The following is a 222527-nucleotide window of genomic DNA, read 5'->3' on the forward strand; positions in this document are numbered from 1 at the left end:
GCGGGCCGGAGGTGATCCGGCTCAGTCAGGGCGCTGGCGTCGTTATGACCCACTGGGCAAGGACCGCGATCAGCCTTTCCGGGCAAGGGCTGATGCCGCTCGGCCTCCAGGGGCTGGACTACCGCAACCCGCTGGAGCTGCGCTGCACGCAGCCGCGCTCGGTGCAAGGTGCCGATCCGGTTCTGCAGCTCCAGGGGCAGGTCCGTCCGGACTTTCCGCCGTGGGCGGATGCCTTGGTCGATGGCCTCTGGTGGCGGCGGCCGGTCACCCTGATCGGCCAGCAGGCGACGGTTGAGCCAGCGGATGGGGCATCGCTCTATCGGGTCAGTTGGATGCCGGTTTTCATGGTGTCGAGCAAGGGCCCGGAGGAAAGCATGGATGGGGAGGCCGGCGGCGCCTACTCGTGGACCCTCGAATGTGAGGAGCTGTAATGCTGATCAATGGCGTTCCGCTTAACAGCCTGCCGCTGAACGCGGTAGGCGGCTCCTCTGGCTCAGGCCCGGAGCCGGTAGAGCCTCCGAGTGGGGTGATCTGGACGTGCCAGGTCGTGCTTAGTGGTGTCGACATGACCGCGCAGCTCACTGGCTCGGTGCGCGTCGAGCGAGAGGAGGGGGCCGCGGCCATCGCCGAGTTCTCGCTGTACCTGCCGTCGGTTGGTGTCGACGTGGTCGGGTGGAAGGGGCGTCCGGTCGACATCTACTACCTGGAGCTCTCGGAGGGCGGCTGGGATATCGAGCAGCGCTTCTCGGGTTGGCTGGAGCAACCGACCTACGACCCGCGCAATCGCATCGTGTCGTGCGAGGCGACCGACCGCCTGCAGGACCTGGTCGAAGCGATGGAGATCGCCGACATCGACGCCCTGGTGGGAGGCCTCTGGACGGAAGACGTGTTCGAGCCGGTTGCCGGGCGCAGCCGCTGGGAGTACGCGCAGGAGCGCCTGGGCACGATTGCGGCCAGCCTTGACCGTTCGTTGTCTGGGGAGCTGCGGGTCACTCCGTGGGCTGCCACCGCGCCGGCCAAGGTCTTCGGCCCCGGCAGCACGATTGACCAGTCCTTGTCCGTGGAACTGGGCAAGCTGTCGGAATTGGTCAACCGCGTCGAGCTGTCGATCAGCTACCGCTTCACGCGGTTGCGTGAGCGGCATCAGGAGTACGACTGGCAGCACCCCGATATCCAGGGCACGTCCATCGACGCCAGCTTCTGCATCTGGCGGCACGAGTCGTCGGAAGTGCCGAGCACGGAGATGATCAAGGACGCGCTGAACAGCGCGGGCTATCACTTCTTGAACGGTGCCGAACTGCTGGCCTTGCCGCCGACAGGCATCTACTGCACCCCGCCGCAGGCTTGGATCAACAACTTCGACAACCTGCTGCTGGCGGCGAGCTTCACGGGCGGTATGCGCTGGGGGCAGTCGATCACGGAAACCTACACCCTCTCGGTCGAGGCGCCGGCCAGCATCGCCCAGGCCGGCGAGGTGCTGCGACGGGATGGTGCATCGCTGGAGAGCGAGCTGGATCGCGCCAAGGACTGGGAGTCTGCCGACTTCGGCGGGCCCGACTCCGATGCCGAGCAAGATGACCTTGAGGACTGGGTCATCGACCTGCGCGAGGACGACCGCCTGACCCAGAGCGTTCAGTGCCAGTTGGCGACGGCTACCGTCAGCATCCTACAGGCGCACCGAGCCAACCGCGTTTCCTGGCAAGTGCCGACCTCGATGGCGAGGGTGATCGACCTGGTGGACACCCTGCAGCTTGGTGATCGTTGCCAGGCCCGCGGGAAGGTCTTCTCGGTCATCGACGAGTGGAGCCTGGAGAGTCAGACGGCGATCACCACGCTGACGCTGGCAATCAGTCGCGGCGGCGGCGTGGTGATGGACCCGCATGACCTACCGGCTCCGCCAGATACCCAGCCAACCGGCAGCGTGCCTTCGCTGATTCAGCTGGGCAGTCAGATCCGCGGGAAGAATCCGCTGCTGGTCTATGACGATACCCTCGACGGTTTCGCGGGTAACTACGACAACCCGGCGCCAGGGACGCCCCCGGAAGAGTTCCCGCGGCGCTTTCAGCTGACGGCGCCGGAAGTGCCGGCTACGCACCGTGACGAGTTCACCGCGGAGCGGGCGGCCACCTACCGGGTAGCCATTCCGAACGACTTGCTGGAGCTCTAGCGATGGCTGGCATCAACCAACTGAAGAGCGATCTCAACGCCCTGCAGACGACGGATCGTCAGGCGCGGAGTCTGTCCCCTCAGGAACCCAAGGGCTCCCGCCCGGCAACAACGGGGCGGGGGAACTGGGAGGAACCGGCGTCCACCGGGTCGGTCGGCGGGATCGCCAGTCCGATAGTCGAAACGGCCGCTCGCACGTATTACGCCGAGCAGACCCTGCAGAGCTCGGACGGCCTCTGGTCGTTCCGGGTGAAGCCAATCCAGCAGGTGACGTTCCACGACTCCAACGGCGCCGAGGTGCTGATGATCTACGCCGAGCCGGAGAGAGAATGAACGATGAAATGAACATCCTGGACCTCGGCGAGGTCCGCTGGTGGGGCCACTCCATCCATGGCCTGGCCATGGTGGGTAGCTCCTCGCCGGTCTATAAGGCGTCGGGGCTTCAGTTCGCCCTGCCGGCCGAAATCGCTGGCTCGCTGGTCGACGCCACTGTGGGCATCCCCAACGAGGACCAGGGCAATGTCCACCTGGTGAAGGTGCCCGGCATCGCCGAGCTGGACATCGCCGAGGAGGAGGTGGCTGCCGAGTTGCAGGAAGGGCGTGTGTGGCAGAACTACGCCCTGTTGTCTGGGCCGAAACAGGCCTTGGCTGGGCAGGCGCTCAAGGGCTGGGTCTGCATCGACCCTGCTAACAAGCGCTGGCTGGTGAAGCCGACGGGCACGCCCAGCCTCCGTTATGGCAGCATTGCTGCGGGCGGCTCGCTGAGCCTCAGCTTCGATATCACACCTTTCGGCTACGTCGGCGATCCGGTTGCCGCGCCGGTGTCGATTGGCGGCATCCTGGGCGCGCTCGGCCAGGAGAATCCGCCCGACCTGGTGGCGCCCAACGGCTCGATGCTGGTCATGCGGATCTCGAGTATTGCCAGTCACGGGCGCTCGGTGGTTATCGCGCTTATGCCGAACCGCACGCTGCCGGCGGATATCCGTGATCTGCCTTATGGGTTCCTGCAGCTCGACCTGGTGGGGAACGGCCCGAACTTCACGGTCGCGCTGTCAGTGCTGCACACGCGCATCGAGACGTTCGGTGATCGTCACAATCAGACAGTCGGAGACATACCGTTCAACTGGCGCATTCGGCCTCAGTTCAAGGGGACTGTACTGGTTGAGGAACGCGACGCTTCCGGAAATTTGCTGCATGGCGAAGCAATCTACGAGCCCATTCCGTTCACTCCGTTGCAGGTCGGAACCCCGGGCTGGCAGTACGGCCATTCCACGACTGCGTTCTACTTCTCGATTGGTTCCAACGCTGGTCAGGCCTACCTGAAGAATCGCCTGGTGTCGGTCGTCTTCGACGAGAACAACAACCTGGTGCGGACGACCATCGATTGGGAGAAAGACTCCCAGATGACCTACAACACGCCGGAAATGACCTACAGCGGCAGCTACAAGCTGGTCACTGGGTCGGCGGTTACTCCGTCACGCAGTGGCACGGTCACTGTCGCCCTGACCCTCAATGCGTCGGGCACCTATACCGAGCGGATGACCCACAAGCGCGACGGGGAGGAGTTCTCCCGCTGCGAGTTCACCGCCCCGGTCAACGTCAGCTATGCGTACTCGGTGTCGTTGAACGTCAACGATGAACTGCTCGACGGCTTCACTGATCTGGTCTTTTCGCCGGTCGGCGCGACCGCGCGCTACATGATCGGCGGCCCCGACTCGTTCCACACGATTCCGCCGGGTGATCACTGGAGCAACCCGCTGACCCTGACATACGACGGCGAGGTGTTGAAGACGCACGATCTGCATTGGCGCGGTTATGGCGGTGCCGGCAACGAGCCTCTGCCGGTGCAGCGGGTGGGCATGTCCGTCTTGATGGGGGACGACGATCCGTACCTGCGCTTTGACTGCAACGTCGTCCGGCTCTGCAACCACGCCTCCGCGCTGCGGGTGGAGCGCTTCGAGGACCGTGCCGCCACTGATCCGGTGTGGGCCAAGTCGAAGAAGGCGGTAGCCACTGCCGGCTCGGCCTGGGTCAACCCGCGCACCGCAACCGACAACGTCGACCGAACGCGCCTCACGGCTAGCTTTCACCCCATCACGCACGCGCTCAACGTCGACCTCGACTGGAGCCCAACGAACCGCTATCGCGGCACCTGGATTTAAGGAGCAACCATGCCTCAATTCTGGCTGAACAACTTCAGCGAGCCTCTCGTGGGCGCGCTGCCCTCGGACGAATACAGCGTGCTGCCACTGGCGCAGGCCGCTCTGGATGAGCTGGCCGCCTTGGTTCCCGGCAAGAGCGAATGGGTGGTGCTCACCCTTTCCAGCGCTGATGGTACGGGGGCGCGCGAGGTTATCCGCTATCAGCCGCATGGAACGACTTTCCAGCCGCTGCGGCGCTCTCAGGAGGGGACCGCACAGCTGGATTGGCCGGCTGGCACGCTCTGCAGCTGCAACGTAACCGCCGAGTCCATGGGCCGCTTCGAGAACGCCCGGGGCCTGCTGCAGCTCTGTGAGGAGGCAACGCTGACCATCGCGGGCCCGGAGAATCATGTGAGTTCATGGTTCTGGGAGCCGCCGGAAGCCGCGCAGCTGACGCTTTCGGTAAACGGCTACGGGTGGAACGAAGGGGAAACGCCTTTCCCGCGGCAGTTGATCGAGCTCTGGCCAACTAGCACCGGGCCCCTGGTGCTTCTTCTGCCGGATCTCGGCTCCGCTCATTTCGATGTGCCGGCGGGGACGACCGGGATCAACGAAGACGGGTCGTTCACCCTGACGATTCCCGAGTCGCCGGTCGGCGGCTACATCATCGAGTACCTGCAGCACGGCGAGACGATCGTCCGAATCCAGAACTACGCCGGCCTGACCACCTTCTGACTCCGTTCCAACTAGAGGGGAGCGTTGATCAGCATGCCGTGTCGGTAGTGCAGTCGCTGCGGACCGCGCTTTAAGGCTAACGGGTCGCGGGAGGTGGTTCGCCAACCTTGGCTCAGTAATTCATCGACGTGCGCGCGCATCCCGCGCAGCTTCCGTTGTTCCTTCATCGGTCGCCCTCCAGTTGGCGATCAGAGAGTAGCAAACTCAACCCAACCAGCCCGCCTAGCGCGGGCTTTTTCATGCCCGGAGGAAGTCATGGGCCAAGATCGTGATGTGGATGTGCTGGCGCGCACGCTGTGGGGTGAGGCGCGCGGCGAAGGGGCGGCGGGCATGGTCGCTGTGGGCTGGACGATCCGAAACCGCGCTGCGAAGCCGAGCTGGTGGGGGCGGGACATCGTCAGCGTCTGCCAGGCGCCGTACCAGTTCAGCTGCTGGAACAAGAGCGACCCAAACTACCCCTACCTGTCCGGTGCGAAGCAGATCCCGGCAGGCGAATACCTGCGTGCCCGTGAAGCCTCGCTGGCGGTGATCAGCGGCAGCCAGCCCGACCCTACAGGTGGGGCGACCCACTACTACGCCACCACCATGGCCAAGCCGCCGGCCTGGGCTGCGCAGGCAAAGCGCACGGCCACCATTGGTCGGCACGTGTTCTTCCGCGACGTTCCTTAGGAGGGAACCATGCATAGCTTCCTGTGGAAGGTGGCCGCTGTAGTGTTGACCGCGATGCTGCTGGTCGCCGCTGGCGCCGGACTGGGCGTGTGGGTGGCCGCCGGGCACTACCGGCCGCAGCTGGACCAATCCGCCGAGGACCTGACGGCCTGCCGCGCCGCCCGCGGCAACCTGGAGACGCTGGTGGGCGATCAGAACACCGCTATCGCAGGCCTGGCCAACCAGGCCGAGCACCGGCAGGCGAAGACGGCGCAGGCTATGGCCGGCGCGCAGCAGCACGCAGACAAGCACTTCGCCGCGGCGCAGCGGCTGCAGCAGGAGCACGTCGACGGCGACCCGGTCCAGGTTGCGTCCGACATGATCGACAAGGAGTTGGGGCTATGAAGTGGCTGGTGTTTTGGGGGTTGGTCGCGCTGGCGGGATGTGCCGTCCGGCAGGACGCCGAGCCGCGAACGGTGCGCGTGGAGGTCCCTGTGGTTGTTCCGTGCCGGACACCGCCGGTGCAGGAGCCGACGTGGTCCACGACATCTGTGCAGAAGGGCGACAGCCTGCAACTGAAGGTTCGGGCATTGCTAGCCGAGCGTCAGCAACACATTGGCTACGAGACTCAGCTACGCGCTGCGGTGCAGGCCTGCCAGTGAGAAAGGGCGGCCCAGTGGCCGCCCTTTCTGACTCACTACATCAGCTAATGTAGATTTTGAAGGGCTTGCCTACCGCGCGCAGGATCTGGCCGTTTTTCAAGCGGCGAGTCCAGCGAAGGATGAAGGTGCCCCGTTCGTCGGTGTAGGTCATGACCTATCTCCTAAACGAGAGTGGCCACTACTTGCTGAGTGGACAGACCAAACGAACGGGACTAGCATACGCACCTGCTACGGATTGCCTCTGCCAGCTGTTCGCGGTATGCGGAAAGCGAGTGGAGTACTTTCCTGGCTGGGTTAACCAGCCACCGAGTTCTGACTGCTTACGCCGCAAACGTAAGCGGTCAGAACTTGAATTCCATCTGAGCTTCGCTCCTCGGCAGCTTAAGCAGATCCATAACAGCGTCTGCAAAGTAATCCGCCTGCCATTCCGAGTCTTCGAGTAGTGTTGCCTGTGCTTCAGCAAAGTGGAGCAATGGGCGATGTCCTAGCACGATGTGCCCCATCTCATGCAAGAAGATCCGTACCGCTTCGGCCTTGCCACGGCACAGCTCCGTATACAGCTTGTTCGGAACGTAGATCATGCCTTTGCTAGGATCGACAGTCGCTCGGGTCGCATCGAACCACTCATCGTCTTCGATCACATCGAGATGAATACCGTGATTTTCGAGGCGAGAGACTAATTTCTCCGCTTTTCCTTTTTTGAACGATGCTTTATTGATACCAATGATCTTGCAGACGCGGTAGGCAACGTCGCTGATCAGCTCTGGCTCCAGGGCGGGGACGCGATGTCCCCGCATGCAGTAGTCTTCGTCAGTCTCAGGCGTCATGTTTGATTTTCTCCCCATAGATCTCGGAAAGCAGTGTTCCGAGCTTGGTCAGTTGCTCCTGATTAAGATCGGAATTGGCAAAGCCAGCGATCAGCATTTTGTGGTGGGCTGGCAGGCCCTCCAGCGACACAGTGTCGTTCGACTCGCACGCCATCGCTTTGAGGCGATTCACTTGGACGTCCTTTCCTTGAGCGGCGAAGTAGCTCGCGATTTTCTCTACCCACTCCATCGGTACCTTGCTGCGACCGGTTTCCATTGCACTAAGGAAGGCGGGCGATGTGCTGAGTGCGGTTGCCATATTGCTGAGTGTCAGCCCCAATTGGCGCCGATACTCTCTGACGGCGGTGCCAAATTTCGTAAGCGACATAGGTAGCTCCCTGTTGGTCCCCTGATGCTACGGTGTGACTCGCCTCTCGGCGATTCAAGTAATCTAGTTGATAACTATAATGCTTGAGGAGGTGGGCTCCGTCAAGCGCTGGAAGCGAGCGGCCTGATTAGCTCGGTGCCTTGGTTCGTGGTGTTTCCGACATCGGTGCTGACCCGATAGGCCTCGAAGTCGGTACGACTGAGCACGATTGCGCTGTGGATCTGCTCCGGGGGCGTCTCCGGCGAGAGCCAGAGCGCCCACTGCCCCGGCGCCATAATGACTGGCATCCGGTGATGGATAGCCGACACCGGCCCCTCAGCGTCGCGGGTGAGGAGGGCACAGCTCAGCATATCCTGTCCATCCGGCCGGTCCAGGTTGACCGGAGCCCGGCAATGGCCTGCACCTGGTTGTCGGCCGCGTGGTGATAGTACGGCTGGTTCACCGGCCGCCCAGCACGGGTCACCGCCGGCTCTTTCTCGTTCCATTCGTACCATCCCACCGCTGGCATCAGGCATCGCTGTATCTTGATCGCCTGGCGCCACATCAGCTTGGTCGCCGCTTCCTCGCTGCGCGCGTTGAACGAAAACGTCGGCGGGGTAGCCTTCTTCCACCAGAACGGGATCAGCCCCCAGCGGGCCGGCAGCACTTCCTGTTCTCCCGCCTCATTAAGCAGCACCATCGGCACCTGTGTGGTCGGCGCGACGTTGTAGACGCGGTTGATCCACAGCCCTGAATTCCGAGAGCCGATATGCCAGAACCGCTCCATCTCTGCCTCTTCCGGTGTCACGTACCTTCCGCACATCGTCATGCCCTCCGCTTGTCTCACGACCCGTTGTAGGAAACATCTGTAGTCTATTACTGTATTTATATACAGTTACCGGACGTTTCTCATGCTTCCTGACATAGTTGCGCGCCTGGTGGCTCGCGGGCGCCGCCTTCCTCTGTTCGCCTTCCGTGTTCCTGCTGGCTTTCCATCGCCAGCTCAGGACCACCTCGAGCGCGAAATTTCCCTCGATGAGGTCCTGCAAGTACGCGCGCCGCACACCTACCTGGTGCGAGCGGGTGGCGACAGTATGATCCGGGCAGGTATCCACGACGGAGACCTGATGGTCGTCGATCGCTCTCGCGAGGCTGAGCCGGGCGATATCGTGATCGCTGCGGTGAACGGAGAGCCAACGGTGAAGCGCCTGGCGAAGGAGGGCGGCCAGGTCATCCTGCGCGCCGAGAACCCGAAATACCCGCCGCGCTACATTCTGGAGGGCGACGAGTTACTGGTGTGGGGCGTGGTTCGATACAGCGTGCGGTGCCACGACCATGGCTGAGCGCGCGATCGCGCTGATCGATTGCAACTCGTTCTATGCCAGCTGTGAGCGCGTCTTCCGCCCGGACCTGGCCAGGACCCCCATCGTCGTGCTCTCGAATAACGATCTGATGGGTGGCTTCCGTTAGTAAATGAACTACAGTCCGCACCACCGAGAAGAGGCCTATGAGAGCTTCGGAAAGGGAGTCATTGGGTTGGTGTGTAAGGCTGTGAAATGAGGCTGGTGTTCGCAACAAAAGACCTTGTCGTAGCAGGGCGATCCTTTGAAGGCTTTCCGCTATTGATTGGCGCCGACGGTTGGCCAGTGGAGCCGGCGCAGTCTTTCCTCTGGCACACCTTGATTGAGTCTGGTGAGGCTCTAAGCCCCTTGACGTGGGAGGCCTATGGCCGGCGTCTCTTTGACTACTTCGCCTTTCTTGAAGCGAACGATCTCGCGTGGAACGAAGAGAGCCAGGCAGATGGATTGAGTGTCCTATCACGGTATCGCGACTGGTCGAGCAGTGAGCTGGAGCTAGACCCCAGCACTTTAAACAAGCGCCTGAGTCTGGTGGTGAGGTTCTACCAATGGGCCAAGCAGCGCGATCTGATCGCTGTACTGCCGTTTGGTGAGCGCAGGGTCAGGACGACACCGCATGCCGGTTTCCTCAGCCACGTAGCGCGGCCAAATACCGAGAGCAAGAAGCCTTCGGTTATGGTGCGGGAGCGTAGACGCTTGACCAAATTCCTGACCAAAGACCAGGCGAAGATTTGCCTTGCTATGGACACCGATCCAAGCCACCGGATCTTGCTCCACCTGATGGTTCGTACTGGTCTGCGCTCCTGCGAGGCACGCACCTTTCCTCAAAAGTACGTCTTCAATCCTCGGCTCAAGAAGGGGCTACGCCCTGGGCAGATGATCAGCGTCGCCCTTGACCCATCAGACATGTATCTCAAGTACAGCAGGCCTCGGACTATCGACGTGCCCTGGTCGCTGATGGAGGACATGTGGTCGTACTCACTTCATGTGCGTGAGGTGCGCAAGGCGGCCGGAAATGAGCGCGCCACCGCTCTGGTGCTTACCAAGCAAGGGAGGCAGTACTCGAAAGACTCCATCGTTGATGTGATGAAGGCATATGAGCGCAAGTGTGGCTTCTACGTCCGGGCCCACATGCTCCGCCACACCTATGGGACTTATACCCTCCGGGCGCTGAGGAAGAGCCGAGACTTCCAAGGAGAGCCTCTGCTCTATGTCCGCGACAGGATGGGGCACTCGGACGTCCAGACAACGATGGTGTACCTGCACCTAATCAACCAGCTCGAGGCCCAGTCCGTCCTCGCCCATGAAGACGAGATCGACATGATGTTCCTCACAGGAACTACTCCAAGCGCTTGAGGTAATACCATTGGCTCGCAAGAAGAACTATAAGGCCGAAATGCAATCGGTCACGAAAGGGTTTGAAGCAATTGAAGATGACCTTGTGATCCTTTTGCCAAAAAATCCACGTAAGGTTGGGAAGATTGATCACGCGCAGTATATGGGGGTAGGGTTTGACGCATGGGCCGTTCAGTGCACTCATGTCATAAGAGCGCTGTTGAACTCCGGAAATTTCTCCACTTCCACTCTAATTGGGTACTCCAGCAACGGGCTGCGCTACTTTCTGGCGTTCTTGAAAGGCGGCGCTTTAGACAGTCCCCCTTCGGTTCCGAATAGCCTGGAAAAACGGCATCTAGAGAGATTCGTCTCGTGGCTGAAGCTCAAATACCCGAACGGAACGACGGCGAAGAACTGTTACACCGCGTTTAAGTCATTGGTTATTAGTATAATTGAATATGGCTTCATTGAGGCTAGTCGCGACGATTTGCTTCCTGACATTCCATTTCCAAACAATGCGAAGACCATTGGCGACACGAAGCCTCTCACGCTTGCGGAAATGCAGCGGCTTATTTCTGCGCTAAAGGCTGATCTAATTTCAATTCACAAGAGTACCTTTGTAGGAAATGCTGCAGAAGCTATGACAGTTCTGTTCCTGATCACCGCTGCCAGGTCTGGAATTAACACCACGCCGCTGCTGGAAATGACTAGAGACGCACTGCAGCCTCATCCATTCATTCCTAATCTAAGGATACTCACCACTGTAAAGAGACGCGGCAAAGGTGCTCAGAGCAAGACTATTAGACAAACTGAGATTCATGACGAGTACAGCGCTATTCCACTGGATGGCGTGGCTGTCGTAAACAAGGCACTCACCATTTCAGCTCCTTTGGTTGAACTGGCACCAGAGGAACTTAAGTCTCACATTTGGCTTTATCGCTCAGGCCAGCCAGGCCGCGAGCACATAATCGTCAGCCTCAGTGCTGGATCTGTTTTTCAATCAACAAAAAGTATTTGCGAGCGACATTCTCTGAAGGACGATAAAGGTGAATCACTGGTCGTCAATCTAATGCGTCTTCGAAAGACGATGGAGAGCAGGCTCTGGAAGTTAAGTGGAGGAGACCTTTTAGAGGTTTCTGCTGTGATGGGGCATTCTCCAGGCGTCGCTGATAACCACTACCTGAAAATCAACGACGAGATCAAAACCGAGGGGGCCATCTTCGTTGGAGAGGCTTTCCCTGATCAGCTGCGAGGCCTCAACGTTACCCCTACGCCACCTGGAGGCTGCAAGGATAGTCTCTACGGAAGCTTGGCCCCCAAAGACGGGGTCACCCATTGCTCGAAGTTCATTCATTGCCTGACATGCCCTAGTTACGCGATTGTGGGAACTTTGGAAGACTTGTATCGGCTGTTCAGCTATCAGCAGTTTCTGCATGCTGAGATTGAGTACTTCTTAACTGATGAATGGGAGGCTTGGCGGCAGCGACAGAGCAGCATAATTGCACTTATTGATCGCTTCACTTCTCGCAAGTTCAGTCAAGCGTTAATTGGTGAGGCGAGGGCCAAGGCAGAAGAGTCTCCTCATCCCTTCTGGATCAGCAAGATCAAGCTCATGAAAAAGATCCGAGGTGATTCACTTGTCGGTTAATCGAAACTCCAAAGCTTCCCTAAAGGCATATGACGTCCTTTTTACGCAGCCTGTCACTGCCTCGGGTCTTGGTAAGTCTGAACGCGATTCGATAATCATAAGCGCCATTGTCAATGATAGTGGCGAGACTCTCGTGCTGAGTCGATTTGGAGATCCACGGTGGGATCTGCGACCGTTTTTCGATCAGTCCAATGTTGGCGAGAGCGGCAAATTCGTTAGCTGGGATACGAGCCTTCCAGTTGAGTTAATAGACGATTGCAAGTCCGTCGCGTATGCATGGTTCAAAAGAGGTCTTCCAGGATCAAAGCCGCCCGTCGCTCGCGGAATCACAACGCTTGTTGGGGCTAGTGTTATACCCTTTGTTCGTTGGCTCAGCACCCTCGGGGTTAAACGATTTTCCGATATCCGGCCTATACACATAAGCAACTACATTCACCAGTGCAAGTCAGAGTCATTGAGGCCTCTCCCTCTCTACTCGAAGCTGCGGATTGTTGACCTGCTATGGATTTTTTCTGCCGAAACAATGCATCCCCTTGAGCAATATCCGTGGGGGAGTTCTTCGCTGTGGCGAGTAAGTGGGGTTGGCGAGACACGGGGTGTTTCGGCCGCCAACAAGAACACGGGAAGAACGGATATCATTCCGCCTGATGACCAATCCAAAATATTCAACTATTGCGAGCAAGTCATTCGAGAAACCAAGGCGGATCTTGAAGCGTCAGGAGTCGAATCCTTCACCCGCCGCAGTCCAAAAACGATTCGCTGTCGGGATGCGGTGTTGTACGTCTCTTCCATTACTAGCGGCATGCGGAACGAAGAGGTAATTGGGGTTGATTCGGGGGCATGGCGGAAAGAGACCGTTGATGGCGTAACCTTCTGCTGGGTAACCACCACTGAGCATAGAACTGGAAAGGGTCGTGTCGATTACCTCGTTCCGGAACTGACTTTGGACGCGCTTGAGCTCTTGGCCAAGTGCACGACTCCAATGAGGCAAGAGCTTGAGGCTGAGGTCTATGAGCTAGAGCAGATGGCACCCTCGTCCAGATCCGCTGAGCATTTGCTCCGGTTAGAGAAGGCCCGAAAGGATTCGAAGAGGTTGTTTCTCTGTTTGAACGGATCAGGCAACAAATCTGAAAGGTTAGCGCACATTGAAGTGCTTGGACAGGCTGGCTCGAATGAGTCCTTCAAGCGCATCGCAAAAGCCGCTGGAAGTGACTGGCCGCTGCGCACTCACCAGTGCCGGCGAACCTATGCCCGTTGCTTCGTTGAGTCGCGGATGGGGCGCACCTCGCTCGTCTTCCTCAAGTGGCAGCTCAAGCACAGCAGTATGAGCATGACCCAGCTCTACGCCTCCAATCCGCTCCAGGATCTGACGCTGTTCGATGAGATCCTGCAGCAGATGACGGAGTTCAAGATCGACCTCATTGAGTCCTGGCTTGATGACCAGCCTTTGGCAGGTGGTGCCGGGAGCAAAATCGTTGAGTTGCGTGCGATTCCGGTCAAGGACAGGGCCGCCTTGCTGGCCCAAACGGCACCTCATGCGAACATTCGCGCAACCGGTCACGGATGGTGCATTGCCACTGAGCGTGGTTGCGGAGGCGCTGGGTTGTACGAGGCCACCAGGTGCCCTGGGTGCAAACACTCGGTGATCGATGAGACGTTTGCAGGCACTTGGCAAGGCATCTACTCCCAGCAACGGGAGCTAATGAAAATTGAGGACGCAGGGCCGGCAGTGAAACAGCGTGCAGAGCGCGACCTGCAGGTCGCCCTCGACGTGATCAATAGTCTTGGGTTGTCGCCGGATGACCAGGAGCTTGAGGAGGCTGTGAATGGCTAGCAAGTCGACCGAGCCGTCCAAGGGCCGCTCTCGCCCAAAGACTGCCGATGCGCTCAACAAGGTCATCGATAGGATGCTCGCCGGCAATGAGAAGCTCTCCATCTCCTCGGTCGCCAGAGCGGCAGGCGTCACCCCCGGGCTGATCCATAACACCTACCCGGCCGTGGCGGAGCGTATCCGCAGCCTCATAGGGAAATCGACGCGCGCTCAGCGTGATTCGAAGCACCAGGCGCTCATGAAGGAGAAGGATCTCAACAAAGCCCTCCGCGCAGAGAACAGCCTACTTCTGGAGGAGATCGCTCGCCTTGCCTCCGTGAATCAACGCCTCATGCTTGAGCTAGCACAGCTGAAAGGTGTTGCTCAAGGCAAGGTCATCGAGCTTGCGCCAAAACCAGGGGCAAAGTAGCTCCTGGGCATCACTCTGCAGTCCAGAGTTGATTTAGCCTGGTCGTGCAAGGGTGTACCGGACATTCTCTGACTACTCGATCAGCGGTAGCTTGACATCTCTCCGTTCGAAATCTAGTCTACCAACTAGTAGGTAGACAAACAGAGGGCATCACCATGCAGTTCAAAGGTCGCAAGCTTCTGGTAGTGGGTGGCACGAGTGGCATTGGTCTCGAAACCGCGCAGATGGTCGCCGAGCAAGGCGGTTCGGTTGTGATCGTGGGCAACCGCCCTGAGAAAGCCGAAGCTGCACGCCAACAACTGGCCGCCGTTGCCGGCGAAGACAAGGTCGTGGCCTATGCTGTAGATCTGACCGATTTCGCCAGCGTCCAAGCGCTGATCGAGAAACTGGCCGCAAGCCACAAGGACATTGATCTGATGGTCAATTCCGCGGGTATCTACTACCCGAAAGCATTCATCGAGCACTCGCTTGAGGATTACGACAACTTCCTGAATCTGAACCGCGCCATCTTCTTCCTAACCCGTCAAGTAGCGGCGGAGCTGGTAGCTCAGGGCAAACCCGGTTCGATCGTGAACGTCACCGCGGTAGCAGCCAGGCAGGCGGTCGAGGGTGTTCCGGCCTCGGCCTACTCGATGGCCAAAATTGGCCTGGACACCTTGACCACACACGCGGCAGCAGAGCTGGCCCAGCACGGTATTCGCGTCAACTCGGTCAGCCCGGGTATTGTGGAAACGAAGATCTTCGAGCGCTTCATCCCCGGCGATCAGTTGGCTGGTGCGCTGAATGACTTCAACAATTTCCACCCGCTGGGCCGTAACGGCACTCCGCGTGACGTTGCTGAGTCCATCGTGTTCCTGCTCTCCGACAAGACGTCCTGGGTGACCGGTGCTGTTTGGGACGTGGACGGTGGGGTCATGGCTGGCCGTAAGCAAGGTAAGTAAGATAACTGCGTAGTGGCCGGAATCGCTCTTTTCTGGTCGGGGCGATTACGGCAGGAGAAGTTATGGCACTGGCAACACGGGACGCGTTAATTCAAGCCGCTGAAGGGCTGATGCGCACTAAAGGGTATGCAGCGTTCAGCTATGCAGATCTTGCAGACGCGGTAGGTATTCGCAAGGCGAGCATTCACTACCACTTCCCTACAAAGGAAGACTTGGGGATCGCGATCGTCGAAGAGTACGTCTCGCGGGTGCAAGCCGAGTTCGAGCGAATCGAGATCAATCAGGCAGGTGCAGTTGAGAGGCTCAAGGCTTTCTTTGTGCTCTTCTACTCCAGCACAGAGGGTGGTCTGTTGCCATTGTGTGGTGCGCTAGCAGCTGAAATGGCTGCATTGCCCGACGGGCTTCAACGCCTGACACGACGGTTCTTTGATGTGCAGTTGTCTTGGTTGACCAGAGTGATGGACGAAGGCATTGCCGCTGGTGAGTTAGCCCGGGGGCGAGGGGCCAGAGAAAAGTCTTACTTGCTGCTCAGTATCCTTGAGGGATCGAGCTTCATCAACTGGGCCACCAGGGAAGGTGAGACTGTGAATATTGCTGTCATTCGGATGATCGCAGAGTACTGATCTCTGCCTACAACAGGGCCGATACGCGACCCGCGTCGGCCCTATTTTTGGCCGATCTTACCTATCAACTAGTAGGGTGGTAATCATGTCTAGTATGCCTAACTGGGAACAAACCATCACCGACGTCAGTGCCCGCCTGAAAGAGTTCGGCGCACATTCCCCCGACACCCTGCGTGGCGTGGCAATGCTCGGTAATGCAGGTAACAAAACCAATCGCCTTGATGCGAAGACCCGTGAGCTGATCGCACTGGCAGTTGCCGTTACCACGCGCTGCGATGGCTGCATTGCGTTCCATGCGGCAGAAGCCAGGAAGCTCGGCATTACCACCGAGGAAGTGGCGGAAGCTCTCGGCGTGGCCGTGAACCTGAACGCCGGTGCGGCAGTGGTTTACAGCACTCACGTCTTGGATGCGATGGATAGCAAATCTCAAAGCTGAGGTCCCTCCGCGGCTGATCCATAAGCATCGGAGACAGATGAGAGGAAGTTCCATGAAGAAAATTACGGTCGAGGTCTGGTCCGACTTTGTCTGTCCCTGGTGCTGGATAGCAAAGAAGCGCCTGGAGCAGGCAATTGATGCTCTCGGGGACCAGGTCGAAGTTGAAATCGTGCCACGCGCATACCGCTTGGCCAAAGGCATGAGCCCGATCCCTTTTAAAGAGGCGCTCGTACAAAAAACAGGCAGCCAGGGCCGAGCGGATGTGTTCATGAGGGCCATTCGCGGAGCTGCTTCACGTGAGGGTTTGGACTATCGATTTGACGTCATGCGCTTCGGGGACACGTCCGCGGCTCATCAGTACGTCAAGGCCATCGCCGATCCGGCGTTGCAGGTCCGCTATGTAGAGCGGCTCTATTTGGCGGGAACTACTGAGGGCAAGGACATCTTCAACGCACGAGTTCTGCGAGATCTGGCGATTGAAATAGGTGCCACCGACCTCATCGGCTTTGATTCGGCGGAGGCCGCAATCCTGAGCGATGAAACAGCAGTAAGCAGCCTCGGTACCGGCATTCCGTTGTTCGTGATCAATGGTAATCGCTACATCTCCGGCGCTCAGGAACCCGCAGTGTTTACCAAAGTGCTCCGCGCCGCGATTGAAGAGCTTTCGAGTGATGAAGAGGCAATCAGTGCAACCAGCTGTTCGATTTCTGGCTGTTCGCACTGACAGGGTTATCGCCTTCGGGTGTTTCGTTTTTTTGATTTTTTATCCACGACTTTAAGAGGTTTTGAAAATGGACAAGCTTCTCAACGGTATCGACGTCGCTGCTCTGCAAGCCTTCGCACAGGGCGTTGCTGAAGATGCATCCAAGCGTCACGCACGCTTCAACGTGAAGACCAAGTGGGAGCATCAGACCCGCACCGTAGCCACCGTGAACCGTTTTCATCTGAGTGGTAACGACTACCCGCGTGACATCAAGATTGCGGCCGACGAGCCACTGGAGCTGCTGGGAGCAAACTCTGCCCCAAACCCGCAGGAACTGCTGATTGCCGCTCTGAACGCCTGTCTCTCCGTGGGCTATGTGGTGAACGCTTCGGTCATGGGCATCACCATCCACAACCTTGAAATCGAGACCGATGGTGAGTTGGATCTGCGCGGCTTCCTGGGCCTGGACGAGAGCGTCAACCCCGGTTTCGACGAAATCAGCTACGTCGTGCGCATCCACACCGATGCACCTGTCGAGAAGGTGGAAGAGCTACACCGCATCGTCACCAAGACTTCCGTGAATCTCGCCAACTTCTCCAAGGCCATTCGCATGGTGCCAAAGCTGGAAGTCGTTGTCGGCTAAGCCAGCCGATTGATTCAGGTATTCGTTTGAAGAGGTTGAATATGAAAAAGCTGTTTTCTCCATACAATCTGGACAGTCTGGAGCTGGCCAACCGGGTAGTTATGGCACCGATGACCCGCACCCGGACGGAAAACAATGTTCCGACCGAACTGACCGCGCTGTATTACGCGCAGCGGGCCTCGGCGGGCCTGATCATCACCGAGGGCCTGCCGATCTCCGACGAGGGACGTGGCTACCTGTATACCCCGGGAATCTACACGGACGAGCAAACCCGTGCCTGGCGAGAAGTGACTGATGCAGTGCATGCCAACGGCGGCAAGATCTTCGCGCAGCTCTGGCACGTGGGCCGCATGTCCCATGTGTCGCTGCAGCCAGGAAATTCTGCGCCGGTCTCGGCGAGTGCCGAGCCAGCAGTAGGTACTACTGTTTATGCTTGGGTCGAGCCTGGTCTCCCTGGCCCGGTCGCACCGAGTGTCCCCCGTGCACTGAGCGTCGATGAGATTCGCCGTGTCACCGACGACTTCGTTGCCTCCGCCCTGCGTGCGGTCGAAGCCGGCTTCGATGGAGTCGAGCTGATGGCCGCGAATGCCTTCCTGTTCGATCAGTTCCTGAGCAGCCAGATCAACACGCGTACAGATGAATACGGCGGATCGATCGAGAATCGTCAGCGCTTCTTGCTGGAGACCGTCGATGCCATTGCAGACGCCATTGGGAGTTTCCGTGTCGGCGTGCGCATCTCGCCATTCGGTCGGCTGTACGACCTGCGTCCCTACCCTGAGGAAGAGGCTACCTGGAAGAGCGTTGCAGCTGCACTGAATGAGCGCGAGTTGGCCTTCGTCCATCTCAACTACCAGCCAACACTGGATGCAGTACCGTTCCCGGAAGGCTTCTACAAGAGCTTCCGCTCGCTCTACAAAGGCACGGTTATCGGCGCCGGTGGCTTCACCGCGGAGCTGGCAGAGGCCGAGCTGCAGAACGGCAATCATGACTTGATCGCCTTCGGCACCCCGTACATCGCAAACCCAGACTTGGTCGAGCGGATGCAGAACGGTTGGCCTCTCGCACCAAGCGATCACTCCACCTTCTACGGCGTGATCGGGGCGAAAGGCTACACCGACTATGCGCCTTACCAGGAATAACCGTTTCGGCTGATCCACAGCGTAACTCAACTACTGAAGGTGTCTGGCTATGCCACTGGTAACTGTGAAAGGTATCGAAGGGGTTTTCTCTACCGAGCAAAAGGCCGAGATCATCAGCAAGATCACCGACGCCATGGTCTCTGTCGAAGGCGAGAAAATGCGTGGTGTGACCTGGGTCGTTTTTGAGGAAGTGAAGAGCGGCGACTGGGGAATCGGCGGTGAGCCCATCACCACCGAGAAGGTACGAGCTCTTCAGAACAGCTGATGGTGAAACTGGCCCGGCCTGAGCTTTGCGCGGGTCGGGCCAGCCAGCTCATTTCTTCGGCTTGTATACCTCTTTTTTTGCGTACTGGATCAACCAGTTCCTTGTTGACTCATTCGTTCCAAGGCGCTTCCAGCGCCTGTCGCCACATGGTGAATTTTCGTGCTGATAGGCGAAAAAAGTCGAAATTTGTTAGTCGGAAAAAAGCGTTATGAATCAGTGTGTTATGACCTACTAATTGTTAGGATCATTCAGATACAACGACGGTTGCGTCATCGCGCGAAGTGCCGACGCGAAGCCGCACGTGGCCATGGGGGAGCCGTACTTCAAGATCCGCCACAAGCTGCAGCGCCTGGGCATCCTGGCGTTCTCCAGCAACTACGCCCTCTATGGCGACATGAGCCAGCGGGTCATGACCATCCTCGAGGAGATGGCGCCGGCCGTGGAGGTGTACAGCATCGACGAGTGTTTTGCCGATCTGACGGGCATTCCGGGGGACCTGGTACGCATCGGCCGAGAGATGCGCGCCCGCGTGTTGCGCTGTACCGGCATCCCAGTGGGTGTCGGCATCGGGACCTCGAAGACCCTGGCGAAGCTGGCGAACCACGGCGCGAAGAAGTGGCAGGCGCAGACCGGGGGCGTGCTCGATGTCCGCGATCCAGTGCGCCGCGATCGACTGCTGAATGCGTGCGACGTCGGCGATGTGTGGGGTGTCGGCCGACGTATGAAGGAGCACCTCAACGCCCAAGGCATCAAGACTGCCTGGGATCTCGCTCAGGCCGACGCCTGGATGCTCCGCAAGCAGTTCAACGTGGTGATCGAGAAGACTGCTCGCGAGCTCCGCGGTGTCGCATGCTTGGAGTTGGAAGAGGCTGCGCCGCCGAAGCAGGAGATCTGCTGCAGCCGGATGTTCGGCAAGCGCCTGCATGACCTGACATCGATCCGGGAGGCGGTGGCCGCCTACACGGCGCGGGCCTGCGAGAAGCTGCGTGCCCAGGGCTCTGTCTGTAAGCGGGTGCAGGTCAGCATCCGCACCGGCATGTTCAACCCGGACGAGCCGAAGTTCGCGAAGGGTGTGAGCGTGGAGTTGCCGTATCCCACCGACGACACCCGAGTAATCACCAAGGCTGCCGGCGAGGGGCTGGAGTTGATCTACCGGGCGGGCTTCGCCTTCAGCAAGGCCGAGGTGCTTCTGATGGATTTGCGACAGCCAGGTGAGTTCACTGGTGATCTGTTCGCTGAGGAACAGCCTGAGCGCGCTGGCAAGGCGATGGCAGTAATGGATGCGATCAATGCGAGATGGGGGAGGGGTACGGTTCGGCCGGGCGGGGTTCCGGTGGCGCCAGACTGGGGTATGCGACGTGAGCTGATGAGCCAGAGCTTCACCACTCGGCTGGACGATCTGTGGGTGGTGCAATAAAAAAGCCGCTGAGATCAGCGGCTTTTTGAAACTGAAATGCGTTAGGCGGGTTTTGGGGCTGGCGCGGTACGGAGGGTTCCGTTGCGGTGAGCACTGCCAATCGAGGCCAGCATTTTGTTAATGGAGTCGCGCTTAGCCTGCTGAATTTCTTTCAGGGTGGGCTTTACGGTAGCCATACCAGTAGCACTCCTTATGCTCCGGGTGGATCGGCGACATGCCGAGTTTTTCGACTGCGATACCATGGGAAATCTGACTATACCACGTGTTGAGCTTCAGATACCGCTTCACCGAATCTTCGCCTTCGGGAGCGGCAGGATGGAAATAAAGCTCATCTGCGTGCGGCGTAGCTTCGAGGAAATATCGTGTGGCTACGTACAGTCTATCAGGCATTGCTTGCCGAATCGAGACGCGCTGCCGCATTGAAAGCGACGCAGGCGGGGCGTAATTGTCGCAATCACCTAAATAGCTTTCGATTGAGACAAATTTCATCAGGTAGGCGTTGGGGCTGACAGAGTAGTCGGCATCCCCACGCACCGTGTCGTGAACCCAGGTGCGGTACTCGCTTGTCTCGACTGGATCGAACAAGGCGAAGAATCGATGACTCAGGCATACGAAGGGAATGACTGCGTTTCCGGCTTCATCATATTGAAGGAGGCCCATGGGCATCGCCTGCTCATCAATAGGGCCGAACATATCCTCTATCTGGTCTGAATCCATTCCACGCCTCCGCTCGAAGGGGGCGCATATTAGCAGTGATGATGGCCGCTATGCCATCACCGTAATGCTGGTCAGTAATGGGGCAGTATTGGGGCAATCCTCGCGCCAAACAATGCCCAGTCATGCCATTTGACGATGCTGTTTGCTCCGCGTGAAATTTCGGACGCGCCAGTGGCGACGCGGCGCGCAGCCGTTTTTAGAGATCATCCTCGTCCACAATCGGCGTGTGGAGCATTGCCAGGAGGTCCTGTCGGCGAGTTGCGGTACTCGGCGCGATCAGTCTTCGCGGGCGGTGATGCCGGGAGCAGCGGGCCTGACCCAGCGCGGCACGCTGATAGCCTTGAATTGGCTGATGCCCACTGAGCCCCGTTCGTTACGAGCCTTAGAGCCCGGCTTGGCAATCAGTGCCGCAACAGCTTCGCGTGTTGCTTCGTACATCGCGAAGGCGTTGAACTCATCATCGAGTAGCACCAGCAGCACAGTATCAAAGGGCTTTCCCAGGTCGATTGAGCCCACGCGCCCCATGGGGCGGCCTTGCTTGAGAATGCATCGCCCCTTGATCTGGAGCCGTATCAGTTTCCCGTCTCGATCTTCGGTAGCGTCATAGCCTGCTGTCCGAGCGATTTCCAGATTCAGGTTGAGAGTGCGGGCTGCTTCATACTCGGCAACCTCGCCAGTAATCCCCAGGGGTTTGCCCGTCAGCTTGTAATAGCGCCTGGCTAGCACCTTGGCGTCACTGAGGATCTGCATCACTTCCGGATTGGTCATTTCCTTACCCTTGGCGGACGCTTGCCGACTTGGCCGAAAATCAATGCTTAGGGTGTCTCAGAATCTGTCAACGGCACGATTCCTGGTTGTCACCTTCGCTGCCTCTCGGGGCTCTGTCCCGGGGCACGAGAGGCTAGAGAGAAAATATTTTTAGTTTGAGGGGAGGCGCTTATGCCTCCCGGTAGGGAGGCTCTGGTGTCTCCCATGGGAGGGCTCCACTGTCTCCCGAATAATACCTACTCCACGTACATCCCAATTTCAGTAATACCCAACATACTAATGGGGGGGAGGCGTCAGTGTCTCTGGGGGGTGGGTTGTGTCTCATAAGGCCGCTGCTCATACTTTTTCCCAACAAGCAAAACGGTGGGGTAAGGACATGGCCAAGGTGCCCGTAAAAAAAACTACGATCTCCAAGGATAAGGCGCTCCCCAAAGAACCGACAGTGGGCAGTGCCAAGTCAGTAAGCGCAGTGACTAAGGCGGGACCTAGCAAGGCCGCAGCGGAGCCTGGGGCTGCCGTCTCCGATAAGGCCGTGGCCAAGCGTTGGGGGAAGGATCTCACTGCGGGAGGCTGGGCGGCGTTGCCTAACGTAATCATCAACAATGCCGCCGAATTGGGGCTCACGCCCCTCGATATGTCGATCATCCTCAAGCTCGCATCCCATTGGTGGGAGCGGAATACCGCTCCTCATCCTAGCAAGGCAGGGATGGCGCAGGCCATCGGCGTGGATGAGCGCACGATCCAGCGACGCATCACGGCGCTCTGTAATAAAGGATACCTGGAGCGGAACCCGAGGTCCTCTACGAAGGGGGGGAGCCTGACGAATGCATATTCGCTGAAGGGCTTGATCAAGGCTGCGAGACCACTAGCGCTAGCCGAAAAGGCTCGCCTTGAGGCAAAGCGGATGGAGTCGAGTAGTCGAGCCAAAGCTGCCAAGAAAAGTGGTAGCTAAATCGTATGGCTTTGGGGGCGAGGGTAGGGGGGGGCGATGAGTAGACGTCAGCAGGCGCATCAGTATCAACTGTACCGTTCTGAAGCCAGAAAGGAGGGCATGAAAGCTGTCTCTGGCAATCCAAAAGTGATCGCAACTGGGTTGGATGTTGTTCAGGTCCATTTCACGCCGATCACTAGAGATGCCATTGATGCGTCCATGTCATGGGGAGATCACGCTAGCCTGTATCCCTGGGAGGAGGTTCCGAGCTGGAAAGACTCTGATCTGCGGGGCTTTGACCTCGCAATCTGGTTTGGCCCACAGTTATGTGGCCTCTGCTACGCAACGCCCAGGCGAAGCACCATTCGGATCAAGGTCATTCTGCTAGAGGGGAGGCCAGATCACAGCCATCCACTGCGAGGGTTTATAGCTTCTTTCTCAATGGTGGCACTTGACAAGTATGCGCGGATCATTGGCTGCACCAAGATCGAAATTCAGGACCCCGCTCCCGAAGCAGTCGCCCTCTATCAAGAGCTGGGATTTCGCTATGACCGGGATGGGCAGCTTGTTATACCGGTGTCTTCTGACTAAGATGAGGTTCTACTCAAGAGACACAAGAGGTGTCTATGAAGCCTCAAAAAGCGCCGGTACCCAAAAGGGCGTTGAAGGACACTGCTGAAGTCGCCCGTGTGGCTGCTGTTGTTACGGCAGGCCAGAACCGCTTCCTTGAGGTTGGTGTTAGCTCGGGTAAAGAATTAGAGCCTGTAGGATTGCTTGCAGGTCGAAGGGGCTGAATCGTTTTTGATCAAGAAAACCGCCGAAAGGCGGTTTTTTTTTGGGGGTGCGACTCTAGTGGCTTGGAGCAATTCGGCTGGGCATTGGTGTAGGTGTTTTGCCGTCAGTTAATGTCCAGTCAGGCGTCTAATACTTGCATCGAGCGGGACGAATTCCGCGCCTTTAGACCGGTGTTTCCTAGTGGCTCATATTAGACAGTTTTCTGTTTAATTTATTTAATTTCAACAGCTTATGTGTGTTTTATCGCTGGTGTTGCATCATCGGCGTATGGGCGGAGAGGTCGCTCTGGCTCATGGGAATGGGCGGTCCGTCTTCTATATGCAAAAGCGCCTAGTGTACGGTATCCGGCTAGCCCGCTTCAGCATCGGAGTCAGCCCATGAACATCAGCGACGAAGGGATCACCGAACTGGCCTTGCGTCTTGGCACACAGTTGCAGCGCCTGGGAGAGCGGGTCAGCACCGCGGAGTCCTGTACCGGCGGCGGCATCGCCGAGGCGATAACGCGCATTCCCGGTAGCTCGGCCTGGTTCGATGCCGGCTACGTGACCTATTCCAATGCGCAGAAGAGCGCCCAGTTAGGTGTTCCCGAGGCGCTATTCCCTTTGGTCGGTGCGGTCAGCCGAGAAGTGGTCGAAGCCATGGCCTGTGGTGCGCGGCAGCGTAGCGGTGCGCGTTTCGCTGTTTCGGTCAGCGGTATTGCTGGTCCTGATGGCGGATCGCCCGACAAGCCAGTGGGAACCGTCTGGTTGTGTTGGGCGGATGGCGAGCGCCTCTTCTCTTTGCGCTTTCATTTCGACGGTGATCGCCTCGATGTGCGTCGGCAGGCCGTGGCAACAGCTCTGGCCGGCCTGTCACGACTGGTCGTCGGGGAAAATCCCGCACAGGGGTAGGCGAGCGACTTGCCCTGTGGAATAATACTGTCTACTTATACAGTTGTTCGTGGCCCATCCCGGCCGCTCTGACTTCGCGAGGACTTCAATGGACGAGAACAAGAAGCGCGCCCTGGCTGCGGCCCTGGGACAGATCGAACGCCAATTCGGCAAGGGCGCGGTCATGCGCATGGGCGACCATGAGCGCCAGGCCATTCCGGCCATCTCCACCGGCTCGCTGGGCCTGGACATTGCGCTGGGCATCGGCGGTCTGCCGAAAGGCCGTATCGTCGAAATCTACGGCCCGGAATCCTCGGGTAAGACCACGCTGACCCTGTCTGTCATCGCCGAAGCTCAGAAGCAGGGTGCCACCTGCGCCTTCGTCGACGCCGAGCACGCGCTTGACCCGGACTACGCCGCCAAGCTGGGCGTCAATGTCGACGATCTGCTGGTCTCTCAGCCGGACACCGGCGAGCAGGCCCTGGAAATCACCGACATGCTGGTGCGTTCCAACGCGGTTGACGTGATCATCGTCGACTCCGTGGCGGCCCTGGTACCCAAGGCTGAAATCGAAGGCGAGATGGGCGATCAGCACGTTGGTCTGCAGGCCCGCCTGATGTCGCAGGCGCTGCGCAAGATCACCGGCAACATCAAGAACGCCAACTGCCTGGTCATCTTCATCAACCAGATCCGTATGAAGATCGGTGTGATGTTCGGCAACCCGGAAACCACCACCGGCGGTAACGCGCTGAAGTTCTACTCCTCGGTTCGCCTGGATATCCGTCGTACCGGCGCGGTGAAAGAAGGCGACGAGGTGGTCGGCAGCGAGACCCGCGTCAAGGTAGTGAAGAACAAGGTCGCTCCGCCGTTCCGTCAGGCCGAATTCCAGATTCTCTACGGTAAAGGCATCTACCGTACTGGCGAGATCATCGACCTGGGCGTACAGCTGGGCCTGGTGGAGAAATCCGGTGCCTGGTACAGCTACCAGGGCAGCAAGATCGGACAGGGCAAGGCCAACGCCGCCAAGTACCTGGAAGAGAACTCCGAGGTCTGCGCCGTTCTGGACAAAACCATTCGCGAACAGCTGCTGAGCAATCAGCCTGCGCCGACCAAGGCCGAGCTGGCTGCGGCCGAAGCCGCCGAGGCTGCTGAAGCCGATCTCGACTACTGATCCCGCCGATGCCGACCGTGCTCGATACGCCCGCCGCCGTTCGGCGGGCCGCCATGGACCTCCTGGCGCGTCGCGAGCACGGTCGGGCCGAGCTCGCCCGCAAGCTGCGCCAGCGTGGCGCCACTGCAGAGCTCATTGAGCCCGCCCTCGACCGCCTGGCCGAGGAGGGGTTGCTCAACGAATCCCGCTACCTGGAAGCGTTCATTGCGAGCAAGGCGCGCAGTGGCTATGGCCCGTTGCGTATTCGCGAGGAACTGGGGCAACGCGGGTTGCCACGAGGCGAGATCGAAAAGGCGTTGGCCGAAGCCGAAGTGGACTGGCGTGCGCAATTGCACGAAGTCTGGCGGCGCAAGTTTCCTCGCCTGCCGCAGGATGCCCGTGAGCGTGCTCAGCAGGGGCGATTCCTTGCTTACCGTGGGTTCTCCATGGAGGCTATCAACCGTCTGTTCAGTGGTCGTGGTGACGACTGAGCTCACGCACCACTCTGCTTTCCCGTTGAGCGCCCTCTAGCAGGCTTGCTCGCGAATGGGTTTCGGCGAGTACGCTCCTGATTCGCGGGCAATCTCGCTCCTATGAAATGCGTTTAGCTTTCAGCTCACTGAATGATGTTTTGCTGCTGCGCGACACCCGTTCGGGTGATAAGGGAAACAGGCACGAATATTTAGCCGCGGGGCAGGCCTGCTAGGTTCGTGCCTGTGAGCGTCTCGAGGCGGGCTTGTGGTGGGGCCATCCACCTGCCGATGAGGAATTTCCGCGAGCGAGAGCCACTGCTCTCGGCTCGATCGATGTCGCGGAGCGGATAGAGACGGTACTTCTCCCGGCCACGGTCGCTCCTGCGCCGTCGCTCTCTGCCCGAGCATTAAGACTCGGTGTAGTTCTCCGGTTGGTTGATGAAGTCCAGCAGTTCGCGCAGGCGGCCGTGGTCGCGGCCGTTGAAGGCGAAGGCCAGGCGGGTCAGGTGGACGAACTCCGGCTCGTCCTGCTCTGCGTCGCAACAGGGCTGCTGGTGGAAGCCGTCCCGCAGGCAGAGCTTGCCGAACTCTTCGTGCATTCGAGTCAATGCTGCGTCGTTGAGACGGTGATTCAGGCGGATGACGAAGTTTTCCTTGAGCCAGCGGCTCGAGTGGTAGTTGCTGTAGAAGCGTGCGATCTCGCCCACGGCATCGTCCACCGAATACACCGGCTTCATCAGGTGTACGTCGCTGGGCAGGATGTAGCCGTTGGCCAGCAAATGCTCCTGGATGAACTGCAGTGCACGTTCCCAGTATTGCCCTCCGGGTTGGTCGAGCAGCACTACCGGCACCAGGGGGCTCTTACCGGTCTGGATCAGGGTGAGTACTTCCAGTGCTTCGTCAAGGGTGCCGAAACCGCCAGGGCAGAGCACCAGGGCGTCGGCTTCCTTGACGAAGAACAGCTTGCGCAAGAAGAAGAAGTGGAACGACAGCAGGTGGTTGGTGCCCGCCACTGTGTGGTTGGCCTGTTGTTCGAAGGGCAGGGTGATGTTGAAGCCCAGGCTGTTTTCCGAACCCGCGCCCTCATGTGCGGCCGCCATGATGCCCCCGCCGGCACCGGTGATGACCATCATGTCGTAGTGCGCCAGCGCCCGGCCAAGTTCGCGGGCTTGGGCATACAGCGGGTGATCCGGCCGCGTGCGCGCCGAACCGAACACGGTGACTTTGCGCCGGCGTTTGAACTGCTCGAGGGTGCTGAAGGCGTGCTCCATCTCGCGCAGGGTCTGAAGCATGATCTTGGCGTCCCAGCGATTGCGGTCGGCCTGGGCCATGCGTGCGACCGTGAAAAGCATTTCCTGGTACAGCGGAAGGTTGCGGCTGTCTCCCGGTGCGGCGAGCGCCGCGAGTTCCTCGACCTTTTGCGCGAGGTCGGTGCCGCTGGTCTGGAAGTGTCTGGAAAGGAAGTCTTCGGGTTCGAAGGGCATGGGGATACTCCTTGTTGATCAACCCCGCGTTGGCGGCTCGCGCCAGTCTGACTGCCACCCATGGCAGCCAGCGATGACCCTGTTTCAGAAAGCGATCTGTTCCCCCGGTTCCGGAATGTTGGCTTGCCAGGCCAGGCGGTCGAGCAGAGCGGCTTGCAGCACGTCCATTTTCGTCCGTTCGCCATGTATCAGGTATAGCTCGGGTTTATTCTCGAAGTGGCCAACCCACTGAATCAATTGCGATTGTCCGGCGTGGGCGGAGAAGCCGCCGAGGGTGTGTACCTTGGCTTTTACGGCAATGCGCTGGCGAAGGACGCGCACTTTTTCGGCTCCCTCGACAATGTTGCGCCCCAGGGTGCCTATGGCCTGGAAGCCGGGGAAGACGATGTGGCACTCCTCGCGCCAGAGGTTGTGCTTGAGGTGGTGGACGATTCGCCCGCCGGTGCACATGCCGCTGCCGGCAATGATGATCGCGCCGCTCTTGATGCGGTTGATCGCCATGGACTCCTCGACTGACTGAGTGGTGCGCAGCGGCGGCAGCCATTCGGAGAGCTTCACCGTGCCGGTGCCGCGGATGTACTCGCGGTCGGAATCGGAGAATTCGTTGGTGTGGCGTAGGTAGATCTCATTGGCGCGCGCGGCCATGGGGCTGTCGAGGATGACCGTCTGCTGGGGCAGGCGACCTTCCTGGTAAAAGCGTCCGAGGTAGAACAGCAGGTCCTGGGTGCGACCGACGGCGAAAGCAGGAATGAGCACGTTGCCGCCGTCCTTATGTGCTTGTTCGAGGATGTCGGCAAGTTCCTGGAGGGTTTCCTGGTTGTCGCGGTGATCTCGGTCACCGTAGGTGGACTCCAGAAGCACCACGTCAGCGCGGCTTAGCGGAGTCGGTGTGCGCATCAGGGGGGAGCAGGTGTTGCCAAGGTCGCCGGAGAACGCCAGGCGGCGGCAGCGGCCCTGTTCGTGGATCTCGATCTCGACGACGGCTGACCCGAGGATGTGCCCGGCATTGTGGAAGGTCACCCGGACGCCGCGGGCGACCTCGACGGTACTGCCGTAGCTGACGCCGCGACGAAGGGACAGGGCCTTCTGCGCATCCTCCTGGGTATACAGCGGGGTGGTCGGCGGCTTGCCCAGCCGGGCGCGCCATTTGTTTTCCCACTCGGCGTCCTTCTCTTGGATGTTCGCCGAGTCCATCAGCATCAGTTCCAGCAGGTCGCAGCAGGATTCCGTGGCGTACACCGGACCTTGATAGCCCTCGCGGGCCAGGCGTGGCAGCAGGCCGCAGTGGTCGATATGGGCGTGGGAGATGACCACCGCGTCCAATGTCCGCAGATCGAACGGGAAGGGTGTTCGATTTCGCGCCTCGTCGTCGCGACGGCCCTGATGCATGCCGCACTCGAGGAGCACGCGAGCACCGTCACGGGTTTCCAGCAGATAACAGGAACCGGTGACTTCCTGCGCGGCACCGATGAATGTGAGCAGGGCCATGGGGCCTCCTTGGTCAGGGCGGGTCTTCAGAGTCGCGCGGGCCGGGGTGTGCGGCCTTGACGCAGGTCAGCACCGATCCGATTGGGCGACCTAAACTTGCCTGATTCCCGGCATCTGCGAGGTGTCCCATGGTTCAGATACTGCCTAGCCCGGAAGAGCTGGCCGCGCACGCGGCGGCGGAGCCGGCATTCGCCGAGTGGCTGCGCGGGCGCGGTCCGCTTGAGCATAGCGCGGAGACACAGGCGGCGGTCTTCCGCATGGCTCATCAATTGGTCCAAGCCGGCCTGCAGCCGGACCTGGCCAGCGTCTATCGACTGTTGAGCGGCCTCGACCGGTTGACTTGCGCCGGCCTCTGGCTGGTGGTGCACATGACCTATGCCCGCCATGTCCATCTGGATGGCGCGCCCCTGCAGCCGGCGGACTTCAAGCCGCGACCCGAAGGCCACACTGGCGGCTCGTTGAACATGGTTCCGGCCTATGCCGGCTATCTGGCGCTCAACGCGCTGAGTGGAAAGACACGCGGCTGGCTGATGGGCCAGGGCCACTGCGTCGCCGCCATCGAGGCGTTGAACGTGCTGACCGGCAACCTGCACCCGGAACAGATGCAGCGCTACACCCTCGACGCGTTGGGCCTCGAGCGCCTGGTGCAGGACTTCTATAGCTACGCGCAGAACCCCGACGGCAGCGTAGGCGTGCCGCTGGGCAGCCACGTCAACCCGCACACCGCCGGTGGCATCGCCGAGGGCGGCTATCTGGGCTTCGCCGAGTTGCAGTACGCGCACATGCCGTTGCCCGGCGAGACCCTGGTGACCTTCCTGTCCGATGGCGCCGCCGAAGAACAGCGTGGCAGCGACTGGATTCCCCGGTGGTGGCGCGCGGAGGACTGCGGCACGTTGCTGCCGGTGATGATTGCCAACGGCCGGCGCATCGAGCAGCGCACCCAGCTTGGTACCCATGAGGGGCTGGAGGGTTTCAAACGGCACCTTCGCGGCTGCGCTTTCGATCCGTTGAGCTTCGACGGGCGCGATCCGGCGGCCTTCGCCTGCGCCCTTTGGGAAATGGAGCAGCGCCTGGAGCATAGGGTCAGCGAGAAGAACAGCGGCATCCTGGGTTATCCCCTGCCAATTCCCTACGGCATCGCCGAGACGATCAAGGGCTTCGGCTTCTACGGCGCCGGCACCGCCGCCGCGCACAACCTGCCGTTGCCGGGCTCGCCGCACGAGGATGCCGAGGCGCGCGACCTGTTCAACCGGCATGCCGCGCAGCTCCATGTTCCCGAGATCGAATTGCTCGAGACCTGCGCGCTCTTCGCGGGAAGCCGCCAGGGGCGGCTGTTCGAGCGCGACAACCCGCTGGCGGTGCGCCGGCCGATCGAACCGACGATGCCAGCGCTGCATTACCGCAGCGAAATCTGTTCCCCGATGGCCGCGCTGGAGCGCTTCTTCGTCGATCTCTGTGCCATCAACCCGGATTTGCGGGCACGCGTGGGCAATCCCGACGAGCTGGCCAGCAATCGCCTGGAGGGCGTGCTCGCGGCGCTGAAACATCGGGTCAACCAACCGGAAAACGAGCACGAAGCGCTGGACGGGCGAGTCATCACCGCACTCAACGAGGAGGCGGTCGTTGCTGCCTGCCTGGGTAACCAGGGAGGTCTCAACCTGGTGGCCAGCTATGAGGCATTCTGCGTGAAGATGCTGGGCGCGGTGCGCCAGACGCTGATCTTTGCGCGTTTGCAGAAAGAGGCGGGGCGCCCGGCCGGTTGGCTCGGCTGGCCGCTGGTCGCGACCTCGCACACCTGGGAGAACGGCAAGAACCAGCAGTCGCACCAGGACACCACCTTCTGCGAGGCCCTGCTGGGCGAGATGAGCGACATGGTCCGGGTGCTGTTCCCGGCGGATCACAACAGCATGCTGGCGCTGTTGCCGGCGATCTATCGCAGTCGTGGGCAACTGGCCTGCCTGGTGGTGCCCAAGCGCGCGCGGCCGAACATCTTCGACCAGGCGCAGGCGGAACAGCTGGCTCGCGACGGCGCGATCGTGGTCGAGGAGCACCCCGGCAGCGATCCGCTGCTGCTGATCGCCAACGGCAGCTATCAGTTGGGCGAGATGCGGCGAGCTGCCGAGCGGCTGTCCGAGGCCGGATACGCGTATCGGCTGGTCTATCTGCAGGAGCCGGGTCGTTTTCGTGCGCCGCGGGATAGCTGGGAGCTGGCCGTGGTAGCGGATGACGAGCTGACCGAGCGGCTGTTCCCCGACCACTGCACGCGTCGCGTACTGCTGACCCACATGCGCCCGGAAGTGGCGCGCGGACATCTCTGGCCGATCCTGCCCGATGCGCTGAGAAGTTCGGTTCTGGGTTACCGCAATCGCGGTGGCACCCTGGACGAGGCCGGCATGCTGTTCGCCAATCGGGCTAGTTGGGGAGACGTGCTGGCTGCTTGCGCGCGCTTGCTGGAGATCCCCCGCAGCGCCCTGCTGACGGCAGAGGAGGCGGCCGCGCTGGCCGGCAAGGGCGACCCGCGCGCGCTGCGTTGAAGCGCCGGATCAGCGCTTCAGGGGTTTGACCAGGGCGTCGAGGCCTTCGACCTTGAGCTCCAGCACCATCTGCATCAGACGGCCCAGCTCACCCTTGGGAAAGCTGTCGTTTCGCTGGAACCAGAGGAGGTACTCCTCCGGCAGGTCGACCAGCATGCGTCCCTGGTACTTGCCGAACGGCATCGGCGTACGGGCCATCTTCAGCAGATTGAGTTTTTCCGGCTCCAGCATGGCGCCGGCGTCACTTCTGCAGCTTGATGTGGCAACTGCCGGCGTCGAAGCGCTCGATGGCTACCGGATTGTTGGTGTGGTACTCGGTGAACTCGTAGGTGAGCACCGCGCCTTGGGCCAGCAGCTGGCGATAGCCGGTGTTCTTGCACACGCTGTCGCCCAGCTGGCTGCGCACGCTGCCGGGGTTCGCGCGCATCTTCTCGGCATGGCTGGCGCGCACGCTGAGGTGGTTGATCAGCTGCTTGCCCTGCACGGTGTAGCCCTGGTCGAGGATGTCCTCGTTGATGGCGCGCGGAGTGCCTTCGCTGCTCTCCTTGGCGACCTTCTCCAGGGTTTGGGTCAGTTCGTAGTCCTTCATGGATGCTGCCTGTGCGGCGGGTAGCACGAGGCAGAGGGCGAGGGCGGTGAGGCGTAGCATGGGGTTCTCCTGGCATGGGTGCCGCTTCGACCGCACCGAACATCGAGGGTTCGGCAGCGGAGTGCGCCGGCTATTGTCGCTGAAAACCGCCCGGCTGCCGAGAAAGGTCACAACGCGACGCTCTGCTAGAATCGCCGCCCGCATCCGATCTGCCGTTTCGAGTCGCCATGTTCCCGTTCCCCGTCGCCCTTTTGCAGGGCCGCCCATGAGCCACGCCGTCGCCCGTTTGCGTGCCGAGCGCCTGGCCCGCTGCATCAAGCCTTTCGTCGCGCGGGGTTCGCGCTCGCCGCGTTGCCCTGGCTGCCGCCTGCGGCCGAACTACTGCATGTGTGCCTGGCAGCCGAAGGTGCAGAGCAACGCCGCGATGTGCCTGGTGATGTTCGACACCGAGCCGCTTAAACCGAGCAACACGGGCTGGCTGATCGCCGAGACGGTACCGGACACCTGGGCCTTCGGCTGGTCGCGCACCGAGGTCGATCCGGCGCTGCTGGCGCTGCTCGACGATCCGCAGTGGCAGCCGTACGTGGTGTTTCCCGGTGAATTCGTCGCTGCCGAGCGGGTGGTCGAGAAGGTCGAGCCGCAGGAGGGCAAGCGGCCCTTGTTCATCCTGCTGGACGCGACCTGGAACGAGGCGCGCAAGATGTTCCGCAAGAGCCCGTACCTGGATCGCTTCCCGGTCCTGAGCATCACCCCGGATGCGCTCTCGCGCTATCGCCTGCGCCGCTCCAAGTTCGACGAGCACCTGTGCACGGCCGAAGTGGCGGCGCTCTGCCTGGGGTTGGCGGGCGACCAGCAGGCCGGTGAGGCGCTGGACGCCTACCTCGACGTGTTCAGCGAGCGTTATCTGGGCTCCAAGCGTCAGCAGCCGCTGGACGAGCAGAGCCTGGCGCACCAGGCCCTGCGGCCCTTCACCGCGCTCTGAAAGTCAGGCCGCGCGGGCTTCGGCCTTGCGTGGCCAGAGCTGGGCGACCAGCATGCCGGCGAGCATCAGGCCGCAGCCGAGGTAGCCGCGGGCGTGCAGGCTCTCGCCGAGGAACAGGGCGCCGGCGATGGCGGCGAATACCGCTTCCAGCGAGAGGATGATCGCGGCGTGCGAGGCAATGGCGTGCTTTTGCGCGATCACTTGCAGGGTGAAGCCGGTGCCGACGCCGAACAGGCCGCCATAGAGCAGCGCCGGGCCGGCCTGGACGATGGCGTCCCAGTGGATTTCCTCGAAGATCACCGCTAGCACCAGGCTCACCACCGAGCAGGTGGCGAACTGCAGGAAAGCCAGGCGGATTGGGTCGTAGCGGCTGGCGAACAGGCCCACCAGCAGCACGTGGCCGCCCCAGACGACGGCGCCGGTCAGCTGCAGCCAGTCGCCGGAGGCGACGTGGAAGTCAGGGCCGATGCTCAGCATGGCCATGCCACTCACCGCCAGCGCAGCGCCCAGCCAGGTGCCCGTGCCGGTGCGGTGGCCAAGCAGCAGGCCGAGCAGCGGTACGAAGATCACGTAGAGACCGGTGATGAAACCGGAATTGGTCACGCTGGTGAACAACAGGCCGACCTGCTGCAGGTTGATGCCGATGGTCAGCGCGGTGCCAATGGCCAGGCCCGCCAGCAGCAGGCCGCGGTTGAACGGTTGCGCGCCGCGCTTGCCCGTCCAGACCATCAGCGGCACCAGCACCAGCGCGCCGAGGGCGAAACGCAGGCCGGTGAAGAGGAACGGGCCGATGGCATCCATACCCAAGCGCTGCGCGACGAAGGACACCCCCCAGATCATGGCGGTGAACAGCATCAGGATATCGGCGCGCAGGGCATGGCTCTTCATGGTGTTCTCAACAGGCAGATCAGGCAGAAAAAAGAGCGCAACTCTGCCGCATTGACCGAGCCATTGCAAAGCACGGCGCAATACCTGCGGGAGCGCCGGGAGACGCAATCTCGGCGGGCATCGGCGGGGCGCTTTGGCGTACAATGCGGCGCATCGGGTTCAGACCTTTCCGGCGCTGGCTCGGCCGTTACCCACGGCCGGGATCGAGCGCGGCCAGCAAGGACAATTCATGGCTTCCTACGAGATCCTGATCGCTGACGATCACCCGCTGTTCCGCAGTGCACTGCATCAGGCCCTTACCCTGGGCCTGGGTTCCGATGCGAAGCTGGTGGAGGCAGCCAGCATCGCCGAGCTGGAAGCCCGGCTGAACGAAAAGGCCGACTGGGACCTGGTCCTGCTCGATCTGAACATGCCCGGCGCCTACGGCTTCTCCGGCCTGGTGCTGTTGCGCGGGCAATACCCGCAGATTCCAGTGGTGATGATCTCCGCCCAGGAAGACGCCGCCGTCGTGCAGCGCTCGCGGGAGTTCGGCGCCAGCGGTTTCATTCCCAAGTCCAGCGACATGGCCACCCTGCAGCAGGCGGTGCGCGCGGTGCTCGATGGCGACGTCTGGTGGCCGCCGCAGGCCGATGCGGTGACCGAGCTGAGCGAGGAGGCGCGTGCCGCCAGCGCCGGCCTGGCCAGCCTGACGCCACAGCAGTTCCGCGTCCTGACCATGGTCTGCGAAGGCCTGCTCAACAAGCAGATCGCCTATGAGCTGAGCGTTTCCGAGGCCACGGTGAAGGCCCACGTCACGGCGATCTTCCGCAAGCTCAACGTGCGTACCCGGACCCAGGCGGCGCTGCTGCTGCAACAGATGGAAACGGTTCCCGCCCCCTGATCGCCACTTCATTGATCTTCGCTTCACAACTTCTCGCGGCGCCTGGATTAGAGTGCCGCGCTCTTTGCACAGGAATTCCGCAGTGACTTCGTCCCCCTTCAAGGGCCAGACCGGCCTGAAACGCATCCTCAATGCCGCCGGCTATTCCCTGGCCGGCTTTTCCGCGGCCTTCCGCGGCGAGGCGGCCTTCCGCCAACTGGTGCTGATCAACGTCATCCTCATTCCGCTGTCGTTCTTCTTCCATGTCACCCGTGGCGAGCGCGCGCTGATGATCGCGGTGTGCCTGCTGGCGCTGATCGTCGAACTGCTCAATTCAGCCATCGAGGCGGTGGTCGACCGCGTTTCGCTTGAGCGTCACCCGCTGTCGAAGAACGCCAAGGACATGGGCAGCGCTGCCCAGTTCGTCGCGCTGACCATCATCACCGTGGTCTGGGCCGTCATTCTGCTGGGCTGATTGCCCCGCAGTTTTCCTGGGTTCCCGTCAGGGAATCATCGGCAACACGATCTCGTCGCTGCGGCTGATGCCGGCGGTTTCGCTGCGGCACAGGTCGAGGAACTCGCGCATGCTCGCGGTCTGGTATTTCTGCCGGTGCCAGATGAAGTAGAACTGCCGGCGCAGGTCCAGTTGCGGGGTTTCCACCGGCACCAGGCTGCCGCGGCGGAAGGCGTCGCGCAGGGCCAGGCGCGAGATGCAGCCTATGCCCAGGCCGGATTCCACGGCGCGCTTGATCGCCTCGGTGTGCTCCAGCTCCAGGCGGATGTTCAGCGGCTCCAGGTGGTGGCGCATGGCCTGGTCGAAGGTCAGCCGGGTGCCCGAGCCCTGCTCGCGGAGAATCCAGGCCTCGCTGCTCAATTGCCTCAGGTCCACCGGGCCGGCCTTGGCCAGCGGGTGCTGTGGCGCGCAGAACACCACCAGCTCGTCCTCCATCCACGGCTGCACCTCGATGTCCGGGTGCTGGCAGTCGCCTTCGATCAGGCCCAGGTCCAGCTCGTAGTGGGCGATGCGCTGCACCACGTGCGCGGTGTTGTGCACGTGCAGGCGCACCCGGCAGTCCGGCTGGCGCTGCATGAAGGTGCCGATCAGCAAGGTGGCCAGGTAGTTGCCGATGGTCAGGGTGGCGCCCAGGTCGAGCGAGCCGAAGGCACTCTTGCCGTTGAGCAGGCTCTCGATCTCGCTGCCCCGGTCGAGCAGTGCCACCGCCTGCGGCAGCACCTGGCGGCCGAGGGCGTTGAGGGTCAGGCGCTTGCCGGCGCGGTCGAACAGCTTGCAGTCGAACTGCCGCTCCAGTTCGCCCAGCGCGGTACTGGTCGCCGACTGCGACAGCGACAGCGCTTCGGCCGCGCGCGAGACGCTTTCCTGCTGGGCGACGGCGACGAAGACTTCCATCTGGCGCAAGGTGAATTTCATGCTGGGCGAGGGCTCCAGAGGGGCTGTTCGGCGCGACATTCTGTCGCCCCGAGGTGGGCTTGGCGGGAGAAAGGTGCGCGGCAGGCCGCGAATTCCGGGCCTTATCTGCGTTTTGGATTAGCAATATCCAGATAATTTATTTTGCGGATATTGTCGCCCCCTATAAAATGTCGCGCAATTGCGCTACGTCCGGGATCCGCTGGGGTGCGCCACCAATCTCTAGGAGTCCTCGATGAGCAACCTGTACACCGAGCGCGTTCTCAGCGTGCATCACTGGAACGACACCCTCTTCAGCTTCAAGACCACCCGTAACCCGGGCCTGCGCTTCAAGACCGGTCAGTTCGTGATGATCGGCCTGGAAGTCAACGGTCGTCCGCTGATGCGTGCGTACTCCATCGCCAGCCCGAACTACGAAGAGCACCTGGAGTTCTTCAGCATCAAGGTTCCGGACGGTCCGCTGACCTCGCGTCTGCAGCACCTGAAGGAAGGCGACGAGCTGATGGTCAGCCGCAAGCCCACCGGCACCCTGGTGCTGGACGACCTCAAGCCCGGCCGTCACCTGTACCTGCTGAGCACCGGCACCGGCATGGCGCCGTTCCTCTCCGTGATCCAGGACCCCGAAGTGTACGAGCGCTTCGAGAAGGTCATCCTGGTCCACGGCGTGCGCTGGGTCAGCGAACTGGCCTACGCCGACTTCATCACCAAGGTCCTGCCGGAGCACGAGTACTTCGGCGACATGGTGAAAGAGAAGCTGATCTACTACCCCCTGGTGACCCGCGAAGACTTCCGCAACATGGGCCGCCAGACCGACCTGATGCGCAGCGGCAAGCTGTTCGCCGACATCGGCCTGCCGCCGATGAACCCGCAGGACGACCGCGCCATGATCTGCGGCAGCCCGAGCATGCTGGACGAGACCAGCGAAGTGCTGGACGGCTTCGGCCTGCAGATCTCGCCGCGCATGGGCGAGCCGGGCGACTACCTGATCGAGCGCGCCTTCGTCGAGAAGTAAGCTCCAGCTACATGAAAGAGCCCGCCAATTGGCGGGCTTTTTCGTTGGCGATTCTTTAGGAGCGGCCCATGGCCGCGATTCGCGGATGAATCCGCTTACAGGGCGATCGGCGGACCGTAGGAGCAGATTTATCCGCGATCCGCGGGCTGCACGTCCAGCACGCGGATGACGCCTGGTTCGGGGTAGTGCCAGTGCACATCCAGGTCCCACAGCCGCGCGCCGTAGCGGCGTTCCGGCGTCGGCTGCTGGTAGGCCGGGCGCGGGTCCTGGGCCAGGCATTGCTCGACCAGCTCGACCACCGGCTCTCCCAGGCGTAGCGCCTGCTCGCGGGCCTGGGCCAGCGCTGCATCGCTCCACTGCACCGGGATGGGCGCGGGTGGTGCCTCGGCGATGGCGTTGCGCGCTTCGGAGACGATGTCCGCGTAGGGCACGTACGGCTTCACATCGAGCACCGGGGTGCCGTCGAGCAGGTCGATGCCGGACAGCCAGAGCCGCCCGGGCTCGACCTTCTCCAGTTTCACGACCGACTGGCCGATGCCGTTGGGGCGATGCGTGGCGCGGGTGGCGAACACGCCGAGGGAGCGGTTGCCGCCCAGGCGCGGCGGGCGCACCTTCAGGCGTGGTTTGTCTTCCAGGGCCTGGTGGAAGAGGAAGATCAGCCAGACATGGCTGACCTGCTCCAGGCCCGCCACCGCATCGCCGGTATCGAACGGTGGCAGCAGCTCCAGCACGCCGCGCGCGGCCGGTGCCAGTTGTGGCTGGCGCGGAATGGCGAACTTCTCCTTGAAGCAGGAGCGGATGTGGCCGATGGGCGAGACGGAGTGGGACATGGCGGCACAGGCGTGTAGCAGGGGCCGCCATGTTACCCGATCAGAGGTGGAAACCGCCGTCGATGGGGATGATGTTGCCGGTCATGTAGGCGCCGGCGGTGCTGGCCAGGCTGATCGCCAGGGCGGCCATCTCTTCCTCGCGGCCCCAGCGCTTCATCGGGATGTGCGCGTTGTCTTCGGCCAGCGCCTCGGGGTCGTTGACGATGTGCCGGGTCATCTTGCTCGGGAAGCGCCCGGGCGCGATCACGTTGACGTTGATGTGCTGGCTCACCAGTTCGCGGGCCAGCATGCGCGACAGCTGGTGCAGCGCCGCCTTGCTCGGGCCGTAGGCGTAGGCCTGCTCGCCGAAGGAGGTGAGGCCGGCCACCGAGCCGATATTGATCACCCGCGCCGGGCTTGCCGCCGTACCGGCCTTGCGCAGCAGCGGGAGCAATTGCTGGATGCAGCTGAACACGGCGGTGACATTGAGCTGCATGACCTTCTCCCAGCCTGAGGCCGGGTAGCTCTCCAGCGGCGCGCCCCAGGTGGTGCCGGCGTTGTTGACCAGGATATCCAGGCCTTCCAGGCGCTCCGCCAGTTCGGCGGCGAGGGCGCGCGCGCCTTCCTCGCTGGCCAGGTTGGCCGGCAGGCCGTGGCATTCGCCGTAGGCGGAGAGCTCGGAGGCGGTTTGTTCACAGGCAGCAGCGTCGCGGGCGCAGATGTACACGCGGGCGCCGGCTTCGAGCAGGCCCTGGGCGATCATGCGGCCAATGCCGCGGGTGCCGCCGGTGACCAGCGCGGTGCGGCCGGCCAGGCTGAAGTAGGGATGCATCGGGAGTCTCCTTTGGCTTCGACAGGCGCCCACCCTAAATGGCCGGCGCGGCAGCCGCCGAGCACCATCCAGAGCAGGAATGCCGCGCCATTGCCCGGGCGGGCGGAAAATCACGAGTTCGCTGCAATGAATTCACTTCGCCATGACGCTTGCAGCGCCAGCATTTGCGCCGCCGCACCCATCGGAGGTGCCGGCGTTCGCTGCCGGGAGTCGTTTTGATGAAGTTGTTCCGTACGGAGCGTGTCGCCCTGGCGCTGCTGCTGGGCGTGTCGGCGCTGATCCTGCTTTGCGGCCTGGGCGCGCGCGAGGTCTGGGGGCCGGAGGCGCGCTGGGCCGATATCGCCCTGCAGATGCTGCAATCGCACGACTACTTCGACCCCTACCTCATGGGTGGGGCCTATTACGACAAGCCGCTGCTGTCGTACTGGCTGATCACCGCGCCGGCCAGCCTGTTCGGCCTGAATCACTGGACCCTGCGGCTGAGCTCCGTGCTCGCCGCCTGGGCGAGCATCTGGCTGGTCTATCTGCTCGGCGAGCAGCTGTTCCGCAAAGGCACCGGGCTGATCGCCGGCTGGCTGCTGGCAACCACTTTCTACTTCGCCTTCTGGGCGCGGGTGGCGACCGCCGACCTGGTCACCGTGTGCGGCATCCTCGCTGCGCTGCTGTTGTACTGGCGCAACCCCGAAGACACGCGCTTCAGCCGTTATCTCGGCTTCTGGCTGCTGCTCACCCTGACTTCGCTGTTCAAGGGCCTGATCGGCTTCGTGCTACCGGCCCTGGTGTTGCTGCCGCACCTGCTGGGCGAAGGGCGCTGGCGCAAGCACTGCAACCTGCGTTTCCTGGCCGCGCTGCTGGTTTCCGCGGTCGTGTACTTCATTCCCTTCCTGCTGTCGCACCTGTATGGCCAGCCGACCTATGGCGAAAGCGGCCTGTACCTGGTGTTCCGCGAGAACGTGGTGCGTTTCTTCCACCCCTACGACAACTTCGGGCCCATCTACACGTACCTGATCTACCTGCCGGTCTACACCTTGCCCTGGGCGCCGTTCTGGATGGCCGGACTGTGGCTGGCGCTGCGCACCTGGAAGGGGCTGGAGCCGAACGTGCGCTGGCTGGTCTGGGCACTCGGCCTGCTGTTCCTGTTCTTCACCGCCAGCGGCAGCCGGCGCAGCTACTACGTGTTGCCGCTGGTGCCATTCGCCCAGCTGCTGGCGGCCTGGTGGATCGTCCGGCGTCTTGAGGCGCGGCAGTCTGCCGGCCGCGGTTGGGCGTGGGCCTTCGGTGGGGTGGCGATTCTTCTGCTGCTGGTGCTTGGGGTGATCTACCCCTGGAGCAACGGTGGAGGCGGGGTGATCACCTTCGCCGATCAGGTGCGTAGCCAGGCAACGCGGCAGGCGCCTTGGCCACAATGGCAGGTGGTGATCGTCGATGGCGACAACAAGCTGCCGATGTACCTGCAGGGCACGAGCGAGCCGTTCTTCTATGTACACGACAGCGCCGATTACCCGCGCGAGGGCGACAGCGCCGCGTTTTTCGCCTGGCTGGAGCGCTACAGCGGTCGTCACTGGGACCCGCTGCGCACCGTGGTGATCGGCTATTACCCGAAGCCGGAGAGGATGCCGCTGGCTTACCTTGCGGCCGACCACCAGCGCCTGCTCACCCCGCAGACCAACGGCGCGCGGCTGTTCAAGCAGCACGAGGGCGGCAGTGTCGCCTACATCCCAGCGGATTCGGTCAGCCGCGCAGACGCGCCGTCAGCCCCTTGAGGAAGTTGCGCAGGATCTGGTCGCCGCACGGGCGGTAATTGTCGTGGCCGGGGGCGCGGAACAGTGCGTTGAGTTCGCCCTTGGTCATGATCAGCCCGGCGGCGTCCAGGACCGCCAGCAGGTCGTTGTCGCGCAGCTCGAAGGCGACGCGCAGTTTCTTGAGGATCAGGTTGTTGTTTAGCGGCAGTTCCAGTGGCGGCAGCGGACGGCTTTCGTCGCGGCCACGGCGATGGATGATCAGGCCGTCGAGGAAGCGCGTCAGGATCTCGTCCGGGCACTCGCGGTAGCCGGCCTCGTCGTCGCGGCGCAGCAGGTCGGCGACTTCCGGGGCGGTCAGCGCCTGGCCGGCGAGCTGGGCGATGGCGGCGACTTCGCCATCGCCGATGTCGAGGCTGTAGCGCAGGCTGCGCAGGATGTCGTTGTTCAGCATGGCGGGGAAATTCCTTGGGGCGGAAAGAGAAAGCCCCGCTAGGCGGGGCTTTCGTCGACTCAGGCCAGCTCGGCCCAGAGGTCGTATTCGTCGGCGTCGGTGATGCGCACGCGCACCTTGTCGCCCGGCTTCACGTCGAAGCTGTCGATGTAGACGGCGCCGTCGATTTCCGGGGCGTCGGCGGCGGAACGGCCTACTGCGCCTTCGGCGTCGACTTCATCGATCAGCACTTCGATTTCCTGGCCGATCTTGCGCTGCAGGCGCGCGGCGGAGATCGCCTGCTGGTGCGCCATGAAGCGCTCCCAGCGCTCCTGCTTGACGTCGTCCGGTACCAGCTCCAGGCCCAGGTCGTTGGCCGGGGCGCCTTCGACCGGCGAGTACTGGAAGCAGCCGACGCGGTCGAGCTGGGCTTCGGTCAGCCAGTCTAGCAGGTACTGGAAGTCTTTCTCGGTCTCGCCGGGGAAGCCGACGATGAAGGTCGAGCGGATGGTCAGTTCCGGGCAGATCTCGCGCCACTTCTTGATGCGCGCCAGGGTCTTGTCCTCGAAGGCCGGACGCTTCATGGCCTTGAGCACTTTCGGGCTGGCGTGCTGGAAGGGGATGTCGAGATACGGCAGCAGCTTGCCGGCGGCCATCAGCGGGATGACGTCGTCGACGTTCGGGTACGGGTAGACGTAGTGCAGGCGCACCCACACGCCCATGCTCGACAGCGCTTCGCACAGCTCGAGCATGCGGGTCTTCACCGGCTGGCCTTCCCAGAAGTCCAGCTTGTACTTGAGGTCGACGCCGTAGGCGCTGGTGTCCTGGGAGATCACCAGCAGTTCCTTGACGCCGGCCTTGACCAGGCGCTGGGCTTCGCTGAGCACATCGCCCACCGGGCGGCTGACCAGCTTGCCGCGCATCGACGGGATGATGCAGAAGCTGCAGCTGTGATTGCAGCCTTCGGAAATCTTCAGGTAGGCGTAGTGGCGCGGGGTCAGCTTGATGCCCTGCGGCGGTACGAGGTCGACGAAGGGGTCGTGGTCGGCCTTGGGCGGCACCACTTCATGCACCGCGTTGACCACCTGCTCGTACTGCTGCGGGCCGGTGACGGCGAGCACGCTGGGGTGCACGTCGCGGATGGCGTCTTCGGATACGCCCATGCAGCCGGTGACGATCACCTTGCCGTTCTCGGCGATGGCTTCGCCGATGGCGTCCAGGGATTCGGCCTTGGCGGTGTCGATGAAACCACAGGTGTTGACCACCACCACGTCGGCGTCCTCGTAGGTGGGCACGATCTCGTAGCCCTCCATGCGCAGCTGGGTGAGGATGCGTTCGGAGTCGACCGTTGCTTTGGGGCAACCAAGGGAAACGAAACCGACTTTGGGCGTTGCGGTGGACATCTGTGGCTAACCTCGAAGGGCGCGCTGGCGGCGCCTCTGATCAAAAAGTGCGCAATTCTACCGGCAGCCCGCGTGCTTGACCAGCCTCCCTGAGGCAAGCTGTCGCAGGCGCGCGGCGAATTGCCAGTCGCTGTCAGAGTAATCGCACGTAACAGGCTCTATATTCATTCAAGTCAGGCTTTCGCGACTCTTGCATCGCCGAGTGCGTCGGAGCAGGATGCGCCGAATTTTTCGTAGAGGAATTTCGTTACATGTCCGATGCCAGCGCTGGAACCGCAGAGCACCAGGAGCGTCACTCAAGCTCCGCCGTGGGAATGATGGTGGCTGCCATCGGTGTGGTCTATGGCGATATCGGAACCAGTCCGCTGTACACCCTCAAGGAGGTGTTCGTCGGCGGCTATGGTGTGGAAGTCGGACACGACGCCATTCTCGGCATCCTTTCCCTGATCTTCTGGTCACTGATCTGGGTGGTATCGATCAAGTACGTGCTCGTCGTCCTGCGCGCAGACAACGAAGGCGAAGGCGGGGTGATGGCGCTCACCGCCCTGGCGCGCAAGGCGGCGCACGAATATCCGAGGCTGAGTTCCATCCTGGTCGTGCTGGGCCTGTTCGGTGTCTCCCTCTTCTATGGCGACAGCATGATCACGCCCGCAATCTCGGTACTGTCGGCCATCGAGGGCCTGGAGATCGCGTTCGAGGGCGTGGAGCACTGGGTGGTGCCACTGTCGCTGATCGTGCTGGTGGGGCTGTTCCTCCTGCAGCGGCACGGCACGGCACGCATCGGCATCATCTTCGGCCCGGTGATGGTGATCTGGTTCGTGGTGCTGGGTGTGCTGGGCGCCTATGGCATCTACCAGCACCCGGTCGTGTTGCAGGCGCTCAACCCCTTCTGGGCCGCGAATTTCTTCGTCGTGCATCCGGGCATCGGCGTCGCCATCCTCGGTGCCACCGTGCTGGCGCTGACCGGTGCCGAGGCGCTGTACGCCGACATGGGCCACTTCGGCCGCAAGCCGATCTCCCGGGCCTGGTTCGCTCTGGTCCTTCCGGGGCTGGTGCTGAACTATTTCGGCCAGGGCGCGATGATTCTCTTCAACCCCGAGGCGGCGCGTAACCCCTTCTACCTGCTGGCGCCGTCCTGGGCGCTGCTGCCGATGGTGGCGCTGTCTACGGTGGCCACGGTGATCGCCTCCCAGGCGGTGATTTCCGGTGCTTTCTCGCTGACCCGCCAGGGCATGCAGCTTGGCTTCGTGCCGCGCATGTTCGTGCAGCACACCTCCAGCCAGGAGCAAGGGCAGATCTACATCGCCGGTGTGAACTGGGCGCTGATGGTCGGCGTGGTGCTGCTGGTGCTCGGCTTCGAATCCTCGGCGGCGCTGGCCTCGGCCTACGGTGTGGCAGTGACAGGGACCATGCTGGTCACCACCTTGCTGATGGGCGTGATCTTCTGGTTGCACTGGAAGTGGCCGCTGTGGCTGACCATTCCGTTCTTTGCCGTGATGCTGCTCGTGGACGTGCTGTTCTTCTCGGCGAACCTGCCGAAGGTGTTGCAGGGCGGGGCCTTCCCGGTCGTCGCCGGTGTCGCCTTGTTCGCTCTGATGACCACCTGGAAACGTGGCCGCCAGCTGCTGGTGGACCGCCTGGACGAAGGCGCGCTGCCGCTGCCGCTGTTCATCTCCAGCATCCGCTCGCAGCCGCCGCATCGCGTGCAGGGCACTGCGGTGTTCCTGACCGCCCGCGCCGACGCCGTGCCCCATGCGCTCTTGCACAACCTGCTGCACAACCAGGTGCTGCATGAGCAGGTCGTACTGCTCACCGTGGTCAACGAAGACATTCCGCGCGTGGCCACGGACCGTCGCTTCGAAGTCGACGCCTATGGCGAGGGCTTCTTCCGCGTGGTGCTGCACTACGGCTTCATGGAAGACCCGGACATCCCGGCGGCGCTGAAGTATTGCCACCTCAACGAGCTGGACTTCAGCCCGATGCGCACCACCTACTTCCTAAGCCGCGAAACGGTGATCCCGTCCAAGCGCATCGGCATGGCGCGCTGGCGCGAAGGGCTGTTCGCCTTCCTGCTGAAGAACGCCAACGGCAACCTGCGCTACTTCAACCTGCCGCTGAACCGGGTGATCGAGCTGGGGACCCAGGTGGAAATCTGAGGTTCATCCGCTGCATGAAAAAGGCGCCTTCGGGGCGCCTTTTTCATGGGCGTGTCCCGAGTCCCTTGTAGGAGGGGATTTATCCGCGAAACTCCTCGCGCCGAATTGCCCTTGTAGGAGCGCGCCATGCGCGCGAATCGCGGCCATGGGCCGCTCCTACAGGGGAACGCCTTGCCGTGCGGTTCGCGAGCAAGCTCGCTCCTATGCAAAGCGTAAGCGCGCTTCGCTCTTGGGACTTCCAGCGATACATCCATACATGCCAAAGCGACGCAGAAACACGAAGTCTCTGGATTCCCGCGTTCGCGGGGAAGACGTGGAAGGGCGACGTGGTACGTGACTGTAGGAGCGGACCTTGTCCGCGAAAAGAATCGCGGATGAAACCGTTCCTACAGGAGCGAAGGACCATGAAAAAGCCCCGCCGAGGCGGGGCTTTTTCTATCCCGATCAGGCCTCGCGCGAGCCCGGCAGCATGCGCGCCAGGGTGTTGTCGCGGGCGACGTAATGGTGGAACAGGCCGGCGGCGGCGTGCAGGCCGATCAGCCAGTAGCCGAGGTTGGCCACGGTTTCGTGCCAGCCCTTGATCTGCTTGGCCAGGTCCGGGTTCTGGTCGAGCAGCGGCGGCAGCTCCAGGCCCCAGAACGGGATCGGCTTGCCGGCGGCGCTGAGGGTCGCCCAGCCGGCGAGCGGCAGGCCGATCATGACGAGGTACAGGGCCAGGTGCATCAGCTTGGATGCGGCGTTCTGCCAGGCCGGCGGCGCCGGGGTGATCGGCGGGGTGGGGTGGATCATGCGGCCGAGCAGGCGCAGCCAGACCAGGGCGAAGATGCTCAGACCGAGCATGAAGTGCCATTGGCTGAGCAGCGCGCGCCCGTCGCTGCCCTTGGGGAAGTTTCCTTTCAGTTCGATGCACGCGTAGGTGCCGGCAATCAGCGCCAGCATCAGCCAGTGCATGGCGATCGACAGGCCGCCGTAGCGGCGTGGCGGGGTGGCGGACGTGTTCATCTCGACTCCTTGTGGCTCAGGCGGACCTCGCTCACGGCAGCGGGGCGAGGGCAGCTTGCGCGACCAATCTGAAGACAGTCTGAAGGTGCGCGCTGCATCGCCAGTTTAAGCCCGAACGCCGGTTCAGGACTCGTTGGGCTGCGTCTGCCGCGCGCGAATGGCGTTCACCAGGCGCTTTGCCAGGGCCGGGTAGTTCTCGTCGAAGTGGTGGCCGCCGGGCAGTTCGAGGTTCTCGCCGACCGCCTGGGGCTGGGTGCAGCCGCTCTCGTCCTTCTCGTCGAGGCCGTAGACGCAGAACACCTTGGGTGCCGGCAGATGGGCCATTTCAGGGCCGGTCGCCGCTTCCTTGCCGGCCTTGCCGAGCCAGCCCTGGACTTCGATCTCGAAGCTGCCGCTGCGCGCCATCGCCAGCAGCAGGATGGTGCTGACCTGTTGCTTGTCGGCTTCCGGCAGGCGGTTGTAGATCGCCGGCAGGACGTCGGCGCCGAAGGAGAAGCCGGCCAGGACAAAGTGCTTGGCACCCCACTTCTCGCGGTAGTGCTGCATCATCAGGGCGAGGTCGGCGGCGCTCTGCTCGGGGCTCTTGTGCTCCCAGAAGTAGCGCAGCGCATCGACCCCGACCACCGGGTAGCCGAGCTCGGCCATCTGCCCGGCGACGTCACGGTCCAGGTCGCGCCAGCCGCCGTCGCCTGAATAGAACAGGGTGACGGTTTCCGACGGCTTGGCGGCCGGTACTTCGACCACCGGGAAGTTGTCGCCGCCGCCCTGGATCAGGCGCTTGAGCTGGTCGTCGAGCACCTTCTGCAGGTTGTCGTAGTAGTCGGCGATGACGGTTTCGGCATTCTGCTGGGTGCGGGTGAAGCGCGCGCTATCGTCATCCGGGTTGTCGTTCCAGGCGGCGACCCAATGGCCGTGGGCGGCGCTTTGCGGCAGCGGCGTGGCGGCGCAGTCCGGTTTGCCGAGGGAGAAGGCGACCGACAGGGCCTTGGCCTTGTCGTCGTTCTGCCCGGCGAGCCAGCGCCAGGCGTAGGCGCCGCCGGGGCCGACGCCAGCGACCAGGGTCGGTTGGCCGTCGAGCAGGTTGGTCGCGGCCTGGGCGCGATGCTGCTGCGCGGCGCAATCCTTCTCCGGGAAGATGAACTGGGCGACCTTGGCCCCGTTGTCGTGGGCCAGGGCGAGCAATTGCGCGTCGCTCAGCTGCTGGTCCTGCGGGACGGCGACCAGCACCCGTGCGGTCGGGCGCTTGCCTGGGCTTGCGAGGGTCACCGGGCTGCCGTCGGGCAGCTTGCTGTGCTCCAGTTTCGCCTGGGACAGCGGGTGCAACCACAGCCAGGCAGCTGCGGTGGTTACGGCAATGATCAACAGCAGGACGATGGCCAGCAGGCGCCAACGACGTTTCGACATATCAGCGTTTCACCAATCCAGTCAGGCCGCCGGCAATCAGTGTGGCGGTATCGGCCAGGGCCACCAGCGGGTCCAGCCCCGCGGGCACGGCCAGGTAACGGGGTTCCCAGTCGGGCTGGAACTTGTCCTTGAAGCGGCGCAGCCCCTGGAAGTTGTAGAACTGCTCGCCACGGTGGAACACCAGGGCGCCCAGGCGTTGGGTCAGCGGCGCGCCACGGCGCGGCTGCAGGCCGGAGAGCGGCACCATGCCGAGGCTGAAGCGTGCGTAGCCGCGCTCCTTGTAGTGCAGGATCAGGCCGAGCATGAGGAATTCCATGGTCATCTTCGGTGCGTCGGGCACCACGCGCATCAGGTCCAGGCTGGCCAGTTCGTGGCTGGCGGTTTCCAGCAGGTTGGCAAAGGCCACAGCACGGCCCTGATGGCGAACCACGGCGACACGGAAGTAGTGCAGGTATTCGGGCGTGAAGCGACCGAGGGAGAAGCCCTTCTCACGGGTCGCCTTGCCGCCCAGCCAGGCGTCGGATATCGCCCGTAGCTCGTCGAGCGGCGCCTGCCCTGCATCATGGAACTCCACCGAGAGACCGTCGCGCTGGCCGCGGTTCCAGGTGTAGCGCAGGTCCTTCATGTCCTTGCCCTTGCTCTCCAGGTCGAAGCGGCGCAGGTCCACGCGCGCCTCTTCGCCGAGCTTGAGGGCGGTCAGGCCGATGTCCATGTAGAACGGCAGGTTCTCCGCGCGCACCTGGTAGAACACCGGGCGCGCGTGGTGCAGGTCGCAGAGGTCGCGGAACTGCCAGATCAGCTCTGCGCGCGCCTGGGTCGGGCCGATCGGGTCGTACAGCGCGACCAGGCTGCGGCCGCGGCGGGCGTACATGAGGAAGGCGTCTTGCGTCGGGTGGAACAGCAGGGCCTTGTCGCCGGACAGTGCGAGGCCGCCGTCGGGCTGCTCGGACTGGGCGAGGATGGCGGCGGCGCGGTCGAGTTCTTCGCGGGTCGGCTCGTGAATTTCCGGTGGAGAAGTGCGCAGCAGCCAGGTCAGCGCCACGGCGGCGAGCAGCAGGCAGCTGCCCAGGGCGGCGCGCAGGCCGCGCGGGGCGTCGGCATCGAGCGCGAACTGCCACCACAGCTCCTGGCTGTAAGGCACGTCCTGGTAGGCGAAGAGGAACAGCCAGATCGAGGTCGCCACCACGCAGGCGGCTGCGGCCAGGTAGAGCGGCGAGAAGGGCACTTCCATCAGCCGGCTGCGGCGATAGAAGGAGCGGCGGAAGATCGCCAGCAGCAGCGCGGTCACGCCGAGGATGCTGGCTTCCTCCCAGTCCACGCCCTTGAGCAGCGAGAACACGGCGCCGCTGATCAGCAGGATCAGGGTCAGCACCCAGGCGGCGGAAAGGCGCCGGCGCAGGCCCTGCGCCAGCAGCAGGCAGAGTACGCCGATGAGGCTGGCGGCGAAGTGCGAGGCGTCGACCAGGCGGTGTGGGACGAGGAAGTCCAGTTCGTCCAGGCGGGTATCGATGGAAGGCGTGGCGCCGGAAAACAGCAGCACGATGCCCGAGATGAACACCAGCACCGCCAGCACCGGTGCGGCCAGGCCGGAAGCGGCGCGCATCGCTTGGCGCGCCAGGAGCATGCGCCGTGCCTCGACGGACAGCAGCACCAGGCAGGCCACCAGCAGCGGAAGGACCACGTAGATCAGCCGATAGAGCAGCAGGGCAGCAGCCAGCGGCGCGGCGCCCAGCTGGCCAGCGAAGGCCGCCAGGAGGATCGCCTCGAACACGCCGACGCCGCCAGGCACGTGGCTGAGCACGCCGGCGGCGAGGGCGATCATGTAGATCAGCAGGAAGGTGCCGAAGGGCGGCGCTTCGGGCAGCAGCAGATAGAGCACGGTGCCGGCGGCGGCCACGTCCAGCGCGGTGATCACCAGCTGGATCAGGCCCAGGCGCAGGCCCGGCAGGCGCACCGAGCGCTGGCCGATGCGGATCAGTTGGCTGTCCGGCGAGGGGCGCTCAGGCAGGCGGCGGCGTTCGATGCCGATCACCAGCAGCACGCAGAAGACCAGGATGGCGACCGCTACCGAGCCCACCAGCCAGGTCGGCAGGTTGAATGCCTGGGCCGTATCGGACAGGTCGCTGAGCGCGGCCATGGCGGCGAGCACCGGGAGCGCGCAACCCAGCGAGAGGCTGGCGAACAGGGTCATGCGCGCCACTTCCATGGCGTTCAGCCCGGCGCGGGCATAGAGCCGGTAGCGCACCGAGCCGCCGGAGAGCATCGACAGACCTACGGCGTTGCCGATGGCGAAGGCGCTGAAGCCGCCGGTCAGCAGCGTAGGCAACGGCAGTTTCACGCCGGCGAAGCGGCTGGCCGACCACTCGTAGCCGAGCAGGCAGATGAAGCCGGCGACGGTCGCGCCCAGGGCACCCAGCAGGGAATCGGTGGGGACGTCGAGGATGGCGTCGTGCAGGGAATAGGGGTCGATGTCGCGCAGCAGGTGGTAGCAGGCGATCAGCGCCAGGGAGAACAGCAGCAGCGTGACGGCGATGCCGATCTGCTGGCGATGGGCATTGATTCGATCCAGCAGGCGCGGCCCGGTCTCGACGGGGCTGGCTGCTTCTTCGGGCGTATCAGGCGCGGAAGGGTTGGCGCGCATCGTGCACCTCGTGGATTTTGCGCGACACAATAGGGGCGGTGCCGCGAATTCCCAAGTCCTTGGGGCGAATAGTCGCCATCCATTATGGAAGCCGGGACTCCGACGGGCTCGGTTCAATCGCTCGGCAACGAAAAAAGCCACTCTAGGAGTGGCTTTTTTCTGTGTTTGGTTGCGGGAGCTGGATTTGAACCAACGACCTTCGGGTTATGAGCCCGACGAGCTACCAGACTGCTCCATCCCGCGGCGCCCATTCTACTCGGGAGGAGACTGCTGTCAATCGATTTCTGCTTTTTAATCAATAATTTAAATTGGGGCTCGGTTCAATCGCTCGGCAACGAAAAAAGCCACTCTAGGAGTGGCTTTTTTCTGTGTTTGGTTGCGGGAGCTGGATTTGAACCAACGACCTTCGGGTTATGAGCCCGACGAGCTACCAGACTGCTCCATCCCGCGGCGGCCATTCTACTCAGGAAGACTACCCTGTCAACAAAAAAGTGTTTTTTCTTCAAATATTTAGCGAGCCAGGGAGGGCAGGGCGCGGCAGCCGGGGCTATGCGGGGCCTTGGGCCGGGCGCGGCCGGCGTCGAGGTTGGCGCCGACCTTTTGCATTACCATACGCAGTCTTCCGGCGTGCCGCCGCGAGCCGGTCGAGGCAGAGACGTTTCCCTTGAGTGCCAAGCAGCGAAAGATCATCCATATCGATTGCGATTGCTTCTACGCCGCCATCGAAATGCGCGACGACCCGAGCCTCGCCGGCAAGCCGCTGGCCGTGGGTGGCTCGCCGGACAAGCGCGGCGTGGTCGCGACCTGCAACTACGAAGCGCGCGCATACGGCCTGCACTCGGCCATGGCAATGCGCACGGCGGTCAAGCTGTGCCCGGACCTGACCATCGTTCGCCCGCGCATGGACGTCTATAAAGGCGTGTCGCGGGACATCCACGCGATCTTCCGCGATTACACCGACCTCATCGAACCGCTGTCGCTGGACGAGGCGTACCTGGACGTCAGCGACTGTGCGCATTTCGCCGGCAGCGCCACGCGCATTGCCCAGGACATCCGCCGGCGGGTCTGGTCGTCGCTGGGCATCACGGTGTCGGCCGGCGTGGCGCCGAACAAGTTCCTGGCCAAGATCGCCAGCGACTGGCGCAAGCCCAACGGGCTGTTCGTCATCACCCCGGACCAGGTCGAGGCGTTCGTCGCCGAATTGCCGGTGAAGAAGCTGCACGGGGTCGGCAAGGTCACGGCGGAGAAGCTGGCGCGGCTGGGCGTGCAGACCTGCCTGGAGTTGCGCGACTGGTCGCGGCTGGCGCTGGTGCGCGAGTTCGGCGGTTTCGGCGAGCGCCTGTGGAACCTGGCCCGCGGCATCGACGACCGGGCGGTGCAGGTGGACAGCCGCCGCCAGTCGATAAGCGTGGAGAACACCTTCGAGCACGACCTGCGCGACGTCGATGCCTGTCTGGCGGAGTTGCCGTCGCTGCTCGACGAACTGCAGCGACGCATGCAGCGTCTGGATGCCAGCTACCGGGCGGACAAACCCTTCGTGAAGCTGAAGTTCCACGATTTCACCCAGACCACCCTCGAGCAGGCCGGTGCCGGCCGCGACCTGGATAGCTACCGTTCGCTGTTGGCGCAGGCTTACCAGCGCGGCGAGCGCCCGGTGCGGCTGATCGGCGTAGGCGTGCGCCTGGTCGATCTGCGCGGAAAAGCCGAGCAGCTCAGCCTCTTCTGAAATTGCCTGGGCGGCGAAAAATACCGATCATGCGCAGCGCTTAGCCAGGGCCCGAAGCATGCGAATCCACGTCACCTTCACCGACCGCGTTGGCATCACCCAGGAAGTCCTGGCGCTGCTGGGCGCGCGCAATCTCAATCTGGATGCGGTGGAGATGGTTCCACCCAACGTCTATATAGATGCCCCCGAGTTGCGCCAGGAAGTGCTCCACGAGCTGCATGGCGCCTTGCTGCGGGTGCGTGGCGTGCTCTCGGTGCAGATCGTCGACATGCTTCCCGGCCAGCGCCGCAGCCTGCACCTGGATGCACTGCTGGCGGCGATGAGCGATCCGGTGCTGGCGGTGGACGCCGAGGCCCGCGTGCTGCTGGCCAATCCCAGCCTGATCGAGCTGTGCGGTCGCCAGCCGGCCGGCGAATCGCTGTCCAGCTTGTTCGACGAGCCAGGCCTGGCCGAGCACCTGCGCGAGAAGGGCTTCCGCCTGCCGATGCACGAGGTCAGCCTGGGCGGGCAGCCGTTGCTGCTGGACGCCACGCCGATCCGCGGCGGTGGCGATGCCCTCGACGGCGGGCTGCTAACCCTTTATCCGCCGAGCCGAATCGGTGAGCGCCTGTCGGTGTTGCACCACGACCATGCCGAAGGTTTGCAGGGACTGATCGGCCGCTCGGCGCCGCTGACCCAGCTGAAGGCCCGTGTGCGCAAGGTCGCGGGCCTGGATGCACCCGTGCTGATCCAGGGCGAGACCGGCACCGGCAAGGAGCTGGTGGCGCGCGCCTGCCACGCGCTGAGTTCGCGCCGCGAGGAGCCCTTCCTCGCACTCAACTGCGCGGCGCTACCGGAAAGCCTCGCCGAGAGCGAGCTGTTCGGTTACGCCTCGGGCGCTTTCACCGGCGCCCAGCGCGGTGGCAAGCCGGGTCTGCTGGAGCTGGCCGACCGCGGCACCGTGTTCCTCGACGAGGTCGGCGAGATGTCGCCGTACCTGCAGGCCAAGCTGTTGCGCTTCCTTAATGACGGCTGTTTCCGCCGTATCGGCGGTGACCGCGAGACGCGGGTCAACGTGCGGGTGCTCTGCGCCACCCACCGCAACCTGACGAAGATGGTCGGCGAAGGCAGCTTCCGCGAAGACCTCTACTACCGCCTCAATGTGCTCAACCTGCAGGTGCCGCCGCTGCGCGAGCGCGGCCAGGACATCCTCCTGTTAGCCGAGCACTTCCTGCGCCAGGCCTGCACGCAGATCCAGCGCCCGCCGTGCCGTCTCGCGCCGGCGACGCACCCGTTGCTGCTGGGCAACCGCTGGGCCGGCAACGTGCGCCAGCTGCAGAACAAGATCTTCCGTGCGGCCGCGATTTGCGAGGGCGACGTGATCGAGGTGGGCGACCTGGAAGTGGCCGGCACCGAGCTCGACACCCGGCAGGCCGAGGACGAGGAGGTCACCAGCCTGGAGGAGGCCGTGCAGCAGTTCGAGAAGTCGTTGCTGCAGCGCCTGTACGCGGCTTATCCCTCGACCCGCCAGCTCGCCGCACGGTTGCGCACCTCGCACACCGCCATTGGCCAGCGGCTGCGCAAGTACGGTATTCGCAGCGAGCATTGAGCGTTGATTCTGTGGAATGATTTCGCTCCATTGGAATGATTTCGTTCCGATCGAGCGAGGCCGCGCCAATCATGGCTTACAGACTGTTGTAACAGGGCTGTAGGACTTCTCTTATGGAATGAAATCGTTCCATTCGGGGTTCTTTGTCTGGCCTGTTTTATGTTTAAGCTATTGATTTATAAGTAAAAAAATCTATTGGCATTGCTCTTGCTCTGTTCGCCGCAAAATGGCCGAGCTACCCGACGGCTCAGTCGCGTACAAGAGGACGATCCATGACCACCCTGCGCTTCACCCCCGACCATGAATGGCTGCGCCTCGAAGCTTCCGGCGAAGTGACCGTCGGCGTCACCGACTATGCCCAGGAAGCCCTGGGTGACGTGGTCTACGTCCAGCTGCCGGAGCTCGGCCGCCATGAGCAGGGCGCCGAAGTGGCGGTGCTCGAGTCGGTGAAGGCCGCCAGCAATATCGTCATGCCGCTCGCCGGCGAAGTCACCGAGGTCAACCCGGCCCTGGTCGACAGCCCCGAGCTGGTCAACCAGTCGCCGCTGGCCGATGGCTGGTTCTTCCGCATCCGCCTGGACGATGCCGCCGTACTCGACACCCTGATGGACCAGGCCGGCTACGAAGCCTACCTTTCCGCTCGCGCCTGACCCGAGAGGCCCTCATGAGCAAGATCCAACTGAGCACTACCAACGAGTTCATCGGCCGCCACATCGGCCCGCGCGATGCCGATACCCAGGCCATGCTTGAGCTGGTCGGCTACGCCAGCGTCGACGCCCTGACCGACAGCGTCATCCCCGACAGCATCAAGGGCACCAGCGTGCTCGGCGGCAGCGCCGGCCAGGGCGAAGCCGAGGCACTCGCCGATCTGCGCGCCATCGCCGCGCGCAACCGCCCGTTCCGCAACCACATCGGCCAGGGCTACTACCCGTGCCACACCCCGGCGCCGATCCTGCGCAACCTGCTGGAAAACCCGGCCTGGTACACCGCCTACACTCCGTACCAGCCGGAAATCTCCCAGGGCCGCCTGGAAGCCCTGCTGAACTTCCAGACCCTGGTCAGCGACCTCACCGGCATGCAGATCGCCAACGCCTCGCTGCTCGACGAAGCGACCGCCGCCGCTGAGGCCATGACCTTCTGCAAGCGCCTGTCGAAGAACAAAGCCGCCCAGTCCTTCTTCGTTTCCGTCCACTGCCACCCGCAGACCCTCGACGTGCTGCGCACCCGCGCCGAGCCGCTGGGTATCGAAGTGGTGGTCGGTGACGAAAGCGCGCTGGAAGATTTCTCCGCCTACTTCGGCGTGCTGCTGCAGTACCCCGCCAGCACCGGCGCCCTGATCGACTACCGTGCGCTGGTCGAGCGCGCTCATGCGGCCAACGCCCTGGTGGCCGTGGCTGCCGACCTGCTGGCTCTGACCCTGCTGACCCCTCCGGGCGAATTCGGCGCCGACGTGGTCCTGGGCAGCGCCCAACGCTTCGGCGTGCCGCTGGGCTTCGGCGGCCCGCACGCGGCCTTCTTCGCCACCCGTGACGCCTTCAAGCGCGACATGCCGGGCCGCCTGGTCGGCATCTCCATCGACCGCTTCGGCAACCGCGCGCTGCGCCTGGCCATGCAGACCCGCGAGCAGCACATCCGCCGCGAGAAAGCGACCAGCAACATCTGCACCGCGCAGGTTCTGCTGGCCAACATCGCCAGCATGTACGCCGTCTACCACGGCCCGCAGGGCCTGCAGCAGATCGCCCGGCGCGTGCACCGCCTGACCGCGATCCTGGCCGAGGGCCTGAAGCAGCTGGGCCACCAGGTCGAGCAGGAAGCCTTCTTCGACACCCTGAGCCTGGTCACCGCACGTCCGGCCGCTGAATTCCATGCCGCAGCCCAGGCCGCTGGTATCAACCTTCGCGCCATCGATGCCGCCCGCGTCGGCATCTCCATCGACGAGACCTGCGAGCAGGCCGCCATCGAGGCGCTGTGGGCGGTGTTCGCCGCCGCCGGCCAGGCCCTGCCGGACTTCGCAGCCCTGGCCGACTCCGTGGGTGACCGCCTGCCGGAAGCGCAGCTGCGCCGCTCGGCCATCCTGCGCCACGAAGTGTTCAACCGTTACCACTCGGAAACCGAGCTGATGCGCTACCTGCGCAAGCTCGCCGACAAGGACCTGGCGCTGGACCGCAGCATGATCCCGCTGGGCTCCTGCACCATGAAGCTGAACGCCGCCAGCGAGATGATCCCGGTCACCTGGCCGGAATTCGGCAGCCTGCACCCGTTCGCTCCGGCCGATCAGGCCGAAGGCTATCGCCTGCTGACCGAAGAGCTGGAAGCCATGCTCTGCGCGGCCACCGGCTACGACGCTGTGTCGCTGCAGCCCAACGCCGGTTCCCAGGGCGAGTACGCTGGCCTGCTGGCCATTCGCGCCTACCACGCCAGCCGTGGCGAAGGTCATCGCGACGTCTGCCTGATCCCGTCCTCGGCCCACGGCACCAACCCGGCTACCGCGCAGATGGCCGGCATGCGCGTGGTGGTGACCGCCTGCGACGCGCGCGGCAACGTCGACCTGGACGACCTCAAGGCCAAGGCCGAAGAGCATCGCGACAACCTGGCGGCGATCATGATCACCTACCCGTCGACCCACGGCGTGTTCGAGGAAGCGGTGCGCGAGATCTGCGCCATCGTCCACGACAACGGCGGCCAGGTTTACATCGACGGCGCCAACATGAACGCCATGGTCGGCCTCTGCGCGCCGGGCAAGTTCGGCGGCGACGTCTCGCACCTGAACCTGCACAAGACCTTCTGCATCCCCCACGGCGGTGGCGGCCCGGGCGTCGGCCCGATCGGCGTCAAAGCCCACCTGGCGCCCTTCATGCCGGGCCACGGCGAGCAGCTGGAGCGCAAGGAAGGTGCCGTGAGCGCCGCGCCGTTCGGCAGCGCCAGCATCCTGCCGATCACCTGGATGTACATTCGCATGATGGGTGGCGCCGGCCTCAAGCGCGCCTCGCAGATGGCGATCCTCGGCGCCAACTACATCGCCCGTCGCCTGGAAGAGCACTACCCGGTGCTCTACACCGGCGAGAACGGCCTGGTCGCCCACGAGTGCATCCTCGACCTGCGCCCGCTCAAGGAAACCAGCGGCATCAACGTCGACGACGTGGCCAAGCGCCTGGTCGACTTCGGCTTCCACGCGCCGACCATGTCCTTCCCGGTCGCCGGCACCCTGATGGTGGAGCCGACCGAGAGCGAGTCGAAGGAAGAGCTGGATCGCTTCTGCGACGCCATGATCTGCATCCGCGAAGAGATTCGCGCGGTGGAACGCGGCGAGCTGCACGCCGACGACAACCCGCTGAAGAACGCCCCGCACACCGCGGCGGAACTGGTTGGCGAGTGGTCGCACCCGTACAGCCGCGAGCAGGCGGTATTCCCGCTGGCTAGTCTGATCGATGGCAAGTACTGGCCGCCGGTAGGTCGCGTGGACAACGTCTATGGCGACCGCAACCTGGCCTGCTCCTGCCCGTCGATCGCCGACTACCAGGACGCGTAAACCTTCAGTCCCAGCGCCCGCGCAAGCGGGCGCCGTGGCCGCGATGGGTGCCGGATGCGCCGACGCGGCCTTTTTTTCGCCAAGGAGTTGCCATGAGCCTCGCCAAGACGCCCCTGTACGACCTGCACCTGGAACTGGGTGCGAAGATGGTTCCCTTCGCCGGCTACGAGATGCCGGTGCAATACCCGCTGGGCGTGCTCAAGGAACACCTGCACACCCGCGCCCAGGCCGGCCTGTTCGACGTCTCGCACATGGGCCAGCTGCGCCTGCGTGGTGACGGCGCGGCGGCCGCCCTGGAACGCCTGGTGCCTGTGGATATCCTCGACCTGCCGGTCGGCCAGCAGCGCTATGCGATGTTCACCAACGAAGAGGGCGGCATCCTCGACGACCTGATGGTGGCCAACGCCGGCGACCACCTGTTCCTGGTGGTCAATGCCGCCTGCAAGGACCAGGACCTCGCCCACCTGCGTGCGCACCTGGGTGACGCTTGCGAGATCGAGTCGCTGTTCGACAGCCACGCGCTGCTCGCCCTGCAAGGCCCGGCTGCTGCCGAAGTGCTGGGCCGCCTGGCGCCGGCGGTGAAGGCGCTGACGTTCATGCAGGTGACCAGCGTCGAGCTGCTCGGCGTGACCTGCAACGTCAGCCGCTCGGGCTACACCGGCGAAGACGGCTACGAGATCTCGGTGCCTGCGGATCATGCCGAGGCCCTGGCCCGCGCGCTGCTGGCCGAGCCGGAAGTGCAGCCGATCGGCCTTGGCGCGCGCGACTCGCTGCGTCTGGAAGCCGGCCTGTGCCTCTATGGTCACGACATGGACACCGAGACCACGCCGGTCCAGGCCAGCCTGGTCTGGGCCATCTCCAAGGCACGCCGCGCCGATGGCGAGCGCGCCGGTGGCTTCCCCGGCGCCGAGCGCATCTTCGCCCAACAGCGTGAAGGCGTGGCCGGCAAGCGCGTCGGCCTGCTGCCGCAGGAGCGCGTGCCGGTGCGTGAAGGCGCAGAGATCGTCGATGCGGATGGCGTGGTGATCGGCAAGGTCAGCAGCGGCGGCTTCGGCCCCAGCCTGGGCGCGCCGGTAGCCATGGGCTACGTGGCTGGCGCGCATGCGGCGCTGGATAGCGAAGTCTTCGCGATGGTGCGCGGCAAGCGCGTGCCGATGAAGGTGGCGCGTACGCCTTTCGTGCCGCAGCGTTACTACCGCGGCTGAGGACGCCTGTAGGAGCGAGCTTGCTCGCGAACAGCCGCATACAGGGCCGGTTCGCGAGCAAGCTCGCTCCTACAATTTTCCGTCATCCCCGCGAACGCGGGGACCCAGAAGCCGGTGTCAGTCCACCGGCCACATACGGATGGCGCGGCCGGTTTCCGGCCACAGGCGCAGTTCGCCTTTCTCGGTGATGTCCCAGCGCTGCACGCTGCCGAGCAGCGCGAGGAAGCGCTGTTCCTGTTCCATCACCGCCGGCGCGCACATGCGCCGGGTGCTGCCGGGCTGGCTGAAGGTCAGCTTGTCGCCTTCCATCTGGTAGTTGGCGAACCAGTGGTTGCAACCGGCGTTGCCGAAGGCGCGGCCCTCGCCATCGAAGGTCATGCTGACGTGGCTATGGCCGACCAGCGGGCGCGGACCGACCCATTCGACGCGGTATTCCTGGTCGCTTTCCGGTTGCGTCGGATGCGCGGCGCAGCCGGCGAGCAGCAGGCCGCCGATTCCCAGCGCGAGCAATGCCTTCATGGCTGCACCTTGTTCTGGCAAGAGGGGCAGAGGTGGCGGTCGCCGGTCACCGTCCAACCCAGCTCGGCAATGCGCGCGGTGGCGGCGGGGGCCTGGGCGGCCTTGCCGAGCGAGTCGTCGACGGCGAATTCGAAGTCGAGCATGCTGCCGCAGCCGTCGCATTTCACCTGCCAGTTGAGGATCGACAGCTGGTTGAACACCGGGCCCTTGGCTACGGCGGTCCATTGGCCGGGCGGGTTGATCAGGTGGCGGACCTTCTCGACGGTCAGGGTCATGCTGAGGTCGCGGCTGCCCTTGAGGGTGACCAGCAGGGAGTCGCCGTTCTGGATCGAACCACCGTTGCCGGTGACCTGGTAGAGGCCCGGGCCGAGTGCCCGGCACTCGTTGAGCGTGTGTTGCGGGTTGAGCAGGTTGTAGCGGAAATCGTGTTGAGCCATGGGTCCTCCCTTGAGGCCCGTATGGTACGGGATATCGGGGTCGGCGCGGGGATTCGGGGCGACTTCGGCGACCCCCGGTATCAGGGGTCGACCCGGTTGATGCAGTTACCTTTGCTCCAGGCGATGACGTTGTCCAGCGTGGTCGAGGCGATGGCCGCCAGCGCCTCGCGGGTGAGGAACGCCTGGTGCGCGGTGATGATGACGTTGGGGAAGGTCAGCAGGCGCGCCAGCACGTCGTCCTGCAGCGGCAGGTCGGAGCGGTCGGCGAAGAAGATTTCTGCTTCCTCCTCGTAGACGTCCAGGCCGAGGTAGCCGAGCTGGCCGCTCTTGAGCGCTTCGATCAGCGCCGGCGTATCGACCAGCGCGCCGCGCCCGGTGTTGATCAGCATCGCGCCGCGCTTCATGCCCTGCAGGCTGTGCTCGTTGATCAGGTGTCGCGTGGCGTCGTTGAGCGGGCAGTGCAGGCTGACGATGTCCGCTTCGGCAAGCAGTTGCTCGAGCTTGACGAACTTTCCGCCCATGGCCTCGATGGCCGGGTTCGGATAGGGATCGTAGGCCAGCAGGCGGCAGCCGAAGCCGCTCATGATCCGGGCGAATACCTGGCCGATCTGGCCGCTGCCGATCACCCCGACGGTCTTGCCGTGCAGATCGAAACCAGTCAGCCCGTGCAGCGAGAAGTCGCCCTCGCGGGTGCGGTTGTAGGCGCGGTGCAGGTGCCGGCAGAGCGCCAGGACCAGGCCCACGGCGTGTTCGGCCACTGCGTGCGGCGAGTATGCGGGCACGCGCACCACGGTCAGCCCCAGGCTGCGGGCGGCGGCCAGGTCCACGTGGTTGTAGCCGGCCGAGCGCAAGGCGATCAGCCGCGTGCCGCCGGAGGCCAGGTGTTCGAGCACCGGGCGGTCGAGCACGTCGTTGACGAATGGGCAGACCACCTCGAAGCCCATGGCCAGGGCGACCGTATCCTCGCGCAGCTGGGTGGGCTGGAAGTGCAGCTCCAGGCCGCGCTCGTGGTTGGCGGCGAGGAAGCTGTCGCGATCGTAGTTCTGGCTGCTGAACAGGATGATGCGCATGGCCGACCTCAATCGGAGTCGTGGGGCAGGCGCTGCCCGGTGTGGCTCTCGGTGGCGCGGGCCAGTTCTCCGATCGCCTGGTCGAGCTCGTCCAGCGCCGGCTGGGCCTGTGGGTCGTTCTGCTTGAGCAGGGTCTCGGCGCGCTGGCAGGCGGCACGCAGCTGCGGCACGCCGCAGTAGCGGGTCGCGCCGTGCAGGCGGTGCACGCGCTCGATCAGGGTGACGCGGTCGTTGCGCTCGCGCGCCAGGCGGATCGCCTGGCGGTCGGCGCCGAGCGAGGCGAGCAGCATCGCCAGCATGTCGGCGGCGAGGTCGGCCTTGCCGGCGGCCAGGCGCAGGCCTTCGTCGGCGTCGAGCACGCTCAGCCCGTTCACCGTCGATTGATCGCCACCGCCGGATGCGCCGCGCTCGTTCAGGGCGATGCCGGTCCACTTGAGCACCACCTGGGCCAACTGGCGCTCGTCGATGGGCTTGGTCAGGTAGTCGTCCATGCCGCCCTGCAGCAGGGCGCGCTTCTCGTTGGCCAGCGCGTGCGCGGTGAGCGCCACGATTGGCACCGGCTCGACCTCGCGCTGGTGCTCCCAGCGGCGGATCGCCTCGGTGGCCTGGCGGCCGTCCATGCCGGGCATCTGCACGTCCATGAAGACCATGTCGAAGCGTTCGCGCTGCACGGCTTCCACCGCCGCCAGGCCGCTGTCGACGGCGACCACCTGGGCGCCCAGGTCGCCGAGCAGGGTCTGCACCAGCAAGAGGTTGGCTGGGTTGTCGTCGACGCAGAGCAGGCGCGGCGTCTGGCGTTCGTTCGGCTGCGTGGGTTTGTCCTTGCGTGCCGGTCGCAGATGCAGCAGTTCGCTCAGCGCCGTGTGCAGCTTGCGCGTGCAGGCCGGTTTGCTCTGCACCTGTCCATCCGGCAGCACGGCGTTGTACTGCGACTGTTCGATGGTCGGGCAGAGCAGCAGGCTCTTGCAGCCTTGCTGCTCGAACTCGCGGATGGTCTGGCGCAGCGCTTCCGGTGGGTTGGCCTGCAGGCTGACACTGAGCACCGCCAGCTGGATTGGCCGCTGGTTGGCCTCGGGCTGTGCGAGGGCCGCTTGCAGCGCCTGCAGGTCGTCGAACTCGCAGACTTCCAGGCCGCAGTCCTCCAGTTGGTGGTGCAGGGCCGCGCGGGTCAGCTCGTGGGGTTCGCAGAGCGCCACGCGGTGGCCGCTGTGGGGCGCAGGGAGGAGGTCGTCGCTGTCGCTGCGGGCCTTGGGCAGGGTTAGGCTGATCCAGAATTCCGAGCCGTCGCCGGAACTGCTGTCGACGCCGATCTCGCCGCCCATCTGCTCGACCAGTCGCTTGGAAATCACCAGGCCCAGGCCGGTGCCGCCGGTCTGCCGCGACAGCGAGTTATCGGCCTGGCTGAAGGCCTGGAAGAGGGCGCGCAGGTCGGCGTTGGTCAGGCCGATGCCGGTGTCGCGCACGCTGATGCGCAGCTGCACGCTGTCCTCGTTCTCGTCCTCGAGCATGGCGCGCACGGCGATGCTGCCTTCGTGGGTGAACTTGATCGCGTTGCTCACCAGGTTGGTCAGCACCTGCTTCAGGCGCAGCGGATCGCCGATCAGGTTCAGCGGGGTGTCGCGGTAGATCAGGCTGACCAGCTCCAACTGCTTCTCGTGGGCGGCCGGGGCGAGGATGGTCAGGGTGTCCTGGATCAGTTCGCGCAGGTTGAACGGGATGTGCTCGAGGATCAGCTTGCCGGCCTCGATCTTCGAGAAGTCGAGGATCTCGCTGATGATCCCCAGCAGGCTTTCGGCGGACTTCTGGATGGTGCCCAGGTAGTCCTGCTGGCGCGAGGTCAGCTCGCTTTTCTGCAGCAGGTTGGTGAAGCCGATGATGCCGTTGAGCGGGGTGCGGATCTCGTGGCTCATGTTCGCCAGGAACTCGGACTTGATGCGGCTGGCCTCCAGGGCCTCCTTGCGCGCCAGGTCCAGCTCGATGTTCTGGATCTCGATGGTTTCCAGGTTCTGGCGGACGTCTTCGGTGGCCTGGTCGATGTTGTGCTGCATCTCTTCCTGGGCGCTCTGCAGCGCTTCGGCCATGCGGTTGATGCCTGCGGCGAGTTCGTCGAGCTCGTGGCTGCCCAGGGCCGGCAGGCGCGTTTCCAGGCGACCTTCCTTGAGCTGCGCGACGCCCTGGGCGATTTCCCGCAACGGTGCGCTGATCGCCCGGCTCATGCGCAGGGCGAGGAGGGCGGTGACCACCAGGCCGGTGAGCACCAGCAGCAGGCTGGTGAACAGGCTGCGATAGCCGCGCAGCAGGGTGCCGTGGTGCGACAGCTCCAGCTCGACCCAGCCGAGCAGACGGTCGGCGTCTTCTTCCGGCGCGCCGGAGAGGCTGCGATGGCGGCCGAGCACCGGCAGCAGGAAGTGCGTGGTGTCCAGGCTGCTGGTCATGCTCAGGTGGCTGCCGTCGCCACTCGGCGCCGGGGTGAGAATGCTCGGCCCGGCATGGGCCAGGCGCGCGCGGTCGGGGGTGAGGAAGGTCACGGCGCGCACATCGGGCTGATCGAGCGCGTCGTTGGCAATACGCTGCAGCAGCGCGGCATCGTTGTGCACCAGTGCCGGGGCAGAGAGCGGCGCGAGTTGCTCCGCGATCAGTTGGCCGCGTTCGATCAGTTGGGAGCGCATGTCCGAGAGCTGAACCCAGGTGAAGTAGCCGCCGAGCACCAGTGTGAGAAGACTGGTGGGCAACAGGGTGAGCATCAGCACCCGCCCCTTGATGCCGAGATCCTTGAACACGCGCGTCCTCCCTAGCTGAATATCGGGGCAGTGTAGCGGGTTGATCGGTGGGAATCTCGATCACGGCGCCCCGCCGGGTGAGCTGATTTGCCTCGCACCGGGATTGTCGTGAATACTTGACGTTCGCAAATACGTCTTATTTGGCATGAATCCGAATCCCTCTCCGCCGCCGCGCCTTCTCGCCATCGAGGATGATCCGGTGCTCGGCGCCCATCTGCAGAGCCACCTGCGCCAGCGTGGATTCGCCGTCGATTGGTGCGCCGATGGCCAGCAGGGGCTGGAGCAGGCCCTGCTCGAACCCTTCGACCTGATCCTGCTGGACGTCATGCTGCCCGGCTGCAGCGGCCTCGACGCGCTGCGGCGGTTGCGCAGCGAGCAGAGCGTGCCGGTGATCCTGATGTCCGCATTGGGCGCCGAACAGGACCGCATTGCCGGGTTCTCGCAGGGCGCCGACGACTACCTGCCCAAGCCCTTCAGCCTGGCCGAGCTGAACGTACGCATCGACGCCATCCTGCGGCGCGTTGCCCTGGAGCGCGGCAGCCAGCGCCAGCCGTTGGCAGTTGCCGAGCTTGAACTTTGCGAAGAACCGTGCGAGGTCCGTTTGCTGGGGCGCAGCGCCAGTCTCACGGCCAGCGAGTACCGGCTGCTCGAGTTGTTCCTCGGCAGCGTCGACGAGACGTTGAGCAAGCCCTTCCTCTATCAGCACGTGCTACACCGCGGCTACACCGCCCACGACCGCAGCCTGGACATGCACGTCAGCCACCTGCGTCGCAAACTGCTGGCGCTCGGCTACGACCGGCACCAGCTGCGCGCGGTCTGGGGCAAGGGCTACGTGCTGGCGTCAGTGGACTAGCCGCTGATGCGTCCGATCCTGCCCGGGCGGCATTCCCTGTTCTGGCGCCTGGCCGTGCCGGTGGTGCTGCTGTGCCTGGCGCTGATCTGGCTGTCCTGGACCCTGGGGCGGCAGGTCGAGCGCAACGCCTATAACCTCAGCGAGGAGGCACGGCAGGTACTCGTTGGCTATTCCGCCGAACTGGAGCGTGCCTGGCGCAGCGATGGTGCCGAGGGTGTGGATAGCTGGCTGGCGCGCATGCGCGCCAGCGAGGAAACCTGGATGGTGGCGGTCGACGGACGTCTGCAGAGCCTGGGCACGCAGCCCTTGAGCCTGGAAGAGGCGAGTCGTCTGACTTTCTTGCGCGGCCTGGATTGGCCGGTCAGCCCGCGCAGTCGAGGGTTGCCCTATATAGGCGTGCCCTTCCCTGATCGCCCGGTCGATGGGCGCCTGGTGCTGCAACTGCCGGCGCGTTTCCAGCCGGCTGGCTATTCGCTGTCGCGCCGCCTGCTGACCCACGGCCTGGTGCCCGCCGCCCTGGCGCTGCTGCTGTGCGTGCTGCTCTATCGCCAACTGATCCACCCGCTGGCGCGTCTGCGCGAGCAGGCGAATGCGCTCTGCGCCGACGAGCTGGATAGCCACGCTGGAGGCGGAGTCAGCCTGCGTCGCGACGAGCTGGGCGAGCTGGGACGGGCTTTCGATCACATGGCGCGGCGGCTGAGTGGTCACGTGGCGTTCCAGCGTCAATTGCTGCGCGACCTGTCCCACGAACTGCGCACGCCGCTCAGCCGGCTGCGCGTGGCCGCCGAGTGCGACCTCTCGGAGGAGGCGCTGCGCCAGCGGCTGGAGCGTGATGTCGAAGTCATGCAGCGCCTGGTGGAAACCACCCTCGACCTGGCATGGATGGATACCGAGCGACCGCGCCTGGTGATGGAGGACGTCGCCGTGCTGCCGTTGTGGGAGCTATTGGTGGAAGACGCCTGCTTCGAGTCCGGCTGGGACGCGGCGCGCTTCCAGTGCGAGCTGCCGGAAGACTGCCGCGTGCACGGTCATCTCAATGGCCTGGCCCAAGCGCTGGAAAACCTGCTGCGCAACGCCATCCGCCATTCGCCTGAAGAGGGCAGCATCCGTTTGCTCGGGTGGCATGAGGGAGAGCACTGGCATCTGTGCCTGGCCGACCAGGGGCCGGGCGTTCCCGAGGAGGCCCTCGAACGCATCTTCCGGCCGTTCACCCGCCTGTCCGCTGCGCGCTCCGGCGAAGGTTTCGGCCTTGGCCTGAGCATCGCGCGCAGCGCTATCCGTCTGCAGGGCGGCGAGCTTTGGGCCGAGCGCGGCGATCCCGGTCTGCATATGCACCTGCGCTTGCGCAAGGCGCAGTAAGCGGCCTGACGCTGACGGGCCTTTCGTTCGGCGCCGAGATGAATTCTTACAGATGGATCTGCAGGGCTTTTCTGCGTCAGGGCCTGGCTGTGTGGTGCGCGTGACAGGCCGCGTGCAGGCCATTCAGCCGTCCGGAAACGCCTCCGTGATATGGCTGCGGCCGGTTTACCGGTATCATGCCTCGTTATTCAGCCTGCCTTGCGGATGACGAGCGATTCCATGACCGTGCAGTACCCCACCATCGCCGACTGCGTCGGCAATACGCCGCTGGTGCGCCTGCAGCGCCTGCCCGGAGAGACCACCAACACCCTGCTGGTGAAGCTTGAGGGCAACAACCCCGCCGGCTCCGTGAAAGACCGCCCGGCGCTGTCGATGATTACCCGTGCTGAACTGCGCGGTGACATCCAGCCCGGCGACACCCTGATCGAAGCGACCTCCGGCAACACCGGCATCGCCCTGGCCATGGCCGCGGCGATCAAGGGCTACCGGATGATCCTGATCATGCCGGACAACTCCACCGCCGAGCGCAAGGCCGCCATGACCGCCTACGGTGCCGAACTGATCCTGGTGACCAAGGAGCAGGGCATGGAAGGCGCCCGCGACCTCGCCGACCAGATGCAGCGCGAAGGCAAGGGCAAGGTCCTCGACCAGTTCGCCAACGGCGACAACCCCGAAGCCCACTACCGCGGCACCGGCCCGGAAATCTGGCGCCAGACCGGCGGCGAGATCACCCATTTCGTCAGCTCCATGGGCACCACCGGCACCATCATGGGCGTGTCGCGCTACCTCAAGGAGCAGAAGCCCGAGGTACAGATCGTCGGCCTGCAGCCGATGGAAGGCTCGGCCATCCCCGGCATCCGCCGCTGGCCGCAGGAATACCTGCCGAAGATCTATGACTCGACCCGCGTGGACCGCGTGGTGGACATGCACCAGAGCGAGGCCGAAGACGTCATGCGCCGCCTGGCCCGCGAAGAAGGCATCTTCTGCGGCGTGTCCTCCGGCGGTGCGGTGGCGGCCATGCTGCGCCTGTCGCGCGAGCTGGAAAACGCCGTGATGGTGGCGATCATCTGCGACCGCGGCGACCGTTATCTGTCCTCCGGCATCTTCGACGCCGACTGACCATGGCCAAGCAGAGAGGCGGACTTCGTTTCCAGCCCAGCGGCGGTGCGCGCTCCAGTGGCGTGCCGGTGGGCAAGAAGCAACGTCTGCAGATTGAACGCCTGGCCCATGACGGCCGGGGCATCGCCCATCTTGAAGGGCGCACCTGGTTCGTCGCCGGCGCGCTGCCGGGCGAAGCTGTGGAAGCGCGCGTCCTGGCGGCGCGCAGCCAGGTCGTCGACGCGCGCACCGAGCGTGTGCTTAACGCCGCCGAAATGCGTCGACAAGCGCCCTGTCCGGTCGCTGGCCAGTGTGGCGGCTGTACCTTGCAGCACCTGCCGCATGCCGATCAGCTGGCGCTCAAGCAACGCACCCTGGCCGAGCAGCTGCAACGCTTCGGCGATATCGTCCCCGACGAGTGGGCGGCGCCGCTGGTCGGTCCGGAATTCGGCTACCGCCGCCGCGCCCGCATTGCCGTGCGCTGGGACGTCAAGGCCAAGCGCCTGGAGGTAGGTTTCCGTGCTGCCGCGAGCCAAGCGATCGTCGCCTTCGACGACTGCCTGGTGCTGGTGCCTCCGTTGCAGGTCCTGGCCCGCGAGCTGCCCGAACTGCTGCAGGGCTTCGCCAAGCCGCAGGCGATCGGCCACGTCGAACTCTTCCACGGCACTGCCAGTGCTTTGCTGCTGCGGCATACCGAACCACTGCCGGCCGGCGACCTCGAACGCCTGCAGGCGTTCTGTTCGGCACGGGATGTGCAGCTCTGGCTGCAGGGCGACGGAGAACCGTCGCCGGCAGACGGTGCCGGGCAGCTTGGCTATCGTCTGGAGTCCTGGGATCTGACCCTGGCCTATCGCCCCGGCGATTTCGTCCAGGTCAATGAGCCGGTCAACCTGGCGATGGTCGAGCAGGCACTGGACTGGCTGGCCCCCGCACCGACGGAACGGGTGCTAGACCTGTTCTGTGGCCTGGGCAATTTCGCCCTGCCGCTGGCGCGGCGTGCCGCCGAAGTGGTGGGTGTGGAAGGCGTCGACAGCATGGTTGCGCGGGCCACGGCCAACGCCCGGGCCAACGGCCTGGACAATGCCGCGTTCCACCAGGCGGACCTGGCGAAGCCGCTGAACGAGGCGTCCTGGTACACCGGGAACGCCAAACAAGGATTCCCCGCCGTACTGCTCGACCCGCCGCGCGATGGCGCGTTCGAGGCAGTGCGCGGGATGCGCGACCTGGGCGCCCGGCGGATACTGTACGTATCCTGCAACCCGGCGACCCTGGCGCGCGACGCCGGCGAACTGGCCCGACAGGGCTATCGCCTGAAGCGTGCCGGAATCCTCGACATGTTCCCGCAGACGGCGCATGTGGAGGCGATGGCTCTGTTCGAGGCGGGCTAGGAAAGCCCGCGCAATCCGACCGGCCTGCGCTAAGAAGGCCGGCGCAGTAGAGCGGGGCGCCCTGGCGCTCCGTGGGGAAGGGTAGAGAAGATGGTACAGGTGAGAGCGCACCAGCCGGTCAACACGGACGGCAGTATCAACCTCGAGGCTTGGCTGGACCACGTCCAGACCCTGGTCCCGGTGCTGGACCGAAAGGTCCTGCTGGAAGCCTGCGAGTTCGCCCGGGCGGCCGAGAACAAGGCGGCCAGCCAGGTCGACACGGCGTGGGCGGAGGGTACCTCCAGCTTCCAGACGGGCCTGGAAATCGCCGAGATCCTGGCTGACCTCAAGCTCGACCAGGAGTCCCTGGTCGCCGCGGTCATCTACCGTGGAGTGCGCGAGGGCAAGATCAAGCTGGAAGAGGTGCAGCAGCGCTTCGGTTCGGTGGTGGCCAAGCTGATCGAAGGCGTGCTGCGCATGGCGGCGATCAGCACCAGCTTGAACCCGCGGCAGTCGCTGGTGCTCGGCACCCAGGCGCAGATCGAGAACCTGCGCAAGATGCTGGTGGCCATGGTCGACGACGTACGCGTCGCGCTGATCAAGCTGGCCGAACGCACCTGTGCCATTCGTGCGGTGAAGAACGCCGACGAAGAGAAGCGCATGCGCGTCGCCCGAGAGGTCTTCGACATCTATGCACCGCTTGCCCATCGCCTGGGCATCGGCCACATCAAGTGGGAGCTGGAAGACCTTTCCTTCCGCTACCTCGAACCCGACCAATACAAACAGATCGCCAAGCTGCTGCACGAGCGCCGCCTGGACCGCGAGCAGTACATCGCCACCGTGATGCAGCAGCTCAAGGACGCACTGGCCGCCACCGGCATCAAGGCCGACCTGTCCGGCCGCGCCAAGCACATCTATTCGATCTGGCGGAAGATGCAGCGCAAAGGCCTGGACTTCAGCCAGATCTACGACGTCCGCGCCGTGCGCGTGCTGGTCCCGGAAATGCGCGACTGCTACACCGCGCTGGGCATCGTGCACACCCTCTGGCGGCACATTCCCAAGGAGTTCGACGACTACATCGCCAACCCCAAGGAAAACGGTTATCGCTCGCTGCACACCGCGGTGATCGGCCCCGAGGGCAAGGTGCTGGAAGTGCAGATCCGCACCCACTCGATGCACGAAGAGGCCGAGCTGGGCGTCTGCGCGCACTGGCGCTACAAGGGCACCGACGTCAAATCCGGCTCCAACCACTACGAAGAGAAGATCTCCTGGCTGCGTCAGGTCCTCGAGTGGCACGAGGAACTGGGTGACATCGGCGGCCTGGCCGAACAGCTGCGCGTGGATATCGAGCCTGACCGCGTCTACGTGTTCACCCCTGATGGCCACGCCATCGACCTGCCCAAGGGCTCCACGCCGCTGGACTTCGCCTACCGCGTGCACACCGAGGTCGGGCACAACTGCCGTGGCGCGAAGATCAACGGGCGCATCGTCCCGCTGAACTACAGCCTCCAGACCGGCGAGCAGGTCGAGATCATCACCGGCAAGCACAGCGGCCCGAGCCGCGACTGGCTGAACCAGAACCTCGGCTACGTCACCACCTCGCGGGCGCGGGCGAAGATCGTCCACTGGTTCAAGCTGCAGGCGCGCGACCAGAACGTCGCCGCCGGCAAGACCATGCTCGAGCGCGAGCTCGGACGCCTGGCGCTGCCGCCGGTGGACTTCGAGAAGCTGGCCGAGAAGGCCAACTACAAGACCGGCGAGGACCTCTTCGCCGCCCTCGGCGCCGGTGACCTGCGCCTGGCCCATGTAGTCGGTTATGCACAGGCGCTGGTGGAACCGGAGCGCGGCAACGAGCAGCTCGAACTCATCCCGCGCAAGCCGAGTCGCATTGGCCACGGCAAGCGCGGCGACATCCAGATCCAGGGCGTGGGCAACCTGCTGACGCAGATGGCCGGCTGCTGCCAGCCGCTGCCGGGCGATCCCATCGTCGGCTACATCACCCTCGGCCGTGGCGTCACCATCCACCGCCAGGACTGCGCCACCGTGCTGCAACTGGGTAGCCGTGAACCCGAACGGATGATCCAGGTCAGCTGGGGGCCGGTGCCGGTACAGACCTACCCGGTGGACATCGTCATCCGCGCCTACGACCGTTCCGGCCTGCTGCGCGACGTCTCCCAGGTGCTGCTCAACGAGCGCATCAACGTGCTGGCGGTGAACACCCGCTCGGACAAGGAAGACAACACCGCGGTCATGCGCCTGACCATCGAGATTCCGGGCCTGGACTCCCTTGGCCGCCTGCTGGCGCGGATCTCGCAGCTGCCGAACATCATCGAAGCGCGGCGCGACCGCGCGGGCGGCAAGGATGTATAAGCTCGACGACCTGCTGCACCTCATGGCCCGGCTGCGCGACCCGCAGCACGGCTGCCCGTGGGACCTCAAGCAGAGCTACGCGACCATAGTCCCCTACACCCTCGAAGAGGCCTACGAAGTTGCCGATGCCATCGAGCGCGGCGACTTCGGCCATCTGCGCGAGGAGCTCGGCGATCTGCTGTTCCAGGTGGTCTATTACAGCCAGCTGGCCCGCGAGGAGCAGCGTTTCGCCTTCGATGAAGTGGTCCACGGCATCACCGCCAAGCTGGTCCGCCGCCATCCCCACGTCTTCCCCGACGGCGACCTTTACGGCGAGCCCGACCCGGCGAAGCTGGAGGAGGCCGCGGTCAAGCAGCGCTGGGAAGAGCTCAAGGCCGAAGAGCGCGCCGCCAAGGCCGCCGAGCCGGTGCAGCTGTCGCTGCTGGACGACGTGCCCACCGCGCTGCCGGCGCTGAGTCGCGCGGCCAAACTGCAGAAGCGCGCGGCCCAGGTCGGCTTCGACTGGCCTGAAGCGTTGCCGGTCGTGGACAAGTTGCGCGAAGAGCTGGACGAGGTGCTCGAAGCCATGGCCGACGGCGATGCCGAAGCCCAGGCGGATGAAGTCGGCGACCTGCTGTTCGCGGCGGTCAACCTGGCGCGTCACCTGAAGGTCGATCCGGAAACCGCCCTGCGCGCAGCAAATGCCAAGTTCGAGCGCCGCTTCCGCTATATCGAGACGGCGCTGCGGGACCAGGGCCGCAAGCCCGAGGACTGCAGCCTGGAAGAGCTGGACGCGATCTGGGGCGAGGCCAAGCGCGAAGAGAAGAATCCGCTGGGCTGCGGCTAGACAGCGCTCGCCCCCATGAAAAAGCCCCGCAACCGCGGGGCTTTTTCATGGGTGTAGGAGCGGACCTTGTCCGCGATCGCGGATGAAATCCGCTCCTACAAAGTGCGGATCAGCCGAACATCCAGCGCAGCAACAGCACCAGCAGCCCCACGGCGAGGATGGGGCGGGCGATGCGGTAAGCCTTGGGATAGCGGCGCTTGAAGACCTTCACCCTGCTGCCGACGACATTGCCGACGCGGATCAGCACCGAATAGGCCTGGTTGATGCCGCCAACGCGCTCGCCCTCGACGTTCTGCGGTGCCGTGGCGCGGCCGAGGAAGGCGCTGACGCGGCGGTTGATGCGGGTCAGCAGCGAGGATTTGAGCGGTCGCTCAATGTCGCAGAACAGGATCAGGCGCGATTCTTCGGTCTCGTTCTTCACCCAGTGGACGAAGGTCTCGTCGAACATCACGTCCTCGCCGTCGCGCCAGGCGTAGGGCTGGCCGTCGACGAAGATGCGGCAGCTGTCGGAGTTCGGCGTGGCCAAGCCCAGGTGATAGCGCAGCGAACCGGCATAGGGGTCGCGGTGCTTGTTCAGGTGGCTGTTCGGCGGCAGGCGGGTGAACATCGCGCCCTTCACGTTGGGGATGCGGCTGACCAGCTCGACGGTCTGCGGGCAGAGTTTCTGCGCCGAGGGCAGGGGGTCGTCGTACCAGGTCAGGTAGAAGCGGGTCCAGCCCTTCTTGAAGAAGGAGCCAAAGCCGGCTTCGTTGTTGTTCAGCGCGTCGCGGATGTAACCCTCGTCGAACAGCTGCATGGCCTCGTCGCGGATCGTCTGCCAGTTGTCGCGCAGGGCGTCCAGCTCGGGGAATCGTTCACGATCCAGGTACGGCTTGGAGGGCACGCTGGAGTTCAGGTACATCAGCGAGTTGTAGGGGGCGAACCACGCGGAGTGGTTGACCAGCTGACGCAGGAACGGCAAGCGCACGCGGCCGCGCAAATGCACGTACAGCGTGGCGGCAACGAATACAGCAAGGATCGCGAGAACGATGATCTTGAGCATGGGATGGCGAGTCCGCCCTGGGTGGCTGATAATCGGCCGGGCACTTGCGCTGTGCCGGCACAGGCCCGAGGATTATACCCACAGTGCATACCGTCTCGGAATTTTCCGATGTGTCAGAATGACATGGCCTACAGGCGTGTCACCGGAGAGAGTCGTTAGCGAATGAGCATGTCATTGCGTGACCAGCTGCTGAAAGCCGGGCTGGTCAACGAGAAGCAGGCCAAGCAGGCCGGCAAGCAGAAGCAGAAACAGCAGCGCCTGGAGCACAAGAACCAGGTGGAGAAGGACGATAGCCAGCGCCAGGCGGCCCTGCAGGCGCAAGCCGAGAAGCAGGCGCGCGACCAGGAGCTCAATCGTCAGCAGCAGGAAAAGGCCGACAAGAAGGCCAAGGCCGCGCAGATCAAGCAACTGATCGAAGGCACCCGCCTGCCCAAGCTGGAAGGCGACGACTACTACAACTTCGTCGACGCCAAGAAGGTCAAGCGCATCACGGTGAACAACCTCATCCGCGACAAGCTCAGCCGCGGCAGCCTGGCCATTGTCAGCTACGACGGCCGCTACGAGATCGTTCCGCGCGATGCCGCACTGCGCATCCAGGAGCGCGACGAGCGTCGTATCGTGCTGCTCAACGAGCCGAGCGGGGAGCCGGATGAGGACGATCCGTACAAGGATTACGTGGTGCCTGACGACCTCATGTGGTGACAACGGCAAAGAAAAAGCCGGGCGATTGCCCGGCTTTTTTCATTGCGGTCGGTCTTATGACCCTTTGACCTGCTTACCGTCGACCGTGCCGTCCTTCAGCATGATCTGGTATTCCTTGCCGTCGGTTTCCTGTTGATACAGGCGCACCAGCAGGTAGTCCCAGTCCTTGGCGAACCAGAGGATGGTCTTGCGGTTGCTCTTGGTCGGATCGCGCACGCGCTCGACCTTGATGGCGGCGATCTGGCCAGCCTGGGTGGCGACCTTCTCTTCGCCGAGCACGCGGAAGTCGTAGGTATCGCTGTCGGTACCCTCGATCACCTGGTAGCTCATGCTCTTCTTGCCGAGGGCGACGTCGTGCTGCAGGGCGAGCTGGTAGGTGGACTTGTCCAGTTGGCCGCGATTCAGCGGTACGTGCACTTGATCGCCGCGATCGCTGCCCAGGACCTGCTTTTGCGCCCAGTTGAACTCGAGGTCGGTGGACTTGTTCTTGCCCAGCCCTTCGCGCGACCAGTGATAGGTCTGCGGCAGGAAGGTGTCGCCTTCGACCTTGAAGGTGCTGTTCTCCTTCAGGCTGGCGAGCAGCATGGAGGCCTGGAAGTCGAGCTTCCACGCACCGCCATCGGTCTTGCTCAGGCTGCGGGACGCAGTGCCGCTCAGGGGCATCTGTTTCCAGTCCGCGGTGTAGCTGGCCTCGAACGGCTTGAGCTGGTACGAGGCGGCGTACGCCGGCAGCGTCAGCAGGGCCATCAGGAACAGCAGGACTCTACGCATCACGAATCTCCTAGGTTCGGAACGGGTGGCCGGTGGCCGGCAACGCCTGGCCATCCAGCATGGCGCCTTGCTCGCCCAGGCGCAAACGGCCTTCGGCGAACCAGCGCATGGCCAGCGGGTAGATCAGGTGCTCCTGCACGTGGACCCGCGCGGCCAGCGATTCCGGCGTGTCGTCGGACTGTACCGGGATTGCCGCTTGTACGACCAGAGGGCCACCATCAAGTTCCTCGGTGACGAAGTGCACCGAGCAGCCATGCTCGGTGTCACCGGCCTCCAGCGCGCGCTGGTGGGTGTGCAGCCCCTTGTACTTGGGCAGCAGGGAGGGATGGATGTTGATCAGGCGGCCGTGGTAGTGGCGGACGAAGCCGGGGCTGAGGATGCGCATGAAGCCCGCGAGCACCACCAGATCGGGGGCGTGGGCATCGATGCGGCGGATCAGTTCGGCATCAAAGGCTTCGCGGTCGGCGAAGCCCTTGTGGTCTAGCACTTCGGTGGCGATGCCGGCGTCGGCGGCGCGTTGCAGGCCGTAGGCATCCGCGCGGTTGGAAACCACCGCGCCGGATCACCGCCGGCGTGTGGCCGGCGGCGAGGCTGTCGATCAGTGCTTGCAGGTTGCTGCCGGAGCCGGAGATCAGCACCACGACATTGCAAGGACGGGACATCAGTGGCCTTTCAGGTTGTTCAGCACCACGCGCTCGGCGTCTGCGGCGCAGGCGTCGATACGGCCGATGACCCAAGGCTGCTCGCCGGAAGCGCGCAGGGAGTTCAGGGTGGCGTCAACCTGGTCCTGAGCTACGCAGATGACCATGCCCACGCCGCAGTTCAGCACGCGGTGCATCTCGTGCTCGTCGACGTTGCCTTTCTCCTGCAGCCAGTCGAAGACCGCCGGACGCTGCCAGCTGGCGACGTCGATCACGGCCTGGGCGTTGTCCGGCAGGACGCGCGGGATGTTGTCCAGCAGACCGCCGCCGGTGATGTGGGCCATGGCCTTTACCGCACCGGTCTCCTTGATCAGCTTGAGCAGCGGCTTGACGTAGATGCGGGTCGGCGCCATCAGCAGGTCGGCAAGCGGCTTGCCGTCGAGCTGGGTGGCTTCGATGTCGGCACCGGCGACTTCGATGATCTTGCGGATCAGCGAGTAGCCGTTGGAGTGCGGACCGGAAGAGGGCAGGGCGATCAGGGCGTCGCCGGCGACCACTTTCGAGCCGTCGATGATCTCGGCCTTCTCGACCACGCCGACGCAGAAGCCGGCCAGGTCGTAGTCTTCGCCTTCGTACATGCCCGGCATTTCGGCGGTTTCGCCGCCGACCAGCGAGCAGCCGGCCAGTTCGCAGCCGGCGCCGATGCCGGTCACCACGGTGGCGGCGACGTCGACATTGAGCTTGCCAGTGGCGTAGTAGTCGAGGAAGAACAGCGGCTCGGCGCCGCAGACCACCAGGTCGTTGACGCACATGGCGACCAGGTCCTGGCCGATGCTGTCGTGCTTGTTCAGGTTCAGCGCCAGGCGCAGCTTGGTGCCGACGCCGTCGGTGCCGGAGACCAGCACCGGCTGCTTGTAGCCGGCCGGGATCTCGCAGAGCGCGCCGAAGCCGCCCAGGCCGCCCATGACTTCAGGGCGCGCGGTGCGCTTGGCGACGCCTTTGATGCGTTCGACGAGGGCTTCGCCAGCGTCGATGTCCACACCGGCGTCTTTGTAGCTCAACGAAGGTTGCTTGCTGCTCATGTATCCAGGCCTGTAGAGAGGAGTGATTCGTCTGCAGGCCGCGGCGCGAAAGATGCGCGGCGGCCTCGCGGGAGGCGCGGGATTTTATCAGGCTTGCCCCGATGCGGCCATCTCGCGCTGTCGCCGCTGACCGGAGGGCTGCTAAGGTATAGGTCTTCCGGAGGGGCTTGTCAGGTGTCGTTCCCCTCCATTCGTTCCGTTCGTCGAGAGCCCCACATGCGATTTACCGCCCGCCTGTTGTTCCTCTGCCTGTCGTTGCTCAGCCTGCCGACCTTCGCCGCCGCGCTGAACAATCTCTACCAGGTGCGCGAACCGGTCGCCTCGCAGCAGCCGGACGAGCGTAGCGCCGGCCTGACCCGTGCACTGCAGACGCTGGTGCTGCGCCTGACCGGCGACCAGAAGGCTACCCAGAGCCCAGCGCTGGCCGGCTACTTCAAGGACCCGCAGCAGCTGATCAGCCAGTACGGCTACGAGACCGGCCCGCCGCTGGCGCTGGTGGTGGATTTCGATCAGAACTCGGTTGACAACGCGCTTCGTCGCGCCGGCCTGCCGGTGTGGGGCGCCAGTCGGCCGACCCTGCTGGCCTGGTGGCTGAATGAAAGCGCAACTGGCAGCAGCCTGGTCGGTGACAACCAGGAGAGCGCTGCGCCGCTGAATCGCGCCGCGCAACGCCGCGGCTTGCCGCTGCTGTTGCCGCTGGCCGACCTCAACGAGCAAGGCGTGGGCACCGCGCAGAACATCACCGCTGCCCAGCCCGATGCCCTGCGCGCTGCGTCGGACAAATATCCGGCCGACGGCCTGCTGGCGGTGGACGCCAAGGAAGACGGTGGCAAATGGCAGGCACAGTGGCGCCTGTGGCTCGGCGACTCGCGTGAACAGGGGCAAGTGCAGGGCGATAACCCCGATGCCTTGGCCGACGCCGTGATGCTCGCGATCAGCCAGCGCCTGGCGCCGCGCTTCGTCGGCGCGCCGGGCAGCGCCACGGCGCTGAACCTGCAAGTCCAGGGCGCCAACCTGGAGCGCTATGCCCAACTGCAGAAGCTGCTCGAACCCATGGCCGCCAAACTGGTGCAGGTCAAGGGCGACACCCTGGAATACCGCCTCAACGCCAGCCCGGAGCAACTGCGCGCCCAGTTGGCCCTCGCGCGTCTGCAGGAAGCGCCGGCCGAGCCCGCTGCGTCTGCCGCTCCGGCGGTCGATGCCAGCGGCCAGTCGGTACCGCCGCAGCCCGCCGCCCCCAGCAACGTCATGCGCTTCCGCTGGTAAAAAACCAGCTTCGAAGCCCCATAAATCAGAGGGAGGCGCAGCTTGCTGCGCCTCCCTCTTTCATATGGGTGCGTCATCCTGATGATTTGGTTAAACTTTTGGACTGTACGGCTTCACTGTAAGCGATTTTGAAGAAAGCCCGCCCGGCATGAAACAACCAATGCAGCTCCCTCTGGGCATCCGCCTGCGCGACGATGCCACGTTCGCCAACTACTACCCCGGCACGAATGCGGCCGCATTGGGGTATGTCGAACGGCTGTGCGATGCGGAAGCCGGCTGGGCGGAAAGCCTGATCTACCTCTGGGGTGTCGAAGGGGTGGGGCGAAGCCACCTGCTGCAGGCGGCCTGCCTGCGCTTCGAGCAATACGGCGAGTCTTCTGTGTACCTGCCGATGGCCGAGCTGGTGGATTACGGCCCGGCGATCTTCGACGACCTCGAACAGCTGGAACTGGTCTGCCTCGACGACCTGGAAGCCCTGGCCGGCCGACCGGAGTGGGAAGAGGCGCTGTTCCACTTGTTCAATCGCCTGCGCGATGCGGGTCGACGCCTGCTCCTGGCGGCATCGATGCCGCCGCGCGAACTGCCGGTCAAGCTGCCTGACCTGAAGTCTCGGCTGACACTCTCGCTGATCTTCCAGCTGCACCCGCTGACCGATGAAGAGAAACTGCGCGCGCTGCAATTGCGCGCCTCCCGCCGTGGCCTGCACCTGACCGACGAGGTGGGGCGCTTCATCCTCACCCGCGGCGCGCGCAGCATGGAGTTCCTCTTCGACCTGCTCGACGAGCTGGACAAGGCTTCGCTGCAGGCACAGCGCAAGCTGACCATTCCCTTCCTCAAGGAAACCCTGGGCTGGTAGGCCACAGGGTTCCTCGATTTCAGGCGAACGCCTTTCTCAGTCTTCCCCGGCCAGCTTGCGCTCGTACTGGAAGCGCCAGCGCGTGTAGAGCAGCGCCGAGAGGAACAGGCTGACGCTCAGCAGCACTTCGGCCCAGCCATAAATGTACTGCCCCGGCTCGAAGGTATTGAGCACGCCGGTGATGAAGTACAGGTTGACGACATAGCAGGCCCAGGCGTGGCCGCGCGCGCTGCCCAGCAGGACTCCGGGCAGCACTATCGCCAGCGGCAGTAGCTTGAGAGCGACCCAGGCCTTGGGCACCCAGCCCGGCGCACCGTGGTCGTCCGTGAACACCAGGCCCCAGACCAGGATGACCAGCACCAGGCCGAGAAAACTACCCAGGCAGATCGCCCGGCTCGCGGCCAGGCGTGGTTTGAGGCGTTCCAGCGACGGCAGGGGTTTCTTCTTGCGGGCCATTCAGCGCTCCAGCTTTGCCGCGACTTCGGCCAGGCGCTTACCCAGCGCGCGGCACAGGATGATCTCGTGTTCATCGAGACTGCGTTTGCCATCGGCACCGGCGAAGTGGCTCGCACCGTAAGGGGTGCCGCCGCCACGGGTTTCCAGCAGGGCCGGTTCGCTGTACGGAATGCCGGTGACCAGCATGCCGTGGTGCAGCAACGGCAGCAGCATGGAGAGAAGCGTAGTCTCCTGGCCGCCGTGCAGGCTGGCAGTGGAGGTAAAGACCGCCGCCGGCTTGCCCACCAGGGCGCCGGTCAGCCACAGGCTGCTGGTGCCATCGAGGAAGTACTTGAGCGGCGCCGCCATGTTGCCGAAGCGCGTCGGGCTGCCCATGGCCAGGCCGGCGCAGTCCTTGAGGTCATCGATGCTGACGTAGAGCGCGCCCTCTTCCGGAAGATCAGGGGCGACGGCCTCGCATTCGGTGGATACCGCCGGAACCGTGCGCAAGCGCGCTTCGAGGCCGGCTTGTTCCACGCCGCGGGCGATCTGCCGCGCCATTTCGGCGGTGGTGCCGTGACGGCTGTAGTAGAGCACCAGGATGTAGGGCGTGCTCAAGGCAGGATCTCCAGGACCTTCTCCGGCGGACGGCCGACCACGGCCTTGTCGCCTGCGACCAGGATCGGGCGCTCGATCAGCTTCGGATGCTCGACCATCGCCTGAATCAGCTGCGCTTCGCTCAGTTGCGAATCGTCCAGGCCCAGCGCCTTGTACTCGTCCTCACCGGTGCGCAGCAGCTGGCGCGCGGTCATGCCGAGCTTGCCGAGCAGAACCTTCAGTTCGGCTGCGCTGGGCGGGGTTTCCAGGTAGCGCACGATCTGCGGCGACAGCCCGCGCGCTTCCAGCAGTTCGAGAGCACCGCGGGACTTGGAGCAGCGCGGGTTGTGGAAAAGTGTCAGTTGGCTCATATCCATGGGCTCGCTGGGCCGTTAAAGTGGCGGCTATTCTAACCGCCCCTCCGGGTTGGCTGAACCCGCGTGCGGCAGGAGCGGCGCGATTTCCAAGGACACCTCATGCAAGAGCGCCTCGACGGCCTGATCGAATTCTGTCGCTACCTGGTCCAGCGCTTCCGGGTCGACAAGGCCAGCGGCCACGCCGCCGCGCTGACCTACACCACGCTGTTCGCGGTGGTGCCGATGATGACCGTGACCTTTGCCATGCTCTCCGCCATCCCGGCGTTCGAGGGCATGGGCGAGCGCATCCAGCTGTTCATCTTCCGCAACTTCGTGCCGTCCACCGGCGAGGCCGTTGAGGCCTACCTGCGCAATTTCACCGCACAGGCTAGGCACCTGACGTGGCTGGGTGTGGCCTTCCTGGCAGTCACCGCGTTCAGCATGCTGGTGACCATCGAGCGCGTTTTCAATGACATCTGGCGGGTGCGCAAACCGCGCCGTGGCGTGTCGCGCTTCCTCTTGTACTGGGCGATCCTCAGCCTGGGCCCTCTGTTGCTGGGCACCGGCTTCGCCGTATCCACTTACATCACCTCGCTTTCGTTGCTTTCCGGCCCACATCCGATGCCCGGCGCCGGGACCATATTGAAGTTCACCCCGCTGCTGTTCAGCGTGGCGGCCTTCACTCTTATCTATTGCGCAGTGCCCAACGCGCGCGTGCCGCCCCGGCATGCGCTGGTCGGCGGAGCGTTCGCTGCGATCCTGCTGGAGGCTGCGAAGTCGCTGTTCGGTCTGTATGTCGGCCTGTTCCCGGGCTACAAGTTGATCTACGGCGCCTTCGCTACCGTCCCGCTGTTTCTGCTGTGGATCTACCTCTCCTGGCTGATCGTGCTGTTCGGCGCCGAACTGGTTTGCTATCTCTCGGCGCCGCGCGTCTGGCGGCGCAAGGCGCTGCCGCGGCTGCTCGTTCTTCTGGGGCTGTTGCGCGTGTTCTACGAGCGCCAGCGCCGCGGCGAATCCACCCGATTGGCGAATGTTCATCGGGCCGGCTGGCTGTTGCCGGAGGATGAGTGGGAGGAGTTGCTGGATTTCCTGGAGCGCGAGCAGATCGTCTGTCGCTCCAGCGGCAGCGACGATGCCTGGGTGCTGTGCCGTGACCTCGGAAGTTACAGCCTGCATCGGCTACTGAATCGCTGTCCCTGGCCGCTTCCGTGCCTGGATAAGCTGCCGGCGGAGCTGGACGAGAGTTGGTACCCGGCCCTGCGCGAGGCCCTGGAGCGTTATCAGAAAGAGCGCGAGCAGCTGTTCGGCGACAGCCTGGCGAAATGGTTGAGTCCGTCACATTCCGAGTGACGAAAAAGGGCAGTTTGCGGCGAAACAGTCAGTCGGACTGAGATGGGTACAGGGCGCGCCCCGTCAATTCAGTAGTCTCGGGAGGTTGGCACACTTCTGGCTATGTTCAGGGGCAAGAGGACATTGACGTTCAAACTAAGTTCCCCAAGGCCATTCCTTCATGAACAAAGACCTGAACAAAGTCGTACACCTGCACCAACGCGACCCCCTGAGTGCGCTGGAGCGGTTGAATAGAATCACGGGTCTGCAGTTCAGCAGCTGGCCTGAATCGCTGCTGCCCAACGTCGTGCAGGAACCGGCTTTGGAGCCGGAAGCGGAAGAGTCGCTGATCGCCGAAGGCTGCCGTCACCTCGGCTGAACCTCACAGGCTCAGGCTGTTGGCCGGCAGGCGCTGGTCGCTTGCGTGGATCTGCTCCACGGCCTGGACGAACAATTCCTCGACGGTCAGGCGCGACAACTGCAGCGCTGCCCGCAATCTGATCTGTAGATCCTCGATCCTTTGCCGGAACGGCAAGCGCGCCACGCCCGAGAGCAGGATGCGCCCGTGGCCGTTCAGGCTGCCGTGATCGATCACCACTTCGCGAACCTGCTCACCGTCCCGGTAGCGCGCTATGAGCGTCACCGGCAGCTCGGCCATGCCCGGTACGAGCAGCCAGGCGGCGACGTTGTAGTCGGCCACGCGTCCACCATTGACGGTATTCGCGGTCCGGGCATTGGCCACGACGGGCGCGGGGACCTTGCTGACGAGCTGGTCGCTGGGCTGCATGAGGCTGTTCCGTTTTCGGGTGTATGGACGCCTGCTTGTCGTCCGTGGCGGTTGCCCGCGTCGTAGCTCGCGAGCGTCGGCGATTATAGGAAGGGCAGGGAGGGGGAATCCGTGAACCTTGCCGATCTTTGCTGTGACGCTCGTCCCAAATAACGCGTTCAGACGATCCGCAAGGGGTGGCGGCTGACCAGTGGCGTGGCGAGATTGGCCGCGGGCAGGGCGAGGATGGTCTGGTTGTCGAAGGTAGCCAGTTGCAGCCACAGGTTCTCGCCTTCGACGAATTGCCCAACCGGCAGCCAGATGCCGTGGTACCAGCCATTGCCCGGCTCCGGGGTGCTCTGCAAGACCGCCGGGTGACGTTGCGCGTCAGGCGCACGGCGCAGCCAGACCGGGCGCGGCAGGCCCTTCAGGTAGCGCAGCCCGAGGTGCAGGCCGTCGCTGTTGAGGTGGCGCCAGCGCACTATGGCCAGGGTCGGCGCGCCCTGTTCGGCGAGGATCAGCAGCAGTTGCCCGACCGGCAGGCGTTGCGCCTGGCTGTGCTGGCAGATGACGCGAGCACCTCCTGGGCTTGCGTCCAGTTGGAGGGCCTGGCTGGCTCCGGGAGTTTTGCTCAGCAGGTGTTCCTGGATTGCCGGCAGACCGATGACCAGTTGGCAGTCGGCGGATTTCTCGGCGCGTTGATGGCGGCGCTGCTGATGGCCCAGCCAGTGCGGGCGTACGGTCTCCAGCAGCTGGGTATCGCTGGCGCTGCGCAATGGCGCCGGATCGTGGAGGGCCAGCAACAGCGCGCCAAGCTCCAGGCGTCGCAGCTGTTCGGGAGGCGCGTCGCTTGGCTGCTCATAGCCCAGGCTCGGCTGATCTTCGCCGAGGTCGACGACGTAGCCGTCCGGATCTTCCTCATCCCACGGCAGCAGCGGGGCCAGGCCCGCCAGCGGCGCCAGGGCGCCGAAAAGCCTCGCGGAATCTCCTTCTGCGAGATGGAACGGATTGCTCAGGGCCAGGAGCAAAGACTGTTGGTAGAGCCCGCGCAGGGTGCTCGCTGGCGCCGGCTCGAAGGCGGCGGCGATGGGTTCGTCCAGGCATTGCTGGTACTCGCCGATCCAGTACAGCAGATGGCTGTCACGCCAGAGCGAGCCGGGCGGCTGCTGGTACTGCTGGTAGTGCCGCAATAGCGCCTGGGCGAGGAAATGCTCGGCCATGTACAGGCACCAGGCCAGGTGCGGGCGCGAAGGCTTGTGGCCATTGAGAATCTGCAGCAGCAGGCGCTTGAAGCCCGCCGCCAGCTCGCTGCAGAAATGCGTGAACAGCGACGGCGGCGCCTTGCTGTCGCGAAACTGGCGGGCGTAGTGGCGGTATTCTTCACTAAGATTTTGCAGGGCGCGCTGCCTTTCCAGTAAGGTCAGCGCGCAGCGGTTCAGGCGGAAGAGCACAGTCAGGCTGTGCTGCAGGCCTTCGTTCGGGGGGAGAAGGCGGGCTTCTGCCAGTCCGGCCGCAAGATTGTCCGTGGCGTCGTGCACCTCTTCGAGGATGTCCGGGACTTCCAGGCGCAGGGCATCCAGCATCATGACCACCCCGCATACACGAGGAAAGAAGGCATGGGAGTGCGGCTCCGTATTATGGGTGGACTGTTCATCGGCCTGATCCTGGCCGGTTGCTCAGCGGACTACGGTGTCGATCAGCATGGACAGAAAGTATCGGCATCCAGCCTAGATGGCCAGTGGCTAGTCATCAATTACTGGGCGGATTGGTGCCCACCCTGCCGCAAGGAGGTCCCCGAATTCAACCGTTTGGTGAAAGAGCAGCAAGGCAAGCCGCTGCGCGTGCTGGGCGTGAACTACGACGGGCTGCGCGATGCCGAGCTTAGCAAGGCGGTCGATGACCTGGGTATCGAATACACCGTGCTGGCCGACGATCCGGCCAAGCGCTTCGATTTGCCGCATAGCGAGGCGTTGCCCGTCACATTCATCGTCGACCCTAAGGGGAAGATGCGCGAACGCCTGCTCGGTGAGCAGACCGCCGCCGGTGTACAGGCGCGACTGGCGCAATTGCAGCAGGAGGAACACTGATGGGCAGAGTCTGTTTGCACGGTTTCGTCAGCGGCCGTGTGCAGGGCGTCTACTACCGCCAGAGCACCGAGCAACAGGCCGAGCGCCTGGGCGTCGATGGCTGGGTGCGCAATCTCGCCGACGGTCGCGTCGAGGTGCTGCTGGAAGGTGAGGAGGATGCCGTGCGCGAGCTGGAGCGCTGGCTGTGCGACGGGCCGGCGGATGCCGAGGTGAGCGCCGTGGACGTTCAGGAGGTGCCGGCGCAGGGCATTACCGGCTTCATCGTCCGTCGCTGAGGAATAGCCAGGCGCGCAGGGCGCCTGGTGCGATTCAGTTGCTGCTGCCCGGGTCGGCTGCCAGGCGCCCGGCATCGGTCAGCAGGCGATGCAGGAACTCCTTCTGCAGTTCCGGATCGTTTCGGGTCAGCTCGATCAGGCTCTGCTCCAGTTCGCTGGCTTCTTCTTCCATGCCCAGGTCGGAAAGACGTTTGACCCGGTGCACCCAGTGCTGCACGTCCTCGCCCTCGAGATCGTTGTAGATCAACGCGTGGGCTTCGCCGAGCTTGCTGCGCAGGGTCGGGCTGAGGGCCAGGCTGGCTTCGCCGCGGGTGTTGTCCTGCGGGTCGGTCACCCTCAGTTGCAGATGGCTTGCGCGCTTCAGCGCTTCATCGTCGAAGGGGCCTTCGAGCAGGTTCAGGCGCAGTACGCCGTGGCGGTCTGTGAGCAGGTCCTGGGTGTCCTTGCCAGTGCTCAGCTGCACCGGACGTTCAGCCCATGGCAGGCTGGAATATTCGGTGTGTTTGTTGCGCTGCTGCTCGACGATGCCGGCCAGGTTCTGTTCTGCGCGGCCGTTGGACTGCACGTTCATGAACGGATTCATGCCGTCGATGCCGTAGCTGATCCAGCCGTGGGTGACGCTTTCCGGCAGATTGCCGAGGGCAAACACGTTGACCACGTTGGCGCCGACGCCGGCAACGAAGGTGACCATGCCGGCCGGCACTTCGTACAGCTCGCGCCAGGCCTGGTAAGGCGTGTAACGGTCGTAACGGCGGGTGACCTCGAACTCGGTGACTTCGAAGGTCTTCTGCTCCAGCACGCGGATACGGCGTTGCGGCAGTTGCATCACGGCCGGCTCGCCGACTTCGATCTGCAGGCTGTGGTCGAGCAGTTTGCGCTCGACGCGTTCCTCATGCTCGCTGCGCTGCGACATCTGGTTGGCGCAGCCGCCGAGCACAAGGCTGCCGCACAGGGCGGCAACCTTGAGGCGGGTGGTGCTTAGCGGGGACATCGTGCTGCTCAGTTACCGATCTTCGCCTTGAGGAAGTTCATGACATCGTCGAGGGCGATGTTCTGCGACTCGCTGTCACGGCGGCCCTTGTACTCCAGGGTGCCTTCGCCAAGGCCGCGATCGCTGACCACGATGCGGTGCGGAATGCCGATCAGCTCCATGTCGGCGAACTTCACGCCGGGGCTGGTCTTCTTGTCGCGGTCATCCAGCAGCACTTCGAAACCGGCGGCGGTGAGTTCGGCGTACAGCTTGTCGGTAGCCGCGCGTACGCTCTCGGTTTCGTACTTGAGCGGCACGATGGCGACCTGGAAGGGTGCCAGGGCGCTCGGCCAGAGGATGCCGCGCTCGTCGTTGTTCTGCTCGATCGCGGCTGCGACCACACGGGAAACACCGATGCCGTAGCAGCCCATGATCAGGGTGACCGGCTTGCCTTGCTCGCTCAGTACGTTGAGCTTCATGGCTTCGCTGTACTTGGTGCCGAGCTGGAAGATGTGGCCGACTTCGATACCGCGGCGGATCACCAGGGTACCTTTGCCGTCCGGGCTAGGGTCGCCTTCGACGACATTGCGCAGGTCGGCGACTTCCGGAACCGGCAGGTCACGTTCCCAGTTCACGCCGAAGTAGTGCTTGTCGTCGATGTTGGCGCCAGCGGCGAAGTCGCTCATCAGGGCTACCGAGCGGTCGACGATGCAGGGCAGTGCCAGGTTCAGCGGGCCGAGGGAACCCGGGGCTGCGCCGATGGCTGCCTTGATTTCTGCTTCGCTGGCCATTTGCAGCGGGCTGGCCACCAGCGGGTGGTTGCCGGCCTTGATTTCGTTCAGCTCGTGGTCGCCACGGACGATCAGTGCGATCAGCTTGCCTTCTTCGGCAGCATGAACCACCAGGGTCTTGATGGTCTTCTCGATGGGTAGGCCGAACTTCTCCACCAGATCCGCGATGGTCTTGGTGGCCGGGGTGTCGACCAGGCGCAGTTCTTCGGTTGCCGCGCCGCGGGCGGTTTCGCGCGGCAGGGCTTCGGCCTTCTCGATGTTGGCCGCGTAGTCGGAGCTATCGCTGAAGACGATGTCGTCTTCACCGGAGTTGGCCAGCACGTGGAATTCGTGGGAGCCGCTGCCACCGATGGAGCCGTTGTCCGCCTGCACCGGACGGAAGTCCAGGCCCAGGCGGGTGAAGACCTTGCAGTAGGCGTCGTACATGACGTCGTAGGTCTGCTGCAGCGATTCCTGGTTCAGGTGGAAGGAGTAGGCGTCCTTCATGATGAACTCGCGGCCGCGCATCAGGCCGAAGCGCGGACGGATCTCGTCACGGAACTTGGTCTGGATCTGGTACATGTTGATCGGCAGCTGCTTGTAGCTGTTCAGCTCGTTGCGCGCCAGATCGGTGATGACTTCTTCGTGGGTCGGGCCGACGCAGAATTCGCGTTCATGGCGGTCCTTCAGACGCAGCAGCTCGGGCCCGTACTGCTGCCAGCGGCCGGATTCCTGCCAGAGCTCGGCGGGCTGCACGGCGGGCATCAGCACTTCCAGGGCGCCGGCGGCGTTCATTTCCTCGCGGACGATGGCCTCGGCCTTGCGCAGCACCCGCAGGCCCATCGGCAGCCAGGTGTAGAGACCCGAAGCCAGCTTGCGGATCATCCCGGCGCGCAGCAGCAACTGGTGGCTGATGACCACGGCGTCGGCAGGGGTTTCTTTCAGGGTGGACAGCAGGTACTGACTGGTACGCATGGTTGGCCGTTATTCGATAGCGAGAAATAGATAGGCTGGGCATTGTACGGTGCGGGTCAGGCAACGTACAGGGCGTGGCGCCCGGCGCGGGCGTGCCTGTAGAGGAGGGCGCCAGAGTTGGCGCCGGAATAGAAAAAGCCCGGCCTAGGCCGGGCTTTTCATTACCTTCTGTCGAGTTCTGATTACAGAACGGACAGCGGGTAGTCGACGATCAGACGGAACTCGTCGATATCACCTTCAGCTTGGTCGCTGTTGGCGCGGTGCCAAGCTTGGCGAACGCGGAAGGACAGGTCCTTGGCCGGGCCGCTCTGTACAACGTACTTGGCTTCGACGTTGGTTTCGTGGTGCTCGCCGTCCGGACCATAGCCGTAGTTGGCGTACGGGCTGGTCGGATCGATCTTGGTGCCGTCGATGTCTTTACCGTTGATGTAGCGGGTCATGAAGGTCAGACCCGGAACACCGTACTCGGCCATGTTCAGGTCGTAACGGGCTTGCCAGGATTTTTCACCCGGGCCGTTGAAGTCGGAGTACTGAACGGAGTTGGCGAGGAAGATCGAGTCGCCGCCGCGGTTGTTGTCACCGATGCCGATGTAGTCGAACGGAGTGTTGCCGTTCACTTTCTGGAAGGCCAGGGTGAAGGTGTGCGCGCTCAGGGTGTAAGCCGCTGCCAGGGAGAAGGTGTTGTTGGTGATGTCACCAGCCAGCGACTTACCCTCGTCCTTGGTGTTGTAGTAGTTGACGTCAAAGCCCAGCGACTGCTTGTCAGCGATCGGCAGGGTGTAGTTCAGGTTGACGTAGTACTGGTTCCAGATGTCTTCCAGCTTGGCGCCGTACAGCGAAGCGGAGAACTGGTCGTTGAAGGCGTACTTGCCACCGATGAAGTCGGCGGATTTGGCTTCTACACCAGCGTAGTTGGCCCAAATGGTGCCATCACGGTTGGTGGAGTCCTGGCTGGTGCCGGAGTAGTAGTGGCCGCCCTCGACGTCCAGACCTTGGATCTCGCTGCTCATCAGCGCGATACCGCTGGCGGTTTGCGGCAGCAGGCGGGTGCCGCCAACGGCGAATACCGGCGCGGTCGGCTGCATGTCACCGGCTTTCAGCTCGGTCTTGGAAACGCGGATCTTGATGGCGCCGCCGGCTTTGCCGTAGCTGTCTTGCTTCTCGCCGTCGTCGCCAACCGGCAGGTTCTGGGTGGCGCCGTAGCCTTTGCCGCCGTCCAGTTTCAGACCCAGGTAGCCGAAGGCGTCAACGCCGAAGCCAACGGTGCCTTGGGTGAAGCCGGAGCTGTAGTTGCCCCAGAAACCTTGGCTCCAGTCGCGCTGGTCGCGAGCACCGTTTTTGTTGTTGCGGTTGAAGTAGTAGTTGCGAACCAGGAAGTTCAGGCTGCTGTCTTCGATAAAGCCTTTCGAAGATGCTTGGTCGCTGACGAAGGCGTCGGCCATAGCCAGTTGCGACGTGGCTGCAGAAATCGCCAGGGCAATGGCGCTCCACTTCATCACTTTCATCGTGATTGCTCCTTTGGTTTTGAAGTTATCTGCCATCACAAGTGCCGCAGTGACGGCTCGTTCTTTTTGTCGGCGCTAACTTATAGCACGCGTGTTCTCTTGGCGATAGTTGCAGGAAACTTCTGACGGATTCTTTATGGGGCTGTCGCAAACCTGCATGCAAAGTGTCGCATTCAAGTAGGTCTCAACTTAAAAAAACAGTAAGGGCACTACTTGACAGCCATTTGTCCGTTTTGAAATCCCCCTCAGGCAACTTCCATTTTTGGTTATTTTTTACTCAAGAGATGAGCTGTCATCCCTTGCGATTCGCCTGATCGTAGTCCTTCAAGCAACAACCGTGCACAAAGCCAGTGTTCTTCGTCGTCGTGCCGGTTGCTCCAATGGTTGGACGGTGTAAGCGGAAATCGCGCAGATTTCAAGATGTTTCGGCGGATTTCGCTGCGCTCTGTCTCGCTTCGGTGGCGGGCGGGCGCTCAGCTTCGCTTCGAAACGCTGCGCGTTCCAGGCAGATCAGCCACAAAAGGATGCAGCTAGTGTCGCGGCACCTGTTGTCGGAAAACGCCCTGTTTTGGCGCATGTCGCAGCAGAGCTGCCTGCTGCGGGAGCGAGTTGCGGATGCCAGCAGTGTGTCGGGTTCGAGCCTCTTGTATGCTGCGCGCCTTTCGGCCCCGGACTGGGGTTAGTCTGTCTTTCACACTGGTCGAACAGGAGAAGTCGTTATGTTCGTCTTGGATTCCCGTCTGCAGCAGGACACCATCGCGCTGGGCGATTTCGCTCTTAGTCGCCTCCTGCTGATGAATGATGCCCAGTTCCCCTGGTTCATCCTGGTGCCGCGTCGCGAGGATGTCAGCGAGATCTTCCAATTGGCCCCCGAAGAGCAGCAGATGCTCTGGCGCGAGGCAACCGGGCTGGCCGAAGTGCTCAAGGACACATTCAAAGCCGACAAGATGAATGTGGCCAATCTGGGCAATGTCGTCAGCCAGTTGCACATGCACGTCATCGTTCGCCGTCGCGACGATGCTGCTTGGCCCGGGCCGGTTTGGGGCAAGGTGACGCCGCGGCCATACACCGCGGATGAGCTCCAGGTGCTGCGCGCCAAGTTGCGCATGGTCCTGGGTGACGACTTCCGATTCGAGCAGGAGTGAATCATGGACCTCGAGCAGCGACTTGCCGATCTGGAGAGTCGTCAGGCCTTCCAGGATGACGCCATGCAGACCTTGAGCGACGTGGTTTACGAGCAGGAGCGGACCATAGAGCGCCTGCGGATGCAGATGCAGGCGCTGCTCAAGCGTCTGGAAGACCTGCAGGGGCAGGTCGGGGTGGCCGACGACGAGGCGCCTCCGCCGCATTACTGACAGGCATGAAAAAGCCCGCCGGAATGGCGGGCTTTTTCGTGGTGCCTTCAGCGGCGGCCGGGGAGGGCTGCAATCACGTCTTCGGCCTGCAGGCCTTTGTCGCGTTGCACTACCGAGAACTCCACGCGCTGGCCTTCGATCAGGATGCGGTGGCCTTCGCCGCGAATGGCGCGGAAGTGGACGAAGATGTCCTCGCCGCTGTCGCGGGAAATAAAGCCGAAGCCCTTGGAGGTGTTGAACCACTTCACGGTGCCGGTTTCACGATTTTCCGCGCTCGGGCTGGGTTGTGCGTACTGGTTGGATGGCCTGCGCAGTTTGCCGGTCAGTTGCAGCACTGCGGCGCTGGCGAGGATCAGCAGCGGTAGCAGGACGGCCGGCTGGTCGCCGATGGCCGGCAGCGGTGCGAGCAGGATCAGGATCTGCAGGACCACCGCCAGGAGCACCAGGGCGCTGATCAGGCTCTGCAACTGTTGCGTCTTGCTCGACGTCGGCGTCAGTAGCAGGGTCGTCAGGCCGAGCAGGGCCAGATACACGGCGTCGGCATTCTGCAGGAAGGGGATGGCATCCGAACGCAAGGCAGGTGCAAAGGACAGCAAGAGGGCGATGGCGCCCGTCAACAGATGGACGATTTTTAGCATGGCTATGGGTTCACCTTGAGCGGGTAACTAAGAAGTAGCCGGCGGGCGAATCGATCCGGGACGATGAAAATGGGCCGACCGTAAGCCGCAAGCCTATGCGCAGGGCGCACGGCGGGTATTTAACCGCAATCCGGTAACCTTCTCAAATCAAGCGCTTAGCGTGCTTGGTGGGTGATGCTGGGGTGTCTGGTGCGGTGTGGGACTCGAACCTGTGGGGGCGGTAGGCGATCCCGTTTGTCCGTGGGAGCGCCGTGATCGCAACGATCTCCTTGCCGCGCACGGTGCCCCTCGATCGCTCCCGGGCGTTCTGTGGCCCTTCCTTATATATGAGGGCGCTGTGCCGTGACGAAGTGCGTCTGCGTTTGCCATGCGCGCGGCATTCTGGGGCGGCTGCAAGGTGCGGTTTTTTCAGGCTATAATCCGCGCCTTTGCCGCGGGATGCGGGCCCGCGGCCAATGAGTCCGAGCCAGGGTATCCCGATGCCGATTTATGAATATCAGTGCCGCTCCTGCAGCCATCAGCTGGAAGCGATCCAGAAGTTCAGCGATGCACCGCTGGTCGATTGTCCGGCCTGCAGTGCACCTGAATTGAAGAAGATGTTGTCCGCGCCGGGTTTCCGCCTGGGCGGCGGCGGCTGGTACGAAACCGATTTCAAGACGGGCGCCAGGAAGAACCTGGCAAGTGCCGACGCCCCGACCTGTCCCGCCACGGGATGCGGCTCCGGCGCCTGTGCCGCCGGCGAATGAACGGCTCCACCGAATCCAAGACTTGCGAGAAGCGAAACACACCATGATGCGCAGCCACTATTGCGGCCAGTTGAACGAGAGCCTGGACGGCCAGGTAGTCACTCTTTGCGGTTGGGTCCATCGCCGCCGCGACCACGGCGGGGTGATCTTCCTCGACGTGCGTGATCGCGAGGGCCTGGCCCAGGTGGTGTTCGACCCGGATCGCGTCGAGACCTTTGCCAAGGCCGACCGCGTGCGCAGCGAGTACGTGGTGAAGATCACCGGCAAGGTGCGCCTGCGCCCTGAAGGCGCGCGCAATGCCAACATGGCTTCCGGCGCCATTGAAGTGCTGGGTCACGAGCTGGAAGTGCTGAACCAGGCCGAAACCCCGCCGTTCCCGCTGGACGAATACTCCGACGTGGGCGAGGAAACCCGCCTGCGCTACCGCTTCATCGACCTGCGTCGCCCGGAAATGGCCGCCAAGCTGAAGCTGCGCGCGCGCATCACCAGCAGCATCCGCCGCTACCTAGACGAAAACGGTTTCCTCGACGTCGAAACCCCGATCCTCGGTCGTCCGACCCCGGAAGGTGCGCGTGACTACCTGGTGCCGAGCCGCACCTACCCGGGTCACTTCTTCGCCCTGCCGCAGTCGCCGCAGCTGTTCAAGCAGTTGCTGATGGTTGCCGGCTTCGATCGCTACTACCAGATCGCCAAGTGCTTCCGCGACGAAGACCTGCGTGCCGACCGCCAGCCGGAATTCACCCAGATCGACATCGAGACCAGCTTCCTCGACGAAGACGACATCATCGCCATCACCGAGAAGATGGTTCGCCAGCTGTTCAAGGAAGTGCTGAACGTCGAGTTCGACGAATTCCCGCACATGCCGTTCGAAGAGGCCATGCGCCGCTACGGTTCGGACAAGCCAGACCTGCGTATCCCGCTGGAGCTGGTGGATGTCGCCGACCAACTGAAGGAAGTGGAATTCAAGGTCTTCTCCGGTCCGGCCAACGATCCGAAGGGCCGCGTTGCCGCCCTGCGCGTACCGGGCGCCGCCTCCATGCCGCGTAGCCAGATCGACGACTACACCAAGTTCGTCGGCATCTACGGCGCCAAGGGCCTGGCTTACATCAAGGTCAACGAGCGCGCCAAGGGCGTCGAAGGCCTGCAGTCGCCGATCGTCAAGTTCATCCCCGAGGCCAACCTGAACGTGATCCTGGATCGCGTCGGTGCGGTCGATGGCGACATCGTGTTCTTCGGTGCCGACAAGGCCAAGGTCGTCTGCGACGCCCTGGGCGCACTGCGCATCAAGGTTGGTCATGACCTCAAGCTGCTCACCAAGGAGTGGGCGCCGATGTGGGTCGTGGACTTCCCGATGTTCGAAGAGAACGATGATGGCAGCCTGACCTCGCTGCACCACCCGTTCACCGCGCCCAAGTGCACCCCGGAAGAGCTGGAGGCCAACCCGGCCGGCAAGCTGTCTCGTGCCTACGACATGGTGCTCAACGGCACCGAGCTGGGCGGCGGTTCCATCCGTATCCACGACAAGGCCATGCAGCAGGCGGTGTTCCGCGTGCTGGGCATCGACGATGCGGAGCAGGAAGAGAAGTTCGGCTTCCTCCTGGATGCCCTGAAGTACGGCGCACCGCCGCACGGTGGCCTGGCCTTCGGCCTGGACCGTCTGGTGATGCTGATGACCGGCGCCGCTTCGATCCGCGAAGTCATCGCCTTCCCGAAAACCCAGAGCGCCGGCGACGTCATGACCCAGGCTCCGGGCACTGTGGATGGCAAGGCGCTGCGCGAATTGCACATCCGCCTGCGCGAGCAGCAGAAAGCCGCCGAGTAAACCGAAACGACCTGCGGCGGCACCGATGTCGGTGTCGCCCGCTGCACCAAGTGATACGGAGTGAGTTATGGCTGGTCATTCCAAATGGGCCAACATCAAGCACCGCAAGGAACGTCAGGACGCCAAGAAGGGCAAGATCTTCACCAAGCTGATTCGCGAGCTGACGGTGGCCGCCAAGCAGGGCGGCGGTAACCCGGCAGACAACCCGCGTTTGCGCCTGGCTGTGGATAAGGCGCTCACCGCGAACATGACCCGCGACACCATCGACCGCGCCATCGCTCGCGGCGTGGGCTCGAACGATGCGGACAACATGGAGGAACTGACCTACGAAGGTTACGCGCCGAGCGGCGTGGCAATCATCATCGAGGCCATGACCGACAACCGCAACCGCACCGCGGCAGAAGTGCGCCATGCCTTCAGCAAATGCGGCGGCAACCTGGGTACCGACGGCTCGGTGGCCTACATGTTCGACCGCAAGGGGCAGATCAGCTTCGCCCCCGGCGTCAATGAAGAAGCGTTGATGGAAGCGGCTCTGGAAGCCGGTGCCGATGACGTGGTGACCAACGACGACGGCTCGATCGATGTCTTCACCAGCTTCGCCGACTTCATTTCGGTCAACGAAGCGCTGAATAGCGCCGGCTTCAAGGGCGAGGAAGCCGAGATCTCGATGATCCCGTCGACTACCGCCACCCTGGACCTGGAAACCGCGCAGAAGGTGCTCAAGCTGATCGACATGCTCGAGGACCTGGACGACGTGCAGAACGTCTACTCCAACGCGGATATCCCTGACGAGGTGATGGCGCAGCTTGGCTGACGCCACCACCGACATCGGCCATGAGCCGGAAGCGGGGGAGGTCGCAATGCACGTCTCCCGCTTCCGGCTTTTAGCTTCCGGCATATGACGCTGATCCTAGGTATCGACCCCGGCTCGCGAATCACCGGCTTCGGCGTGGTGAGGGATACCGGCCGCGGCTGCGAATACGTCGCCTCCGGTTGCATCCGCACTGGCAGCGGTCCGTTGCACGAACGTCTGCAGATCGTCTTCCGTGGTGTGCGCGAGGTAATCCAGACGTACCAGCCGACCATGATGGGCATCGAACAGGTATTCATGGCCCGCAACGCGGATTCCGCTCTCAAGCTCGGTCAGGCGCGCGGCGCCGCGATAGTGGCGGCGGCGGAAGAGGGGCTGGAGATCGCCGAATACACCGCCAGCCAGGTCAAACAGGCTATCGCCGGCACTGGTGGGGCCGACAAGCAGCAAGTGATGCTGATGGTCATGCATTTGTTGAAGTTGACTCAGAAGCCGCAGATCGACGCCTCGGATGCCCTGGCCATCGCCCTGTGTCATGCCCACACCCGGCAGAGCCTGGTGCCCCATGGCCTGGCGACGGCGCGCCGCCGAGGCGGGCGTCTGCGCCTGTGATTCCACTTAATTAAGGACGCTTAGTCTTGATCGGACGCTTGCGTGGCACCCTGGCGGAAAAACAACCGCCGCACCTGATCCTCGACGTGAACGGCGTCGGCTATGAGCTGGAGGTCCCGATGACCACGCTCTACCGTCTGCCGTCGCTGGGCGAGCCCGTGACGCTGCACACCCATCTGGTGGTGCGCGAAGACGCCCATCTGCTTTATGGTTTCGCCGAGAAGCGCGAGCGCGAGCTGTTCCGCGAGCTGATCCGCCTCAATGGCGTGGGCCCCAAGCTGGCGCTGGCCCTGATGTCGGGTCTGGAAGTCGACGAACTGGTGCGCTGCGTGCAAGCGCAGGATACTTCCACCCTGGTGAAGATCCCGGGAGTCGGCAAGAAGACCGCCGAGCGCCTGCTGGTCGAACTGAAGGACCGTTTCAAGGCCTGGGAAAACATCCCGTCGATCGCTCCGCTGGTCACGGAACCGAAGCTGGTTGCGGCAGTCTCAAGCGCCGAAGCCGATGCCGTCAGCGCACTGATTGCCCTGGGCTTCAAGCCGCAAGAGGCGAGTCGCGCGGTGGCTGCTATTGAGGAAAAAGGGTTGTCCAGCGAAGAACTCATCCGCCGCTCGCTCAAGGGCATGGTCTAGGTAGTCGTCGATGATCGAAACCGATCGCCTGATATCCGCCGCCGGCACGCGCGAGCGCGAAGAGCAGATCGACCGCGCGATCCGCCCGCTGAGCCTTTCCGACTATATCGGCCAGCCCGTCGTGCGCGAACAGATGGAGCTGTTCATCAGCGCCGCCAGAGGCCGCAAGGAGGCCCTCGATCATACGCTGATCTTCGGTCCGCCCGGCCTGGGCAAGACCACCCTGGCGAACATCATCGCCCAGGAGATGGGCGTGGCGATCAAGAGCACCTCCGGCCCGGTACTGGAGCGTCCGGGCGACCTGGCCGCGCTGTTGACCAATCTGGAACCCGGTGACGTGCTCTTCGTCGACGAGATTCACCGCCTTTCGCCCATCGTCGAGGAAGTACTGTACCCGGCGATGGAAGACTTCCAGCTGGACATCATGATCGGCGAAGGACCGGCGGCACGTTCGATCAAGCTCGATCTGCCGCCTTTCACCCTGGTCGGTGCAACTACCCGCGCCGGCATGCTTACCAACCCGCTGCGCGACCGTTTCGGCATCGTGCAGCGCCTGGAGTTCTACGGTGTCGACGACCTGGCGACCATTGTCGCTCGCTCGGCCGGCATCCTCGGTCTGGACATGGATCCGGCTGGCGCCTTCGAAGTCGCTCGTCGGGCCCGTGGCACGCCGCGTATCGCAAACCGCCTGCTGCGCCGGGTACGTGATTTCGCCGAAGTGCGGGGGAGCGGGGCGATCAGTCGCGAGGTCGCCGACAAGGCGCTCAATCTGCTGGATGTCGATGAGCGTGGTTTCGACCATCAGGACCGACGCCTGCTGCTGACTATGATCGACAAGTTCGACGGTGGGCCGGTGGGGCTGGACAACATCGCCGCCGCGATCGGTGAAGAAAAACATACGATCGAGGACGTGCTGGAGCCCTATTTGATCCAGCAAGGCTATATCATGCGCACGCCGCGAGGACGGGTCGTTACCCGGCATGCGTATCTGCATTTCGGCCTGAAGTTGCCGAAACGAATGGGCGAAGGGGCAATCCCGGATTTTTTCTCGCCTGAAGATGGTAATTAATTGCATTTGTGGCTGATTGCCGATTGGCAAAGCCCTGACTTGGTTCTAGAGTATGCGCGCGCAACACGGGGGGCAGCCGTTCGAGCATCGTTTTCGGGTTTATTACGAGGACACCGATGCGGGCGGAATCGTCTACTACGTCAACTACCTCAAATTCATGGAGCGGGCTCGCACCGAGCGGCTGCGCGCGTTGGGTTTTGCCCAATCGCAGCTGGCGGGGGAGAACCTGCTTTTCGTCGTGCATTCCGCCGAGGCGCGTTATCACGCGCCGGCACGCCTGGACGACGAGCTGATCGTCAGCGCTGAAGTCGAGGAGTTGAACCGGGCGAGCCTGCGCTTCCGTCAACAGGTTCGTCGAGCGACGGATGGGGCCCTGCTCTGTGAGGGCCGCTTCCTGGTGGCGTGCGTGCGGGGCGATACCCTCAAGCCGCGCGCCATCCCCGAAGTGTTGCGTGCGGCATTTGCCGGCACTCCGGATACCCAATTAGCAGGAGATTAACGTGGAACCGAACGTCGTCGACCATACCTCCATGTGGAGCCTGATCAGCAACGCCAGTCTGGTGGTGCAGCTGGTCATGCTGACCCTGGTGGCCGCCTCGGTCACTTCTTGGATCATGATTTTCCAGCGCAGCAACATGATGCGCTCGGCCAAGAAAGCCCTGGATGGCTTCGAAGAGCGCTTCTGGTCGGGCATCGACCTGTCCAAGCTGTATCGCCAGGCGGGCAGCAACCCGGACCCGGATTCGGGCGTAGAGCAGATCTTCCGCGCCGGCTTCAAGGAATTCTCGCGCCTGCGCCAGCAGTCCGGCGTAGACCCGGATGCGGTGATGGAAGGTGTCGCCCGTGCCATGCGCGTGGCCATCTCCCGTGAAGAAGAGAAGCTCGAAACCAGCTTGCCGTTCCTCGCCACCGTGGGCTCTACCAGCCCTTACGTCGGCCTGTTCGGCACCGTGTGGGGCATCATGAACTCGTTCCGCGGCCTGGCCGCCGTGCAGCAGGCCACCCTGGCCACCGTTGCCCCTGGCATCGCCGAGGCGCTCATTGCAACCGCTATCGGTCTGTTCGCCGCAATTCCGGCGGTCATTGCCTACAACCGCTTCGCCGCTCGCGCGGAACTGCTGATCGGCCGCTACTACACCTTCGCCGACGAGTTCCAGGCCATCCTGCACCGCAAAGTGCACACCAGCGACGATTGACGACCTGGAGGTAAGCCGAAATGGCAAGAGTTCGTCACAAACGCAAGCCGGTCGCGGAAATGAACGTGGTGCCCTACATCGACGTGATGTTGGTGCTCCTGGTGATTTTCATGGTGACCGCGCCGATGCTGAACCAGGGGGTCAAGGTCGACCTGCCCAAGGTTTCCAGCGAAGTGCTCCCGCAGGACAACGATTCGCGGGTGCTGACCATTTCCATCAAGGCCGACAAGACCTACTACTGGAACATGGGCTCGGAGGTCGATCCGGATCAGGGCAAGACCAGCAAGTCCGCGGTTTCCCTGGATGAACTGGTAAGGGCCGCGACCGCCATCATGGCCGAGAACAGCAGCCAGGGTAAGAAAGTGCAGGTCTTCGTACGCGGCGACAAAGCCGTCGACTACGGTGCGGTCATGGCCGTCATGGGCGGCCTGCAGAAGGCCGGTGTAGGCAATGTCGGGCTGATTACCGAGGCGCCCGGATCTTGAAGCAACTCGAACGCTCCCCATCGGAAAGCTACTTCTGGCCAGCTGTACTGGCCGTGGCGCTGCACGTCCTGATTTTCGCGATGCTGTTCGTCAGCTGGGCGATGACGCCCGAGCTGCCGCCGGCGCGTCCCATCGTGCAGGCTACTCTCTATCAGCTCAAATCGAAGAGTCAGGCTACCCAGCAGACCAACCAGAAGATCGCCGGGGAAGCGAAGAAGACCTCTGCCAAGCAGTACGAAGTCGAACAGCTGGAGCAAAAGAAGGTCGAGCAGGAAGCCGTAGCCGCCAAAGCGGCGGAACAAAAGAAAGCCGACGAGGCTCGAAAGGCAGCGGAAGCGGAAAAAGCCGAAGAGGCGGCCAAGGCCGCCGAGGCGAAGAAAGCCGCCGACGCCGCGAAAAAGGCTGCCGAAGCCAAGGCCGCTGCCGAGAAGCAGCAGGCCGACATCGCCAAGAAGAAGGCGGAGGAAGAGGCTAAGAAGGAAGCCGCCGAGGAGGCCAAGAAACAGGCCGCCGAGGACGCGAAGAAGAAGGCTGCCGAAGAAGCCAAGAAGCAGGCCGAGGAAAAGGCCAAGAAGCTCGCTGCAGCGAAGGAGGCCGAGAAGAAGGCCGCCGCCGACGCCGCGAAGAAGAAGGCTGCTGCCCAGCAGGCAGCGAAGAAGGCTCAGGAAGACAAGAAGGCGCAGGCACTGGCCGAACTGCTGTCCGACGACACGCAGCGGCAGCAGGCGCTTGCCGACGAACAGGGCAACGAAGTGGCAGGCAACTTCGACGACCTGATCCGCTCCCGGGTATCCGAGGGCTGGTCGCGTCCGCCATCGGCCCGTAACGGCATGAGTGTTATCGTGCAGATCAACATGCTGCCCGATGGCACCATCACCAATGCGAGCGTCGCCCGCTCCAGCGGCGACAAGGCATTCGACAGTTCCGCGGTGAATGCCGTGAAGAACGTCGGTCGTATCACCGAAATGCAGGGCCTGAGTCCGAAGGACTTCAATCCCTACCGTTCATTCAAGATGACCTTCACGCCTGAGGACCTCACGCTGTGATCAAGATTTTCAGAGGATTGCTGGTCGCCCTGCTCTGCGTAGCAGGTGTCGCGCTGGCTGATGAGAAGAACATTCTGGTGACCAGCGGTTCCGACCGCGCGGTACCGATTGCCGTGGTGCCCTTCGGCTGGCAGGGCGGTAATGTCCTGCCCGACGACATGGCCAACATCATCGGCAACGACCTGCGCAACTCCGGCTACTTCGAGCCGATCCCGCGACAGAACATGATCAGCCAGCCGGCCCAGGCCAGCGAAGTCATCTACCGTGACTGGCAGGCCCTCGGCGCCCAGTACGTGGTGATCGGCAGCATCGTCCCGGCCGGTGGCCGCCTGCAGGTGCAGTACGCGATGTTCAACGTCGCCACCCAGCAGCAGATCCTCACCGGCAGCGTTGGCGGCAGCACCGAGCAGCTGCGCGACATGTCGCACTTCATCGCCGACCAGGCTTTCGAGAAGCTCACCGGCATCAAGGGCGCCTTCTCCACCCGCCTGCTGTACGTCACTGCCGAGCGCTTCTCCGCGGACAACACCCGCTACACCCTGCAGCGTTCCGACTATGACGGCGCGCGCCCGGTGACCCTGCTGCAGTCGCGTGAGCCGATCCTCTCGCCGCGCTTCTCGCCGGATGGCCGCCGCATCGCCTACGTCTCCTTCGAGCAGAAGCGTCCGCGCATCTTCATGCAGTACGTTGATACAGGTCGCCGCGAGCAGCTGACCAACTTCGAAGGCCTGAACGGCGCGCCGGCGTTCTCCCCGGACGGCAACCGCCTGGCCATGGTGCTGTCGCGCGACGGCAACCCGGAGATCTACGTGATGGATCTGGGCTCGCGCCAACTGCGCCGCCTGACCAACAACGCGGCGATCGACACCGAACCCTTCTGGGGCAAGGACGGCTCGACCCTGTACTTCACTTCGGATCGTGGCGGCAAACCGCAGATCTACAAGATGAACGTCAACAGCGGGGCGACCGATCGGGTGACCTTCACTGGCAACTACAACGCCAACCCGAAACTTTCGGCGGATGAGAAGACCCTGGTGATGGTGCACCGTCAAGACGGTTTCACCAACTTCCAGATCGCGGCCCAGGACCTTCAGCGCGGCAGTCTGCGCGTGCTTTCCAACACTACGCTGGACGATTCGCCCACTGTCGCGCCCAATGGCACGATGCTAATATACGCCACCCGCCAGCAGGACCGGGGCGTGTTGATGCTCGTCTCCATCAACGGACGCGTTCGGTTACCGCTACCTACCGCTCAAGGCGACGTGCGCGAGCCTTCCTGGTCCCCTTACCTGAACTGACGGCTGTCAACTTTTTATACTTATTACACTGGGGTTCATTAGGAGTTACATGATGGAAATGCTGAAAATCGGCAAATTTGCTGCTCTGGCTCTGGCCATGGCCGTCGCTGTTGGTTGCTCCTCGAAGGGCAGCAACGCTTCCGGTCAAGGCGCCAACGGCGTTGACCCGAACGCTGGCTACGGCGCCAACAGCGGTGCCGTTGACGGCAGCCTGAGCGACGAAGCCGCTCTGCGTGCAATCACCACCTTCTACTTCGAGTACGACAGCTCCGACCTGAAGCCGGAAGCCATGCGCGCTCTGGACGTTCACGCCAAAGACCTGAAAGGCAGCGGCCAGCACGTTGTCCTGGAAGGCCACACCGACGAACGCGGCACCCGCGAGTACAACATGGCTCTGGGTGAGCGTCGTGCCAAGGCCGTTCAGCGCTACCTGGTTCTGCAGGGCGTGTCCCCGGCTCAACTGGAACTGGTTTCCTACGGTAAAGAGCGTCCGGTTGCTACCGGCCACGACGAACAGTCCTGGGCTCAGAACCGTCGCGTTGAGCTGAAGAAGTAAGACCCTATGCGCCTGCGATTTCTGACCTTGATGGTCTGCGGCCTGCCGCTGATGGCGGCTGCCGCGGCTCCGGTATCGGATGGTAACGATGGCGGCTACGCCAGCGCTCCGCCCGCGGGTTATGGCACCGCAGGTGCTGATGGCGCTTACGCTGGAAACGGAGCGGCTGCGGCCGCTCCGGTTTCCGGGCAAGCCCAGCTGTTCCTGCAGCTGCAGCAGATGCAGGACGAGCTGTCCCGCCTGCGCGGTACCCTGGAAGAACAGCAGAACCAGATCCAGCAGCTGAAGCAGGAAAGCCTCGAGCGTTATCAGGACCTCGACCGCCGCATTTCCTCCGCTCCGGCCGCACAGAATCCTTCCACCGACGGCAGCGCTGCCGCCGGTGCGGGCGCAGCGGCCGGTGCCGCCGCAGCCCAACAGCAGCAAGCCGCCCCGGCCCAGCAGGCCGCGGCTGGCGAAGCCGGCGATCCGGCGAAAGAGAAGCTCTACTACGACGCTGCTTTCGACCTGATCAAAGCCAAGGACTTCGACAAGGCCAGCCAGGCCTTCGCCGCTTTCCTGCGCAAGTACCCGAGCAGCCAGTACGCCGGCAACGCCCAGTACTGGCTCGGCGAAGTGAACCTCGCCAAGGGCGACCTGCAGGGCGCCGGTCAGGCGTTCGCCAGGGTCAGCCAGTCCTATCCGGGCAGCCCGAAAGTGCCGGATTCGCTGTACAAGCTCGCCGACGTCGAGCGTCGTCTGGGCAACAATGACAAGGCCCGCGGCATCCTCCAGCAGGTGGTTGCCCAGTATCCGGGCAGCTCCGCCGCCCAGTTGGCCCAGCGCGACCTGAAGAGCCTCAAGTAAAGCCTTCCTGCCGCCTGCCGAAAACCCGCGCTCGTCGCGGGTTTTTTCGTTAGAATCGGCACCCCTCGGAAGACGCTCGCGGTTTCAGCTCGGCTGATGTCCGCTCGCTCCGGGTGTATCGAACGCCGCCTTCGGCGCGTTCCCTCCTTCAACGCAACGGAGGCGGATGGCCTGTTCAGCCGTCACGCCCGTGGCAGATATGCAACAAACCCTGCGAATCACCGAGATCTTCTACTCGTTGCAGGGGGAAGCGCGCACGGTCGGCCTGCCGACGGTGTTCGTCCGCCTGACCGGCTGTCCCCTGCGCTGCCAGTACTGCGACTCCGCCTATGCCTTCAGCGGCGGCGAGATCCAGTCCCTCGATGCCATCCTCGAAATGGTCGCCAGCTACCGGCCGCGCTACGTCTGTGTCACCGGTGGCGAGCCACTGGCCCAGCCGAACTGCATTCCGCTGCTGCAGCGCCTGTGCGACGCCGGCTATTCAGTTTCGCTGGAGACGAGCGGGGCGCTGGACATTTCCGCCGTCGATCCGCGCGTGAGCCGAGTCCTCGATCTGAAGACCCCCGGCTCCGCCGAAGTCGCGCGCAACCGCTATGAGAACATCGGCCTGCTGACGGCCAACGACCAGGTGAAGTTCGTCCTCTGTTCGCGCGAGGACTACGATTGGGCGGTATCCAAGCTGATCGAGTACCGCCTGGACGAGCGCGCCGGCGAGGTGCTGTTCTCGCCGAGTCATCACCAGTTGGCGCCGCGCGATCTGGCTGACTGGATAGTTGCCGACAACCTGCCTGTGCGCTTCCAGATGCAGTTGCACAAAGTCCTCTGGAACGACGAACCGGGCCGCTGAGGCGCCGACGCTAAGGGTATTCACATGACTCAGAAGAAAGCCGTCATCCTGCTTTCCGGCGGGCTCGACTCCGCCACCGTGGTGGCCATGGCCAAGGCCGATGGCTACAGCTGCTACACCATGAGCTTCGACTACGGCCAGCGCCATCGCGCTGAACTCCAGGCTGCCGAGCGCGTCGCCCGGCAACTGGGCGTGGTCGAGCACAAGGTCATCGGCTTCAACCTCAACGGCATCGGTGGCTCGGCACTGACCGACAGCAGCATCGATGTACCCGAAGCGCCCAGCGAAGGCATTCCGGTGACCTACGTGCCGGCACGTAACACCGTGTTCCTCTCCCTGGCCCTGGGCTGGGCGGAAGTGCTGGGGGCGCGGGACATCTTCATCGGCGTCAACGCGGTGGATTATTCGGGCTATCCGGATTGCCGCCCGGAGTTCGTCGAGGCCTTCGAACGCATGGCCAACCTGGCGACCAAGGCCGGCGTGGAGGGCGACGGCTTCCGTATCCAGGCGCCGCTGCAGTACCTGTCCAAGGCGCAGATCATCCAGGCGGGCCTCGCGCGCGGCGTGGATTACGCACTGACGGTGAGCTGCTATCAGGCTGACGATGAGGGTCGTGCTTGCGGCAAATGCGACAGCTGCCGCCTGCGCGCCGAAGGCTTTGCCGCGGCGGGTGTTCAGGACCCAACGAAGTATTTCTGAAATTATTTTCGAAGGGGTGTTGTTTTTACGTTAGAAATCAGTATTATACGCCTCGCGTTGGGTCGTTAGCTCAGTCGGTAGAGCAGTTGGCTTTTAACCAATTGGTCGTAGGTTCGAATCCTACACGACCCACCAAATCGCAAAGCCCCGTGATCTCTGGTCACGGGGCTTTTTCTTTGCGCGCGGAAAAAGGCATTGGTTGAGCCCGCCTGCCCAGTGTGCGCGGCGTGATCCACAGGATGCCGCCCCCTCGTTCACGACAGCCCGGGCCGCTGCCGGTGCGCTCAGGCCGTTGCTCGGTGCACAGCCGAGCCTGACGCGAGAGAAGTGTTCGAGGGCCGGCGCTGGCGGCAACCTGGGCAGCGCTCATGTCGGGCTGCTGAAGGAAGTTGTGGGCCCGCGCCAGGCGCTGTTCGGCCCAGTCGGCGACGGAACTGCTGTGCTTGATCTGTTCGACGGATTGCATGGCTGGTCTCCTCCAGACGCTGCCCCGCTGTTCGGTCGGGGGCTTGCTTGGGGGCCTGTCTGGGGGAGGGCGCCAGGTCGCTATTGATGGAAAGCGACCACTTCACCGGTTGAATCGATCAAAGGCGGCGCCCGCCGGAGCCTTGCCACCCGGCGGCTTTGCCCGCATGATCGCGCGCTTCCTTTCGTGGCGAGGTAAAATCGCCCTCCTAGGTAGTCGTACCCTGCAGGTGCAGTCCAAACATGACCCAGATATCCGAACGCCTCCTGGTCCAGGCCCATCTCGCCGCCAAGCAGCCCCGCGTGCTCAGCGCCCAGGAAGAGGCCGATCTGAAGGCGGCCATCGCTGCCGAGCTGAAGGCGCAGAACGCCGTCCTGGTGGCGCACTACTATTGCGACCCGGTGATCCAGGCGCTGGCCGAGGAAACCGGCGGCTGCGTCTCCGACTCGCTGGAAATGGCCCGCTTCGGCAACCAGCATTCGGCGCAGACCGTGGTGGTCGCCGGCGTACGCTTCATGGGCGAGACGGCGAAGATCCTCAACCCCGAGAAGCGCGTGCTGATGCCGACCCTCGAGGCCACCTGCTCGCTCGACCTGGGCTGCCCGGTCGAAGAGTTCTCGGCCTTCTGCGACCAGCACCCCGAGCGCACCGTGGTGGTCTACGCGAACACCTCGGCAGCGGTGAAGGCGCGCGCCGACTGGGTGGTGACCTCCAGCTGCGCGGTGGAGATCGTCGAGCACCTGATGGACAACGGCGAGCCGATCCTCTGGGCGCCCGACCAGCACCTGGGCCGCTACATCCAGCGCGAAACCGGCGCCGACATGCTTCTCTGGGACGGTGCTTGCATCGTCCACGAGGAGTTCAAGGCCAAGCAACTGGAAGACCTCAAGGCGATCTACCCGGACGCCGCGATCCTGGTCCACCCGGAGTCGCCCGAGGCGGTGGTCGAGCTGGCTGATGCCGTGGGCTCCACCAGCCAACTGATCAAGGCTGCGCAGACCCTACCGAACAAGCGCTTTATCGTCGCCACCGACCGCGGCATCTTCTACAAGATGCAGCAGCTGTGCCCGGACAAGGAGTTCATCGAAGCCCCCACCGCCGGCAACGGCGCGGCCTGCCGCAGCTGCGCGCACTGCCCGTGGATGGCCATGAACACGCTGGAGCGCACCCTGGCCTGCCTGAAGGAAGGCAGCGGCGAAATCTTCGTCGACCCGGCATTGATCCCCAAGGCGATCAAGCCGCTCAAGCGCATGCTCGACTTTACCCAGGCCGCGCGCCTGAAGGTCACCGGCAACGCCTGACCGTTGCTGCGCGAGTACGAAGAAGCCCGGCCGATGCCGGGCTTTTTCATTTCCTGTAGGAGCGAGGACGCTGATCGCCGGGCAAAAAGAGACCCGCGCGGGGCGGGTCTGAAAGTCGCCATGCCGGAGCGTGGCGAGCGTGGTTGTGGCGGACTCAGGCGCTGGCCGGCTGGGCCGCGCTGCGAGCCATGCGCTTGCGCCAGGCGCGATAGAACGGCAGGGCCAGCATCAGCGCCACCAGGGCCCAGGTGCCGATGGCGATGGGGCTGGACCAGAGGATGCTCATCTCGCCGTTGGAGATTGACAGCGCGCGGCGCAGGTTCTGCTCCATCAGGCCGCCGAGGATGAAGCCCAGCAGCAGCGGCGAGAGCGGGAAGTCGAGCTTGCGCAGCAGGTAGCCGAGGATGCCGATGGCGACCATGAGGAACAGATCGAATGTGGTCGCATGCACCGCATAAACGCCGATGGCGGTGATGATCGCGATGCCCGGCACCAGCGCCCAGTTCGGTACCGAGAGGATGCGGGTGAACACGCGGACCATCGGCACGTTGAGGATGATCAGCATGACGTTGGCGACGAACAGCGAGGCGATCAGACCCCAGACGATGTTCGGCTGTTCCTGGAACAGCAGCGGGCCGGGCGTGATGTTGTACAGGCTCAGCGCGCCGATCATCACTGCGGTGGTGCCGGAGCCGGGCACGCCGAGGGTCAGCATCGGCACCAGGGCGCCGCAGGCCGCGCCGCCGATAGCAGTTTCCGGAGCGGCCAGGCCGCGCAGGTCGCCCTGGCCGAACTTGCCCTTGTCACCGGCCAGGCGCTTCTCGGTCATATAGGCCACGGCGCTGGCCAGGGTCGCGCCGGCGCCGGGCAGCACGCCCATGATGAAGCCGAGCACGCCGCAGCGCAGGTTGATGACGAATACCGAGGTCGCTTCCTTGAGGTTGAACAGCATGCGCCCGCTGGCTTCAACCGCCTTGTGGCCGTGGTGGGTCTTCTCCAGCAGCAGGAGGATTTCGCTGACCGAGAACAGGCCCAGCACCAGCACCACGAACTGGATACCGTCGGCGACGTGGATGCTATCGAAGGTGAAGCGGTACACGCCGCTGTTGGCGTCGATGCCGACGCTCGACAGGAACAGCCCGAGCAGCGCCGCCAGCAGCGTCTTCAATGGCCGGTCGCCGGCCAGTCCGCCGAGCGCGACTATGGCGAAGACCATCAGCACGAAGTACTCCGCAGGCCCGAAGGCGATCGCCCATTTCGCCAGGAGCGGGGCGAACAGCACCATGCCGCAGGTGGCGATGAAGGCACCGATGAACGAGCTCCAGGCCGACAGCGACAGCGCCACGCCGGCCAGGCCCTGGCGCGCCATGGGGTAGCCATCGAGCGTGGTCATCACGGTGGAGGCTTCGCCGGGGATGTTCAGCAGGATCGAGGAAATCCGCCCGCCGTATTCACAGCCCAGGTAGACCGCGGCCAGCAGGATCAGCGCCGACTCCGGCGGCAGGCCGAGGGCGAAGGCCACTGGGATCAGCAGCGCTACGCCGTTGATCGGGCCGAGGCCGGGGAGCAGGCCGACCACGGTGCCGATCAGGGTGCCGGCCAGGGCGGTGGCGAGGTTGTACGGGGTCAGGGCGACTTCGAAGCCCTGGCCGAGGTAGTTCAGGGTATCCATGGCGAATTCCTCAGAGGGGCAGGGCGTCGAGCACGCCGCGCGGCAGCGGCACGTCCAGCGCGTGGTCGAAGAGCAGGAACAGGCCGACGGCCAGCAGGCTGCAGGTGATCACGCTGTACGCCGGCCGACCGCCGTAGAGCAGGGCGATGAAACTGCCGACCAGGGCGCTGGAGAGGATGAAACCCAGCGGCTCGAAGAGCCCGGCGTAGACCAGCAACAGGGCGACGCAGGCGACCACCTTGCGCAGCAGTGCGCCTTCCAGTGGCGCCTCGTCGTCCTCGCGGCGCGGAGCCGGACGCAGGATCAGCCAGGCCAGGCCGATCACCATCAGGCCCAGGCAGAGCAGGGGGTAGGCGCGCGGGCCCACCGGTTCGTAGGAGAAGGCGGCCTGGTAGTGCCAGGCCTCCATGGCCAGGCCGAGACAGGCCAGCAGCCAGGCGCCGGCGAACAGGCGCTGGGGCAGCGAGTGAGCGTGCATGGGCGAATCCTCGCGGCTTACTGGATGAGGCCGAATTCCTGGGCCAGCTGGCGGTAGTGCGTGACCTGCTGCTTCACGTAGCTATCCAGTTCTGGGCCGGTCATGGCGAAGGGGAAGAGCTCGCGCTGGTCGCGCAGCTTGGCGAAGTCCTCTGATGCCAGCAGCTTGTCGAAGGATGCCTTCCAGAATTGGTAGTCCTCATCGCTGACCTTCGGTCCGACGTAGAAGCCACGCACCACCGGCCAAACGATGTCGAAACCTTGCTCCTTGGCCGTGGGGATGTCGGTCATGCCTTCGTCCTTCAGGCGTTCCTCGGAGAACACTGCGAGCATGCGCATCTTGCCGGCGCGGATGTGCGGCATGGAGTCGGAGATATCCGTGCTGCCGACCTGGATATGCCCGCCAAGCAGCGCCGTGGCGATCTCGCCACCGCCTTCCAGCGCGACGTAGCGCAGCTGCTTCGGATCGATGCCGGCGGCCTTGGCCAGCAGCGCGGTCTGCATCCAGTCCTGGCTGCCGACGGTGCCGCCGGAGCCGATCACCACCTTGCTCGGGTCGGCCTTGAGCGCGGCGACCAGGTCGGCGAGGTTCTTGTACGGTGAGTCGGCACGCACGGCGATGGCGCCATAGCTGGTGCCGATGGCGGCGAGCCACTTTACCGCGTTCTCGTCGTAGCGGCCGAACTTGCCCTGGGCGAGGTTCAGCAGCGAGCCGCTGGAAAAGGCCGTGATCGCGTTGCCGTCGGCCGGGCGCTGGGCGACCACGGCGTTGTAGGCGACGGCGCCGACGCCGCCGGGCATGTAGGTCACGCGCATTGGGCTGGCCAGCATCTTCTGTTCGAGCAGGGCGCTCTGCGCCAGCTTGCAGGTCAGGTCGAAGCCGCCGCCGGGCGCCGCCGGGGCGATGCATTCCGGACGCTTGGGTTCGGCGAGGGCGACACTGCTGGCGAGCAGGGCGCCGGCGGCGAGCAGCAGGGGAAGGGTGCGGAGTTTGGTCATTTTCGGAGGCCTCGTTCTTGTTGTTGGTTTACCAGATCGCCACGGAGTAGGTCAGGTAGATGCGGGTTTCATCGGCGTCACGGGTGAAGTTGGAGCGGTAGGTCGCATTGCGTACGCGTACGCCGAAGTCCTTCAACGGGCCGCTCTGCACGACGTACTTGAGGTCGGTGTTGCGCTCCCATTCGCGGCCTTCGCCGCTGCGCCCGTTGATCTCGGCGTTGTCGCCCTTCACGTAGCGGTTCATCAGGCTCAGCCCGGGCAGGCCGAAGGCGGCGAAGTCGAAGTCGTGGCGCAGTTGCCAGGAGCGCTCGTGGGCGTCGGCGAAGTCGCCGATCTGCACGAAGTTCACCAGGTAGGGGTTGCTGCCATCGATGTAGGGGAAGGCGCTGTCGCCATCCATCTGCTGCCAGGCGGCGCTGAACTTCTGCGCGCCTATGGCGTAGCCGAGCATGCCGTTGAAGGCGCGGTTGTCGATGCGTCCGCCTCGGGCGGAGCCGTCGTCGTCGCTGATGGCCAGGCGCAGGTCGGCGCTGAACTTGCCGTCGCCGAGCTTGTGGCTGGCCAGCAGGCCGACGAAGTGCTGGCGGTAGACCTCGTCCAGTTCGGCGTAGTGGTAGCGGCCGGTGAGGCTGTCGTTGAACTTGTAGTCGCCGCCCGCGAGGTCGTAATGCTCGCCGGCCACGGTGCCGAGGAAGCGCTTGTTCTTGTTGTTCAGCGCCAGGTCCTGGAAGTCGGTGGAGTCGCGGTCCTTGGCCTTCTCCAGGCGTCCGCCGGTGAAGTCCAGGCCGGGCAGGTCGCGCGACTCCAGCAGGCCGCCCTCGAAGGTCTGTGGGAACAGCCGGCTGTCGTTGGGCTGCAGAGTGGGCAGGTCGGGGATCAGGCTGCCGAGCTTGAGCTCGCTTTTCGACACCTTGAACTTCGCGGTCAGCCCGAGCTTGCTGTACTCGTCGGCGGCGCGGCCGTCGTCGTGAGTCGGCAGCAGGCCGGTGCCGGTGCGGTCGGGGCTGGAATCGAGCTTCAGGCCGAGCATGCCCAGGGCGTCGAGGCCGACGCCGACGGTGCCGTCGGTGTAGCCGGACTGATAGTCGAGGATGAAGCCTTGTGCCCACTCTTCGCGCTTGGACTGGCCGGCGCCGTCGCGGAAGTCGCGGTTGAAGTAGATGTTCTGGGCTTGCAGCTTGAGGCTGCTGTCTTCGATGAAGCCACTGGCGTTGGCTTCGCCAGCCAGGCCGCCGAGGGCGAGGGCGGCGGGAATCAGGCGGAAATAAGCGGGAACGGCTGTGCGCTCAGGCTGCTGGGCAGTCAGCATTGGTGGTCTCCATTTCTTGTTCTTGTCGCGGAGGCGCCACGCCGCCTTCCGAATCGGGGACGATCTATGTCGTCTGGCGGCGATCCTAGCGCCGCTGCCTTTCACCAGGCTTTCAGCCATTCACAGGCGCCCACGGACGAGTAAACTGCGCGGTCATCCCATCCCGAGCGAGGACTACCGCGGTGCGCATTCTGCTGGTCGAAGACCATCCCCAGCTCGGCGAGAGCGTGCAGCAGGCCCTCAAGGGCGCCGGCTGGACGGTGGACCTATTGCGCGACGGCATCGCCGCCGACCTGGCGCTCGCCAGCGAGGAATACGCCCTGGCGATCCTCGACGTCGGCCTGCCACGCCTGGACGGTTTCGAGGTGCTGGCGCGCCTGCGCGGGCGCGGCAAGACCCTGCCGGTGCTGATGCTGACCGCGCGCGGCGAAGTGAAGGACCGCGTGCACGGGCTCAACCTCGGGGCCGACGACTACCTGGCCAAACCGTTCGAGCTGAGCGAGCTGGAGGCGCGGGTCAAGGCATTGCTGCGACGCAGCGTGCTCGGCGGCGAGCAGCAGCAGAGCTGCGGCGATCTGGTCTACGACCTGGGGGCGCGGCGTTTCTCCCTGGGCGGCGAGGGGCTGACCCTGACCTCCCGCGAGCAGGCCGTGCTGGAGGCCCTGATCGCCCGGCCCGGTCGGGTGATGAGCAAGGAGCAGTTGGCGGCCCAGGTATTCGGCCTGGACCAGGAGGCCAGCGCCGACGCCATCGAAATCTACGTGCACCGCCTGCGCAAGAAGCTCGAAGGCAGCGGCGTGCGCATCGTCACCTTCCGCGGGCTGGGTTACCTGCTCGAGGCCCTGGATGCCTGAGGCCCGCCTGCCCGGCACCGGCAGCCTGCGCGGGCGCCTGCTCTGGCGGCTCGGCGCCATGCTGCTGGTGCTGTTGCTGCTGGGCAGCGTGGCCACCTACTGGCGCGCCCGGCATGCCTCGGATATCGCCTACGACCGCACCCTGCTCGCCTCGGCGCGGGACATCGCCAGCGGGCTCTACGACAGCAACGGCGCACTGCGCGCCAACGTGCCCTACGTGGCCCTGGACAGCTTCGCCTACGACAGCGCCGGGCGAATCTTCTACCAGGTGATCGACACCCAGGGGCAGTCCATCTCCGGCTACGAAAACCTGCCGCCACCGCCGCCGGGCACGCCGCGCACCAATGACTATCCGGCGCTGGCGCGTTTCTACGATGCTGAATTCCAGGGCCAGGACGTGCGCGTGGTCAGCCTGGCCCAGCCGGTGAGCCAGCCGACGGTCAACGGCATGGCGGAAATCCGCGTGGCGGAGACCCTGGGCGCGCGCGAGCGTCTCGCCCGCGACCTGCTCGCCGATACCCTGCTGAACCTGGCGCTGTCGGCGCTGGCCGCGCTGGCTATGGTCTGGTACGCGGTGAGCGCCGGCTTGCGTCCGCTCGACCGGCTGCGCGCTGCGGTGGAAGAGCGCCAGCCCGACGACTTGCGGCCTCTGCCGCTGGTTCGCGTGCAGCGGGAATTGCGTCCGCTGGTGGCGGCGCTCAACCATTTCACGGCACGCCTGCTTGGCTTGTTCGAGCGACAGTCGCACTTCATCGCCGATGCTTCCCACGAGCTGCGCACGCCGCTCGCGGCCTTGAAGGCGCGCTTGGAGCTGGGCCTGCGCGAAGACGATCCGCAACGCTGGCGCGCGACGCTCGAAGAGGCCGTGCAGTACACCGACAAGGTCACCGGCCTGGCCAACCAGCTGCTTTCGCTGGCGCGGATCGAGAGTGGCGCACGTGCCATTGCCGAGGGCGGCGGTGAGCTCATCGAGCTCGGCCAGTTGGCGCGCGAACAGGGGATGGTGCTGGCGCCATTGGCCCATGCGCGTGGCATCGAGCTGGCCTTCGAGGCGGATAGCGCCGCCTGGATCAAGGGCGATCCGACGCTATTGCACGAGCTGCTCGCCAATCTTGTGGATAACGCGCTGGCGCATGCCGCCAGCAGCGTGGTCATCCGCGTCGGCCCGGCGGCGGTGTTGGAAGTGGAAGACGACGGGCCCGGTATTCCGCTCGAGGAGCGCGACAAGGTCTTCCAGCGCTTCTATCGGCGTAGGCAGCAAGGTACCGGTCTGGGGTTGGCTATCGTCGGGGAGATCTGCAGCGCACACCGCGCGCGCATCGAGCTGGCGCATGGCGAACTGGGTGGGCTGCTGGTCCGGGTGAATTTCCCGGTGGAGGAGCCGGCGCGCGCCGAGTGAGTCCCCGGCGCGGCCGCGGTGCGGCGGTTACTGCAGCATGCCCATGGCAGCTTCCATGGCAGCCGATAGGTCTTCGTCGTCCTTGAGGTCGGCGTTCGGGTCGATGCCGAGCTTGGCGAAGGCCGGAATACGCGTCCAATCCATCGCCGTGTACGGATGCTGGGTGCCCACGTAGCTCTGCAGCGTGGCGACCTGGACCAGATCGACGTAATCCACCTTCGCCGAGTCGCGCTCGAAGTTCAGGTACTGGCTTGGCACCGAGGCGATGGGCGCCGGGAATTCCCAGGTCTTGAGGATGCGGTCGCCGATGATCGGGTGGATGCGCTCGATCACGTGATTGAGGCTGATGGAGTCGGCCAGCAGTTCGCTGTGCTCCTCGGCATAGGTCAGCACCGGCAGCACGCCGATCTGGTGTACCAGGCCGGCGAGGGTCGCCTGGTCAGGCATCAGGCGGGTGTAGTGGCGGCACAGGGCGTGGCAGATGCCGGCGATCTCGGTGCTCTTGTTCCACACTTCGCGCATCTTGCGGTCGACCACGTCGGAGGTGGCCTGGAACATCTGCTCCATGGCCAGGCCGGTCGCCAAGTTGCTGGTGTAGTTGATGCCCAGGCGGCCGATGGCCATCTGCAGGTCGGTGATTTCCTTGTTGGTGCGCAGCAGCGGGCTGTTCACCACCTTGATGATGCGCGCGGTGAGGGCGGCGTCGTTGCCGATCACCCGGCTCAGGTCCTGGATGCTGACATCCGGGTCCTCGGCCGCTTCGCGAACGCGCAGAGCCACTTCCGGCAGGGTTGGCAGCACCAGCTCGTCGTTGTCGATGGCGCGCAGCAGGTCTTGTTGTACTTTCTCGGCAAGCTTGCTCATGGCGTTTCCTTCAGGGACGCCGGGCTCCCCACCCGGCATGGAATTCGGTCAGCGCTGGATCTCGCGGTCGCTGTCCAGCGTGTAAGGCAGATCCAGCAGGCGCAGCACAGGGCCATCCTCTGCCTGGCCTAGACGGATACGGCCGTCGGTGACGGATTCGTCCGTCAGCACGGCGAGCAGCTCGACGCCAGCGTCCGCGCGCGCGGCCAGCACCACTTCGCCGACGCTGGTGCCGTGCACCGGCGAGAACAGTTCGCTACCAGCTTCCGGCAGGTCCGAGCCGTCGAGCGCCAGGCGGTACAGGCGACGCTTCAGGCGGCCCAGGTACTGCATGCGCGCGACGATCTCCTGGCCGGTGTAGCAGCCTTTCTTGAAGCTCACGCCACCGACAGCCTGCAGGTTGATCATCTGCGGGATGAACAGCTCGCGGGTGGCGCCGAAGACTTGGCCAACGCCAGCGCGGACCTGGGCCAGCAGCCAGTCGTTGAGGTTGCCTTCGTTCAGGCTGGCGTCCAGCAGCTCGCGGATTTCTGCGGCGCGCGCGGCGGGCACCCAGAGTTCGGCGCGGCCTTCACCCAGACGAACGGCAAGCAACTCGCCGGCGCGGGCAACGCTATCGGTGGCAGCCGGAAGGGTCAGATCCAGGCTGGCGAGCACGGCGTCGCCGCCGATCAACCCGAAGCGCGTCCAGTCGCCGCTAGCGTCGCTCAGGGTGGCCTTGGAGAAGACTGCGTACTTCTTCAGGTCGGCCAGCTGCGCTTCCAGCAGCTCGGCGGCCATGGCCAGCAGGAAGCCTTCGCCCTGGGCGAGGATGCGGAAGCTGGACAGCATGCGGCCCTTGGGCGTACAGCGCGCGCCCAGGCTGGAGGTTCCGGCGTCGAGGTAGTTGAGATTGCAGGTGACCTGGCCCTGGAGGAATTTGCTGGCGTCCACGCCTTGGATGGCGAGGACCCCTTCGTGGGTCAGGGCGGTGTAGAGCGCGGAATCGGCCATTACGTGTCGCTGGAAGAAAGTTAGGGGCCTCATCATAGAGCCGGGACCTGCGCTTGTCAGCGGGTGCCGGGAGGGCGGGGCATGCGTATAATGCCGCTCGCTTCACGGAATCGGGCTGGCGCCCTGCCGGGAGCTTTCGATGTAGCGCCGAGGAACCGCAGATGACCGACGAAACCGAACTGAAACGACTCTTCTGGCACAGCCGCCGCGGCATGCTGGAACTCGACGTGCTGCTGGTGCCTTTCGTGCAGGAGGTCTACCCGGGTCTCGACGCGGAGAACCAGGCGCGCTTCCGCAAGCTGCTCGAGTGCGAGGACCAGGACATGTTCGGCTGGTTCATGCAGCGCGGCGAGCCGGAAGATGCCGACCTGCGCCACATCGTTCGCATGATCCTGGATCGTGTCCAGCCGCATTGATCCCTTCGAATGCCGCTGGCGGCCCTCCACCTGGCTGCTGGCGGCATATCTGGCCTGCCTTGCGCTGGCCATCGCGGCGCTGTTGCTTGCCGCCATACCTCCTCTCTGGCAGATCCTGGGTCTGCTGCTCTGCTTGTCCCACGCCCTCTGGGCATTGCCGCGACAGATTCTGCTGCGAAGTCCGCAATCCTTCGGCGCCCTGCGTCACGATAACGAAGGCTGGCAGCTGTGGTGTCCGCACCAGGGCTGGAGCCCGGTGCAGCTGTGTGCCGACAGCCTGGCGCTGCCTAGTCTGATCGTGTTGCGTTTCCGGTTGCCCGGCAGCCTCATCACGCGCGGTCTGTGCCTGCCGGCCGACAGCCTGGCGCCGGATGAACACCGGCGCCTGCGGCTGCGCTTGCGCTTCAGTCGTGATAGGTGGGCGGCGCCAGAATAGTGTCGTGCGCTTCAGGTAACTGCTGCGGATAGTCCAGGGTGTAATGCAGGCCCCGACTCTCGTGGCGGCGCATGGCCGAATGGATGATGAGCTCGGCGACCTGGGCCAGGTTGCGCAGCTCGATCAGGTCGCGGCTGACCTTGTAGTTGCTGTAGAACTCGTCGATCTCGCTGAGCAGCATGCGTACGCGGTGCTCGGCACGTTGCAGGCGCTTGTTGGTGCGCACGATGCCAACGTAGTCCCACATGAATCGCCGCAGTTCGTCCCAGTTGTGCGCAATGATCACGTCTTCGTCGGAGTCGGTGACCTGGCTGGCGTCCCAGCTCGGCAGCGCTTGCGGCTCCGGCGTCTGCGCCAGGCGTACCTGAATGTCGGCGGCAGCCGAGCGGGCATAGACGAAGCATTCGAGCAGCGAATTGCTGGCCATGCGATTGGCGCCATGCAGACCGGTGAAGCTGGTTTCGCCGATGGCATACAGGCCCGGGACATCTGTATGACCGTGCTCGTCCACCAATACGCCGCCGCAGGTGTAGTGGGCGGCAGGGACCACCGGGATCGGCTCTCGGGTGATATCGATGCCGAATGCCAGGCAGCGTTCGTAGACGGTGGGGAAGTGTTCCTTGATGAACTCGGCCGGCTTGTGGCTGATGTCCAGGTACACGCAATCGGCACCCAGGCGTTTCATCTCGTGGTCGATGGCGCGGGCGACAATGTCCCGCGGCGCCAGTTCGGCGCGCGGATCGAAGCGTTTCATGAAGCGCTCGCCGCTGGGCAGGCGCAGGTACGCACCTTCGCCGCGCAGCGCTTCGGTGATCAGGAAACTCTTGGCCTGCGGGTGGTAAAGGCAGGTGGGGTGGAACTGGTTGAACTCCAGGTTGCCGACGCGGCAGCCGGCGCGCCAGGCCATGGCGATGCCGTCGCCGGAGTTGCCGTCCGGGTTGCTGGTGTAGAGGTAGACCTTGCTGGCGCCGCCGGAGGCAAGCACGGTGAAGCGCGCGGCGAAGGTGTCGACCTCGCCACTGTCGCGGTTCAGCACATAGGCGCCGAGGCAGCGTTGCCCGGGCAATCCCAGCTTGCGCTCGGTGATCAGGTCGACGGCGACCCGCTGCGGCAGTAATTCGATGTTCGGACGCTGCCTGGCTTTCTCCAGCAGGGTGTTGAAGATGGCCGCGCCGGTGGCATCGGCGGCATGGATGATACGCCGGTGACTGTGGCCGCCCTCGCGGGTCAGGTGGAACTCGAAGCCGCGATCCTCGCGTGCCGGTTCGCTGTCGCGGGTGAAGGGTACGCCCTGGTCGATGAGCCACTGGATGGATTCGCGGCTGTGCTCGACGGTAAAGCGCACGGCGTCTTCGCGGCAGAGGCCGGCGCCGGCATTCAGGGTGTCTTCGACGTGGGATTCAACGGTGTCGGTGTCGTCAAGCACTGCCGCGACGCCACCTTGGGCCCAGAACGTCGAGCCTTGCGCCAGTTCGCCTTTGCTGAGCACTGCGATGCGCAGGTTATCAGGCAGGGTGAGGGCCAGCGTCAGGCCCGCAGCACCGCTGCCGATCACTAGTACATCATGCTGAAAATGCTCGCTCATGCGCTGACTCCCGATGGTGGCGGCCTAGTATATAGATGGGGGGAGCGGCACAATAGCGGCCTTCTGCCCGAGTACAGCGCAGCGCCCAGGCTGCAGCTCATGTACACGGGTGTCGCGACTGGAACTTTTTCCAGTCATTCCGGTTCTAACGGTGAATGTCTGAAGCCTTTTTCTGTAATCAAAAGTGGACAGGAAAAGGCGGCGGTTGTTCGTCCGTTACAGTGATTTCAGCGGCCTGATACAGAGAATTCGGGCCGGTTTCCGCGAAGCGGTAAAAAAAACTGTGCGGCGTACGCCTGGAGGGGAGAACTTTTGCGAAACGTCCGAGTCTATTTTGGCAAGGTGATTATGCAGGGCACTCGCAGCTCCTTCAGGCACGTAGAGGAGCATGCATGCTAACCCAGGAACAGGATCAGCAACTGGTAGAACGGGTACAGCGCGGAGACAAGCGGGCATTCGATCTGCTGGTAATGAAGTACCAGCACAAGATCCTCGGCCTGATCGTGCGGTTCGTGCACGACGCCCAAGAGGCCCAGGATGTCGCCCAGGAAGCATTCATCAAGGCGTATCGCGCTTTGGGCAACTTCCGCGGCGAAAGTGCCTTCTATACCTGGCTGTACCGGATTGCCATCAACACCGCGAAAAACCACTTGGTGGCTCGCGGTAGACGGCCTCCAGACAGTGATGTAACAGCCGAGGACGCGGAATTCTTCGAGGGCGATCACGCGCTGAAGGATATCGAGTCACCGGAGCGGGCAATGTTGCGGGATGAGATCGAGGAAACGGTCCATCGCACCATCCAGCAGTTGCCAGAGGACTTGCGTACGGCTTTGACCCTGCGCGAATTCGAGGGATTGAGCTACGAGGATATCGCCACCGTGATGCAATGCCCGGTGGGAACCGTCCGCTCACGGATCTTCCGTGCGCGGGAGGCGATAGACAAAGCTTTGCAGCCTTTGCTGCATGATGAGTCCTGATACGGCGGCAAAAGCCAAGAGAGGTACGCCATGAGTCGTGAAGCCCTGCAGGAGTCGCTGTCCGCTGTGATGGATAACGAAGCGGATGAGCTCGAACTGCGCCGCGTGCTCGCAGCCTGCGGCGAAGATGCGGAATTGCGCGCGACCTGGTCGCGCTACCAGTTGGCACGCTCAGTCATGCACCGCGAGCCGGTGATGCCGAAGCTGGACATCGCCGCCGCTGTGTCCGCTGCGCTGGCCGAAGAGGCTGCGCCGGCACAACCGCGCCGCAATCCGTGGCGCAATGTCGGCCGTCTGGCGGTCGCCGCCTCGGTGACGCTGGCCGTTCTGGCGGGTGTTCGTCTATACCATCAAAATGACAGCGTTGCTCCTGGTGCGCTGGCCCAGCAAGGCGCCACCCCGCAGATTGCTCTTCCGCAGGTGCAGGGGCCGGCAGTTCTGGCTGGCTACAACCAGGATGAAGACGCGCCGCAGGTCATCACTGGCGGTTCGGGCAGCCCGACCACCTGGCATGAACAGCGGCTTCCCGGGTATCTCCGTCAGCATGCCCAGCAGTCGGCAGTGAACGGAACTGACAGCGCCTTGCCCTATGCGCGTGCCGCGAGCCTGGAAAGTCGCTGATACCCAGTAAGGAGCGACATGCGCGCCACCATTCTGTTGTTCGTCCTTGGCGGTTTGCTGACAGGTCCTGTGCAAGCCGCCGATGCGATGTCTTGGGTCAAGCGCCTCGCGGGTGTCGAGCAGCGACAGAGCTTCCACGGCACCTTCGTCTACGAGCGCAACGGCGTCTTCTCCACCCATGAAATCTGGCATCAGGTCAACGGCGACGGTGCGGTGCGCGAGCGCCTGTTGCAGCTGGACGGGCCGCGCCAGGAAGTGGTGCGCGCCGGCGGAGTCACCCAGTGCATTGCCGGTGGGATGTCCGGCCAGCTCGGCGCGGGGCAGCTGTGGCCAGCGCGTCAGCTGAATGCTGCAGACCTGTCCTCCTGGTACGACATGCGTGTGGTCGGTGAGTCGCGAATCGCCGGTCGCGATGCCGTGGTCGTCGGGTTGGTCCCGCGTGACCAGTATCGCTATGGATTCGAGCTGCACATCGACAAGGAAACCGGGTTGCCCCTGAAGTCCTTGTTGCTCAATGAGAAAGGGCAGATTCTCGAGCGCCTGCAGTTCACCCAGCTGAGCGTCGACGCTCCTGGGGATGACGCCCTCAAGCCTTCGGACAGCTGCCAGGCGGTGCCCGAGGGCAAGCCCAGCGAGGCGTCCAAAGTAGCCTGGCAGTCCGAGTGGGTTCCGCCCGGCTTTACCCTCAGCAGCACATTCATGCGCCGCAGTTCGGTTTCCGATGATCAAGTCGTCAGCCTCGATTACGGCGATGGTCTGGCGCGTTTCTCGATCTTCATCGAGCCGTTGCACGGCGCCAAGATCGACGATGCGCGGACCCAGCTAGGTCCGACCGCGGTAGTCTCCAAGCGCTTGAATACCGAAGATGGCGGAATGATGGTCACCGTCGTCGGTGAGATTCCCAGTGGCACCGCCGAGCGGATCGCCATGTCGGTACGGCCCCGGGCGCAGGGGGCTGCCGGCCAGTGATCGAAGAGCGGGGGCGGGTGGTTGGCGTCGAGCCCGGCGCCGTCTGGGTCGAAACCCTGCGTCAGAGCACCTGCTCCAGTTGCGCCGCGAATGCCGGCTGCGGCCGAGGCGTGTTGCAGCGTTTGGGTGCTGGCGCTTCGCGCGGGCAGGTGCGCGCCCTCTGTGATCTGCATCTGAACATGGGCGATTCCGTGGTGCTCGGCCTGCGCGAAGACCTGCTGCTGAAAAGCGCCCTGATGTTCTACCTGCTTCCCCTGCTTGGACTGTTGTCTGGCGCTCTGCTGGCGCAGTGCTATGGTCTGAGCGATTCCTGGTTGATCGTGGCTGGACTGGCGGGATTCCTCGCGGCCTGGCTGCTGGTGCGTCGCCATGCGCGACGCCATTTGGATGATCCGGCGTCGCAACCCGTCGTGTTGCGCGCGCTGATCACGAGGGCCGAGGGGCCCGCCTAGTCAAACTTCCCTTTCAATACGGGAGCTGTAGTCCATGCAAACCCTGAAACGCAGTATGGCTGCGATGGTCGCCCTGTTGGCTTTGAGCCTGACAGCCGTCGCCCGCGCTGAATTGCCTGACTTCACTCAACTGGTGGAGAAAGCCTCGCCGGCCGTGGTGAACATCAGTACCACGCAGAAGGTGCCGGATCAGGTCGCCAGCGGGCAGATGCCCGATCTTGAAGGCCTGCCGCCGATGTTCCGCGACTTCATTGAGCGCAGCATGCCGCGTGGCCAGGGTGGTCAGCGTCCGCCCCGCGGCGCGCAGCGCGAGGCCCAGTCCCTGGGCTCGGGCTTCATCATTTCCGACGATGGCTACGTGCTGACCAACAACCACGTGGTCGCCGACGCCGACGAGATCGTCGTCCGCCTGTCCGACCGCAGCGAGCACAAGGCCAAGCTGATTGGCGCCGACGCGCGCAGCGACGTGGCCCTGCTGAAGATCGACGCGAAAGGTCTGCCGACCCTCAAGTTCGGTGACTCCGACAAGCTCAAGGTCGGCGAGTGGGTATTGGCCATCGGTTCGCCGTTCGGCTTCGACCATTCGGTGACCGCCGGCATCGTCAGCGCCAAGGGGCGCAGCCTGCCGAACGAGAACTACGTGCCCTTCATCCAGACCGACGTGGCGATCAACCCGGGCAACTCCGGTGGTCCGCTGCTGAACCTGCAGGGTGAAGTGGTCGGTATCAACTCGCAGATCTTCACCCGGTCCGGTGGCTTCATGGGCCTGTCCTTCGCCATTCCGATCGATGTGGCGATGAACGTGGCCGATCAGCTGAAGAAAGGCGGCAAGGTCAGCCGCGGCTGGCTCGGCGTGGTGATTCAGGAGGTCAGCAAGGATCTCGCCGAATCCCTCGGTCTGGACAAGCCGGCCGGCGCCTTGGTGGCCCAGCTGGTACAGGATGGCCCGGCAGCGAAGGGCGGCCTGCAGGTTGGCGACGTGATCCTCAGCCTCAACGGCCAGGCCATCAACGAGTCGGCCGATCTGCCGCACCTGGTCGGAGGCATGAAGCCGGGCGACAAGGCGTCTCTGGACGTATTCCGCGATGGTTCGCGCAAGACCCTGAACATGTCTATCGGCAGTTTGCCGGACGAAGAGGACGAAGTCGCCGCGATGGAAGGGCAAGGTGCCGAGCGCAGCAGCAATAGCCTCGGCCTGACCGTATCCGACCTCAGCGCCGATCAGCGCAAGACCCTGGATATCAAGGGCGGCGTGGTTATCAAGGACGTTCAGGACGGTCCGGCGGCGATGATCGGCCTGCGTCCGGGGGACGTCATCACCCACCTGAACAACCGCCAGGTGGATTCGGCCAAGGCATTCTCCGATATCGCCAAGGCGCTGCCCAAGGGCAAATCGGTCTCCATGCGAGTACTTCGTCAGGGGCGCGCCAGCTTCATCACCTTCAAGCTGGGCGATTGACCGGCTAGGACGGAAAAGGGCGGTGTTCACCGCCCTTTTTCATGCCCGTGTCCCGTCCTGAATAAGGTTTACACCTTCGCCCTTATTTCAGGAGAGCCCCGATGGCAGAAGGTGTTCGTCGCAGCCAGCGTGATTACACGCTGGCTTTTAAACTGGCGGTGGTCGACCAGGTCGAAAAAGGCGAAATGAGCTACAAGGAGGCTCAGGCCCGCTATGGCATCCAGGGCCGCTCGACGGTGCTGGTGTGGTTACGCAAGCATGGCCGGCAGGACTGGAACCAGGGCGCCTCCCTTCGAAAGGCTCGGAGCCCGGATATGAATACCCCGAAATTGCCGTTGACCCCGGAACAACGCATCAAGGAACTCGAGCAGCAGCTTGAGGTGATGAGCCAGAAGGCGCAGTTCTTCGAGGCCGTGGTGAATGTGCTGGAGAATGACTACGGCGTTTCGATCGTAAAAAAGCGTCCCGGCGAGTCCTCACGCAAAGGCAAGTCCAAGCGCTGAGTGTTAGCAGGGCTTGCCAGTTCATGGGCATCAGCCGCCAGGCGTACTACCAGCGCAACCGGGCGGCGGATCAGCGCAGCCAGCAGGATCGACAGATCGCCCAGTTCGTGCGGCAGGTGCGGATGCGTCAGCCGCGCCTGGGAGCACGCAAGCTGCATTATCTGTTGCAGCAGCAAGCGGAAGCCGCGTTGCGAGTTGGGCGCGATCGCCTGTTCCGGGTGCTGGCCGAGCACCGCCTGCTGGTTCGACCCAAGCGGGCGTACCACAAGACCACCCACAGTTTTCACCGGTTCCATCGCCATCCCAATCTGCTCAAGCCAGGGCCGCAACAGGTCTTGCCCGATGCGCCGGAGCGCGTCTGGGTTGCCGACATCACCTATCTGCCCAGCCAGAGCGGCCCGCTGTACCTGAGCCTGGTCACCGACGCCTATTCGCGCAAGATCGTCGGCCATCACGTCCACGACAGCCTGCACGCCGAGTCGGTGGCCCATGCCTACAGCCAGGCGCTGCGGCGCCGCACGACGCAGGAACCCCTGGTGCATCACTCCGACCGAGGAATTCAGTACTGCTCGGGGCTTTACCAACGCCTGCACGCGCAGCACGGAGCAATCTGCTCGATGACCGACGGCTACGACTGTTACCAGAATGCGCTGGCTGAGCGCGTCAACGGCATCCTGAAGAACGAGTTGCTGGAGCATCCTCCCGCCGACCTCGCGCAGGCGCGCCGCATGGTGCGTGAAGCCGTCGACATCTATAACCGCGAGCGCCCTCACCTGGCTCTGAAATACAAAACGCCCGATGCGGTGCATCGGGCGTTTTGAGGTCTGGAGCATGGCCTGAGAGGTGTAAACCTATTTCAGGACTAGACACCGACGAACTGCCGCGGGCGTGACGTGCCGCGGCATTTTCAGGTAAACTCCCCGGCTATTTTTCGGCGGATCACCGCCTTCAGCCTTCCGAGTGTGTCAAGCCGTGAGTGACCTGAGTCATATCCGCAATTTCTCCATCATCGCCCACATCGACCATGGCAAGTCGACCCTGGCCGACCGCTTCATCCAGATGTGCGGTGGTCTGTCCGACCGCGAGATGGAGGCCCAGGTCCTCGACTCCATGGACCTCGAGCGTGAGCGCGGCATCACCATCAAGGCCCACAGCGTCACCCTTCACTACAACGCGAAGGACGGCAAGACCTACCAGCTGAACTTCATCGATACTCCCGGCCACGTCGACTTCACCTACGAAGTCAGCCGCTCGCTGGCCGCCTGCGAGGGCGCGCTGCTGGTGGTGGATGCCGGCCAGGGTGTCGAGGCGCAGTCGGTGGCCAACTGCTACACCGCCATCGAGCAGGGCCTGGAAGTCATGCCCGTGCTGAACAAGATGGACCTGCCGCAGGCCGATCCGGACCGCGTTAAGGACGAGATCGAAAGCATCATCGGCATCGATGCCACTGACGCCGTGGCCTGCTCCGCGAAGAGCGGCATGGGTGTTGACGAGGTGCTCGAGCGCCTGGTCGCGACCATTCCGCCGCCCGAGGGCGAGATCGAGGCTCCGTTGCAGGCGCTGATCATCGACTCCTGGTTCGACAACTACCTGGGCGTGGTCTCGCTGGTACGTGTCAAGCACGGCCGCGTCAAGAAGGGCGACAAGATCCTGGTGAAGTCCACCGGCAAGGTCCACCAGGTGGACAGCGTCGGCGTCTTCACCCCGAAGCACACCGAGACTCCGGACCTCAAGGCCGGCGAGGTAGGCTTCATCATCGCCGGCATCAAGGAAATTCTGGGCGCGCCGGTGGGCGATACCCTGACCCTGTCCAACACCCCGGACGTGGAAGTACTGCCGGGCTTCAAGCGTATCAAGCCGCAGGTCTACGCCGGCCTTTTCCCGGTCAGCTCCGATGACTTCGAGGACTTCCGCGAAGCCCTGCAGAAACTGACCCTGAACGACGCCGCGCTGCAGTACGAGCCGGAGAGCTCCGAGGCCCTGGGCTTCGGCTTCCGCATCGGCTTCCTCGGCATGCTGCACATGGAGATCATCCAGGAGCGCCTGGAGCGCGAATACGACCTGGACCTGATCACCACCGCGCCGACCGTGATCTTCGAGATCGTGCAGAAGAACGGCGACATCCTTTATGTCGACAACCCGTCCAAGCTGCCGGATATCTCGTCCATCGACGAGATGCGTGAGCCGATCTGCCGTGCCACCATCCTCGTGCCCCAGGAGCACCTGGGCAACGTCATCACCCTTTGCATCGAGAAGCGCGGCGTGCAGCGCGACATGCACTTCCTCAGCGGCCAGGTCCAGGTGATCTACGACCTGCCGATGAACGAGGTGGTGCTGGACTTCTTCGATCGCCTGAAGTCGACCAGCCGCGGCTATGCCTCGCTCGACTACAGCTTCGACCGCTTCGAGCCGGCCAACCTGGTCCGTCTCGACGTGCTGATCAACGGCGAGAAGGTAGACGCCCTCGCTCTGATCGTTCACCGCGACAACGCCCCCTACAAGGGCCGTCAGCTGGTGGAGAAGATGAAAGAGCTGATCCCGCGGCAGATGTTCGACGTGGCGATTCAGGCGGCCATCGGTGGGCAGATCATCGCCCGTTCGACGGTCAAGGCGCTCAGGAAGAACGTGCTGGCCAAGTGCTATGGTGGTGATGTGAGCCGTAAGCGCAAGCTGCTGGAGAAGCAGAAGGCCGGTAAGAAACGGATGAAACAGGTCGGTAGCGTGGAGATTCCGCAGGAAGCCTTCCTCGCCGTGCTCAAAGTGGACAGTTAGATTCTATGACGCTGAATTTCCCGCTGTTGCTGGTGATCGCCGTTGCCGTTTGCGGCGCCCTGGCCCTGGTCGACCTGGTGCTCTTCGCACCGCGTCGCCGAGCCGCCATCTCCGCCTACCAGGGCTCGGTCGCCGAGCCCGATCCGGAAGTGCTGGACAAGCTGAACAAGGAGCCCGTGCTGGTCGAGTACGGCAAGTCCTTCTTCCCGGTGCTGTTCATCGTGCTGGTGCTGCGCTCCTTCCTGGTCGAACCGTTCCAGATTCCGTCCGGCTCGATGAAGCCGACCCTGGAAGTCGGTGATTTCATCCTGGTCAACAAGTTCGCCTACGGCATCCGCCTGCCGGTGCTGGACACCAAGGTGATCCCGGTTGGCGACCCGCAGCGCGGCGATGTGATGGTGTTCCGCTATCCCAGCGACCCGAACATCAACTACATCAAGCGCGTAGTTGGCGTGCCGGGCGACAAGATCCGCTACACCAGCGACAAGCGCCTGTACATCAACGACCAGTTGGTGGCACAGCAACTGCTCGGCGAGGAGCCGGGTAGCCTGGGCAGCGTTACGCTGTTCAAGGAAAAGCTGGGTGACGTCGAACACCTGATCCGCCAGGAGATGACCCGCTACCGCATCGAGCCGGGTCGCGAATGGCAGGTGCCGGCCGGCCATTACTTCATGATGGGCGACAACCGCGACAACTCGAACGACAGCCGCTACTGGAACGATCCGCGCATTCCCAAGGAGCTGCTGGGCATGGTTCCGGACCGCAACATCGTCGGCAAGGCGTTCGCCGTATGGATGAGCTGGCCGGATCCGAAGCTGCACAACCTGCCGAACTTCTCGCGGGTTGGCGTGATTCACTGATTGTGAGATGCGTCGAGCGCCGACCCTGCAGTCGGTGCTAGAACGATAAGGCGGGGCTGCACGCGGGGAGCGGGTCAGCCCCGCTTGCACTTGGAACCGCCACCGGCGGGACATAAGAACCATACCGACAATGAGGTCGCCATGACTTACGCGCATTCGCAGAAGGGGCTGTCGCTGCTGGGCTGGATGGTAGTGCTGGCTATTGTGGCGTTTCTTGCCAGTACGGCGTTCAAGGTCATTCCGCACTACCTGGACTATTACTCCATCGAGAAGGCCATCACCTCGGTGGAAACCGACAAGGCCGCGGAGGTGCGCAGCGTTCCGGAGTTCTACTCTTACGTGGACAAGGCGCTGACCATCAACAACATCCGCGACCTGAAACTGCAGGACGCGATGGACGTGCAGCTGGAAGACAACGAATTCCGCGTGCACCTGAAATATGAAAAACGCGAGCCGCTGATCGAGAACCTCGACCTGGTGGTCCACTTCGACAAAGACTTCCGTGTAAGAACACCGTGAGCAATACCCTGGACCGACTCGAGCGCAAGCTCGGCTACACCTTCAAGGACCAGGACCTGATGGTCCTGGCCCTGACCCACCGCAGCTTCGCCGGGCGCAACAACGAGCGCCTGGAGTTCCTTGGCGACGCCATCCTCAACTTCGTCATCGGCGAGGCGCTGTTCACCCACTTCCCTCAGGCCCGCGAGGGGCAGCTGTCGCGCCTGCGCGCGCGGCTGGTCAAGGGCGAGACCCTGGCCTTGCTGGCCCGTGGTTTCGAGCTGGGCGACTACCTGCGCCTGGGTTCCGGCGAACTGAAGAGCGGCGGCTTCCGTCGCGAGTCGATTCTTGCCGACGCCATGGAAGCGCTGATCGGTGCCATCTACCTGGACACTGGCATGGATTCCGCGCGCGAGCGCATCCTCGCCTGGCTCGGCCCGCAACTGCGCGAGCTGACCCCGGTAGATACCAACAAGGACCCGAAAACGCGCCTGCAGGAGTTCCTGCAATCGCGTGCCTGCGATCTGCCGCGCTACGACGTGGTGGATATCCAGGGCGAACCGCATTGCCGGACCTTCTTCGTCGAGTGCGAAGTGGCCCTGCTGAACGACAAGACCCACGGTCATGGCGGCAGTCGCCGCATCGCCGAGCAGGTGGCTGCCGCCGCCGCTCTGGTGGCCCTGGGCGTGGAGAATGGCCATGACTGAACAACACGACGACCTCAGCCGCTGCGGCTACGTCGCCATCGTCGGCCGCCCCAACGTGGGCAAGTCGACCCTGCTCAACCACATCCTCGGGCAGAAGCTGGCCATCACCTCGCGCAAGCCACAGACCACCCGCCACACCCTGCTGGGCATCAAGACCGAAGGTCCGATCCAGGCCGTGTACGTCGACACCCCCGGCCTGCACAAGGACAACGACAAGGCGCTCAACCGCTACATGAACCGCTCGGCCAGCGCCGCGCTGAAGGACGTCGACGTGGTGATCTTCGTCGTCGACCGTACGCGCTGGACCGATGAGGACCAGATGGTTCTCGATCGCGTGGTGCACGTCACTTGCCCGGTGCTGATCGCGGTGAACAAGGTCGACCGCATGGAAGACAAGGCCGAGCTGCTGCCGCACCTGGCATGGCTCACCGAGCAGCTGCCGAAGGCCGAAGTGGTGCCGATTTCCGCCCAGCACGGGCAGAACCTCGAGCTGCTCGAGCAACTGGTTGCCGAGCGCCTGCCGGAAAGCGAGCACTTCTTCCCGGAAGACCAGATCACCGACCGCAGCAGCCGTTTCCTTGCTGCGGAACTGGTGCGCGAGAAAATCATGCGCCAGCTCGGCGCCGAGCTGCCGTACCAGATCACCGTGGAGATCGAGGACTTCAAGCAGGAAGGCAACGTCCTGCACATCCACGCGCTGATCCTGGTGGAGCGCGAAGGCCAGAAGAAGATCATCATCGGCGACAAGGGCGAGCGCATCAAAAGCATCGGCCAGAACGCGCGCAAGGACATGGAAGTGCTGTTCGACTCCAAGGTCATGCTCAACCTCTGGGTCAAGGTCAAGGGTGGCTGGTCCGACGACGAACGCGCCCTGCGTTCGCTGGGCTACGGCGACCTCTGATATCCATCTGGCAGCCCGCTCCGGCGGGCTGCCTGCCTGAAGGCCGCTCCCGCGCATGAGCCTCGTCAGCGTCCCCCTGCCGTCCTTCATCCTGCACAGCCGTCCCTACAAGGAAACCAGCGCGCTGGTGGACTTCTTCACCCCCGAAGGACGCCTGCGTGCGGTCCTGCGCGGTGCGCGCGGCAAGTCCGGAGCGCTGGCCCGGCCTTTCGTGCCGCTGGAGGCTGAGTTCCGCGGGCGAAGCGAGCTGAAGAACGTCTCGCGCCTGGAAGCCGCCGGCATCCCCAACCTGCTGGCCAGCGAAGCGCTGTTCAGCGGCCTCTATCTGAATGAATTGCTGATCCGCCTGCTGCCGGCGGAAGTCCCGCATCCCGACCTCTTCGAGCACTATCGCGCGACCTTGCCGCTGCTGGCCGCTGGGCGCCCGCTGGAGCCGCTGCTGCGCGCCTTCGAATGGCGCCTGCTGGACGAGCTGGGCTATGGTTTCGCTCTCGATCGGGATATTGTCGGACAATCCGTGGCGCCCCAGGGCCTGTATCGCCTGTTGCCGGACGCCGGACTGGAACCGGTGGGCGAGCTGCAGCCGGGCCTGTTCCACGGCGCCGACCTGCTGGCCATGGCCGAGGCGGACTGGAGCGCTCCCGGTGCCCTGGCCGCAGCCAAGCGCCTGATGCGCCAAGCCCTCGCACCCCATCTCGGCGGCCGGCCGCTGGTCAGCCGCGAACTCTTCATGAATCGTAAGGAGCCTCCCCGTGACTGAAGCCAACCGCATCCTCCTGGGCGTCAACATCGACCACGTGGCCACCCTGCGCCAGGCCCGCGGCACCCGTTACCCGGATCCGGTGAAGGCGGCGCTGGACGCCGAGGAAGCCGGCGCCGACGGCATCACCGTGCACCTGCGCGAAGACCGCCGGCACATCCAGGACCGCGATGTGCGTGTGCTCGCCGAAGTGCTGCAGACGCGCATGAACTTCGAGATGGGTGTCACCGAGGAAATGATGGCCTTCGCCGAGATCATCCGTCCGGCGCACGTCTGCCTGGTCCCGGAAACCCGCCAGGAGCTGACTACCGAGGGTGGCCTGGATGTCGCCGGGCAGGAAGCGCGCATTCACGCCGCGGTGCAGCGTCTGGCCGCTGCCGGCTGTGAAGTGTCGCTGTTCATCGATGCCGATCCGCGGCAGATCGAGGCGTCCGCCCGCATCGGCGCACCGGCTATCGAGCTGCACACCGGCCGTTATGCGGACGCCCACAGCGTCGCTGAAACCGCCCTGGAGCTGGCGCGCATCCGTGACGGCGTGGAGTTCGGCCTGTCCCATGGGCTGATCGTCAACGCCGGTCATGGCCTGCACTACCACAATGTCGAGCCGGTGGCGGCGATTGCCGGAATCAACGAGTTGAACATCGGCCACGCGCTGGTGGCCCACGCGCTGTTCGTTGGCTTCAAGCAGGCGGTGGCGGAGATGAAGGCGCTGATCGTGGCAGCGGCCAACCGCTGAGCTCGCGATTCTGGGTCCCCGCGTTCGCGGGGATGACGCCAGGAAGCGTGAGCCTCGAATCCGTCATTCCCGCGAACGCGGGAACCCAGATAACTGTCAGGGCTTGCGCGCCACCAGTGTGGCGCGCAGCGGCGCCGGCAGGCCTTCGATGGTGCGGCTGTGGTCGTGCGGATCGAGGAACTCCGGCAGCGACTGGTAGCGCATCCACTGGGTCGAGCGCTGCTCTTCCACGGTGGTGTGGCTTTGGTCGACGCAACGAACGTCGCTGAAACCGGCACGGCGAAGCCACAGCTCCAGTGCCGGCACCGAGGGCAGGAACCAGACGTTACGCATCTGCGCGTAGCGGTCTTCCGGCACCAGCACGGTGTTTACGTCGCCTTCCACCACCAGAGTTTCCAGCACCAGTTCACCACCACGGCGCAGGCAGTCCTTGAGCGCGTAGAGGTGGTCGATGGGCGAGCGGCGGTGATAGAGAACGCCCATGGAAAACACGGTATCGAAGCCTTCCAGCTTCTCCGGCAGCTCTTCCAGCGTCAGCGGCAGGTGCCAGGCCGGCAGGTCCGGCAGATAACGCTTCATCGCCAGGAATTGGCAGAAGAAAAGCCAGTTCGGATCGACGCCCACCACGCTGCGCGCGCCGGCGCCGAGCATGCGCCACTGGTAGTAGCCGTTGCCGCAACCGACATCGAGGATGCGCTTGCCGGCCAGGTCCAGGTGCGGCGAGACGCGCTCCCATTTCCAGTCCGAGCGCCATTCGGTGTCGATGTGCACGCCGAACACGTCGAACGGCCCTTTGCGCCACGGGATCAGGCCTTGCAGGGCACTGCGCAGCGTATGGCGGGTCGCGTCGTCGCAATCGCCTTCCAGGGCGAAATGCTCGGCCAGCTCCACGATTTGCGTACGAATCTCGGGCAGTTGGTCGACCGCGCCGAGCCAGCGCTCCAGGTCGCCATGGCCGTCTTCGATTTTGGCGGCGAGTTGCCCGGCGAGGGATTCGCTCCAGGCTTGCAGGGGCGTGCCGGCCAGTTCCCGGCAGAGGCTGTCGAGGGCGAAGCGTTCGATCATGGCAGGGCGATCAGCGAGGCGAAGTTCAGGCACTGGAACCACAGCACCACCTTGGAGAAACCGGCTTGCGCGAGGCGCTCTCGGTGCTCCTCGAGGGTGTCGGGGCGCATCACGTTCTCGATGGCGGTGCGTTTCTGGGCGATTTCCAGTTCGCTGTAGCCATTGGCGCGCTTGAAGTCCAGGTGCAGTTCATTGAGCAGTTCGTGCTCCGCGGCGTCGGCGAAGCGCAGTTTTTCCGAGAGGATCAGCGCGCCGCCGGGCAGCAGGGCCTGGCGGATGCGCTGCAGCAGTTCCAGACGACGCTCCGGCTCGATGAACTGCAGGGTGAAGTTCAGCGCCACCAGGGCGCAGGGCTGGAAGTCCATCTGCAGGATGTCCGCTTCCACCAATTCGGCGGGCAGCAGCTCCTGGTACATGGCGTCCTGTGCGCTGAGGTATTCACGGCAGCGGGCGAGCATGGCGGCGGAGTTGTCTACGCCGATCACCCGGCAACCGTCGGTCTTCACGTGGCGGCGCAGCGCCTGGGTCACTGCGCCCAGCGAGCAGCCCAGGTCGTAGAGCCGGCTGCCCGGCTGGGCGAAGCGCGCGCCGAGCACGCCGATGTTCTCGACGATGGTCGGGTAGCCCGGCACCGAGCGCTTGATCATGTCCGGGAAGACGCGCGCCACATCCTCGTTGAAGGTGAAGTCGGCGACGTGGTCCAGGGGCTGGGAGAAGATGCGATCAGATTCGCTCACGCGAAGGGCCTCGGTACGGATGCTGCGGAAAGCCGGCGGACTGCCAGGGGTGGCGCCGGGTGCGCATTGTAGCCGAGCAGGGCGGTCGGCCCAACCGTCGGGCGACGGGGGCTGGGGTTACTTGAGCTGGTCGGAGAAGTATTCGCCGGCGCCTTGCAGCGGGCCGAGGGGGTTCTTCTTGTCTTCGACGCGGCGGATGTTCGGTTCGCCGTTGCTGACCTTGTGCACCACCACATCGTCGATCAGCACGAACACCGGACGGAACGACCAGCCCTGGACCTGGCGGCGCTTGCGGAAGTTGAACAGGTCGGCCCAGAAGCTGCCGACGCGCTGGCTGTCGGTCTTGCTGAAGTCGAAGGAGTAACCGATGCAACGATCCTTGGCCTGCAGGCAGGTCACCAGGCCGTCCGGCAGGTAGTCGATGGGAATGTTCGGCTGTACGAAGAGCAGACGCACGTCGATGAACGAGAGCATCTTGGCGTTGCCTTGGCTCAGCGGATCGAAGCCCAGGCTGAGGAGCTGGGAGCGCGTGGTCCTGCCGGGCACGACCTGTTCGTAGCGGTGCTGGGCATCCTGGTAATCGAGGAACGGCGACTGCACTTCTGCACGTTCGCTGGGCAACAGGCTGCCGCACGCGGAAAGCATCAAACAGGCGCACAGCACTACCATCAAACGGACTTCAGCACGCATGAAACGTCTCCATTCGATACTTCCGAGTACCTTGATCTATAGACGATGGGGCGTGTACCTGCCGGACTTTTCTTCGGATGGTCCGCATCAGTCGACAGATACCAGATAGCCGCGCATCAGAGGCTCCCAGGCGCCGCTTTCACGCATGCGGCGCAGGCCCTGGTCTAGCGCTTCGAGTCGCGCCGCCGCGTCTTTCAGGTGCGGGCTGAGGGCGACGTACATGGGGCGTTTGTGCGGTAGGCCGCCCGCGCTGCGAACCTGCTTGTCGAGATGCTGCCGATGCAGGTAGCGGTCGACGATGCGATGGTCCTCGACCAGCACATCGATGCGTCCGAGCAGCAGCTTCTGCAGATTGCGCTCGAGCACGCGTTCGCCACTGAGCACCTGCACCTGCTCAGGGGCGTCGAGGTGGCTGTCGCGCCAGGCGTCGAGTTGCGGGCCGTAGGAGTAGCCCTGGACCAGGCCGATCTTCAGGCTGTCCAGCGAGGCCGGGCCGCGGTACTGCCAGGCACTGTCGGCACGGGTGTAGAAGCGCATTTCCACCCAGCCGATGGGTTCGCGGCCGATCAGCAGGCCTTCGGCCTCCTCGGCGTAGGCGCCGATCACGCCGTCGAGTTGGCCGTCGCGGGCCATCTGCAGGGCGCGTGACCAGGGCAGCGATTGGACTTCGGGGGTTTCGGGCAGCAGGTGCCTCAGGCCCTCGACCAGGTAACCGGGCTTGTTGGGTGTCTCCGGGCAGAGGTACGGACACCAGTCGTCGCCGCCCAGGCGCAGGGGTTCGGCGACGGCGCCCAGGGCGGCTGTACAGAGCAGGGAAGCGATGGCGGATCGCAGCATGGATTGCTCACGTGGCGGATTCCGACAGCGAGTATGGCAGAGCCCTACGCCCGAAACTAACCGAGGCAGCTATGCCGAGCTGGCCTAGCCAGTAGGTGATCATGATGGCGTAGCCGGAGCCGTCGAAGGCGTCCAGGAAGCGGCTGATGCCGATCATGCTGTCGGACAGCATGAACAGCAGCGCCCCGCTGGCGGCCAACCAGGCGCTGGGTGAGATGGGCGTGGCGAGGCGGGCCAGGGCGCGCCAGAGCATGCTGCTGATGGTCAGGCTGTAGAGGGCGATGGGCAGGCGCAGTTCGCCCAATCCGTGGCTGTCGAGAAGCAGGAACAGGCCGATGCCGGGCAGGGCCGCGCAGACCAGAGCCAGTGGGGCGAGTCGCCGCGTTTCGCCGAGGTAGGCGACCAGGTAGGCGACATGGGCGAGCAGGAAGGCGGCGAGCCCTGGGACGAAGGCGTTGAGCGGCCATTCGAGCAGAATGTCGCCGAGCAGCGAGAGGCCCAGGCCGAGCAGAATCCAGCGGCGGTAGGCCGAGGGGTTTGCGGCGCCAACCCAGAGGAGCAGGACGAGGATTGGTAGCGGTTTGCTCAGCATGCGCAGCCAGGGCAGATCCAGCGCCATGCCGAGCAGGTGAGCGAGGCTGCCGAGAACGGCCAGGGGCAGTAGCCAGCGCATGTGCGACTCCTTGTCGGTCAGGAGTCGCCAACATGCCGCAATCGGTGGGGAGGCGCCCAGGCCGGGCGCGTCAGACCGGGTGGTATTTGGCGTCTTGCTCAGCGCGCGCTGATGGCGCAGTCGAAGGTGCGCTCGGGGGCGACTTCGGGTTCCCAGGGGCGGTGGTAGATCAGCTGCAGATGGTCCTCGCCGGTGCCGGCGACGCGAAAGCGCCAGGTGGACTCGCCCGCACTGCCGACCACGCCGGCGTCCTCGGGGTTGTTGTAGACCTCGGGGCCGAGGCTGTGGAGGACGCTAGCCGCCGGATTGCGGATCTCCCAGCGGAAGCCGGTGGTGGGATTGCTCGGCAGCATCAGCACCAGTTCCTGGCCCTGGTGCAGTTTCAGCGGTTTGCAGTCGTGCTCGCTTTCCAGGCTGACCACCGGCTTCTGGCCGGCGCAACCGGCGAGCAACAGCAGGGACAGGGGAAGCAACAGGCGGGGCGACGGCATGACGGCTCCTCGGGCGAGTTCGAATTGGGCCCGAGGATAGCGCAAAGGCCGGGAGGGTTGGCTAGCTCGACGTGCCGTAGGAGCAACTGTCCTTTGGGCTCCCGCGTTCGCGGGAGAGACGAGAAAAGGTGCACGCTTTTCATCGTCTTCCCCGCGAACGCGGGGACCCAGAAGAAATGTACAAGCGGATCTCATCCGCGAATCGCGAGCATCGCGGACAAGGTCCGCTCCTACAGCGCGGCTGGTCCTCAGGCGGGGAACAGCACCTTGGCCACATCGATGAAGCGCCGGGCGAAGTGCACGGTCAGGTCTTCCTTGAGGTAGTCCGGCAGTTCCGCGAAGTCGCCGCGGTTGGCTTCCGGGAGGATCAGCTCATGGATCTTCTGCCGACGCGCCGCGATCACCTTCTCGCGAACCCCTCCGATCGGCAGTACCTGGCCGGTGAGAGTCAGCTCGCCGGTCATGGCCACGCCTTTCTTCGGCGCCTGGTTGCGCGCCAGGGAGAGCAGGGCACTGGCCATGGTGATGCCGGCGCTCGGGCCATCCTTGGGCGTGGCGCCCTCGGGCACGTGCAGGTGGACGAAAGCCTGGTCGAAGAAGCTCGGGTCGCCGCCGTATTTCTTCAGGTTGGCGGTGACGTAGCTGTAGGCGATCTCCGCCGATTCCTTCATCACATCGCCCAATTGGCCGGTGAGCTTGAAGCCGCGGTTGAGCGTGTGGATACGCGTCGCTTCGATCGGCAGCGTCGCGCCGCCCATGCTGGTCCAGGCCAGCCCGGTGATCACGCCGATGCCCGAGAGCAGCTGCTCGGTGCGGAACACCGGCATGCCCAGGTAATCCTCCAGGTCCTTGGCGCCGATCTTCACCGTCGCCTCGGGATCTTCCAGCAGTTTCACCACCGACTTGCGCACCAGCTTGCCGAGCTGCTTCTCCAGCTGGCGCACGCCGGCTTCGCGGGCATAGCCCTCGATCACCGCGCGCAGGGCTGCGTCGTTGATCGACAGGCGGCTCTTCGGCACGCCGGCCTTCTCCAGCTGCTTGGGCCACAGGTGGCGCTTGGCGATGGCCAGCTTCTCCTCGCCGATGTAGCCGGAGAGGCGGATCACTTCCATGCGGTCGAGCAGCGGCCCTGGAATCGAATCCAGGGTGTTCGCCGTGCAGACGAAGAGCACCTTGGACAGGTCCAGGCGCAGGTCCAGGTAGTGATCGAGGAACTCGACGTTCTGCTCGGGATCGAGGGTTTCCAGCAGCGCCGAGGCCGGGTCGCCCTGGTAGCTGGCGCCGAGCTTGTCGATCTCGTCGAGCATGATCACCGGGTTCATCACCTCGACGTCCTTCAGCGCCTGCACCAGCTTGCCGGGCAGGGCGCCTATGTAGGTGCGGCGGTGGCCCTTGATCTCGGCCTCATCGCGCATGCCGCCGACGCTGAAGCGGTAGAACGGCCGGCCAAGGCTCTCGGCGATGGACTTGCCGATACTGGTCTTGCCCACGCCCGGCGGGCCGACCAGCAGCACGATGGAGCCGGCGATCTCGCCCTTGAAGGCACCCACGGCGAGGAATTCGAGGATGCGATCCTTGACGTCTTCCAGGCCCGAATGATGGCGGTCGAGCACCTTGCGCGCATGCTTGAGGTCGAGCTTGTCCTTGCCCAGTACGCCCCAGGGCACCGAGGTGGCCCAGTCGAGGTAGTTGCGGGTAACCGCGTATTCCGGCGAGCCGCTCTCGAGGATCGATAGTTTGTTGAGCTCCTCATCGATGCGCTTGCGCGCCTGTTCGGGGAGGATCTTGCCGTCCAGGCGGGCGCGGAACTCGTCCGCATCGGCGCTCTTGTCGTCCTTGGTGATGCCCAGTTCCTGCTGGATGGTCTTGAGCTGTTCCTTGAGGAAGAACTCGCGCTGGCGCTCGCCGATCTTGCGATTGACCTCGGCGGACAGCTCCTTCTGCAGGCGCGCCACCTCCACTTCCTTGCGCAGCAGCGGCAGGACCTTCTCCATCCGCTTGAGCATCGGCACCGTGTCCAGCACCTCCTGCAACTCGCTGCCCGGCGCGGTGGTCAGGGCGGCGGCGAAGTCGGTGAGCGGCGACGGGTCGTTGGGGTTGAAGCGGTTCAGGTAGTTCTTCAGCTCTTCGCTGTACAGCGGGTTGAGCGGCAGCAGTTCCTTGATCGCGTTGATCAGCGCCATGCCGTAGGCCTTGACCTCGTCGCTGGCGTCGGCGGGGGTGTGCGGATAGTCCACTTCGACCAGGAAGGGCGGGCGGTGGCGCTTGATCCAGCCGCGGATGCGCACACGCGACAGACCCTGGGCGACGAACTGCAGCTTGCCGCCCTCGCGGCTGGCGTGGTGCACGCGCACCAGGGTGCCGTGCTCGGGCAGGGTGTTCGGATCGAAGTGGCGCGGGTCTTCCGGCGGGTTGTCCATGAAGAACAGCGCCAGGCTGTGGTGGTCGGTCTTGGCCACCAGCTCCAGGGTTTCCGCCCAGGGTTCTTCGTTGACGATCACAGGCAGCACCTGGGCCGGGAAGAACGGGCGGTTATGGATCGGGATGACGTAGACGGTGGTCGGCAGATTCTGGCCGGGCAGCGCCAGGCTGGTGGCGTTGACCTCCTCGGCGCTGTGAATGTCGTGAATCTCGTCGTGGTCGCTCATGAGGCACCTGACTGATTGAACATGACAGTCTAGATGGGGAATCCTCCGACGCCTTTCAATGCCTGTTCCGATGCCGCTGTTGCCAAAGATGTCGTATGGACGACGGCCGCTGGGCAGGTCCGGCTATCTCCGTTAGAGTGCGCGCCCAACCCGCGCAGCCGTCCGCCATGCTGGAAACCCGCGTCGCTCAACTGTCAGAACAGTCTCACGCCCACGCTCACGTGCATCACCAGCTGGTGATGTCGCTGGCCGGGCGTGCCGCGTTCGAAGTGGACGGGAAGGGCGGCGAGGTCTGCCCGATGCGCGCCTGCCTGGTTCCCGGCGAGGCTGGGCATGCGTTCGCCGGCGTTGGCGACAACCGCATGCTGATCGTCGATCTCGACCCGCAGGACGGCGCCGACGAAGAGCGCGAAATGCTGGCCCGGCTATTCGACAGGCCGCGCTATCCGACCCTGGACGCCGATCTGCAGAGCCTGCTCGGCTGCGCTGGCGCAGAGCTCGAACGCCATGGCCGTGATCCGCTTTTGGCGCGCGCCTTGGGTGGCGCGCTGATCCGGGCCCTGCATCTTCGGCTGATTGACGAACGGGCGCCGGAACCTGGCGGCCCGTTGGATCTGCAGCGCCTGGATGCGCATATGCGGGCCAACCTTGGTCGGCGCATCTGCATTGCCGAGTTGGCTCAGCTCGCCTGCCTGAGCCCCAGCCATTTCCACGCGCAGTTCAAGGACAGCGTTGGCCTGACGCCGCACCAATACCTGCTCAAGTTGCGCCTGGACTGCGCCGCACGGCTGCTACGGGAAAGCGATCTCTCGCTGGTGCGGGTCGCCGGCGAATGCGGTTTCTCCAGCCAGAGCGCGCTGACCACCGCAATGCGCCGTCACCTGGGACTGACACCGGGCGCCCTGCGTCGGGGCTGAAAAGGTCCTGGTGCAGGCGTTAGCTGCGGGAGTCTACTGCCACGCTGCCTTCGGCCTTGAACAGCACCAGATGGTCGGCGGCGACGCTGATGCCGACCTCGTCGCCCGGCTGGTGGTCGGCGTGGCTGGGGAAGATGGATTCCAACTGCGTCCCCGTGGGTAGCTGCAGGCGGTACAGGGTCGCCGCGCCAAGGAAAGACTTGCCAACGATCCGCGCCTTCAGCGGGCCTTGCGGAGCATGCACGAGATCGTCGGGGCGCAGCAGCACATCCACTGCACTGCCAGCCGGCAGTCCATAGGCTCGGTTGCCGCGCAGCACGCCGAGTTCGGTCTGCACGCTTTCCGGATCGAGCATCTGCCCGCGGATGAAGTAGCCCTGGCCGATGAAGCTGGCGACGAAGGGCGTCTGCGGCTCGTGGTAGAGGTTGTAGGGCGTGTCCCACTGCTCCAGATGACCCTGCTTGAACACGCCGACGTGGTCGCTGACGGCGAAGGCTTCCTCCTGGTCGTGAGTCACCAGCACCGCGCTGGTACCGCGCGCCTTGAGGATGTCGCGCACCTCGTGGCTGAGCTTGCGGCGCAGTTCCACGTCGAGGTTGGAGAAGGGTTCGTCGAGCAGCAGCAACAGCGGCTCGGGCGCCAGAGCGCGGGCCAGCGCCACACGTTGCTGCTGGCCGCCGGACAGCTCGTGGGGATAGCGCCGGCCTAGCTTGTCGAGTTTCACCAGTTCCAGCAGTTCCCGGACGATGCGCTGGCGCTCGGGGTGCTTGCGGATGCCGAAGGCGACGTTGTCCTCCACGGTCAGGTGGGGGAACAGCGCGTAGTCCTGGAACACCATGCCGATGCGGCGCTTCTCCGGTGCGAGGGTGAAACCGGTGCGCGAAATGACTTCGCCGGCCAGGCCGATCTCGCCAGCCTGCACCGGCTCGAAACCGGCGATGGCACGCAGCGTGGTGGTCTTGCCGCATCCCGAGGGGCCGAGCAGGCAACCGATGTCGCCGGCGTTCAGGTGCAGGCTGACGTCCTGCACCACGCGTTGTTGCCCATAGCCACAGGAGAGGTTTCTGAGTTCGAGCAACAGCGATGTGGTCATGGGGCGGGCCGTGTAAGCAAAAGCGGAGGCGGGGAGTTTACACGCGGCGAATGAGAATTACTCGCCGCTGGCTCCATGGCGAGGCGATGCGCCGCACGGAGAGCCAGGCTCCGTGCGGTCGAGCAGGGTATGGAAGGTCAGGCGTAGTGGGCGTGTTCGACCAGCAGTTCAAGCAGGGCCTTCTGCGCGTGCAGTCGGTTCTCGGCCTGGTCCCAGGCGACCGAACGCGGGTCGTCCAGCAGGTCTTCGCTGATTTCTTCGCCGCGGTGTGCCGGCAGGCAGTGCATGAACAGCACGTCCGCGGCGGCATGGTCGAGCAGTTCGCGGGTCACCTGGTACGGACGGAAGGTACGCAGGCGCGCCGCCGCTTCGTCTTCCTGGCCCATGGAAGCCCAGACGTCGGTGCTCACCAGGTGCGCGCCGGCCACGGCTTCGCGCGGGTCGCGGAAGATGCGCACACGCTCGCCCGCCTGGGCCAGCAGCGCTGCATTGGGTTCGTAGCCGTCCGGGCAGGCCACGTGCAGCTGGAAGTCGAAGCGAATGGCCGCCTCGATGTAGCTGTTACACATGTTGTTGCCGTCGCCGATCCAGGCCACCGTCTTGCCGGCGATGCTGCCGCGGTGCTCGTGGAACGTCTGCATATCGGCCAGCAACTGGCAGGGGTGCAGGTCGTCGGAGAGGCCGTTGATCACCGGCACGCGGGAGTTGGCGGCGAACTCGGTGAGATTGCTGTGGGCAAAGGTGCGGATCATTACCGCATCGACCATCCGCGACATCACTTTCGCCGCATCGGCGATCGGCTCGCCACGCCCCAGCTGGGTGTCGCGCGGGGACAGGAAGATTGCCTGGCCGCCGAGCTGGATCATGCCGGCTTCGAAGGAGATACGCGTACGCGTCGAGGCCTTCTCGAAGATCATGCCCAGTACACGGTTCTTCAGCGGTTCGTAGAGCACGCCTCGATCGCGCAGGTCCTTCAGCTCGCTGCCACGGCGGATCAGACCGAGGAGTTCGTCGGTCGTGTAATCCAGCATCGAGAGGAAGTGCCTAGCGTTCATGATTCAGTACCTACTACTTATTCTCTGTTTGCGACCGAGGGTCTGGCCGGCTTTTCGAGAAAAAACGGACTGAACCTGCGGCCTGACCGCATGCAGCGGAAATTTAGGGGGAGGGCGCGATCCTATAAGGAAATTACGCATTCACGCAAGTTTGCCCCGGGGGCGGCGCCGAGCCCAGGAAATGACCAGGGTCATGGCCGCAGCTGCCATTTAAATGTATGGCTGAAACTGCAGGAAATTTCTGATGATTTTCGGCGATTTAGCCTACATCGAGATGTTGCGGGTAATTGATAGCTTCTCGCCGCCATCGATTCCGGTGGCCAGTCAATGGAGAAGCATTCAATGAAGAAACTCTGGATGAGCGCCGTAGTAGCCGCGGTGATCGCGACCGCCAGCGGTTGCACCAGCTACAACGTCAACCAGCCCACCGCACCGATCGACGGTTCGGTGAAAACCGATCTGAAGGCCGATGTGAAGGTAGGCGAGCCGATCAGCGGCCAGTCCTCGATCAACATCCTCTTCGGTTTCCTCAAGCTCGGCGGCGACAGCCAGTTCGCCGATGGCGTGACCTACGGCGGCTCCGATGGCGGCTCCATGCTGAATGCATTCGACCCGGTGTCCAGCGCCAAGTCCGCAGCGGCCTTCAAGGCGGTCAAGACCTCCGGCGCGGACCTGATCGTGGCCCCGCGCTACGAGGTCACCGTGCAGGACTTCTTCCTGTTCAAGAAGGTCAACGTCAAGGTCACCGGTAACAAAGGCAACATCAACGGCATTCACTGATGTCGTCGCGGCCGGCGCCCTCCCGTAGCCGGTCGCGTTCCCCTGGTTGGCGGGCCGGCTGTATTCCGGCCCGACTTCCCGCCTATATCCCCTGATTCACTGCGCTTAGGCTTGTGGCGTTAGTCCCACGGGCATTCCATAGTTCGTCTTCTGAGCAACGACTGGCCTTCGAAGGCCGGCGGAACAACAAGAGGCGAGCCATGAGCAAGATCCTCCACCACCGTGCATGCCACCTGTGCGAAGCCATCTGCGGCCTGACCATCGAGACAGAAGGCGAGCAGATCCTGTCGATCAAGGGCGATGCCCAGGACAGCTTCAGCCGCGGCCATATCTGCCCCAAGGCAGTAGCGCTGCAGGACATCCAGAACGACCCCGATCGACTACGCCAACCCATGCGCCGGGTTGGCAATGAATGGCAGGCAATTTCCTGGGATGACGCATTCGACCTGGTCGCCACGCGCCTGGCCGACATTCGTGAGCGCCACGGCAACAACGCGGTAGCCGTGTACCAGGGCAATCCCAGCGTGCACAACTACGGGTTGATGACGCACAGCAACTACTTCCTGGGCCTGCTGAAAACGCGTAACCGCTACTCCGCCACTTCGGTGGACCAACTGCCGCATCACCTCGTCAGCCTGCAGATGTTCGGCCATGGCTTGCTGATCCCGATTCCAGACATCGACCACACCGACTTCATGCTGATCCTCGGCGGCAATCCGTTGGCTTCCAACGGCAGCATCATGACCGTGCCGGACGTGGAAAAACGCCTGAAAGCGCTGAAGGCGCGCGGCGGGCGCCTGGTGGTGGTCGACCCGCGGCGGACCGAGACCGCGACCATTGCCGACCAGCACCTGTTCGTCCGCCCCGGCCAGGATGCCGCGCTGCTGCTCGGCATCCTCGACGTGCTCTTCAGCGAAGGGCTCACCCGTGACAGCCACCTGCCTGCGGCAGGCTTGGACGAAGTGCGAGAGGCGCTGGCGCCTTTCGGCGTCGAGGCCATGGCTCCGCGTTGCGGCGTACCGGCGGATGAAATCCGTCAGCTGGCGCGTGAATTCGCCGCCGCCGACAAGGCGGTGTGCTACGGACGGATGGGCGTCTCCACCCAGCGCTTCGGCACTCTCTGCCAGTGGCTCGTGCAGTTGATCAACCTGGTCACCGGCAATCTCGACCGGGTCGGCGGCAGCCTCTGCACGACGCCGGCGGTCGATCTGGTGGCGACCACTTCCGGCGGCGCCTTCAACCGCTGGCAGAGCCGGGTGTCCGGTCTGCCGGAATACGGCGGCGAGCTGCCGGTCGCCGCGCTGGCCGAGGAGATGCTCACCGAAGGGGAAGGGCAGATCCGCGCGCTGGTCACCGTGGCCGGCAATCCGGTGCTTTCCACGCCCAATGGCCGACGCCTGGAGCAGGCGCTGGACGGGCTGGAGTTCATGCTCAGCATCGACCTCTACATCAACGAGACGACCCGTTACGCGGACATCATCCTGCCGCCGACCGCGCCGCTGGAGCACGACCACTACGACACGACTTTCAACGTGTTCGCGGTGCGCAACGTCACCCGTTTCAACGAGGCGGTGCTGCCCAGGCCCGATGGTGCGCTGCACGACTGGGAGATCTTCGTCGGCCTGGCCAAGGCCTATGCCGCGCGCACTGGCGCCGAGCTGAAACCGACGCTGGCACCGGAGCAGATGATCGACATGGGCCTGCGCTTCGGTCCCTACGGCGACTCCAGCGAGCACAAGCTCAACCTGGCTCGCCTGCGCGAGCACCCGCACGGCCTTGATCTGGGGGCGCTGCGGCCGAACCTGGCGGCGCGCCTGAAGACAGCAAGCCGCAAAGTGGAGGCGGCTCCGGAGCTGCTCCTGGCTGACTTGAAGCGCTTCGCTGACACTCAGGCGCCGACGGACGGCCAACTGCTGCTGATCGGTCGGCGGCACGTGCGCAGCAACAACTCCTGGATGCACAACTATCACCGCCTGGTGAAGGGCAAGCCGCGCTATCAGCTGCTGATGCATCCGCAGGACCTGGCGCACCGTGGCCTGGTCGATGGTCAGCGGGTCCGGGTGCGGTCGCGCGTCGGCAGCATCGAGGTCGAAGTGGCTGCCAGCGACGAGGTGATGGCGGGGGTAGTCAGCCTTCCGCATGGCTGGGGACATGCCCGGCCGGGCGTCCAGTTGTCCATCGCAGCGGAGCAGGGCGGCGCCAGTGCGAACGATCTCACCGACGAGCGTTACCTCGACGCGCTCTCTGGAAACGCCGCGCTGAACGGCGTGCCGGTGGAGGTGGAGGCCGCCTGAGTGCGCTTTCGGCAAAGCCGAGCGTAGCTCTCGGCTTTGCAGTACAATGCGCGCTACCGTGCCGGCCATCGCTGGGTCGGATCAGTATCTGATAGTTCAGCCGAGGAAGTTCATGGATATCATCGATACCATCAAAGAGCAGATCGCCAACAACCCTGTCCTGCTGTACATGAAGGGCTCGCCGAATGCTCCGCAGTGCGGCTTCTCGGCCCGTGCTGCACAGGTTCTGATGGCTTGCGGCGAGAAATTCGCCTACGTCGACATCCTGCAGAACCCGGAAATCCGCGCCAACCTGCCCAAGTACGCCAACTGGCCGACCTTCCCGCAACTGTGGGTGGGCGGTGAGCTGGTCGGCGGTAGCGACATCCTGGCCGAGATGTTCGAGAAGGGCGAACTGCAGCCGCTGATCAAAGACGCCGTAGGCAAGGCCAACGCCTGAGTCTTTCGTGCTGTCGCACAAAGCCCCGCTCCGGCGGGGCTTTGTTTTTGGGGTGATTGAAATGACCGAGCAATCGCGAGCCAACGCGGCGCGCTGGGCGTGTGGCTACTGCTTCGCCATGGGCGGAATGGTGCATGGCAGCCTGATGGGACGGGTTCCGGCGCTCAAGAGCATGACCGGCGTGGACGAGCAGGAGCTCGGCCAAGCCCTGTTGGGTGCAGGGTTCGGTGCGCTGCTGGCATTCGTCTTCGCTGGAGCGCTGGTGCGCCGTTATGGCAGCCGGGCGATTACCGTTGCTTCTGGGCTGGCGTTGATGGCGTGCTTCCCCTTGCTGGGGCTGGCGCAGAACGTCTGGTACCTGGCAGCGGGTCTGCTGTTGGTCGGCCTGACCTTCGCGACCATGGACGTGGCGATGAATACCCAGGCCGTCGAGGTGGAGAGGCGCCTTGGGCGCCCGTGCATCTCCGGTCTGCATGGCATGTACAGCCTTGGCGGCCTTGTAGGTGCCGTCGGCGCAGCAGCGTTCGCTGGCCTGGCTCCGATCTGGCACTTCACGCTGCTGGCGGTGCTTGCTGTGGCGATCCTGCCGTTCTTCGCTCGCCACCTGTTCGAAGGTCGGCCCAAGCCCAAGGAGGAAGAGGCGCCAGCCCAACGCGGCTGGCGCCTGCCGCCACCGGCCTTGATCGGTCTTGGCTTGCTGACGCTGTGCGCTTTCGTATCCGAAGGCGCCGTCGCCGACTGGGGCGCGTTGCTCTTGCACCAGGTGATGGGCGCCTCCGAGCGGGTCGCTGCGCTGGGCTTTGCCGCGTTCTCCGCGACCATGGTGATGGGGCGCCTGTTCGGCGATCGCCTGCGGGTGCGTTTCGCTGACGAGACGCTGGTGCGCACGCTGGCGCTGCTGGCCTGCGCGGGCATGCTGCTGGCGCTGTTCAGCCCGTGGGTCGCCAGTGTGATCGCCGGCTTTGCTTTGGTAGGTGCGGGGTTGTCGGTGGTGGTTCCGATTCTGATCGGCGCCGCAGGCAATCGGCCTGGTGTCGAACCTTCCCGCGGAGTCGCCGCGGTAGCGTCGTTCGGTTATGGCGGCTTGCTGCTGGGGCCGCCGTTGATTGGCTTCCTAGCCGAACACGTGGGGCTGCGTTTGTCTCTGCTGGTGGTGATCGGGCTTTGCGCGGGGCTGGCGCTGCAGGCGCGGCTGGTGCGTCGCCCCGAAAAGGTGGGGTAGGAAAGCAAAGGGGCGCCGAATGGCGCCCCTTTTTACATCAATCGTCTTCGTGCATGTGCGACTGCAGGTAGTTCTCCAGGCCGACCTTCTGGATCAGGCCGAGCTGGGTTTCCAGGTAGTCGATGTGCTCTTCCTCGGACTCGAGGATGTCCTTGAGCAGGTCGCGGCTGACGTAGTCATGCACGCTTTCGCAATGGACGATGGCGTCGCGCAGGTCCTTGGCCGCCTTGAGCTCGAGGTTCAGGTCGCACTGCAGCATTTCCTGTGTGTTCTCGCCAATCAGCAGCTTGCCCAGGTCCTGGAGGTTCGGCAGGCCTTCGAGGAAGAGGATGCGCTCGATGAGCTTGTCCGCATGCTTCATCTCGTCGATCGACTCCTCGTACTCGTGCGCGCCGAGGCGCTTCAGGCCCCAGTCGTTCCACATGCGCGAGTGCAGGAAATACTGGTTGATGGCGATCAGCTCGTTACCGAGGACCTTGTTCAGATGCTGGATGACTTTCTTGTCGCCTTTCATGCCGAGTCCTGCCGTGCGGGGTGGGGAGGTTGAAAAGTGTGGTCCTCTTATAACTTCAAGTCAAACGTAAGTGATTGAATTCGTTATGAAAAGGAATATGAATACGAATGCTTTCACTCTGCGATTAAGCGATAAGTCGTTGAAATTCAGGCACAAAAAAACCGGGCTGGAGCCCGGTTTCGTTTGCTCATGCCTAATCGGCATGAATCAGTTGGCAGCGTAGGCCAGCGAGTAGTTCATCGTCTGCGTGCTTTGCAGCTCGCCCAGGGTCTCGCGGACCACCTGTTTGGCGAGGCAGGCGCATTTCCCGCACTGGGTGCCGACGCCGGTGCTGTCGCGCACTTCACGGTAGCTGCAGCAACCTTCATAGATCGCTTCGCGGATCTGGGTATCGGTGACACCTTGGCAGAGGCAGACGTACATGGTGGCTACTACTAAGTAATGGGTTGTTGGTGGCGATACTAATGTTAATGAGAATGATTGTCAAAGTTCATTGGTCGGGTATTCCAAAGGAGACCGATTAGCGTTTTCAAACAAGGACTTGCGTGGCGGAGGGGACGGCTGCCACTGGGCGCGGGCGGGAGCTGCAGTGTATGATGCCGGGCCAATTTAGGGCTGCGCAGCACGCCCGGCAAGGCTTCCAGCAAGCCAGCCGACGGACTGCAGGCCACTCCGACCTCACCCTTCAAGGAGACATGGAATGAGCGTACTCGTAGGTAAGAAAGCGCCCGACTTCAACGTACCGGCTGTACTGGCCAGCGGCGAGATCGTCGAAAGCTTCCGTCTGTCCGACGCCATCAAGGGCAAGTACGGCCTGGTGTTCTTCTATCCGCTGGACTTCACCTTCGTCTGCCCGTCCGAGCTGATCGCCCTGGATCGCCGCATCCCGGACTTCCAGGCGCGCAACGTGGAAGTGATCGGCGTTTCCATCGACTCCCACTTCACCCACAACGCCTGGCGTAACACCCCGGTGGACAAGGGCGGCATCGGCCCGGTCAAGTACACCCTGGCCGCCGACATGACCCACAGCATCGCCAAGGACTACGACGTCGAGTCCGCTGATGGCGTAGCTTTCCGTGGCGCCTTCCTGATCGACCAGAACGGCGTAGTGCGCTCGCAGATCGTCAACGACCTGCCGCTGGGCCGTAACATGGACGAGCTGCTGCGTCTGGTCGACGCCCTGCAGTTCACCGAAGAGCACGGTGAAGTCTGCCCGGCCAACTGGAAGAAAGGCGACAAGGGTATGACTGCCTCGCCGGAAGGCGTTGCCAGCTACCTGGCCGAGAACGCCGGCAACCTGTAAGCCGCGTTCCGCTTGTGAAACAGCCCCGCCTTGGCGGGGCTTTTTCTTTGCGGTTGTCAGCAGGAAGCAAAAACAAAGCCCCGCGCGGGCGGGGCTTTGTCGGGGGCATTAAAGGAAGGCGAGGATCAGTCCTCGTCTTCCATCCAGCCACCGCATTCCTTCCAGCGGTTGACGATGCCGCAGAACAGCTCGGCGGTCTTCTCGGTGTCGTAGCGCGCCGAGTGTGCCTCGCGGTTGTCGAACTCCATGCCGGCGGCCTGGCAGGCCTTGGCCAGCACCGTCTGACCATAGGCCAGGCCGGCCAGGGTCGCGGTGTCGAAGCTGGAGAACGGGTGGAACGGGTTGCGCTTGAGACCGGTGCGGTTCACCGCGGCGTTAAGGAAGCCGAGGTCGAAGCTGCTGTTGTGGCCGACCAGGATCGCGCGCTTGCAGCCGTTGGCCTTCAGCGACTTGCGTACGCCACGGAAGATCTCGGTGAGCGCCTGTTCCTCGGCCACCGCCATGCGCAGTGGGTGGTCCAGCTTGATGCCGGTGAATTCCAGGGCCGCCTGCTCGATGTTGGCGCCTTCGAAAGGCTCGACGCGGAAGAAGTGGGTGTGTTCCGGGAACAGGAACCCGCTCTCATCCATGCCGATGGTCACCGCGGCGATTTCCAGCAGGGCGTCGGTGGCGGCGTTGAAGCCACCGGTCTCGACGTCGACTACTACCGGCAGGTAGCCACGGAAGCGCCGCGCCATCGGGTGGCGCGGGCCGGGCGGGTAATTGCCGTCGAACTCTTCTTCGTAGACTTCTTCGCTCATGCGCCGGCCTCCAGCAGGCGCCAGCGCAGTTTTTCGCCGGCGCGCAGCGGCACCACTTCGTGGTCGCCGAAGGGCAGGCTGGTCGGAGCGGACCATTCCTCGCGCACCAGGGTGATGCTGTCAGTGTTGCGCGGCAGGCCGTAGAAGTCCGGGCCGTGGAAGCTGGCGAAGGCTTCCAGCTTGTCCAGCGCGTTGCGCTGCTCGAATGCCTCGGCGTACATCTCGATGGCGGCGTACGCGGTGTAGCAGCCGGCGCAGCCGCAGGCGGCTTCCTTGGCGTGACGGGCGTGCGGCGCCGAGTCGGTGCCGAGGAAGAACTTCGGATTGCCGCTGGTGGCGGCGTCGAGCAGGGCTTCCTGGTGCACGTTGCGCTTGAGGATCGGCAGGCAATAGAAGTGCGGACGAATGCCACCGACCAGCATGTGGTTGCGGTTGTACAGCAAGTGGTGCGCGGTAATGGTGGCGCCAACGTTGGCCGGGGCGGCCTTGACGAACTGCGCGGCGTCGCCGGTGGTGATGTGCTCGAAGACCACTTTCAGGGTCGGGAAGCGCGCGACCACGCGGGTCATGTGTTCGTCGATGAAGCGCTTCTCGCGGTCGAACACATCGACGTCGGCGTGGGTCACTTCACCGTGCACCAGCAGCGGCAGGCCGACTTCGGCCATGGCTTCCAGGACGTGGAAGATGTTGTCGATGCTGGTCACGCCGGAATCGGAGTTGGTGGTGGCGCCGGCCGGGTAAAGCTTGGCGGCGTGCACGAAGCCACTGGCCTTGGCCGCGCGCACGTCTTCGGCGCTGGTGCGGTCGGTGAGGTAGAGCACCATCAGCGGCTCGAAGCGGCTGCCGGCCGGGCGTGCAGCGAGGATACGCTGGCGGTAGGCGTCGGCTTCGGCGGCGTTGCGCACCGGCGGAACAAGGTTGGGCATGACGATGGCGCGGCCGAAGGTGCGCGCGGCATCGCCGACGGTCTGGGCGAGGGCGGCGCCGTCGCGCAGGTGGATGTGCCAGTCGTCGGGGCGCAGCAGGGTCAGGCGGTCGGACATGGGAATTCCAGGGGGGCGGTTTGCAGCGGAAAAAGTGGGGAAATGCTACCGGAAAAGCCCGCTCCCGGCACTCGCTATCAAGTTTTGCCGAGGCTGTCCGATATCCCCTGGGTACTTTCCAGCTTTTCCCGGAGCCCCCCGTGCGCCATCGCTACCTTCTCCTGCTCGGCCTCTGCGCCAGCCTGCCGGCCTGGGGGCTGACCTTCCAGACGCGCCTGGAGAATGCGCAGTGGACGGTCGCCGGCGATCAGTTCGAGTGCCGTCTGTCGCAACAGGTGGCCGGGTTCGGCGTCGGCGAGTTCGTCTGGCGCGCGGGCGAGTCCCCGACCTTCCGTCTCAAACCGCAGCGCAACTGGTACGGCGGCGGTTCGGCGACGCTGCTGGCGGCGGCGCCGCCCTGGCGTCCGAGTCAGGGCGATATCAACCTCGGCTCGGTGTCCCTGGTTGCCGGCGAAGTGCCCTTCACCAGCAGCCAGCAGCAGGCCGGGCGTCTGCTCGATGGCGTGCTGGAAGGCCGCAGTCCGGAAGTGCGCCTGCGCGGCACCGGTCAGGACTTGCGCGTGCGCTTGCTGGCGACACGCTTCGCCGATGGTTACGCGCAACTGCAGGACTGCTCGGCGAAGATGCTGCCGGTCAACTTCGACCAGGTGCGCACCAGCCAAGTCGGCTTCCCCGGCGGCGGTGACGCGCTCGATCCGTTGGCCCGCGCCAAGCTCGACATCATCCTGCAGTACCTGAAGGCCGACCCGTCGGTGAACCGCATCGAGCTCGACGGGCATTCCGACAACAGCGGCAACCGCCTGAGCAACCGCGACGCCTCGCGGCGCCGTGCGGTTGCGGTGCAGGAATACCTGAAAGCCAATGGCGTGCCGGAGAACCAGATCACCGTGCGCTTCTACGGCGAGAGTTATCCGCTGGTGAAGAACAATTCGGAGGCCAACCGCGCGCGCAACCGCCGGGTGACCGTCCATCTGTCGCGCGAGGCGGTGCCGGAGGCTCCGGCCGCGGCACCGGCTGCTCCTGCTGCGACACCACCTGCAACGCCACCGGCCGCACCCGCCCCAGCGGCACCCGCGCCCGCCGCGCCTACTGCCAAGGCGCCGGCCTCGGCGCCGCTTGTGCAAGGCTCCGCGAACCGCGGCGCCTAGTCGCACCTTCGATAGAATCTGTCGCGTTGTCGTCTAAAGCTGTCGCCCCTCTGTAATTTCCTACAGCGCGACAGTAGAATCGGTGGTTTTCGTGACAACCCCCCGTGGAGTGATGGCATGGCGGACGTGAAGAAGGTAGTCCTGGCGTATTCCGGTGGCCTGGATACCTCGGTGATTCTGAAGTGGCTGCAGGATACTTATCAGTGCGAAGTGGTGACCTTCACCGCTGACCTGGGACAAGGCGAAGAAGTCGAGCCGGCTCGCGCCAAGGCCCAGGCAATGGGCGTGAAGGAAATCTACATCGAGGACCTGCGCGAAGAGTTCGTCCGCGACTTCGTGTACCCGATGTTCCGCGCCAACACCATCTACGAAGGCGAGTACCTGCTGGGTACTTCCATCGCTCGCCCGCTGATCGCCAAGCGTCTGATCGAGATCGCCAACGCGACCGGCGCCGACGCCATCTCCCATGGCGCTACCGGCAAGGGCAACGACCAGGTTCGCTTCGAGCTGGGCGCCTACGCGCTGAAGCCGGGCGTGAAAGTGATCGCTCCCTGGCGCGAGTGGGACCTGCTGTCCCGCGAGAAGCTGATGGACTACGCCGAGAAGCACGCCATCCCGATCGAGCGCCACGGCAAGAAGAAATCGCCGTACTCCATGGATGCCAACCTGCTGCACATCTCCTATGAAGGCGGCGTGCTGGAAGACACCTGGACCGAGCACGAAGAGGACATGTGGCGCTGGACCAAGTCCCCGGAAAACGCGCCGGACCAGCCGACCTACATCGAGCTGACCTACCGCAAGGGCGATATCGTCGCCATCGACGGCAAGGACATGACCCCGGCTCAAGTGCTGGCCGAACTGAACCGCATCGGCGGCGAGAACGGCATCGGCCGCCTCGACATCGTCGAGAACCGCTTCGTCGGCATGAAGTCGCGCGGCTGCTACGAGACCCCCGGCGGCACCATCATGCTCAAGGGCCACCGCGCCATCGAGTCGATCACCCTCGACCGCGAAGTCGCGCACCTGAAAGACGAGCTGATGCCGAAATACGCCAGCCTGATCTACAACGGCTTCTGGTGGAGCCCCGAGCGTCTGATGCTGCAACAGATGATCGACGCCTCGCAGGTCAATGTGAACGGTGTCGTGCGCCTGAAGCTGTACAAGGGCAACGTCATCGTGGTCGGCCGCAAGTCCGACGACTCGCTGTTCGACGCGAACATCGCGACCTTCGAGGAAGACGGCGGCGCCTACAACCAGGCCGATGCCGGTGGCTTCATCAAGCTGAACGCTCTGCGCATGCGCATTGCCGCAGGCAAGGGCCGCAGCCCGCTGTAACGAACACCCCTTTGGTGTTTCGGCCCCGTGCGGATTCCGACCCGCACGGGGCCTTTTTCATTGTGCGACTGGCGCGCCAAGCTGGTGCGGCGAGACAATGGCCGCCAAGCGTCGCGGTCGCTGAACGGCCGCCACCGTGAAACTGTCGGAATACCGTGAAAGCATGTCTGGCAACCCGCTGGGGAGCGCTGCTCCGTGGGGCGCCGAGACGGGCCCGCGCCGGCCCGATTCCATCCTGAGGAGATTCATCATGCGTCTGCTGCACACCATGCTGCGCGTCGGCGACCTGGACAAGTCCATCGCCTTCTACACCGAGATCCTGGGCATGACCCTGCTGCGCCGCAAGGACTACCCGGACGGCCAGTTCACCCTGGCTTTCGTCGGCTACGGCAGCGAGGAAGAGAACAGCGTCATCGAGCTGACCTACAACTGGGGTGTGGACAAGTACGAGCTGGGTAGCGCCTACGGCCACATCGCCCTGGAAGTGGATGACGTCTACAAGGCCTGCGAGGACATCCGTTCGCGCGGCGGCAAGATCACCCGCGAGCCGGGGCCGATGAAGCACGGCACCAGCATCCTGGCCTTCGTCGAGGACCCGGATGGCTACAAGATCGAGCTGCTGTCGCCCAAGCGCCAGGATTGAGGAAGGTTGTTCTCTGGGGGCCGCGAACGTCGGGCCCAGAAAAGACGAAGCCCCGCCAAGTGCGGGGCTTTTTCATGCAGGGGGCAAGGCTCAGAGGTCGAAGTCGTAGTCCGACAGCTGGCGTTGCAGGCGGCGTTCTTCGAGGTAGTTGTCGATGATGCGGCGCTTGGTCAGGTTGGTCTTGGCGACTTCGGCTGCAGCTTCGCTGTCATCCGAATCGTCAGTGCTCACTTCTTCTTCGAGCTCTAGATCTTCTTTATCAGCCATAACGATCACTCCAGCATGCGGGGTGTGCTTGGCGCCCCTTATAGCGACAAAGCTCGGGGCGGTAAAAAAGATTTTTTCAATGAGCGGCGATGCTTTTGACGATAGCACTCAATCGTCGGAAGTCTTGTGCTTGTACTCGCATAGATCCTCGATCCGGCAGCTGCCGCACTGCGGCTTGCGGGCCTTGCAGACGTAGCGGCCATGCAGGATCAGCCAGTGGTGCGCGTCGAGCAGGTACTCCTTGGGCACGAACTTGAGCAGCTGGCGCTCGACTTCCAGGACGTTCTTCCCCGGCGCGATGTTGGTGCGGTTGGCGACGCGGAAGATGTGCGTATCCACTGCCATGGCCGGCTGCCGGAAAGCCGTGTTGAGTACTACGTTGGCAGTCTTGCGGCCTACGCCGGGCAGCGCCTCGAGGTCCTCGCGATTGTCCGGCACCTGGCTGCCGTGCTTCTCGACTAGGATGCGGCAGGCCTCGATGACGTTCTTCGCCTTGCTGTTGTACAGGCCGATGGTCTTGATGTACTCCGACAACCCTTCGACACCAAGGGCGTAGATCGCCTCCGGCGTGTTGGCCACCGGGTAGAGCTTCGCCGTGGCCTTGTTCACCCCGACGTCGGTGGCCTGGGCGGAAAGGATCACCGCGATCAGCAGCTCGAACGGCGTGCTGTAGGCCAGCTCGGTCTCGGGGTTGGGGTTGTCTTCACGCAGACGGCGGAAAATCTCCGCGCGCTTGGCGGCATTCATTCGATCACTCCGGTCACGCGGACGCGCTGGCGCTCGCTGGCGGGTACGTTGCCCGCCTGCGCCTTGGCGCGTTCCGCCAGGCTTTCATCGATACGGTTCTTCAAGGCGATCAGCAGGCCGAGCAGCAGGAAGGCGCCGGGCGGCAGCACGGCCAGCAGGAAGCCCTGGTAGCCGGGGACCTGCAGCTTCCAGCTGGCGGCAGCGGGGCCGAACAGCAGGTTCATGTCGGCCAGCAGGGTGCCGTGGCCGAACAGCTCGCGCAAGGTGCCCAGCACCAGCAGGACCAGGGCGAAGCCGGCGCCGGTCATCAGCCCGTCGAAGGCCGAGCGCAGAACGCCGTTGCGCGCGGCGAAGGCTTCGGCGCGGCCGAGGATCACGCAGTTGGTGGTGATCAGCGGGATGAAGATGCCGAGGATCTGGTACAGCTCGAAGGTCCAGGCTTGCATCAGCAGCTCGATGCAGGTGGTCAGCGCAGCGATGATCAGGACGAACGCCGGCAGGCGCACGGCGTCGCTCAGCCAGCGCCGCGAGGCGGATACGGCGGCGTTGGAGCAGGCCAGCACGAAGATGGTCGCCAGGCCCAGGCCGAGGGCGTTGACCATTGAGTTGCTGGTGCCCAGCAGCGGGCACAGGCCGAGCAACTGGACCAGGCCGGCGTTGTTCTGCCACAGGCCCTGCTTGGCGATTTCGCGGTAATCACTCATGGCTTTCGCCTCCGCTCGCCGGTGCGAGCAGTTCCGCCTTGTGCGCGTCGAAGTACTGCAACGCCTTGTGCGTCGCCTTGACCACCGCGCGCGGGGTGATGGTGGCCCCGGCGAACTGGTCGAACTGGCCGCCGTCCTTTTTCACTTTCCAGCCGGCGTCGTCCGGATCGTTCAGCGAGCGGCCATCGAAACCGTGCAACCAGTTGCTCTTGCCCAGCTCGATCTTGTCGCCCAGGCCCGGCGTTTCCTTGTGGGCCACCACGCGCACGCCGAGCAGGCGGCCTTCGGCACTGACCCCGACGAGCAGCTCGATGGCACCGCTGTAGCCGTCCGGCGCGGTGGCCGGAATTATCACCGCGGTGGCACGCGCACCTTGCCGTGCGACGAAGCCCGAAGCAGGCTGCGACTTGCCCAGTAGCTTGGGATCGAACACCGCGACGGGCGCATCCAGCGGGTGGTTGTCGTAACTGCCGGCGGGCAGCAGGTCGAGCAGCATGCGCCCGCGCGCGTCGCGTTGCGCCTCTTCGATGCGCGCCTGGGTGAGCTGGTGGACGACGGCTACCAGGCCGACGCAGAGCACGGCGAACAGCCCGAGCGCCAGGGCGTTCTTCAGCATGGAGCGGCGAGCGTCGGTCATCTCACTCCCCCAGCTTGAAGCCGCGCTTGGGCTTCTTGTGCCCATAGGTGCGCGGTCGCGTGTAGTAGTCGATGGTCGGCGCCGCCAGGTTCATCAGCAGCACCGCGAAGGCCACGCCATCGGGATAGCCGCCCCAGGCACGGATCACGTAGGTAATGATGCCGACGCCGACGCCGAACACCAGGCGGCCACGGTTGCTGGTGGCGCCGGACACCGGGTCGGTGACGATGAAGAAGGCGCCTAGCATGCTCGCCCCGCTGAACAGGTGGAACAGCGGCGAGCCGTGGGAATCCGAACCCGTACCGTTCCAGAAAAGCAGGCTCATGACGAAGAGAGCGCCGAGCATGCCCAGTGGCGCGTGCCAGGTGAACAGCTTGCGCCAGAGCAGGTAGAGGCCGCCGGCGAGGAAGGCCAGGTTGACCAGCTCCACGCCCTTGCCGCCGAAGTGGCCGAAGGCCGTGCTTTGCGCCAGCAGCTCGTCGATGGTCAGGCTGTGGTTGTTCTTCAGCACGTCGAGGGCGGTGGCGCCTGCCCAGGCATCCGGCGGCGGCGCGCCCAGGCCGAGGATGCGCGAGAGGCCGTCGACCAGGCCGAGGCCGGTGTCCGGGCTCGGCCAGCGGGTCATCTCCAGCGGGAAGGACACCAGCACCACCACATAGCCGAGCATCGCCGGGTTGAACGGGTTTTGCCCGAGGCCGCCATACAGGTGCTTGCCGAAGACCAGGGCGAAGGCGGTGGCCAGCAGCGTCAGCCACCAGGGCGCGTAGGGCGGCAGGGCGAGGGCCAGCAGCACGGCGGTGACCAGCGCGCTGCCGTCCATGAGGAACACGCCCAGCGGACGCTTGCGCAGGTGCAGCATCAGCGCCTCGGTGCCGAGCGCGACGGCCGAGCACCAGAGCAGGTTGAACAGGGTGCCGACGCCATACAGGGACAGCAGCACGAGGGCGCCCGGCGCGAGCGCGGCGAGCACCTGCAGCATGACCTTCTGCGTGCGATTGGCGCCGGTGGCGTGGGGCGAGGACATGCGCGGCAGGGCCATGGATCACTCCGGGTTTCGCGCGGCCAGCGCGCTTTCCGCCGCTGCCAGGCGCTCGCGCGCGGCATTCAGGCGGGGTTCGTCGGCGCCTTCGCGCTCGAGTTTCTTAAGGTCGGCGCGGGCGTAGGCCAGTTCGGTCTTGAGCGCGCGGGTTTCGTTATCCACAGGGCGCTTGTCGATGCGCTGCAGGTCCGGCGCCGGCTTGCCGCTGGCGTCCTCGGCGGCGTGCAGTTGCTGTTCGGCCTCTTTCAGCGCTGCTCGCAGTGGCTCCAGTTCAGCTTCGTCGGCACCGGCCTGCTCGGCTTTCTTCAGCTCGGCGCGGCGGGTCGCCAGGGCGATCTTGGCCTTCTTCAACAGTGCCATGCCGTCACCGGCGGTTTGCGGTTCCGGCGCGGGGGCTGCTTGCAGCTGCGCCAGGTGCCGATCGGCCTGGTCGGCGGCTTCACGCAGTTGCGCCAGGGTGGCCTGCTGCTGCTCGTCGGGCGTATCGCCGAAGGCCTTCTCCGACTTCTTCAACTGGGCGCGGGTCATGGCGGCGTCGATCTTCGCCTTCTTCAGCGCCGCATCATCCGTTGCCGGAGCGACAGGTGCGATAGGCGCCGCCGCGACCTCGGCTTTCTCCGCCGCTTCCAGCGCCAGGCGGGCCTGTTCGGCGGCCTGGCGCAGTGATTCGACCTGGGCGCGCAGTGCTTCGCTGTCGTGGGCGGCCAGTTGCTTCTCGGCCTTCTGCAGGGCGACGCGGGCCATGCTGGCGTCGATCTTGAGCTTCTTCAGGTCGGCGCCGGCGTTGCCCACGGCCTTTTCCGACTTCACCCGCTCAATGGCCGATTGCGGCGCTTCGGCGACCGGAGCAGCGGCCTGGCTTTCGCGTAAACGCGCGGCGCGCTCCAGGCGCGCCTGGCGTTCCTCCGCCTTGCGCGCTTCCTCGTGGCGCAGGCGCTCCTGGCGCTGCTCGAAGCGCAGGCGCGAATGTTCCGCCTTCTGCTGTTTCAGCTGCAGCTCGCGGATATCCGCCTTGGCTGCGCGGTAGTACTGCACCAGCGGGATGCTTGAAGGGCAGACGTAAGCGCAGGCGCCGCATTCGATGCAGTCGAACAGGTTGTGCGCCTGCAGTTGCTCGTGGTCCTCGCCCTTGGCGAAGAAGTGCAGCTGCTGCGGCAGCAGGCTGGCCGGGCAGACCTGGGCACAGTCGCCACAACGGATGCACGGCAGCGCCGGCGGCGGAGGCGGCAGCTCGCTGGCGCTGGCGGCCAGCAGGCAGTTGGCGGTCTTGATCAGCGGTGCCTGCGCATCGCTCAGAGTGACGCCCATCAGCGGGCCGCCCATGATCAGGCGGTCCAGTTTCGCGCGATCGAGGCCGGCGAATTCCAGCAATTCGCCGATGGGTGTGCCGAGCAGCGCCTCGACGTTCATTGGCCGCGTCAGAGCCTCGCCGGTCAGGGTGGTGAGGCGCGAGATCAGCGGGCGCCCGAGCAACACTGCGTCGCGCACGGCCACGGCAGTGCCGACGTTGACGCAGACCATGCCGATGCCCGCCGGCAGGCCGCCGCTGGGCACTTCGCGGCCGGTGAGCAGGAGGATCAGCTGGCGCTCGCCGCCGGAGGGGTATTTGGTCGGCACCACCCGCAGTTCGAAAGGCCGTTCGCCTATGGCCTGGCGCAGCGCTTCTATTGCTTGCGGCTTGTCGTCCTCGATGCCGATCAGTACCTGCGGCGGCTGCAGCAGGTGGGCGAGGATCTCGATGCCCTCGACCAGCTCGACGGCGCGCTCGCGCATCAGCATGTCGTCGGCGCTGATGTAGGGCTCGCACTCGGCGCCGTTGATCACCAGCGTGTGCAGGTCTTCAGCGGCACGCGCGGCAAGCTTGGCCGCGGTGGGGAAGCCCGCTCCGCCAAGTCCGGTGATGCCCGCGGCGCGGATGCGTTCGAGCAGCGCGGCGGGCGATTCCTGGCGGTAGTCCGGGCAGGGATCCAGTTCGACCCATTCGTCCCGGCCGTCGGCGTCGATGACGATGGCCTCGGCCAGCAGGCCGGAAGGGTGTGGATAAGGTTGCTCGCCGATGGCCACCACGGTGCCGGAGGTGGGCGCGTGTACGGCGGCGCTGATGGCGCTGCCGGGGAGGGCGATGCACTGGCCCTTGCGTACGTACTCGCCGACTCCCACGCAGGGCAGGGCCGGTGCGCCGGTGTGCTGCTGCAGCGGCAGGATCAGCCGGGCCGGTAGCGGCGCGCGAATGCTTGGGGCGGCGGTGGACTGCTGCTTGTTGGCCGGCAGGTGCAGGCCGCCGGGGAAGTCCCAGACCTTGGCGTTCATGCCGCCTGCTCCCGGTCGCTGGCGATCAGGCGTGCCGCCGGCAGCGGCCACTTCCATTCGCGTACGCCGACTTCCAGGTCACGCATCTCGATGCAGTCCACCGGACAGGGCTCGACGCACAGGTCGCAGCCGGTGCACTCGTCGGCGATCACCGTGTGCATCAGGCGCGCCGCGCCGACGATGGCGTCCACCGGGCAGGCCTGGATGCACTTGGTGCAGCCGATGCATTCGACTTCACGGATGTAGGCCACGCACGGCGGGGTTTCTGCCGGGGCATCCAGGGGCGGAGCCTCGATGTCGAACAGGTCGGCGAGGGCGGCGATGGTGGCGGCGCCGCCGGGCGGGCACTTGTTGATCGCGTCGCCCTGGGCGATGGCCTCGGCGTAGGGCTTGCAGCCGGGGTAGCCGCACTGGCCGCACTGGGTCTGCGGCAGCAGGGCGTTGACCTGCTCGGCGATGGGGTCGCCCTCGACCTTGAAGCGCACCGCGGCGAAGCCCAGCAGCGCGCCGCTGGCCAGGCACATGAGCAGCAGAACGCCGATCGAGAGCAGCACCGTGGTCATAGCTTGATCAGCCCGGTGAAGCCCATGAAGGCCAGGGACATCAGGCCGGCGGTGATCATGCCGATGGCCGCGCCCTGGAACGGCTCGGGCACGTCGGCGAGGGCAATTCGCTCGCGCATGGCAGCGAACAGCACCAGCACCAGGGAGAAGCCCAGGCCGGCGCCGAAGCCCTGCATGGTCGACTGGAGGAAGCCGAACTCGGGCTTGTTGGCATTGAGCAGGGCGACGCCGAGGACGATGCAGTTGGTGGTGATCAGCGGCAGGAAGATGCCCAGCACGCGATACAGCAGCGGGCTGGTCTTGCGCACCAGCAACTCGGTGAACTGCACCACCACGGCGATCACCAGGATGAAGCCGATGGTGCGCAGGAACTCCAGGTCGAGCGGGCGCAGCACGTAGCGCTGCAGGATGTAGCTGCAGACCGACGCCAGGGTCAGGACGAAGGTGGTGGCGAGGGCCAGGCCGATGGCGGTCTCGATCTTGCGCGAGACGCCCATGAACGGGCAGAGGCCGAGGAACTGCACCAGCACGAAGTTGTTGACCAGGATGGCGCTGACCAGGATCAGGGCGAGTTCGGTCATCGAGGCTACCGTCTCATGCAGGCTGGGCCGGAAAAGGGGGCGCACATTATCGGGAAGCCGCCGTGGCGGCTCAAGCCGTGATGCCGCTTTCATTGCTCTGGATTCAGGGTAGTGCAGGTTCGGCGAAGGCCGATGCCGTCGCGGCGAGCGGCTTCTAGACTCCAGGGGAATGCGCGATTGCCCGGCAACGGGAGGTCATATGATCAAGCTCAAAACTGTCGGAACGGCTGTGACGGTCGTCGCCGCCCTCGTCGGCTGCGGGTTGAGCCTCTGGCAGGCTTACGAAGGGCGCAAGGACCGCCAGTTCGACACGGCCATGGTGCTCAAGGAGGCCAAGAGCAAGAGCTTCGCGGCGGAGATCGCCAGCTACGAGAAGGCGACGGACAAGAGCGGGCTCGACCAGGTGATTGCCCAGCAGCAGAAATTTGAGCACGGCTGGCGCGACGAGCAGGACCTGCAGCGGCTGCTCAAGCCAGTTCTGGAGCAGACCGCCACCAGCCTGCCGGCGGATCTGCAGGCGCGGGTGGCGATGATCCTGGCGCGCAACCGCGACAACGACCAGTTCGACCCCGGCTACATCCTGCTGGGCGCGGCCTACCTGGTGACCCAGGACTACAACAACGCCAAGGAATACCTGGGCCTGGCCCGCGGCAGCGGCGACGACCCACCCGCCAGCGCCCTCCTGGCGGCGGCGCTTTCACGCTTGTCGCAGCAGGCGCCGACGCCCATCGAGCGGCAGCAGCTGCAGCGTTCGGCTCTGCAGAGCTTCCAGCAGGCGTTACAAGCCGCCGGCTGGGACGCGAAACAGGGCTGGACCTTGGGCCTGTTCAAGGGCGACAAGAGCGCCGATGCGGCCCGCGATCTGGCTGCCTTCAGCTTCAGCGACAAGTCGCTGCACGAAGTGGTCAAGGACGATCCGGCCTACAAGGCGCTGATCGAAAAGTGGGGCGGGGAGGGCCGCAAGGAGGCGATGCTGGTGCCCCAGGGCGAGCAGCCATGGGACAAGAAGACCCAGCAGTAACTGCCGCTCAGTAGACCATACAGGCGGCGTTGAGCAGGCCGACGCACAGCGAGCAGCCGCCCAGCAGCACGCCGTGGGCCTGGGTGTTGTTGGCGATGCCTTCCTTGAGCTCCGGCACCAGACGCGCGATGCCAAGGTAGACCAGCGCCTGCACCAGCAGGGCGATCAGTCCCCAGAGCAGCATGTCGCGCAGGTTGACGCTGTTGGCGATCGCACTCGCCAGCGGCAGGGCAAAGCCGAGCAGCGCGCCGACCAATGCGGTTGCGGCGCTGAGGTTGCCCTCTCGGATCAGGCGGATCTCGGCGTAGGGCGTCAGGCGGATGTAGAGGATGGCGAACAGGCCGAACAGGGCGATGGCGGTGGCTAGGTAGACAACGAAGTTCGGCAGGGTGTGCAGCAGGTCCATGTGGGGCTCCCTCGCGCCCGGCAGGTAGCCGGCGCCGTTGATTCAGTCGATGAAGTAGTGCGGCACGAAGCGGCTGCTGTCGCGGGTGATGGGGCTGGCGTCCTCGCGGATGCCCAGCCCGGCGGCCTGGCCGCCGATCATCCAGCAGCCGAGCACCGCGTGGTTGCCGTCGTACTCGGCCAGCGGCGCGAAGCCCTGGTAGATGCAGGGTGCGTCTGCGTGCGGGCCGTCGCTTTCCAGGCGCAGGTCCCCGGCGACGATGCGGATGTTCTCGCCCTCGCGCGAATACAGCGGCTTGCGCACGTAGGCGCCGGGCAGGTCGTTCTGGAAGCTCGCCGGCAGCAGGTTCGGGTGGCCGGGGTTGAGCTGCCAGAGGATCGGCAACATGGCCTTGCTCGACAGCAGCAGCTTCCACGCGGGCTCCAGGAAGCGGATGCCGCTGCTGTCGACGAAGCGGCCGAAGTCGTCCTGCAGCAACCATTCCCAGGGGTAGAGCTTGAAACAGTGGCTGATGTCCTGTTCGTACTGGTCGACGAAGCGCCCGCGCCCGGCGTGGTGGCCGATGAATTCGAGCGGCAGGTAGCGCGTAGACAGGCCTGCCTGGCGCGCGGTGTCCTGCAAGTAGAGGACGTTGCCGGTGTCTTCTTCGTGGCCGTCGATGGCGCTGAAGTGCAGCAGCGAGCCTGGGTCGAGCGAACGCCAGTGTTCGATCAGCTTTTCGTGCAGCGAGTTGAACTGGTCGGCCTCCGGCTTCACCTCGTTCAGCCAGTGCCATTGCACGACGCTGGCTTCGAGCAGGCCGGTCGGGGTGTCGGCGTTGTATTCCAGCAACTTGGGCTGGCCCTGGCCGTTCCAGGAAAAGTCGAAGCGCCCGTAGAGGCTGGGGTCCTGGCGCTTCCAAGAGCGCACGACTTCCTCGATGGCGCTTTCCGGCAGGGCGAAGGGGGCGAAGTGGCGGTGTTCGATCAACCCAGGCCGCCGCTTCCAGGTAGCGCTGGTGCAGGTCTTCGCTGGCCGCCTCGAGCGTCTCGATCTGTTCGAGGCTGAATTCATAGGCCACGGACTCGTCCCAGTAGAGGCCGTCGATGCTGTGGAAGGTGAAGCCGACCGCTTCGCAACGCTCGCGCCAGTCGGGGCGCGGCGGCATGGCGAGGCGCCGCATCAGCCGCCCCCGGAGAAGCGGGCGCCGGACGAGCCGAAGCCGCCACGGGAGATCATCTGCCGGGACTGCACCTGGAAGCTCTGCGCGGTGCGCGGGCGCGAGCCTTCCTCGTAACTGGGGCCGCGATAGCGGCTGGCCCCCTGCCATAGCTGCCGCTGGAACCACCGGAGCTGTCGGAATCGTCTGGCTGGCAGGCGTTGGGCGTAGTGCCCCAGTCCTTCAGGCAGTCTTCCTGGCTGGCGTATTGATCGCGATAGACCGGGTTGTGGTGAAGCATGGCCACTACCACGCTGCCGGTCAGCAGGGTGACGACGACTTCGGATTTCTTCATGTCCGGCAAGCCGGAGCGGAGTGCTGGAAGCGGGGCATCGGCAGGTCCTTGTGCGCGGTGGGCGTCCGTGAAGCGCGACGAGTCTAGCGAGGCGCCCGTTGTGAATAAAGGCCCGGAAACGACAACGCCGGCCCTGGGGCCGGCGTTGTTCGGGAGGCTGGCGCTTACTTCACGCGCTGGCCCGGCTTGGCGCCGCTGTCGGGGCTGAGCAGGTAGATTTCTTCCCCGCCCGGGCCGGCGGCCAGGACCATGCCTTCGGAGATGCCGAACTTCATCTTGCGCGGCGCGAGGTTTGCCACGTAGAGGGTCAGGCGGCCTTCGAGCTTGCTCGGGTCCGGGTAGGCGCTCTTGATGCCGGAGAACACGTTGCGCTTCTCGTCACCGATATCCAGGGACAGGCGCAGCAGCTTGTCGGCGCCTTCGACGAACTCGCACTTCTCGATCAGCGCGATGCGCAGGTCGACGGCGGCGAAGGCGTCGAAGTTGATCTCCGCGGCCAGCGGGTCCTTGGTCAGTTCGCCATTGCCTTTGGGCTGGTTGGCGGCGGCGAGGTCTTCCTTGGAGGCTTCGATCATGGCTTCGATTTTCGCGGGCTCGATACGGGTCATCAGCGGGTTGAACGGGTTCAGTTGGTGGTTGGCCAGCAGTTGCTCGTGGTCGCTCCACTTCAGCGGGGCGACGTTGAGGAAGGCTTCGGCGGCTTCGGCGAGCTTCGGCAGTACCGGCTTGAGGAAGATCACCAATTGGCGGAACAGGTTGACGCCCAGGGCGCACACGGCCTGGACCTCGTCCTGCTTGCCTTCCTGCTTGGCCAGGGCCCACGGGGCCTTCTCGGCGATCCAGGCGTTGGCCTGGTCGGCCAGGGCCATGATCTCGCGCATGGCGCGACCGAAGTCGCGGCCTTCATAGGCGGCGGCGATGCTCGGGGCGGCGGTCTTGAAGGCTTCGCTCAGCTCCGGCGCCGGGTTGGCGTCGACCAGCACGCCGGCATTGCCCTTGTGGATGAAGCCGGCGCAACGGCTGGCGATGTTGACGACTTTGCCGACCAGGTCGGAGTTGACCTTCTGCACGAAGTCCTCGAGGTTCAGGTCGAGGTCGTCGACGCCGCGGCCGAGCTTGGAGGCGTAGTAGTAGCGCAGGTATTCCGGGTTCAGGTGGTCCAGGTAGGTGCGCGCCTTGACGAAGGTGCCGCGCGACTTGGACATCTTCTGCCCGTTGACGGTCAGGTAGCCGTGCACGTTCAGCGCGGTCGGCTTGCGGTAGCCGGCGCCTTCGAGCATGGCCGGCCAGAACAGCGCGTGGAAGTTGACGATGTCCTTGCCGATGAAGTGGTACAGCTCGGCCTTGGAGTCCTGCTTCCAGAACGCGTCGAAGTCCAGCTCCGGACGGCGCGCGCAGAGGTTCTTGAAGCTGGCCATGTAGCCGATGGGGGCGTCGAGCCAGACGTAGAAGTACTTGCCCGGGGCGTCGGGGATCTCGAAGCCGAAGTAGGGCGCGTCACGGCTGATGTCCCACTCCTGCAGGCCGGCGTCCAGCCACTCGGCGATCTTGTTGGCCACCGATTCCTGCAGGGCACCGCTGCGGGTCCACTGCTTGAGCATGGCGTCGAAGTCGGGGAGCTTGAAGAAGTAGTGCAGCGATTCCTTGAGCACCGGGGTGGCGCCGGAGATCGCCGATTTCGGGTCTTTCAGCTCGGTCGGCGAGTAGGTCGCGCCGCAGGACTCGCAGTTGTCGCCGTACTGGTCGGCGGTGCCGCACTTCGGGCAGGTGCCCTTGATGAAGCGGTCGGCCAGGAACATCTGCTTTTCCGGGTCGAAGTACTGGGTCACCGGACGGGTGGCGATGTGCCCGGCCTCGCGCAGCGCGGTGTAGATCGACGAGGACAGCTCGCGGTTCTCTTCCGAGTGGGTCGAGTGGTAGTTGTCGAAGTCCACCAGGAATTCGGCGAAGTCGGCCATGTGCTCGGCGCGCACGCCGTCGATCAGTTGTTCCGAGGTGATCCCTTCGCGCTCGGCGCGCAGCATGATGGCCGAGCCGTGGGCGTCGTCCGCGCAGACGTACACCGCCTGGTTGCCGCGCATCTTCTGGAAGCGCACCCAGATGTCGGTCTGGATGTATTCCAGCATGTGGCCCAGGTGGATGGAGCCGTTGGCGTAGGGCAGGGCGCTGGTGACGAGGATCTGGCGGTTTTCGGACATGGTGGTCAGGCCGTGGCGGTAAATCGAGGGAAGTCGGCAACTATATAGGCGCGGGACATTTTTTTCACCCGCGAAGGTCCCCGACGGCCTCCTCGCGGTTGTTCGCGAGCAAGCGCGCGCCTACAGCGTTAAGATGCCCGCCTATTGTGCTCAGTCTTTTTTCGGGAGAACCCATGAGCGTCGTCACCCGTGCCACGGTGGAAACCGTCCTCCGCCAGATCAACGATCCCCACACCGGCCAGAACCTGCTCGACGCCGGCTACCTGCGCGACCTCGATATCCAGGGCGGGCGCGTCGTCCTCTCTCTGGAGCTGGGCTATGCCTGCGGCCTGTTCAAGAACGGCCTGGCGCAGACCGTGCAGATGGCCCTGGAAGCCGCCGACGGCGTGGATTCTGCGCAGGTGAAGGTCGAGGTGAGCATCGCCGCGCACAAGGCCCAGGCCCAGGTGCCGGGCATGAGCAACGTCAAGAACATCATCGCCGTGGCTTCCGGCAAGGGCGGCGTGGGCAAGTCCACCACCGCCGCCAACCTGGCGCTGGCGCTGGCCCGCGAGGGCGCGAAGGTCGGCATCCTCGACGCCGACATCTACGGCCCCAGCCAGGGGATCATGTTCGGCATTGCCGAAGGCACCCGGCCAAAAGTGCGCGATCAGAAGTGGTTCGTACCGCTGGAAGCGCATGGCGTGGAAGTTATGTCCATGGCCTTCCTCACCGACGACAACACCCCGGTGGTCTGGCGCGGCCCGATGGTCTCCGGCGCGCTGATCCAGCTGATCACCCAGACCGCCTGGAATGACCTCGACTATCTGGTGATCGACATGCCGCCGGGCACCGGCGACATCCAGCTGACCCTCGCGCAAAAAGTGCCGGTGGCCGGCGCGGTGATCGTCACCACGCCGCAGGACCTGGCCCTGCTGGATGCCAAGAAAGGCGTGGAGATGTTCCGCAAGGTGAACATCCCGGTGCTGGGCGTAGTGGAGAACATGGCCGTGCACATCTGCTCGAACTGTGGCCACGCCGAGCACCTGTTCGGCGAAGGCGGCGGCGAGAAGCTGGCCGCGCAGTACGGCGTCGAACTGCTGGCCTCGCTGCCACTGTCGATGGCCATCCGCATGCAGGCCGACGGTGGCAAGCCGACCGTGGTGGCCGACCCGGAAAGCCAACTGGCGATGATCTACCAGGAAATGGCCCGCTGCGTCGGCGCCCGCATCGCCCTGAGCGAGAAGGACGCGCCGGCGATGCCGAGCATTTCGATCAGCGAGGACTGAGTCGTTGATTGGGTCCCCGCATTCGCGGGGATGACGTGTTAGGAGGCCGACATCTGCCTTCCGTCATCGCCGCGCACGCGGGGACCCAGAAGATTGGCCCGTCCGGCGCGCCCCTTTGCCCGCCGGCGCGCCTGCCGGTAAGATTCGCCTTCTTTTTCAGCAGCTACGGGACGCCCGCCATGACCATCAAATCGGACAAGTGGATTCGCCGCATGGCCCTGGAGCACGGGATGATCGAGCCGTTCGTCGAGCGCCAGGTGCGCGGCGCCGACGACAGCCGGGTGATCTCCTACGGCGTTTCCAGCTACGGCTACGACGTGCGTTGCGCCGCCGAATTCAAGGTGTTCACCAACATCCACTCGGCGGTGGTTGACCCGAAGAACTTCGACGAGAAGAGCTTCGTCGACATCAACAGCGACGTCTGCATCATTCCGCCGAACTCCTTCGCCCTGGCCCGTACCGTCGAGTACTTCCGCATTCCGCGCGATGTGCTGACCATCTGCCTGGGCAAGAGCACCTATGCTCGCTGCGGCATCATCGTCAACGTCACCCCGCTGGAACCGGAGTGGGAAGGTCATGTGACCCTGGAGTTCTCCAACACCACCAACCTGCCGGCGAAGATCTACGCCCACGAAGGCGTGGCGCAGATGCTCTTCCTGCAGTCCGACGAGGCTTGCGAGGTCTCCTACCGCGATCGCGGTGGCAAGTACCAGGGCCAGACCGGAGTGACTCTGCCCAAGGCCTGAGGCCGACGCGGAGCGAAAAAAAACCGGGCGATTGCCCGGTTTTTTGTTGCCTGCGTTTCCCTGTAGGAGCGGACCTTGTCCGCGATTCGCGCGCATGGCGCGCTCCTACAGGGGACGCGGATAAGCTATTTGAGGTTGCCGCTGAGGAACTGTCGCAGCCGTTCGCTCTTCGGCTTGCCCAGCACTTCCTGCGGCGGACCCTGTTCCTCGACGCGGCCCTGGTGGAGGAACAACACCTGGCTGGATACCTCGCGGGCGAAGGCCATCTCGTGGGTCACCAGGATCATGGTGCGGCCTTCCTCGGCCAGGGCCTTGATCACCTTGAGCACCTCGCCGACCAATTCCGGGTCGAGCGCCGAGGTCGGTTCGTCGAACAGCATGATTTCCGGTTCCATCGCCAGCGCGCGGGCGATGGCCACGCGCTGCTGCTGGCCGCCGGAGAGGAAGGCCGGGTACTTGTCGACCACCTGTGCCGGCAGGCCAACCTTGGCCAGGTAGTTGCGCGCGCGGTCCTCGGCTTCCTTGCGGTCGACGCCGAGCACGCGGCGCGGGGCGAGGGTGACGTTCTCCAGCACCGTCAGGTGGCTCCACAGGTTGAAATGCTGGAACACCATCGCCAGGCGCGTGCGGATGCGCTGCAGCTGCGCCGGGTCGGCCACGCGCATGCCGCCGGGGCTGGCGATCATGCGGATGTCCTCGCCGTCGAAGCTCATGGTGCCTTCGTCCATCTGCTCGAGGAAGTTGATGCAGCGCAGGAAGGTGCTTTTGCCGGAGCCGCTGGCGCCGATCATGCTCACCACGTCGCCGGTTTTCGCTTCCAGCGACACGCCCTTGAGGACTTCGTTGTCGCCGTAGCGCTTGTACAGGGCGTCGATCTTCAGTGTGGTCATGGAGTTCTCTATCTCCGGCCGCCGACGAGGGCGGCCTTGCAGGGATGAGTCAGCCGTGGCTCGGGCCGAGGAAGGCCAGCCAGCGGCGTTCGGCGAGGCGGAACAGGCCGACCAGGGTGAAGGAGGTCACCAGGTACAGCGCCGCGGCTATGCCGAAGGACTGGAAGGACATGAAGGTGGCGGCGTTGGCGTCGCGGGCGATCTTCATGATGTCCGGCACGGTGGCGGTGAAGGCCACGGTGGTGGAGTGCAGCATGAGGATCACTTCGTTGCTGTAGTAGGGCAGCGAACGGCGCAGTGCCGACGGCATGATCACGTAGCGGTACAGCCGCCAGCCGCTCAGGCCGTAGGCATGCGCCGCCTCGACTTCGCCGTGGGCGGTGTTGCGGATGGCGCCGGCGAATATCTCCGTGGTGTACGCACAGGTGTTCAGCGCGAAGGCCAGCAGCGTGCAGTTCAGGCCGTTGCGGAAGAAGGCGTCGAGGATGGGTTCGGCGCGCACCGAGGCCAGGCTGTAGATGCCCGTGTAGCAGACCAGCAGCTGGATATACAGCGGCGTGCCGCGGAACACGTAGGTGTAGAACTGCACCGGCCAGCGGATCAGCGGGTTGCGCGAGACGCGGGCGATGGAAAGGGGAACGGCAAAGGTGAAGCCGAAGGCGATGGAAACCACCAGCAGCCAGAGCGTCATGGCCAGGCCGGTGATGTGGTAGCCGTCGGTCCAGAGGAAGGCTTTGCCGTATTGCTGCAGCAACTCGATCATCGCAGGGCCTCGCGCACACCGGTGGCGTAACGGCGCTCAAGTTTCCTGAGCACGATGTTGGAAACGGTGGTGAACACCAGGTAGATGGCCGCGGCGACCAGGAGGAAGAACAGCAGTCGGTAGCTGCTCTTGCCGGCGTCCTGAGCGGCGCGGACCACATCGGAGAGGCCGATGATGGAAACGAGCGCGGTGGACTTGATCAGCACCATCCAGTTGTTGCCGATCCCCGGAAGGGCAAAACGCATCATCTGCGGGAAGAGCACGAAGCGGAAACGCTGCATGCGCGACAGGCCATAGGCGGTGGCCGCTTCCATCTGCCCGCGCGGCACGGCGAGGATGGCGCCGCGGAAGGTCTCGGTGAAGTACGCGCCGTAAATGAAGCCGAGGGTGATGATCCCTGCGCTGAAAGGATCGATCTCGATGTATTCCCACTCCATGTAGTCGGTGAGGTCGGCCAGCCAGGTCTGCAGGCTGTAGAAGATCAGCAGCATCAGCACCAGGTCGGGGACGCCACGGATCAGCGTGGTGTAGCAGATGGCGGGAAAGCGCAGCAGCTTGGAGCCGGAGAGCTTGGAGGTGGCGCCGATCAGGCCCAGCAGCACGGAGAGCAGCAGGGAGCAGATCGACAGCTTGATGGTCATCCAGGTGCCGTCCAGCAGGATCGAGCCATAGCCCTTGAGGCTCAAGCTGTCGGCCAGGGTCCCGAGAAAGTCTGGGAGCATGCGCGGAGCGCTCCTTGTTCTTGTACGTCGTTAGCAGAATAGACCGCGCCCGGCCCCTTAACAGGCGGCCGGGCGCGGTAGGTGGTGGCGCGGATCAGTCGTTGTAGATGTCGATCTCGCCGAAGTATTTCTTCTGCAGCTTGTCGTAGGTGCCGTCGGCGTGGATCGCCTTGATGCCCTTGTTGATCATCTCGCGCAGATCGTTGTTGCCCTTCTTGATGCCGATGGCGATGTCGGCCGGCATCAGCGGGTCATGCACCGGCTTGCTGATTTCGAAGCCCTTGCCTTGCTCGGTGGTCAGGAAGCCCTGTTCGGCTTGCAGCATGTCCTGCAGGGACACGTCGAGACGGCCGGACACCAGGTCGGCGTAGACCTGATCCTGGTTCTGGTAGCTCTTCACGGTAACGCCGGCCGGCTCCAGCTTGGCCTTGGCGTAGGTCTCCTGGATGGTGCCCTGTTCGACGCCGACGCTTTTGCCTTTCAGCGATTCCGGGGTGGCCATCAGGCCCGAGCCCTTCTTGCTGATCATCGCGGTCGGGCTGGTGAACAGCTTGTCGCTGAAGTCGATTTCCTTCTTGCGCGCTTCGGTGACGGTCATCGACGAGATCACGCCGTCGAATTTGCGTGCCTTCAGGCCCGGGATCATGCCGTCGAAGTCGTTGGCCATCCAGACGCACTTGACCTTCAGGTGTTCGCAGATCGCGTTACCCAGGTCGATGTCGAAACCGACCAGGCTGCCGTCCGGAGCCTTGGACTCGAAGGGCGCGTAGGACGGGTCGGTAGCGAAGCGGATTTCCTTGTATTCCTTGGCTTGCAGGGCGCCCGCGGCAGCCATCAGGGCCAGGGCGGAAAGAGTCAGCCATGCTTTTTTCATCGATTGGAATCCTTAGATTTGAGCAGTGGAACGACAGGGAAAAGTTGCAACATCAATTTGATAGCAAATTTTGAACCACACGCATCCGACGGGTCTCGGCGGTCTGAACGAGACGACGGACGTGGTCCTAGGACAGGTATAGCATCGGCTGTCGGAAACACCGCCCCACGTCGGTGCGCTACCGCGAGGCGTTCGGTAACAAAGTGGTGCGGGAATGTGCGGGGGAGAGAGGTGTGCGGGCGGGAGAAAAAAAGAAAGGCACCCGAGGGTGCCTTCAAGATGATCATGGAGTAAGTCGACTGATCTGATCCGTCAGTGCGGCGGAAGTTCCGCCGCTCCCGGTTTATTTCTGCGGAATCAGGGTCAGGCGCTTGTTGCCGTAGACGCGGTCGAGGTTCTGCGGCTGGAACGGGAAACTCATGTAGTCGCCCTTCAGCCAGGCGTCGATGCCGTCGGCGTAGTGCGGGCTGGCCGGGTTGCCGGACTGGCCGCTGCTGTTCACGCCGAGCATGGGTTCGCTCTGGCCGAAGTCGACGACGATGCGCATGGCCGGGATCAGCCAGGTGTCGAAGTCCTTGCCCCAGCCGTAGGCGGAGACGTTGAGGGTGCTGTGGTCACCACCGGCCGGGTAAGGGCCGCGATCCAGGTAACCCTTGATTGCGCCAAGGCCTGCGCGCTGGCTGGCGTCGAGGTAGGGCGCCATCTTGGTGCTGTCGCTGACCCAGTTGTAGGTGTGCAGCTTGCCCCACTGCCAGGCATGGCGGTCGGCGCCCAGCTTCTGTTCGCAGAAGCTGGTGGCGGCGGCCAGGCTGCGCGCCAGGATTGCCGGTTTGTCTTCCTTCTGCGGGGTGCGCACGTCGTCCCAGAACGGGCTGTCGTCGCGGCCGAGCAGGTGGTCGGCCTGGGCCGAGTAGGACAGGTTGGCGTTCTCCACGAAAGCTTTCCAGGCCGGGCTGTCTTCCGGACCCAGTTCGTCGAGGAAGATCTGCTTGGTGCTTTCCTGCAGGAAGGCTTCGTACAGTGCGGCGTCGGAGGAGGTCGCGGCGAGCTTGCCGTCGAATGCCATCAGCCGGTCGAGTGCTTCCCGCGCGCGTTCCCGTTGGCCGTCCGGCAGCGCCTGGATCGCCTGTTTCAACGGTGTGGCCATACCCGGTGCGGAGAACATCGCCTGCAGCTTGGCGGCGAAGGGCGTGGTCTGGTCGTACTGCATGGCGATCATGCTGCGTGCATCGTGGCGGTTACTGGCGTTGGCCAACTGGGCGATGCGCTCGGCGCGTTCCGGGTAGTACCAGGAACTCGACAACTGCGCGCCGTAGCCAGGCTGCACGGTGCGGTGGTTGGCGGTGCCCAGCCAGCCCTGCTGCGGGTCCTGGTCGGACGGGTGCAGGATCGGATCGGCATAGCCGTCCCAGTCGTAGCGGCCGTCCCAGCCAGGGGAGGGCAGCAGGCCGCGGCCTTCCTTGCGGTTGGGGAAGCGACCGGTGACCTGCCAGCCGATGTGCTTCTCGTCGGCGAATACGATGTTCAGCGGCATGGCGCGGACTTCGCGGGTGGCGTCGAAGGCTTGCTCGACGCTCTTCGCGCGCGACAGGTCGAAGAAGGCATCGAGGCTCTTGTCCGAAACCGCCTGGATGCTCTGGTAGGCCAGGCCGTAGCTGCTGGAGACCGGCAGCGGTTGCAGGTCGTTCTTTCGTGCACCGAGCAGGGCGCTGTTGAGCAGCGGGCCGTGACGGGTTTCGTAGACGGTTTCGCGGATCGGCGACTGGCCTTTGACGAAGAAGGTCTCGTTGCGCTCGATGGCCGGTTTCCATTGGCCGTCGGCGAGGTAGTAGAGCTTGCCGCCCTGGCGCCGGACCTGTTCGAGGAACACGTCCTGGTTGTCGCCCATGACCATGGTCATGCCCCAGGCCAGCTTGCCGTTGTAGCCGGCAACCACGCCCGGCACGCCGGCGATGGTGACGCCGGCGGCGGTGTATTTCGGCGAACGCACCTGCATGAAGTTCCACACCGAGGGCATCGACAGCGGCAGGTGCGTGTCGTTGGCCAGCAGGCTCTTGCCGCTGCGGCTGCGTTGCGGGGCGATGGCCCAGTTGTTCGAGGCGGCGACGCCCATCATCTGCAGGCCCGCGACCTGCTCGACCGCCGTGCCGATGTCGGCGAGGCCGGGAATCTGCCCGCTGAGCTTCAGGCCCTTGAGCTTGTCCGCTTCGTCGAAGGGAAGGGCTTCGTCCGGGTAGATGGGCGTCAGCCAGGCGAGTTTTTCCGCACCGACTTTTTGCGCCAGGGTCAGCGAGTCGAGCTCTTCCTGCAGGTTCACCGCCAGGCCGAAATTCAGCAGGGCGAAGACCAGCGCCGAGTCCTCCGGCTTCCAGTACTCGGGGCGGTAGCCGGATTCGGCGAGATCCATCGGCAGCTTGTCGCGGTAGCGATAGAGGTAGGCGTTGACGCCGCGCGCGTACGTCTCGAAGAAGCGCTGGGTGCGCGGCGACGCGCCTTTGTAGAGGGCGTCGGCGGCTTGTCGGAGGTTGACCGTGCGCATGAAACGGTCGATTTCCAGGGCACCCGGGCCGACCATTTCGGACAGGCGACCCTGGGCCAGCAGGCGCATGCCGACCATCTGGCTGATGCGGTCGCTGGCATGCACGTAGCCCATGGCGAAGAGTGCGTCGTGGAAGGTCGTGGTCTCGATCAGCGGCATGCCCAGGCTGTTGCGCCGGATCGACACGCTTTCCGCCAGGCCCTTGATCGGTTGCACGCCGGAAGTGGGCGGCAGGCTGTCGGCGTACTGGTCGTTCAGCCAGGCTTGGCAGCCGGTGAGGCTGACGGCGGCGCTGAGGGTGGCGGCGAGGCCGAAACGGGGTAGCGGGCGGAAGGCTCGCGAGGCCATGGGAACGTGCTCCTGCACTGGGCTGGCGGAAAGCCGCTACGTTAGTGAGGAGCGCCTTGCCGCGCAAGCTGCGGAGGCAGGCATTTCGCGGCTTTCAGACCGATTGGCCGGGGTTCGCGCGGAAATGAAAAAGGCCCGCTGGGCGGGCCTTCTTCGGACAGGCGCATCAGGCGCCGTGGCACTTCTTGAACTTGGCGCCGCTGCCGCAGGGGCAGGGATCGTTGCGGCCCACGTCCTTCAGCGGATTGCGCACCGGCTCGTGGCTGTGGTTGCAGTGCGGGCCGTGGACGTGGTGGGGATGGTCGTGGTCATGATCATGGTCGTGGTTGCAGTCGGGACCATGTACATGGGGTTCCTGGCTCATGAATGCCTTACTCCGGGATGAAATCGCCGGGGATTATCTCGCCATTGCGCGCGATATGCACGGTCTGGCCGAACAGGATACCGGTCTTGATGTCGCCTTCGAGGTTGTAGCGGATCGGCTGGTCGGGCTTCTGCAGCAGCTTGACGATGTACTTCATGTGCCGCCACAGGTTGGTGTTGACCGGCACCTGGAAGTTCTGCCGGCCGTTGGCGGGCACGGTGAACCACAGGCTGGATTCGCCTTCGGCAAGATCGACATCGTTCAGCTTGACCTTATAGGCCAGGCCGCGCACCGGCAGGCTGAAGTCGTTCGGGTTGTCGATGCTGAAGTGCAGCATGAACTGTTGTTCGAGCAGGCGGGCCTTGACCACGTCCACTTTCACCAGCTTGACATCGGGACTCTCGAAGCTGCCGGTCATCCAGCTACAGCCGGACAGGAGCGAGAAGATCCAGACTAGGCTGATAATTCTTATCATTTGCGCCTGATAATTCATGTCAATCCCCCAAGACGCCCCAGTGTACCAAGCGACTGCTCGGCCGCAAGTTGTTGTTACGTTAAAAGAAGTTGTCCCATACTGGTCCGACCCAGCTCTGGGGCAAAACACAGGAGTGTGAAGGATGAGCCGTTACGAAATCGTTTTTTCCGGTCAGACCCTTCCGGGATCCGATCTGGAAACGGTCAAGGCCAACCTGGCCAAGCTCTTCCAGGCCGACGCCCAGCGCATTGCCCTGCTGTTCTCCGGCCGCCGCCTGGTGCTGAAGAACAACCTCGACGAGGCCGCTGCCGGGAAGTATCGCACCGCTCTGGAGCGGGCAGGAGCGCGCATCGAGGTGGTCGACATGGATGCGCCGGTGGAGGAGATCGAGCTTGCGCCGCCGCCCGCGCCGAGTGAAGAGACTGTGCCTGCAGCCCCGGGGCGACTCAAGGTCGCACCGCGCGACGAGTACATGGCGGCGTTCGCCGATGTCGATGCGCCGGACTTCGGCCTGGCGCCGGTCGGTGCGGATCTGCAGGATGCCAAGGCCGAGCCGCGCGCGCCGCAGGTCGACCTCAGTCAGTTCAACCTCGCCCCGGTCGGCAGCGACATGGGCCAGGCCCGCCCGGCGCCCGCCGCGCCTGCGCCGGACACCAGCCACCTGAAGCTGGCGGACTGAGTCTTCAGCCGTTCTGCTGCGGGTCGTCCTGGTAGACGAACTTGGGCATTTCCCAGTGGAAACGGATGGCCAGCAGGCGGAACAGGAAGCCGGCGAACAGCGTGATCAATAGCGCCTGTTCGTTGGGCAACGACAGCTGGATGCAGATCAGGTAGCACCAGGCGCTGGCGAAGGACACGCTGGCGTAGAGCTCGCGGCGGAAGATCAGCGGCACGTCGTTGCAAAAGATATCCCGCAGTATCCCGCCGAATACCCCGGTGATCACCCCGCAAACCGCAGCGATCAGCAGGCTGTGGCCCATCTCCAGGGCAACCCGGCAGCCGATCAGGGTGAAGGCGACCAGGCCCACGGCGTCGAGCACGAGGAACAGCGAGCGCAGGTGGCGCATCAGCGGTGCGATGAAGACCGTCACCAGCGCCGCGAACGCAGTCAACATCAGGTACTCGGGATGGCGCACCCAGGTCAGCGGGTAGTGGCCGAGCAGCATGTCGCGAACCGAACCGCCGCCCAGCGCGGTGACGCAGGCCACCAGCACCACGCCGAACAGATCCATGCTGCGCCGTCCGGCCGAGAGCGCGCCGGTCATGGCTTCGGCAGTAATGGCGATGATGTAGAGCACGGTCAGCAGCATGGTGGGTCCCGAAAAAAAGCGCGCATTCTAGTCGAAGCCCGGCATGCACCCAACGGGTGCATGCATCGGCTGAAGCTCGCGCCTGCGGAAACGCCGTTCAGCCGATCCAGGGACCGCAGCATTTCTTCAGCTTGCCGCCCGCGCCGCAGGGGCAGGGGTCGTTGCGGCCGAGCTTGAGCGGCACCGTCGGGTCGAGGAAATACCAATGCCCATCGCGCTGGACGAAGCCCGAGCATTCGCGGTGGCTGTGCTCGCCATTGGCGTCGTGCCAGCTCGCCGTGAAGGCGACCCGCGCATGCTCGGGAATCCCGCCGAGCACCTCGTGGCTTTCCACCTCCAGGCCCAGCCAGGTGCTGCCCAGGCTCCACGCACGGATGGCATCGAGGTCCAGTCCGGCTTGTTGCGCCGGTAGCGTGGTGTCGCGCAGATAGTCGACCAGGCCCAGCACATAGGCGCTGTAGCGCGAGCGCATAAGCGCCTCGGCGGTGGGCGCCGGCTGGCCTGCGTGCAGGCGGCCGCAGCAGTCCGCCAACGACAGGCCGCTTCCGCAGGGGCAGGACGGTTCGCTCATGGTCACCACCAGTACTTGCCGAAGTTTTCCGGATTAGCCCAGAACTTGGCGTTGAGCCAGTCGGGTACCTGCTTGTATTCGCGTAGGTCGTAGGTGAACAGGGTCAGGGTCTGTTCGTCGCGCTGGAAGCGCTCGCTGGCCTGCATGGCCAGGGCGTAGAAGTCGGTTTCGCGGGCGCCGGCTGCCTGCAGGTCGACCAGCACCGCGACGCGGCTGCTGTTGAGGTTGCGGATGCCGCCTACCAGCTGCAGCGCATCGCGGCGTTCCAGGTGCTCCAGGCAGTCCGCCAGCAGCGCCAGGTCATAGCGTTTTGCCGCCAGGTCTGCCGGCAGCGGGCCGGCGGCGCAGCTGTCCAGCTGGCAGTCCGGGTGCGCCTGGAGAAAGGCGTCGACGGCGGGAATGCGCGTGGCGCCCACCAGCAGCAGGTACTTGGGGGCGTAGCGGTCGAGCAGGGCGGCCAGCGCCTGCTGCGGGGTGCGATCGGAGATCATCGGGCTCTTCTGAATCGTTTGGCGGATGCGCAGAGACTAGCTTGTGACGTCCTTATGGCCTAGTGCTGGCGCATTTTCGCAGTCGCGTCTTTACTCGGTAATTGTCGGTTCAGACCTATCTCAGAGGAGAGACTGATATATGAGCATCACAAGGACCGCTTTACCCCTGCTGCTGGTGAGCACCCTGCTTACCGGTTGCGCAGGCCTGCAGAAGTCCGACTGGCCGACCTGCGCTCTGGTCGGCGGTGTGGGGGGCGCCGGTCTGGGCTCCATCGAGAACAGCACCTGGGCTGGCTGGGGCGCGCTGATCGGCGGCGTGCTCGGCGCTTCGTACTGCTGGGTACACGGCGCCAGCGAACAAGTTGCCGTGGCTCCGCCCGCGCCTGCTCCCGAACCGGCTCCGGCTCCGCCGCCGAAGGAAGAGACTATCGTTGTCCGCGACCTGCATTTCGCCTTCGACTCGTCGAAGATCGATTCGCGTGACAAGGACAAGCTCGACACCATTGCCAGCAAACTGAAAGCCGAACCTGCCAGCACCGAGCTGGACATCTCCGGTCATACCGACAGTGTCGGCTCCGACGCCTACAACCAGAAACTGTCCGATCGCCGTGCTCATGCGGTGGCGGATTACCTGGTCAATGCTGGCGTTCCGGCCTCCAGCATCAAGTCGGTCGAAGGCTATGGCGAAAGCAAGCCGGTTGCCGACAACAAGACCAAAGAAGGCCGCGCCGATAACCGTCGCGTAGAAATCCAGATCAAGCGCCAGTAACCGGGGCGTGCAGTGGAGAAGGGGCCCTTGCGGCCCCTTTCTCGTTTCTGCGGGGGTGTCTGGAATCGCCCGCCCCGGCGGGGTATGGTGCGGGCACAAGAAAACACCGGGGAGCGCTTTCATGAAAGCTATTGCGGGGCTGGGCAAACTGGTTGCCCTGGCATTCTGGGGGGCGGTGCTGTTCAACATCCTGCAGCCCTTCGCCCAACCTTTCGCCACGCTGCTGCTGGCAGCCGGTGGCCTGATCCTGCTGATCCACATCGTCGAATTGCTGGTGCTCGGCAGTCGCCTGAAGGGCCGTTCGCATCCCTGGATGGATCGCCTGCAGGTGCTGCTGTTCGGTGTCTTCCACCTGCTCTCGGTGCCGGCGGCCGGCCAGGAGGATCGCCATGCGTAAGCTCCTCTGTGCCATGGCCCTGCTAGCGCCGCTGCAGGCCGCCATCGCTGCCTCGGTGAATGTCGATGCCAATACCGTTCTGCGACTTCCGGCCAAGACCGACGCCCTGACCCTCGAGCGTATCAGTGTCGCCCCGGGTGGAGCGCTGCTGATTCCCTCGCGGGTCACCCTGTTGCGCGTTCAGGAGCTGGACCTGCAGAAAAATGCTCGCATCGGCGTGTTCCCGGGAGAGCATCCGCTGCGCATCGAGGTGATTCGCGGCCAGTTTGCCGACGGCAGCGTAATCGCCGCCCAGGGTGCGGCTGGCAGCTTCCACCGTCCGGCCAGCGCCGGGCGGAACCTGACCCTGCGTCTGCAGAGCGTCAGCGTCACCAACCTGCTGGTGGACGTTCGCGGCGGTGTCGGCGCGCCTGGCTACGACGGCCTGGACGGCGCCAATGCGCGCCCGGCCGGCTGCCTCTGGGGTAGCTCGCTGGCCGGCGGTGACGGGCAGAGCGGCGGCGACGGACAAACTGGCGGGGCGGGTGGCCAGGTGCGCCTGGAAGTGCCGGCGAAATTCACCGTCGAAGTGGTCAAGGTCCGCCTGAACGGCGGTGCCGGCGGCGCACCGGGCAAGCCGGGCAAGGCCGGCGCGAGCAGCGGCGAGAAGGAGTGCTGGCTCTACTCGGCAAGCGGCGGCGACGCCGGGCGCGAAGGCCAGACCGGCCATGAAGGCGCGGTCGGCGCCGAAGGTCACCTGGACGTGGTGCGCTTCTGATCGATCCGGCGCGGGCCAGGCCCGCGCCTTCGTCTTACCAGTGCGGGCGTGCCGCGACTATCGCCACCAGCGCCAGGCCGAGCAGCAAGTTGCTGCCTACGGTGCGGCGAATCCGCCCCAGCACGGCGCCACCCGCCGGCCAGTCCGAAGCCTCGATCGCACGGCGCAGTTCCGGCAGCTGCAGGGCCTGCACACGCAGGAACAGCGCCAGCATCGCGACGTACAGGCCCATCATTACCTGCACATAGCGCGGTGCGCCGGCCACGCCGTTGAAGCTCAGCTGCAGCATGCCGATGCCGGTCACCGGCAGCACCACGACCGCCGCCCAGACCCAGACGAAGAAGCGCCGGAACACTTCGCTCCACAGCTTCAGCCGGGCCGGTGCCTCCAGCGCGGTGACGGCGGCCGGACGCAGAATCATCCAGGCGAAGAACATGCCGCCGACCCAGACCAGGGCGGCCAGGACGTGCAGGGCGTAGACGGGGGCAAAGGCGGTCATTCGGCGATCTCCGCTGGCGGTTGGGATGAAGCGCGCTATCATAGCCGGCCCCACTGAAAATTTATCCAGCCTCCGGAAGACCTCGCGGTCGATCCGGCGCCCGGGAATTCCATGCTCAGCACCGAACTCAAGGCCCAGATCCAGGGCGCCTACTCGCGTTTCCTGGAGGCCAAGGAACTCAAGCCGCGCTATGGCCAGCGCCTGATGATCGCCGAAGTGGCCAAGGTCCTCGGCACCATCCAGAGCGACGACGAAGGCCATCGCGTCGGCGAGGCGGCGGTAGTCGCCGTCGAGGCCGGCACCGGCACCGGCAAGACCGTCGCCTACAGCCTGGCCGCCATCGCCTGCGCCAAGGCCGCCGGCAAGCGCCTGGTGATCGCCACCGCGACCGTCGCCCTGCAGGAGCAGATCGTCCACAAGGACCTGCCCGACCTGCTGCGCAACAGCGGCCTGAGCTTCAGCTTCTCCCTGGCCAAGGGCCGCGGCCGCTACCTGTGCTTGTCCAAGCTCGACCACCTGTTGCAGGAAGGCCACGCGCAGAGCGCCACCGCGCAGCTGTTCGAGGAAGAAGGCTTCCGCATCGACGTCGACGAGAGCGGCACCAAGCTGTTCAACCAGATGATCGAGCGCCTGGCCGGCAACCGCTGGGATGGCGACCGCGACAGCTGGCCGGAAGCGATCGAGGATGCGCACTGGACGCAGCTGACCACCGACCACAGCCAGTGCACCGGGCGCCATTGCCCGAACTTTGGGCAGTGCTCCTTCTACAAGGCGCGCGAAGGCATGACCAAGGTCGACGTCATCGTTACCAACCACGACCTGGTGCTGGCCGACCTCGCCCTCGGCGGCGGCGCGATCCTGCCCGACCCGCGCGAAACCATCTACGTGTTCGACGAAGGCCATCACCTGCCGGACAAGGCCATCGGCCACTTCGCCCACTTCACCCGCCTGCGTGCCACCGCCGACTGGCTGGGCCAGGTGGAGAAGAACCTCACCAAGCTGCTGGCGCAGAACCCTCTGCCGGGCGACCTCGGCCGGCTGATCGAGCAGGTGCCGGAACTGGCGCGCGATCTGCGCACCCACCAGCAGTTCATGTTCACCGCCTGCGAGGAGATCGGTGACTTCCGCGCCGGCGAAGACATGGAAGGCCGCGAGCGGCCGCGCCATCGCTTCGAGGGCGGGGTGATTCCCGAGCACATCCGCGAGATGGGCATCGAGCTGAAGAAGGGCTTCGCCAAACTCACCGACCTCTTCACCCGCCTCACCGAGCTGCTTAAAGAAGCGATGGACGGGGAGGGCGCTGCCGGCGTCGCCAGCTACCAGGCCGAGGAGTGGTACCCGCTGTTCGGCAGCCTGCTCGCGCGCGCCCAGGGCAACTGGGAACTGTGGACCGCCTTCACCTGCGAGGACCCGGAAGACAGCCCGCCGATGGCGCGCTGGCTGACCCTGGCTGAAAGCGGCAGCTTCTACGACATCGAGGCCAACGCCAGCCCGATCCTCGCCGCCGAGACCCTGCGCCGCAACCTGTGGAACGTGGCCTACGGCGTGCTGGTGACCTCCGCAACCCTGACCGCGCTTGGCACCTTCGACCGCTACCGCATGCGTGCCGGCCTGCCGCGCGCGGCAGTCACCGCTGTCGTGCCGAGCCCGTTCCATCACGCAGAAGCCGGCCTGCTGCGTGTGCCCGATCTCAAGGCCGACCCCCGCGACGCCGCCGCGCACACCGCGGCCATCGTCCGCGATCTGCCGGCGATGGTCGAAGGCGCACGCGGCACGCTGGTGCTGTTCGCCTCGCGCAAGCAGATGCAGGAAGTGTTCGACGGCCTGGACCGTGATTGGCGCAAGCGCGTGCTGATCCAGGGCAACCTGTCCAAGCAGGAGACGCTGAACAAGCACAAGTCGCGCGTGGACGACGGCGAGCACAGCGTGCTCTTCGGCCTGGCCAGCTTCGCCGAGGGCGTCGACCTGCCCGGCGCTTATTGCGAACACGTGGTGATCGCCAAGATTCCCTTCGCCGTACCGGACGATCCTGTCGAGGCGGCGCTCTCGGAGTGGATCGAGGCGCGCGGCGGCAATCCCTTCATGGAGATCGCCGTGCCCGACGCTTCGCTGCGCCTGGTGCAGGCCTGCGGGCGTCTGCTGCGCACCGAGCAGGACCGCGGCACCATCACCCTGCTCGATCGGCGCGTAGTGACCCAGCGTTACGGCAAGGCGATCCTCAACGCCCTGCCACCGTTCCGCCGCGAGATCGCCTGACGGCGGGGGGGCCCGAATCCGCTGGCGGCGTGCCCTGCGCTGCCGCCCGAAGACACCGGCGGTGCCTGGCGCCGCCACAAGGACAAGAGCTGCATGCGTTCATTCCTGCCCCTGCTGTTCAGCCTGAGCCTCGCCAGCGCCCCGCTGTGGGCCGCCGAGGGCAACGAGACCCTGTTCAACTTCGTCAAGCCGATGGCTGTGGTGAGCGTCGGTCTGCAGGACGCCGACCTGCCCAATCACACCGCGGAAACCGCCGCGGGCGGTGAAATCCTGCGGCGCGTGAAGTTCCATCCGGCGGCGCGTCCGACCCTGACCCTGAAACCGGCCAGCGGCAGCTGGGACTGGTCGCAGGCCGACAGCCTGAGCCTGCGCGTGCAGAACGCCATGGACTGGGCGTTGACCCTGGAAGTCGAGATCGATAACGCCGATGGCACGCCCGGCCTGCATGCCAGCATCGCGCTTCCCGCAGGTCCCGCGCAGACCCTGCTGGTGCCGCTGCAGGCTACCGCGCCGCAACTGTTCGGCATGCGCGCCGGCGTCCCCATGCCCTTCACCCTTGATGGCCAGCGCTTGCTCATCGCCCCGGTGGTCACCGGCGAGTTGAAGCGCAGCCAGGTCGGCGCGGTGAAGCTTTATCTGGACACCCCGAAAGCGGCCCAGGAGATCCTCGTCGGCCGCTTCGGCACCCGCGCCGGCGGCGACGAGTTGCACAAGGCCTATAGCGGCATTGTCGACGCCTACGGGCAGTCGACCCGCAGCGAATGGCCGGAGAAGGTGAAAAGCGTCGAACAGCTGGCCAATGCCTGGAAGGCCGAGGGCGAGCAACTGAAGAAGTGGCAGGCGCAGAACGAGCAGCGCGACACCTTTGGTGGGCTGCTGGAGGGCCCGAACTTTGACGCCACAGGCTTCTTCCGCAGCGAGAAGCGCAACGGCCGGTGGTGGTTGGTCACGCCAGACGGCCATGCTTACTGGTCGCTGGGCGTCAACACGGTGAACAACGAAAGCAGCCAGACCTACATCGAGGGCCGCGAGTACATGTTCGACGGGCTGCCCCGCGAGGGCGATCCGCTGGCGGCCTTCTACGGCAGCAGCGACGACCGCGACGGCGTCGGCGCGCAGCAGGGTCGCGCCTTCGGTCACGGCCGCTGGTATGACTTCTATGCCGCGAACCGCTACCGCGCCACCGGCGGTCTGAGCGGGCAGCCGTTCGCCGACGCCTGGTTCGAGCGCACCCTGGCGCGCCTCGACGCCTGGGGCTTCAACTCGCTGGGCAACTGGAGCCAGCCGGCCTTCGCCGGCGCCTCGCGCATCCCCTACAGCCTGCCGCTGGCGATCAGCGGCGACTACGCCACCGTCAGCACCGGCTACGACTGGTGGGGCGCCATGCCCGACCCGTTCGACCCGCGCTTCGCCATGGCTGCCGAGCGCGCCATCGCCATCGCCACCCGCGACCACCGTGAAGACCCCTGGCTGCTCGGTTACTACGCGGACAACGAACTGGCCTGGGCCGGGCAGGGCAGCGATGCGCGCAACCACTACGCCCTGGCCTTCGGCGCCCTGGCACTGTCCACCGACAGCCCGGCCAAGCGCGCCTTCATCAAGCAGTTGAAGGACAAGTACCACGACCACCAGGCCCTGGAGCAGGCCTGGGGCATCGACATGGCGGCCTGGGAAGACCTGGACGTGCCGGGCTTCCAGGCACCGCAGCCGAACGCTGCGCACCCGGCCATCGAACAGGACTACAGCGCGTTCCTGCGCCTGTACGCCGACCAGTACTTCCGCACCCTGCGCGATTCGCTGAGCTGGCACGACCCGAACCACCTGCTGCTGGGCGGCCGTTTCTCGGTGACCACCCCGGAAATGCTGGCCTCCTGCGCGCATTACTGCGACCTGCTGAGCTTCAACCTGTACGCCCCGACCCCGCAGCAGGGCTACGACGCCAACTACGTGCGCAGCCTGGACAAGCCGGTGCTGATCAGCGAATTCCACTTCGGCTCGCGCGACCGCGGGCCGTTCTGGGGTGGCGTTTCCGAGGTCTACAACGAACAGCAGCGCGGTGAGCGCTACCAGCAGTTCCTCAGCGCCGCGGTGAAGGATCCGCAGATCGTCGGCGCGCACTGGTTCCAATACCTCGACCAGCCGACCTCCGGGCGCTTGCTCGATGGCGAGAACGGCCACATCGGCCTGGTCGGCATCACCGACCTGCCGTTCGCCAGCTTCGTCGATGCCGTGCGCAAGGGTAACCAGCAGGCTGCGAAGGTCCTGCAGGAGCAGGCGCGCGCCGCCGCCAAGGCGCCGCCGAAAGCGCCGAGCAAGCCGATAGACCCGGACGCCACGGCCAGCCGAGACGACACCCCGGCCGCGCAATGAGCCGGCATTCGCCGGGGCCATGATGGCCGCGGCCCAACTTGGGCAGGGTTCACAAGGGCGGAGGGCGCTGGAAGAATGCGCCTTTCTGTTCCCCGTCCCGGAGTGCCTCCATGACCCTGCAAGGCCATTGCGATAGCCGCTTCACCCCCGTCGCCGACGCATTCGCGGCACTCTTCGAGGACCCGCAGGCGCGCGGCGCCGCGCTTTGCATCCAGGTCGGCGGCGAAACGCTGGTGGACCTGTTCGCCGGTGCCGCCGGCAAGGACGAGGGCCAGGACTGGCAGGCGGACACCCTGCTCAACCTGTTCTCCTGCACCAAGACCTTTGCCGCCGTCGCCGCCCTGCAAATGGTTGGCGAGGGCAAGCTTGAACTGGACGCCCCGGTGGCCCGCTACTGGCCCGAATTTGCCGCCGCCGGCAAGCAGGCGATCACGGTGCGCCAGTTGCTCTGCCATCGCGCCGGCCTGCCGGCTTTGCACCAGATGCTGCCGGCCGAAGCGCTGTACGACTGGCAGGCGATGACCGCTGCGCTGGCCGCCGAAGAGCCGTGGTGGCAGCCGGGCGAGGAGCATGGCTACGCGCCCATCACCTACGGATGGCTGGTGGGCGAGGTAATCCGCCGGGTCGATGGCCGAGAGCCGGGCGTGGCCATCGTCGAGCGCACCGCCAAGCCGCTCGGGCTGGACTTCCACATTGGCCTGGACGATGCCGAGTTCCCGCGCGTGGCGCACATCGCCCGGGCCAAGGGCAACCTTGGTGACGCGGCGGCGCAGCGTTTGCTGCGCACCATGATGAGCGAGCCGAACGCACTGACCACCCGCGCCTTCACCAACCCGCCGTCGATCCTCACCAGCACCAACAAGCCGGAATGGCGGCGCATGCAGCAGCCGGCGGCGAACGGCCACGGCAACGCGCGATCCCTAGCCGGCTTCTACAGCGGCCTGCTGCAAGGGCGTCTGCTGGACAAGAAGCTGCTCGCCGAGCTGACGCGCGAGCACGCCCGTGGCGAGGACCGCACCTTGCTCACCAGCACCCGTTTCGGCCTCGGCACCATGCTCGACCAACCGGAGCTGGCCAACGCCACCTATGGCCTCGGCCCGCGCGCCTTCGGCCATCCCGGTGCCGGTGGCTCGGTGGGCTTCGCCGATCCGGAGCGGGAACTGGCCTTCGGTTTCGTCACCAATACCCTCGGCCCCTATGTGCTGATGGATCCGCGTGCGCAGCAACTGGCGCGCGTCGTCGGCACCTGCCTCTGCTCGTCGGCCGATACGCGCCGACGAGCCGTGGGAACCTTCCTTCACGACTCCGCTCGAAAGACCCAGCTTGCGGCATCGCATGCCCGCGGGATGGGTGTCGTCGCTTGCCAGTCGAATATCAAAAAGGCCAATTGGCTTAGTAAGTTATGATCGACTTCTAAGTTGAAAATCTGATTCGCGCCCGCCGCCGGGCGCGTCTGTCCCTTGTCTCGCCTGTCGGTATCCGTCCATGAACCTGTTCAAGACTTCCACTCTGGTCCTCTGTCTCGGCCTGTCCGCCTGCAGCCAATTCCAATCCCAGGACGCCAGCACGCCCGGTGCAGCCCAGGCTGACTCCGGCAAACACAGCTGGTGGCCTTTCGGCGGCACAGACAAGGCTGACGCCAAGGCGCCGGCGGAGGCGCCCAAGCCTGCGGTGGCGAATGCGAACGCGGCATCCGACAAATCCGCCGGCAACCACTGGTGGTGGCCGTTCAGCGGCAGCGCCGCGGGCGAGTCGGCGAAGGTTGAAGGCCGCCGACAAGCCGTTACCCGTGCCCAGCGCATTGGACAACAAAGCCTGGCTGGACCAGCACGAGGCGCCCGTGCGCGCCGCCGTCGCCGGCAGCAAGTTCAAGGTCGAGCGTCGCGACAATGCCCTGGTGCTGACCGCCCCGGTAGACGGCTCCTTCAATCCCAAGCGCCCGGAGCTGCTGCTGCCGGTCACCCTCGCGCCGCTGGCCAGCGTTGCCAAGGTCATCGAAAAGGAACCGCAGAGCGGCGTGTTCATCCTCGGCCACAGCGACAGCAGCGGCGACAAGGCCACCAACGACAAGGTCAGCCAGCAGCGCGCCGTGGCCATCGCGGCGATCTTCCGCCTCAGCGGCCTGGGCAACGACCGCCTGCGCTACAAGGGGGTCGGCTCCGACAAGCCGGTCGCCGACAACAAGACCAAGGCCGGCCGGGCGAAGAACCGCCGCGTCGAAGTCATGCTGACCCCGCGCGGCAACCTGCTGCCCCTGGCCCAGGCCAACTGAAACGTGGGCGCCTTGTCGCCGGTCAAGCAATCCCTTCGAGCTCTGGTTAATCTAGAGGGCTGAATCAGAGGCGCTTTCCGCTCGGGAAGCGCCGGCAGTCCCGTCATCCGGAGGAGAGATCGATGGCCCAGACCCTGGCCGACATGCGCCGCGAATACACCCGTGACGGACTCAGCGAGGCGCAAGCGCCCGCCGAACCGTTCGTCCTGTTCCAGCAGTGGTTCGAAGAGGCGGTGAAGACCGAGCAGTTGCCGGTCGAGCCCAACGCCATGACCCTGGCGACGGTCGATAGCGAAGGCCAGCCGCATTGTCGCGTGCTGCTGCTCAAGGGGCTCGACGCGCGCGGGTTCACCTTCTTCAGCAACTACGACAGCGCCAAGGGCGAGCAACTGGCCGCCAACCCGCGTGCCGCCATGACCTTCTTCTGGCCGGCGCTCGAGCGCCAGGTGCGTATCGAAGGGCAGGTCGAGAAAGTCTCTGTGGAAGAGTCCGACGCCTACTACCGCGTGCGCCCGCTGGGCAGCCGCCTCGGTGCCTGGGCCTCGCCGCAGAGCCGGGTGATCAGTGGTCGCGAGGAACTGGAGCGGCTGCTGGCGGAGACCGAGAAGCGCTTCATGGATACCGCGCCGCATTGCCCCGAGCACTGGGGCGGCTATCGCCTGGTGCCCACGCGCATCGAGTTCTGGCAGGGCCGCCCGAGTCGCCTGCACGACCGCCTGAACTACCGCCGCGAAGGCGATGCCTGGGTGCGCGAGCGCCTGGCGCCATAGGTTCTTCGTAGGAGCGAGCTTGCTCGCGAATGGCCGCGTGCCGAATCGGTTCGCGAGCAAGCTCGCTCCTACATGGCTGCGCTTCCCGTGGGGGTGGCGAGGTAGGATGCGTCCCATCGTCTGACAAGGGACTCCCTGCATGAAACTCGTCATCGCCCCCGACTCCTTCAAGGAAAGCCTGTCCGCTCCCGACGTCGCGGCCGCCATCGCGCGCGGCTGGCTGCGTGCCCGGCCGGCGGATGAGATTCTCCTGCGGCCCATGGCCGATGGTGGTGAAGGCACGGTGGACGCGGTGCTGGAAGCCACTGGCGGCGAGCGCCGCGAATGCCTGGTGCGTGGCCCGCTCGGCACGCCGGTACAGGCGCATTGGGGCTGGCTGGAAGAGGGTACTGCGGTGATCGAGATGGCCGCCGCCAGTGGCCTGCATCTGGTGCCGGCCCATCAGCGCGACGCAACCCGCACCAGCAGTTTTGGCACCGGCGAGCTGATCCGCGCGGCGCTGGATGCCGGGGCGCGCAAGATCATCCTCGGACTCGGCGGCAGCGCCACCAACGATGGCGGCCTTGGCTTGCTGCAGGCCCTGGGTGTGCGCTTCCTCGACGAGCAGGGTGCGCCGCTGGGTGATGGCGGTGCCGAACTGGCTCGTCTGCATTCGATCGATGTCGCTGGCCTGGACACGCGCTTGCGTGCGGTCGAGGTCGAAGTGGCTGCCGATGTCGACAATCCGCTCTACGGTCCGCGCGGCGCCTCGGCGGTGTTCGGCCCGCAGAAGGGCGCGAGCCCGGCGCAGGTCGAGCAATTGAACGCCGCGCTGCAGCGTTATGCCCAGGTCGCCGCGCAGGTACTCGGTGAGGATCACAGCGCTTATCCCGGCGTTGGCGCCGCGGGCGGCCTCGGCTTTGCCGCGCGGGCCTTCCTGGGGGCGCGCTTCCGGCCGGGCATCGAACTGGTCGCCGAGGTTGCCGGGCTGGCCGAGGCGATGCAGGGCGCGGCCCTGGCGATTACCGGCGAGGGCCGTCTCGATGCGCAGAGCCTGCACGGCAAGACGCCGGTCGGCGTGGCGCGCGTCGCCGCGGCTGCAGGTGTTCCGGTCATCGCCCTGGCAGGCAGTCTGGGCGAGGGGTATGTGCGGGTACACGACAACGGTATCGCTGCAGCATTCAGTCTGACCCCAGGGCCGATCAGCCTGGCCCAGGCCATGACTGGCGCGGCTGTCGAACTGGAGGCGCGTGCCGAGGAACTGGCGCGGCTGTGGAGCCTGGCTCAGGTGTCGCGATAGTCCTTGGCGGCACGCTGCAGCCACTCTGGTAGGTCGCGTCGAGCAACTCGCTCGTCGCGGGCAAGTTGCAGGCAGTGCAGCATGTACTCGCGCTTGATCGGGTCTTCGCCGGCCAGCGACAGCGCGAGGTCGCGATCCATCCAGCGGCGGATGCGAACGAACAGCCACCAATGGAAATAGAGCCCGGCTGCGGTGGTGACGACGATGATGAAGTAGTCCATGGGGAGCTCCTCGCACGGTCGCCCACCCTAGCCGAAGCGGGCCGGGCGACGAACGCGGGTTTTTGCCGCAGGCGGCGGAGAAAGCTGTACGGCGGCTGAACCGAACGAAATGTTTGATCTGCCCGGCGTGACAGCAAGGTGCGCGGCAGAGTCTAATATCCACATATCTATCCGGAGGTTTCCGTATGCGTAATTCCGCCTTCCTCGTCGCCGGTTTCACCGCTCTTGCCCTGACCCTGGGCGGCTGCCAATCCAGCCTGACCGGCGATAGCTATTCCCGTGACGAAGCCCGCACCGTGCAGAACGTACGCTGGGGCACCATCGAGGCGCTGCGCCCGGTGAAGATCGAAGGCACCAAGACCCCGATCGGCGCCGCGACCGGCGCCGCCGTGGGTGGTATTGGCGGCAGCGCCATCGGTGGTGGCCGTGGCAGCTACGTGACCGCCATCATCGGTGCCGTGGCCGGTGGCCTGGCCGGTGCGGCGGCCGAGGAAGGCCTGACCCGCACCCAGGGCGTGGAGATCACCGTGCGTGAAGACGACGGCACCTCCCGCGCCTACGTCCAGGAAGTCGACCAGGGCGCAGTGTTCCGCGTCGGCGAGCGCGTGCGCATCCTGACCGTGAACGGCACCAGCCGCGTAGCGCACTGATCCGTCAACCCGCCGGCCTCGGCCGGCGCGTTGATTCTTCTGGCGCGCGGCACCGGTCTCCGGTGCCGCGCGCTATCGTTTTCGGGGTCGCCATGGGCGAGCCGTCTGACAGCCTTTCGTAATATTTCTATCCATGACGTCAGACCGATAGATATGGATAATCGACGGGTTCTGTCGTCTTTCCTGGATGTTTGCCAGGCTCTTTAGGATCGAGGAGTCGTTCATGACGCTGGCGCTGCTGATCGCGCTGCCCTTCCTGGGATGCTTCCTGCCGGCGCTGGCCGAGCGTTTCGGGCGCAACGCCTGTGCCTTGGCGGCCGGGTTCGCGCCGCTGGTTGGCTTGCTGCTGCTGTTCTCGATGCGCGGCGTGCTCGGCGGCGAACGGCTGATCGACCGCTACGAGTGGCTGCCGAGCCTGGGGCTGAACCTCAGCCTGCGCCTGGATGGCCTGGGTTTCCTATTCGCCCTGCTGATCCTCGGCATCGGCCTGCTGGTGATCCTCTACGCGCGCTACTACCTGTCCGAGCAGGAACCCACCGGGCGCTTCTACGGCTATCTGCTGCTGTTCATGGGCGCGATGCTCGGCGTGGTGCTGAGCGAGAACCTGCTGCTGATGCTGGTGTTCTGGGAGCTCACCAGCCTGTCGTCGTTCCTGCTGATCGGCTTCTGGAGCCATCGCTCCGACGCACGCAAGGGCGCGCGCATGTCGCTGGCGGTGACCGGCGGCGGGGGGCTGGCACTGCTCGCCGGGGTGCTGCTGATCGGCCATGTGGTGGGCAGCTACGAGCTGACCGACGTGCTCGCCGCGCGCGACCTGTTGCAGGCCAATGCGCTGTTCCCGCTGATCCTCGTGCTGGTGCTGCTGGGTGTGTTCACCAAGTCGGCGCAGTTCCCCTTCCATTTCTGGCTGCCGCACGCGATGGCGGCGCCGACGCCTGTCTCCGCGTATCTGCACTCGGCGACCATGGTCAAGGCCGGGGTCTTCCTGCTGGCGCGCCTTTACCCGGCTTTGTCGGGCAATGACCTGTGGTTCTACCTGGTCGGCCTGACTGGCCTGGCGACCCTGCTGATGGGGGCCTTCCTGGCCTTGTTCCAGAACGACCTCAAGGGCCTGCTGGCATACTCGACTATCAGCCACCTGGGCCTGATCACCCTGCTGTTCGGCCTGGACTCGCCCATGGCCAACGTCGCGGCGATCTTCCACATCATCAACCACGCCACCTTCAAGGCCTCGCTGTTCATGGCCGCCGGCATCATCGACCACGAGACTGGCAGCCGCGACCTGCGCCGCATCAGCGGCCTGTGGCGCTACATGCCGCACACCGCCGTGCTGGCGATGGTGGCTTCGGCGTCGATGGCCGGCGTGCCGCTGCTCAACGGTTTCCTCAGCAAGGAAATGTTCTTCGGGCAGACGCTGGAACATAACCTCGCCGGCAGCTTCAGCTGGCTGCTGCCGACCCTGGCCACGCTCGGCGCGCTGTTCTCGGTGAGCTATTCCGTGCGTTTCATCTACGAAGTGTTCTTCGGCGGCGAACCGCGCAACCTGCCCAAGCAGCCCCATGAGCCGCCGCGCTACATGAAGGTGCCGGTGGAGGTGCTGGTCGGCCTGTGCCTGCTCGTGGGCATGGCGCCGTCGCTGACGGTGGCGCCGCTGCTGGCCGGTGCGGCCTCGGCAAGCCTGAATGGGCCGCTGCCCGGATACAGCCTGGCGATCTGGCATGGTTTCAACGCGCCGCTGCTGATGAGCGTGATCGCCACGCTCGGCGGGGTGCTTCTGTACGCCCTGCGCAAGCCGCTGTTCGCCTGGTACGCAGGCCTGCCGGAAGTGGACGCCAAGGAAGTCTTCGACGCCCAGGTTGTGCGCTTCGCCGTCTTCGCCGGCGCCGTGACCCGCGCCATGGAGAACGGCTCGCTGCAACGTTACCTGCTGCTGCTCCTGCTCTCGGCGGTAGTCGTGGTGTGCGTCGGCCTGGCCGGGCTGTCGAGCCTGCCGGGGGCGCGGCCGCTTTCCGAGCTGGATGGCGTGACCGCGCTGGGCCTGGCGCTGCTAGCTCTGTGCGGCCCGTTGACTGCGGCCTTCCATCGTCGCCGGCTGGTGGCGCTGATCCTCCTGAGCATCGCCGGCCTGCTGGTGGCGCTGGCCTTCGCGCGTTTCGCCGCGCCAGACCTGGCGCTGACCCAGCTGTCGGTGGAAGTGGTGACCATGGTCCTGCTGATGCTGGCGCTGTACTACCTGCCGGCGCGCACGCCGGTGGAGAGCAGCAGCCTGCGCAAGCTGCGCGACTTCGTCCTGGCCGCCGCCAGCGGCATGGTGGTGATGCTGCTGGCCTATGCCGTGCTGACCCGTCCGTACGACAGCATTGCCGGCTACTACCTGCAGCGCAGCGTCAGCGGCGGCGGCGGGCACAACGTGGTGAACGTCATCCTCGTGGACTTCCGTGGCTTCGACACCCTCGGCGAGATCAGCGTGCTGGCCATCGCCGCGCTCGGTGTCTTCGCCATGCTGCAGGGCCTGCGCCTGCCGGCGCGCACGCACGATGACCACGACCGCGCCTGGTCGGCCGATCGCCATCCGCCGATTCTCGCGACCCTGGCGCGCCTGTTGCTGCCGCTGGCCCTGCTGGTCTCGGTGTTCATCTTCCTGCGCGGGCACAACCTGCCGGGCGGCGGCTTCATCGCCGGCCTGGTCACCGCCGTCGCCCTGATCCTGCAGTACATCGCCTGCGGCAGCCGCTGGGTGCGCACCCGTCTGCCGCTGAATTACTCGCGCACGGCCGGCCTCGGGGTGTTCATCGCCGGCCTCACCGGCCTGGGAAGCTGGGCCTTCGGCTATCCGTTCCTGACCTCGTCCTTCGGCCACTTCCACTTACCGCTGGTGGGCGAGTTCGAACTGGCCACCGCCATGCTCTTCGATCTCGGCGTCTACCTCACCGTGGTCGGCGCGACCCTGCTGATCCTCGCCGGCATCGGTGAGCTGAACCCACCGCCGGAGCCCGTCGAGCGGGCACAGGAGGACTTCTGATGGAGGCGCTGTTCGCCATCGCCCTCGGCCTGCTCACCGCCAGCGGTGTGTATCTGCTGCTGCGCGCGCGCACCTTCCCGGTGGTGCTGGGCCTGACGCTGCTGTCCTACGCGGTCAACCTGTTCCTCTTCGCCATGGGCCGCCTCGCCGGCGAGCCGGCGGTGCTTGGGCAGGTGAGCCAGCCGGGCGATCCGATTCCCCAGGCGCTGGTGCTGACGGCCATCGTCATCGGCTTTGCCATGACCGCGTACGTCATCGTCCTGGCCCTGCGCGGGTTGGCGGAGACTGGCGGCGACCATGTCGACGGCAAGGCAGAGGAGGAGGAGCGATGAACCACCTGCTGATCGCGCCCGTGCTGCTGCCGCTGTTCAGCGGCTGCCTGCTGCTGCTCGCCGGCCTCGGCCTGCGCGCCAGCCGTGCGCTGTCCCTGCTCGCGACCCTGGCGTTGCTGCCGCTGAGCGCCTGTCTGCTGCAGCAGGCGGCCTCCGGCGAGGTGCAGTACTACGCCCTCGGCAACTGGCAGCCGCCCTTCGGCATCATCCTGGTGCTGGACCGCCTGAGCGCATTGATGCTGCTGGCCAACGCGCTGCTGGCGAGTTTCGCCATGCTTTACGCGCTGCGTGGCGATGACCTGCGCGGCAAGCAGTTCCACGCGCTCTTCCAGTTCCAGTTGCTGGGCCTGAACGGAGCCTTCCTCACCGGCGACCTGTTCAACCTGTTCGTGTTCTTCGAGATCCTGCTGATCGCCTCCTATGCGCTGCTGCTGCACGGCGGCGGGGCAGGGCGGGTGCGCGCCGGCCTGCACTACGTGGTGCTCAACCTGGTCGGCTCGGCATTCTTCCTGATCGCGGTCGGCGTGCTCTATGGCATTACCGGTACGCTGAACATGGCCGACATGGCCGGCCGCGTGGCGCAGCTCGGCGCCGCCGATGCGCCGCTGGTGCGCGCCGCGGCGCTGCTCCTGCTGGTGGTGTTTGGCCTCAAGGCGGCGCTGCTGCCGCTGTACTTCTGGCTGCCGCGCGCCTATTCCGAGGCAACGGCGCCGGTGGCGGCGCTGTTCTCGATCATGACCAAGGTCGGCATCTACTCGATCCTGCGCGTCTACACCCTGATTTTCGGCACCCACGCCGGCGAGCTGGCAGACCTGGCGCAGGCCTGGCTTTGGCCGCTGGCCCTGCTCGGCGTGCTGGCCGGTGCCTTCGGCGCATTGGCGGCGACGACTCTGCAGGGATTGCTGGCCTACCTGGTCGTGCTTTCCGCCGGGACGCTGCTGGCGGCGCTGGCGATCGGCACCCAGGCGGCGCTGGGCGCGGCACTTTACTACCTGCTGCATAGCACCTGGGTCGCTGGCGGTCTGTTCCTGCTCGCCGACCTGATCGCCCGACAGCGCGGCGACAAGGCCGGGGAACTGGTGCAGGGCCCGGCGCTGCTGCAGCCGCAACTGCTTGGCGCGCTGTTCTTCGCCGGGGCAATCGCCGTCGCCGGCCTGCCGCCGCTGTCCGGCTTCATCGGCAAGCTCCTGCTGCTGCAGGCCCTGCCGTCGGGCTGGGGCGCGGTGGCGCTGTGGAGCGTGGTGCTGGTCAGTGGGCTGGTCTGCATCATTGCCCTGGCGCGCGCCGGCAGCACGCTGTTCTGGCGTTGCGGACGCAGCGTGCTAGGCAGCGCCGAGCGTGATCCGATCCGTCTGCTCGCGGCCGTCGGCCTGCTCGCCTGTGCGCCGGCGCTGGTGATCTTCGCCAAGCCGCTGCTGGATTATGCACAGGCCACGGCTGCGCAATTGCTGGATGTCGACCTCTACCGCCAGGCGATCCTGGTCGGAGGTGGCGCATGATCCGCCGCCTGCTGCCGCATCCAGTGCTCAGCCTGTGCCTGCTGCTGGGCTGGGTGCTGCTGGTGAACGATTTCTCCTTCGGCCACTGGCTGCTCGCGGCCTTCCTCGCCGTGGCGATCCCGCTGCTGTGCCGGGACATGCTGCTGGCGCCGCTGCGTATCCACCGTCCGGGCCTGCTGCTGCGCTTCATCGGCCTGGTGCTGCACGACATAGTCGTGGCCAACCTGCAGGTCGCGCGCCTTGTCATCGGCCCGACCCGCAAGCTTCGGCCGGCCTTCGTCGAGGTGCCGCTGGAGCTGCGCGAGGACTTGCCGATCGCGATCCTCGCCAGTGTCATAACCCTGACCCCGGGCACGGTGTCCGCCGACCTCAGTAGCGATCGCCGCAGCCTGCTGGTGCATGGCCTCGACGTGCCCGATCCGCAGGCGCTGGTGGCAGACATCAAGGCACGCTACGAGGCGCCGCTCAAGGAGGTGTTCGAATGCTCGCCTACGTGATTCCGCTGTGCCTGGCGATGCTGGCGGCGGCGCTGCTGCTGACGGTGGCCCGGCTGGTGCGCGGGCCGAGCGTGGCCGACCGCATCCTCGCCCTGGACACGCTGTCGATCGAGGCCATCGCCCTGATCGTGCTGTTCGGCATCTGGAAGGGCAGCGGCCTGTATTTCGAGGCCGCGCTGCTGATCGCGGTCATGGGCTTCGTCAGCACAGTGGCGCTGTGCAAGTTCCTGCTGCGCGGAGACATCATCGAATGAAGCTGCTGATCGACACCCTGGTCGCGGTTCTATTGCTGGGCGGCAGCCTGTTCGCGCTGCTGGGCGCCGTCGGCCTTTACCGCCTGCCGGACTTCTACACGCGCCTGCACGCGCCGACCAAGGCCTCGACCCTGGGCGTGGGCGGGGTAGTGCTGGGCTCCCTGCTGTACTTCAGCACGAACGGGCAGGGCATCAGCTTGCACGAAGTGCTGATCACCCTGTTCCTGTTCATCACCGCGCCAGTCAGTGCGCACCTGCTGGCCAAGGCGGCCATGCAGCGCCGCGATGCCCGCGCTCCGGGTACCCAGGGCGAGCCCTGGGAATGAAAGGGCTCTTGTAGGAGCGAGCTTGCTCGCGAACAGGCCGCGTGCCGACTCATTCGCGAGCAAGCTCGCTCCCACGAAAAGCACAGCCATTACAGTTTTGCCGCGCCGCTGTGCCTGTCGGGGCGATTGGGCGAACTCCTATACTTGTCGGATTCGTCCTTCGGAGCGTTCCGTGCAGCAGTCCCGGCCGTTCGCCCTCGCGTGCCTGGTGTTGGCCATGGCGCTCTGGGGCAGTTCCTTCATTGCCCTGAAACTCGCCTTCGCCGAAATGCCGGCCATGTGGGTCATCTTCGCCCGTATGGCCATCGGCAGCCTGATCTTCCTTGCCGCCTGGCGCTGGCGCGGGCGCATCGAATACCGCAAGGGCGACTGGAGGTACCTGGTCGGCCTCGCCGTGTGCGAGCCCTGCCTGTACTTCGTTTTCGAGTCCTTCGCCCTGCACTACACCAGCGCCGCCCAGGCCGGGATGATCACGGCGTTGCTGCCGCTGATGGTCGCGGTGGGCGCCTTCCTGCTGCTGCATGAAAAGATCTCCCGCAACACCTGGGCCGGCTTCGCCCTGGCGGTGCTCGGCGCACTCTGGCTGACCCTGGCCAGCGAGCCTGACAGCCATGCGCCGGCGCCGCTGCTGGGCAACTTCTTCGAGCTGCTGGCGATGGTCTGCGCCACCGGCTACACCCTGCTGTTGAAGCACCTGTCGGCGCGTTACTCGCCGTTCATCCTCACCGCCATGCAGGCCTTCATCGGCTCGATATTCTTCCTGCCGGTGGCCGCGCTGACTGCCGGCGCGCCGCCCGTGCCCAGCAGCGAGGGCCTGCTGGCGCTGATCTACCTGGGCAGCGTGGTCACCGTGGGCGCCTATGGCCTGTACAACTTCGGTGTCAGCCGCCTGCCGGCGAGCCAGGCCACCGGCTTCATCAACCTGATCCCGGTGTTCACCCTGGTCTTCGCCTGGCTGCTGCTGGACGAGCGGCTCAACGGCCAGCAGGCGCTGGCCGCCGCGCTGGTCTTTGCCGGGGTGGCGCTCAGCCAGTGGCGCAGCACCGCTGCCCCGCCGCCGGCCGGGGTCCTGGACTAATCCATCGAGGTGCCGACCATGTCCGTCGATTTCCGCAATTGGACCTGCGAAGCCATCCGCATCATCGAGGCGGACTTCCAGCGCAGCGCCGATACCCACCTGATCCCCCTCGGCCTGCCCGGCATGCCGGGTATCGACCTGTACTTCAAGGACGAATCCAGCCACCCCACCGGCAGCCTCAAGCACCGCCTGGCGCGTTCGCTGTTCCTCTACGCGCTGTGCAACGGCTGGCTGAAGCCGGGGGCGCCGGTGATCGAGGCTTCCAGCGGGTCGACGGCGATCTCCGAGGCCTACTTCGCCCGGCTGCTCGGGCTGCCCTTTATCGCGGTGGTCCCGGCCAGCACTTCCAAGGAGAAGATCGCGCAGATCGCCTTCTACGGCGGGCAGAGCCACCTGGTGAAAGATCCCACGCAGATCTACGCCGAGTCCGAGCGCCTGGCGCGAGAAAGCGGCGGCCACTTCATGGACCAGTTCACCTATGCCGAGCGGGCCACCGACTGGCGGGCGAACAACAACATCGCCGAGTCGATCTTCCAGCAGATGCGCCATGAGCGCTTCCCCGAGCCGCGCTGGCTGGTTTCCAGCCCCGGCACCGGCGGTACCCTGGCCACTCTCGGGCGCTTTGCCCGCTATCGCCGTCACGAGACTCACGTGCTTTGCGCCGACGCCGAGCGCTCGGTGTTCTTCGACGCCTATCGCACCGGTGACCGCAGCCTGACCCTGGACTGCGGCTCGCGCATCGAAGGCATCGGCCGTCCGCGCGTGGAGGCGTCCTTCCTGCCTTCGGTCATCGATGCCATGGCCAAGGTGCCCGACGCCTGGTCGCTCGCTGCCATGCACTACCTGGCGCAGCGCCTGGGCCGGCATGTCGGCGGTTCCAGCGGCACCAACCTGATAGGCGCGCTACTGGCCGCCCAGGACATGGTGGCGCACGGCGAGTCGGGGTCGATCGTGGCGATTCTCTGCGATGGCGGCGAACGCTATGCCACCAGCTACTACGATCCGCTCTGGCTGAAGCAGAAGGGCTTCGAGCTGGACCCGCTGATCGAGGCCGTGCGCCGTTGCGCGGAAGAGGGCGTGCCGCTGCCGGAGGAGATCCGCAGCCTGGGATTGCGCGCCTGAAGCGGGAGCGGCCCGTTGCGGGCCGCCCTCGTCGGGATCACTCGGCGTAGGCGCCGCCCGGATAGGCGCAGCCGCGCATGACCTGGTTGTCCAGGCGCAGCTCGGCGGACATCTGGGTCACCGCGCCAGTCATGCTGTTCACACAGCGGCTCGGGGCGACCCACAGTTCCAGCTTCTCGCCATTGGCCTCGCTGGAGTAGCTGCTGCTGCCACCGGGCACGCTTTCGACCACGTAGGGCACCACCAGCGCCGGCTTGCCGGGGCGCTGCAGCAGCAGGCCCTGGGCGTTGATCATCACGTTCCAGGCCGGCTCGTTGCCGATGGCCTGGACGATGGTGTGCTTGAAGTTGGGGTCTTCGCAGCCGCGGCCTTCGCCCTGGATGCGGTACAGGGTGTCGACCTCCAGCTTGCCGTCGGTGTTGCTCGACTGCCCGCCGGAGTAGCCGCCGCGAACGTCGACAAAGAGCTTGGCGGCGCCATCGGCGAACAGGTCGCGGGACTCGCGGGCTACGCTGCCGTTGGGACCGTCCACCAGCAGGAAGTGGCGTTGCTCCTGGCACGGACGGAACATCAGGTCGTTGCCCTGGCGGGTCAGCTCGCCCTGCACCCGGGTTTGCGCGTGGGTGTCGACGGGCGCGGGTTTCCACACCTGGCAGGCGGCGAACAGGGGCAGGAGGCTATAGAGGGCGAAACGGGCTGGACGCATGCTGTGGGGGCTCCCGGAAAAATGCGCCCACGTTACCGAGCGTGCCGTGCTATCTCAAGGGATGCGGTGCCGCATCGGCACAAAGGAGGGGCAGGATGATTCTCTACAAGCGCGCCTACGACCCGGTCGGGGCGGATGATGGCTACCGGGTACTGGTGGATAGGCTGTGGCCACGCGGCATCCGCAAGGAGGATCTGGCCTTGCACGAATGGCTGAAGGAAGCCGCGCCGTCCAACGAACTACGCCGGCGCTTCCACCACGATCCCACGCGTTTCGAGGCGTTTCGTAGCGCCTATCACGCCGAACTCACGGCGCACCCGGAGCACTGGTGGAAGCTGCTGGAGATTGCCGGCAAGGGCAATCTGACCCTGCTCTACGGCGCCCGCGACACCGAGCACAACAACGCGCGGGTGCTGGCGGAGTTCCTCGAGGACGAACTGGAAAGGGTGCAGCCGGGGAGTTCGCCGACCTGCTATGCGGATCGCGACGCGTAGGAGCGGATCTCATCCGCGAAAATCCATTGCGCTGACGCCCCTTGTAGGAGCGCGCCATGCGCGCGAATCGCGGACAAGGGCCGCTCCTACAGGGGAGCCTCATTGACGCGTTACCAGATCTTGTACACCTGCCCGGTCTGTGCGCCTTCCACGCTGCGCGCGAAGCCCAGCGCCGCGTCGGCCGCCAGCACCGGCTTGAAGCCGCGGAAGAAGGGCGCATAGCCCTCCATCGACTCCACCAGCACGTTCGGGCTGACCGCGTTGATCCGCTGGCCGCGCGGCAGTTCCAGGGCTGCACTGCGGACGAAGCCTTCCACCGCGGCGTTGACCATGGTCGCCGAGCTGCCGAAGCGGATCGGGTCTTCGCTGAGGATGCCGGTGGTCAGGGTGAAGGAGGCGCCGTCGTTGGCGTAGCGGCTGCCGATCAGCACCAGGTTGACCTGGCCCATCAGCTTGTCCTTCAGGCCGACGGCGAATTCGGCTTCGCCCATCTCGGACAGCGCGCCGAAGTGCACCTTGCCGGCGGCGCTGACCAGCGCGTCGAACGAGCCGACCTTGTCGAACAGCGCCTGGATCGAGGCGCTGTCGGTGATGTCCACGTTGAAGTCGCCGCTGCTGCGGCCGACGCGGATGATCTCGTGACGCTGGCCCAGCTCGTTGGCCACGGCCTGGCCGAGGGTACCGCTGGCTCCGATGAGGATGATCTTCATGTTGGCTCCTGCTGTTGGGGGAAAGTGACGGAGCCAGTCTAGGGGCGTATTTTGTTTTGATAATCCGGGCAATCGGCAACCTTTGGTTTTCATGGGGAAACAATAATGGGCGAACTGGAAGATCTGTCGGCCTTCGCCGTGCTGCTGGAAAGCGGCAGCTTCACCCGCGCCGCCGAGCGCCTGGGCTGTAGCAAGGGGCAGTTGTCCAAGCGCATCAGCGCGCTCGAACAGGCCCTGGGCGTGACCCTGCTGCACCGCACCACGCGGCGCCTGTCGCTGACCGCCGCCGGCAGCGCGCTGCTGCCCGAGGCGCAGGCGCTCAATGCGCAGGCCGCGCGTGCCCGCCAGGCTGTGGCGCGGATGCAGGAGCAGGAGCACGGCACCGTACGCCTCACGGTGCCGGTGTCGCTGGGGGAAACCTTCTTCGATGCCTGGCTGGTGGAGTTCTCCCGCGCACACCCGGACATCCGCCTGGAGCTGGACCTGGCCAACGACCGCCGCGACCTGGTGGCCGACGGTTTCGACCTGGCGATCCGCTCCGGCATGGCCGGTGACGAGCGTTTAGTCGCACGGCCGCTGTTCGCCCTGCAGGAGCTGACCTGCGCCGCGCCACAGTACCTGGCCGAGCACGGCGAGCCGACGACGCCGGCGGAGCTGGCGCAGCACAACTGCCTGCTCAATACCCACTATGCCGACCACGAGCAGTGGCTCTACCAGCGCCGACACGAACTCTTCCGCGTGCCGGTTTCCGGCGTGCTGGCGAGCAATCACTACACCCTGCTGAAGAAGGCCGCGCTGGCCGGCGTCGGCATCGTCCGCCTGCCGTCCTACATGATTCACGACGAACTCGCCGCCGGCCGCCTGCGCTGGCTGCTGTGCGACTACCAGACGCGGACATCGCCGGTGTATCTCGTGCACCCGTACCAGGGCGGCCTGCCGCGCCGCACCCAGTTGCTGATGGACTACCTGCTGCGCTGGTTCGAGCGCAGCCGCCAGCGCCTGCTGGAATTGCAGGGCTGAGCCCGTCGTTCAGCTCCGTTCAGGTTCATTCAGCTTCGTTCAGCGGAGGTTCAGAGAGGGTTCAGGGGACGTTCAGTGGGCGAGGAATAGGCTTTGTCCATCGTCTTCAAACGTCCGCGAGGACCTGAACATGAAAGCCACTCAAACCCTTCTGATCGCTGCCTTTACTGCCAGTGCGCTGGTTCTTACCGGCTGCGCCTCGAACCTCTCCGGTAGCAGCTACTCCCGCGCCGACGCCCGCGCCGTGCAGACCGTGCGCATGGGCACCATCGAGTCGCTGCGCCCGGTACAGATCGAGGGCACCAAGACGCCGATCGGCACCCTGGCCGGCGCCGCCGTCGGTGGCATCGCCGGTAGCGGTATCGGCGGCGGGCGCGGGGCGAGCATCGCCACCATCCTCGGCGGCGTGGCCGGCGGGGCTGCCGGTTCGGCCATCGAGGAAGGCGTCACTCGTACCCAGGGCGTGGAAATCGTGGTTCGCGAAGACAGCGGCATCTCCCGCGCCTATGTCCAGGCGGTGGACCCGTCGCAGCGGTTCAACATCGGCGACCGTGTACGCATCATGAGCGTCAACGGTGCCAGCCGCGTGACCCTGTAACCCGCTGATTCGGAGGCATCATGAAACCCCTCGTCCTTTTCGTCGTCCTGATGCTTGGTATGCCCCTCGCCTGGTCCGGCGAGGGGGACGGCGACTACTGGTACCTGCAGACCAGCGTCATAACCCGCCACTGGCACCACGATCCCGACCACAACAACCACCAGGACCTCATTGGTCTGGAGCGCAACCGCGCTGACGGCTGGCTGGTGGGGGGCGCGACCTTCCGCAACTCGTTCAGCCAGCGCTCGAACTATGTCTACGCGGGCAAGCGCTACGAGATGGCCGACTCGCCGCTGTACTTCAAGGTCACCGCCGGTGCCCTGCAGGGCTACCATGGCAAGTACCGCGACAAAATCCCGCTCAACCACTACGGCGTGGCGCCGGCGGTGATTCCCTCGGTAGGCGCACAGTTCGGCCGCTTCGGCGCCGAGTTCGTGGTGCTGGGCAACTCCGCCGGGATGATCAACGTGGGGGTGCGCCTGTAAGGGCGCAACTCGTTCAGCCGACGACTTCGGTGAGGGCGGCGTCCAGTGTGTCGATCAGCAGGTCGGCGTGCTCTCGTTCGAAGGCCAGCAGCGGACGGATCTTCAGGATGTTCTCCAGTGGGCCGGCGGCGCTGATCAGCACGCCACGCTCGCGCATGGCATTGACCACCTGGCGCGTCTGCGCGGCGGCCGGTGCCTTGCTTTCGCGGTCGCTCACCAGCTCCACACCCAGGAACAGCCCGGCGCCGCGTACGTCGCCGATCAGCGGGTGACGCTCCGCCAGGCGACGGAAGCCCTGCAGCAGGTAGTCGCCGATTTCCGCCGAACGCTGTTGCAGCTTCTCCTCGCGAATCACGTTCAGCACCGCCTGGCCGGCGGCACAGGACACCGGGTTGCCGCCGAAGGTGTTGAAGTAGCGCACGCTGCGGCCGAAGCTCGCGAGCACTTCCGGGCGCGCCACTACGCCGGCGATGGGCTGGCCGTTGCCCATCGGCTTGCCGAGGGTGACCAGGTCCGGCAGCACGCCGTGGCGCTGGAAGCCCCACATGTGCGCGCCGGTACGGGCGAAACCGCATTGCACCTCGTCCGCTATGTAGAGCAGGCCTTCGGCGCGGGCCAAGGCCACCGCCTCGGCGAGGAAGCCGGCCGGCTCGGCGAAGACGCCGTCGCTGGCGAAGATGCCATCCAGCAGCAGGGCCGCCGGCTTGATGCCTTTGGCGCGCAGGTCGGCGATGGCCGCGCGTATGTCTTCGGCAAATAGCCGGCCGACGTTTTCCGCACCCAGCCGGTAAGCGTCGGGTGCACGCACGGTGCGCGCGTGGGCGGGCAGGGTGATGCCGCTGCCAAGGGACGGCGAGAGGGCGGAGATGTCGCCGGTGACGCCGTGGTAGGCGAAGCGCGTGATGATCACGCCGGTGCCGCCGGTATGGTGACGGGCGATGCGCAGGGCCAGGTCGTTGGCCTCGCTGCCGGTGCAGGTGAACATGACCTGGCCGAGTTCGGCGGGGAAGGTCGACAGCAGGTCTTCGGCGTAGTCGAGGATGCCTTCCTGCAGGTAGCGGGTGTGGGTGTTCAACACGGCCGCCTGTTCGGCAATGGCCTGCACCACGCGTGGGTGGCAATGGCCGATGGAGGCGACGTTGTTGTAGGCGTCCAGGTAGCGCCTGCCCTGTTCGTCGTAGAGCCATACGCCGTCGCCGCGAACGGTGTGCAGCGGGCGTTCGTAGAACAGCCGGTAGGCCGGGCCGAGCAGGCGCTCGCGGCGTTCGATCAGGCTGCGTTCCTTCTCGCTCAGGCGCTCGCCGTCGGCCGAGCTGTAGCCGTTGATCATGGTCATGCGTGGGACTCCTCTTGGCAGGCGCGGGCGATACGCTCGCGCGCCTCGGAACGGGATAGTGCGGCCAGTCCCTGCAGGCTGGCGCGGGCCTGGTGGGCGTTGCGCAGGATGTAGTCGCGGTTCTCCGGGTGCAGGCTGGCGCGCCAGGCAGTGATGCTCAGGGTCATTACCAGGCGGGTGGCCATGAGGTCGGCGAGGATCGCCTGCTCGACCTCCTGCAGCGGGTTGCGTGAGTGGTAGGCGGCGATGAACTCCAGGGCTGGGGCAAGCACGTCGCCCTCGGTGCCCAGTTGGTAGGCAGCGGCCACGCCCAGCTCATTGATCAGCGGTGCGTAGACCATGTCGCCGAAGTCGAGGATGTTGCGCAGCACCTCGGGGTGCTCCGCATCGACGATCACGTTGTGCGGGTTGAGGTCGTTGTGGATGACCTGGGCGCGCAGCTCTTTCTGCAGAGGCAGAGCGTGGGTCTCGAAGGCGTCGAGGCTGCGCTCGACCAGTGCGCGTTCGTCAGCGTTCTCGATGTGCTGCAGCAGCGGGCGCAGGCGCGCGGCTTGCTGCATGTCCCAGAGCAACTCGTGGCCGGAAGCGGGATGGCTGTAGCCGTGCAGCGCCAGGTCCAGGCGCGCCAGGGCGTCACCGAGATTGCGCCGCAGCGCCGGGCTGCGTTGCTTGATGCGATGCAGCGGCAGGCCTTCGACGAAGGACAACAGCCGCGCCAGCATGCGCTGGCCGTCCACTTCCACCCAACCCTGATAGTTGCCTTCTTGGTCGGGGTAGACGCGTTGCACTGGCAGCGTCGGGTCGGCTTGCTGCACGCGGAGCAGGGCGCCGGTCTGGAAGTCCACCACCTGTACATCTTCCAGCGGGTGGGAAAGCTTGAGCAGGCAGGCCGAGCCGTCGGTGCGGGTGATCTGGAAGTTCAGGTCGCGCTCGCCGGCCAGGCGTAGCAGCTCGCCGCGCTCGGCGAAGCGTTCGGCGGCGATGGCGGCGGCCTGTTCGAGGCTGACCTGCGCCTGGGCCGCTTCCAGCAGCGGATCATGGGCGGGCGCGTTCAACGGCATGGGCTTGGCTCCGGGCGGAAGAGGGTGGGGGACTGCGGCATGCGCGCGGGCTCCGGTTCTTGTCGTTCTTGTCTGGCGGCCATTAAAGCACATTAAAAACATGATGCATCATGTTTTATTTTCGCTCGAACGGGTCCATCATGCCTGGCATCCACAGGCCCGAATGGACGGATCGCACCCATGAGCCAAGCCAAGACCCTGCTGCTGACCGGCGCCAGCCGCGGCATCGGCCACGCCACCGTGAAGCACTTCAACGCCGCCGGCTGGCGCATCTTCACCGCCTCGCGGCAAAGCTGGGTGGACGACTGCCCCTGGGCCGAGGGCCTGCTCAACCACATCCACCTCGACCTGGAAGACATCGACAGCGTCGAGCGCGCCCTGCCGGCGATCCGCGAGAAGCTCGGCGGCCGCCTGGATGCCCTGGTGAACAACGCCGGCATCTCGCCCAAGGGCCCGGAAGGGCAGCGCATGGGCGTGCTGGAAAGCGACTACGGCACCTGGCTGAAGGTCTTCAACGTCAACCTGTTCTCCACCGCACTGCTGGCGCGCGGGCTGTTCGATGAGCTGAAAGCGGCTCAGGGCACGGTCATCAACGTCACTTCCATCGCCGGTTCGCGGGTGCATCCCTTCGCAGGGGTCGCCTACGCCTCGTCGAAGGCCGCGCTGGCGGCGCTGACCCGCGAGATGGCCTACGACTTCGGCCGCCACGGCGTGCGCGTCAACGCCATCGCGCCGGGGGAGATCGACACCTCGATCCTGTCCTCGGGCACCGAGCTGATCGTCGAGCGTGACATTCCCATGCACCGCCTGGGCAAACCGGAGGAGGTGGCCTCGCTGATCCATTTCCTCTGCACCCAGGGGGCGTCCTACGTGAATGGCGCGGAAATCCACGTCAACGGCGGTCAGCACGTCTGAGCTGGCAAATCACCGCGCAAATGCCCATCATCCCGCCGCGAACCCGGACGAGCCGCCCATGAACTATCCCATCGAAGGCATCACCCACTCCCTGCTGGGCAGTAGCGTCTATGCGCTGCTCCGCGAAGCGCTGATCACCGGGCGCTTCCAGCCCGACGACCGCCTGCGCATCCGCGACCTGGCGCAGCAGCTGGGCACCAGCGTGACGCCGGTGCGCGATGCCATCCTGCAGCTGGCCAAGGAGCAGGCGCTGGTGCTCAAGACCCCGCGCGACATCCGCGTGCCGGTGCTCAGCCAGGCGCAGTACCTGGAGATCCGCAGCATCCGCGTCGCCCTCGAAGGGCTGGCGGCGGAAACCGCGGCGGCTCGCGCCGATGCCGAGCAACTGGCGATGCTGGAGGCGAACATCCGCGACAACCTCGCGGCCATCCACGCCGACGACCAGATCGCGGCGTTGAAGCTCAACCAGGCCTTCCACTTCGCCCTCGCCGACATCGCCGGGATGCCGCTGCTGAGGAGCTTCCTCGACAGCCTGTGGATGCGCACCGGCCCGCTGATCGCCCGCGCCTACGGCAGCTTCAACGAGCGCATGGCGGTGGAGCACCACTGGGAAGTGCTGCACGCCCTGCAAGAAGGCGACGGCGCCGCGGCGCGCGCGGCCATCTGCGCCGACCTCACCGACGGCAGCCAGAAGATGCTGGAGTTCATCGCCCAGGTGGAGGAGACGCTGGCCGCCGACTGACGGTCTCTTCGTAGGCGCGGACTCATCCGCGAATTGTCGTAGCGATATTTCCCTGTAGGAGCGCGCCATGCGCGCGAATCGCGGCCATGGGCCGCTCCTACAGCGAGCCAGGAGGCACCCGCCGAAGCCGGTCATGCGAAGCCCATAAAAAACGGCCCCGAAGGGCCGTTTTTCTTGCCTGCGAAAAGGCTCAACCGCCCAGGTAAGCGTCGCGTACCTTGGGGTTGACCAGCAGGTTGGCGCCGGTGTCCTGCATCACGATGCGACCGTTCTCCAGCACGTAGCCGCGGTCGGCGAGCTTCAGCGCCTGGTTGGCGTTCTGCTCGACGAGGAAGACGGTCACGCCTTCGCTGCGCAGCTGTTCGATGATGTCGAAGATCTGCTGGATGATGATCGGCGCCAGGCCCAGGGACGGCTCGTCGAGCAGCAGTAGCTTTGGCTTGCTCATCAGCGCACGGCCGATGGCGAGCATCTGCTGTTCGCCGCCGGACATGGTGCCGCCGCGCTGGTTGAAGCGCTCCTTCAGGCGCGGGAACAGCCCGAGGACGCGCTCCATCTGCTCGTCGTACTCGCCCTTGCTGGTGAAGAAGCCACCCATGGCGAGGTTTTCCTCGACGGTCAGGCGGGCGAACACGCGACGGCCTTCCGGCACCACCGCGATGCTCTTGCGCATGATGTGCGAGGACTCCTGGCCGACCAGTTCCTCACCGAGGTACTTGATGCTGCCGGAGGCCGCGCGCGGCGAGCCGCAGAGGGTCATCAGCAGGGTCGACTTGCCGGCGCCGTTGGCGCCGATCAGGGTGACGATCTCGCCCTGCTGCACTTCCATGCTGACTTCGTGCAGCGCCTGGATCTTGCCGTAGAAGGTGGAGACCTTGTCGAACTTCAGCATGGCTCAGGCCTCCCCCAGATAGGCTTTGATCACGTCCGGGTTGTCGCGGATCTGCTCCGGGGTACCGTCGGCCAGGGGAGTGCCCTGGTTGATCACGTAGATGTGGTCGGAAATGCTCATCACCAGCTTCATGTCGTGCTCGATCAGCAGCACGGTGACGTTGTGCTCGGCACGCAGCATGGCGATCAGTGCCTTGAGGTCATCTGTCTCGCGCGGGTTGAGACCGGCCGCCGGCTCGTCGAGCATGAGCAGTTGCGGGCGGGTCATCATGCAGCGGGCGATTTCCAGGCGGCGTTGCTGACCGTAGGCCAGGGTACCGGCCGGGCGGTTGGCGACTTCCTTCAGATTGACCACTTCCAGCCAGTGCGCCGCGTAATCCAGCGCCTCGGCTTCACTGCGGCGGAAGCTCGGTGTACGCAGCAGGCCGGCGAAGAAGTTGGTGTTGAGGTGGCGGTGCTGAGCGATCAGCAGGTTCTCCACCGCGGTCATGTCCTTGAACAGACGGACGTTCTGGAAGGTCCGCACCACGCCGCGGTGGGCGATCTTGTGGCCGGGCAGGCCGTGCACCGCTTCGCCGCGCAGGAGGATCTGGCCGCCGGTGGGCTGGTAGAAGCCGGTCAGGCAGTTGAACACCGTGGTCTTGCCGGCGCCGTTCGGGCCGATCATCGAGACCACCTGCTTTTCTTCAACGTTGAGGCTCACCCCGTTGACGGCCAGCAGGCCGCCGAAGCGCATGGTCAAGCCGCTTACTTCGAGAATCGGTCGGCTCATTTGCGCAACTCCAGATGCGGACGCTGCATGGGCAGCAGGCCCTGCGGACGCCAGATCATCATCAGCACCATGACGGCGCCGAACATCAACATGCGGTACTCGCTGAAGCTGCGCATCAGCTCGGGCAGCAGGATCATCACCACGGCGGCGAGAATGATCCCCAGCTGCGAGCCCATGCCGCCCAGCACCACGATGGCGAGGATGGTTGCCGACTCGATGAAGGTGAATGACTCAGGCGTGATCAGCCCCTGGCGCGCGGCGAAGAAGCTGCCGGCCAGGCCCGCGAAGCAGGCGCCGAGGGTGAACGCGGAGAGCTTGATGATGGTCGGGTTCAGACCCAGCGCACGGCAGGCGATCTCGTCTTCGCGCAGGGCTTCCCAGGCGCGGCCCAGCGGCATGCGCAGCAGGCGGTTGATGACGAACAGCACCAGCAGTACCAGCAGCACGGCGACCAGGTAGAGCACCACGACCTTGTAGTTCGAGTTGTAGGCGATGCCGAAGAACTCGTGGAAGGTCTGCATGCCCTCGGGCGCGCGACGCTCGAAGCTCAGGCCGAACAGGGTCGGCTTGTCGATGTTGCTGATGCCGTTGGGGCCGCCGGTCAGGCCGGTGAGGTTGCGCAGCAGGATGCGGATGATCTCGCCGAAGCCCAGGGTCACGATCGCCAGGTAGTCACCGCGCAGGCGCAGCACCGGGAAGCCGAGCAGGAAGCCGAACAGCGCGGCCATGCCGCCGGCGATCGGCAGGCAGGTCCAGAAGCCCAGGCCGTAGTAGTGCGACAGCAGCGCGTAGCTGTAGGCGCCCACGGCGTAGAAGCCGACGTAGCCGAGGTCGAGCAGGCCGGCCAGGCCCACCACGATGTTCAGGCCGAGGCCGAGGAGCACGTAGATCAGCACCAGGGTGGCGATGTCGACGGCGCCGCGCGAGCCCCAGAAGGGCCAGACCAGGGCGACGGCGATCATGGCGATGATCACCTTGCGCTGCACCGACGGCTTGGTCAGCGCGCGGAACAGCGGGCTGTTCTCGCCGGGCAGCACGTTGAGGCCGCCGAAACTGAAGCGGTGGCGCACCAGTTGCCAGACGAACATGCCCACGGCGCACGCGGCGATGGTCCACAGGGTGACCGGGCTGACGCCCTCCAGCTGCAGGCCGATGCCGATCACGCTGAGCTTGATGCCGAGGACGGGGTAGGCCACTGCCAGCACCAGCAGGGCGCTGAAGAAGGCGGTCTTGAGTCGCTTGTTCATACCTTCTCCACCTCCGGACGGCCGAGGATACCGGTCGGACGGAACAGCAGGACCAGGACCAGCAGGCTGAAGGCCACCACGTCCTTGTACTGGTCACCGAAGACATCGGCGCCGAAGGCTTCGGTCACGCCGAGCACCAGGCCGCCGAGCATGGCGCCGGGGATGCTGCCGATGCCGCCGAGTACGGCTGCGGTGAAGGCCTTGATACCGGCCAGGAAGCCGATCTGCGGGTTGATCACGCCGTATTGCATGCCCAGCAGCACCGAGGCGACGGCGGCCAGGGTGGCGCCGATGACGAAGGTCAGGGCGATGATGTTGTTGGTGTTGATGCCCAGCAGGTTGGCCATCTTGATGTCCTCGGCGCAGGCGCGGCAGGCGCGACCCAGGCGGGAACGGGAGATGAACATGCTGAGGCCGTACATGGTCAGCAGGGTGACGATGAAGATCAGCACCTGCATGTAGGAGACGGTCACGCCGTAGTCGCCGCCGAAGACGAAGTTGCCCGGAAGCAGGTTGGGAATGGCCTTGTCCTTGGAGTCTTGCGCGAGCAGGACTTCGTTCTGCAGGAAGATCGACATGCCGATGGCCGAGATCAGCGGGATCAACCGGTTGCTCCCGCGCAGCGGGCGGTAGGCGATCCGTTCGATGCTGTAGCCGTAGGCACTGGTGACGATGATGCTGGCAGCGAATGTGCAGACGATCACGATCGGCAGGCTGACGATGCCCATCATGGCCAGTCCGGTGATCACGATGAAGGCTACGTACGAGCCAATCATGTAAACCTCGCCATGGGCGAAGTTGATCATGCCGATGATGCCGTAGACCATGGTGTAGCCGATGGCGATCAGGGCATAGGTGCTGCCAACGGTGAGACCGTTAACCAGCTGTTGCAGGTAGTGATAGAGATCAGGCATTACCTAACTCCTCGGGCGTCGCGTGAAGCGGCGCTTGTGGCGCGACGGACCCCCGGAATACTCGGAATAAACAAAGCCCACTGCAGATGCAGTGGGCTCTGAGCGAAAGGCAGCGGACCTTATTTGACTTCGGTCTTGGTGCCGTCCTTGTGCCATTGGTAGACCACGAAGTTGAAGTCCTTCAGGTCGCCCTTCTGGTCGAAGGCCAGGGTGCCGGTCGGGGTGTCGAAGCTGTTGCTGCGCAGAGCGGCGGCGACTTTGTCGGTGTCGGCGCTGCCGGCTTTCTTGATGCTGTCGGCGATGACCTGCACGGCGGCATAGGCCGGGAACACGAACGGGCCGCTCGGGTCCTGGTTCTTGGCCTTGAAGGCAGCAACCAGAGCCTGGTTCTTCGGATCCTGGTCGAAGGACTTCGGCAGGGTCACGTACATGCCTTCGGAAGCCGGGCCGGCGATGGCCGAGATTTCCTTGTTGCCGACGCCTTCCGGACCCATGAAGCCGACCTTCAGGCCTTTCTCGGAGGTCTGACGCAGCAGCAGGCCCAGTTCCGGGTGGTAGCCGCCGTAGTAGACGAAATCGACGTTGTTCTGCTTCAGCTTGGCGATCAGCGAGGAGAAGTCCTTGTCGCCGGCGTTGATGCCTTCGAACAGGGCGACTTTCACGCCAGAGGCTTCCAGGGTCTTCTTGACCGCGGTAGCGATGCCTTCGCCGTACTGCTGCTTGTCGTGGATGACGGCAACGACTTTCGGCTTGACGTGCTCGGCGATGAACTTGCCAGCGGTCGGGCCCTGCATGTTGTCCAGGCCGATGGTGCGGAACACCAGCTTGTAGCCGCGGTTGGTGATGTCCGGGCTGGTGGAGGCCGGGGAAATCATCAGGACGCCTTCGTCCTCGTAGATGTCCGAAGCCGGCTGAGTGGAGCTGGAGCACAGGTGGCCAACGACGAACTTGATGCCGTCGTTGACGATCTTGTTGGCGACTGCCACGGCCTGCTTGGGATCGCACGCGTCGTCATAGACCACGCCTTCGAGTTGCTTGCCGTCTACGCCGCCTGCCTTGTTGATCTGCTCGATGGCCATCTTGGCGCCGACGAATTCCATCTCCCCGTACTGGGCGACCGCGCCGGTCACAGGGCCGGCCAGGGCGATCTTGATGGTGTCGGCAGCCATGGAGTAGCTGGCGACGCCGGCGAGGGCCATGGCGGTCAACAGTTTGGAAAGACGCTGAGTACCCTTTTTCATAATGCTCCACTCGTTCTTGTGTTTTCGTTTTTGTGGTCCGTGGCCGTGGTCACCCGGGCTTTGCACCCGGGAGAAGTCCGACGGCAACTGTACCGGTACAGTGTAGAGTGCCGCTTCGCCGCTTGAAAAGCGGGGGGCGGCGGGGCCCTTCGGCTCATGTCGCATGAATGAAACAAACGTATAGAAAAACGGCGCTGTCGCCGAACCCCTCCTTTGGTCCTCTTCCACCCCGAGTGACTCCCGGGAAACTTGCCTGGCGCCGGTCGGGCGGTATCATGACGCCGCTTCATTTCCCGGTGAGACCCATGACAGATCAAACTAGCACCCTCTATGCCAAGTTGCTCGGCGAAACCGCGCAGATTTCCTGGCAGGAGCTGCAACCCTATTTCGCCCGCGGCGCCCTGCTGCAGGTGAGTGCCGCACTCGATCTGGTAGAGGCCGCGCAGGCCCTGGCCGAGGACGACCGCACGAAGGTCGCGGCCTGGCTCGGCAGTGGCGACCTGGCCAAGGTCGACGAGGCGCGCGCCGAGGATTTCCTCGCCCGCGACCCGCAATTATGGGCGGTGGTAGTGGCGCCCTGGGTGCTGATCCAGGAGCGCGGGGCAAGAACTTCTTCGAATTGAGCCCGGACGCCGCGTGGAGGAGTAAAGGCGAGCTAGACTTGGCGGATCACAGCAAGGAGGTACGTCATGTTTGAGCCTGGTCACCTGCATCTCCACGCCCTGCCTGGCCTCGACCAACAGGCGGTGGATATCCATCTGCACTACGAAGTTCGCCACGACGTCGAGAAGGGGGCCTTCGTCCACTTCACCATGGACGGCAGCATCGACGGCAACCCGTTCAAGGAAGAGTTCGACATGCCCAAGGACCAGGCCTTCAACTTCGCCAGCGATGCCACCCGCATCGCCCAGAAGCATGGCCTGCATCCGCGTTTCGGGCCGGTGGTGCGCATCCACAAGGAATACGACGCGATGTTCGAGGACATCCGCGCCAAGCTGGGCACCCACCCGGGCGACCCGGTCGACCTGGATCAGGTGCTTCGCGGCAGCGACTGATCGCGCATTCCCTCGCAAAAAGCCCGGCTCGTGCCGGGCTTTTTCATTGGGCTCAGGCGCTGACCCAGCGTTGCCGCGCCCAGGCGCTCAGGGCGTCGACCCCGAGGACCAGCACCAGCATGGCGAGGATCACGGTCGCGGCCTGGGCCTGCTGGAACAGGCTGAGGCTGAAATAGAGCATCTGCCCCAGCCCGCCGGCGCCGACGAAGCCGAGCACGCTGGCCATGCGGATGTTGTTCTCCCAGCGATAGAGGATGTAGGCCACCAATTGCGGCCACACTCCGGGCAGGGTGCCGTAGGCGAAGGCTGCGACCCGTCCGCTGCCCGCCAGGCGTAGTGCCTCCGCGGGTTCGGCCGGGGTGTTTTCCAGCGCTTCGGCGAACAATCGGCCGAGCACGCCGCCGGTGTGCAGGGCCAGCGCCAGGGTGCCGGCGTTCGGTCCGAGGCCGGCAGCCAGCACCATCAGTGCGCCCCAGACCAACTCCGGCACCGCGCGCAAGGCGTTGAGCAGGAAGCGCGCCAGCGTCTGGGCCGCAGCGCCGAAGCGGCCGGCCGCGGGCAGCGCGAAGAGCATTCCGAGCAGCGCCGCCAGCAGGGTGCCCAGGGCCGACATGGCCAGGGTTTCCAGTGCTCCTTTGGCCACTGCGCTCAGCTGTACGGAGGTCAGGTCCGGCGGGAAGAACTCGCGGGCATAGCCGAGCATCTGCCCCAGGCCTTCGCTGCTGAGCAGGCTGCCGCTGTCGATCTGCAGGTAGATGAAGGAAGCGGCCACCGCGACCAGGATCGCCAGCGTCCAGCCAAGGGCATGCAATAGCCCGCGTCGCGCGCGATTCATTCGAGCCTCCGGCGCAGGAAGCGGCTGAGGCGGTCGGCGCCCAGTACCAGCACCAGGAACGTCAGCAGCAGGCTGGCCACTTCGCCACCGGCGAACATGCGCAGCGAAAGGTCGACCTGCTGGCCGAGCCCGCCGGCGCCGACGAAGCCCATCACCACCGAGGCGCGAATCGCGCATTCCCAGCGGTAGACGGTGTAGGAAATCATCTCGGCGGCGGCCTGCGGCAGCACGCCGTAGGCGAAGGCGCCCAGGCGTGAACCGCCGCCCAGGAGCAGGGCGCGGGTCGGGCGCGGGTCCACCGACTCGAAGATCTCCGCGTAGACCTTGCCGAGCATGCCGCCGTAGGTGATGGCGATGGCCATGACCCCGGCGGTGGCGCCCAGGCCGACGGCGCGGACGAAAAGCAACGCCCAGACGATTTCCGGGATGCTGCGCAGGACGATGAGCAGGGCCCGCACCGGCCAGCGCAGCGCGCGCGCCCACCGGGCCGGCAGGCCGGCACGTGGCAGTGCCGAGAGCGACAGCGCGCGGGTGGCGAGCAGCGACGCGGGGAAGGCGATCAGCCAGGCCAAGGCCATGCCGGCGGTGGCGATGGCCAGGGTTTCCAGGGTGGCGCGGCCGAGGATGGCGAGGAATTCGCTGTCGTGCGCCGGTGGCCAGAAGCCGGCGAGGAAGCCGGCCATGGTGTGGGCGCTGTCGCCGCTGAACAGCGCGCCGAGGTTCAGCTCGCTCAGGCGCACGCCTGGCCAGAGCAGCGCCAGGGCGAGCAGGGTTAGGAGCAGGCGGGGCAGGGCCGCCGGGTCGCGCTGGCTGCTGTTCAGCATCGCGGAATCTGCACCACGTGCAGCGGCTCGACCGGTGGCGAGTGCTGGTCGTTCAGCTGCTCGTTGGCGTAGAGCTGCTGCAGGTCGTCCTGGCTGACCGCGCTGGCCGCTTTGTCGAAAGCGATGCGCCCGTCACGGATGCCGACGATGCGCGGGAAGTGCGCCAGCGCCAGTTCCACCGCGTGGAGGCTGGCCAGCAGCGTGAGGCCGCGGGCGTCGGCTTCGCGGGTGAGCAGGCCGAGCGTGTGCCCGGCGAGCACCGGGTCCATCGCCGAGACCGGTTCGTCGGCGAGCAGAAGTTCCGGCTGCTGGTAGAGCGCGCGCGCGATGCCGACCCGCTGTAGCTGGCCGCCGGAGAGCTGGTCGCAGCGTTCGAACAGCTTGTCCGCCAGGTCCAGGCGCTGCAGTGCGGCGCGCGCTCCCTCGATGTCCTGTGGATAGAGCAGGCTGGCCAGGCTCTTCCACAGCGGCCACTGGCCCAGGCGGCCGGCCAGCACGGCGTTGACCACCCGTTGACGCGGCGGCAGCGGCGGTGCCTGGTGGATCAGCCCGATGCGCGAACGCAGGCGCTGGCGCGCTCCGCTACCAAGTTGCCAGGGCTGGCTGTCGAGCACTTCGAGGGTGCCGCTGCTCGGTTTCAGGGCGGTGGCGAGGATGCGCAGCAGGGTCGTCTTGCCGGCTCCGGAGGGGCCGATGACAGCCACCCTTTCGCCGGCATCGACGCGCAGGTCGATGCCGGCGAGCGAGCGCTGGCCGTTGGCGTGGACTTGCTCCACGCCGGTCAGCTTCAGGGTCACTTCAACAGGCCGGCGGAACGCGCCGCTTCCTCGATGCCCTTGTAGTTCTCCGGCTTGGTCTCGACGAAGCGACTGGCGGCCTGCAGGTCGAGGATCGCCTTGTCGCTCGGCTTGCTCGGGTCGAGGGCGAGGAAGGCCTTCTTGATCTTCTCGGCCAGGGCCGGATCGAGGTTGCCGCGCACGGTCCAGTTGTAGTCGTAGTAGCTGGGGGTGGTGGCGAAGACCTTCACTTTATTGGTGTCGACCTTGCCGGCGTCGACCAGCTTGTTCCACACCGAGGCGTTCAGCACCCCGGCGTCGACCTTGCCGGCCTGGACCCAGGCGACGGTAGCGTCGTGGGCGCCGGAGTAGGCCACGCGGGAGAAGAACTGCTCGGGGACGATGCCGTCCTTCTGCATGAAGTAGCGCGGCATCAGGCTGCCGGAAGTGGAAGACACGGAGCCGAAGGCGAAGGTCTTGCCCTTGAGGTCCTGCAGCGACTTCACGTTCGGGTCGGCGGTGATGAATTTGCTGGTGAACTGCTGGTCCTGCTCGCGCTGTACCAGCGGGATGGCGTTGCCGGTCTTCAGGCGCGCCTGGACGAAGGTGAAACCGCCCAGCCAGGCCATGTCCAGGCGGTCGGCGGCGAGCGCCTCGACCACGCCGGCATAGTCGGATACCGGGACGAACTTCACCGGGATGCCCAGTTGTGCCTGCAGGTACTCGCCCAGCGGCTTGAACTTGCGCAGCAGTTCGGTGGGGGCTTCGTCGGGGATCGCCGAGACCTTCAATTCCTTGAGGGTTTCGGCCTGGGTGAAGCTGGCGGAAAGGGACAGCGCGAAGCAGGCGGCAAGCGCCAGGGTGCGTTTCAGCATGGAAGCAGTCTCCGGTTCAATAGCGGCAGAAAGCCCGGGAAGTATAGTGGCGGTCTGCTGCTGCGCATTGGGCGGATGGTCGCAGCGGGCCGCAATATACAGGCTCGGCGAAGGCTTGGGTGGGCGTTAATATGGCCGCCCCCGTGCCCGCCATCTTGTTCGCCAGGAGTCGCCCATGTCTGCTGCTTCGCCTTCCATCGCCTTCGCCGGACTCGGCCTGATGGGCGTGCCCATGAGCCGCCGTCTGCTCGCCGCCGGGTATCCGTTGACCGTGTGGAACCGTTCCGCCGCCAAGCGCGAGTTGCTGGCCAGGGAGGGCGCGCGCGCGGTGGGCAGCCCCGCCGAGCTGTGCGCGGATGCCGAGATCGTCATGCTCTGCCTGGCCGATACGGCGGCGGTGCGCGAAGTGGTCTTCGGCCCTGGCGGCATCGTCGAAGGGGCGAAGCCGGGCCAGCTGCTGGTGGACTTTTCCAGCCTGGAGCCGGCGGCCACCCGCGAGATGGCTGCCGAGTTGGAGGCGCGCACGGGCATGCGCTGGGTCGATGCGCCGGTCTCCGGCGGCACGCCGGGCGCCGAGGCCGGCAGCCTGGCGATCATGGCGGGCGGCCGGGTCGAGGACATCGAACGCATCCGTCCGGTGCTGGCGCATCTGGGGCAACGCCTGACGCGCATGGGCGAGGTCGGTGCCGGCCAGGTGACCAAGGTCTGTAATCAGATGATCGTCGCCTGCAATGCGCTGGTGATTGCCGAAGTGGTTGCGCTGGCCGAGAGCGCCGGTGTCGATGCCAGCCTGATCGCCCCGGCGCTGGCCGGTGGCTTCGCGGATTCCAAGCCATTGCAGATCCTTGCGCCGCAGATGGCCGAGAGCCGCTACGAGCCGGTGAAATGGCACGTGCGCACGCTGCTGAAAGACCTGGATACGGCAGTGAAACTCTCCCGCGAGCAGGGCTCCGCCACGCCCATGAGCGGCCTCGCCGCGCAGCTCATGCGCCTGCACGGCAGCCAGGGCCATCTCGAACACGACCCGGCCACCCTGGTCGAGCAATATCGCCAGAGCCGCGACTGAGGATTGACCGATGCAGATCTGCGCCAATCTGTCCCTGCTGTTCACCGAGCTGCCGCTGATCGAGCGTGTGCGCGCCGCGGCCGATGCCGGTTTCGCCGGTGTCGAGATCCAGTTTCCCTATGAAGTACCAGCCGCCGATCTGCGGGCCGAACTGCAGCGCAACGCAATGCCGCTGGTGCTGATTAATGTGCCCGCCGGCGACCTTATGCAGGGCGGCGCGGGCCTGGCCGCAGTGCCGGGGCGCGAGGCGCAGTTCGCCGAGGCGCTGGAACAGGCGTTGGCCTACGCCGAAGTGGTGCAGCCGCAGCGGATCAACGTACTGGCCGGCCGCCTGGCTGAAGGCGTCGAGCGCGAACAGGCGCTGTCTCTGCTCGCTCGGCATCTTCGGCAGGCCGCCGAAGCCTTCGCCGCCAGCGGCGTACCGGTGCTGATGGAGGCGATCAACCACCACGACATGCCGGGCTTCCTGCTCAACACGCCTGAACACCTGCTGGACATGCTGCAGCGCGTCGGCCACGAGAACCTGGGCGCGCAGTTGGACCTCTATCACATGGCGCGCATGGACCAGGACCTGGCCGCCAGCGTGCACCAGCTGCGCGGCCACATCGGCCATGTGCAGTTCGCCGATGCGCCGGGGCGTGGCGAGCCGGGCAGCGGGACCCTGGACTTCGAACCGGCGCTGGTTGCGCTGCAAGAGCAGGGCTTTGCCGGCTGGCTGGGAGCGGAATACCGCCCCGTCGGCGCCACGACGGCGGGCCTGGGCTGGCTGCGGCGCTGGCGGGAGCGTCTGCGCGACGCCTGAACAGCGTTCCTGGCGGTTTTCCAGGTGTCGGAAAGCTGGCAAAATTGACGCCTTTTTGACCTGTCAGCCTTTCCGGTCGCGCCGCCCGCAGTGGCGGTGGGCCATTGGTTTTCCTGCCGCACGTAATCCAAGGAGTGCACTCGATGTCCGAGGGCAAGAGCCGCTTTTTCCCCACGATCAGCTCGACCCGGCTGATCCTGCTGTTTTCTCTGGCCCTGGTGCTGTTCTACAACTTCGCCACCTGGAAGGCGCTTGCCGGCCTGGTGCCGCTGCAAGGCTTCTATCGCCTCGCCTTTTTCGGCTCATTCGCTGTCTTCCTTGGTGCCTTCTTCACCCTGTTGCTGACCCTGGTGTCGTTCCGCCCGCTGCTCAAGCCGGCGATGACCCTGGTGGCGCTGTGCTCCGCCGCGGCCGCGTACTTCATGAACAGCTATGGCATCGCCATCGACACAGTGATGGTGCAGAACGTCTTCGAGACCAATCCGGGCGAGGCCGCGGCGCTGTTCAGCGGCAAGCTGATTGCCTACCTGCTGCTGCTTGGCGTGCTGCCCTCGGTGCTCATCTGGTGCACGCCGGTGGTCTACAAGCCGTTCTTCCGCGGCCTGCTCAACAAGGTGCTGGTGCTGGTCGCTTGCGTAGTGGCAGTGGCGGTAATGGTGGGCAGCTTCTATTCGACCTACGCACCGATCTTCCGAGAAGAAGCCAAGCTGACCCACTTCATCAACCCGACCAACTACATCTACGCCGTGACCAAGTACGGCAAGCAGCGCCTGGGTATCAAGAAGGCCGAGCTGGTGGTGCAGAAGATCGGTGAGGATGCGGTGCAGAGCGCCGCTGCCAGCCAGAAGGCGAAGAAGTCGCTGTTTGTCTTCGTGGTCGGCGAGACCGCGCGTGCCGACCACTTCTCGCTCAACGGCTATGCCCGCGACACCAACCCCGAGCTGGCCAAGCTGGACATCCTGAACTTCACCCAGGTGCATTCCTGCGGTACTTCCACCGCGGTCTCGGTGCCCTGCATGTTCTCCAAGTTCCCCCGCGAGGACTACAGCGACAAGAAGGGCAAGACCTACGAGAGCCTGCTCGACGTGCTCCAGCGCGCCGGCCTGTCGGTGATCTGGCTGGATAACAACAGCGACTGCAAGGGCACCTGCCTGCGCGTTCCGCACAAGGATATCCCGAAGAACCAGCCGGGGCCGTTCTGCAACGGCAGCAATTGCCTCGACGAGGCCCTACTGCAGAACCTGCAGGCGTACATCGACGGCCTGAAGGACAACGCCATCATCGTCCTGCACGCCGATGGCAGCCACGGCCCGGAGTACTACGACCGCTACCCGGCGAGCCTGGAGCGCTTCAAGCCGGTGTGCCACACCAACCAGCTGGGCAGCTGCTCGAAGGACGAGCTGGTGAACGTCTACGACAACACCATCCTCTATACCGACTTCTTCCTGTCGAAGGTGATCGAGCTGCTCAAGCACAACAGCGACAAGTACGACACCTCGATGCTCTACGTCTCCGACCACGGCGAGTCGCTCGGCGAGAACGGCATGTACCTGCACGCCGCGCCCTACGCCATCGCCCCGGAAGCGCAGACCCACGTGCCGATGGTCATGTGGTTCGGCCCCTCGACCCTGGGCAACCAGGGCATCGACCGCAATTGCCTGGCCGGCAAGCGCGACGAGGCCGATCTCAGCCACGACAACGTGTTCCACTCGGTGCTCGGCCTGCTGGACGTGCACACCAGCCTGTACCAGCCGGCGCTGGACATCTTCCATTCCTGCCGGGGTAATGCGGTGGCGACTGGCGGTAACTGAGGCGCCTTTCGTAGGAGCGAGCTTGCTCGCGAACCGATCCTGAGCCTGTTCGCGAGCAAGCTCGCTCCTACAATCCACCCCAGAAACGAAGAAAGGCCCCGCGGGGCCTTTCTTCGTTTCTGGGGTGGATTACTTGTCGCGAACCAGCAGCACTGGGCGGTTGCTCACCCGCAGCAGGCCCTCGGCGACGCTGCCCAGCATCAGCCGACGCACGCCGCGGCGGCCGTGGGTGCCCATGACGATCAGGTCGGCTTTGGCCGCCTCGGCTTCGACCTCGATGCGTTCGGCGATCTCTTCGCTGGCGCGTTCCTGGCAGACCCGGTCGAAGCTCGCCTTGACCTGATCGCCGACGATCTGGCGGGCCTTGCCCAGCACGTCGTCGGCAGCCTTGAGCGCCGCTTCGCGCAGCGGCTCGGGGTTGTAGTAGACGGCGTAGTCGGGCAGGTGGCGCAGCGGGCTGTCGACGATGGTGACCACTCGCAGTTCGCCTCCGCTCAGCTTCGCCAGCTTCACGGCTTCGTTCAGCGCCCGGTCGGACACCGAGCTGCCGTCCACGGCTACCAGAATGCGCTCGTACATGATGTTTCCCTCAATGAGTGGCTTGGTGAGTTGACTCTAGCGCTGTCTCCGGGAGATTCCCTTGCGCGGGGTCAATAGTAGGACACCGTCTGTAGGAGCGAATTTGCCCACGGATCGCACGGTTTCCCCGTAGGAGCGGCCCATGGCCGCGATTCGCGCGCATGGCGCGCTCCTACAGGTCCGAAGGAAAAACCATGAAAAAGGCCGCCGCGGTTTCCCGGGGCGGCCTTTTGCTCAGCGGCGAATCAGCCGGCGACCAGCACGCGGATCGCTTCCAGGCGCAGGGAGGCCTTGTCCAGCAGCGCCAGGCTCTGGTCGCGCTGGGCGCGCAGGGCTTCCAGCTCGCTGTCGCGCACGCTGGGGTTGACCTGCTTGAGCGCGGTCAGGCGGGCCAGTTCCTCGTCGAGGCTGGCGACCAGTTGCTGGCGGGCCTTCTCCACGCGCTCGGCGTGACGCGGGGCGATCTTGCTCTCGCCGACCGCGAACTGCTTGGCGAGCACGTCGCGCTGGGCCTGGACGAACTTGTTGGCGCTGGCGCGCGGCACGCTTTCCAGCTGTTCGTGCAGGGTTTCGAAGGACACCCGCGCGGCCAGGTCGTTGCCGTTCGCGTCGAGCAGGCAGCGCAGCGCCACCGGCGGCAGGAAACGGCCGAGCTGCAGTTTGCGCGGCGCGACGGCTTCGCTGACGAAGAGCATTTCCAGCAGCACGGTGCCGGGCTTGAGCGCCTTGTTCTTGATGATCGCCACCGAGGTGTTGCCCAGCGAGCCGGACAGCACCAGGTCCATGCCGCCCTGCACCATGGGGTGTTCCCAGGTGAGGAACTGCATGTCTTCGCGGGCCAGGGCCTGGGCGCGGTCGTAGGTGACGGTCACGCCTTCGTCGTCGCCCAGCGGGAAGCTGGCGTCGAGCATCTTCTCGCTCGGGCGCAGGATCAGGGCGTTCTCGGAGTGGTCTTCGCTGTCGATGCCGTAGGTGTCGAACAGCTTCTCCATGTAGATCGGCAGGGCGAATTGGTCGTCCTGTTCCTCGATCGCCTCGACCAGCGCCTCGCCCTCGCCGGCGCCGCCGGAGTTGAGTTCGAGCAGGCGGTCGCGGCCGCTGTGCATTTCCGCTTCCAGAGCCAGGCGGGCGGCCTGGCCTTCTTCCAGCAGGGCGGCGAAGGCGTCGTCGTCGCCGCCGTCCAGCAGTTCCACCAGGCGCGGGCCGAAGCGGTGCTGCAGGGCGTTGCCGGTGGGGCAGGTATTGAGGAAGGCGTTGAGCGCCTGGTGGTACCACTGGAACAGGCGTTCCTGCGGGCTGGTTTCCAGGTGCGGCACGTGGATCTGGATGGTGTGGCGCTGGCCGATACGGTCCAGGCGGCCGATGCGCTGTTCTAACTGGTCCGGGTGGGCCGGCAGGTCGAACAGCACCAGGTGATGGGCGAACTGGAAGTTGCGGCCTTCGCTGCCGATTTCCGAGCAGATCAGCACCTGGGCGCCGAATTCCTCGTCGGCGAAGTAGGCCGCGGCGCGGTCGCGCTCGAGGATGCTCATGCCTTCATGGAAGACCGTGGCCGGAATGCCCGAGCGCAGGCGCAGGGCGTCTTCCAGGTCCAGCGCGGTCTCGGCGTGGGCGCAGATCACCAGCACCTTGTACTGCTTGAGCATCTTCAGGGTGTCGATCAGCCACTCGACGCGCGGGTCGAAGCGCCACCAGCGGGTGTTCTCGTCGCCGTCCTCGGCCTGGGCCTGGAAGCTGACTTCCGGGTACAGGTCCGGGTGCTCGCCGATCGGCAGCTCCATGTACTCCACCGGGTTGGGCAGCGGGTAGGCGTGCAGCTGGCGCTCGGGGAAGCCCTGAACTGCGGCGCGGGTGTTGCGGAACAGCACACGGCCGGTGCCGTGGCGGTCGAGCAGCTCGCGGACCAGGCGCGCGCGGGCGTCGTCGTCACCGCTTTCGACGCTGGCCAGCAGCTCGTCGCCGGCGGCGCCGAGGAAGCCGTGGATGGCCTGGCGCGCGGCGGGGGAGAGGCGGCCGTGGTCGATCAGTTCCTGCACCGCTTCTGCTACCGGGCGGTACTGGGTGCTTTCCTGGCGGAAGGCTTCCAGGTCATGGAAACGGTCCGGATCGAGCAGGCGCAGACGGGCGAAGTGGCTGTCCAGGCCGAGCTGTTCCGGGGTCGCGGTGAGCAGCAGCACGCCGGGGATGATCTGCGCCAGGGTTTCCACCAGCTGGTATTCGGGGCTGGCCTTTTCCGGGTGCCAGACCAGGTGGTGGGCTTCGTCGACCACCAGCAGGTCCCAGCCGGCAGCGCACAGGGCGTCCTGGGCGCGCTCGTCGTTCTTGATCCACTCCAGGGCGACCAGCGCCAGCTGGCTGTCCTCGAAGGGGTTGCCGGCGTCGCTCTCGGTGAAGCGCTCGCGGTCGAACAGCGCCACTTCCAGGTTGAAGCGCCGGCGCATTTCCACCAGCCACTGGTGCTGCAGGTTCTCCGGCACCAGGATCAGCACGCGGCTGGCGCGACCGGAGAGCAACTGGCGGTGGATCACCAGGCCCGCTTCGATGGTCTTGCCCAGGCCCACTTCGTCGGCCAGCAGAACGCGCGGGGCGATGCGGTCGGCGACTTCGCGGGCGATGTGCAGCTGGTGCGCGATGGGTTGCGCGCGGGCGCCGCCCAGGCCCCAGAGCGAGGACTGCAGCAGGCGGGTGCGGTGTTCCAGGGTGTGGAAGCGCAGGGCGAACCAGGGCATCGGGTCGATCTGTCCGGCGAACAGGCGGTCGCTGGCCAGGCGGAACTGGATGAAGTTCGACAGCTGGGTTTCCGGCAGGGTCTTGGCTTCGTTATTCGCGGTCAGGCCGTGGTAGATGAGCAGGCCGTCGATCTCGTCGACTTCGCGCACGGTCATCTTCCAGCCTTCGAAGTGGGTCACTTCGTCGCCCGGGGCGAAGCGCACGCGGGTCAGCGGCGCGTTGCGCTCGGCGTACTGGCGGGTATCGCCGGTGGCCGGATAAAGGACGGTGAGCATGCGTCCGTCGAGCGCCAGGATGGTTCCCAGCCCAAGTTCTGCTTCACTGTCGCTGATCCAGCGTTGACCCGGTTGATACTGCGCCATGGACACCTCCCGAAAAAAGCCGGCTATGGTAACGGAACGCGCGGCTTTCAGCGATGACCGTCGGCGTCGCAGGCCAGGAATGCCGCCGATCGGCGACAAGGCTCCTGGGCCAGCTCCGCGCGGCCGGCCAGGACCGGGATGGACAGCGGAAATCTCCGGAAAGTGTAGCGAGGCGTCGTTGGTCCGAAGCCACGAACCGACAATCTGAAGCGAAACGACAGGGCTCAAGAGCATGTTTCCGCCGATCACCCCCAATCTCCAGCCGGTCACGGCACAGCAGGACCCGGTACGCTCGCGCCCGGAAGTAGCGCCGGTGACGCCCGTGGAGCCTGCCGCTGGCGATGATGCCGTGGCCCTGGAGCGGCGCCCGGCGGAGCAGGCGCAGGACGAGGGCTACTCGCGGCGCCGCCGGCGTCCGCCGCAATCCGACGCCGAAGTGGCAGAAGCAGAGGCGGCAGCGGAGGAGGGGGCGCTTCCCTCGGATGACCTGGAAGAGGCACCGCGCAAGGGCCAGTGGATCGACATCGAGGTCTGAACGGCACGCCGTAGTAAGCTGTTCCTCCTCTTTTCGCCTGACCTTTCGCCATGCTGTTCGCCGATGCCCCCATCCTTCTCGAACACGCCGAACTTCGCCTGCTGACCGATTGGTGCGATGCCGCCAGCGCCGAGGCCTGGTTCGCCGAACTGGTCGAACGCACGCCTTGGGAGCAGCCGAGCGTACACCTGCATGGACGCGACTACCCGGTGCCGCGCCTGGTCGCCTGGTACGGCGACCCCGAAGCGAGCTACCGCTATTCCGGCCTGGTGCACGAGCCGCTGCCGTGGACGCCGCTGCTGGCGCAGATCCGCGAGCGCGTGCAGGCGACGGTCGGCCAGCGCCTCAACGGTGTGCTCCTCAACTATTACCGCGACGGCCAGGACTCGATGGGCTGGCACAGCGACGACGAGCCGGAGCTGGGGCGCAATCCGCTGGTCGCCTCCCTGAACCTCGGTGGCACACGGCGCTTCGACCTGCGCCGCAAGGGCCGCAACGCCATCGAGCACTCCCTGGAGCTGACCTCCGGCAGCCTGCTGGTCATGGCTGGCGCAACGCAGCATTATTGGCAGCATCAGGTGGCCAAGACGCGGCGTCCGGTCGCTCCCCGCCTGAACCTGACATTCCGCCTGGTGCACGCCTAGCCATGAGCAACGACGACAAACTGATCGACCTGAACGCCGAGCGCGACAAGCGCATCCACGACGTCCACGAAAAGCGCCTGCAGGAAGTGCGCAACGCCTTCGAGCAGGCCCTGCCGCTGGGCAAGACGCGCAAGAAGGGCAAGAACAAGCCGAAGAAACGCTGATCCGCTCCGCCTCGCTGTTTTGCCCCTCTGGAGCCGCCTCTCGCGGCTCCGTGCCGCACCCGAACCCCTTCCGAACTTGACCTGGATCAGTGATCCGAAGCCCCTGGCCACGGGGGCTCGCGGCTATTGATCCACGTCAATAAGCGCCTGCGTGGCGCGGATAAAGTGAACCCATCTTCCAAACGCAAAGAGAAACAGGAGGCCAGCATCATGTTCATCGACGAAGTGGTTCTCGCCGGCATTGTCACCGTTGGCCTGATGGTCCTGTTCTTTGGTGGAGTCGGATATTTCATCTGGAAGGACTCGCACAAGCGCGGTTGACCTTCCGGATACACAGAGCACGCAAGGCACTTGGGGCGACTTCGGTCGCCCGTTTTTTTTGCCCGCGATTTTTACCCGCCGCTCCTGCGTAGGAGCGGGCCTCATCAGCGAAGCTCCCTTGTAGGAGCGCGCCATGCGCGCGAATCGCGGCCATGGGCCGCTCCTACAGGGATGCACCGTGCCGTGCGGTTCGCGGAGAAGGTCTGCTCCTGCGAATGGGTGTGCCAAACACAAACGAAAACGCCGTTTCTCCTCAGGAAAGAAACGGCGTTTTGCATTCCGGGGCGACTTAGCCGATGGTGATCGGCGGCAGCTCCGGCAGGGTGATGTCCAGCTTCTGCTTGGGCGCCAGCACTTCGGCTTCGCCCTCGACCACCGCTTCACCGTTCTGGTTGAGCACGCGGGTGCCGATGCGGGCGCGGTTCTTCGGCAGCTTCTCCAGCACTTCCAGCTCCACGGTCAGTTGGTCGCCGATCTTTACCGGGCGGGTGAAGCGCAGGCTCTGCCCCAGGTAGATGGTGCCCGGGCCGGGGAGGGTGGTGGCTATTGCCGCGCTGATCAGCGCGCCGCTGAGCATGCCGTGGGCGATACGCTCCTTGAACAGGGTGCCGGCGGCGTACTCGGCATCGAGGTGCACCGGGTTGCGGTCACCGGAAACTTCGGCGAACAGCTGGATGTCGCGCTCGCCGACCGTGCGCTGGAAGCTGGCCTTCTGGCCGACTTCGAGTTCCGCGTAGGGGACGTTCTGCACCTGGGTCATTTTCTTTCCTCGGAATTCACGCCGGCGCCGGATGCGAGTTGGGCATCCAGCCAGGCGATCAGGTTGCGGGTGACCTCGTCGCGATTGGTCTCGTTGAAGATTTCGTGACGGGCCTCGGGATAGATCTGCGTTTGGACGTCGCGAACCCCGGCGCGAGTCATCGCCTGGGCCAGATCGCGCAGGCGCTTGCCCTGGCTGACCGGGTCGCGCTCGCCGCCGACGATCAGCAGCGGCAGGTCCTGGCGGATGCGCGCCAGGTGCTCCGGCGGGGTGATGTCCTCCAGGCCGCCGAGCAGGTCGATCCACAGCTGGTTGCTGCAGCGGAAGCCGCACAGCGGATCGCTGACGTACTTGTCCACTTCGTGGGCGTCGCGGCTCAGCCAGTCGAAGGCGGTGCGGTTGGGCTTGAACGCCTTGTTGAACGAGCCGAAGGAGAGGAACTCGATCAGCGCGCTCTGCCCGAGCGGGCCCTGGCGCCAGCGCTCGAAGCGGGCGATCTGCCGCGCCACGCGGTACAGCGCCACCGGCTGGTAGTTGGAGCCGGAGAGCACGGCGCCGCGCAGCGTCTCGCTGTGCTGCTGCAGATAGGCAGTGGCGATGTAGCTGCCCATGCTGTGGCCGAGCAGGAAGACCGGCAGCTCCGGATGGCGTTCGCGCAGGTGGCGGTTGAGCGTCAGCAGGTCGCCGACCACCTTGCCCCAGCCGCCGTGGTCGGCGTAGTGGCCGAGGTCGCCGTGCTCGGCGGTGCGCCCGTGGCCGCGCTGGTCGAGGGCGCAAAGCGTGTAGCCGGCGGTGTTCAGCGCCTGGCCCAGGCGCGCGTAGCGGCCGGCGTGCTCGGCCATGCCGTGGGACAGCATCACCACGCCCCGGGGCGCTTCGCTGGCCCAGAGGTGGATGTACAACGGAGTGTCATCGCTGGCGGGCAGCCAGTAGGCGGTGTACGGCATGGGCAATCCTTGTGCCGGCTCGGGGTCGCGGCATTCTAGCAGCGCGTTCCGGGCGGCAGAATCCTGGCCGGTGGACGAAGATTCACGTCATGGATAGGGGCTGCGCGAGTATTTGCGCAAACCGGGGCAACTGCTACTTTCCGACGGATGCCCGTGCCGGGCCCGCCCAAGGATGCCGGCGCGAAACAGCCTTGCAGGTAAATAAAGAGGACAACAACACATGCAAGCGGATTTCTGGAACGACAAGCGTCCGGCCGGCGTACCCAGCCAGATCGACCTGACCGCCTACAAATCGGTGGTCGAAGTGTTCGAGCGCTCCTGCAAGCGCTTCGCCGACCGCCCGGTGTTCAGCAACATGGGTGTGACCCTGACCTACGCTGAGCTGGACCGCCTGTCCGCCGCTTTCGCCGCCTACCTGCAGAAGCACACCGACCTCAAGCCCGGCGAGCGCATCGCCGTGCAGATGCCGAACATCCTGCAATACCCCATCGCTGTATTTGGCGCGCTGCGCGCCGGCCTGGTGGTGGTCAACACCAACCCGCTGTACACCGCCCGCGAGATGCGCCACCAGTTCAAGGACTCGGGCGCGCGGGCGCTGGTCTACGTCAACCTGTTCGGCAAGCTGGTGCAGGAAGTGCTGCCGGACACCGGCATCGAATACCTGATCGAAGCCCAGATGGGCGACATGCAGCCGGCGCTCAAGGGCCTGCTGGTCAACGCCGCGGTCAAGCACGTCAAGAAGATGGTGCCGGACTACAACCTGCCGCAGGCGGTGGCCTTCAAGGACGTGCTGCGCCAAGGCCGCGGCCACGCGCTGCAACCGATCAAGGTGGGCCTGGAAGACATCGCCGTGCTGCAGTACACCGGCGGCACCACGGGCGTGGCCAAGGGCGCGATGCTCACCCACGGCAACCTGGTGGCGAACATGTTGCAGGTCGACGCCTGCCTGTCGCAGCTCGGCCCGGACGGCCATCGCCTGATGAGCGAAGGCGGCGAGGTGATGATCGCGCCGCTGCCGCTGTACCACATCTATGCCTTCACCGCGAATTGCATGTGCATGATGCACAACGGCAACCACAACGTGCTGATCAGCAACCCGCGCGATATTCCCGGCTTCATCAAGGAGCTGAAGAAGTGGCGCTTCTCCGCGCTGCTGGGGCTGAACACCCTGTTCGTCGCGCTGATGGACCATCCCGAGTTCAAGGAAATCGACTTCTCCAACCTCAAGGTCACCAACTCCGGCGGCACCGCGCTGGTCTCGGCCACCGCCGAGCGCTGGAAGGCCGCCACCGGCTGCTCGGTGGTCGAGGGCTACGGCCTGACCGAGACTTCCCCGGTGGTCACCACCAACCCGTATGGCGACCAGGCGCGCCTGGGCACCGTCGGTATCCCGGTGGTCGGCACCTCGCTGAAAGTGATCGACGACGAAGGCAACGAGCAGCCGCAGGGCGAGCGCGGCGAGCTGTGCGTGAAGGGCCCGCAGGTGATGAAGGGCTACTGGCAGCGCCCGGAAGCCACCGCCGAGGTGCTCGACGCCGAGGGCTGGCTCCGCACCGGCGACGTCGCGGTGATCGACCCTGACGGCTTCGTGCGCATCGTCGACCGCAAGAAGGACCTGATCATCGTCTCCGGCTTCAACGTCTACCCCAACGAGATCGAAGACGTGGTCATGGCCCACCCGAAGGTGGCCAACTGCGCGGCCATCGGCGTGCCGGACGAGCGTTCCGGCGAGGCTGTGAAGCTCTTCGTGGTGGCCCGCGAGCCGGGGCTGACGGTCGAGGAGCTGAAGGCCTACTGCAAGGAAAACTTCACCGGCTACAAGGTTCCCAAGCAGATCGTCCTGAAGGATGCGCTGCCGATGACGCCGGTCGGCAAGATCCTTCGCCGGGAGCTGCGCGAGAGCGCCTGATCGATTCAGGCGATTTATCGATCCGAACGGAGGCCGGTCCGATGACCGGCCTCCGTTTTTTTTCGCTTAGCTTTCCCCTCCGGCAGCTTTGTCAGACAATCCAACAAGGCTGCAGCCCTTCTGGCACGGGCTTTTCCGACCGATGGGCGGGTTGTGACCGATTTGCCTGATTCCGGTCATTTTTATGACTGGGTAGGCTGTGTTTGGTGCTGGTCGCGTTTTGGCAAAGCTGCTACTCTCGGCCCGCTTTTCGCTCCCCGACTCAGGGGAAAGCGGCACAAACACAACAAGAACCGCGTACGCGGTAACGACAAGCTGTTGCTTAGGAGTGGGCTTCCATGATCGACAATTTCTGGAAGGACAAATATCCCGCAGGTATCTCTGCCGAGATCAATCCCGACCAGTACCCGAACATCCTCGCGGTACTCAAGGAGTCCTGCCAACGCTTTGCCAACAAGCCTGCCTTCAGCAACCTTGGCAAGACCCTGACCTACGGCGAGCTGTACAAGCTCTCCGGTGACTT

The 222527-nt window shown here is 64.8% G+C and carries 226 protein-coding genes, 3 tRNA genes and 7 pseudogenes (2 of these 236 only partly in view); 136 read left to right on the forward strand and 100 right to left on the reverse strand.

Features of this window, described 5'->3' with window-relative positions; genetic code table 11:
- The 8 genes from PKB_RS06360 to PKB_RS06395 form a co-directional block, all read left to right on the forward strand.
- Positions 1-431, forward strand: the 3' portion of a protein-coding gene (locus PKB_RS06360) for a hypothetical protein (protein WP_043250015.1). 82 nt of this gene lie to the left of the window's left edge; only the last 431 of its 513 coding nucleotides appear in the window; its start codon lies off the left edge, out of view; its stop codon occupies positions 429-431.
- Between the two features lie 116 nt (positions 432-547).
- Positions 548-2167, forward strand: a complete 1620-nt coding sequence (locus PKB_RS06365) for a hypothetical protein (protein WP_156957998.1) — start codon at positions 548-550, stop codon at positions 2165-2167.
- Between the two features lie 2 nt (positions 2168-2169).
- The gene (locus PKB_RS06370) at positions 2170-2499 is read left to right on the forward strand and encodes a hypothetical protein (RefSeq protein ID WP_052355197.1); all 330 of its coding nucleotides are present in this window, start codon (positions 2170-2172) and stop codon (positions 2497-2499) included.
- A complete protein-coding gene (locus PKB_RS06375; protein WP_043250017.1) occupies positions 2496-4328 on the forward strand; it encodes a hypothetical protein in 1833 nt (610 codons plus the stop codon). The genes PKB_RS06370 and PKB_RS06375 overlap by 4 nt, the downstream gene beginning before the upstream one ends.
- 9 nt (positions 4329-4337) lie before the next feature.
- Positions 4338-5042, forward strand: coding sequence for a hypothetical protein (locus PKB_RS06380; RefSeq protein ID WP_043250019.1), 705 nt, complete (start codon positions 4338-4340; stop codon positions 5040-5042).
- A 255-nt stretch (positions 5043-5297) separates the two neighbouring features.
- Positions 5298-5711, forward strand: a complete 414-nt coding sequence (locus PKB_RS06385; protein ID WP_043250021.1) for a cell wall hydrolase — start codon at positions 5298-5300, stop codon at positions 5709-5711.
- Positions 5712-5720: 9 nt separating this feature from the next.
- Positions 5721-6095: a hypothetical protein gene (locus PKB_RS06390; RefSeq protein ID WP_043250023.1), complete on the forward strand. Its 375-nt coding sequence runs from the start codon at positions 5721-5723 to the stop codon at positions 6093-6095.
- Entirely contained in the window at positions 6092-6352 is a 261-nt protein-coding gene (locus PKB_RS06395; protein ID WP_043250025.1) for a hypothetical protein, read from the forward strand. Before PKB_RS06390 ends, PKB_RS06395 begins: the two co-directional genes overlap by 4 nt.
- 341 nt (positions 6353-6693) lie before the next feature.
- Here PKB_RS06395 and PKB_RS06400 read toward each other — a convergent pair whose 3' ends face one another.
- From PKB_RS06400 to PKB_RS30505, 3 genes and pseudogenes are all read right to left on the reverse strand, one after another.
- Entirely contained in the window at positions 6694-7179 is a 486-nt protein-coding gene (locus tag PKB_RS06400) for a M78 family metallopeptidase domain-containing protein (protein WP_043250027.1), read from the reverse strand.
- Positions 7169-7546 (reverse strand): helix-turn-helix domain-containing protein, encoded by a 378-nt coding sequence (locus tag PKB_RS06405; protein ID WP_043250029.1) that lies wholly within the window; start codon positions 7544-7546, stop codon positions 7169-7171. Before PKB_RS06405 ends, PKB_RS06400 begins: the two co-directional genes overlap by 11 nt.
- Before the next feature lie 101 nt (positions 7547-7647).
- Positions 7648-8354: pseudogene (locus PKB_RS30505) on the reverse strand (SOS response-associated peptidase).
- Between the two features lie 82 nt (positions 8355-8436).
- On the opposite strand from PKB_RS30505, the gene PKB_RS06415 reads away from it, so the two are divergent.
- The 14 genes and pseudogenes from PKB_RS06415 to umuC form a co-directional block, all read left to right on the forward strand.
- Entirely contained in the window at positions 8437-8868 is a 432-nt protein-coding gene (locus PKB_RS06415) for a LexA family protein (protein ID WP_052355199.1), read from the forward strand.
- Positions 8861-8974: pseudogene (locus PKB_RS30305) on the forward strand (Y-family DNA polymerase); the annotation flags it as partial. The gene PKB_RS06415 and the pseudogene PKB_RS30305, both read left to right, overlap by 8 nt.
- Before the next feature lie 107 nt (positions 8975-9081).
- Entirely contained in the window at positions 9082-10239 is a 1158-nt protein-coding gene (locus tag PKB_RS06425; protein ID WP_043250033.1) for a tyrosine-type recombinase/integrase, read from the forward strand.
- A gap of 10 nt (positions 10240-10249) precedes the next feature.
- A complete protein-coding gene (locus PKB_RS06430) occupies positions 10250-11866 on the forward strand; it encodes a hypothetical protein (RefSeq protein ID WP_043250035.1) in 1617 nt (538 codons plus the stop codon).
- Entirely contained in the window at positions 11847-13700 is a 1854-nt protein-coding gene (locus tag PKB_RS30100; RefSeq protein ID WP_242411213.1) for a site-specific integrase, read from the forward strand. Before PKB_RS06430 ends, PKB_RS30100 begins: the two co-directional genes overlap by 20 nt.
- Complete coding sequence (locus PKB_RS06440; RefSeq protein ID WP_015060171.1) at positions 13693-14106, forward strand: hypothetical protein; 414 nt, start codon at positions 13693-13695, stop codon at positions 14104-14106. Before PKB_RS30100 ends, PKB_RS06440 begins: the two co-directional genes overlap by 8 nt.
- A 155-nt stretch (positions 14107-14261) precedes the next feature.
- Positions 14262-15047 (forward strand): SDR family NAD(P)-dependent oxidoreductase, encoded by a 786-nt coding sequence (locus tag PKB_RS06445; RefSeq protein ID WP_003125309.1) that lies wholly within the window; start codon positions 14262-14264, stop codon positions 15045-15047.
- 62 nt (positions 15048-15109) lie between these two features.
- Complete coding sequence (locus PKB_RS06450; protein WP_015060170.1) at positions 15110-15670, forward strand: TetR/AcrR family transcriptional regulator; 561 nt, start codon at positions 15110-15112, stop codon at positions 15668-15670.
- A gap of 94 nt (positions 15671-15764) precedes the next feature.
- Positions 15765-16106, forward strand: a complete 342-nt coding sequence (locus tag PKB_RS06455) for a carboxymuconolactone decarboxylase family protein (RefSeq protein WP_043257013.1) — start codon at positions 15765-15767, stop codon at positions 16104-16106.
- 52 nt (positions 16107-16158) lie between these two features.
- Positions 16159-16830: a DsbA family oxidoreductase gene (locus PKB_RS06460; protein WP_016561615.1), complete on the forward strand. Its 672-nt coding sequence runs from the start codon at positions 16159-16161 to the stop codon at positions 16828-16830.
- A 67-nt stretch (positions 16831-16897) separates the two neighbouring features.
- Entirely contained in the window at positions 16898-17452 is a 555-nt protein-coding gene (locus PKB_RS06465; protein WP_003125306.1) for an OsmC family protein, read from the forward strand.
- A gap of 41 nt (positions 17453-17493) precedes the next feature.
- Positions 17494-18591 (forward strand): alkene reductase, encoded by a 1098-nt coding sequence (locus tag PKB_RS06470; RefSeq protein ID WP_003125305.1) that lies wholly within the window; start codon positions 17494-17496, stop codon positions 18589-18591.
- Positions 18592-18640: 49 nt separating this feature from the next.
- Positions 18641-18856, forward strand: coding sequence for a tautomerase family protein (locus tag PKB_RS06475; RefSeq protein WP_003159697.1), 216 nt, complete (start codon positions 18641-18643; stop codon positions 18854-18856).
- Between the two features lie 256 nt (positions 18857-19112).
- Positions 19113-20273, forward strand: a pseudogene (gene umuC, locus PKB_RS06480) (translesion error-prone DNA polymerase V subunit UmuC); the annotation flags it as partial.
- A gap of 132 nt (positions 20274-20405) precedes the next feature.
- On the opposite strand, the gene PKB_RS06485 reads toward umuC, so the two are convergent.
- Positions 20406-20990 carry a hypothetical protein gene (locus PKB_RS06485; protein ID WP_043250040.1) on the reverse strand — a complete coding sequence of 195 codons (585 nt, stop codon included), beginning with the start codon at positions 20988-20990 and terminating at the stop codon, positions 20406-20408.
- Positions 20991-21266: 276 nt separating this feature from the next.
- Positions 21267-21758 carry a hypothetical protein gene (locus PKB_RS06490; protein WP_043250042.1) on the reverse strand — a complete coding sequence of 164 codons (492 nt, stop codon included), beginning with the start codon at positions 21756-21758 and terminating at the stop codon, positions 21267-21269.
- Positions 21759-22134: 376 nt separating this feature from the next.
- Here PKB_RS06490 and PKB_RS06495 point away from each other — a divergent pair, with 376 nt between their 5' ends.
- From PKB_RS06495 to recX, 5 genes are all read left to right on the forward strand, one after another.
- Positions 22135-22710, forward strand: a complete 576-nt coding sequence (locus PKB_RS06495; RefSeq protein ID WP_052355201.1) for a helix-turn-helix domain-containing protein — start codon at positions 22135-22137, stop codon at positions 22708-22710.
- A gap of 36 nt (positions 22711-22746) precedes the next feature.
- Positions 22747-23280 (forward strand): hypothetical protein, encoded by a 534-nt coding sequence (locus tag PKB_RS06500; protein WP_043250044.1) that lies wholly within the window; start codon positions 22747-22749, stop codon positions 23278-23280.
- Positions 23281-23861: 581 nt separating this feature from the next.
- Positions 23862-24374, forward strand: coding sequence for a CinA family protein (locus PKB_RS06505; protein ID WP_043250046.1), 513 nt, complete (start codon positions 23862-23864; stop codon positions 24372-24374).
- 88 nt (positions 24375-24462) lie between these two features.
- Positions 24463-25524, forward strand: coding sequence for a recombinase RecA (recA, locus tag PKB_RS06510; RefSeq protein WP_043250048.1), 1062 nt, complete (start codon positions 24463-24465; stop codon positions 25522-25524).
- An 8-nt stretch (positions 25525-25532) separates the two neighbouring features.
- Complete coding sequence (gene recX / locus PKB_RS06515; RefSeq protein ID WP_043250050.1) at positions 25533-25994, forward strand: recombination regulator RecX; 462 nt, start codon at positions 25533-25535, stop codon at positions 25992-25994.
- A gap of 389 nt (positions 25995-26383) precedes the next feature.
- Here the strand turns inward: recX and PKB_RS06520 are convergent, their stop codons facing one another.
- Together PKB_RS06520 and PKB_RS06525 are read right to left on the reverse strand one after the other, a co-directional pair.
- Positions 26384-27460, reverse strand: coding sequence for an LOG family protein (locus PKB_RS06520; RefSeq protein ID WP_043250052.1), 1077 nt, complete (start codon positions 27458-27460; stop codon positions 26384-26386).
- 84 nt (positions 27461-27544) lie between these two features.
- Entirely contained in the window at positions 27545-28948 is a 1404-nt protein-coding gene (locus tag PKB_RS06525; RefSeq protein WP_043250054.1) for an MBL fold metallo-hydrolase RNA specificity domain-containing protein, read from the reverse strand.
- Positions 28949-29076: 128 nt separating this feature from the next.
- Here PKB_RS06525 and PKB_RS06530 point away from each other — a divergent pair, with 128 nt between their 5' ends.
- Positions 29077-31482 (forward strand): phosphoketolase family protein, encoded by a 2406-nt coding sequence (locus tag PKB_RS06530; RefSeq protein ID WP_043250057.1) that lies wholly within the window; start codon positions 29077-29079, stop codon positions 31480-31482.
- 9 nt (positions 31483-31491) lie between these two features.
- Here PKB_RS06530 and PKB_RS06535 read toward each other — a convergent pair whose 3' ends face one another.
- On the reverse strand, positions 31492-31713 hold the full coding sequence (locus PKB_RS06535; RefSeq protein ID WP_043250058.1) for a DUF3820 family protein: 222 nt from the start codon (positions 31711-31713) through the stop codon (positions 31492-31494).
- A 10-nt stretch (positions 31714-31723) separates the two neighbouring features.
- A complete protein-coding gene (locus PKB_RS06540) occupies positions 31724-32131 on the reverse strand; it encodes a quorum-sensing-regulated virulence factor family protein (RefSeq protein WP_043250060.1) in 408 nt (135 codons plus the stop codon).
- 205 nt (positions 32132-32336) lie between these two features.
- Here PKB_RS06540 and PKB_RS06545 point away from each other — a divergent pair, with 205 nt between their 5' ends.
- Complete coding sequence (locus PKB_RS06545) at positions 32337-33053, forward strand: tRNA-uridine aminocarboxypropyltransferase (protein WP_043250062.1); 717 nt, start codon at positions 32337-32339, stop codon at positions 33051-33053.
- Positions 33054-33056: 3 nt separating this feature from the next.
- Here the strand turns inward: PKB_RS06545 and PKB_RS06550 are convergent, their stop codons facing one another.
- Positions 33057-33941, reverse strand: a complete 885-nt coding sequence (locus PKB_RS06550) for a DMT family transporter (RefSeq protein ID WP_043250063.1) — start codon at positions 33939-33941, stop codon at positions 33057-33059.
- A 229-nt stretch (positions 33942-34170) separates the two neighbouring features.
- On the opposite strand from PKB_RS06550, the gene erdR reads away from it, so the two are divergent.
- Both erdR and PKB_RS06560 read left to right on the forward strand, forming a co-directional pair.
- Positions 34171-34821, forward strand: a complete 651-nt coding sequence (erdR, locus tag PKB_RS06555; protein WP_043250065.1) for a response regulator transcription factor ErdR — start codon at positions 34171-34173, stop codon at positions 34819-34821.
- Positions 34822-34903: 82 nt separating this feature from the next.
- Positions 34904-35275 (forward strand): diacylglycerol kinase, encoded by a 372-nt coding sequence (locus PKB_RS06560; RefSeq protein WP_043250067.1) that lies wholly within the window; start codon positions 34904-34906, stop codon positions 35273-35275.
- Positions 35276-35302: 27 nt separating this feature from the next.
- Here PKB_RS06560 and PKB_RS06565 read toward each other — a convergent pair whose 3' ends face one another.
- Positions 35303-36229, reverse strand: coding sequence for a LysR family transcriptional regulator (locus tag PKB_RS06565; protein WP_043250069.1), 927 nt, complete (start codon positions 36227-36229; stop codon positions 35303-35305).
- A gap of 232 nt (positions 36230-36461) precedes the next feature.
- On the opposite strand from PKB_RS06565, the gene fpr reads away from it, so the two are divergent.
- The gene (gene fpr / locus PKB_RS06570) at positions 36462-37238 is read left to right on the forward strand and encodes a ferredoxin-NADP reductase (RefSeq protein ID WP_043250071.1); all 777 of its coding nucleotides are present in this window, start codon (positions 36462-36464) and stop codon (positions 37236-37238) included.
- 128 nt (positions 37239-37366) lie between these two features.
- Here the strand turns inward: fpr and tsaA are convergent, their stop codons facing one another.
- Both tsaA and PKB_RS06580 read right to left on the reverse strand, forming a co-directional pair.
- Positions 37367-38068, reverse strand: coding sequence for a tRNA (N6-threonylcarbamoyladenosine(37)-N6)-methyltransferase TrmO (gene tsaA / locus PKB_RS06575; RefSeq protein WP_043250073.1), 702 nt, complete (start codon positions 38066-38068; stop codon positions 37367-37369).
- Positions 38069-38108: 40 nt separating this feature from the next.
- A complete protein-coding gene (locus tag PKB_RS06580) occupies positions 38109-38879 on the reverse strand; it encodes an SDR family oxidoreductase (protein ID WP_043250075.1) in 771 nt (256 codons plus the stop codon).
- A gap of 218 nt (positions 38880-39097) precedes the next feature.
- Here PKB_RS06580 and PKB_RS06585 point away from each other — a divergent pair, with 218 nt between their 5' ends.
- Positions 39098-40642: an ArnT family glycosyltransferase gene (locus PKB_RS06585; RefSeq protein ID WP_052355202.1), complete on the forward strand. Its 1545-nt coding sequence runs from the start codon at positions 39098-39100 to the stop codon at positions 40640-40642.
- Here the strand turns inward: PKB_RS06585 and PKB_RS06590 are convergent.
- Together PKB_RS06590 and rimO are read right to left on the reverse strand one after the other, a co-directional pair.
- Complete coding sequence (locus tag PKB_RS06590; RefSeq protein WP_043250076.1) at positions 40611-41072, reverse strand: YehS family protein; 462 nt, start codon at positions 41070-41072, stop codon at positions 40611-40613. The two genes, PKB_RS06585 and PKB_RS06590, sit on opposite strands and share 32 nt — an antisense overlap.
- Before the next feature lie 59 nt (positions 41073-41131).
- Positions 41132-42454: a 30S ribosomal protein S12 methylthiotransferase RimO gene (gene rimO, locus PKB_RS06595; RefSeq protein ID WP_043250077.1), complete on the reverse strand. Its 1323-nt coding sequence runs from the start codon at positions 42452-42454 to the stop codon at positions 41132-41134.
- A gap of 251 nt (positions 42455-42705) precedes the next feature.
- Here rimO and PKB_RS06600 point away from each other — a divergent pair, with 251 nt between their 5' ends.
- Positions 42706-44610 carry a potassium transporter Kup gene (locus PKB_RS06600; RefSeq protein WP_043250078.1) on the forward strand — a complete coding sequence of 635 codons (1905 nt, stop codon included), beginning with the start codon at positions 42706-42708 and terminating at the stop codon, positions 44608-44610.
- 444 nt (positions 44611-45054) lie between these two features.
- On the opposite strand, the gene PKB_RS06605 is transcribed toward PKB_RS06600, so the two are convergent.
- The 5 genes from PKB_RS06605 to PKB_RS06625 form a co-directional block, all read right to left on the reverse strand.
- Complete coding sequence (locus PKB_RS06605; protein ID WP_043250080.1) at positions 45055-45612, reverse strand: cytochrome b; 558 nt, start codon at positions 45610-45612, stop codon at positions 45055-45057.
- 123 nt (positions 45613-45735) lie between these two features.
- Positions 45736-47016 (reverse strand): virulence factor family protein, encoded by a 1281-nt coding sequence (locus tag PKB_RS06610; protein WP_043250082.1) that lies wholly within the window; start codon positions 47014-47016, stop codon positions 45736-45738.
- A gap of 1 nt (position 47017) precedes the next feature.
- Positions 47018-49657, reverse strand: coding sequence for a bifunctional lysylphosphatidylglycerol flippase/synthetase MprF (gene mprF, locus PKB_RS06615; protein WP_043250085.1), 2640 nt, complete (start codon positions 49655-49657; stop codon positions 47018-47020).
- 166 nt (positions 49658-49823) lie between these two features.
- A tRNA-Met gene (locus PKB_RS06620) sits at positions 49824-49900 on the reverse strand.
- A 130-nt stretch (positions 49901-50030) separates the two neighbouring features.
- Positions 50031-50107 (reverse strand) — tRNA-Met (locus tag PKB_RS06625).
- 214 nt (positions 50108-50321) lie between these two features.
- Here PKB_RS06625 and dinB point away from each other — a divergent pair.
- The 5 genes from dinB (at position 50322) to gcvT (ending at position 57705) form a co-directional block, all read left to right on the forward strand.
- The gene (gene dinB / locus PKB_RS06630; RefSeq protein ID WP_043250086.1) at positions 50322-51383 is read left to right on the forward strand and encodes a DNA polymerase IV; all 1062 of its coding nucleotides are present in this window, start codon (positions 50322-50324) and stop codon (positions 51381-51383) included.
- A gap of 58 nt (positions 51384-51441) precedes the next feature.
- The gene (locus PKB_RS06635; RefSeq protein ID WP_043250088.1) at positions 51442-52971 is read left to right on the forward strand and encodes a sigma-54-dependent transcriptional regulator; all 1530 of its coding nucleotides are present in this window, start codon (positions 51442-51444) and stop codon (positions 52969-52971) included.
- A gap of 272 nt (positions 52972-53243) precedes the next feature.
- Entirely contained in the window at positions 53244-53621 is a 378-nt protein-coding gene (gcvH, locus tag PKB_RS06640; RefSeq protein ID WP_043250090.1) for a glycine cleavage system protein GcvH, read from the forward strand.
- A 14-nt stretch (positions 53622-53635) separates the two neighbouring features.
- Positions 53636-56500 (forward strand): aminomethyl-transferring glycine dehydrogenase, encoded by a 2865-nt coding sequence (gene gcvP / locus PKB_RS06645; RefSeq protein ID WP_043250092.1) that lies wholly within the window; start codon positions 53636-53638, stop codon positions 56498-56500.
- 92 nt (positions 56501-56592) lie between these two features.
- Positions 56593-57705 (forward strand): glycine cleavage system aminomethyltransferase GcvT, encoded by a 1113-nt coding sequence (gcvT, locus tag PKB_RS06650; RefSeq protein ID WP_043250094.1) that lies wholly within the window; start codon positions 56593-56595, stop codon positions 57703-57705.
- 117 nt (positions 57706-57822) lie between these two features.
- On the opposite strand, the gene PKB_RS06655 is transcribed toward gcvT, so the two are convergent.
- From PKB_RS06655 to PKB_RS06670, 4 genes are all read right to left on the reverse strand, one after another.
- A complete protein-coding gene (locus tag PKB_RS06655) occupies positions 57823-58224 on the reverse strand; it encodes an META domain-containing protein (protein ID WP_043250096.1) in 402 nt (133 codons plus the stop codon).
- Positions 58221-58661 (reverse strand): hypothetical protein, encoded by a 441-nt coding sequence (locus tag PKB_RS06660; protein ID WP_043250098.1) that lies wholly within the window; start codon positions 58659-58661, stop codon positions 58221-58223. Before PKB_RS06660 ends, PKB_RS06655 begins: the two co-directional genes overlap by 4 nt.
- A gap of 80 nt (positions 58662-58741) precedes the next feature.
- Positions 58742-59731 carry a 2-hydroxyacid dehydrogenase gene (locus PKB_RS06665; protein WP_043250100.1) on the reverse strand — a complete coding sequence of 330 codons (990 nt, stop codon included), beginning with the start codon at positions 59729-59731 and terminating at the stop codon, positions 58742-58744.
- An 8-nt stretch (positions 59732-59739) separates the two neighbouring features.
- Positions 59740-62511 (reverse strand): response regulator, encoded by a 2772-nt coding sequence (locus PKB_RS06670; protein ID WP_052355203.1) that lies wholly within the window; start codon positions 62509-62511, stop codon positions 59740-59742.
- Between the two features lie 145 nt (positions 62512-62656).
- Here PKB_RS06670 and PKB_RS06675 point away from each other — a divergent pair, with 145 nt between their 5' ends.
- The 6 genes from PKB_RS06675 to mazG all read left to right on the forward strand — a co-directional run bounded on the left by PKB_RS06675 (position 62657) and on the right by mazG (position 70384).
- Positions 62657-63364 carry a response regulator transcription factor gene (locus tag PKB_RS06675; protein WP_043250102.1) on the forward strand — a complete coding sequence of 236 codons (708 nt, stop codon included), beginning with the start codon at positions 62657-62659 and terminating at the stop codon, positions 63362-63364.
- Between the two features lie 6 nt (positions 63365-63370).
- Positions 63371-64723 (forward strand): HAMP domain-containing sensor histidine kinase, encoded by a 1353-nt coding sequence (locus tag PKB_RS06680; RefSeq protein ID WP_043250104.1) that lies wholly within the window; start codon positions 63371-63373, stop codon positions 64721-64723.
- A 219-nt stretch (positions 64724-64942) separates the two neighbouring features.
- The gene (gene cysM, locus PKB_RS06685; RefSeq protein ID WP_043250106.1) at positions 64943-65842 is read left to right on the forward strand and encodes a cysteine synthase CysM; all 900 of its coding nucleotides are present in this window, start codon (positions 64943-64945) and stop codon (positions 65840-65842) included.
- Positions 65843-65844: 2 nt separating this feature from the next.
- A complete protein-coding gene (gene rlmD / locus PKB_RS06690; protein WP_043250109.1) occupies positions 65845-67209 on the forward strand; it encodes a 23S rRNA (uracil(1939)-C(5))-methyltransferase RlmD in 1365 nt (454 codons plus the stop codon).
- A gap of 90 nt (positions 67210-67299) precedes the next feature.
- Positions 67300-69558 carry a GTP diphosphokinase gene (gene relA / locus PKB_RS06695; RefSeq protein ID WP_043250111.1) on the forward strand — a complete coding sequence of 753 codons (2259 nt, stop codon included), beginning with the start codon at positions 67300-67302 and terminating at the stop codon, positions 69556-69558.
- Positions 69551-70384: a nucleoside triphosphate pyrophosphohydrolase gene (mazG, locus tag PKB_RS06700; RefSeq protein WP_043250113.1), complete on the forward strand. Its 834-nt coding sequence runs from the start codon at positions 69551-69553 to the stop codon at positions 70382-70384. The genes relA and mazG overlap by 8 nt, the downstream gene beginning before the upstream one ends.
- Before the next feature lie 109 nt (positions 70385-70493).
- Here mazG and PKB_RS06705 read toward each other — a convergent pair whose 3' ends face one another.
- A complete protein-coding gene (locus PKB_RS06705; protein ID WP_043250116.1) occupies positions 70494-71426 on the reverse strand; it encodes an aspartyl/asparaginyl beta-hydroxylase domain-containing protein in 933 nt (310 codons plus the stop codon).
- Between the two features lie 162 nt (positions 71427-71588).
- On the opposite strand from PKB_RS06705, the gene PKB_RS06710 reads away from it, so the two are divergent.
- The gene (locus PKB_RS06710) at positions 71589-72128 is read left to right on the forward strand and encodes a DUF2058 domain-containing protein (RefSeq protein ID WP_043250119.1); all 540 of its coding nucleotides are present in this window, start codon (positions 71589-71591) and stop codon (positions 72126-72128) included.
- Positions 72129-72182: 54 nt separating this feature from the next.
- Here PKB_RS06710 and PKB_RS06715 read toward each other — a convergent pair whose 3' ends face one another.
- The 3 genes and pseudogenes from PKB_RS06715 to purM form a co-directional block, all read right to left on the reverse strand.
- The gene (locus tag PKB_RS06715; protein WP_043250121.1) at positions 72183-72899 is read right to left on the reverse strand and encodes a DUF3108 domain-containing protein; all 717 of its coding nucleotides are present in this window, start codon (positions 72897-72899) and stop codon (positions 72183-72185) included.
- A 10-nt stretch (positions 72900-72909) separates the two neighbouring features.
- Positions 72910-73561: pseudogene (gene purN, locus PKB_RS06720) on the reverse strand (phosphoribosylglycinamide formyltransferase).
- The gene (gene purM / locus PKB_RS06725) at positions 73561-74622 is read right to left on the reverse strand and encodes a phosphoribosylformylglycinamidine cyclo-ligase (RefSeq protein WP_043250123.1); all 1062 of its coding nucleotides are present in this window, start codon (positions 74620-74622) and stop codon (positions 73561-73563) included. Before purM ends, purN begins: the two are co-directional and overlap by 1 nt.
- Before the next feature lie 216 nt (positions 74623-74838).
- Here purM and PKB_RS06730 point away from each other — a divergent pair, with 216 nt between their 5' ends.
- Both PKB_RS06730 and hda read left to right on the forward strand, forming a co-directional pair.
- Complete coding sequence (locus PKB_RS06730) at positions 74839-75888, forward strand: DUF2066 domain-containing protein (protein ID WP_043250125.1); 1050 nt, start codon at positions 74839-74841, stop codon at positions 75886-75888.
- Between the two features lie 148 nt (positions 75889-76036).
- Complete coding sequence (hda, locus tag PKB_RS06735; RefSeq protein WP_043250127.1) at positions 76037-76744, forward strand: DnaA regulatory inactivator Hda; 708 nt, start codon at positions 76037-76039, stop codon at positions 76742-76744.
- Between the two features lie 36 nt (positions 76745-76780).
- Here the strand turns inward: hda and PKB_RS06740 are convergent, their stop codons facing one another.
- Genes PKB_RS06740 through arsC form a run of 3 tightly spaced genes read right to left on the reverse strand, consistent with a single transcriptional unit; the run spans position 76781 to position 78147 of the window.
- Positions 76781-77200: a DUF2069 domain-containing protein gene (locus PKB_RS06740; protein ID WP_043250130.1), complete on the reverse strand. Its 420-nt coding sequence runs from the start codon at positions 77198-77200 to the stop codon at positions 76781-76783.
- A complete protein-coding gene (wrbA, locus tag PKB_RS06745) occupies positions 77201-77797 on the reverse strand; it encodes an NAD(P)H:quinone oxidoreductase (RefSeq protein WP_043250133.1) in 597 nt (198 codons plus the stop codon).
- On the reverse strand, positions 77794-78147 hold the full coding sequence (gene arsC / locus PKB_RS06750; protein ID WP_043250135.1) for an arsenate reductase (glutaredoxin): 354 nt from the start codon (positions 78145-78147) through the stop codon (positions 77794-77796). Before arsC ends, wrbA begins: the two co-directional genes overlap by 4 nt.
- A gap of 105 nt (positions 78148-78252) precedes the next feature.
- Between arsC and PKB_RS06755 the strand changes: the two genes are divergently transcribed.
- Positions 78253-79482, forward strand: a complete 1230-nt coding sequence (locus PKB_RS06755; RefSeq protein ID WP_043250137.1) for a YihY family inner membrane protein — start codon at positions 78253-78255, stop codon at positions 79480-79482.
- A 160-nt stretch (positions 79483-79642) separates the two neighbouring features.
- Positions 79643-79840, forward strand: coding sequence for a hypothetical protein (locus PKB_RS06760; RefSeq protein WP_043250139.1), 198 nt, complete (start codon positions 79643-79645; stop codon positions 79838-79840).
- A gap of 3 nt (positions 79841-79843) precedes the next feature.
- Here PKB_RS06760 and PKB_RS06765 read toward each other — a convergent pair whose 3' ends face one another.
- Together PKB_RS06765 and PKB_RS06770 are read right to left on the reverse strand one after the other, a co-directional pair.
- Entirely contained in the window at positions 79844-80248 is a 405-nt protein-coding gene (locus tag PKB_RS06765) for a hypothetical protein (protein ID WP_043250141.1), read from the reverse strand.
- Positions 80249-80406: 158 nt separating this feature from the next.
- Positions 80407-81813 (reverse strand): PilZ domain-containing protein, encoded by a 1407-nt coding sequence (locus PKB_RS06770; protein ID WP_043250144.1) that lies wholly within the window; start codon positions 81811-81813, stop codon positions 80407-80409.
- A gap of 30 nt (positions 81814-81843) precedes the next feature.
- On the opposite strand from PKB_RS06770, the gene PKB_RS06775 reads away from it, so the two are divergent.
- On the forward strand, positions 81844-82314 hold the full coding sequence (locus PKB_RS06775) for a TlpA disulfide reductase family protein (RefSeq protein WP_043250146.1): 471 nt from the start codon (positions 81844-81846) through the stop codon (positions 82312-82314).
- Positions 82314-82589, forward strand: coding sequence for an acylphosphatase (locus tag PKB_RS06780; protein ID WP_043250148.1), 276 nt, complete (start codon positions 82314-82316; stop codon positions 82587-82589). Before PKB_RS06775 ends, PKB_RS06780 begins: the two co-directional genes overlap by 1 nt.
- A 34-nt stretch (positions 82590-82623) precedes the next feature.
- Here PKB_RS06780 and PKB_RS06785 read toward each other — a convergent pair whose 3' ends face one another.
- The 3 genes from PKB_RS06785 to PKB_RS06795 form a co-directional block, all read right to left on the reverse strand.
- A complete protein-coding gene (locus tag PKB_RS06785) occupies positions 82624-83580 on the reverse strand; it encodes a hypothetical protein (RefSeq protein ID WP_043250150.1) in 957 nt (318 codons plus the stop codon).
- Positions 83581-83588: 8 nt separating this feature from the next.
- On the reverse strand, positions 83589-85304 hold the full coding sequence (locus PKB_RS06790) for a proline--tRNA ligase (protein ID WP_043250153.1): 1716 nt from the start codon (positions 85302-85304) through the stop codon (positions 83589-83591).
- 182 nt (positions 85305-85486) lie between these two features.
- Positions 85487-86809 (reverse strand): OprD family porin, encoded by a 1323-nt coding sequence (locus PKB_RS06795; RefSeq protein WP_043250154.1) that lies wholly within the window; start codon positions 86807-86809, stop codon positions 85487-85489.
- A 719-nt stretch (positions 86810-87528) separates the two neighbouring features.
- On the opposite strand from PKB_RS06795, the gene PKB_RS06800 reads away from it, so the two are divergent.
- Positions 87529-87954 (forward strand): HIT family protein, encoded by a 426-nt coding sequence (locus PKB_RS06800; RefSeq protein ID WP_043250156.1) that lies wholly within the window; start codon positions 87529-87531, stop codon positions 87952-87954.
- Between the two features lie 3 nt (positions 87955-87957).
- Positions 87958-88164, forward strand: a complete 207-nt coding sequence (locus PKB_RS06805; protein ID WP_043250158.1) for a SlyX family protein — start codon at positions 87958-87960, stop codon at positions 88162-88164.
- Positions 88165-88211: 47 nt separating this feature from the next.
- Here the strand turns inward: PKB_RS06805 and PKB_RS29545 are convergent, their stop codons facing one another.
- Together PKB_RS29545 and PKB_RS30310 are read right to left on the reverse strand one after the other, a co-directional pair.
- Positions 88212-88478 (reverse strand): cold-shock protein, encoded by a 267-nt coding sequence (locus PKB_RS29545; RefSeq protein ID WP_156958118.1) that lies wholly within the window; start codon positions 88476-88478, stop codon positions 88212-88214.
- Positions 88479-88496: 18 nt separating this feature from the next.
- Positions 88497-88802 (reverse strand): annotated as a pseudogene (locus PKB_RS30310) (cold shock domain-containing protein membrane protein); the annotation flags it as partial.
- Between the two features lie 479 nt (positions 88803-89281).
- Here PKB_RS30310 and PKB_RS06815 point away from each other — a divergent pair.
- From PKB_RS06815 to PKB_RS06890, 16 genes are all read left to right on the forward strand, one after another.
- The gene (locus PKB_RS06815) at positions 89282-89548 is read left to right on the forward strand and encodes an FmdB family zinc ribbon protein (protein ID WP_043250162.1); all 267 of its coding nucleotides are present in this window, start codon (positions 89282-89284) and stop codon (positions 89546-89548) included.
- 43 nt (positions 89549-89591) lie between these two features.
- Positions 89592-91370: an aspartate--tRNA ligase gene (gene aspS, locus PKB_RS06820; RefSeq protein ID WP_156957999.1), complete on the forward strand. Its 1779-nt coding sequence runs from the start codon at positions 89592-89594 to the stop codon at positions 91368-91370.
- 67 nt (positions 91371-91437) lie between these two features.
- A complete protein-coding gene (locus PKB_RS06825) occupies positions 91438-92184 on the forward strand; it encodes a YebC/PmpR family DNA-binding transcriptional regulator (protein WP_043250164.1) in 747 nt (248 codons plus the stop codon).
- A gap of 84 nt (positions 92185-92268) precedes the next feature.
- Positions 92269-92793 carry a crossover junction endodeoxyribonuclease RuvC gene (gene ruvC / locus PKB_RS06830; protein WP_043250166.1) on the forward strand — a complete coding sequence of 175 codons (525 nt, stop codon included), beginning with the start codon at positions 92269-92271 and terminating at the stop codon, positions 92791-92793.
- Between the two features lie 26 nt (positions 92794-92819).
- On the forward strand, positions 92820-93425 hold the full coding sequence (gene ruvA / locus PKB_RS06835; protein ID WP_043250168.1) for a Holliday junction branch migration protein RuvA: 606 nt from the start codon (positions 92820-92822) through the stop codon (positions 93423-93425).
- Between the two features lie 10 nt (positions 93426-93435).
- Positions 93436-94494: a Holliday junction branch migration DNA helicase RuvB gene (ruvB, locus tag PKB_RS06840; protein WP_043250170.1), complete on the forward strand. Its 1059-nt coding sequence runs from the start codon at positions 93436-93438 to the stop codon at positions 94492-94494.
- 52 nt (positions 94495-94546) lie between these two features.
- Positions 94547-94993 carry a tol-pal system-associated acyl-CoA thioesterase gene (gene ybgC, locus PKB_RS06845; RefSeq protein WP_043250172.1) on the forward strand — a complete coding sequence of 149 codons (447 nt, stop codon included), beginning with the start codon at positions 94547-94549 and terminating at the stop codon, positions 94991-94993.
- 1 nt (position 94994) lies between these two features.
- The gene (tolQ, locus tag PKB_RS06850; protein ID WP_043250175.1) at positions 94995-95690 is read left to right on the forward strand and encodes a protein TolQ; all 696 of its coding nucleotides are present in this window, start codon (positions 94995-94997) and stop codon (positions 95688-95690) included.
- 20 nt (positions 95691-95710) lie between these two features.
- Positions 95711-96175: a protein TolR gene (gene tolR, locus PKB_RS06855; protein ID WP_043250177.1), complete on the forward strand. Its 465-nt coding sequence runs from the start codon at positions 95711-95713 to the stop codon at positions 96173-96175.
- On the forward strand, positions 96169-97221 hold the full coding sequence (tolA, locus tag PKB_RS06860; RefSeq protein WP_167333388.1) for a cell envelope integrity protein TolA: 1053 nt from the start codon (positions 96169-96171) through the stop codon (positions 97219-97221). The genes tolR and tolA overlap by 7 nt, the downstream gene beginning before the upstream one ends.
- Complete coding sequence (tolB, locus tag PKB_RS06865) at positions 97218-98519, forward strand: Tol-Pal system beta propeller repeat protein TolB (protein WP_043250181.1); 1302 nt, start codon at positions 97218-97220, stop codon at positions 98517-98519. The genes tolA and tolB overlap by 4 nt, the downstream gene beginning before the upstream one ends.
- Positions 98520-98571: 52 nt before the next feature.
- Positions 98572-99075 (forward strand): peptidoglycan-associated lipoprotein Pal, encoded by a 504-nt coding sequence (gene pal / locus PKB_RS06870; protein WP_043250183.1) that lies wholly within the window; start codon positions 98572-98574, stop codon positions 99073-99075.
- Positions 99076-99081: 6 nt separating this feature from the next.
- On the forward strand, positions 99082-99921 hold the full coding sequence (ybgF, locus tag PKB_RS06875) for a tol-pal system protein YbgF (RefSeq protein WP_043250185.1): 840 nt from the start codon (positions 99082-99084) through the stop codon (positions 99919-99921).
- A 199-nt stretch (positions 99922-100120) separates the two neighbouring features.
- On the forward strand, positions 100121-100768 hold the full coding sequence (gene queE, locus PKB_RS06880) for a 7-carboxy-7-deazaguanine synthase QueE (protein WP_043250187.1): 648 nt from the start codon (positions 100121-100123) through the stop codon (positions 100766-100768).
- 24 nt (positions 100769-100792) lie between these two features.
- Positions 100793-101467: a 7-cyano-7-deazaguanine synthase QueC gene (queC, locus tag PKB_RS06885; RefSeq protein WP_043250188.1), complete on the forward strand. Its 675-nt coding sequence runs from the start codon at positions 100793-100795 to the stop codon at positions 101465-101467.
- 59 nt (positions 101468-101526) lie between these two features.
- A tRNA-Lys gene (locus PKB_RS06890) sits at positions 101527-101602 on the forward strand.
- 25 nt (positions 101603-101627) lie between these two features.
- Here PKB_RS06890 and PKB_RS06895 read toward each other — a convergent pair.
- The gene (locus PKB_RS06895; protein WP_043250191.1) at positions 101628-101933 is read right to left on the reverse strand and encodes a hypothetical protein; all 306 of its coding nucleotides are present in this window, start codon (positions 101931-101933) and stop codon (positions 101628-101630) included.
- A 242-nt stretch (positions 101934-102175) separates the two neighbouring features.
- On the opposite strand from PKB_RS06895, the gene nadA reads away from it, so the two are divergent.
- Positions 102176-103234, forward strand: coding sequence for a quinolinate synthase NadA (gene nadA, locus PKB_RS06900; protein ID WP_043250194.1), 1059 nt, complete (start codon positions 102176-102178; stop codon positions 103232-103234).
- A gap of 154 nt (positions 103235-103388) precedes the next feature.
- Here nadA and PKB_RS06905 read toward each other — a convergent pair whose 3' ends face one another.
- From PKB_RS06905 to PKB_RS06920, 4 genes are read right to left on the reverse strand one after another with little or no spacing between them, the layout of a single operon-like run.
- Positions 103389-104906: a tripartite tricarboxylate transporter permease gene (locus PKB_RS06905; RefSeq protein ID WP_043250196.1), complete on the reverse strand. Its 1518-nt coding sequence runs from the start codon at positions 104904-104906 to the stop codon at positions 103389-103391.
- 10 nt (positions 104907-104916) lie between these two features.
- Positions 104917-105384, reverse strand: a complete 468-nt coding sequence (locus PKB_RS06910) for a tripartite tricarboxylate transporter TctB family protein (RefSeq protein ID WP_043250198.1) — start codon at positions 105382-105384, stop codon at positions 104917-104919.
- A gap of 17 nt (positions 105385-105401) precedes the next feature.
- Positions 105402-106382, reverse strand: a complete 981-nt coding sequence (locus PKB_RS06915) for a Bug family tripartite tricarboxylate transporter substrate binding protein (protein WP_043250201.1) — start codon at positions 106380-106382, stop codon at positions 105402-105404.
- A gap of 28 nt (positions 106383-106410) precedes the next feature.
- On the reverse strand, positions 106411-107691 hold the full coding sequence (locus PKB_RS06920) for an OprD family porin (RefSeq protein ID WP_043250204.1): 1281 nt from the start codon (positions 107689-107691) through the stop codon (positions 106411-106413).
- A 182-nt stretch (positions 107692-107873) separates the two neighbouring features.
- Here PKB_RS06920 and PKB_RS06925 point away from each other — a divergent pair, with 182 nt between their 5' ends.
- Both PKB_RS06925 and PKB_RS06930 read left to right on the forward strand, forming a co-directional pair.
- Positions 107874-108545, forward strand: a complete 672-nt coding sequence (locus tag PKB_RS06925) for a response regulator (RefSeq protein ID WP_043250206.1) — start codon at positions 107874-107876, stop codon at positions 108543-108545.
- A gap of 7 nt (positions 108546-108552) precedes the next feature.
- Complete coding sequence (locus PKB_RS06930) at positions 108553-109944, forward strand: sensor histidine kinase (RefSeq protein ID WP_156958119.1); 1392 nt, start codon at positions 108553-108555, stop codon at positions 109942-109944.
- Between the two features lie 27 nt (positions 109945-109971).
- Here PKB_RS06930 and PKB_RS06935 read toward each other — a convergent pair whose 3' ends face one another.
- Both PKB_RS06935 and ygfZ read right to left on the reverse strand, forming a co-directional pair.
- The gene (locus tag PKB_RS06935; RefSeq protein ID WP_043250210.1) at positions 109972-110808 is read right to left on the reverse strand and encodes an HDOD domain-containing protein; all 837 of its coding nucleotides are present in this window, start codon (positions 110806-110808) and stop codon (positions 109972-109974) included.
- 48 nt (positions 110809-110856) lie between these two features.
- Complete coding sequence (ygfZ, locus tag PKB_RS06940) at positions 110857-111801, reverse strand: CAF17-like 4Fe-4S cluster assembly/insertion protein YgfZ (RefSeq protein WP_043250213.1); 945 nt, start codon at positions 111799-111801, stop codon at positions 110857-110859.
- A 161-nt stretch (positions 111802-111962) separates the two neighbouring features.
- Between ygfZ and PKB_RS06945 the strand changes: the two genes are divergently transcribed.
- Together PKB_RS06945 and PKB_RS06950 are read left to right on the forward strand one after the other, a co-directional pair.
- Positions 111963-112217, forward strand: a complete 255-nt coding sequence (locus PKB_RS06945) for an FAD assembly factor SdhE (protein ID WP_043250215.1) — start codon at positions 111963-111965, stop codon at positions 112215-112217.
- Positions 112201-112653 (forward strand): protein YgfX, encoded by a 453-nt coding sequence (locus PKB_RS06950; RefSeq protein ID WP_043250217.1) that lies wholly within the window; start codon positions 112201-112203, stop codon positions 112651-112653. The genes PKB_RS06945 and PKB_RS06950 overlap by 17 nt, the downstream gene beginning before the upstream one ends.
- Here the strand turns inward: PKB_RS06950 and nadB are convergent.
- Positions 112622-114238: an L-aspartate oxidase gene (gene nadB, locus PKB_RS06955; RefSeq protein WP_043250219.1), complete on the reverse strand. Its 1617-nt coding sequence runs from the start codon at positions 114236-114238 to the stop codon at positions 112622-112624. The genes PKB_RS06950 and nadB overlap by 32 nt on opposite strands.
- 392 nt (positions 114239-114630) lie before the next feature.
- Here nadB and rpoE point away from each other — a divergent pair, with 392 nt between their 5' ends.
- The 13 genes from rpoE to pdxJ all read left to right on the forward strand — a co-directional run bounded on the left by rpoE (position 114631) and on the right by pdxJ (position 126453).
- On the forward strand, positions 114631-115215 hold the full coding sequence (gene rpoE / locus PKB_RS06960; RefSeq protein WP_043250221.1) for an RNA polymerase sigma factor RpoE/AlgU: 585 nt from the start codon (positions 114631-114633) through the stop codon (positions 115213-115215).
- 30 nt (positions 115216-115245) lie between these two features.
- A complete protein-coding gene (locus PKB_RS06965) occupies positions 115246-115836 on the forward strand; it encodes a sigma-E factor negative regulatory protein (protein ID WP_043250223.1) in 591 nt (196 codons plus the stop codon).
- Between the two features lie 18 nt (positions 115837-115854).
- A complete protein-coding gene (locus tag PKB_RS06970) occupies positions 115855-116805 on the forward strand; it encodes a MucB/RseB C-terminal domain-containing protein (protein WP_043250225.1) in 951 nt (316 codons plus the stop codon).
- Positions 116802-117257 (forward strand): SoxR reducing system RseC family protein, encoded by a 456-nt coding sequence (locus PKB_RS06975; RefSeq protein WP_043250227.1) that lies wholly within the window; start codon positions 116802-116804, stop codon positions 117255-117257. Before PKB_RS06970 ends, PKB_RS06975 begins: the two co-directional genes overlap by 4 nt.
- A 34-nt stretch (positions 117258-117291) precedes the next feature.
- Positions 117292-118716, forward strand: coding sequence for a DegQ family serine endoprotease (locus PKB_RS06980; protein ID WP_043250230.1), 1425 nt, complete (start codon positions 117292-117294; stop codon positions 118714-118716).
- A gap of 101 nt (positions 118717-118817) precedes the next feature.
- Positions 118818-120040, forward strand: a protein-coding gene (locus PKB_RS28990; RefSeq protein WP_156958000.1) for an IS3 family transposase whose coding sequence is annotated in 2 segments (ribosomal slippage) — positions 118818-119169 and positions 119169-120040 — 1224 coding nt in all. Because the reading frame shifts where the segments join, the coding sequence is not laid out codon by codon here.
- Between the two features lie 151 nt (positions 120041-120191).
- Positions 120192-121991, forward strand: coding sequence for a translation elongation factor 4 (lepA, locus tag PKB_RS06995; protein WP_043250233.1), 1800 nt, complete (start codon positions 120192-120194; stop codon positions 121989-121991).
- Between the two features lie 5 nt (positions 121992-121996).
- The gene (lepB, locus tag PKB_RS07000; protein WP_043250235.1) at positions 121997-122851 is read left to right on the forward strand and encodes a signal peptidase I; all 855 of its coding nucleotides are present in this window, start codon (positions 121997-121999) and stop codon (positions 122849-122851) included.
- A gap of 141 nt (positions 122852-122992) precedes the next feature.
- Complete coding sequence (locus PKB_RS07005) at positions 122993-123370, forward strand: DUF4845 domain-containing protein (protein WP_043250238.1); 378 nt, start codon at positions 122993-122995, stop codon at positions 123368-123370.
- Positions 123367-124056 carry a ribonuclease III gene (gene rnc / locus PKB_RS07010; RefSeq protein WP_043250239.1) on the forward strand — a complete coding sequence of 230 codons (690 nt, stop codon included), beginning with the start codon at positions 123367-123369 and terminating at the stop codon, positions 124054-124056. The genes PKB_RS07005 and rnc overlap by 4 nt, the downstream gene beginning before the upstream one ends.
- Positions 124049-124957 carry a GTPase Era gene (gene era / locus PKB_RS07015; RefSeq protein WP_043250241.1) on the forward strand — a complete coding sequence of 303 codons (909 nt, stop codon included), beginning with the start codon at positions 124049-124051 and terminating at the stop codon, positions 124955-124957. The genes rnc and era overlap by 8 nt, the downstream gene beginning before the upstream one ends.
- A 55-nt stretch (positions 124958-125012) precedes the next feature.
- The gene (recO, locus tag PKB_RS07020) at positions 125013-125717 is read left to right on the forward strand and encodes a DNA repair protein RecO (protein WP_043250243.1); all 705 of its coding nucleotides are present in this window, start codon (positions 125013-125015) and stop codon (positions 125715-125717) included.
- On the forward strand, positions 125710-126453 hold the full coding sequence (pdxJ, locus tag PKB_RS07025) for a pyridoxine 5'-phosphate synthase (protein ID WP_043250245.1): 744 nt from the start codon (positions 125710-125712) through the stop codon (positions 126451-126453). The genes recO and pdxJ overlap by 8 nt, the downstream gene beginning before the upstream one ends.
- A gap of 96 nt (positions 126454-126549) precedes the next feature.
- Here the strand turns inward: pdxJ and cmoB are convergent, their stop codons facing one another.
- From cmoB to lon, 7 genes are all read right to left on the reverse strand, one after another.
- Positions 126550-127518 carry a tRNA 5-methoxyuridine(34)/uridine 5-oxyacetic acid(34) synthase CmoB gene (cmoB, locus tag PKB_RS07030; protein WP_043250248.1) on the reverse strand — a complete coding sequence of 323 codons (969 nt, stop codon included), beginning with the start codon at positions 127516-127518 and terminating at the stop codon, positions 126550-126552.
- Positions 127515-128255: a carboxy-S-adenosyl-L-methionine synthase CmoA gene (gene cmoA, locus PKB_RS07035; protein WP_043250251.1), complete on the reverse strand. Its 741-nt coding sequence runs from the start codon at positions 128253-128255 to the stop codon at positions 127515-127517. Before cmoA ends, cmoB begins: the two co-directional genes overlap by 4 nt.
- 117 nt (positions 128256-128372) lie before the next feature.
- A complete protein-coding gene (locus PKB_RS07040) occupies positions 128373-128945 on the reverse strand; it encodes a hypothetical protein (protein ID WP_043250253.1) in 573 nt (190 codons plus the stop codon).
- Between the two features lie 87 nt (positions 128946-129032).
- Entirely contained in the window at positions 129033-129782 is a 750-nt protein-coding gene (locus PKB_RS07045; protein WP_043250255.1) for a substrate-binding periplasmic protein, read from the reverse strand.
- A 7-nt stretch (positions 129783-129789) separates the two neighbouring features.
- A complete protein-coding gene (locus tag PKB_RS07050) occupies positions 129790-130455 on the reverse strand; it encodes a lysoplasmalogenase (RefSeq protein WP_043250258.1) in 666 nt (221 codons plus the stop codon).
- Between the two features lie 98 nt (positions 130456-130553).
- Positions 130554-130946 (reverse strand): protease inhibitor I42 family protein, encoded by a 393-nt coding sequence (locus PKB_RS07055; RefSeq protein ID WP_043250259.1) that lies wholly within the window; start codon positions 130944-130946, stop codon positions 130554-130556.
- Between the two features lie 248 nt (positions 130947-131194).
- Positions 131195-133594, reverse strand: coding sequence for an endopeptidase La (lon, locus tag PKB_RS07060; protein ID WP_043250261.1), 2400 nt, complete (start codon positions 133592-133594; stop codon positions 131195-131197).
- 167 nt (positions 133595-133761) lie between these two features.
- Here lon and PKB_RS07065 point away from each other — a divergent pair, with 167 nt between their 5' ends.
- Entirely contained in the window at positions 133762-134511 is a 750-nt protein-coding gene (locus PKB_RS07065) for an AraC family transcriptional regulator (protein ID WP_043250263.1), read from the forward strand.
- A gap of 19 nt (positions 134512-134530) precedes the next feature.
- On the opposite strand, the gene PKB_RS07070 is transcribed toward PKB_RS07065, so the two are convergent.
- Both PKB_RS07070 and argF read right to left on the reverse strand, forming a co-directional pair.
- Positions 134531-135604 carry an ABC transporter ATP-binding protein gene (locus PKB_RS07070; protein ID WP_043250266.1) on the reverse strand — a complete coding sequence of 358 codons (1074 nt, stop codon included), beginning with the start codon at positions 135602-135604 and terminating at the stop codon, positions 134531-134533.
- 137 nt (positions 135605-135741) lie between these two features.
- Positions 135742-136659: an ornithine carbamoyltransferase gene (gene argF / locus PKB_RS07075; RefSeq protein WP_043250268.1), complete on the reverse strand. Its 918-nt coding sequence runs from the start codon at positions 136657-136659 to the stop codon at positions 135742-135744.
- Between the two features lie 342 nt (positions 136660-137001).
- Here argF and PKB_RS07080 point away from each other — a divergent pair, with 342 nt between their 5' ends.
- The 4 genes from PKB_RS07080 (at position 137002) to PKB_RS07095 (ending at position 141394) form a co-directional block, all read left to right on the forward strand.
- On the forward strand, positions 137002-137439 hold the full coding sequence (locus PKB_RS07080) for a hypothetical protein (protein ID WP_043250270.1): 438 nt from the start codon (positions 137002-137004) through the stop codon (positions 137437-137439).
- Positions 137440-137639: 200 nt separating this feature from the next.
- On the forward strand, positions 137640-139733 hold the full coding sequence (locus PKB_RS07085) for a molybdopterin oxidoreductase family protein (protein ID WP_043250271.1): 2094 nt from the start codon (positions 137640-137642) through the stop codon (positions 139731-139733).
- A 112-nt stretch (positions 139734-139845) separates the two neighbouring features.
- Positions 139846-140172, forward strand: coding sequence for a Grx4 family monothiol glutaredoxin (gene grxD, locus PKB_RS07090; protein WP_043250272.1), 327 nt, complete (start codon positions 139846-139848; stop codon positions 140170-140172).
- A 61-nt stretch (positions 140173-140233) separates the two neighbouring features.
- Positions 140234-141394: an MFS transporter gene (locus PKB_RS07095; RefSeq protein WP_043250273.1), complete on the forward strand. Its 1161-nt coding sequence runs from the start codon at positions 140234-140236 to the stop codon at positions 141392-141394.
- A gap of 37 nt (positions 141395-141431) precedes the next feature.
- Here the strand turns inward: PKB_RS07095 and bfrB are convergent, their stop codons facing one another.
- Both bfrB and PKB_RS07105 read right to left on the reverse strand, forming a co-directional pair.
- Entirely contained in the window at positions 141432-141908 is a 477-nt protein-coding gene (gene bfrB, locus PKB_RS07100) for a bacterioferritin BfrB (RefSeq protein ID WP_043250274.1), read from the reverse strand.
- A 207-nt stretch (positions 141909-142115) separates the two neighbouring features.
- A complete protein-coding gene (locus PKB_RS07105; protein WP_043250275.1) occupies positions 142116-142331 on the reverse strand; it encodes a bacterioferritin-associated ferredoxin in 216 nt (71 codons plus the stop codon).
- A gap of 277 nt (positions 142332-142608) precedes the next feature.
- On the opposite strand from PKB_RS07105, the gene PKB_RS07110 reads away from it, so the two are divergent.
- Positions 142609-143211, forward strand: a complete 603-nt coding sequence (locus tag PKB_RS07110) for a peroxiredoxin (protein WP_043250276.1) — start codon at positions 142609-142611, stop codon at positions 143209-143211.
- Positions 143212-143336: 125 nt separating this feature from the next.
- On the opposite strand, the gene rnt is transcribed toward PKB_RS07110, so the two are convergent.
- Together rnt and pyrC are read right to left on the reverse strand one after the other, a co-directional pair.
- Positions 143337-144011 (reverse strand): ribonuclease T, encoded by a 675-nt coding sequence (gene rnt / locus PKB_RS07115; protein WP_043250277.1) that lies wholly within the window; start codon positions 144009-144011, stop codon positions 143337-143339.
- Entirely contained in the window at positions 144008-145054 is a 1047-nt protein-coding gene (pyrC, locus tag PKB_RS07120) for a dihydroorotase (protein WP_043250278.1), read from the reverse strand. The genes rnt and pyrC overlap by 4 nt, the downstream gene beginning before the upstream one ends.
- A gap of 140 nt (positions 145055-145194) precedes the next feature.
- Here pyrC and PKB_RS07125 point away from each other — a divergent pair, with 140 nt between their 5' ends.
- The 3 genes from PKB_RS07125 (at position 145195) to gloA (ending at position 148180) form a co-directional block, all read left to right on the forward strand.
- Entirely contained in the window at positions 145195-146202 is a 1008-nt protein-coding gene (locus tag PKB_RS07125) for a flagellar protein MotY (protein WP_043250279.1), read from the forward strand.
- Positions 146203-146319: 117 nt separating this feature from the next.
- Complete coding sequence (locus PKB_RS07130) at positions 146320-147537, forward strand: argininosuccinate synthase (RefSeq protein WP_043250280.1); 1218 nt, start codon at positions 146320-146322, stop codon at positions 147535-147537.
- A 250-nt stretch (positions 147538-147787) separates the two neighbouring features.
- Positions 147788-148180, forward strand: a complete 393-nt coding sequence (gene gloA / locus PKB_RS07135; RefSeq protein WP_043250281.1) for a lactoylglutathione lyase — start codon at positions 147788-147790, stop codon at positions 148178-148180.
- Between the two features lie 90 nt (positions 148181-148270).
- On the opposite strand, the gene PKB_RS29850 is transcribed toward gloA, so the two are convergent.
- The 8 genes from PKB_RS29850 to rsxA form a co-directional block, all read right to left on the reverse strand.
- Complete coding sequence (locus tag PKB_RS29850) at positions 148271-148447, reverse strand: PA3496 family putative envelope integrity protein (RefSeq protein WP_043250282.1); 177 nt, start codon at positions 148445-148447, stop codon at positions 148271-148273.
- Between the two features lie 108 nt (positions 148448-148555).
- Entirely contained in the window at positions 148556-149194 is a 639-nt protein-coding gene (gene nth / locus PKB_RS07145) for an endonuclease III (protein ID WP_043250283.1), read from the reverse strand.
- Complete coding sequence (locus tag PKB_RS07150) at positions 149191-149898, reverse strand: electron transport complex subunit E (protein ID WP_043250284.1); 708 nt, start codon at positions 149896-149898, stop codon at positions 149191-149193. Before PKB_RS07150 ends, nth begins: the two co-directional genes overlap by 4 nt.
- A complete protein-coding gene (gene rsxG, locus PKB_RS07155; RefSeq protein WP_043250285.1) occupies positions 149891-150535 on the reverse strand; it encodes an electron transport complex subunit RsxG in 645 nt (214 codons plus the stop codon). Before rsxG ends, PKB_RS07150 begins: the two co-directional genes overlap by 8 nt.
- A 1-nt stretch (position 150536) precedes the next feature.
- Positions 150537-151574, reverse strand: a complete 1038-nt coding sequence (locus PKB_RS07160) for an RnfABCDGE type electron transport complex subunit D (protein WP_043250286.1) — start codon at positions 151572-151574, stop codon at positions 150537-150539.
- A 3-nt stretch (positions 151575-151577) separates the two neighbouring features.
- Positions 151578-153884 carry an electron transport complex subunit RsxC gene (rsxC, locus tag PKB_RS07165; protein ID WP_043250288.1) on the reverse strand — a complete coding sequence of 769 codons (2307 nt, stop codon included), beginning with the start codon at positions 153882-153884 and terminating at the stop codon, positions 151578-151580.
- Positions 153881-154447, reverse strand: coding sequence for an electron transport complex subunit RsxB (rsxB, locus tag PKB_RS07170; protein WP_043250290.1), 567 nt, complete (start codon positions 154445-154447; stop codon positions 153881-153883). Before rsxB ends, rsxC begins: the two co-directional genes overlap by 4 nt.
- Positions 154444-155028, reverse strand: a complete 585-nt coding sequence (gene rsxA / locus PKB_RS07175; protein WP_043250292.1) for an electron transport complex subunit RsxA — start codon at positions 155026-155028, stop codon at positions 154444-154446. Before rsxA ends, rsxB begins: the two co-directional genes overlap by 4 nt.
- Positions 155029-155227: 199 nt before the next feature.
- Here rsxA and PKB_RS07180 point away from each other — a divergent pair, with 199 nt between their 5' ends.
- Positions 155228-156049, forward strand: coding sequence for a hypothetical protein (locus PKB_RS07180; RefSeq protein WP_043250294.1), 822 nt, complete (start codon positions 155228-155230; stop codon positions 156047-156049).
- A gap of 7 nt (positions 156050-156056) precedes the next feature.
- Here the strand turns inward: PKB_RS07180 and PKB_RS07185 are convergent, their stop codons facing one another.
- From PKB_RS07185 to metG, 4 genes and pseudogenes are all read right to left on the reverse strand, one after another.
- The gene (locus PKB_RS07185; RefSeq protein WP_043250296.1) at positions 156057-156455 is read right to left on the reverse strand and encodes a DUF350 domain-containing protein; all 399 of its coding nucleotides are present in this window, start codon (positions 156453-156455) and stop codon (positions 156057-156059) included.
- Positions 156456-156497: 42 nt separating this feature from the next.
- The gene (locus PKB_RS07190) at positions 156498-157424 is read right to left on the reverse strand and encodes a glutathionylspermidine synthase family protein (RefSeq protein WP_197539244.1); all 927 of its coding nucleotides are present in this window, start codon (positions 157422-157424) and stop codon (positions 156498-156500) included.
- Positions 157425-157482: 58 nt separating this feature from the next.
- Positions 157483-157764 (reverse strand): annotated as a pseudogene (locus tag PKB_RS30510) (hypothetical protein); the annotation flags it as partial.
- Positions 157765-158112: 348 nt separating this feature from the next.
- Positions 158113-160155 (reverse strand): methionine--tRNA ligase, encoded by a 2043-nt coding sequence (gene metG / locus PKB_RS07195; RefSeq protein ID WP_277914524.1) that lies wholly within the window; start codon positions 160153-160155, stop codon positions 158113-158115.
- 164 nt (positions 160156-160319) lie between these two features.
- Here metG and apbC point away from each other — a divergent pair, with 164 nt between their 5' ends.
- A complete protein-coding gene (gene apbC, locus PKB_RS07200) occupies positions 160320-161414 on the forward strand; it encodes an iron-sulfur cluster carrier protein ApbC (RefSeq protein ID WP_043250300.1) in 1095 nt (364 codons plus the stop codon).
- A 179-nt stretch (positions 161415-161593) separates the two neighbouring features.
- Positions 161594-162160 (forward strand): dCTP deaminase, encoded by a 567-nt coding sequence (dcd, locus tag PKB_RS07205; RefSeq protein WP_028631034.1) that lies wholly within the window; start codon positions 161594-161596, stop codon positions 162158-162160.
- 125 nt (positions 162161-162285) lie between these two features.
- Here the strand turns inward: dcd and PKB_RS07210 are convergent, their stop codons facing one another.
- The 7 genes from PKB_RS07210 to PKB_RS07240 form a co-directional block, all read right to left on the reverse strand.
- Positions 162286-163050: an ABC transporter ATP-binding protein gene (locus PKB_RS07210; protein ID WP_043250303.1), complete on the reverse strand. Its 765-nt coding sequence runs from the start codon at positions 163048-163050 to the stop codon at positions 162286-162288.
- Between the two features lie 49 nt (positions 163051-163099).
- Positions 163100-163813 carry an ABC transporter permease gene (locus PKB_RS07215; protein ID WP_043250305.1) on the reverse strand — a complete coding sequence of 238 codons (714 nt, stop codon included), beginning with the start codon at positions 163811-163813 and terminating at the stop codon, positions 163100-163102.
- Positions 163810-164535, reverse strand: coding sequence for an ABC transporter permease (locus PKB_RS07220; protein ID WP_043250306.1), 726 nt, complete (start codon positions 164533-164535; stop codon positions 163810-163812). Before PKB_RS07220 ends, PKB_RS07215 begins: the two co-directional genes overlap by 4 nt.
- 94 nt (positions 164536-164629) lie before the next feature.
- Complete coding sequence (locus tag PKB_RS07225; RefSeq protein ID WP_043250307.1) at positions 164630-165409, reverse strand: ABC transporter substrate-binding protein; 780 nt, start codon at positions 165407-165409, stop codon at positions 164630-164632.
- Positions 165410-165752: 343 nt separating this feature from the next.
- On the reverse strand, positions 165753-168296 hold the full coding sequence (locus tag PKB_RS07230) for a penicillin acylase family protein (RefSeq protein ID WP_043250309.1): 2544 nt from the start codon (positions 168294-168296) through the stop codon (positions 165753-165755).
- 166 nt (positions 168297-168462) lie between these two features.
- Complete coding sequence (locus tag PKB_RS07235) at positions 168463-168660, reverse strand: SEC-C metal-binding domain-containing protein (RefSeq protein WP_043250311.1); 198 nt, start codon at positions 168658-168660, stop codon at positions 168463-168465.
- Between the two features lie 7 nt (positions 168661-168667).
- Entirely contained in the window at positions 168668-169153 is a 486-nt protein-coding gene (locus PKB_RS07240) for an LEA/WHy family protein (protein WP_043250313.1), read from the reverse strand.
- 124 nt (positions 169154-169277) lie between these two features.
- Here PKB_RS07240 and PKB_RS07245 point away from each other — a divergent pair, with 124 nt between their 5' ends.
- Positions 169278-169814 carry a hypothetical protein gene (locus PKB_RS07245; RefSeq protein ID WP_043250314.1) on the forward strand — a complete coding sequence of 179 codons (537 nt, stop codon included), beginning with the start codon at positions 169278-169280 and terminating at the stop codon, positions 169812-169814.
- Positions 169815-169818: 4 nt separating this feature from the next.
- Here PKB_RS07245 and PKB_RS07250 read toward each other — a convergent pair whose 3' ends face one another.
- From PKB_RS07250 to PKB_RS07260, 3 genes are all read right to left on the reverse strand, one after another.
- Positions 169819-170445: a trimeric intracellular cation channel family protein gene (locus PKB_RS07250; protein WP_156958001.1), complete on the reverse strand. Its 627-nt coding sequence runs from the start codon at positions 170443-170445 to the stop codon at positions 169819-169821.
- Positions 170446-170542: 97 nt separating this feature from the next.
- Positions 170543-171016: a YchJ family protein gene (locus PKB_RS07255; protein ID WP_043250316.1), complete on the reverse strand. Its 474-nt coding sequence runs from the start codon at positions 171014-171016 to the stop codon at positions 170543-170545.
- Between the two features lie 2 nt (positions 171017-171018).
- Positions 171019-171507 (reverse strand): DUF6231 family protein, encoded by a 489-nt coding sequence (locus tag PKB_RS07260; RefSeq protein WP_043250319.1) that lies wholly within the window; start codon positions 171505-171507, stop codon positions 171019-171021.
- 139 nt (positions 171508-171646) lie between these two features.
- Here PKB_RS07260 and PKB_RS07265 point away from each other — a divergent pair, with 139 nt between their 5' ends.
- The 3 genes from PKB_RS07265 (at position 171647) to PKB_RS07275 (ending at position 173430) form a co-directional block, all read left to right on the forward strand.
- Complete coding sequence (locus PKB_RS07265) at positions 171647-172276, forward strand: OmpA family protein (RefSeq protein ID WP_043250321.1); 630 nt, start codon at positions 171647-171649, stop codon at positions 172274-172276.
- Positions 172277-172397: 121 nt separating this feature from the next.
- Positions 172398-172673 carry a DUF1145 domain-containing protein gene (locus PKB_RS07270; protein WP_043250322.1) on the forward strand — a complete coding sequence of 92 codons (276 nt, stop codon included), beginning with the start codon at positions 172398-172400 and terminating at the stop codon, positions 172671-172673.
- Positions 172666-173430 carry a hypothetical protein gene (locus tag PKB_RS07275; protein ID WP_043250324.1) on the forward strand — a complete coding sequence of 255 codons (765 nt, stop codon included), beginning with the start codon at positions 172666-172668 and terminating at the stop codon, positions 173428-173430. The genes PKB_RS07270 and PKB_RS07275 overlap by 8 nt, the downstream gene beginning before the upstream one ends.
- A gap of 34 nt (positions 173431-173464) precedes the next feature.
- Here PKB_RS07275 and PKB_RS07280 read toward each other — a convergent pair whose 3' ends face one another.
- Entirely contained in the window at positions 173465-173929 is a 465-nt protein-coding gene (locus PKB_RS07280) for a CopD family protein (protein WP_043250326.1), read from the reverse strand.
- Positions 173930-174040: 111 nt separating this feature from the next.
- Between PKB_RS07280 and dinG the strand changes: the two genes are divergently transcribed.
- From dinG to PKB_RS07310, 6 genes and pseudogenes are all read left to right on the forward strand, one after another.
- Positions 174041-176185, forward strand: coding sequence for an ATP-dependent DNA helicase DinG (dinG, locus tag PKB_RS07285; RefSeq protein ID WP_043250327.1), 2145 nt, complete (start codon positions 174041-174043; stop codon positions 176183-176185).
- Between the two features lie 93 nt (positions 176186-176278).
- Positions 176279-178555, forward strand: a complete 2277-nt coding sequence (locus PKB_RS07290) for a beta-galactosidase (protein ID WP_043250329.1) — start codon at positions 176279-176281, stop codon at positions 178553-178555.
- A 110-nt stretch (positions 178556-178665) separates the two neighbouring features.
- A pseudogene (locus PKB_RS07295) lies at positions 178666-179808 on the forward strand (EstA family serine hydrolase); the annotation flags it as partial.
- Positions 179809-180344: 536 nt separating this feature from the next.
- Positions 180345-180827, forward strand: coding sequence for an OmpA family protein (locus tag PKB_RS30105; RefSeq protein WP_242411214.1), 483 nt, complete (start codon positions 180345-180347; stop codon positions 180825-180827).
- 122 nt (positions 180828-180949) lie between these two features.
- Positions 180950-181597 carry a pyridoxamine 5'-phosphate oxidase gene (pdxH, locus tag PKB_RS07305; RefSeq protein WP_043250330.1) on the forward strand — a complete coding sequence of 216 codons (648 nt, stop codon included), beginning with the start codon at positions 180950-180952 and terminating at the stop codon, positions 181595-181597.
- A gap of 139 nt (positions 181598-181736) precedes the next feature.
- A complete protein-coding gene (locus PKB_RS07310; protein ID WP_043250332.1) occupies positions 181737-182876 on the forward strand; it encodes a glycerate kinase in 1140 nt (379 codons plus the stop codon).
- Here PKB_RS07310 and PKB_RS07315 read toward each other — a convergent pair.
- Positions 182861-183097, reverse strand: a complete 237-nt coding sequence (locus PKB_RS07315; RefSeq protein ID WP_043250334.1) for a hypothetical protein — start codon at positions 183095-183097, stop codon at positions 182861-182863. The genes PKB_RS07310 and PKB_RS07315 overlap by 16 nt on opposite strands.
- Positions 183098-183282: 185 nt before the next feature.
- Between PKB_RS07315 and PKB_RS07320 the strand changes: the two genes are divergently transcribed.
- The 9 genes from PKB_RS07320 to PKB_RS07360 all read left to right on the forward strand — a co-directional run bounded on the left by PKB_RS07320 (position 183283) and on the right by PKB_RS07360 (position 191877).
- Positions 183283-183747, forward strand: a complete 465-nt coding sequence (locus tag PKB_RS07320) for an outer membrane lipoprotein (protein ID WP_043250335.1) — start codon at positions 183283-183285, stop codon at positions 183745-183747.
- 223 nt (positions 183748-183970) lie between these two features.
- On the forward strand, positions 183971-186769 hold the full coding sequence (locus PKB_RS07325; RefSeq protein ID WP_043250337.1) for a monovalent cation/H+ antiporter subunit A: 2799 nt from the start codon (positions 183971-183973) through the stop codon (positions 186767-186769).
- Positions 186769-187101, forward strand: coding sequence for a Na+/H+ antiporter subunit C (locus PKB_RS07330; RefSeq protein WP_043250339.1), 333 nt, complete (start codon positions 186769-186771; stop codon positions 187099-187101). The genes PKB_RS07325 and PKB_RS07330 overlap by 1 nt, the downstream gene beginning before the upstream one ends.
- The gene (locus PKB_RS07335; protein WP_043250340.1) at positions 187098-188600 is read left to right on the forward strand and encodes a monovalent cation/H+ antiporter subunit D; all 1503 of its coding nucleotides are present in this window, start codon (positions 187098-187100) and stop codon (positions 188598-188600) included. Before PKB_RS07330 ends, PKB_RS07335 begins: the two co-directional genes overlap by 4 nt.
- Entirely contained in the window at positions 188597-189097 is a 501-nt protein-coding gene (locus PKB_RS07340) for a Na+/H+ antiporter subunit E (RefSeq protein WP_043250342.1), read from the forward strand. The genes PKB_RS07335 and PKB_RS07340 overlap by 4 nt, the downstream gene beginning before the upstream one ends.
- The gene (locus tag PKB_RS07345; protein ID WP_043250343.1) at positions 189082-189351 is read left to right on the forward strand and encodes a K+/H+ antiporter subunit F; all 270 of its coding nucleotides are present in this window, start codon (positions 189082-189084) and stop codon (positions 189349-189351) included. Before PKB_RS07340 ends, PKB_RS07345 begins: the two co-directional genes overlap by 16 nt.
- A complete protein-coding gene (locus PKB_RS07350) occupies positions 189348-189677 on the forward strand; it encodes a Na+/H+ antiporter subunit G (RefSeq protein WP_043250345.1) in 330 nt (109 codons plus the stop codon). Before PKB_RS07345 ends, PKB_RS07350 begins: the two co-directional genes overlap by 4 nt.
- A gap of 172 nt (positions 189678-189849) precedes the next feature.
- The gene (locus PKB_RS07355) at positions 189850-190755 is read left to right on the forward strand and encodes a DMT family transporter (RefSeq protein ID WP_043250347.1); all 906 of its coding nucleotides are present in this window, start codon (positions 189850-189852) and stop codon (positions 190753-190755) included.
- 18 nt (positions 190756-190773) lie between these two features.
- Entirely contained in the window at positions 190774-191877 is a 1104-nt protein-coding gene (locus tag PKB_RS07360; RefSeq protein WP_043250349.1) for a PLP-dependent cysteine synthase family protein, read from the forward strand.
- Between the two features lie 37 nt (positions 191878-191914).
- On the opposite strand, the gene PKB_RS07365 is transcribed toward PKB_RS07360, so the two are convergent.
- The gene (locus tag PKB_RS07365; RefSeq protein ID WP_043250351.1) at positions 191915-192583 is read right to left on the reverse strand and encodes a COG3650 family protein; all 669 of its coding nucleotides are present in this window, start codon (positions 192581-192583) and stop codon (positions 191915-191917) included.
- Positions 192584-192678: 95 nt separating this feature from the next.
- On the opposite strand from PKB_RS07365, the gene PKB_RS07370 reads away from it, so the two are divergent.
- Entirely contained in the window at positions 192679-193077 is a 399-nt protein-coding gene (locus PKB_RS07370) for a DUF488 domain-containing protein (RefSeq protein WP_043250353.1), read from the forward strand.
- Positions 193078-193187: 110 nt separating this feature from the next.
- On the opposite strand, the gene PKB_RS07375 is transcribed toward PKB_RS07370, so the two are convergent.
- Positions 193188-193787: a short chain dehydrogenase gene (locus tag PKB_RS07375; protein ID WP_043250356.1), complete on the reverse strand. Its 600-nt coding sequence runs from the start codon at positions 193785-193787 to the stop codon at positions 193188-193190.
- 105 nt (positions 193788-193892) lie between these two features.
- Between PKB_RS07375 and PKB_RS07380 the strand changes: the two genes are divergently transcribed.
- The 3 genes from PKB_RS07380 to PKB_RS07390 all read left to right on the forward strand — a co-directional run bounded on the left by PKB_RS07380 (position 193893) and on the right by PKB_RS07390 (position 195890).
- Positions 193893-194807 (forward strand): LysR family transcriptional regulator, encoded by a 915-nt coding sequence (locus PKB_RS07380; protein WP_043250358.1) that lies wholly within the window; start codon positions 193893-193895, stop codon positions 194805-194807.
- 130 nt (positions 194808-194937) lie between these two features.
- Positions 194938-195405 carry an outer membrane lipoprotein gene (locus PKB_RS07385; protein ID WP_043250360.1) on the forward strand — a complete coding sequence of 156 codons (468 nt, stop codon included), beginning with the start codon at positions 194938-194940 and terminating at the stop codon, positions 195403-195405.
- Between the two features lie 20 nt (positions 195406-195425).
- A complete protein-coding gene (locus tag PKB_RS07390; protein ID WP_043250364.1) occupies positions 195426-195890 on the forward strand; it encodes a hypothetical protein in 465 nt (154 codons plus the stop codon).
- Between the two features lie 13 nt (positions 195891-195903).
- Here the strand turns inward: PKB_RS07390 and PKB_RS07395 are convergent, their stop codons facing one another.
- Complete coding sequence (locus tag PKB_RS07395) at positions 195904-197226, reverse strand: aspartate aminotransferase family protein (RefSeq protein ID WP_043250367.1); 1323 nt, start codon at positions 197224-197226, stop codon at positions 195904-195906.
- A complete protein-coding gene (locus PKB_RS07400) occupies positions 197223-198287 on the reverse strand; it encodes a phosphotransferase (protein WP_043250368.1) in 1065 nt (354 codons plus the stop codon). The genes PKB_RS07395 and PKB_RS07400 overlap by 4 nt, the downstream gene beginning before the upstream one ends.
- Before the next feature lie 180 nt (positions 198288-198467).
- Between PKB_RS07400 and PKB_RS07405 the strand changes: the two genes are divergently transcribed.
- The gene (locus PKB_RS07405) at positions 198468-199202 is read left to right on the forward strand and encodes an SDR family NAD(P)-dependent oxidoreductase (protein ID WP_043250370.1); all 735 of its coding nucleotides are present in this window, start codon (positions 198468-198470) and stop codon (positions 199200-199202) included.
- Between the two features lie 58 nt (positions 199203-199260).
- Complete coding sequence (locus PKB_RS07410) at positions 199261-199944, forward strand: GntR family transcriptional regulator (RefSeq protein ID WP_043250373.1); 684 nt, start codon at positions 199261-199263, stop codon at positions 199942-199944.
- 190 nt (positions 199945-200134) lie between these two features.
- Here PKB_RS07410 and PKB_RS07415 read toward each other — a convergent pair whose 3' ends face one another.
- The 5 genes from PKB_RS07415 to PKB_RS07435 all read right to left on the reverse strand — a co-directional run bounded on the left by PKB_RS07415 (position 200135) and on the right by PKB_RS07435 (position 205009).
- Complete coding sequence (locus PKB_RS07415; protein WP_043250375.1) at positions 200135-200836, reverse strand: ATP-binding cassette domain-containing protein; 702 nt, start codon at positions 200834-200836, stop codon at positions 200135-200137.
- Between the two features lie 3 nt (positions 200837-200839).
- Positions 200840-201607, reverse strand: coding sequence for a high-affinity branched-chain amino acid ABC transporter ATP-binding protein LivG (gene livG / locus PKB_RS07420; RefSeq protein ID WP_043250377.1), 768 nt, complete (start codon positions 201605-201607; stop codon positions 200840-200842).
- A complete protein-coding gene (locus PKB_RS07425) occupies positions 201604-202854 on the reverse strand; it encodes a high-affinity branched-chain amino acid ABC transporter permease LivM (protein WP_043250379.1) in 1251 nt (416 codons plus the stop codon). The genes livG and PKB_RS07425 overlap by 4 nt, the downstream gene beginning before the upstream one ends.
- On the reverse strand, positions 202851-203768 hold the full coding sequence (gene livH / locus PKB_RS07430; protein ID WP_043250381.1) for a high-affinity branched-chain amino acid ABC transporter permease LivH: 918 nt from the start codon (positions 203766-203768) through the stop codon (positions 202851-202853). The genes PKB_RS07425 and livH overlap by 4 nt, the downstream gene beginning before the upstream one ends.
- Positions 203769-203887: 119 nt before the next feature.
- Positions 203888-205009 carry a branched-chain amino acid ABC transporter substrate-binding protein gene (locus PKB_RS07435; RefSeq protein ID WP_043250384.1) on the reverse strand — a complete coding sequence of 374 codons (1122 nt, stop codon included), beginning with the start codon at positions 205007-205009 and terminating at the stop codon, positions 203888-203890.
- A 305-nt stretch (positions 205010-205314) separates the two neighbouring features.
- Here PKB_RS07435 and PKB_RS07440 point away from each other — a divergent pair, with 305 nt between their 5' ends.
- Together PKB_RS07440 and PKB_RS07445 are read left to right on the forward strand one after the other, a co-directional pair.
- Positions 205315-205632, forward strand: a complete 318-nt coding sequence (locus PKB_RS07440; RefSeq protein WP_043250386.1) for a DUF2288 domain-containing protein — start codon at positions 205315-205317, stop codon at positions 205630-205632.
- A gap of 66 nt (positions 205633-205698) precedes the next feature.
- Positions 205699-206064 (forward strand): DUF5064 family protein, encoded by a 366-nt coding sequence (locus PKB_RS07445; protein ID WP_043250389.1) that lies wholly within the window; start codon positions 205699-205701, stop codon positions 206062-206064.
- Between the two features lie 52 nt (positions 206065-206116).
- On the opposite strand, the gene phnE is transcribed toward PKB_RS07445, so the two are convergent.
- The 4 genes from phnE to PKB_RS07465 are packed head-to-tail and all read right to left on the reverse strand — an operon-like array spanning position 206117 to position 209374.
- Positions 206117-206899: a phosphonate ABC transporter, permease protein PhnE gene (phnE, locus tag PKB_RS07450; RefSeq protein WP_052355205.1), complete on the reverse strand. Its 783-nt coding sequence runs from the start codon at positions 206897-206899 to the stop codon at positions 206117-206119.
- Positions 206896-207723, reverse strand: a complete 828-nt coding sequence (locus PKB_RS07455; protein ID WP_043250391.1) for a PhnE/PtxC family ABC transporter permease — start codon at positions 207721-207723, stop codon at positions 206896-206898. The genes phnE and PKB_RS07455 overlap by 4 nt, the downstream gene beginning before the upstream one ends.
- Positions 207717-208520 (reverse strand): phosphonate ABC transporter ATP-binding protein, encoded by an 804-nt coding sequence (locus PKB_RS07460; RefSeq protein WP_043250393.1) that lies wholly within the window; start codon positions 208518-208520, stop codon positions 207717-207719. Before PKB_RS07460 ends, PKB_RS07455 begins: the two co-directional genes overlap by 7 nt.
- Positions 208517-209374, reverse strand: coding sequence for a putative selenate ABC transporter substrate-binding protein (locus PKB_RS07465; RefSeq protein ID WP_043250396.1), 858 nt, complete (start codon positions 209372-209374; stop codon positions 208517-208519). Before PKB_RS07465 ends, PKB_RS07460 begins: the two co-directional genes overlap by 4 nt.
- A gap of 175 nt (positions 209375-209549) precedes the next feature.
- Between PKB_RS07465 and PKB_RS07470 the strand changes: the two genes are divergently transcribed.
- The 3 genes from PKB_RS07470 to PKB_RS07480 all read left to right on the forward strand — a co-directional run bounded on the left by PKB_RS07470 (position 209550) and on the right by PKB_RS07480 (position 213053).
- Positions 209550-210440: an NAD(P)-dependent oxidoreductase gene (locus tag PKB_RS07470; protein ID WP_043250399.1), complete on the forward strand. Its 891-nt coding sequence runs from the start codon at positions 209550-209552 to the stop codon at positions 210438-210440.
- Between the two features lie 10 nt (positions 210441-210450).
- A complete protein-coding gene (locus PKB_RS07475; RefSeq protein WP_043250401.1) occupies positions 210451-211242 on the forward strand; it encodes a hydroxypyruvate isomerase family protein in 792 nt (263 codons plus the stop codon).
- Positions 211243-211385: 143 nt separating this feature from the next.
- Entirely contained in the window at positions 211386-213053 is a 1668-nt protein-coding gene (locus PKB_RS07480; RefSeq protein WP_043250403.1) for a phosphoethanolamine transferase, read from the forward strand.
- Between the two features lie 129 nt (positions 213054-213182).
- On the opposite strand, the gene PKB_RS07485 is transcribed toward PKB_RS07480, so the two are convergent.
- The gene (locus PKB_RS07485) at positions 213183-213632 is read right to left on the reverse strand and encodes a universal stress protein (protein WP_043250405.1); all 450 of its coding nucleotides are present in this window, start codon (positions 213630-213632) and stop codon (positions 213183-213185) included.
- Between the two features lie 245 nt (positions 213633-213877).
- Positions 213878-216730, reverse strand: coding sequence for an RNA polymerase-associated protein RapA (gene rapA, locus PKB_RS07490; RefSeq protein WP_422613526.1), 2853 nt, complete (start codon positions 216728-216730; stop codon positions 213878-213880).
- 226 nt (positions 216731-216956) lie between these two features.
- Here rapA and PKB_RS07495 point away from each other — a divergent pair, with 226 nt between their 5' ends.
- The 4 genes from PKB_RS07495 (at position 216957) to ccoM (ending at position 218388) form a co-directional block, all read left to right on the forward strand.
- On the forward strand, positions 216957-217259 hold the full coding sequence (locus PKB_RS07495) for a hypothetical protein (protein ID WP_043250411.1): 303 nt from the start codon (positions 216957-216959) through the stop codon (positions 217257-217259).
- A gap of 50 nt (positions 217260-217309) precedes the next feature.
- A complete protein-coding gene (locus PKB_RS07500) occupies positions 217310-217903 on the forward strand; it encodes an alpha-ketoglutarate-dependent dioxygenase AlkB family protein (protein WP_043250414.1) in 594 nt (197 codons plus the stop codon).
- 2 nt (positions 217904-217905) lie between these two features.
- Entirely contained in the window at positions 217906-218067 is a 162-nt protein-coding gene (locus PKB_RS29855; protein ID WP_167333359.1) for a hypothetical protein, read from the forward strand.
- A gap of 210 nt (positions 218068-218277) precedes the next feature.
- Positions 218278-218388 (forward strand): cytochrome c oxidase subunit CcoM, encoded by a 111-nt coding sequence (gene ccoM, locus PKB_RS30315; RefSeq protein WP_015478370.1) that lies wholly within the window; start codon positions 218278-218280, stop codon positions 218386-218388.
- A 289-nt stretch (positions 218389-218677) separates the two neighbouring features.
- On the opposite strand, the gene PKB_RS07510 is transcribed toward ccoM, so the two are convergent.
- Both PKB_RS07510 and PKB_RS07515 read right to left on the reverse strand, forming a co-directional pair.
- Entirely contained in the window at positions 218678-219148 is a 471-nt protein-coding gene (locus PKB_RS07510) for a MaoC family dehydratase (RefSeq protein WP_043250416.1), read from the reverse strand.
- Positions 219145-220095, reverse strand: coding sequence for an alpha/beta hydrolase (locus tag PKB_RS07515; RefSeq protein WP_043250418.1), 951 nt, complete (start codon positions 220093-220095; stop codon positions 219145-219147). Before PKB_RS07515 ends, PKB_RS07510 begins: the two co-directional genes overlap by 4 nt.
- 220 nt (positions 220096-220315) lie before the next feature.
- Between PKB_RS07515 and fadD2 the strand changes: the two genes are divergently transcribed.
- Positions 220316-222004: a long-chain-fatty-acid--CoA ligase FadD2 gene (fadD2, locus tag PKB_RS07520; protein WP_043250421.1), complete on the forward strand. Its 1689-nt coding sequence runs from the start codon at positions 220316-220318 to the stop codon at positions 222002-222004.
- Positions 222005-222342: 338 nt separating this feature from the next.
- A protein-coding gene (fadD1, locus tag PKB_RS07525; protein ID WP_043250423.1) for a long-chain-fatty-acid--CoA ligase FadD1 crosses the window boundary here: on the forward strand, positions 222343-222527 show its beginning. Its footprint extends 1501 nt past the window's final position; the window shows 185 of its 1686 coding nt (coding positions 1-185); its start codon is at positions 222343-222345; the stop codon falls past the right edge of the window.

It is taken from the genome of Pseudomonas knackmussii B13 (assembly GCF_000689415.1).
Taxonomy (GTDB): Bacteria; Pseudomonadota; Gammaproteobacteria; order Pseudomonadales; family Pseudomonadaceae; genus Pseudomonas; species Pseudomonas knackmussii.

Bases quoted from the DNA above. Each gene is read 5' to 3' on its own strand.
- PKB_RS06370 (WP_052355197.1), top strand. From the start codon at position 2,170: ATGGCTGGCATCAACCAACTGAAGAGCGATCTCAACGCCCTGCAGACG.
- PKB_RS06375 (WP_043250017.1), top strand. From the start codon at position 2,496: ATGAACGATGAAATGAACATCCTGGACCTCGGCGAGGTCCGCTGGTGG.
- PKB_RS06380 (WP_043250019.1), top strand. From the start codon at position 4,338: ATGCCTCAATTCTGGCTGAACAACTTCAGCGAGCCTCTCGTGGGCGCG.
- PKB_RS06385 (WP_043250021.1), top strand. From the start codon at position 5,298: ATGGGCCAAGATCGTGATGTGGATGTGCTGGCGCGCACGCTGTGGGGT.
- PKB_RS06390 (WP_043250023.1), top strand. From the start codon at position 5,721: ATGCATAGCTTCCTGTGGAAGGTGGCCGCTGTAGTGTTGACCGCGATG.
- PKB_RS06395 (WP_043250025.1), top strand. From the start codon at position 6,092: ATGAAGTGGCTGGTGTTTTGGGGGTTGGTCGCGCTGGCGGGATGTGCC.
- PKB_RS06400 (WP_043250027.1), bottom strand. From the start codon at position 7,179: ATGACGCCTGAGACTGACGAAGACTACTGCATGCGGGGACATCGCGTC.
- PKB_RS06405 (WP_043250029.1), bottom strand. From the start codon at position 7,546: ATGTCGCTTACGAAATTTGGCACCGCCGTCAGAGAGTATCGGCGCCAA.
- PKB_RS06415 (WP_052355199.1), top strand. From the start codon at position 8,437: ATGCTTCCTGACATAGTTGCGCGCCTGGTGGCTCGCGGGCGCCGCCTT.
- PKB_RS06425 (WP_043250033.1), top strand. From the start codon at position 9,082: ATGAGGCTGGTGTTCGCAACAAAAGACCTTGTCGTAGCAGGGCGATCC.
- PKB_RS06440 (WP_015060171.1), top strand. From the start codon at position 13,693: ATGGCTAGCAAGTCGACCGAGCCGTCCAAGGGCCGCTCTCGCCCAAAG.
- PKB_RS06445 (WP_003125309.1), top strand. From the start codon at position 14,262: ATGCAGTTCAAAGGTCGCAAGCTTCTGGTAGTGGGTGGCACGAGTGGC.
- PKB_RS06450 (WP_015060170.1), top strand. From the start codon at position 15,110: ATGGCACTGGCAACACGGGACGCGTTAATTCAAGCCGCTGAAGGGCTG.
- PKB_RS06455 (WP_043257013.1), top strand. From the start codon at position 15,765: ATGCCTAACTGGGAACAAACCATCACCGACGTCAGTGCCCGCCTGAAA.
- PKB_RS06460 (WP_016561615.1), top strand. From the start codon at position 16,159: ATGAAGAAAATTACGGTCGAGGTCTGGTCCGACTTTGTCTGTCCCTGG.
- PKB_RS06465 (WP_003125306.1), top strand. From the start codon at position 16,898: ATGGACAAGCTTCTCAACGGTATCGACGTCGCTGCTCTGCAAGCCTTC.
- PKB_RS06470 (WP_003125305.1), top strand. From the start codon at position 17,494: ATGAAAAAGCTGTTTTCTCCATACAATCTGGACAGTCTGGAGCTGGCC.
- PKB_RS06475 (WP_003159697.1), top strand. From the start codon at position 18,641: ATGCCACTGGTAACTGTGAAAGGTATCGAAGGGGTTTTCTCTACCGAG.
- PKB_RS06485 (WP_043250040.1), bottom strand. From the start codon at position 20,990: ATGGATTCAGACCAGATAGAGGATATGTTCGGCCCTATTGATGAGCAG.
- PKB_RS06490 (WP_043250042.1), bottom strand. From the start codon at position 21,758: ATGACCAATCCGGAAGTGATGCAGATCCTCAGTGACGCCAAGGTGCTA.
- PKB_RS06495 (WP_052355201.1), top strand. From the start codon at position 22,135: ATGGCCAAGGTGCCCGTAAAAAAAACTACGATCTCCAAGGATAAGGCG.
- PKB_RS06500 (WP_043250044.1), top strand. From the start codon at position 22,747: ATGAGTAGACGTCAGCAGGCGCATCAGTATCAACTGTACCGTTCTGAA.
- PKB_RS06505 (WP_043250046.1), top strand. From the start codon at position 23,862: ATGAACATCAGCGACGAAGGGATCACCGAACTGGCCTTGCGTCTTGGC.
- recA (WP_043250048.1), top strand. From the start codon at position 24,463: ATGGACGAGAACAAGAAGCGCGCCCTGGCTGCGGCCCTGGGACAGATC.
- recX (WP_043250050.1), top strand. From the start codon at position 25,533: ATGCCGACCGTGCTCGATACGCCCGCCGCCGTTCGGCGGGCCGCCATG.
- PKB_RS06520 (WP_043250052.1), bottom strand. From the start codon at position 27,460: ATGCCCTTCGAACCCGAAGACTTCCTTTCCAGACACTTCCAGACCAGC.
- PKB_RS06525 (WP_043250054.1), bottom strand. From the start codon at position 28,948: ATGGCCCTGCTCACATTCATCGGTGCCGCGCAGGAAGTCACCGGTTCC.
- PKB_RS06530 (WP_043250057.1), top strand. From the start codon at position 29,077: ATGGTTCAGATACTGCCTAGCCCGGAAGAGCTGGCCGCGCACGCGGCG.
- PKB_RS06535 (WP_043250058.1), bottom strand. From the start codon at position 31,713: ATGCTGGAGCCGGAAAAACTCAATCTGCTGAAGATGGCCCGTACGCCG.
- PKB_RS06540 (WP_043250060.1), bottom strand. From the start codon at position 32,131: ATGCTACGCCTCACCGCCCTCGCCCTCTGCCTCGTGCTACCCGCCGCA.
- PKB_RS06545 (WP_043250062.1), top strand. From the start codon at position 32,337: ATGAGCCACGCCGTCGCCCGTTTGCGTGCCGAGCGCCTGGCCCGCTGC.
- PKB_RS06550 (WP_043250063.1), bottom strand. From the start codon at position 33,941: ATGAAGAGCCATGCCCTGCGCGCCGATATCCTGATGCTGTTCACCGCC.
- erdR (WP_043250065.1), top strand. From the start codon at position 34,171: ATGGCTTCCTACGAGATCCTGATCGCTGACGATCACCCGCTGTTCCGC.
- PKB_RS06565 (WP_043250069.1), bottom strand. From the start codon at position 36,229: ATGAAATTCACCTTGCGCCAGATGGAAGTCTTCGTCGCCGTCGCCCAG.
- fpr (WP_043250071.1), top strand. From the start codon at position 36,462: ATGAGCAACCTGTACACCGAGCGCGTTCTCAGCGTGCATCACTGGAAC.
- tsaA (WP_043250073.1), bottom strand. From the start codon at position 38,068: ATGTCCCACTCCGTCTCGCCCATCGGCCACATCCGCTCCTGCTTCAAG.
- PKB_RS06580 (WP_043250075.1), bottom strand. From the start codon at position 38,879: ATGCATCCCTACTTCAGCCTGGCCGGCCGCACCGCGCTGGTCACCGGC.
- PKB_RS06585 (WP_052355202.1), top strand. From the start codon at position 39,098: ATGAAGTTGTTCCGTACGGAGCGTGTCGCCCTGGCGCTGCTGCTGGGC.
- PKB_RS06590 (WP_043250076.1), bottom strand. From the start codon at position 41,072: ATGCTGAACAACGACATCCTGCGCAGCCTGCGCTACAGCCTCGACATC.
- rimO (WP_043250077.1), bottom strand. From the start codon at position 42,454: ATGTCCACCGCAACGCCCAAAGTCGGTTTCGTTTCCCTTGGTTGCCCC.
- PKB_RS06600 (WP_043250078.1), top strand. From the start codon at position 42,706: ATGTCCGATGCCAGCGCTGGAACCGCAGAGCACCAGGAGCGTCACTCA.
- PKB_RS06605 (WP_043250080.1), bottom strand. From the start codon at position 45,612: ATGAACACGTCCGCCACCCCGCCACGCCGCTACGGCGGCCTGTCGATC.
- PKB_RS06610 (WP_043250082.1), bottom strand. From the start codon at position 47,016: ATGTCGAAACGTCGTTGGCGCCTGCTGGCCATCGTCCTGCTGTTGATC.
- mprF (WP_043250085.1), bottom strand. From the start codon at position 49,657: ATGCGCGCCAACCCTTCCGCGCCTGATACGCCCGAAGAAGCAGCCAGC.
- PKB_RS06635 (WP_043250088.1), top strand. From the start codon at position 51,442: ATGCGAATCCACGTCACCTTCACCGACCGCGTTGGCATCACCCAGGAA.
- gcvH (WP_043250090.1), top strand. From the start codon at position 53,244: ATGACCACCCTGCGCTTCACCCCCGACCATGAATGGCTGCGCCTCGAA.
- gcvP (WP_043250092.1), top strand. From the start codon at position 53,636: ATGAGCAAGATCCAACTGAGCACTACCAACGAGTTCATCGGCCGCCAC.
- gcvT (WP_043250094.1), top strand. From the start codon at position 56,593: ATGAGCCTCGCCAAGACGCCCCTGTACGACCTGCACCTGGAACTGGGT.
- PKB_RS06655 (WP_043250096.1), bottom strand. From the start codon at position 58,224: ATGAAGGCATTGCTCGCGCTGGGAATCGGCGGCCTGCTGCTCGCCGGC.
- PKB_RS06660 (WP_043250098.1), bottom strand. From the start codon at position 58,661: ATGGCTCAACACGATTTCCGCTACAACCTGCTCAACCCGCAACACACG.
- PKB_RS06665 (WP_043250100.1), bottom strand. From the start codon at position 59,731: ATGCGCATCATCCTGTTCAGCAGCCAGAACTACGATCGCGACAGCTTC.
- PKB_RS06675 (WP_043250102.1), top strand. From the start codon at position 62,657: ATGAATCCGAATCCCTCTCCGCCGCCGCGCCTTCTCGCCATCGAGGAT.
- PKB_RS06680 (WP_043250104.1), top strand. From the start codon at position 63,371: ATGCGTCCGATCCTGCCCGGGCGGCATTCCCTGTTCTGGCGCCTGGCC.
- cysM (WP_043250106.1), top strand. From the start codon at position 64,943: ATGACCGTGCAGTACCCCACCATCGCCGACTGCGTCGGCAATACGCCG.
- rlmD (WP_043250109.1), top strand. From the start codon at position 65,845: ATGGCCAAGCAGAGAGGCGGACTTCGTTTCCAGCCCAGCGGCGGTGCG.
- relA (WP_043250111.1), top strand. From the start codon at position 67,300: ATGGTACAGGTGAGAGCGCACCAGCCGGTCAACACGGACGGCAGTATC.
- mazG (WP_043250113.1), top strand. From the start codon at position 69,551: ATGTATAAGCTCGACGACCTGCTGCACCTCATGGCCCGGCTGCGCGAC.
- PKB_RS06705 (WP_043250116.1), bottom strand. From the start codon at position 71,426: ATGCTCAAGATCATCGTTCTCGCGATCCTTGCTGTATTCGTTGCCGCC.
- PKB_RS06710 (WP_043250119.1), top strand. From the start codon at position 71,589: ATGAGCATGTCATTGCGTGACCAGCTGCTGAAAGCCGGGCTGGTCAAC.
- PKB_RS06715 (WP_043250121.1), bottom strand. From the start codon at position 72,899: ATGCGTAGAGTCCTGCTGTTCCTGATGGCCCTGCTGACGCTGCCGGCG.
- purM (WP_043250123.1), bottom strand. From the start codon at position 74,622: ATGAGCAGCAAGCAACCTTCGTTGAGCTACAAAGACGCCGGTGTGGAC.
- PKB_RS06730 (WP_043250125.1), top strand. From the start codon at position 74,839: ATGCGATTTACCGCCCGCCTGTTGTTCCTCTGCCTGTCGTTGCTCAGC.
- hda (WP_043250127.1), top strand. From the start codon at position 76,037: ATGAAACAACCAATGCAGCTCCCTCTGGGCATCCGCCTGCGCGACGAT.
- PKB_RS06740 (WP_043250130.1), bottom strand. From the start codon at position 77,200: ATGGCCCGCAAGAAGAAACCCCTGCCGTCGCTGGAACGCCTCAAACCA.
- arsC (WP_043250135.1), bottom strand. From the start codon at position 78,147: ATGAGCCAACTGACACTTTTCCACAACCCGCGCTGCTCCAAGTCCCGC.
- PKB_RS06755 (WP_043250137.1), top strand. From the start codon at position 78,253: ATGCAAGAGCGCCTCGACGGCCTGATCGAATTCTGTCGCTACCTGGTC.
- PKB_RS06760 (WP_043250139.1), top strand. From the start codon at position 79,643: ATGAACAAAGACCTGAACAAAGTCGTACACCTGCACCAACGCGACCCC.
- PKB_RS06765 (WP_043250141.1), bottom strand. From the start codon at position 80,248: ATGCAGCCCAGCGACCAGCTCGTCAGCAAGGTCCCCGCGCCCGTCGTG.
- PKB_RS06770 (WP_043250144.1), bottom strand. From the start codon at position 81,813: ATGATGCTGGATGCCCTGCGCCTGGAAGTCCCGGACATCCTCGAAGAG.
- PKB_RS06775 (WP_043250146.1), top strand. From the start codon at position 81,844: ATGGGAGTGCGGCTCCGTATTATGGGTGGACTGTTCATCGGCCTGATC.
- PKB_RS06780 (WP_043250148.1), top strand. From the start codon at position 82,314: ATGGGCAGAGTCTGTTTGCACGGTTTCGTCAGCGGCCGTGTGCAGGGC.
- PKB_RS06785 (WP_043250150.1), bottom strand. From the start codon at position 83,580: ATGTCCCCGCTAAGCACCACCCGCCTCAAGGTTGCCGCCCTGTGCGGC.
- PKB_RS06790 (WP_043250153.1), bottom strand. From the start codon at position 85,304: ATGCGTACCAGTCAGTACCTGCTGTCCACCCTGAAAGAAACCCCTGCC.
- PKB_RS06795 (WP_043250154.1), bottom strand. From the start codon at position 86,809: ATGAAAGTGATGAAGTGGAGCGCCATTGCCCTGGCGATTTCTGCAGCC.
- PKB_RS06800 (WP_043250156.1), top strand. From the start codon at position 87,529: ATGTTCGTCTTGGATTCCCGTCTGCAGCAGGACACCATCGCGCTGGGC.
- PKB_RS06805 (WP_043250158.1), top strand. From the start codon at position 87,958: ATGGACCTCGAGCAGCGACTTGCCGATCTGGAGAGTCGTCAGGCCTTC.
- PKB_RS06815 (WP_043250162.1), top strand. From the start codon at position 89,282: ATGCCGATTTATGAATATCAGTGCCGCTCCTGCAGCCATCAGCTGGAA.
- aspS (WP_156957999.1), top strand. From the start codon at position 89,592: ATGATGCGCAGCCACTATTGCGGCCAGTTGAACGAGAGCCTGGACGGC.
- PKB_RS06825 (WP_043250164.1), top strand. From the start codon at position 91,438: ATGGCTGGTCATTCCAAATGGGCCAACATCAAGCACCGCAAGGAACGT.
- ruvC (WP_043250166.1), top strand. From the start codon at position 92,269: ATGACGCTGATCCTAGGTATCGACCCCGGCTCGCGAATCACCGGCTTC.
- ruvB (WP_043250170.1), top strand. From the start codon at position 93,436: ATGATCGAAACCGATCGCCTGATATCCGCCGCCGGCACGCGCGAGCGC.
- ybgC (WP_043250172.1), top strand. From the start codon at position 94,547: ATGCGCGCGCAACACGGGGGGCAGCCGTTCGAGCATCGTTTTCGGGTT.
- tolR (WP_043250177.1), top strand. From the start codon at position 95,711: ATGGCAAGAGTTCGTCACAAACGCAAGCCGGTCGCGGAAATGAACGTG.
- pal (WP_043250183.1), top strand. From the start codon at position 98,572: ATGGAAATGCTGAAAATCGGCAAATTTGCTGCTCTGGCTCTGGCCATG.
- ybgF (WP_043250185.1), top strand. From the start codon at position 99,082: ATGCGCCTGCGATTTCTGACCTTGATGGTCTGCGGCCTGCCGCTGATG.
- queE (WP_043250187.1), top strand. From the start codon at position 100,121: ATGCAACAAACCCTGCGAATCACCGAGATCTTCTACTCGTTGCAGGGG.
- queC (WP_043250188.1), top strand. From the start codon at position 100,793: ATGACTCAGAAGAAAGCCGTCATCCTGCTTTCCGGCGGGCTCGACTCC.
- PKB_RS06895 (WP_043250191.1), bottom strand. From the start codon at position 101,933: ATGCAATCCGTCGAACAGATCAAGCACAGCAGTTCCGTCGCCGACTGG.
- nadA (WP_043250194.1), top strand. From the start codon at position 102,176: ATGACCCAGATATCCGAACGCCTCCTGGTCCAGGCCCATCTCGCCGCC.
- PKB_RS06905 (WP_043250196.1), bottom strand. From the start codon at position 104,906: ATGGATACCCTGAACTACCTCGGCCAGGGCTTCGAAGTCGCCCTGACC.
- PKB_RS06910 (WP_043250198.1), bottom strand. From the start codon at position 105,384: ATGCACGCTCACTCGCTGCCCCAGCGCCTGTTCGCCGGCGCCTGGCTG.
- PKB_RS06915 (WP_043250201.1), bottom strand. From the start codon at position 106,382: ATGACCAAACTCCGCACCCTTCCCCTGCTGCTCGCCGCCGGCGCCCTG.
- PKB_RS06920 (WP_043250204.1), bottom strand. From the start codon at position 107,691: ATGCTGACTGCCCAGCAGCCTGAGCGCACAGCCGTTCCCGCTTATTTC.
- PKB_RS06935 (WP_043250210.1), bottom strand. From the start codon at position 110,808: ATGAGCAAGCTTGCCGAGAAAGTACAACAAGACCTGCTGCGCGCCATC.
- ygfZ (WP_043250213.1), bottom strand. From the start codon at position 111,801: ATGGCCGATTCCGCGCTCTACACCGCCCTGACCCACGAAGGGGTCCTC.
- PKB_RS06945 (WP_043250215.1), top strand. From the start codon at position 111,963: ATGACCGACGAAACCGAACTGAAACGACTCTTCTGGCACAGCCGCCGC.
- nadB (WP_043250219.1), bottom strand. From the start codon at position 114,238: ATGAGCGAGCATTTTCAGCATGATGTACTAGTGATCGGCAGCGGTGCT.
- rpoE (WP_043250221.1), top strand. From the start codon at position 114,631: ATGCTAACCCAGGAACAGGATCAGCAACTGGTAGAACGGGTACAGCGC.
- PKB_RS06965 (WP_043250223.1), top strand. From the start codon at position 115,246: ATGAGTCGTGAAGCCCTGCAGGAGTCGCTGTCCGCTGTGATGGATAAC.
- PKB_RS06970 (WP_043250225.1), top strand. From the start codon at position 115,855: ATGCGCGCCACCATTCTGTTGTTCGTCCTTGGCGGTTTGCTGACAGGT.
- PKB_RS06980 (WP_043250230.1), top strand. From the start codon at position 117,292: ATGCAAACCCTGAAACGCAGTATGGCTGCGATGGTCGCCCTGTTGGCT.
- lepB (WP_043250235.1), top strand. From the start codon at position 121,997: ATGACGCTGAATTTCCCGCTGTTGCTGGTGATCGCCGTTGCCGTTTGC.
- PKB_RS07005 (WP_043250238.1), top strand. From the start codon at position 122,993: ATGACTTACGCGCATTCGCAGAAGGGGCTGTCGCTGCTGGGCTGGATG.
- era (WP_043250241.1), top strand. From the start codon at position 124,049: ATGACTGAACAACACGACGACCTCAGCCGCTGCGGCTACGTCGCCATC.
- recO (WP_043250243.1), top strand. From the start codon at position 125,013: ATGAGCCTCGTCAGCGTCCCCCTGCCGTCCTTCATCCTGCACAGCCGT.
- cmoB (WP_043250248.1), bottom strand. From the start codon at position 127,518: ATGATCGAACGCTTCGCCCTCGACAGCCTCTGCCGGGAACTGGCCGGC.
- PKB_RS07040 (WP_043250253.1), bottom strand. From the start codon at position 128,945: ATGCGTGCTGAAGTCCGTTTGATGGTAGTGCTGTGCGCCTGTTTGATG.
- PKB_RS07045 (WP_043250255.1), bottom strand. From the start codon at position 129,782: ATGCTGCGATCCGCCATCGCTTCCCTGCTCTGTACAGCCGCCCTGGGC.
- PKB_RS07050 (WP_043250258.1), bottom strand. From the start codon at position 130,455: ATGCGCTGGCTACTGCCCCTGGCCGTTCTCGGCAGCCTCGCTCACCTG.
- PKB_RS07055 (WP_043250259.1), bottom strand. From the start codon at position 130,946: ATGCCGTCGCCCCGCCTGTTGCTTCCCCTGTCCCTGCTGTTGCTCGCC.
- lon (WP_043250261.1), bottom strand. From the start codon at position 133,594: ATGAGCGACCACGACGAGATTCACGACATTCACAGCGCCGAGGAGGTC.
- PKB_RS07065 (WP_043250263.1), top strand. From the start codon at position 133,762: ATGCTGGAAACCCGCGTCGCTCAACTGTCAGAACAGTCTCACGCCCAC.
- PKB_RS07070 (WP_043250266.1), bottom strand. From the start codon at position 135,604: ATGACCACATCGCTGTTGCTCGAACTCAGAAACCTCTCCTGTGGCTAT.
- argF (WP_043250268.1), bottom strand. From the start codon at position 136,659: ATGAACGCTAGGCACTTCCTCTCGATGCTGGATTACACGACCGACGAA.
- PKB_RS07080 (WP_043250270.1), top strand. From the start codon at position 137,002: ATGAAGAAACTCTGGATGAGCGCCGTAGTAGCCGCGGTGATCGCGACC.
- PKB_RS07085 (WP_043250271.1), top strand. From the start codon at position 137,640: ATGAGCAAGATCCTCCACCACCGTGCATGCCACCTGTGCGAAGCCATC.
- grxD (WP_043250272.1), top strand. From the start codon at position 139,846: ATGGATATCATCGATACCATCAAAGAGCAGATCGCCAACAACCCTGTC.
- PKB_RS07095 (WP_043250273.1), top strand. From the start codon at position 140,234: ATGACCGAGCAATCGCGAGCCAACGCGGCGCGCTGGGCGTGTGGCTAC.
- bfrB (WP_043250274.1), bottom strand. From the start codon at position 141,908: ATGAAAGGCGACAAGAAAGTCATCCAGCATCTGAACAAGGTCCTCGGT.
- PKB_RS07105 (WP_043250275.1), bottom strand. From the start codon at position 142,331: ATGTACGTCTGCCTCTGCCAAGGTGTCACCGATACCCAGATCCGCGAA.
- PKB_RS07110 (WP_043250276.1), top strand. From the start codon at position 142,609: ATGAGCGTACTCGTAGGTAAGAAAGCGCCCGACTTCAACGTACCGGCT.
- rnt (WP_043250277.1), bottom strand. From the start codon at position 144,011: ATGAGCGAAGAAGTCTACGAAGAAGAGTTCGACGGCAATTACCCGCCC.
- pyrC (WP_043250278.1), bottom strand. From the start codon at position 145,054: ATGTCCGACCGCCTGACCCTGCTGCGCCCCGACGACTGGCACATCCAC.
- PKB_RS07130 (WP_043250280.1), top strand. From the start codon at position 146,320: ATGGCGGACGTGAAGAAGGTAGTCCTGGCGTATTCCGGTGGCCTGGAT.
- gloA (WP_043250281.1), top strand. From the start codon at position 147,788: ATGCGTCTGCTGCACACCATGCTGCGCGTCGGCGACCTGGACAAGTCC.
- PKB_RS29850 (WP_043250282.1), bottom strand. From the start codon at position 148,447: ATGGCTGATAAAGAAGATCTAGAGCTCGAAGAAGAAGTGAGCACTGAC.
- nth (WP_043250283.1), bottom strand. From the start codon at position 149,194: ATGAATGCCGCCAAGCGCGCGGAGATTTTCCGCCGTCTGCGTGAAGAC.
- PKB_RS07150 (WP_043250284.1), bottom strand. From the start codon at position 149,898: ATGAGTGATTACCGCGAAATCGCCAAGCAGGGCCTGTGGCAGAACAAC.
- rsxG (WP_043250285.1), bottom strand. From the start codon at position 150,535: ATGACCGACGCTCGCCGCTCCATGCTGAAGAACGCCCTGGCGCTCGGG.
- PKB_RS07160 (WP_043250286.1), bottom strand. From the start codon at position 151,574: ATGGCCCTGCCGCGCATGTCCTCGCCCCACGCCACCGGCGCCAATCGC.
- rsxC (WP_043250288.1), bottom strand. From the start codon at position 153,884: ATGAACGCCAAGGTCTGGGACTTCCCCGGCGGCCTGCACCTGCCGGCC.
- rsxB (WP_043250290.1), bottom strand. From the start codon at position 154,447: ATGACCACGGTGCTGCTCTCGATCGGCGTTCTGCTGCTCATGTGCCTG.
- rsxA (WP_043250292.1), bottom strand. From the start codon at position 155,028: ATGACCGAACTCGCCCTGATCCTGGTCAGCGCCATCCTGGTCAACAAC.
- PKB_RS07180 (WP_043250294.1), top strand. From the start codon at position 155,228: ATGATCAAGCTCAAAACTGTCGGAACGGCTGTGACGGTCGTCGCCGCC.
- PKB_RS07185 (WP_043250296.1), bottom strand. From the start codon at position 156,455: ATGGACCTGCTGCACACCCTGCCGAACTTCGTTGTCTACCTAGCCACC.
- apbC (WP_043250300.1), top strand. From the start codon at position 160,320: ATGAGCGTCGTCACCCGTGCCACGGTGGAAACCGTCCTCCGCCAGATC.
- dcd (WP_028631034.1), top strand. From the start codon at position 161,594: ATGACCATCAAATCGGACAAGTGGATTCGCCGCATGGCCCTGGAGCAC.
- PKB_RS07210 (WP_043250303.1), bottom strand. From the start codon at position 163,050: ATGACCACACTGAAGATCGACGCCCTGTACAAGCGCTACGGCGACAAC.
- PKB_RS07215 (WP_043250305.1), bottom strand. From the start codon at position 163,813: ATGATCGAGTTGCTGCAGCAATACGGCAAAGCCTTCCTCTGGACCGAC.
- PKB_RS07220 (WP_043250306.1), bottom strand. From the start codon at position 164,535: ATGCTCCCAGACTTTCTCGGGACCCTGGCCGACAGCTTGAGCCTCAAG.
- PKB_RS07225 (WP_043250307.1), bottom strand. From the start codon at position 165,409: ATGAAAAAAGCATGGCTGACTCTTTCCGCCCTGGCCCTGATGGCTGCC.
- PKB_RS07230 (WP_043250309.1), bottom strand. From the start codon at position 168,296: ATGGCCTCGCGAGCCTTCCGCCCGCTACCCCGTTTCGGCCTCGCCGCC.
- PKB_RS07235 (WP_043250311.1), bottom strand. From the start codon at position 168,660: ATGAGCCAGGAACCCCATGTACATGGTCCCGACTGCAACCACGACCAT.
- PKB_RS07240 (WP_043250313.1), bottom strand. From the start codon at position 169,153: ATGAATTATCAGGCGCAAATGATAAGAATTATCAGCCTAGTCTGGATC.
- PKB_RS07245 (WP_043250314.1), top strand. From the start codon at position 169,278: ATGAGCCGTTACGAAATCGTTTTTTCCGGTCAGACCCTTCCGGGATCC.
- PKB_RS07250 (WP_156958001.1), bottom strand. From the start codon at position 170,445: ATGCTGCTGACCGTGCTCTACATCATCGCCATTACTGCCGAAGCCATG.
- PKB_RS07255 (WP_043250316.1), bottom strand. From the start codon at position 171,016: ATGAGCGAACCGTCCTGCCCCTGCGGAAGCGGCCTGTCGTTGGCGGAC.
- PKB_RS07260 (WP_043250319.1), bottom strand. From the start codon at position 171,507: ATGATCTCCGATCGCACCCCGCAGCAGGCGCTGGCCGCCCTGCTCGAC.
- PKB_RS07265 (WP_043250321.1), top strand. From the start codon at position 171,647: ATGAGCATCACAAGGACCGCTTTACCCCTGCTGCTGGTGAGCACCCTG.
- PKB_RS07270 (WP_043250322.1), top strand. From the start codon at position 172,398: ATGAAAGCTATTGCGGGGCTGGGCAAACTGGTTGCCCTGGCATTCTGG.
- PKB_RS07275 (WP_043250324.1), top strand. From the start codon at position 172,666: ATGCGTAAGCTCCTCTGTGCCATGGCCCTGCTAGCGCCGCTGCAGGCC.
- PKB_RS07280 (WP_043250326.1), bottom strand. From the start codon at position 173,929: ATGACCGCCTTTGCCCCCGTCTACGCCCTGCACGTCCTGGCCGCCCTG.
- dinG (WP_043250327.1), top strand. From the start codon at position 174,041: ATGCTCAGCACCGAACTCAAGGCCCAGATCCAGGGCGCCTACTCGCGT.
- PKB_RS07290 (WP_043250329.1), top strand. From the start codon at position 176,279: ATGCGTTCATTCCTGCCCCTGCTGTTCAGCCTGAGCCTCGCCAGCGCC.
- pdxH (WP_043250330.1), top strand. From the start codon at position 180,950: ATGGCCCAGACCCTGGCCGACATGCGCCGCGAATACACCCGTGACGGA.
- PKB_RS07310 (WP_043250332.1), top strand. From the start codon at position 181,737: ATGAAACTCGTCATCGCCCCCGACTCCTTCAAGGAAAGCCTGTCCGCT.
- PKB_RS07315 (WP_043250334.1), bottom strand. From the start codon at position 183,097: ATGGACTACTTCATCATCGTCGTCACCACCGCAGCCGGGCTCTATTTC.
- PKB_RS07320 (WP_043250335.1), top strand. From the start codon at position 183,283: ATGCGTAATTCCGCCTTCCTCGTCGCCGGTTTCACCGCTCTTGCCCTG.
- PKB_RS07325 (WP_043250337.1), top strand. From the start codon at position 183,971: ATGACGCTGGCGCTGCTGATCGCGCTGCCCTTCCTGGGATGCTTCCTG.
- PKB_RS07330 (WP_043250339.1), top strand. From the start codon at position 186,769: ATGGAGGCGCTGTTCGCCATCGCCCTCGGCCTGCTCACCGCCAGCGGT.
- PKB_RS07335 (WP_043250340.1), top strand. From the start codon at position 187,098: ATGAACCACCTGCTGATCGCGCCCGTGCTGCTGCCGCTGTTCAGCGGC.
- PKB_RS07340 (WP_043250342.1), top strand. From the start codon at position 188,597: ATGATCCGCCGCCTGCTGCCGCATCCAGTGCTCAGCCTGTGCCTGCTG.
- PKB_RS07345 (WP_043250343.1), top strand. From the start codon at position 189,082: ATGCTCGCCTACGTGATTCCGCTGTGCCTGGCGATGCTGGCGGCGGCG.
- PKB_RS07350 (WP_043250345.1), top strand. From the start codon at position 189,348: ATGAAGCTGCTGATCGACACCCTGGTCGCGGTTCTATTGCTGGGCGGC.
- PKB_RS07360 (WP_043250349.1), top strand. From the start codon at position 190,774: ATGTCCGTCGATTTCCGCAATTGGACCTGCGAAGCCATCCGCATCATC.
- PKB_RS07365 (WP_043250351.1), bottom strand. From the start codon at position 192,583: ATGCGTCCAGCCCGTTTCGCCCTCTATAGCCTCCTGCCCCTGTTCGCC.
- PKB_RS07370 (WP_043250353.1), top strand. From the start codon at position 192,679: ATGATTCTCTACAAGCGCGCCTACGACCCGGTCGGGGCGGATGATGGC.
- PKB_RS07375 (WP_043250356.1), bottom strand. From the start codon at position 193,787: ATGAAGATCATCCTCATCGGAGCCAGCGGTACCCTCGGCCAGGCCGTG.
- PKB_RS07380 (WP_043250358.1), top strand. From the start codon at position 193,893: ATGGGCGAACTGGAAGATCTGTCGGCCTTCGCCGTGCTGCTGGAAAGC.
- PKB_RS07385 (WP_043250360.1), top strand. From the start codon at position 194,938: ATGAAAGCCACTCAAACCCTTCTGATCGCTGCCTTTACTGCCAGTGCG.
- PKB_RS07390 (WP_043250364.1), top strand. From the start codon at position 195,426: ATGAAACCCCTCGTCCTTTTCGTCGTCCTGATGCTTGGTATGCCCCTC.
- PKB_RS07395 (WP_043250367.1), bottom strand. From the start codon at position 197,226: ATGACCATGATCAACGGCTACAGCTCGGCCGACGGCGAGCGCCTGAGC.
- PKB_RS07400 (WP_043250368.1), bottom strand. From the start codon at position 198,287: ATGCCGTTGAACGCGCCCGCCCATGATCCGCTGCTGGAAGCGGCCCAG.
- PKB_RS07405 (WP_043250370.1), top strand. From the start codon at position 198,468: ATGAGCCAAGCCAAGACCCTGCTGCTGACCGGCGCCAGCCGCGGCATC.
- PKB_RS07410 (WP_043250373.1), top strand. From the start codon at position 199,261: ATGAACTATCCCATCGAAGGCATCACCCACTCCCTGCTGGGCAGTAGC.
- PKB_RS07415 (WP_043250375.1), bottom strand. From the start codon at position 200,836: ATGCTGAAGTTCGACAAGGTCTCCACCTTCTACGGCAAGATCCAGGCG.
- livG (WP_043250377.1), bottom strand. From the start codon at position 201,607: ATGAGCCGACCGATTCTCGAAGTAAGCGGCTTGACCATGCGCTTCGGC.
- PKB_RS07425 (WP_043250379.1), bottom strand. From the start codon at position 202,854: ATGAACAAGCGACTCAAGACCGCCTTCTTCAGCGCCCTGCTGGTGCTG.
- livH (WP_043250381.1), bottom strand. From the start codon at position 203,768: ATGCCTGATCTCTATCACTACCTGCAACAGCTGGTTAACGGTCTCACC.
- PKB_RS07435 (WP_043250384.1), bottom strand. From the start codon at position 205,009: ATGAAAAAGGGTACTCAGCGTCTTTCCAAACTGTTGACCGCCATGGCC.
- PKB_RS07440 (WP_043250386.1), top strand. From the start codon at position 205,315: ATGACAGATCAAACTAGCACCCTCTATGCCAAGTTGCTCGGCGAAACC.
- PKB_RS07445 (WP_043250389.1), top strand. From the start codon at position 205,699: ATGTTTGAGCCTGGTCACCTGCATCTCCACGCCCTGCCTGGCCTCGAC.
- phnE (WP_052355205.1), bottom strand. From the start codon at position 206,899: ATGAATCGCGCGCGACGCGGGCTATTGCATGCCCTTGGCTGGACGCTG.
- PKB_RS07455 (WP_043250391.1), bottom strand. From the start codon at position 207,723: ATGCTGAACAGCAGCCAGCGCGACCCGGCGGCCCTGCCCCGCCTGCTC.
- PKB_RS07465 (WP_043250396.1), bottom strand. From the start codon at position 209,374: ATGCTGAAACGCACCCTGGCGCTTGCCGCCTGCTTCGCGCTGTCCCTT.
- PKB_RS07470 (WP_043250399.1), top strand. From the start codon at position 209,550: ATGTCTGCTGCTTCGCCTTCCATCGCCTTCGCCGGACTCGGCCTGATG.
- PKB_RS07475 (WP_043250401.1), top strand. From the start codon at position 210,451: ATGCAGATCTGCGCCAATCTGTCCCTGCTGTTCACCGAGCTGCCGCTG.
- PKB_RS07480 (WP_043250403.1), top strand. From the start codon at position 211,386: ATGTCCGAGGGCAAGAGCCGCTTTTTCCCCACGATCAGCTCGACCCGG.
- PKB_RS07485 (WP_043250405.1), bottom strand. From the start codon at position 213,632: ATGTACGAGCGCATTCTGGTAGCCGTGGACGGCAGCTCGGTGTCCGAC.
- PKB_RS07495 (WP_043250411.1), top strand. From the start codon at position 216,957: ATGTTTCCGCCGATCACCCCCAATCTCCAGCCGGTCACGGCACAGCAG.
- PKB_RS07500 (WP_043250414.1), top strand. From the start codon at position 217,310: ATGCTGTTCGCCGATGCCCCCATCCTTCTCGAACACGCCGAACTTCGC.
- PKB_RS29855 (WP_167333359.1), top strand. From the start codon at position 217,906: ATGAGCAACGACGACAAACTGATCGACCTGAACGCCGAGCGCGACAAG.
- ccoM (WP_015478370.1), top strand. From the start codon at position 218,278: ATGTTCATCGACGAAGTGGTTCTCGCCGGCATTGTCACCGTTGGCCTG.
- PKB_RS07510 (WP_043250416.1), bottom strand. From the start codon at position 219,148: ATGACCCAGGTGCAGAACGTCCCCTACGCGGAACTCGAAGTCGGCCAG.
- PKB_RS07515 (WP_043250418.1), bottom strand. From the start codon at position 220,095: ATGCCGTACACCGCCTACTGGCTGCCCGCCAGCGATGACACTCCGTTG.
- fadD2 (WP_043250421.1), top strand. From the start codon at position 220,316: ATGCAAGCGGATTTCTGGAACGACAAGCGTCCGGCCGGCGTACCCAGC.